At 71.8% G+C, this 230,686-nt stretch carries 178 protein-coding genes, 2 pseudogenes and 1 riboswitch (1 of these 181 cut by a window edge); of the genes and pseudogenes, 125 read left to right on the top strand and 55 right to left on the bottom strand.

All coding sequences use genetic code 11. The features are described 5' to 3' along the window. Positions 1 to 2,062, top strand: the 3' portion of a protein-coding gene (locus N4G70_RS18375) for a vitamin B12-dependent ribonucleotide reductase (protein ID WP_261713732.1). Its footprint begins 842 nt before the window's first position; 2,062 of the gene's 2,904 nt are visible here — the last part of the coding sequence; its start codon lies beyond the left edge, outside the window; its stop codon occupies positions 2,060 to 2,062. A gap of 100 nt (positions 2,063 to 2,162) precedes the next feature. Here the strand turns inward: N4G70_RS18375 and N4G70_RS18370 are convergent, their stop codons facing one another. Beyond that, positions 2,163 to 2,693: a TerD family protein gene (locus N4G70_RS18370; protein WP_261713731.1), complete on the bottom strand. Its 531-nt coding sequence runs from the start codon at positions 2,691 to 2,693 to the stop codon at positions 2,163 to 2,165. Positions 2,694 to 2,942: 249 nt separating this feature from the next. Here N4G70_RS18370 and N4G70_RS18365 point away from each other — a divergent pair, with 249 nt between their 5' ends. The 3 genes from N4G70_RS18365 to N4G70_RS18355 all read left to right on the top strand — a co-directional run bounded on the left by N4G70_RS18365 (position 2,943) and on the right by N4G70_RS18355 (position 5,237). Beyond that, the gene (locus N4G70_RS18365; protein WP_261713730.1) at positions 2,943 to 3,548 is read left to right on the top strand and encodes a YdbC family protein; all 606 of its coding nucleotides are present in this window, start codon (positions 2,943 to 2,945) and stop codon (positions 3,546 to 3,548) included. A 96-nt stretch (positions 3,549 to 3,644) separates the two neighbouring features. After that, positions 3,645 to 4,304 carry a histidine phosphatase family protein gene (locus N4G70_RS18360; protein WP_261713729.1) on the top strand — a complete coding sequence of 220 codons (660 nt, stop codon included), beginning with the start codon at positions 3,645 to 3,647 and terminating at the stop codon, positions 4,302 to 4,304. Positions 4,305 to 4,316: 12 nt separating this feature from the next. Then, entirely contained in the window at positions 4,317 to 5,237 is a 921-nt protein-coding gene (locus N4G70_RS18355) for an ADP-ribosylglycohydrolase family protein (RefSeq protein ID WP_261713728.1), read from the top strand. Positions 5,238 to 5,342: 105 nt separating this feature from the next. Here N4G70_RS18355 and N4G70_RS18350 read toward each other — a convergent pair whose 3' ends face one another. After that, a complete protein-coding gene (locus N4G70_RS18350; RefSeq protein WP_399035904.1) occupies positions 5,343 to 6,902 on the bottom strand; it encodes an MFS transporter in 1,560 nt (519 codons plus the stop codon). A 301-nt stretch (positions 6,903 to 7,203) separates the two neighbouring features. Here N4G70_RS18350 and N4G70_RS18345 point away from each other — a divergent pair, with 301 nt between their 5' ends. The 3 genes from N4G70_RS18345 to N4G70_RS18335 all read left to right on the top strand — a co-directional run bounded on the left by N4G70_RS18345 (position 7,204) and on the right by N4G70_RS18335 (position 9,481). Next, positions 7,204 to 7,827, top strand: a complete 624-nt coding sequence (locus N4G70_RS18345) for a TetR-like C-terminal domain-containing protein (RefSeq protein WP_261713727.1) — start codon at positions 7,204 to 7,206, stop codon at positions 7,825 to 7,827. Between the two features lie 85 nt (positions 7,828 to 7,912). After that, positions 7,913 to 8,623, top strand: a complete 711-nt coding sequence (locus tag N4G70_RS18340) for a ribonuclease HII (RefSeq protein ID WP_261713726.1) — start codon at positions 7,913 to 7,915, stop codon at positions 8,621 to 8,623. A 219-nt stretch (positions 8,624 to 8,842) separates the two neighbouring features. Next, the gene (locus N4G70_RS18335) at positions 8,843 to 9,481 is read left to right on the top strand and encodes a hypothetical protein (protein WP_261713725.1); all 639 of its coding nucleotides are present in this window, start codon (positions 8,843 to 8,845) and stop codon (positions 9,479 to 9,481) included. Between the two features lie 52 nt (positions 9,482 to 9,533). Here the strand turns inward: N4G70_RS18335 and N4G70_RS18330 are convergent, their stop codons facing one another. Both N4G70_RS18330 and N4G70_RS18325 read right to left on the bottom strand, forming a co-directional pair. After that, a complete protein-coding gene (locus N4G70_RS18330; protein ID WP_261713724.1) occupies positions 9,534 to 10,175 on the bottom strand; it encodes a hypothetical protein in 642 nt (213 codons plus the stop codon). Between the two features lie 439 nt (positions 10,176 to 10,614). Continuing rightward, entirely contained in the window at positions 10,615 to 12,786 is a 2,172-nt protein-coding gene (locus N4G70_RS18325) for a RecQ family ATP-dependent DNA helicase (RefSeq protein ID WP_261713723.1), read from the bottom strand. Between the two features lie 518 nt (positions 12,787 to 13,304). On the opposite strand from N4G70_RS18325, the gene N4G70_RS18320 reads away from it, so the two are divergent. The 7 genes from N4G70_RS18320 to N4G70_RS18290 all read left to right on the top strand — a co-directional run bounded on the left by N4G70_RS18320 (position 13,305) and on the right by N4G70_RS18290 (position 24,232). Continuing rightward, on the top strand, positions 13,305 to 15,194 hold the full coding sequence (locus N4G70_RS18320) for a DUF4192 domain-containing protein (protein ID WP_261713722.1): 1,890 nt from the start codon (positions 13,305 to 13,307) through the stop codon (positions 15,192 to 15,194). A 269-nt stretch (positions 15,195 to 15,463) separates the two neighbouring features. Further along, positions 15,464 to 17,506 (top strand): glycogen debranching N-terminal domain-containing protein, encoded by a 2,043-nt coding sequence (locus N4G70_RS18315; RefSeq protein WP_261713721.1) that lies wholly within the window; start codon positions 15,464 to 15,466, stop codon positions 17,504 to 17,506. Positions 17,507 to 17,602: 96 nt separating this feature from the next. Beyond that, a complete protein-coding gene (locus N4G70_RS18310) occupies positions 17,603 to 18,367 on the top strand; it encodes an NUDIX hydrolase (protein WP_261713720.1) in 765 nt (254 codons plus the stop codon). 257 nt (positions 18,368 to 18,624) lie between these two features. Beyond that, entirely contained in the window at positions 18,625 to 20,349 is a 1,725-nt protein-coding gene (locus tag N4G70_RS18305) for an ATP-binding cassette domain-containing protein (RefSeq protein ID WP_261713719.1), read from the top strand. A 160-nt stretch (positions 20,350 to 20,509) separates the two neighbouring features. After that, a complete protein-coding gene (locus N4G70_RS18300) occupies positions 20,510 to 21,394 on the top strand; it encodes a FadR/GntR family transcriptional regulator (RefSeq protein ID WP_261713718.1) in 885 nt (294 codons plus the stop codon). Between the two features lie 330 nt (positions 21,395 to 21,724). After that, positions 21,725 to 23,278, top strand: coding sequence for an RNA polymerase sigma factor (locus tag N4G70_RS18295; RefSeq protein ID WP_261713717.1), 1,554 nt, complete (start codon positions 21,725 to 21,727; stop codon positions 23,276 to 23,278). A 132-nt stretch (positions 23,279 to 23,410) separates the two neighbouring features. Further along, entirely contained in the window at positions 23,411 to 24,232 is an 822-nt protein-coding gene (locus N4G70_RS18290; RefSeq protein ID WP_261713716.1) for a serine protease, read from the top strand. 94 nt (positions 24,233 to 24,326) lie between these two features. On the opposite strand, the gene N4G70_RS18285 is transcribed toward N4G70_RS18290, so the two are convergent. Further along, positions 24,327 to 24,557: a hypothetical protein gene (locus N4G70_RS18285; RefSeq protein WP_120720925.1), complete on the bottom strand. Its 231-nt coding sequence runs from the start codon at positions 24,555 to 24,557 to the stop codon at positions 24,327 to 24,329. A 434-nt stretch (positions 24,558 to 24,991) separates the two neighbouring features. On the opposite strand from N4G70_RS18285, the gene N4G70_RS18280 reads away from it, so the two are divergent. The 6 genes from N4G70_RS18280 to N4G70_RS18255 all read left to right on the top strand — a co-directional run bounded on the left by N4G70_RS18280 (position 24,992) and on the right by N4G70_RS18255 (position 32,108). After that, positions 24,992 to 27,109: a type IIA DNA topoisomerase subunit B gene (locus N4G70_RS18280; protein ID WP_261713715.1), complete on the top strand. Its 2,118-nt coding sequence runs from the start codon at positions 24,992 to 24,994 to the stop codon at positions 27,107 to 27,109. A gap of 178 nt (positions 27,110 to 27,287) precedes the next feature. Continuing rightward, complete coding sequence (locus N4G70_RS18275) at positions 27,288 to 27,803, top strand: CcdC protein domain-containing protein (RefSeq protein ID WP_261713714.1); 516 nt, start codon at positions 27,288 to 27,290, stop codon at positions 27,801 to 27,803. Next, the gene (locus N4G70_RS18270; RefSeq protein WP_261713713.1) at positions 27,800 to 28,990 is read left to right on the top strand and encodes a sensor histidine kinase; all 1,191 of its coding nucleotides are present in this window, start codon (positions 27,800 to 27,802) and stop codon (positions 28,988 to 28,990) included. The genes N4G70_RS18275 and N4G70_RS18270 overlap by 4 nt, the downstream gene beginning before the upstream one ends. Further along, a complete protein-coding gene (locus N4G70_RS18265) occupies positions 28,987 to 29,685 on the top strand; it encodes a response regulator transcription factor (protein WP_261713712.1) in 699 nt (232 codons plus the stop codon). The genes N4G70_RS18270 and N4G70_RS18265 overlap by 4 nt, the downstream gene beginning before the upstream one ends. A 117-nt stretch (positions 29,686 to 29,802) precedes the next feature. Further along, a complete protein-coding gene (locus tag N4G70_RS37165; protein ID WP_399035891.1) occupies positions 29,803 to 30,513 on the top strand; it encodes a DUF485 domain-containing protein in 711 nt (236 codons plus the stop codon). Then, positions 30,513 to 32,108, top strand: a complete 1,596-nt coding sequence (locus tag N4G70_RS18255) for a cation acetate symporter (protein ID WP_261713791.1) — start codon at positions 30,513 to 30,515, stop codon at positions 32,106 to 32,108. Before N4G70_RS37165 ends, N4G70_RS18255 begins: the two co-directional genes overlap by 1 nt. 11 nt (positions 32,109 to 32,119) lie before the next feature. Here N4G70_RS18255 and N4G70_RS18250 read toward each other — a convergent pair whose 3' ends face one another. Both N4G70_RS18250 and N4G70_RS18245 read right to left on the bottom strand, forming a co-directional pair. After that, positions 32,120 to 32,797: a response regulator gene (locus N4G70_RS18250; protein ID WP_261713711.1), complete on the bottom strand. Its 678-nt coding sequence runs from the start codon at positions 32,795 to 32,797 to the stop codon at positions 32,120 to 32,122. Next, positions 32,794 to 34,533 carry a sensor histidine kinase gene (locus N4G70_RS18245; protein ID WP_261713710.1) on the bottom strand — a complete coding sequence of 580 codons (1,740 nt, stop codon included), beginning with the start codon at positions 34,531 to 34,533 and terminating at the stop codon, positions 32,794 to 32,796. Before N4G70_RS18245 ends, N4G70_RS18250 begins: the two co-directional genes overlap by 4 nt. A 423-nt stretch (positions 34,534 to 34,956) precedes the next feature. Between N4G70_RS18245 and N4G70_RS18240 the strand changes: the two genes are divergently transcribed. The 7 genes from N4G70_RS18240 to N4G70_RS18210 all read left to right on the top strand — a co-directional run bounded on the left by N4G70_RS18240 (position 34,957) and on the right by N4G70_RS18210 (position 48,140). Next, complete coding sequence (locus N4G70_RS18240; protein ID WP_399035887.1) at positions 34,957 to 39,264, top strand: discoidin domain-containing protein; 4,308 nt, start codon at positions 34,957 to 34,959, stop codon at positions 39,262 to 39,264. A gap of 144 nt (positions 39,265 to 39,408) precedes the next feature. Next, positions 39,409 to 40,416, top strand: coding sequence for a LacI family DNA-binding transcriptional regulator (locus N4G70_RS18235; RefSeq protein ID WP_261713708.1), 1,008 nt, complete (start codon positions 39,409 to 39,411; stop codon positions 40,414 to 40,416). A 211-nt stretch (positions 40,417 to 40,627) separates the two neighbouring features. After that, positions 40,628 to 42,049 (top strand): extracellular solute-binding protein, encoded by a 1,422-nt coding sequence (locus N4G70_RS18230; RefSeq protein WP_261713707.1) that lies wholly within the window; start codon positions 40,628 to 40,630, stop codon positions 42,047 to 42,049. Between the two features lie 65 nt (positions 42,050 to 42,114). Continuing rightward, positions 42,115 to 43,062: a carbohydrate ABC transporter permease gene (locus N4G70_RS18225; protein WP_261713706.1), complete on the top strand. Its 948-nt coding sequence runs from the start codon at positions 42,115 to 42,117 to the stop codon at positions 43,060 to 43,062. A 21-nt stretch (positions 43,063 to 43,083) separates the two neighbouring features. Then, entirely contained in the window at positions 43,084 to 43,959 is an 876-nt protein-coding gene (locus tag N4G70_RS18220; RefSeq protein WP_261713705.1) for a carbohydrate ABC transporter permease, read from the top strand. 108 nt (positions 43,960 to 44,067) lie between these two features. Continuing rightward, complete coding sequence (locus N4G70_RS18215; RefSeq protein WP_261713704.1) at positions 44,068 to 45,639, top strand: glycoside hydrolase family 13 protein; 1,572 nt, start codon at positions 44,068 to 44,070, stop codon at positions 45,637 to 45,639. A gap of 47 nt (positions 45,640 to 45,686) precedes the next feature. Beyond that, a complete protein-coding gene (locus N4G70_RS18210) occupies positions 45,687 to 48,140 on the top strand; it encodes a discoidin domain-containing protein (RefSeq protein WP_261713703.1) in 2,454 nt (817 codons plus the stop codon). A 78-nt stretch (positions 48,141 to 48,218) separates the two neighbouring features. Here the strand turns inward: N4G70_RS18210 and N4G70_RS18205 are convergent, their stop codons facing one another. Continuing rightward, a complete protein-coding gene (locus tag N4G70_RS18205) occupies positions 48,219 to 49,451 on the bottom strand; it encodes a citrate synthase (RefSeq protein ID WP_261713702.1) in 1,233 nt (410 codons plus the stop codon). Between the two features lie 119 nt (positions 49,452 to 49,570). On the opposite strand from N4G70_RS18205, the gene N4G70_RS18200 reads away from it, so the two are divergent. Next, on the top strand, positions 49,571 to 50,728 hold the full coding sequence (locus N4G70_RS18200; protein ID WP_261713701.1) for a citrate synthase/methylcitrate synthase: 1,158 nt from the start codon (positions 49,571 to 49,573) through the stop codon (positions 50,726 to 50,728). Further along, positions 50,688 to 51,890: a CobW family GTP-binding protein gene (locus N4G70_RS18195; protein ID WP_399035879.1), complete on the top strand. Its 1,203-nt coding sequence runs from the start codon at positions 50,688 to 50,690 to the stop codon at positions 51,888 to 51,890. The genes N4G70_RS18200 and N4G70_RS18195 overlap by 41 nt, the downstream gene beginning before the upstream one ends. 14 nt (positions 51,891 to 51,904) lie before the next feature. On the opposite strand, the gene N4G70_RS18190 is transcribed toward N4G70_RS18195, so the two are convergent. After that, complete coding sequence (locus N4G70_RS18190) at positions 51,905 to 54,367, bottom strand: DNA topoisomerase (ATP-hydrolyzing) subunit A (RefSeq protein WP_261713699.1); 2,463 nt, start codon at positions 54,365 to 54,367, stop codon at positions 51,905 to 51,907. Between the two features lie 205 nt (positions 54,368 to 54,572). On the opposite strand from N4G70_RS18190, the gene N4G70_RS18185 reads away from it, so the two are divergent. The 4 genes from N4G70_RS18185 (at position 54,573) to N4G70_RS18170 (ending at position 59,308) form a co-directional block, all read left to right on the top strand. Next, positions 54,573 to 55,913: a pitrilysin family protein gene (locus N4G70_RS18185; RefSeq protein ID WP_261713790.1), complete on the top strand. Its 1,341-nt coding sequence runs from the start codon at positions 54,573 to 54,575 to the stop codon at positions 55,911 to 55,913. A 17-nt stretch (positions 55,914 to 55,930) separates the two neighbouring features. Then, positions 55,931 to 57,295 (top strand): pitrilysin family protein, encoded by a 1,365-nt coding sequence (locus N4G70_RS18180; RefSeq protein WP_261713789.1) that lies wholly within the window; start codon positions 55,931 to 55,933, stop codon positions 57,293 to 57,295. Between the two features lie 204 nt (positions 57,296 to 57,499). Then, positions 57,500 to 57,660, top strand: a riboswitch (cyclic di-AMP (ydaO/yuaA leader). Positions 57,661 to 57,673: 13 nt separating this feature from the next. Further along, positions 57,674 to 58,438, top strand: a complete 765-nt coding sequence (locus tag N4G70_RS18175) for a M23 family metallopeptidase (RefSeq protein ID WP_261713698.1) — start codon at positions 57,674 to 57,676, stop codon at positions 58,436 to 58,438. Between the two features lie 192 nt (positions 58,439 to 58,630). Further along, on the top strand, positions 58,631 to 59,308 hold the full coding sequence (locus N4G70_RS18170) for a GntR family transcriptional regulator (protein ID WP_261713697.1): 678 nt from the start codon (positions 58,631 to 58,633) through the stop codon (positions 59,306 to 59,308). Between the two features lie 150 nt (positions 59,309 to 59,458). Here N4G70_RS18170 and N4G70_RS18165 read toward each other — a convergent pair whose 3' ends face one another. Then, positions 59,459 to 59,740 carry an HPr family phosphocarrier protein gene (locus N4G70_RS18165; protein WP_120720905.1) on the bottom strand — a complete coding sequence of 94 codons (282 nt, stop codon included), beginning with the start codon at positions 59,738 to 59,740 and terminating at the stop codon, positions 59,459 to 59,461. Between the two features lie 152 nt (positions 59,741 to 59,892). On the opposite strand from N4G70_RS18165, the gene N4G70_RS18160 reads away from it, so the two are divergent. The 4 genes from N4G70_RS18160 (at position 59,893) to N4G70_RS18145 (ending at position 65,362) form a co-directional block, all read left to right on the top strand. After that, the gene (locus N4G70_RS18160) at positions 59,893 to 62,805 is read left to right on the top strand and encodes a bifunctional GNAT family N-acetyltransferase/acetate--CoA ligase family protein (RefSeq protein ID WP_261713696.1); all 2,913 of its coding nucleotides are present in this window, start codon (positions 59,893 to 59,895) and stop codon (positions 62,803 to 62,805) included. A gap of 71 nt (positions 62,806 to 62,876) precedes the next feature. Then, complete coding sequence (locus N4G70_RS18155) at positions 62,877 to 63,464, top strand: DUF5998 family protein (protein WP_261713695.1); 588 nt, start codon at positions 62,877 to 62,879, stop codon at positions 63,462 to 63,464. After that, the gene (locus tag N4G70_RS18150; RefSeq protein ID WP_261713694.1) at positions 63,464 to 64,651 is read left to right on the top strand and encodes an alkaline phosphatase family protein; all 1,188 of its coding nucleotides are present in this window, start codon (positions 63,464 to 63,466) and stop codon (positions 64,649 to 64,651) included. Before N4G70_RS18155 ends, N4G70_RS18150 begins: the two co-directional genes overlap by 1 nt. Positions 64,652 to 64,690: 39 nt before the next feature. Next, positions 64,691 to 65,362 (top strand): thymidine kinase, encoded by a 672-nt coding sequence (locus N4G70_RS18145; RefSeq protein ID WP_261713693.1) that lies wholly within the window; start codon positions 64,691 to 64,693, stop codon positions 65,360 to 65,362. Between the two features lie 185 nt (positions 65,363 to 65,547). Here N4G70_RS18145 and N4G70_RS18140 read toward each other — a convergent pair whose 3' ends face one another. Further along, positions 65,548 to 66,321, bottom strand: a complete 774-nt coding sequence (locus tag N4G70_RS18140; protein ID WP_261713692.1) for a VOC family protein — start codon at positions 66,319 to 66,321, stop codon at positions 65,548 to 65,550. A 212-nt stretch (positions 66,322 to 66,533) separates the two neighbouring features. Between N4G70_RS18140 and N4G70_RS18135 the strand changes: the two genes are divergently transcribed. After that, positions 66,534 to 67,382 (top strand): sulfurtransferase, encoded by an 849-nt coding sequence (locus tag N4G70_RS18135; protein WP_261713691.1) that lies wholly within the window; start codon positions 66,534 to 66,536, stop codon positions 67,380 to 67,382. A 187-nt stretch (positions 67,383 to 67,569) separates the two neighbouring features. On the opposite strand, the gene sepH is transcribed toward N4G70_RS18135, so the two are convergent. Beyond that, on the bottom strand, positions 67,570 to 68,619 hold the full coding sequence (sepH, locus tag N4G70_RS18130; RefSeq protein WP_261713690.1) for a septation protein SepH: 1,050 nt from the start codon (positions 68,617 to 68,619) through the stop codon (positions 67,570 to 67,572). A gap of 498 nt (positions 68,620 to 69,117) precedes the next feature. Between sepH and N4G70_RS18125 the strand changes: the two genes are divergently transcribed. Continuing rightward, positions 69,118 to 70,125: a hypothetical protein gene (locus tag N4G70_RS18125; protein WP_261713689.1), complete on the top strand. Its 1,008-nt coding sequence runs from the start codon at positions 69,118 to 69,120 to the stop codon at positions 70,123 to 70,125. Positions 70,126 to 70,182: 57 nt separating this feature from the next. On the opposite strand, the gene N4G70_RS18120 is transcribed toward N4G70_RS18125, so the two are convergent. Further along, positions 70,183 to 71,493 carry a D-arabinono-1,4-lactone oxidase gene (locus N4G70_RS18120; protein WP_261713688.1) on the bottom strand — a complete coding sequence of 437 codons (1,311 nt, stop codon included), beginning with the start codon at positions 71,491 to 71,493 and terminating at the stop codon, positions 70,183 to 70,185. Continuing rightward, positions 71,462 to 72,700 (bottom strand): MFS transporter, encoded by a 1,239-nt coding sequence (locus tag N4G70_RS18115; RefSeq protein WP_261713687.1) that lies wholly within the window; start codon positions 72,698 to 72,700, stop codon positions 71,462 to 71,464. Before N4G70_RS18115 ends, N4G70_RS18120 begins: the two co-directional genes overlap by 32 nt. Positions 72,701 to 72,850: 150 nt before the next feature. On the opposite strand from N4G70_RS18115, the gene N4G70_RS18110 reads away from it, so the two are divergent. Then, on the top strand, positions 72,851 to 74,008 hold the full coding sequence (locus N4G70_RS18110; RefSeq protein WP_261713686.1) for a ferrochelatase: 1,158 nt from the start codon (positions 72,851 to 72,853) through the stop codon (positions 74,006 to 74,008). A 10-nt stretch (positions 74,009 to 74,018) separates the two neighbouring features. Next, positions 74,019 to 74,819 (top strand): inositol monophosphatase family protein, encoded by an 801-nt coding sequence (locus N4G70_RS18105; RefSeq protein WP_261713685.1) that lies wholly within the window; start codon positions 74,019 to 74,021, stop codon positions 74,817 to 74,819. 81 nt (positions 74,820 to 74,900) lie between these two features. On the opposite strand, the gene N4G70_RS18100 is transcribed toward N4G70_RS18105, so the two are convergent. Then, on the bottom strand, positions 74,901 to 75,065 hold the full coding sequence (locus tag N4G70_RS18100) for a hypothetical protein (RefSeq protein WP_261713684.1): 165 nt from the start codon (positions 75,063 to 75,065) through the stop codon (positions 74,901 to 74,903). A 344-nt stretch (positions 75,066 to 75,409) separates the two neighbouring features. On the opposite strand from N4G70_RS18100, the gene N4G70_RS18095 reads away from it, so the two are divergent. From N4G70_RS18095 to N4G70_RS18080, 4 genes are all read left to right on the top strand, one after another. After that, positions 75,410 to 76,063 (top strand): response regulator transcription factor, encoded by a 654-nt coding sequence (locus tag N4G70_RS18095; RefSeq protein WP_120720894.1) that lies wholly within the window; start codon positions 75,410 to 75,412, stop codon positions 76,061 to 76,063. Between the two features lie 5 nt (positions 76,064 to 76,068). After that, positions 76,069 to 77,307 carry a HAMP domain-containing sensor histidine kinase gene (locus N4G70_RS18090; RefSeq protein ID WP_261713683.1) on the top strand — a complete coding sequence of 413 codons (1,239 nt, stop codon included), beginning with the start codon at positions 76,069 to 76,071 and terminating at the stop codon, positions 77,305 to 77,307. Between the two features lie 393 nt (positions 77,308 to 77,700). Then, complete coding sequence (locus N4G70_RS18085; protein ID WP_053725482.1) at positions 77,701 to 77,997, top strand: DUF4193 domain-containing protein; 297 nt, start codon at positions 77,701 to 77,703, stop codon at positions 77,995 to 77,997. Positions 77,998 to 78,008: 11 nt separating this feature from the next. After that, positions 78,009 to 79,019 (top strand): hypothetical protein, encoded by a 1,011-nt coding sequence (locus N4G70_RS18080; protein ID WP_388728679.1) that lies wholly within the window; start codon positions 78,009 to 78,011, stop codon positions 79,017 to 79,019. 12 nt (positions 79,020 to 79,031) lie between these two features. On the opposite strand, the gene N4G70_RS18075 is transcribed toward N4G70_RS18080, so the two are convergent. After that, positions 79,032 to 79,490, bottom strand: coding sequence for a DUF3093 domain-containing protein (locus N4G70_RS18075; RefSeq protein ID WP_261713681.1), 459 nt, complete (start codon positions 79,488 to 79,490; stop codon positions 79,032 to 79,034). A gap of 57 nt (positions 79,491 to 79,547) precedes the next feature. On the opposite strand from N4G70_RS18075, the gene N4G70_RS18070 reads away from it, so the two are divergent. The 8 genes from N4G70_RS18070 to N4G70_RS18035 all read left to right on the top strand — a co-directional run bounded on the left by N4G70_RS18070 (position 79,548) and on the right by N4G70_RS18035 (position 87,187). Beyond that, entirely contained in the window at positions 79,548 to 80,132 is a 585-nt protein-coding gene (locus tag N4G70_RS18070; protein ID WP_261713680.1) for a PaaI family thioesterase, read from the top strand. Beyond that, the gene (gene dut / locus N4G70_RS18065) at positions 80,129 to 80,662 is read left to right on the top strand and encodes a dUTP diphosphatase (protein ID WP_261713679.1); all 534 of its coding nucleotides are present in this window, start codon (positions 80,129 to 80,131) and stop codon (positions 80,660 to 80,662) included. The genes N4G70_RS18070 and dut overlap by 4 nt, the downstream gene beginning before the upstream one ends. A 1-nt stretch (position 80,663) precedes the next feature. Continuing rightward, the gene (locus N4G70_RS18060) at positions 80,664 to 81,446 is read left to right on the top strand and encodes a DUF3710 domain-containing protein (RefSeq protein WP_261713678.1); all 783 of its coding nucleotides are present in this window, start codon (positions 80,664 to 80,666) and stop codon (positions 81,444 to 81,446) included. Positions 81,447 to 81,730: 284 nt separating this feature from the next. Further along, positions 81,731 to 82,465, top strand: coding sequence for an ABC transporter ATP-binding protein (locus N4G70_RS18055; protein WP_261713677.1), 735 nt, complete (start codon positions 81,731 to 81,733; stop codon positions 82,463 to 82,465). Positions 82,466 to 82,634: 169 nt separating this feature from the next. Next, a complete protein-coding gene (locus N4G70_RS18050; RefSeq protein WP_261713676.1) occupies positions 82,635 to 85,217 on the top strand; it encodes a sensor histidine kinase KdpD in 2,583 nt (860 codons plus the stop codon). Then, a complete protein-coding gene (locus tag N4G70_RS18045) occupies positions 85,214 to 85,906 on the top strand; it encodes a response regulator (protein WP_261713675.1) in 693 nt (230 codons plus the stop codon). The genes N4G70_RS18050 and N4G70_RS18045 overlap by 4 nt, the downstream gene beginning before the upstream one ends. Before the next feature lie 147 nt (positions 85,907 to 86,053). Then, positions 86,054 to 86,452 carry an OB-fold nucleic acid binding domain-containing protein gene (locus N4G70_RS18040; RefSeq protein ID WP_100575930.1) on the top strand — a complete coding sequence of 133 codons (399 nt, stop codon included), beginning with the start codon at positions 86,054 to 86,056 and terminating at the stop codon, positions 86,450 to 86,452. A 3-nt stretch (positions 86,453 to 86,455) separates the two neighbouring features. Next, entirely contained in the window at positions 86,456 to 87,187 is a 732-nt protein-coding gene (locus N4G70_RS18035; protein ID WP_261713674.1) for a DUF3159 domain-containing protein, read from the top strand. A gap of 73 nt (positions 87,188 to 87,260) precedes the next feature. Here N4G70_RS18035 and N4G70_RS18030 read toward each other — a convergent pair whose 3' ends face one another. Further along, positions 87,261 to 87,929, bottom strand: coding sequence for a TrkA family potassium uptake protein (locus N4G70_RS18030; protein ID WP_120720883.1), 669 nt, complete (start codon positions 87,927 to 87,929; stop codon positions 87,261 to 87,263). Beyond that, positions 87,929 to 88,597 (bottom strand): TrkA family potassium uptake protein, encoded by a 669-nt coding sequence (locus tag N4G70_RS18025; protein ID WP_261713673.1) that lies wholly within the window; start codon positions 88,595 to 88,597, stop codon positions 87,929 to 87,931. The genes N4G70_RS18030 and N4G70_RS18025 overlap by 1 nt, the downstream gene beginning before the upstream one ends. Positions 88,598 to 88,825: 228 nt before the next feature. Here N4G70_RS18025 and N4G70_RS18020 point away from each other — a divergent pair, with 228 nt between their 5' ends. The 11 genes from N4G70_RS18020 (at position 88,826) to N4G70_RS17970 (ending at position 103,630) form a co-directional block, all read left to right on the top strand. Beyond that, positions 88,826 to 90,874 (top strand): APC family permease, encoded by a 2,049-nt coding sequence (locus tag N4G70_RS18020; RefSeq protein WP_261713672.1) that lies wholly within the window; start codon positions 88,826 to 88,828, stop codon positions 90,872 to 90,874. A 144-nt stretch (positions 90,875 to 91,018) separates the two neighbouring features. Next, complete coding sequence (locus N4G70_RS18015) at positions 91,019 to 92,359, top strand: class I SAM-dependent RNA methyltransferase (RefSeq protein WP_261713671.1); 1,341 nt, start codon at positions 91,019 to 91,021, stop codon at positions 92,357 to 92,359. 175 nt (positions 92,360 to 92,534) lie between these two features. After that, complete coding sequence (locus N4G70_RS18010) at positions 92,535 to 93,362, top strand: S8 family serine peptidase (RefSeq protein WP_261713670.1); 828 nt, start codon at positions 92,535 to 92,537, stop codon at positions 93,360 to 93,362. A 282-nt stretch (positions 93,363 to 93,644) separates the two neighbouring features. Then, entirely contained in the window at positions 93,645 to 94,316 is a 672-nt protein-coding gene (locus N4G70_RS18005; RefSeq protein ID WP_399035854.1) for an ABC transporter ATP-binding protein, read from the top strand. Positions 94,317 to 94,319: 3 nt separating this feature from the next. Further along, positions 94,320 to 96,242 carry an FtsX-like permease family protein gene (locus tag N4G70_RS18000; RefSeq protein ID WP_261713668.1) on the top strand — a complete coding sequence of 641 codons (1,923 nt, stop codon included), beginning with the start codon at positions 94,320 to 94,322 and terminating at the stop codon, positions 96,240 to 96,242. 561 nt (positions 96,243 to 96,803) lie between these two features. Further along, a complete protein-coding gene (locus tag N4G70_RS17995) occupies positions 96,804 to 98,084 on the top strand; it encodes an ROK family transcriptional regulator (protein WP_261713667.1) in 1,281 nt (426 codons plus the stop codon). Positions 98,085 to 98,648: 564 nt separating this feature from the next. Continuing rightward, on the top strand, positions 98,649 to 99,722 hold the full coding sequence (locus N4G70_RS17990; protein WP_261713666.1) for an ABC transporter substrate-binding protein: 1,074 nt from the start codon (positions 98,649 to 98,651) through the stop codon (positions 99,720 to 99,722). A 5-nt stretch (positions 99,723 to 99,727) separates the two neighbouring features. Further along, complete coding sequence (locus N4G70_RS17985) at positions 99,728 to 100,579, top strand: ABC transporter permease (RefSeq protein WP_261713665.1); 852 nt, start codon at positions 99,728 to 99,730, stop codon at positions 100,577 to 100,579. Next, positions 100,555 to 101,361, top strand: a complete 807-nt coding sequence (locus N4G70_RS17980) for an ABC transporter ATP-binding protein (protein WP_261713664.1) — start codon at positions 100,555 to 100,557, stop codon at positions 101,359 to 101,361. Before N4G70_RS17985 ends, N4G70_RS17980 begins: the two co-directional genes overlap by 25 nt. Further along, on the top strand, positions 101,358 to 102,701 hold the full coding sequence (locus N4G70_RS17975) for an LLM class flavin-dependent oxidoreductase (RefSeq protein ID WP_261713663.1): 1,344 nt from the start codon (positions 101,358 to 101,360) through the stop codon (positions 102,699 to 102,701). Before N4G70_RS17980 ends, N4G70_RS17975 begins: the two co-directional genes overlap by 4 nt. Positions 102,702 to 102,724: 23 nt before the next feature. After that, on the top strand, positions 102,725 to 103,630 hold the full coding sequence (locus N4G70_RS17970; protein WP_261713662.1) for a TauD/TfdA family dioxygenase: 906 nt from the start codon (positions 102,725 to 102,727) through the stop codon (positions 103,628 to 103,630). A gap of 41 nt (positions 103,631 to 103,671) precedes the next feature. Here N4G70_RS17970 and N4G70_RS17965 read toward each other — a convergent pair whose 3' ends face one another. From N4G70_RS17965 to N4G70_RS17950, 4 genes are all read right to left on the bottom strand, one after another. Beyond that, positions 103,672 to 105,009: a BTAD domain-containing putative transcriptional regulator gene (locus N4G70_RS17965; RefSeq protein WP_261713661.1), complete on the bottom strand. Its 1,338-nt coding sequence runs from the start codon at positions 105,007 to 105,009 to the stop codon at positions 103,672 to 103,674. Between the two features lie 176 nt (positions 105,010 to 105,185). Further along, the gene (locus tag N4G70_RS17960) at positions 105,186 to 105,569 is read right to left on the bottom strand and encodes a nuclear transport factor 2 family protein (protein WP_261713660.1); all 384 of its coding nucleotides are present in this window, start codon (positions 105,567 to 105,569) and stop codon (positions 105,186 to 105,188) included. A 55-nt stretch (positions 105,570 to 105,624) separates the two neighbouring features. Continuing rightward, complete coding sequence (locus N4G70_RS17955) at positions 105,625 to 106,866, bottom strand: MFS transporter (RefSeq protein WP_261713659.1); 1,242 nt, start codon at positions 106,864 to 106,866, stop codon at positions 105,625 to 105,627. 61 nt (positions 106,867 to 106,927) lie between these two features. Further along, positions 106,928 to 107,731, bottom strand: coding sequence for an aldo/keto reductase (locus N4G70_RS17950; protein ID WP_261713788.1), 804 nt, complete (start codon positions 107,729 to 107,731; stop codon positions 106,928 to 106,930). A gap of 183 nt (positions 107,732 to 107,914) precedes the next feature. Between N4G70_RS17950 and N4G70_RS17945 the strand changes: the two genes are divergently transcribed. The 12 genes from N4G70_RS17945 to N4G70_RS17875 all read left to right on the top strand — a co-directional run bounded on the left by N4G70_RS17945 (position 107,915) and on the right by N4G70_RS17875 (position 136,351). Beyond that, on the top strand, positions 107,915 to 108,520 hold the full coding sequence (locus N4G70_RS17945; protein ID WP_261713658.1) for a TetR/AcrR family transcriptional regulator: 606 nt from the start codon (positions 107,915 to 107,917) through the stop codon (positions 108,518 to 108,520). Positions 108,521 to 108,925: 405 nt separating this feature from the next. After that, positions 108,926 to 110,299, top strand: coding sequence for a phosphomannomutase/phosphoglucomutase (locus tag N4G70_RS17940; protein ID WP_261713657.1), 1,374 nt, complete (start codon positions 108,926 to 108,928; stop codon positions 110,297 to 110,299). Between the two features lie 98 nt (positions 110,300 to 110,397). Further along, on the top strand, positions 110,398 to 111,372 hold the full coding sequence (rfbB, locus tag N4G70_RS17935; protein ID WP_261713656.1) for a dTDP-glucose 4,6-dehydratase: 975 nt from the start codon (positions 110,398 to 110,400) through the stop codon (positions 111,370 to 111,372). A gap of 79 nt (positions 111,373 to 111,451) precedes the next feature. Further along, on the top strand, positions 111,452 to 112,363 hold the full coding sequence (gene rfbA, locus N4G70_RS17930) for a glucose-1-phosphate thymidylyltransferase RfbA (RefSeq protein WP_261713655.1): 912 nt from the start codon (positions 111,452 to 111,454) through the stop codon (positions 112,361 to 112,363). Next, positions 112,360 to 113,292, top strand: coding sequence for a DapH/DapD/GlmU-related protein (locus N4G70_RS37025; RefSeq protein WP_315904268.1), 933 nt, complete (start codon positions 112,360 to 112,362; stop codon positions 113,290 to 113,292). Before rfbA ends, N4G70_RS37025 begins: the two co-directional genes overlap by 4 nt. Then, positions 113,289 to 114,545, top strand: coding sequence for a hypothetical protein (locus tag N4G70_RS17915; protein ID WP_261713654.1), 1,257 nt, complete (start codon positions 113,289 to 113,291; stop codon positions 114,543 to 114,545). Before N4G70_RS37025 ends, N4G70_RS17915 begins: the two co-directional genes overlap by 4 nt. 11 nt (positions 114,546 to 114,556) lie before the next feature. Beyond that, on the top strand, positions 114,557 to 115,111 hold the full coding sequence (locus tag N4G70_RS17910) for a hypothetical protein (protein ID WP_261713653.1): 555 nt from the start codon (positions 114,557 to 114,559) through the stop codon (positions 115,109 to 115,111). A gap of 60 nt (positions 115,112 to 115,171) precedes the next feature. Further along, the gene (locus tag N4G70_RS17905; RefSeq protein WP_261713652.1) at positions 115,172 to 117,358 is read left to right on the top strand and encodes a prenyltransferase/squalene oxidase repeat-containing protein; all 2,187 of its coding nucleotides are present in this window, start codon (positions 115,172 to 115,174) and stop codon (positions 117,356 to 117,358) included. Positions 117,359 to 117,488: 130 nt separating this feature from the next. Next, complete coding sequence (locus N4G70_RS17900) at positions 117,489 to 118,283, top strand: amidohydrolase family protein (RefSeq protein WP_261713651.1); 795 nt, start codon at positions 117,489 to 117,491, stop codon at positions 118,281 to 118,283. 196 nt (positions 118,284 to 118,479) lie between these two features. Then, the gene (locus N4G70_RS17895; protein ID WP_261713650.1) at positions 118,480 to 128,073 is read left to right on the top strand and encodes a type I polyketide synthase; all 9,594 of its coding nucleotides are present in this window, start codon (positions 118,480 to 118,482) and stop codon (positions 128,071 to 128,073) included. A gap of 24 nt (positions 128,074 to 128,097) precedes the next feature. Next, the gene (locus N4G70_RS17880; RefSeq protein WP_315904267.1) at positions 128,098 to 135,072 is read left to right on the top strand and encodes a non-ribosomal peptide synthetase/type I polyketide synthase; all 6,975 of its coding nucleotides are present in this window, start codon (positions 128,098 to 128,100) and stop codon (positions 135,070 to 135,072) included. A 46-nt stretch (positions 135,073 to 135,118) separates the two neighbouring features. Continuing rightward, the gene (locus N4G70_RS17875) at positions 135,119 to 136,351 is read left to right on the top strand and encodes an acyl-CoA dehydrogenase family protein (protein ID WP_261713649.1); all 1,233 of its coding nucleotides are present in this window, start codon (positions 135,119 to 135,121) and stop codon (positions 136,349 to 136,351) included. A gap of 108 nt (positions 136,352 to 136,459) precedes the next feature. On the opposite strand, the gene N4G70_RS17870 is transcribed toward N4G70_RS17875, so the two are convergent. The 4 genes from N4G70_RS17870 to N4G70_RS17855 all read right to left on the bottom strand — a co-directional run bounded on the left by N4G70_RS17870 (position 136,460) and on the right by N4G70_RS17855 (position 140,438). After that, positions 136,460 to 137,038, bottom strand: a complete 579-nt coding sequence (locus N4G70_RS17870; protein WP_261713648.1) for a nuclear transport factor 2 family protein — start codon at positions 137,036 to 137,038, stop codon at positions 136,460 to 136,462. Continuing rightward, positions 137,035 to 138,396, bottom strand: coding sequence for a BTAD domain-containing putative transcriptional regulator (locus N4G70_RS17865; RefSeq protein ID WP_261713647.1), 1,362 nt, complete (start codon positions 138,394 to 138,396; stop codon positions 137,035 to 137,037). Before N4G70_RS17865 ends, N4G70_RS17870 begins: the two co-directional genes overlap by 4 nt. Positions 138,397 to 138,731: 335 nt before the next feature. Next, the gene (locus N4G70_RS17860; protein ID WP_261713646.1) at positions 138,732 to 139,115 is read right to left on the bottom strand and encodes a nuclear transport factor 2 family protein; all 384 of its coding nucleotides are present in this window, start codon (positions 139,113 to 139,115) and stop codon (positions 138,732 to 138,734) included. Positions 139,116 to 139,199: 84 nt separating this feature from the next. After that, on the bottom strand, positions 139,200 to 140,438 hold the full coding sequence (locus N4G70_RS17855; RefSeq protein ID WP_261713645.1) for an MFS transporter: 1,239 nt from the start codon (positions 140,436 to 140,438) through the stop codon (positions 139,200 to 139,202). A gap of 550 nt (positions 140,439 to 140,988) precedes the next feature. Here N4G70_RS17855 and N4G70_RS17850 point away from each other — a divergent pair. The 9 genes from N4G70_RS17850 (at position 140,989) to N4G70_RS17810 (ending at position 150,030) form a co-directional block, all read left to right on the top strand. Beyond that, the gene (locus N4G70_RS17850; protein WP_315904266.1) at positions 140,989 to 141,624 is read left to right on the top strand and encodes a hypothetical protein; all 636 of its coding nucleotides are present in this window, start codon (positions 140,989 to 140,991) and stop codon (positions 141,622 to 141,624) included. 56 nt (positions 141,625 to 141,680) lie between these two features. Next, on the top strand, positions 141,681 to 143,351 hold the full coding sequence (locus N4G70_RS17845) for a GH3 auxin-responsive promoter family protein (protein ID WP_261713784.1): 1,671 nt from the start codon (positions 141,681 to 141,683) through the stop codon (positions 143,349 to 143,351). Positions 143,352 to 143,464: 113 nt separating this feature from the next. Continuing rightward, the gene (locus N4G70_RS17840; protein WP_261713644.1) at positions 143,465 to 144,322 is read left to right on the top strand and encodes an SAM-dependent methyltransferase; all 858 of its coding nucleotides are present in this window, start codon (positions 143,465 to 143,467) and stop codon (positions 144,320 to 144,322) included. After that, on the top strand, positions 144,319 to 145,764 hold the full coding sequence (locus N4G70_RS17835; protein WP_261713643.1) for an NAD(P)/FAD-dependent oxidoreductase: 1,446 nt from the start codon (positions 144,319 to 144,321) through the stop codon (positions 145,762 to 145,764). Before N4G70_RS17840 ends, N4G70_RS17835 begins: the two co-directional genes overlap by 4 nt. After that, the gene (locus tag N4G70_RS17830) at positions 145,761 to 146,936 is read left to right on the top strand and encodes a hypothetical protein (RefSeq protein WP_261713642.1); all 1,176 of its coding nucleotides are present in this window, start codon (positions 145,761 to 145,763) and stop codon (positions 146,934 to 146,936) included. The genes N4G70_RS17835 and N4G70_RS17830 overlap by 4 nt, the downstream gene beginning before the upstream one ends. Then, positions 146,933 to 147,736 (top strand): DUF6182 family protein, encoded by an 804-nt coding sequence (locus tag N4G70_RS17825; protein ID WP_261713641.1) that lies wholly within the window; start codon positions 146,933 to 146,935, stop codon positions 147,734 to 147,736. Before N4G70_RS17830 ends, N4G70_RS17825 begins: the two co-directional genes overlap by 4 nt. Position 147,737: 1 nt before the next feature. After that, entirely contained in the window at positions 147,738 to 148,388 is a 651-nt protein-coding gene (locus N4G70_RS17820; RefSeq protein WP_261713640.1) for a substrate-binding domain-containing protein, read from the top strand. After that, on the top strand, positions 148,388 to 149,188 hold the full coding sequence (locus tag N4G70_RS17815; protein ID WP_261713639.1) for an alpha/beta fold hydrolase: 801 nt from the start codon (positions 148,388 to 148,390) through the stop codon (positions 149,186 to 149,188). Before N4G70_RS17820 ends, N4G70_RS17815 begins: the two co-directional genes overlap by 1 nt. Next, on the top strand, positions 149,182 to 150,030 hold the full coding sequence (locus tag N4G70_RS17810) for a class I SAM-dependent methyltransferase (protein ID WP_261713638.1): 849 nt from the start codon (positions 149,182 to 149,184) through the stop codon (positions 150,028 to 150,030). The genes N4G70_RS17815 and N4G70_RS17810 overlap by 7 nt, the downstream gene beginning before the upstream one ends. A gap of 42 nt (positions 150,031 to 150,072) precedes the next feature. On the opposite strand, the gene N4G70_RS17805 is transcribed toward N4G70_RS17810, so the two are convergent. Together N4G70_RS17805 and katG are read right to left on the bottom strand one after the other, a co-directional pair. Continuing rightward, positions 150,073 to 150,783 (bottom strand): restriction endonuclease, encoded by a 711-nt coding sequence (locus tag N4G70_RS17805; RefSeq protein ID WP_261713637.1) that lies wholly within the window; start codon positions 150,781 to 150,783, stop codon positions 150,073 to 150,075. Positions 150,784 to 151,005: 222 nt separating this feature from the next. Then, a complete protein-coding gene (gene katG / locus N4G70_RS17800) occupies positions 151,006 to 153,237 on the bottom strand; it encodes a catalase/peroxidase HPI (RefSeq protein WP_261713636.1) in 2,232 nt (743 codons plus the stop codon). Positions 153,238 to 153,883: 646 nt separating this feature from the next. Between katG and N4G70_RS17795 the strand changes: the two genes are divergently transcribed. From N4G70_RS17795 to N4G70_RS17775, 5 genes are all read left to right on the top strand, one after another. Continuing rightward, the gene (locus N4G70_RS17795; RefSeq protein WP_261713635.1) at positions 153,884 to 154,294 is read left to right on the top strand and encodes a Fur family transcriptional regulator; all 411 of its coding nucleotides are present in this window, start codon (positions 153,884 to 153,886) and stop codon (positions 154,292 to 154,294) included. A 133-nt stretch (positions 154,295 to 154,427) separates the two neighbouring features. Further along, the gene (locus tag N4G70_RS17790; protein WP_161251283.1) at positions 154,428 to 154,817 is read left to right on the top strand and encodes a cell division protein SepF; all 390 of its coding nucleotides are present in this window, start codon (positions 154,428 to 154,430) and stop codon (positions 154,815 to 154,817) included. A 176-nt stretch (positions 154,818 to 154,993) separates the two neighbouring features. Beyond that, the gene (locus N4G70_RS17785) at positions 154,994 to 156,154 is read left to right on the top strand and encodes an AAA family ATPase (RefSeq protein ID WP_261713634.1); all 1,161 of its coding nucleotides are present in this window, start codon (positions 154,994 to 154,996) and stop codon (positions 156,152 to 156,154) included. Further along, positions 156,151 to 156,534 (top strand): nucleotide pyrophosphohydrolase, encoded by a 384-nt coding sequence (locus N4G70_RS17780; protein ID WP_261713633.1) that lies wholly within the window; start codon positions 156,151 to 156,153, stop codon positions 156,532 to 156,534. The genes N4G70_RS17785 and N4G70_RS17780 overlap by 4 nt, the downstream gene beginning before the upstream one ends. 125 nt (positions 156,535 to 156,659) lie before the next feature. Next, positions 156,660 to 157,151 carry a DUF6099 family protein gene (locus N4G70_RS17775; RefSeq protein ID WP_261713632.1) on the top strand — a complete coding sequence of 164 codons (492 nt, stop codon included), beginning with the start codon at positions 156,660 to 156,662 and terminating at the stop codon, positions 157,149 to 157,151. 63 nt (positions 157,152 to 157,214) lie between these two features. Here the strand turns inward: N4G70_RS17775 and N4G70_RS17770 are convergent, their stop codons facing one another. After that, positions 157,215 to 157,457 (bottom strand): hypothetical protein, encoded by a 243-nt coding sequence (locus N4G70_RS17770; protein ID WP_261713631.1) that lies wholly within the window; start codon positions 157,455 to 157,457, stop codon positions 157,215 to 157,217. A gap of 249 nt (positions 157,458 to 157,706) precedes the next feature. On the opposite strand from N4G70_RS17770, the gene N4G70_RS17765 reads away from it, so the two are divergent. The 4 genes from N4G70_RS17765 to argF all read left to right on the top strand — a co-directional run bounded on the left by N4G70_RS17765 (position 157,707) and on the right by argF (position 162,344). Then, complete coding sequence (locus N4G70_RS17765) at positions 157,707 to 158,636, top strand: LLM class F420-dependent oxidoreductase (protein ID WP_261713630.1); 930 nt, start codon at positions 157,707 to 157,709, stop codon at positions 158,634 to 158,636. 2 nt (positions 158,637 to 158,638) lie between these two features. Beyond that, entirely contained in the window at positions 158,639 to 159,658 is a 1,020-nt protein-coding gene (gene mmuM, locus N4G70_RS17760; RefSeq protein ID WP_399035941.1) for a homocysteine S-methyltransferase, read from the top strand. A 366-nt stretch (positions 159,659 to 160,024) separates the two neighbouring features. After that, on the top strand, positions 160,025 to 161,257 hold the full coding sequence (locus N4G70_RS17755) for an arginine deiminase (protein ID WP_261713628.1): 1,233 nt from the start codon (positions 160,025 to 160,027) through the stop codon (positions 161,255 to 161,257). Positions 161,258 to 161,342: 85 nt separating this feature from the next. Further along, on the top strand, positions 161,343 to 162,344 hold the full coding sequence (argF, locus tag N4G70_RS17750) for an ornithine carbamoyltransferase (protein WP_261713627.1): 1,002 nt from the start codon (positions 161,343 to 161,345) through the stop codon (positions 162,342 to 162,344). A gap of 63 nt (positions 162,345 to 162,407) precedes the next feature. On the opposite strand, the gene N4G70_RS17745 is transcribed toward argF, so the two are convergent. Continuing rightward, on the bottom strand, positions 162,408 to 162,851 hold the full coding sequence (locus tag N4G70_RS17745) for an ATP-binding protein (RefSeq protein WP_261713626.1): 444 nt from the start codon (positions 162,849 to 162,851) through the stop codon (positions 162,408 to 162,410). A 276-nt stretch (positions 162,852 to 163,127) separates the two neighbouring features. Between N4G70_RS17745 and N4G70_RS17740 the strand changes: the two genes are divergently transcribed. The 3 genes from N4G70_RS17740 to N4G70_RS17730 all read left to right on the top strand — a co-directional run bounded on the left by N4G70_RS17740 (position 163,128) and on the right by N4G70_RS17730 (position 166,841). Further along, the gene (locus tag N4G70_RS17740) at positions 163,128 to 163,955 is read left to right on the top strand and encodes an enoyl-CoA hydratase family protein (protein WP_261713625.1); all 828 of its coding nucleotides are present in this window, start codon (positions 163,128 to 163,130) and stop codon (positions 163,953 to 163,955) included. Positions 163,956 to 163,957: 2 nt separating this feature from the next. Beyond that, entirely contained in the window at positions 163,958 to 166,255 is a 2,298-nt protein-coding gene (locus tag N4G70_RS17735; RefSeq protein WP_399035827.1) for a bifunctional salicylyl-CoA 5-hydroxylase/oxidoreductase, read from the top strand. A 130-nt stretch (positions 166,256 to 166,385) separates the two neighbouring features. Beyond that, entirely contained in the window at positions 166,386 to 166,841 is a 456-nt protein-coding gene (locus N4G70_RS17730; RefSeq protein WP_261713623.1) for a tellurite resistance TerB family protein, read from the top strand. A gap of 97 nt (positions 166,842 to 166,938) precedes the next feature. Here the strand turns inward: N4G70_RS17730 and N4G70_RS17725 are convergent. The 3 genes and pseudogenes from N4G70_RS17725 to N4G70_RS17715 all read right to left on the bottom strand — a co-directional run. Then, positions 166,939 to 167,085 (bottom strand): annotated as a pseudogene (locus tag N4G70_RS17725) (BlaI/MecI/CopY family transcriptional regulator); the annotation flags it as partial. 25 nt (positions 167,086 to 167,110) lie between these two features. Further along, the gene (locus tag N4G70_RS17720) at positions 167,111 to 167,980 is read right to left on the bottom strand and encodes a PaaX family transcriptional regulator C-terminal domain-containing protein (protein ID WP_261713622.1); all 870 of its coding nucleotides are present in this window, start codon (positions 167,978 to 167,980) and stop codon (positions 167,111 to 167,113) included. Between the two features lie 4 nt (positions 167,981 to 167,984). Further along, a complete protein-coding gene (locus N4G70_RS17715) occupies positions 167,985 to 169,601 on the bottom strand; it encodes an AMP-binding protein (protein ID WP_261713621.1) in 1,617 nt (538 codons plus the stop codon). Between the two features lie 111 nt (positions 169,602 to 169,712). On the opposite strand from N4G70_RS17715, the gene N4G70_RS17710 reads away from it, so the two are divergent. Together N4G70_RS17710 and N4G70_RS17705 are read left to right on the top strand one after the other, a co-directional pair. Then, on the top strand, positions 169,713 to 170,822 hold the full coding sequence (locus tag N4G70_RS17710) for an acyl-CoA dehydrogenase family protein (protein WP_261713620.1): 1,110 nt from the start codon (positions 169,713 to 169,715) through the stop codon (positions 170,820 to 170,822). Continuing rightward, complete coding sequence (locus N4G70_RS17705) at positions 170,819 to 171,217, top strand: RidA family protein (protein WP_261713619.1); 399 nt, start codon at positions 170,819 to 170,821, stop codon at positions 171,215 to 171,217. Before N4G70_RS17710 ends, N4G70_RS17705 begins: the two co-directional genes overlap by 4 nt. Positions 171,218 to 171,275: 58 nt before the next feature. Here N4G70_RS17705 and N4G70_RS17700 read toward each other — a convergent pair whose 3' ends face one another. After that, complete coding sequence (locus tag N4G70_RS17700; protein WP_261713618.1) at positions 171,276 to 172,643, bottom strand: aminopeptidase P family protein; 1,368 nt, start codon at positions 172,641 to 172,643, stop codon at positions 171,276 to 171,278. Between the two features lie 176 nt (positions 172,644 to 172,819). Between N4G70_RS17700 and N4G70_RS17695 the strand changes: the two genes are divergently transcribed. From N4G70_RS17695 to N4G70_RS17685, 3 genes are read left to right on the top strand one after another with little or no spacing between them, the layout of a single operon-like run. Then, positions 172,820 to 173,728 (top strand): dihydrodipicolinate synthase family protein, encoded by a 909-nt coding sequence (locus N4G70_RS17695; RefSeq protein ID WP_261713617.1) that lies wholly within the window; start codon positions 172,820 to 172,822, stop codon positions 173,726 to 173,728. Positions 173,729 to 173,748: 20 nt separating this feature from the next. Next, positions 173,749 to 174,750, top strand: coding sequence for a proline racemase family protein (locus N4G70_RS17690; protein WP_261713616.1), 1,002 nt, complete (start codon positions 173,749 to 173,751; stop codon positions 174,748 to 174,750). Beyond that, complete coding sequence (locus N4G70_RS17685; RefSeq protein ID WP_315904265.1) at positions 174,747 to 175,730, top strand: ornithine cyclodeaminase family protein; 984 nt, start codon at positions 174,747 to 174,749, stop codon at positions 175,728 to 175,730. Before N4G70_RS17690 ends, N4G70_RS17685 begins: the two co-directional genes overlap by 4 nt. On the opposite strand, the gene N4G70_RS17680 is transcribed toward N4G70_RS17685, so the two are convergent. Beyond that, positions 175,727 to 177,253, bottom strand: coding sequence for a UDP-N-acetylglucosamine 1-carboxyvinyltransferase (locus N4G70_RS17680; protein WP_261713615.1), 1,527 nt, complete (start codon positions 177,251 to 177,253; stop codon positions 175,727 to 175,729). The genes N4G70_RS17685 and N4G70_RS17680 overlap by 4 nt on opposite strands. 411 nt (positions 177,254 to 177,664) lie before the next feature. Between N4G70_RS17680 and N4G70_RS17675 the strand changes: the two genes are divergently transcribed. After that, complete coding sequence (locus N4G70_RS17675) at positions 177,665 to 180,460, top strand: aconitate hydratase (protein WP_315904264.1); 2,796 nt, start codon at positions 177,665 to 177,667, stop codon at positions 180,458 to 180,460. A gap of 124 nt (positions 180,461 to 180,584) precedes the next feature. Here N4G70_RS17675 and N4G70_RS17670 read toward each other — a convergent pair whose 3' ends face one another. Both N4G70_RS17670 and N4G70_RS17665 read right to left on the bottom strand, forming a co-directional pair. Then, positions 180,585 to 181,523: a VCBS repeat-containing protein gene (locus tag N4G70_RS17670; RefSeq protein ID WP_261713613.1), complete on the bottom strand. Its 939-nt coding sequence runs from the start codon at positions 181,521 to 181,523 to the stop codon at positions 180,585 to 180,587. Positions 181,524 to 181,692: 169 nt separating this feature from the next. Next, positions 181,693 to 185,523: a GH92 family glycosyl hydrolase gene (locus N4G70_RS17665; RefSeq protein WP_261713612.1), complete on the bottom strand. Its 3,831-nt coding sequence runs from the start codon at positions 185,521 to 185,523 to the stop codon at positions 181,693 to 181,695. 484 nt (positions 185,524 to 186,007) lie between these two features. Here N4G70_RS17665 and ngcE point away from each other — a divergent pair, with 484 nt between their 5' ends. The 11 genes from ngcE (at position 186,008) to N4G70_RS17610 (ending at position 200,947) form a co-directional block, all read left to right on the top strand. Beyond that, positions 186,008 to 187,432: an N-acetylglucosamine/diacetylchitobiose ABC transporter substrate-binding protein gene (gene ngcE / locus N4G70_RS17660; protein WP_261713611.1), complete on the top strand. Its 1,425-nt coding sequence runs from the start codon at positions 186,008 to 186,010 to the stop codon at positions 187,430 to 187,432. Between the two features lie 45 nt (positions 187,433 to 187,477). Beyond that, complete coding sequence (locus tag N4G70_RS17655; protein ID WP_261713610.1) at positions 187,478 to 188,404, top strand: carbohydrate ABC transporter permease; 927 nt, start codon at positions 187,478 to 187,480, stop codon at positions 188,402 to 188,404. A gap of 10 nt (positions 188,405 to 188,414) precedes the next feature. Further along, positions 188,415 to 189,326, top strand: coding sequence for a carbohydrate ABC transporter permease (locus tag N4G70_RS17650; protein ID WP_261713609.1), 912 nt, complete (start codon positions 188,415 to 188,417; stop codon positions 189,324 to 189,326). A 226-nt stretch (positions 189,327 to 189,552) separates the two neighbouring features. Continuing rightward, positions 189,553 to 190,752, top strand: a complete 1,200-nt coding sequence (locus N4G70_RS17645; RefSeq protein ID WP_261713608.1) for an ROK family transcriptional regulator — start codon at positions 189,553 to 189,555, stop codon at positions 190,750 to 190,752. Between the two features lie 133 nt (positions 190,753 to 190,885). Next, on the top strand, positions 190,886 to 191,989 hold the full coding sequence (locus N4G70_RS17640) for a sugar ABC transporter substrate-binding protein (RefSeq protein ID WP_261713782.1): 1,104 nt from the start codon (positions 190,886 to 190,888) through the stop codon (positions 191,987 to 191,989). 196 nt (positions 191,990 to 192,185) lie between these two features. After that, entirely contained in the window at positions 192,186 to 192,974 is a 789-nt protein-coding gene (locus N4G70_RS17635; protein WP_120720786.1) for an ATP-binding cassette domain-containing protein, read from the top strand. Further along, a complete protein-coding gene (locus N4G70_RS17630; RefSeq protein WP_388728857.1) occupies positions 192,971 to 194,275 on the top strand; it encodes a sugar ABC transporter permease in 1,305 nt (434 codons plus the stop codon). The genes N4G70_RS17635 and N4G70_RS17630 overlap by 4 nt, the downstream gene beginning before the upstream one ends. A 177-nt stretch (positions 194,276 to 194,452) precedes the next feature. Then, positions 194,453 to 196,378, top strand: coding sequence for a 1-deoxy-D-xylulose-5-phosphate synthase (gene dxs, locus N4G70_RS17625; protein ID WP_261713607.1), 1,926 nt, complete (start codon positions 194,453 to 194,455; stop codon positions 196,376 to 196,378). 148 nt (positions 196,379 to 196,526) lie between these two features. Next, a complete protein-coding gene (locus N4G70_RS17620) occupies positions 196,527 to 198,020 on the top strand; it encodes an amino acid permease (RefSeq protein WP_261713606.1) in 1,494 nt (497 codons plus the stop codon). Between the two features lie 74 nt (positions 198,021 to 198,094). Continuing rightward, positions 198,095 to 199,621, top strand: a complete 1,527-nt coding sequence (locus tag N4G70_RS17615; protein ID WP_261713605.1) for a glycosyltransferase family 39 protein — start codon at positions 198,095 to 198,097, stop codon at positions 199,619 to 199,621. A gap of 174 nt (positions 199,622 to 199,795) precedes the next feature. Next, positions 199,796 to 200,947: a hypothetical protein gene (locus N4G70_RS17610; RefSeq protein WP_261713604.1), complete on the top strand. Its 1,152-nt coding sequence runs from the start codon at positions 199,796 to 199,798 to the stop codon at positions 200,945 to 200,947. 145 nt (positions 200,948 to 201,092) lie between these two features. On the opposite strand, the gene N4G70_RS17605 is transcribed toward N4G70_RS17610, so the two are convergent. The 5 genes from N4G70_RS17605 to N4G70_RS17585 all read right to left on the bottom strand — a co-directional run bounded on the left by N4G70_RS17605 (position 201,093) and on the right by N4G70_RS17585 (position 207,909). Continuing rightward, complete coding sequence (locus tag N4G70_RS17605) at positions 201,093 to 203,234, bottom strand: 3-hydroxyacyl-CoA dehydrogenase NAD-binding domain-containing protein (RefSeq protein ID WP_261713603.1); 2,142 nt, start codon at positions 203,232 to 203,234, stop codon at positions 201,093 to 201,095. Beyond that, a complete protein-coding gene (locus N4G70_RS17600; RefSeq protein WP_261713602.1) occupies positions 203,231 to 204,457 on the bottom strand; it encodes an acetyl-CoA C-acyltransferase in 1,227 nt (408 codons plus the stop codon). Before N4G70_RS17600 ends, N4G70_RS17605 begins: the two co-directional genes overlap by 4 nt. 504 nt (positions 204,458 to 204,961) lie before the next feature. Then, positions 204,962 to 206,245 carry a ribonuclease D gene (locus tag N4G70_RS17595; RefSeq protein ID WP_261713601.1) on the bottom strand — a complete coding sequence of 428 codons (1,284 nt, stop codon included), beginning with the start codon at positions 206,243 to 206,245 and terminating at the stop codon, positions 204,962 to 204,964. 78 nt (positions 206,246 to 206,323) lie between these two features. Continuing rightward, entirely contained in the window at positions 206,324 to 206,986 is a 663-nt protein-coding gene (locus N4G70_RS17590) for a response regulator transcription factor (protein ID WP_053729434.1), read from the bottom strand. A 269-nt stretch (positions 206,987 to 207,255) separates the two neighbouring features. Next, complete coding sequence (locus N4G70_RS17585; RefSeq protein ID WP_261713600.1) at positions 207,256 to 207,909, bottom strand: DUF3000 domain-containing protein; 654 nt, start codon at positions 207,907 to 207,909, stop codon at positions 207,256 to 207,258. Positions 207,910 to 207,999: 90 nt separating this feature from the next. On the opposite strand from N4G70_RS17585, the gene hemE reads away from it, so the two are divergent. Then, positions 208,000 to 209,067 (top strand): uroporphyrinogen decarboxylase, encoded by a 1,068-nt coding sequence (hemE, locus tag N4G70_RS17580; RefSeq protein ID WP_261713599.1) that lies wholly within the window; start codon positions 208,000 to 208,002, stop codon positions 209,065 to 209,067. Between the two features lie 3 nt (positions 209,068 to 209,070). Here hemE and N4G70_RS17575 read toward each other — a convergent pair whose 3' ends face one another. Then, complete coding sequence (locus N4G70_RS17575) at positions 209,071 to 210,447, bottom strand: FAD-dependent oxidoreductase (RefSeq protein WP_261713598.1); 1,377 nt, start codon at positions 210,445 to 210,447, stop codon at positions 209,071 to 209,073. Between the two features lie 207 nt (positions 210,448 to 210,654). On the opposite strand from N4G70_RS17575, the gene hemG reads away from it, so the two are divergent. Beyond that, positions 210,655 to 212,085, top strand: a complete 1,431-nt coding sequence (gene hemG, locus N4G70_RS17570; RefSeq protein WP_261713597.1) for a protoporphyrinogen oxidase — start codon at positions 210,655 to 210,657, stop codon at positions 212,083 to 212,085. Positions 212,086 to 212,089: 4 nt separating this feature from the next. Then, complete coding sequence (hemQ, locus tag N4G70_RS17565) at positions 212,090 to 212,806, top strand: hydrogen peroxide-dependent heme synthase (protein ID WP_261713596.1); 717 nt, start codon at positions 212,090 to 212,092, stop codon at positions 212,804 to 212,806. Between the two features lie 110 nt (positions 212,807 to 212,916). On the opposite strand, the gene N4G70_RS17560 is transcribed toward hemQ, so the two are convergent. From N4G70_RS17560 to N4G70_RS17535, 6 genes and pseudogenes are all read right to left on the bottom strand, one after another. Next, positions 212,917 to 214,515 carry an alpha/beta hydrolase gene (locus N4G70_RS17560; protein ID WP_261713595.1) on the bottom strand — a complete coding sequence of 533 codons (1,599 nt, stop codon included), beginning with the start codon at positions 214,513 to 214,515 and terminating at the stop codon, positions 212,917 to 212,919. A gap of 106 nt (positions 214,516 to 214,621) precedes the next feature. Beyond that, on the bottom strand, positions 214,622 to 215,380 hold the full coding sequence (locus N4G70_RS17555) for a TIGR04222 domain-containing membrane protein (RefSeq protein WP_261713594.1): 759 nt from the start codon (positions 215,378 to 215,380) through the stop codon (positions 214,622 to 214,624). A gap of 74 nt (positions 215,381 to 215,454) precedes the next feature. Then, the gene (locus N4G70_RS17550; RefSeq protein WP_261713593.1) at positions 215,455 to 216,243 is read right to left on the bottom strand and encodes a DUF4142 domain-containing protein; all 789 of its coding nucleotides are present in this window, start codon (positions 216,241 to 216,243) and stop codon (positions 215,455 to 215,457) included. Between the two features lie 93 nt (positions 216,244 to 216,336). Next, positions 216,337 to 217,803 (bottom strand): DUF692 domain-containing protein, encoded by a 1,467-nt coding sequence (locus N4G70_RS17545; RefSeq protein WP_261713592.1) that lies wholly within the window; start codon positions 217,801 to 217,803, stop codon positions 216,337 to 216,339. Then, positions 217,800 to 218,514 (bottom strand): annotated as a pseudogene (locus N4G70_RS17540) (DUF4142 domain-containing protein). Before N4G70_RS17540 ends, N4G70_RS17545 begins: the two are co-directional and overlap by 4 nt. A gap of 532 nt (positions 218,515 to 219,046) precedes the next feature. Continuing rightward, a complete protein-coding gene (locus N4G70_RS17535) occupies positions 219,047 to 219,784 on the bottom strand; it encodes a peptidyl-tRNA hydrolase (protein ID WP_261713591.1) in 738 nt (245 codons plus the stop codon). Positions 219,785 to 219,854: 70 nt separating this feature from the next. Here N4G70_RS17535 and N4G70_RS17530 point away from each other — a divergent pair, with 70 nt between their 5' ends. The 4 genes from N4G70_RS17530 to N4G70_RS17515 all read left to right on the top strand — a co-directional run bounded on the left by N4G70_RS17530 (position 219,855) and on the right by N4G70_RS17515 (position 222,382). Then, on the top strand, positions 219,855 to 220,532 hold the full coding sequence (locus tag N4G70_RS17530) for an AIM24 family protein (RefSeq protein ID WP_261713590.1): 678 nt from the start codon (positions 219,855 to 219,857) through the stop codon (positions 220,530 to 220,532). A 14-nt stretch (positions 220,533 to 220,546) separates the two neighbouring features. Beyond that, entirely contained in the window at positions 220,547 to 221,365 is an 819-nt protein-coding gene (locus N4G70_RS17525) for an ATP-binding cassette domain-containing protein (protein WP_261713780.1), read from the top strand. Then, positions 221,362 to 222,039: an ABC transporter gene (locus N4G70_RS17520; protein WP_261713589.1), complete on the top strand. Its 678-nt coding sequence runs from the start codon at positions 221,362 to 221,364 to the stop codon at positions 222,037 to 222,039. The genes N4G70_RS17525 and N4G70_RS17520 overlap by 4 nt, the downstream gene beginning before the upstream one ends. A 118-nt stretch (positions 222,040 to 222,157) precedes the next feature. Then, a complete protein-coding gene (locus N4G70_RS17515; protein ID WP_261713588.1) occupies positions 222,158 to 222,382 on the top strand; it encodes a hypothetical protein in 225 nt (74 codons plus the stop codon). 4 nt (positions 222,383 to 222,386) lie between these two features. Here N4G70_RS17515 and N4G70_RS17510 read toward each other — a convergent pair whose 3' ends face one another. From N4G70_RS17510 to zapE, 5 genes are all read right to left on the bottom strand, one after another. Beyond that, positions 222,387 to 223,241 (bottom strand): polysaccharide deacetylase family protein, encoded by an 855-nt coding sequence (locus N4G70_RS17510; protein ID WP_261713779.1) that lies wholly within the window; start codon positions 223,239 to 223,241, stop codon positions 222,387 to 222,389. Between the two features lie 134 nt (positions 223,242 to 223,375). Then, positions 223,376 to 223,561 carry a hypothetical protein gene (locus N4G70_RS17505; protein ID WP_261713587.1) on the bottom strand — a complete coding sequence of 62 codons (186 nt, stop codon included), beginning with the start codon at positions 223,559 to 223,561 and terminating at the stop codon, positions 223,376 to 223,378. A gap of 78 nt (positions 223,562 to 223,639) precedes the next feature. Beyond that, entirely contained in the window at positions 223,640 to 224,524 is an 885-nt protein-coding gene (locus tag N4G70_RS17500) for a PPK2 family polyphosphate kinase (RefSeq protein ID WP_261713586.1), read from the bottom strand. 78 nt (positions 224,525 to 224,602) lie between these two features. Next, positions 224,603 to 225,028, bottom strand: coding sequence for an OsmC family protein (locus tag N4G70_RS17495; RefSeq protein WP_261713585.1), 426 nt, complete (start codon positions 225,026 to 225,028; stop codon positions 224,603 to 224,605). 65 nt (positions 225,029 to 225,093) lie between these two features. After that, positions 225,094 to 226,200 carry a cell division protein ZapE gene (zapE, locus tag N4G70_RS17490; protein ID WP_261713584.1) on the bottom strand — a complete coding sequence of 369 codons (1,107 nt, stop codon included), beginning with the start codon at positions 226,198 to 226,200 and terminating at the stop codon, positions 225,094 to 225,096. Here zapE and N4G70_RS17485 point away from each other — a divergent pair. From N4G70_RS17485 to msrB, 4 genes are all read left to right on the top strand, one after another. Next, positions 226,199 to 227,035 (top strand): pyrimidine reductase family protein, encoded by an 837-nt coding sequence (locus tag N4G70_RS17485; protein ID WP_261713583.1) that lies wholly within the window; start codon positions 226,199 to 226,201, stop codon positions 227,033 to 227,035. The genes zapE and N4G70_RS17485 overlap by 2 nt on opposite strands. A gap of 152 nt (positions 227,036 to 227,187) precedes the next feature. Continuing rightward, a complete protein-coding gene (locus N4G70_RS17480) occupies positions 227,188 to 227,655 on the top strand; it encodes an indole-3-glycerol phosphate synthase (RefSeq protein ID WP_261713582.1) in 468 nt (155 codons plus the stop codon). A gap of 93 nt (positions 227,656 to 227,748) precedes the next feature. Beyond that, positions 227,749 to 229,140: a UDP-N-acetylmuramate--L-alanine ligase gene (murC, locus tag N4G70_RS17475; RefSeq protein WP_261713581.1), complete on the top strand. Its 1,392-nt coding sequence runs from the start codon at positions 227,749 to 227,751 to the stop codon at positions 229,138 to 229,140. A 34-nt stretch (positions 229,141 to 229,174) separates the two neighbouring features. Beyond that, entirely contained in the window at positions 229,175 to 229,576 is a 402-nt protein-coding gene (msrB, locus tag N4G70_RS17470; protein ID WP_261713580.1) for a peptide-methionine (R)-S-oxide reductase MsrB, read from the top strand. 85 nt (positions 229,577 to 229,661) lie between these two features. On the opposite strand, the gene N4G70_RS17465 is transcribed toward msrB, so the two are convergent. Then, positions 229,662 to 230,396, bottom strand: coding sequence for a 4'-phosphopantetheinyl transferase superfamily protein (locus N4G70_RS17465; RefSeq protein WP_261713579.1), 735 nt, complete (start codon positions 230,394 to 230,396; stop codon positions 229,662 to 229,664). Positions 230,397 to 230,686: the final 290 nt, after the last annotated feature.

Genomic DNA, 230,686 nt, shown 5'->3' with positions numbered 1-230,686 from the left:
CGTCCAGTACCAGAACGCCAACAACTCGGTCCGCGTGAACGACGCGTTCATGACGGCGGTCGAGCAGGGCGGCAAGTTCGGCCTCACGTCCCGTATGACGGGCGACGTCATCGAGGAGGTCGACGCCAAGTCCCTCTTCCGCAAGATGGCCGAGGCCGCCTGGGCCTGCGCCGACCCGGGCATCCAGTACGACGACACCATCAACCACTGGCACACCTGCCCGGAGTCGGGCCGCATCAACGGCTCGAACCCGTGCAGCGAGTACATGCACCTGGACAACACGTCCTGCAACCTCGCGTCCCTGAACCTGATGAAGTTCCTCAAGGACGACGGCAAGGGCCACCAGTCCTTCGAGGTCGAGCGCTTCGCCAAGGTCGTCGAGCTGGTCATCACCGCGATGGACATCTCCATCTGCTTCGCGGACTTCCCGACCCAGAAGATCGGCGAGAACACCCGCGCCTACCGCCAGCTCGGCATCGGCTACGCCAACCTCGGCGCCCTGCTGATGGCCACGGGTCACGCGTACGACTCCGACGGCGGCCGCGCGCTCGCCGGTGCCATCACCTCCCTGATGACCGGCACCTCCTACAAGCGCTCCGCCGAACTCGCCGCGGTCGTCGGCCCGTACGACGGCTACGCCCGCAACGCCGAGCCGCACCAGCGCGTCATGAAGCAGCACGCCGACGCCAACGCCGTGGCCGTGCACGTGGACGACCTGGACAACCCGATCTGGGCCGCCGCCACGGAGGCCTGGCAGGACGTGATCCGGCTCGGCGCGAAGAACGGTTTCCGCAACGCGCAGGCCTCGGTCATCGCGCCCACCGGCACTATCGGTCTCGCCATGTCGTGCGACACCACCGGCCTGGAGCCCGACCTCGCCCTGGTCAAGTTCAAGAAGCTGGTCGGCGGCGGCTCGATGCAGATCGTCAACGGCACGGTGCCGCAGGCGCTGCGCCGGCTCGGCTACCAGGAGGAGGCGATCGAGGCGATCGTCGCCCACATCGCCGAGAACGGGAACGTCATCGACGCCCCGGGCCTGAAGACCGAGCACTACGAGGTCTTCGACTGCGCCATGGGTGAGCGCTCCATCTCCGCGATGGGCCACGTCCGCATGATGGCGGCCATCCAGCCGTGGATCTCGGGCGCGCTCTCCAAGACGGTCAACCTGCCGGAGACGGCGACCGTCGAGGACGTCGAGGAGGTCTACTTCGAGGCCTGGAAGATGGGCGTCAAGGCGCTCGCCATCTACCGCGACAACTGCAAGGTCGGCCAGCCCCTCTCCGCGAAGACCAAGTCCGTCAAGGACGGGGAGAAGGAGGCGGTCACCGCCAAGGCCGAGGAGACCATCCGTACCGCGGTCGAGAAGGTCGTCGAGTACCGCCCGGTCCGCAAGCGCCTGCCCAAGGGCCGCCCGGGGATCACCACCTCCTTCACGGTCGGTGGCGCCGAGGGCTACATGACGGCCAACTCCTACCCGGACGACGGCCTGGGCGAGGTCTTCCTGAAGATGTCCAAGCAGGGCTCGACCCTCGCGGGCATGATGGACGCCTTCTCCATCGCCGTCTCCGTCGGCCTCCAGTACGGCGTGCCGCTGGAGACCTACGTCTCGAAGTTCACCAACATGCGCTTCGAGCCGGCCGGCATGACGGACGACCCGGACGTGCGGATGGCGCAGTCGATCGTCGACTACATCTTCCGCCGCCTGGCGCTGGACTTCCTGCCCTTCGAGACGCGCTCCGCGCTCGGCATCCACTCCGCCGAGGAGCGCCAGCGCCACCTGGACACCGGCTCGTACGAGCCGACCCTTCAGGACGACGAGCTGGACGTCGAGAGCCTGGCCCAGTCGGCCCCGCGCCAGACCGAGCCCCTGAAGGCCGTCGCCGCCCCGAAGGCCGTCGAGACCCCGGCCCCCAAGGTCGCGCACAACTCGGCCGAACTCGTCGAGATGCAGCTCGGCGTCAGCGCCGACGCGCCGCTCTGCTTCTCCTGCGGCACCAAGATGCAGCGGGCCGGCTCCTGCTACATCTGCGAGGGCTGCGGCTCGACCAGCGGTTGCAGCTGACATCTGACGCGCATGTTTAGCTGAGCGACAACGCACTGAGGGGACCGGCACACGCCGGTCCCCTCAGTCGTGTGTGCGGCCGGTCCGACGTACCGCGCGATCAGGTGCGGGCCGCGCCCATGGCGGCGATGAACGCGTCCGGGGCGAGGTCGAAGCCGCGGACGGCGTCGAGGAACTCCCAGGCGCCGGACGGGTCGCGGACGAACTCGGCGACCGTCGCCGCCCGGGCGTCGGCCACGGCGGTGAAGTCGTGGTTCGACAGCTCGGTGTACCCCGCGCGGACCCGTACGCCGGGGGCGGCCACCTCGCCGAAGACGAGCCCCGGGCCCTGCTGCTGGATGACCACGCCCACCACCACCCGTCCGTACTCCGTGGACATGCGGCCGAGCTCCAGCGTCATGACCTCGTCGTAGCCGAGGCCCTGGCCGGTGCGGCTGTCGCGGTCGAGGGAGATGGTGCCGTCCGGGGAGCGGCGGTCGAAGTACACCCAGTGGGCGGGCGGTCCGCAGGGGTCCGCCGCCGGATAGACCCCGGCGACGATGTCCAGGTCGTGGGCGGGGGAGCCGAGGGGGCTCGGATCCCACCGCAGCGCCACCTCGACCGTGCCGAGCCCTTTGCCGATACCGCTCATCGCGAAACCCTCCCCAGGTCCGTCTCCCCGCGTCCGCCTCCCATGCTGTCACGGTCCGAGCGGGCAACGGGTCCCGATGAGTTGACCATGTGCGCGTCGCGCGGCGGTCGCGAGGCGCCGCCCGGGCCGTCCCCGGGACCCGGCCCGGTGTTCGGTAGTGAACGACGGTTCGGGGGGCGCGGCATATTCGAGGGGGCGTACTCGCTCGGAGCCCGGTCGGGGCGCGGTGGCGCGCCGTACGATGGCGCGGTGCTGGTCAAGTGGATTCGCTGCACCGTGGTGGACCGCCGCGGTTTCGAGCGGGGGCAGCGGAAATGGGCGGGGTTACTGGGCGAGCCCGGTTTCCGGGGACAGGGCGGCGGCTGGAGCAGGAGCCGGCCGGACGTGGCCCATGTCTTCGGCTTCTGGGAGAGCCGCGCGTTCTACGACTCCTTCATGGCGCGAGCGCACGACCGTCTCGCCGGCGCCCAGTCCGGCACGTACAAGGACATCGAGGTCAAGCTCTTCGACCACCGCTTCGACGTGAAGACCGGTTTCGAGCCGCGCTTCACCGACGCGGACGTGGTGCGCGTGGCGCACTGCACGGTGCACGAGGAGCGGGTCGAGCACTTCGCCCTGATGCAGCAGCGGATCTGGAACCCGGCGATGGCGGGCTCTCCCGGCATGCTGCGCGGTGTGTTCGCCGAGGCGCCCGGCCACGAGTTCCTGGTGCTCTCCATGTGGCGGTCGTCCGCCGAGCACGGCAAGTACCGGGCCGACCGCCTGGAACGGCTCTCCCTGCGCGCCCAGACCGAGACCGATGTCGCGGCCCTGAGCGGCGACGTGGTCCGGCTCGACGAGGGCTGGACGGTCTGATCCACGGGGCCCGTTTCGCCGTGGCGTTCCGGGGGCTACGCCGGATGGGGGCCGGACAGGTGCTCGATCGCGGCGCGGGCGATCTAGGGTTTGGGCATGGCAAGACCACGGCGCATCGTCCTCGTCCGGCATGGCGAGTCGGAGGGCAATGCCGACGACACCGTGTACGAGCGTGAGCCCGACCATGCGCTGGGGCTCACCGAAGCGGGGCTGCGCCAGGCCGAGGCGACCGGGGAGCGGCTGCGCGAGACGTTCCAGGACGAGCGGGTCAGCGTCTACGTCTCGCCCTACCGCAGGACGCACCAGACCTTCCGTGCCTTCGGCCTCGACCCCGCGCGGGTACGGATCCGCGAGGAGCCGCGGCTGCGCGAGCAGGACTGGGGAAACTGGCAGGACCGGGACGACGTCAAGCTCCAGAAGGCCTACCGGGACGCGTACGGGCACTTCTTCTACCGCTTCGCCCAGGGCGAGTCCGGGGCCGACGTCTACGACCGGGTGGGGGCGTTCCTGGAGAGCCTGTACCGGAGTTTCGAGGCGCCCGACCACCCGCCCAATGTGCTCCTCGTGACGCACGGGCTCACCATGAGGCTGTTCTGCATGCGCTGGTTCCACTGGAGCGTCGCCGACTTCGAGTCGCTGTCCAACCCGGGGAACGCCGAGACCAGGACGCTGCTGCTCGGCGCGGACGGGCGGTACTCGCTCGACCGGCCGTTTCAGCGGTGGCGTGCCCCCGAGCCGTACGGGATCACCGGATAGAGTGGCCGTGAGATGACCGCTGACTCCTCCACCGAATCACTCGACACGCGCTTCGCACGCGCCCTGGGCAGCCTGCGCGGCCTGTCCGTCGGAGACGCGCTGGGTTCCCAGTTCTTCGTCCCCGTCAACTATCCCCTCCTCAAGCGCCGGGAACTGCCCGCAGGCCACTGGCAGTGGACCGACGACACCGAGATGGCCTGCTCGGTCCTGGCCGTCCTCGCCTCCCACCACCGGATCGACCAGGACGCGCTCGCGCTGTCCTTCGCGCACCACCACGACTTCGACCGGGGCTACGGCCCGGCGGTCAACCGGATGCTGCGCCTGGTCAGGGAGGGCGGGGACTGGCGGGAGCTGGCCTCCGCGCTGTTCAACGGCCAGGGCTCCTGGGGCAATGGCTCGGCCATGCGGATCGCCCCGCTCGGCGCCTGGTACGCGGACGACCCCGAGCAGGCCACCCACCAGGCCGAGATCTCCTCGTACACCACCCACCAGCACCGCGAGGCCGTCGTGGGTGCCATGGCCGTCGCGGCGGCCGCCGCCCTGGTCGCCGCGCCCGCGGGCCCGCCCTCGCCGGGCGACCTGCTGGACGGGGTGATCGCGCTCGTGCCGCGCAGCGCGGTGGGCGCGGGGCTGCGGCGGGCCCGGGACATGCTCGACTACGACGACGCGGCGACCGTGGCCGCGGTGCTCGGGTCCGGGCGGCGCACCAGCGCCCACGACACGGTGCCGTTCGCCCTGTGGTCGGCGGCGCGCGGGCTCGGTGCCTACGAGCGGGCGTTCTGGACCACCGCGCAGGTCGGCGGTGACGTCGACACGACCTGCGCGATCGTCGGCGGAGTCATCGCTTCCGCCCCGGCGGGTGCGCCTCCCGCCGAGTGGCTGGAGCGCACCGAGGACCTGCCGGACTGGGTGGCGACGAGCCCGGCGCGCTGACGTACCCGCCCCCGCCCGCGTAGGCATGGCCGGACCCGTGCCGCCTGCGGACTCCAACGCCGAGGAGTCGCCCCCGAGTTGGGGCGGCTCCTTCGGGTTCGGGCCCTACAGTCCGGCTCCGGTGGGTGCGCCGCTCAGCGCCTCCAGGTCGCTCTTGCGGACCTGGATGACGAACACGGCGGTCAGGATCGCCAGGGCGACCAGGGCGATGGCGGCCATGAACGCGACGCCGATGCCGTGGGCGAGCACCTCGTCGCTCCAAGGGGCGGGCAGCTGGTGGGACGTGAGGAACGCTTCCCTCTGCCCGGGCGAGGCGTGGGCCATGAAGTCCTTCACCTGGGCGGTGGCCTCATGGCGGCTCGCGGTGCCGAACACGGTCGTCAGGATGGACAGGCCGAGCGCGCCGCCGACCTGCTGGGTGGTGTTCAACAGGCCCGAGGCGGCGCCGGATTCCCTGTCGGCGACACCGGAGACGGCGGTCAGGGTCAGGGTGACGAAGTTGAGTCCCATGCCGAAGCCGAACAGCAGCATCGGGCCCAGGATCCCGCCCGCGTAGGAGCTGTCCGGATCGATCCGGGTCAGCCAGGCCATGCCGAGACCGGTGAGCACGGTTCCGGTCACCATGAAGGGCTTGGGACCGAGCTTCGGCAGCAGGTTGGAGGAGAGGCCGGCGCCCGTGACGATCGCGACCGTCACCGGAAGGAAGGCCAGGCCCGCCTTGATGGGGCTGTAGTGCAGCACGTTCTGCACGAACAGGACGATGAAGAAGAACATCCCGAACATGGCGGCGGCCAGGCTGAGCATCATCACGTACGTGCCCGACCGGTTGCGGTCGGCGAACATCCGAAGCGGCGTGATCGGCTGGGCCGAGCGCCGCTCCACGGCGACGAACGCGAGCAGCAGCACCACGGCCGCCGCGAACGAGCCCAGCGTGAGCGAGTCGCTCCAGCCGTCCGACGAGGCCCGGATGAACCCGTACACCAGCGCCGCCATGCCCAGGGTGGAGGTCAGCGCGCCGGTGATGTCGAAGCGGCCCGGATGGCGCTCGGACTCCCTGATGTAGCGGGGTGCGAGGAAGGCGATGAAGACGCCGATGGGGACGTTGACGAACAGCACCCAGCGCCAGTTCAGCCAGTCGGTGAGCATGCCGCCCGCCAGCAGCCCGATGGCGCCGCCACCGGCCGACACGGCGGCGAACACGCCGAAGGCCCGGTTGCGTTCCGGGCCTTCGGGAAACGTCGTCGCGATCAGCGCGAGGGAGGTCGGCGAGGCTATCGCGCCGCCGATGCCCTGCAAGGCACGCGCGGCGAGCAACTGCCAGGGCTCCTGGGCGAATCCGCCGAGCAGCGAGGCGAGCGTGAAGGCGAGGATGCCGGTGATGAACATGCGGCGCCGGCCGAGCAGATCGCCGGCCCGGCCGCCGAGCAGCAGCAGCCCGCCGAAGGTGAGCGCATAGGCGTTGATGACCCAGGTGAGGTCATTGGTGGAGAAGCCGAGCGCGATCTGGATGTGCGGCAGTGCGATGTTGACGATGGTGGCGTCGAGCACGACCATCAGCTGGCACGCCGCGATGACGGTCAGGGCTATGCCGGGCCGTGCCGAGCGGCCCGCGGGGCCCGGCCGGGCCTTCGTGGGCGGGGCCGCGCCGATCTGGTTGGACGTCACTGGATTCCCCCTAAAAACTGTAGTGAACGCCGCCGTTCACTAACGACCGACGATAGTGAGTGGCCGGGAGCGAACACAAGCCTTTTCCAAGGGAGTTGGTGACGTGTCGGCTCGGCTGTGGGCCGCGCGTCGAGCGGGTGAAGAGGCGTGCGCGGTATGGAACATCGGGGCGGCGGCGGGCCACCATGGGAGCGGCCCCACCCCGCCCGCGTACGCTGCGCATCGAGTCCCCGGCGGGGGAACACCCGTCCCCAACAGGGGGTTTCCGTCCCCGCGGAGAATCCCCAACGGAGAGAAGAAGATGGCTACTTCGCGCTGGGCCGCCACCGGTGCGCCGCCCGTCTCGCCGCGCCGCCGAGGCCCCGTCCTGGAGCGGGCGATCCTCGACGCCGCTCTGGAGCAGTTGAGCACGGTCGGCTGGGGCGGCCTCACCATGGAGGGGGTCGCCGCCGGCGCGGGGACCGGCAAGGCCGCCGTCTACCGCCGCTGGCCGTCCAAGGCCGAGCTGGTCGCGGACGCGCTGCGCTCCGGCTTCGCCGCCCTCGACGACGCCCCCGACCACGGCTCGGTGCGCGAGGACCTCTACCAGCTGTGCCTGCGCATCCGGGACACGATGTACTCCCGCTCCGGTCACGCACTGCGTTCGGTCCTCTACGAGTGTGACCAGGCGGCGGCCGACCGCTTCCAGGAGCTGATCCTGCACCGGGTGATCGAGCCCGCCAACCGGCTGCTGCGCGAGGTGGTGCGGCGGGGCGTCGAGCGCGGCGACGTGCGCCCCGACGCCACCGGCGAGCTCGTCTTCGACGTGATCCCGGGGCTGATGATGTACCGCTCCAAGCTGTGCGGCAGCACCTGGGAGGAAGAGGACATCGCCGCGATGATCGACCAGGTCATGGTGCCGCTGCTCCGCCCTCACCACGGCTGACCGCCCGCCGGGCAACCGGCTACCGGCGGTAGCGGGAGGCCTGGGTGTCGCGGGCCGTGCCCGGCGGCGTAACCTTGCAGGCGCCATGCCGTACGAACCACCCACCCACAGCGTCGAGCGCTCGATTCGTGCCACCACCGGGGCCAAGATCGTCGCCGGTGTCGACGAAGTCGGACGCGGGGCGTGGGCCGGTCCCGTCACGGTCTGCGCGGCCGTCACCGGACTGCGCCGCCCGCCCGCCGGGCTCACCGACTCCAAGCTGATCAGCCCCAAGCGCCGCACCGAGCTCGCCGCGGTCCTGGAGGGCTGGGTCACCGCCTACGCGCTCGGCGACTCCTCGCCCGAGGAGATCGACGAGCTCGGCATGACCGCGGCTCTGCGGCTCGCCGCCATACGCGCCCTGGAGGCGCTGCCGGTGCGGCCCGACGCGGTGATCCTCGACGGGAAGCACGACTACCTCGGGATCCCCTGGCAGGTCCGTACGGTGATCAAGGGCGACCAGTCCTGCATCGCGGTCTCGGCCGCCTCGGTGATCGCCAAGGTGCGCCGCGACGCGATGATGGCCGAACTGGTGGGCGCCCAGGGGGAGTACGCCGGGTTCGGCTTCGCCGAGAACGCCGGCTATCCCTCGCCCGTGCACAAGGCGGCGCTGGAGGACCAGGGGCCCACCCCCTACCACCGGCTCTCCTGGGCGTATCTGGACGCGCTGCCCCGCTGGCGGCACCTCAAGAAGACGCGGCTCTCCGCGGAGGCGGTCGCTCTCGAAAGCGGGGGACAGCTCGGCTTCGACTTCTGACCCGGAGGAACGGGTTCCGCCGGTTTCCGGTCCGTTCTCCGCGCGGTGCGGCCCCGTTCCCGGAGCCTTCCGGTCCGTTTGACGGGACGGCGAAAGTCCGGGGCCGCGTCCTGAAATCCCTGGACTTTCCCGCCCAGTTGCGGGGAGACTCCGCCCCGATCGCACCTTTGTGCCCACCCGCCGGTGAGGCTTTCACCGGCATTTGATAGACATCCCTTCATGCCTCTCATCCCCGAGGAGCCTCAGATTCACGAGAGTGCCCAGGGTCCCCGCGTCACCCCGGCCGCCGGCCGCGCCGCGCAGACCCCTCATCCCGTACCCGGTCCGCGTTCCGCGGCCACACCGCGCCCCGGACGTCCGGTCCCCGGCCCGGCCCGGCCCACGCCCCCCGCGCAGCGGTCGCACACGTCCGCCGCGCAGACCCCGCCGCCCCGGCCGCCGAGCCCGGCCGGCCCCCAGATCCAGCTCATTCCGGCCCCGGCCGACGGCGCGCTCGACGCCGCGGGCGAGGCGGTGGACCTGCTGCTCGACACGGGCCGCGCGCCCGGCGACATCCTGGTCCTCACCACCGGCGACCCGCACCCCTGGGCCGCCCACGAGCTGTCCTTCGGCGAGGACGCCTATTGGGCCCAGCACGACGCCCGCGATGACGTCTTCTACGCCGCCGCGGCCGCCGCGGAGCGGGCCTCGGCCCGTCCCGTGGTCGTCGTCGCCGTCAACGCGGCCGGTGAGGGTGGCGACGGGGCCGGCGACCCGGCCGCCCGTGCTCTGCCGCTCGCCCTGGCCCGCGCCGAGGCGCTGCTCATCGTGTGCGGCGACCCGCAGCGCATCAACGCGGCGCTCGGCGCGGGAGTCTGAGCGCGGGCGGTTGTCAGGGTGGTCGGGCCGATGCCGTTCTGGCGCGGGCGGTTCAGCGTGCGGCGGTGCGCCACGGCCTGTCCGCCGCGCCGGTGGCGCGGCGCAACGGCAGCGGCGCGGCCAGCTCGTGCGCGGCGTCGGCCAGGGAGCCGGCTCCCGCGATCGTGCTGGGCCGGCGGCCGCCGCGCCCTTCGCCGAGCACCTGCCAACCGCCACGCGTCAGCGTGATGTACGCCCCGCAACGCAGCCCGTGCAGGGTGCAGGCGTCACGGAGACCCCACATCCACGCGCCGTCCTCCGGCGTCCAACGCTCGTCTCCCTCACGGCAGTAGAGCAGGACGGCGGTACGCACCGGCGTCCTGCGGCGCAGATCGTGCGGGATGATCCGGCGCAACTGCGCGAGCAGCGCGTTGCGGAACTCCCAGCCGTCGGCCGGTGCCGGGCGGCGGGTGAACGACGCGCTGGCCGTGAGCCGTTCGTCGTGGTCGAGGACCGCGACGACGGCGGTCGAAAGGGCGGGCCGGTGCCGGGCGTGCAGCCCGCTGACGACCTCGCGGGGGTTGCGCAGCAGGGGAATGCCGGCCGCGGCCCACTCGGCGGGCTCCAGGACCCGCCCGAAGCGGTTCGAGGAGTCGGCCGGTATCGGAGTGGGTACCGCTGCCGGGGTCGCGGACGGAGCGAATCCGAACGTCATGGTCCTCCCTTCCGGATACACGCTCGTAGGGCGGGCAGGGACGGGTGGGCGCACCACGGCACACCTTGCGGGGGCGCCCCTGTGGGGGCCATGGGGTCACCGCGCCGGTGCGGTGACCCCATGCTCGCCGCCGCCGGGCAGGGCGGCAACGAGCAGATGTCGCCGTCGGCGCGAAGTGATGGGTAGGGCACTCATATCCCTGCCCCGCCGCACCCCCGATCACCCCTGCTCTCCCGCCAGAACGGCGAGCACCAGTGGGGCTGGTCCTTCGGCTTTTCCTCGGGCTCCGCGGCGGTGCGGCTCTCCTCGGGCTCTGCGGCGGTGCGGCTCTCCTGGCAAGAGGGATGGTGCGGCTCTCCTGGCACTGGGTGGTGCGGTTTCACGCCTGCACGGCGAGGGCCGGCGAGATGGTCCCCGGCTCCGGAGCGGTGGTGCGGCTTCACGCCTGAACGGCGAGGACCAGGGGGAACACCCCCTTGGCTCCGGAGCGGCGCAGCAGCCTGGTCGCCACGGCCAGCGTCCAGCCCGTGTCGGAGGCGTCGTCGACCAGCAGCACCGGGCCCTGGGCTTCGGCCAGCGCGGACGCGAGCGCCTCGGGGACCACGAAGGCGTGGTGCAGCGCGCGGACCCGCTGCGCGCTGTTGGACTGCGCGATCCGTTCGCCCGCCGGTCCATCGGCGTACGCGAGGGAGCCCAGCAACGGCATCCGCCCGATCTCCGCGATCCGCGCGCCGAGCGAGCCGACCAGCGCGGGACGGGTGCGCGAGGGGACCGTCACCACACCGACCGGCCGGGGCGGCGCGTCCGGGCTGCCGCAGGCCCAGCCGCCGGAGCCCTTCGCCCAGTCGGCGAGGACGCTCACCGCCGCCTGCACGACATCGTCGGGCACCGGGCCGTCCGGGGCTCCCGGCGCCAGCATCGGACGCAGTCGATTGCCCCAGCCGATGTCCGAAAGGCGACCCAACGCCCTTCCGGGGAAGGCGAGTTCACCGGCCGGGATGCGTCCCTTCAAGTCGATGCCGATGGCGGCGAGCCCGGTGGGCCACATCTTGCGGGGCTCGACCTCCACGCCGGGTCGCGTCAGCTCGCCGCGCGCCTCGTCCAGCGCCTTGCCGGACACATCGGCCGTGAAACGGGCGCCCGCGCAGTTGTCGCAACGCCCGCACGGCGCCGCCTGCTCGTCGTCGAGCTGGCGGCGCAGGAACTCCATCCGGCACCCCGTCGTCGAGGCGTAGTCACGCATCGCCTGCTGCTCGACCGAACGCTGACGGGCCACCCACGCGTACCGCTCGGTGTCGTACACCCACGGCTCGCCCGTGGTCGTCCAGCCGCCCTTCACCCGCCGCACCGCGCCGTCCACGTCCAGCACCTTGAGCATCGTCTCCAGACGCGTGCGGCGCAGTTCCACCAGTGGTTCCAGGGCGGGCAGCGACATGGGGCGGTCGCTGTGCGCCAGCACATCCAGGGTGCGGCGGACCTGCTCCTCCGGAGGGAAGGCCACCGACGCGAAGTACTTCCAGATCGCCTCGTCCTCGCGCCCCGGCAGCAGCAGGACCTCCGCGTGGGCCACCCCACGGCCCGCGCGGCCGACCTGCTGGTAGTAGGCGATGGGAGAGGAGGGCGAGCCGAGGTGGACCACGAAACCGAGGTCCGGCTTGTCGAAGCCCATGCCGAGCGCCGAGGTGGCGACCAGCGCCTTGACCCGGTTGGCCAATAGATCGTCCTCGGCCTGCTGGCGGTCCGCGTTCTCCGTCTTGCCGGTGTACGAGGCGACGGTATGCCCGCGCCGGCGCAGATACGTGGTGATCTCCTCGGCCGCCGCGACCGTCAGCGTGTAGATGATCCCCGAGCCGGGCAGCTCGTCGAGGTGGTCGGCGAGCCAGCCCAGGCGGTGGGCCGCGTCGGGCAGCGCCAGCACGTTGAGGCTGAGGCTCTCGCGGTCCAGGGGGCCGCGGAGCACCAGCGCGTCCGAGCCGCCGCCGGTGCCGAGCTGCTCGGCCACGTCCGCCGTCACCCGGGCGTTCGCGGTGGCGGTGGTCGCCAACACCGGGACGCCCGGCGGGAGTTCGACCAGCATGGTGCGCAGCCGGCGGTAGTCGGGACGGAAGTCGTGGCCCCAGTCGGAGATGCAGTGCGCCTCGTCCACCACGAGCAGACCGGTGGCCGCGGACAGCTTCGGCAGGACGTTGTCCCGGAAGTCCGGATTGTTGAGGCGCTCGGGCGACACCAGCAGCACGTCCACGGCGCCCGCCGCGACCTCCTCCTGAATGGTGTCCCACTCCTCGGGATTGGCCGAGTTGATCGTCCGGGCGCTGATGCCCGCCCGGGCCGCGGCCTCGACCTGGTTGCGCATCAGGGCGAGCAGCGGCGAGACGATCACCGTGGGACCCGCCCCCATACCGCGCAGCAGGGCGGTCGCCACGAAGTACACCGCGGACTTGCCCCACCCCGTGCGCTGCACGACGAGCGCCCGCCGCTTGTCGGCGACCAGCGCCTCGATGGCCCGCCACTGGTCCTCGCGCAGCCGCGCGGTGCCGGTGGCGTCCCCGACGAGACGGGCGAGGACCGTGTCGGCCTCGGTGCGCAGTTCCGCGTTGCTCGTGTGCTCCATGCCTCCATACAACAGGACGGGTCCGACAATCGCGGACCGAACCGTTCCCGATCGGCCGTCCTCGCTGGTCACGGGCTGTTTCCGGTTGCGGTGGCCATGCGGACGCCCTGGCCGGGAGCAGGGGGGAGGGGACGTGCCGGTCGCTGTGGTCGGGCCGGGCCTGCGCCGCGCGGGCCGTATGAGCCGCGGGTCGTATGGGCTGTATGAGCCGCATGAGCCGAGCGGGTCGTGCGAGCTTTATGACCTGAGCGGGTCGTGCGAGCCGTATGAGCTGTACGACCCGCGCCGGTGCGCAGCGCCTCATCGGGGGCCCGACCGCTTCTGGACCCTCGCGCGCGGGCGACTTCGATGCCCGGCCCGCCGCCCCGTGTCGCAGACGACCCTCAACTCAGCCCGCAGCGGCGGTAGTTGCGGTACCCGCCGGGCCGGCCGTCACTTGTATGACCAGCACCTTCGCCCTGTGGACAAGGTTATCCACAGGGGTGGTGGGAAGTCGGTGATCGCGAAACCCTCGGAACATGCGAGACACGAACGAACACCACGAATCCGGCTCTTACGACTCCCACTCCCGTGGGTCCGAGGCCCACAGGGCCCATGAGGCCGCATCCCGTACATCCGCGTCGCACGGTTCGCCGGCCGAGCCCCGGATCACCCTGCGCGGCCCGGCCGAACTGGCCGACGCGCTGCCGTACTTGCTGGGGTTCCACCCGACCGACTCCGTCGTGCTGGTCGCCCTGCACGGTGAGAGCGGCAGGTTCGGCGGCCGCGTCCGGGTGGGCCTGCCCGCTTCGCCCCAGGAGTGGCCCGACATCGCCGACCAGCTCGCCGAGTGCCTGGTGTCGGGAAGCGAACGACGTGGACCCCGGCCGGACGGGATCGTCGTCTTCCTCTGCCAGGACCCGTCGCTGGACGGCACCGGGCGCGCGGTGATGGAGCGGCTGCGGCCACTGGCCCAACGGCTCCGCACCGCGTGCGGCACCCTCGACGTACCCGTGCGCGAAGCACTGTGCATTTCCGACGGGCGGTACTGGTCGTACTGCTGCCCCGACAACCGCTGCTGCCCGCCGGAGGGCAACACACTCGCCCTGCCCGGCACCTCCGTGATGGCGGCCGCGGCGACCTACGCGGGGATCCAAGTCCGAGGATCCTTGCGGGAGATGGAGGAGCGGTTCGCGCCGTGGCGATCCGCCGCGGCGGCCGACCAGGAACGGGCCCTCGACGCGGCGGCCGCGGAGATGTTCCCCCGCGTCCTCGAACGGGGGGACCGGCGCAGCGTCGCCGACGAGACGCTCGACCTGGCGGCCCGGCTCATGCGTCGCATCGCGGACGCCCCGGAGCCGGCACCCGGCACGGGCTCGCTCTCGTCGGCCGGCCGCGGGGCGGGCACCCTGCTCCTGGGCGGGAACGCGTCGGACGACCTGGACGACAGTCTCATCGCCCACGACGAGGCGGCGGCCGTGATCCTCGGCCTCCAGGACCGCACGACCCGCGACTGGGCCGCCGAATGGATGGAGGGGGCCGACGCGGGGCCCGCCCTGCGCCTGTGGCGAGCGCTGGCCCGCCGATGCGTCGGACCGTACGCGGACCACGCCGCCGCGCTGCTCACGCTGGCGGGCTGGGTCTCCTGGTCGACGGGCGACGAACCCCACGCCCGGGTGGCCTTCAACCTGGCCCTGCGGGCCGACCCCGACTACCGCTTCGCCCGCCTCCTCCACCAGGCCTGCAACCAGGGCCTCGACCCCGAAGAACTGCGCGTCTGCCTCCGCGAGGAACGCGCCGCGAGGCTCGCGGAACAGGATGCGGCGATGCGCGGGACCGAGCGATCGACGGCCCCCGAGGGCGCGTTCCCCGCTCAGGACCTCCTCGAAGGGGAGCCTCCTGCGGCACCCGTCGATTCACCCGTACTCATCGACCCCGCCGGGGAGGCCCCGACTGCTCCCGCCGGCCTCACCTCGCAGGTCCCTCCCACACCCGAGACCGCCGAGACGCTCACGGCGCCCATTCCTCGCCGGGCGCCTCGCCCCAAGACGCCTCGCAAGTCCACGCCGTCGCACGCGAAGAAGAGCCCCAATTCGCACCGGCAGAGGGGGAGTTCGGCCCGTACGGGACGCGTCAGCCATGAATCGACGCGCCCCGAATCCACCCGCCCCGAATCCACCCGCCCTGAATCGAGCCGCTCCGAATCCGCGCGCGCCGAATCCGCGCGGTCCGGATCCAACCGCCCCGGATCGAGTTGCTCCGAATCCACCCGACCCGAATCCACCCGGCCCGGTCTCGACCGCCCTGACGGGAGCGCCGGCCGTTCCGAGCCCCGGGCCGGGACGCAGGGTGAGCCCCGGCCCGAGCCGCGGAAGGTGCGCGACCGGGTCCGCAGCCGGGGCGGGGTGAGGGTGAACGGGGAGGAGTGATGGCGCGGGAGAGGGTGGCTGCGCCCCCGCCCCGGAGTGCGGCGGTCAAGGATGGCGCTCGGGGGGCGTCGGAGGGAGAGGGGCGCGGGGGGTACGGCCGGTCGGGCCCGGGGAGGGGGCCGGCGGGGCGATCCGTCCGTGACCCGGTCGAGGCCCGCGGCGTTCACGTGGGTGGCGGCGCGGCACCGGGCACCGCGTCGCACGGGCGGCGGCAGCCGCGCCCGGACCGCCGCCGTCGTCGCAGCCCGGATCGCGCAGAAGGGTACGCAATGGCGCCCACCGCACCGTCCCGCCCCGGCACCGGGAGCACGCCGGGACCGGTCCCGCCGAGGCCCGCCGGGCCGCTCGGCGAACTCCCGGCCGTGCACGCATCCGTGATCTGCGTGGCCCTGCCCGGCCTCGCGGTGTCGCCGGAACACGGACAGCTCACCGGGCACGGCCTCGAAGGCTTCTACCAGCACGGCCGCCGGGTGCTCTCCCGTTGCCAGTTGAGGGTGGCGGGGCGGGATCCGATCGCTGTGCAGGGCAGGTCGATATCGGCCGACCGCGCCCGGTTCCTGGCCGTGGTGCGCACAGCGGCGGACAGCGGACCCGACCCCGGGATCGCCGTCGAACGACTCCGGCAGGCGGACGGCACCGAACGGATCACCCTGACCAGTTCCTCGGCCAGGGCGCTGAGGATCCCGGTGGAGATCGCGCTCGGTACCGACCTCGCCGACCTCGGCGCGGTCGCCTCCGGCCGCACCGGACCCGAACTGCCCGCCAGCGTCCATGACTCGGGAATGCGCTGGAGTTCGGGCGGCGCGTACTGCGCCGTGACGGCCAAGCCCCCGCCGACCGACGCGCTCGCCTCCGCCGGAGTGCTGCGCTGGGCCGTGGAGCTGCCGCCGGGCGGCTCGTGCACCATCGAGCTGACCATCAGGACGGGCCGGCCCGTGCGGCCGCCCGGTCATGGGGCGAGCCCCCTGCCCACCACCGGGGAGACCAGGGCGGAGAGCGACGATCCGAGGGTGGCGGGCCTGTTGCACCGCAGCCTCGACGACCTGCGGGCCCTGCTGATCCGCGACCCGGCCCACCCGGCCGACCTCTACGCGGCGGCCGGTGTCCCCTGGCGGTGCGGGGCGGCGCCCGCCGAGGCGCTCTGGGCGGCGCGGATGGCGCTGCCCCTGTCCACGCGCCTTGCGGCGGCCACCCTGCGCACCCTGGCCAGAAGCCAACTCGCCGGCCGTGGACCGGAGTTGGGGCTCATTCCGGGCCCCTTCAGGGATGCCGGGCCCTATCTGCCGCCCGGCTGCACGGGAGTGGAGGCCACCCTCGCGTTTCCCGTGGTGCTCGCGGAGGCGCGGAGGTGGGGCCTGCCCGAGGCGGAGGTGGCCGAGCTGCTGCCCGCGGCCGAGCGGTGCCTGCGCTGGCTGGCCACTGCCCTGGACGACGGCGGCGGCGGTGACGGCTATCTCGCCGAGCGGGGTCCCGGGGCCGCCGGGCTCGTCCGCGCCGAGACCCAGGCCCACGTCCACCGGGCGGCGCTGCTCGGCGCGGAACTGCTGCGCGAGTGCGACCGTCCCGGCGCGGACGCCTGGCTCGCGCGGGCCGCGGCGCTCAGGGAACGGTTCCGGGCGGACTTCTGGCTGGACGACCTCGGCGGCGGCCGGCCCGCCGCGGCCCGTACCGGCGACGGACGGCCGGTACCGCTGCTCGGCGCGGGCGCCGCCCACCTGCTCGACACGGGGCTGCTCGGCGGCGGACGCCTCGCCCCCGGGCTCCTGGACAAGGTGCAGACCGAGCAGCTGGCCCGGCTGCTCGGTGGCCCCGCCATGGACTCCGGCTGGGGACTGCGCGGGCTCGCCGTCAAGGAGCCCGGGTACAACCCGTTCGGGCACCGGGCCGGCGCGGTACGGGTCCACGAGAGCGCCGTCGCCGTCGCGGGCCTGGCCGCCGCCGGGTACGAGAAGGAGGCCGTCGCCCTGCTGCGGGGAGTCCTGGCCGCCTCGGAGGCGTTCGGCCACCGGCTGCCCGAGATGTACGCGGGGGAGCAGCGCACCGCGGACAGCGTGCCCGTGCCCCATCCGGCCGCCTGTCGTCCGGCGGCGGTGGCGGCCGCTGCCGGGGTCCAGTTGCTGACCGCCCTGGCCGGCATCCGCCCGGACGCCCCGGCCAGGACGGTCGTCCTCGACCCGATGCGGTCGGCCCCGCTCGGCGCGGTCCGCCTCGCGGGCCTGAGCGTCGCGGGGGAGCCGTTCACCGTACGGATCAGCAGGCTCGGGGTGGGCATGGTCGAGGAGGCCGCCCCATGGCTCCAGTTGGGAGGCTGAGCGCGACCGGTGGCCCGCGAGGTGCGCCCGGGAGAAGAAGTGCCGGACGATGTCGAAGGGAGTGTTTATCGTCAGGCAGACGACTATGATCGCCGCATGTCGCCCTACGACCCGTCGGCCTTTCCGCCCTTCGCCGTGACCGTCGATCTGGTCGTGCTGACCGTGCGTCGCCACGCGCTCTGCGCGCTCGTGGTGCGGCGCGGGGAATCACCGTTCCAGGGGCGCTGGGCGCTGCCCGGCGGATTCGTCCGCGAGGACGAGGACCTGTCCACCGCGGCGGCCAGGGAGCTCGGTGAGGAGACGGGGCTGTGCGCCTCGGACCCGTCGGCCCCCGCGCTCGCCAACGGTGCCCACCTCGAACAGCTCGCCACCTACGGCGACCCCCGGCGCGACCCCCGGATGCGCGTGGTCAGCGTGGCGCACCTCGCCCTCGCCCCCGACCTGCCCGCCCCGCGCGCCGGCGGCGACGCGCACAGCGCCCGGTGGGCCCCCGTCGAGGACCTGCTCGGCCAGGAGGGCGGCTTCGGGCGCGACGGCGAACAGCCCGCGCCGCTCGCCTTCGACCACGCGCGGATCCTGGCGGACGGGGTCGAGCGCGCCCGGTCGAAGATCGAGTACTCCTCGCTGGCCACAGCCTTCTGCCCGGCCGAGTTCACCGTCGGCGAGCTGCGCCGGGTGTACGAGGCGGTGTGGGGCGTCGCCCTCGACCCGCGCAACTTCCACCGCAAGGTGACCGGCACCCCGGGCTTCCTGGTCCCGGCCGGCGGCACCACGACCCGACAGGGCGGTCGCCCCGCCCAACTGTTCCGCGCCGGCGGGGCGACCCTGCTCAACCCCCCGATGCTGCGCCCCGAGGTCTGACCCCGCCGCGGCGAACCGGGATGGGCCCGCGCCGCCGGGTCCTGGGGTTGCGGAGGGGGGACGCCTCGCCGGGCGCCCCGGCGCTCTGCACCCCGACGCCCCGTACTCAGCGCTCTGCACACCCGGCGCTTCGCGCGTAAAGGCCTGACGCCCGGGGGCGCCTCCCCCAACGCTGCACGAAAAGTCCTAAATGTCGCGTTATCTTGCTGCGGTACCCGCCCAGCCGCCGAGCGGTCTCACCTACCGCGAGAGAAGCGATGCTCCAGGCAATCGGACTGACCAGCGCGCCCCGCCGAGACCTCCCGCCCGCCGTGGACGACCTCACCTTCGAGGCGAGACCCGGCCAGCTCACCGCCCTGCTCGGCGTTCCCGGATCGGGCCGTACGACGGCTCTGCGCCTGATGCTCGAACTCGAACCCGGCCGGGGCGTGACCTACTTCCGCGGCCGCCCGCTGCATCAACTCGCCCATCCCGCCCGCGAGGTGGGCACGCTCCTCGGCGATGTGCCCGGCCACCCGGCCCGCACCGTCCGGGGACAGCTCAAGCTCATGTGCACGGTCGCCGGAGTCCCGGTCTCGCGTGCGGAGGAGATGCTCGACGTCGTCGGCCTCCGCGGCCTCGCCGACCAGCGCCTGGGCACCCTCTCGCTCGGCATGGACCGCCGCCTGGGCCTCGCCGCCGCCCTGCTCGGCGACCCGCACACCCTCCTCCTCGACGAGCCCGCCGAGGGCCTCTCGCCCCGCGAGAACGCCTGGCTGCATGGACTGCTGCGCGGCCACGCCGATCACGGCGGCACCGTCCTGTGCACCTTCGCCGACCCCAAGGAGGCGGCCCGGCTCGCCGACCGGGTGGTCACCATCGACGGCGGCCGCCTCGTCGCCGACCAGGACGCCACCGAGTTCGCCCGCACCCGGCTGCGCCCGCGCGTCGCCGTCGCCACCCCGCACGCCGCCCGCCTCGGCGCCCTGGTCAGCCGCGAGGCGCGCGCGGCCCACCGCTCCGTCGAAGTGGTCGCCGAGGACGGGAACCACCTGTCCGTGTACGGCAGTAGCTGCGCGGAGGTCGGGGAGACCGCCTTCCGCAACGGCGTGCTGCTCCACCAACTCGCCGACGAGATCGGCGAAACCGGGCCGAGCGTCACCGTCCCACCCCGGGAACGGACGGGCCCGCCCCCGGGTTCCCACTCGCCGCCCCTCGCCCGCCACCCGGCCCGAACCCCGCTGCGCCCCCTGCGCTACGAACTGCGCAGGTTCCTCGGCGTACGGACAACTTTCCTTCTGGCGGCGGGAGTTCTGGCCCTCTCGGCGGTCCTCGCCGTGCTGCTCGCGCGGTCCGGGCACACCCCGCAGCCCCGCCTCCTCGCCGCCTGGCCCGGCCTGCTGCCCCTGCCGCCCGCGGCGCTCGGCGCGGGCCTGTTCGGCGCCCTCGCCTTCGGTGACGAGTACCGCTATCCCGCACTCGCCGCCGACCGCGGCACCGTCCCGCGCCGGCTGGGCCTGCTCGCCGCCAAGCTCCTGGTGACCGCGGCCGCGGCCCTGGTGCTCGCGGCCCTCGCGGTGGCGGTCGACCACGAGGCCCTGCGCCTGGTCTACGGAGCCGGTGTAACCGGGCGGCCGCAGGAATGGCTGGGCCTGGGCGCGGGCTGGGCCGGTCTCACCGTCGGCTGCGCTTGGGCCGGACTGCTCGCCGCCGGGATCTTCCGGGCCACCACCGCGGGTCTCGCGGCGGTGCTCGCGGTGCCCGTCGTCGTCGTACCGCTGCTCAAGAAGGCCGTGGACGGGCGTTCGGTGCGCTCCGTCGCCGGGCTTCCCGACCGGCTGCGCGACCTGGCGTGGGTGCGGTGGCCGCACGCGCTGGACCACTGGCTCATCGCCGCCCTGCACTTGGTGGCCGAACCCGTCGGAGCCGCGCTCGCCCTCTCGCTCACCGTTCTGATCTGCGCCTATCTCTTCACGGGGCTGCGCGCGAGGGCCCGTTGGTGAGCCGGAGGCGACCGGCGAGGAGGGTTCTGTCCGCAACTCCCTTGGGAATGCCCGCTTCTTTCCGATAAAGCGTCAATTGCGGGGGTGGCGGTGATCACCCTTTCGTGTGCTTTTCACCAAAGACCTCAAGGGCCGCCGGAGTCCCGCCGACAAAGGGTGCATGAGCACCCTTGCGCACACCATGATGACCGCCCGCACCGCCGACACCGGCCTCTCGGCCCAGGGCGAACTCGACCGCTACGCCTACGGGGAGGCGCGCCCCGCAGGCCGGATCGGCGCCCCCTCCTGGGACGGCGGGGACACGGAACTCGGCCGGGTGGGACGGCGTGCGGCGGGCAGTCGCGGCCGCGGCCTGCACGGCCAACTCGTCCAGCAGCTCGGTCAGATGATCGTCTCCGGCGACCTCGGCTCGGACCGCCCGCTGGTGCCCGAGGAGATCGGCCAGCGCTTCGAGGTCTCCCGCACGGTGGTCCGCGAGTCCCTGCGTGTGCTCGAGGCCAAGGGCCTGGTCAGCGCCCGTCCCAATGTCGGCACCCGGGTCCGCCCGGTCAGCGACTGGAACCTGCTCGACCCCGACATCATCGAGTGGCGCGCCTTCGGCCCGCAGCGTGAGGACCAGCGCCGCGAGCTGGCCGAGCTGCGCTGGACCATCGAGCCGCTGGCCGCCCGACTGGCCGCCGGCCACGGCCGCGAGGACATTCAGCAGCGTCTCGCCGACATGGTGGAGATCATGGGCCACGCCCTCACCCAGGGCGACTCGCTCACCTTCTCGCGGGCCGACGCCGAGTTCCACTCCCTGCTGATCCAGCTCGCCGGCAACCGGATGCTGGAGCACCTCTCCGGCATCGTCTCGGCCGCGCTCCAGGTCTCCGGCTCCCCGGTCACCGGCTGTGACCGCCCCTCGGAAGGCTCCCTCGCGCACCACGGGCGGATCGTCGACGCGCTCGCCAACGGGGACCCCATCGCCGCCGAGACGGCCGTGCGCCAACTGCTCACCGTCCACCCGGAGGTGGAGCGGGTCGTCCCCGCCCCGCGCGAGCACTGACCGCAGCCCAGCCACCGGGCCGTGCCGCCGGACTCCACAGGGGTCCGGCGCACCCCGATACGGTGGCGCATACGGGGTATCTGCCCCTTATGGGCCCCTGGTCGCCTTTGGGGTGTGACTCGGGCCACGAAGATTGCGCGTAACACTCCTCGGAACCATGCGATGACTTAAGAGGTAACAGCCGAGGAGGAATACAGCCGCCATGCGTGGCGCTGTGCAGCTCCGAGGTTCAGCCCGCGCCCCCGGCACATCCCCAGCCGGTGGTCGTCGGCTCCGGCCCGATCCTGGGCGGGGCCGGAAGCCGTTTTCCATCGTTTCGAGAGGTTGTTCGTGTCGGCCAGCACATCCCGTACGCTCCCGCCGGAGATCGCCGAGTCCGAGTCTGTGATGGCGCTCATCGAGCGAGGAAAGGCTGATGGACAGATCGCCGGCGATGACGTGCGTCGGGCCTTCGAAGCCGACCAGATTCCGCCGACCCAGTGGAAGAATGTTCTGCGCAGCCTCAACCAGATCCTCGAGGAAGAGGGTGTGACGCTGATGGTCAGTGCCGCGGAATCACCGAAGCGCACCCGCAAGAGCGTCGCAGCGAAGAGCCCGGCGAAGCGCACCGCCACCAAGACGGTCGCGGCCAAGACGACCGTGACCACCACCAGGACCGTCGCCGCCTCCGCGGCCCCGGCCGAGGACGTGGACGTGCCGGCCGACGAGGCCGAGGACGCCCCCAAGAAGGCCGTCGCCAAGAAGGCGGCCGTGAAGAAGACCGCCGCCAAGAAGACGGTCGCCAAGAAGACCGCGGCGAAGAAGACCGCCGCCAAGAAGGGCGACGACGACGAGGCCGCCGACGGCGAGGAGCTCCTCGACGAAGCCGCGCCCGGCAAGGGTGACGACGAGGAGCCCGAGGGCGAGAGCAAGGGCTTCGTCCTGTCCGACGAGGACGAGGACGACGCGCCGGCCCAGCAGGTCGCCGTCGCCGGCGCCACCGCCGACCCGGTCAAGGACTACCTGAAGCAGATCGGCAAGGTCCCGCTGCTCAACGCCGAGCAGGAGGTCGAGCTCGCCAAGCGCATCGAGGCGGGCCTGTTCGCCGAGGACAAGCTGGCGAACGCGGACAAGCTGGCGCCGAAGCTCAAGCGCGAGCTGGAGATCATCGCCGAGGACGGCCGCCGCGCCAAGAACCACCTCCTGGAGGCCAACCTCCGTCTGGTGGTCTCGCTGGCCAAGCGCTACACCGGCCGCGGCATGCTCTTCCTGGACCTCATCCAGGAGGGCAACCTCGGTCTGATCCGCGCGGTCGAGAAGTTCGACTACACCAAGGGCTACAAGTTCTCCACGTACGCCACCTGGTGGATCCGTCAGGCGATCACCCGCGCCATGGCCGACCAGGCCCGCACCATCCGTATCCCGGTGCACATGGTCGAGGTCATCAACAAGCTCGCGCGCGTCCAGCGCCAGATGCTCCAGGACCTGGGCCGCGAGCCCACCCCGGAGGAGCTGGCCAAGGAACTCGACATGACCCCCGAGAAGGTCATCGAGGTCCAGAAGTACGGCCGTGAGCCGATCTCGCTGCACACCCCCCTCGGTGAGGACGGCGACAGCGAGTTCGGAGACCTCATCGAGGACTCCGAGGCGGTCGTGCCGGCCGACGCGGTCAGCTTCACGCTCCTCCAGGAGCAGCTGCACTCGGTGCTCGACACCCTCTCCGAGCGTGAGGCGGGCGTGGTCTCCATGCGCTTCGGCCTCACCGACGGCCAGCCCAAGACCCTGGACGAGATCGGCAAGGTCTACGGCGTGACCCGCGAGCGGATCCGCCAGATCGAGTCCAAGACCATGTCGAAGCTGCGCCACCCCTCGCGTTCGCAGGTGCTGCGCGACTACCTCGACTAAGTCGCGGTCGTACGTCCGCCAGGGCCCGGTCTCTCTCAAGAGACCGGGCCCTGGCGCGTGTCCGCGCGTGCGGCGGACGGTGTGCTGAATGACGCTGGGTGTGCCTGTGTCACCCGAGAGTCAGGAGACCGTATGCGCCGCTTCATCGCCCGAGCCGCCTCCGGGGCGGCCGCCCTTGCGGTCACCGCCCTGGCGGCGCCGCCGCCCGCGGCCGCCGATGAGATCGTCATCGGCGGCAAGCCGGTCCAGGTCGCGGACAGCCCCTGGGTGGTGGCGCTGTCCAGCCGTGCCCGGTTCGGAGGTACGCGGGCGGGCCAGTTCTGCGGGGGAGTGGTGGTCTCGACCACCCAGGTGCTGACGGCGGCGCACTGTCTGCGCCCCGAGGTGCTGGGCATGGACGTGGCGAAGGTGTCCGATCTCAAGGTGATCGCGGGCCGCACCGAGCTGCGGACCGCCACCGAGGGCCAGGAGATCGCGGTGAAGAGCACCTGGACCAATCCCGGCTACACCCCGGCCACCAACGCGGGCGATCTGGCCGTGCTGACGCTGGCCAGTCCGCTGCCCGCCTCCTACGCGATCCCGGTGGCCACGAAGGACGACCCCGGGTACCGGGCGGGCGCCGGGGCCACGGTCTTCGGCTGGGGCGACATCTCGGGCAAGGGGAACTATCCGACGACGCTGTACGCGGGTCCGGTCACGGTGCTGTCCGAAGCGTCCTGTGCGCGCGCCTACCCGCCGAACTCGGACGAGCCGTACGACGCCGCCACCATGCTGTGCGCAGGCGATCCCAAGGGCGGCCACGACGCCTGTCAGGGCGACAGCGGGGGGCCGCTGGTGGCCGGGGGGCGGCTCATCGGGCTGGTGTCCTGGGGGAACGGCTGCGCGCTGCCGGACTACCCCGGCGTCTACACCCGGGTCGCGGCCGTGCCGTGGCCCGCGGCGGCGGCCGGCTGACGCGGGCATGAGAACGGGCGGTCACTCCCCCTGCACGGGGAGTGGCCGCCCGTCGCCGGTCCTGGACCGGCCCTGGCTCGTCGGATGCGAGGTCTCAGTGGTCCTCGTCGCCTGCGGACTCGGGCACCGCGGTGAGGCGGTCCGTCTCGTCCTGTATGTCAGCGGCGATCTTCTTCAGTTCCGGCTCGAACTTGCGTCCGTGATGAGCGCAGAAGAGCAGTTCGCCGCCGCTGGTGAGGACTACGCGAAGGTAGGCCTGTGCGCCGCAGCGGTCGCAACGGTCGGCGGCCGTCAGGGGGCTCGCGGGGGTCAGAACAGTAGTCACGTCGCCTCTTCTCTAGCTCGACGAGCTGTCGTACCAGGGTCAACATCCAACCAGGCCGAAAACGTTCCCGCTCGTGGCTTTTCCTCGAAAGTTCTTGGTCAAGGTGGCTGTCTGCTGCCGGTTGGCGGCGAATGAGCCGTATTGCGGAGCTTTACGGGTTTCGCGTTGCTTGTCTCGTTTGGCCCTCCCGGCGGGGTTGCCGGTTGTTCATGAGGACGTGCCCGGAGCCTAAATGGTTCATGCCTGAATGGGAACGTGACATCCGCATCACCCCTGCGGGGGATCGAACATGTTTGCGACGCTGGACTAGCATGAGGATTCGCGAGGGTGGCGTTACAACGGCTCTACCAGGCCTCGGTACCCTCTGACCGGCGACCGACGCCGACCCCTTACCCACCTGGGGCGCAATTGAAATTCAGCGAGGAGCGAACTGCGTGACCGCCGAGACGTCCGTTCCGTCCACTGCGCTGCTGAGCGGGGCAGACCGCGACGGCTCCAACTACACCGCTCGGCATCTGCTCGTACTCGAAGGCCTCGAAGCGGTCCGCAAGCGACCCGGCATGTACATCGGGTCCACGGACAGCCGCGGCCTGATGCACTGCCTCTGGGAGATCATCGACAACTCCGTCGACGAGGCCCTGGGCGGCCACTGTGACCACATCGAGGTGATCCTGCACGACGACGCCTCCGTCGAGGTGCGGGACAACGGCCGTGGCATCCCCGTCGACGTGGAGCCCAAGACGGGGCTCTCCGGCGTCGAGGTCGTCATGACCAAGCTGCACGCAGGCGGCAAGTTCGGCGGCGGCTCCTACGCCGCCTCCGGCGGCCTGCACGGCGTGGGCGCCTCCGTGGTGAACGCGCTCTCCGCCCGCCTGGACGTCGAGGTGGACCGCGGCACCACGCACGCGATCAGCTTCCGCCGAGGCGTGCCCGGCATCTTCACCGAGCAGGGCCCCGACGCGCCCTTCGACCCGGGCAACGGGCTGCTCAAGGGCAAGCGCGTCCCCAAGGGCCGCACCGGCACGCGCATCCGCTACTGGGCCGACCGCCAGATCTTCCTCAAGGACGCCAAGCTCTCCCTGGAGACGCTCTACCAGCGGGCCCGCCAGACGGCGTTCCTGGTGCCCGGCCTGACGATCGTCGTGCGCGACGAGCGGGGCCTGGACGGGGAGGGCAAGACCGAGGAGACGTTCCGCTTCGACGGCGGCATCAGCGAGTTCTGCGAGTACCTGGCGCAGGACAAGGCCGTCAACGACGTACTGCGCCTCACCGGGTCGGGCACGTTCAAGGAGACCGTGCCGGTGCTGGACGACCGCGGCCACATGACGCCCACCGAGGTCACCCGCGAGCTGGGCGTGGACATCGCGCTGCGCTGGGGAACCGGGTACGACACCAACCTCAAGTCGTTCGTGAACATCATCGCCACCCCCAAGGGCGGCACCCACGTCAGCGGCTTCGAGCGGTCGGTCACCAAGACCGTCAACGAGGTGCTCCGCTCCGCGAAGATGCTGCGGGTCGCCGAGGACGACGTGGTCAAGGACGACGCCCTCGAAGGCCTCACCGCGGTCGTCACGGTCCGCCTCGCCGAGCCGCAGTTCGAGGGCCAGACCAAGGAGGTCCTCGGCACCTCGGCGGCCAACCGGATCGTCGCGCATGTGGTCGCCAAGGAGCTCAAGGAGTTCCTGACGTCCACCAAGCGGGACGCGAAGGCGCAGGCCAGAGCCGTCCTCGAAAAGATCGTCGCGGCTGCGCGGACGCGGATCGCGGCCCGCCAGCACAAGGAGGCGCAGCGCCGCAAAACGGCGCTGGAGTCCTCCTCGCTGCCGGCGAAGCTGGCCGACTGCCGCAGCGACGACGTGGAGCGCAGCGAACTGTTCATCGTCGAGGGCGACTCGGCGCTGGGCACCGCCAAACTGGCCCGGAACTCCGAGTTCCAGGCGCTCCTGCCGATCCGCGGCAAGATCCTCAACGTTCAGAAGGCGTCGGTCTCCGACATGCTGAAGAACGCCGAGTGCGGCGCGATCATCCAGGTCATAGGGGCCGGATCGGGCCGCACCTTCGACATCGACGCGGCCCGCTACGGCAAGATCGTGCTGCTCGTCGACGCCGATGTCGACGGCGCGCACATCCGGATCCTGCTGCTGACGCTGTTCCAGCGGTACATGCGTCCGATGGTCGAGGCGGGGCGGGTCTTCGCGGCGGTGCCTCCGTTGCACCGCATCGAGCTGGTCCAGCCCAAGAAGGGCCAGGACAAGTACGTCTACACCTACTCGGACAACGAACTGCGCAGCACCCTGCTGGAGTTCCAGCGCAAGAACATCCGCTACAAGGACACCATCCAGCGCTACAAGGGCCTCGGCGAGATGGATGCCGACCAGCTCGCGGAAACCACGATGGATCCGCGCTTCCGTACCCTGCGCCGGATCAACATCGGTGATCTGGAAGCCTCCGAGCAGGTCTTCGACCTGCTGATGGGCAACGAGGTGGCGCCCCGCAAGGAGTTCATCACCAGCTCCGCGGCCACCCTGGACCGCTCACGCATCGACGCGTGATCCCGGCCTGACGAACGCCGGCCCCGCGCTCGCGGGGGGCCGGCGTTCGTCGTCTCCACCCCAGGGTGGAGAGGGAATTTCCACCCTCGCTCCACCCCTGCGCCGATGTCTCTGACCAGGCCGTTTCCGTAGCGTCTTGGACGTACAGACCTTTCCGTCCCGTCGTCCGGAGGCTTCGATGTCCGCGCTTTTCAACGTGCTGGTGGCCGTCGCGGTGGTGGTCCTGATCCTGGTCCGCCAGATGAAGCCGCAGCAGGTGAACGGGGGCGGCCGCTGGTGGCTGGTGCCCGCGCTGCTGGTGTTCTTCTCGGTGCGCGACGGCGGCCTGGTGGACCAGCACCACCAGGTCGCGTCGATCGTCCTGCTCGGTACGGAAGTCCTGATCGGCCTGCTCATGGGCGTCGGCTGGGCCTGGACGTCGAAGATATGGACCGAACCCGACGGCACCACGTGGTCGCGCGGCACCAGGGCCACCGCCGGCATCTGGGTCCTGGGCATCGTCCTTCGGGTGGGGCTCGCGGGGCTCGGCGCCCTGGCCGGGATCCACCTGGGCACCGGCGCCATCCTGCTCGCCCTCGCCGCCTCCCTGCTCGTCCGCGGTGCCATCCTGATGTGGCGGGCCGGCCCGGCCCCGGCGTCGTACGGTGTGGCCGGCGAAAGCCCTGCCCGGCAGGTGTGGAGGGACCGCGTGTGACCCAGGAGAACTGGCTCGGCTGGCCCTCGCGGGAGGCACTCTCCCGCGTCGGCCTCAGCCGCGCCCGACGCAATCTCGCCTGGGGCATCAGGGCCCTGGTGTTCGGTGCCCTGCTCTGGTCCACCTTCACCAACGATCGCGCGGCCGGCGGCTGGGCGTGGGTGGCGGGGCTCGGTCTCGTGGCGGGGTGCGCCCTGCTGGCCCGGCTGTTCTTCCGCCTCACCTACGAGCACCGGCTGTGGCCGTCGTTGGTCTCCCTGCTCCTGATGATGGGGGCGGCGGCCGGTGCCCGGGCGGCGGGCTGGCCGGTGCCGGCGCTCGTGCTGTGGTGCGGGTGCGCGGTGACGGCACTGGAGCGGCTCCCCCTGGCGGCCGCCGTGCCGTGCACGGCCGTCGCGCTGGGCGCGTACACGGTGGCCGGGGACGACAACTGGCTCACCGCCGCGGTCACCGTGGCCGGGCTGGGGCTCGCGGGCTATGTACTGCGGCTCGACGCCGAGGCGCGCGGCACAGCCCAGCGGCTCCTCGCCCAGGAGCGGGCCGCGCGGGTCGCCGAAGCGGAGTCGGCGGCGCTGGACGAGCGGGCCAGGATCGCCCGCGAGATCCACGACGTACTGGCGCACAGCCTCTCGGCGCAGCTGGTGCACCTGGAGGCAGCGCGGCTGCTGATCGAGCGGGAGCCGCCGGGGGAGTTCCGGGACGCCGTCCTGGAACGGGTGGTGGCCGCCCGGGGCATGGCCCGCGAAGGGCTCGCCGAGACCCGCCAGGCGCTGTCCGCGCTGCGCGGCGAGATGAGCCCGGTGGAGGATTTCCTGCACACCCTGCTCGAGGGACCCGACGTGGGGAACGGGCGCGCCGCGGGTGCCCGGGTCCATGTGGAGGGCGAGCGCAGGCCCCTGCGGGCGGAGGCCTCGCAAACCGTACGGCGGGTGGTGCAGGAGGCCCTGACCAATGTGCGCAAACACGCGCCGGGCGCGGCCGTCGCCGTCCGGCTGGAATATCTCGCGGACGAAGTGGCCCTGGAAATACGGGACTCGGGGGGTCGCGGGCGGGCGGGGGAGCTCGCTGTCAGTGGCTGCGGATACGGTCTGCTGGGAATGAGGGAACGCGCCGAACTGCTCGGCGGGACGCTGGAGGCCGGGCCGGAGGAGGAGGGCTTCGTGGTGAGACTGAGGGTGCCCGCATGAGCGGGAGCGCGGCCGCGGCGCGGGGGACGATCAAGGTGGTCGTGGCCGACGACCAGTCCGTGGTGCGCGAGGGCATCGTGATGCTGCTCGGGCTGCTGCCCGGCGTCGAGGTCGTCGGCTCGGCGCGGGACGGCGAGGAGGCGGTCGCCCTCACGGCCCAACTGGCCCCCGATGTCGTCCTGATGGACCTGCGGATGCCACGCTGCGACGGCGTCGAGGCGACCCGCCGCATCCGCTCCGAGCACCCGGGTACGGAGGTGGTGATCCTCACGACGTACGCGGACGACGACTCGCTCTTCCCGGCGCTGCGGGCCGGGGCCCGCGGCTATCTCACCAAGGACGCCGGCGGCGACGAGATCGTCCGGTCGATACAGGACGTGCTCGCCGGGCAGGCCGGGCTCGCCCCCTCCGTCCAGCGCCGCCTCCTGGAGCGGGTGACGGCGCCCGAGCCCGCGCCCGTCGCGCCGGCCGAGCTCCCGGACGGGCTGACCGCCCGTGAGGGCGAGGTGCTCGGCCTGGTCGCCGAGGGGATGTCCAACCCCGAGATCTCCCGGGCCCTGCACATCTCGACGGCCACCGTGAAGACCCACATCAACAACATCTTCGGCAAGACGGGGGCGCGGGACCGGGTGCAGGCCATGCGGTACGCCTACCGGCACGGGCTGTCCCGGCCTCCCGGCAACTCCACTGCGTAACGATGCCCCCATCACCTAATGGGGTGAAGTCGGGGGCATGGCGGGCCCAGGGCCTGTCCGTTATGCACATCCTTGGGCACGCGGCCGAACGCGGTCGTGGGCAAGGAGAGTTGTTCGGTGGAGAAGCAGGAGGGGTGCGATCCCGCGGCGGCGCGGATCGACGACCCCTGGTATGACGCCCTGGCCTCCGGCTGGGGCGAAGTGGACGGCGAGCCGGGGCCCGTGACCGTGCCCGCACAGCACCGCGCGGACGAGGACGAGCGCCTCAGTCCGGCCGAGATCTACCTCGAAGTGCATCGCAGCGCGGCGTTCCAGGAGGTGCGCCGCCGTTACCGCCGCTTCGTCGTCCCGGCGGCCATCGCCTTCTTCGGCTGGTATCTCGCCTATGTGATCACCGCGGTCTGCGCGCCCGGTTTCATGTCCCGCCCGGTCGCCGGCGCGGTGAATGTGGCGATGGTCGCCGGACTGGCCCAGTTCCTGTCCACCTTCCTGTTGACCTGGGCGTACGCGCGGCATGCGCGGCTGCGGCGGGACCGGGCCGCACTGGAGCTGCGCTGGGTCGTCTTCGAGCAGAACCAGCAGCACCGGCAGCACCAGAGGAGCGGGAGCACCCCGGACCACCGTCCCGGCCTGAACGGCCGGCCCGGCTGGAACGTTCAGCCCGGCCCGAACGCTCAGCCCGGCCCGAACGACCGCCGCAGCCAGGGCAGTTACGGGAATCACAGTGGTCGCGGCAGTGACAGCAGCCAGTACGACCGGTCGGTTGATCCGGGGCGCGGGGCCCGGCAAAACGACGGACAGGGAACGACACGGGAGACCAACAGGTGATCGTCGGCGGGGACCATCAGACTCTGGCGCTGCTGCTGTTCAGCGCGTTCGTGGCGGCGACGCTCGCCATCACCACCTGGGTGAGCCGCAACCGGCACGGCTCCGCCGAGGAGTTCTACACCGGCGGCCGTCTCTTCTCGCCCATGGAGAATGGTTTTGCCATCGCGGGCGACTACATGTCGGCCGCCTCCTTCCTCGGCATCTCCGGTCTCATCGCGCTGTTCGGCTACGACGGCATGCTGTACTCGGTGGGCTTCCTGGTCGCCTGGCTCGTGGTGCTGCTCCTGGTCGCCGAACTGGTGCGTAACTGCGGCAAGTTCACCCTGGCCGATGTGGTCGCAGCCCGTATGAACGAGCGCCCGGTGCGGATCGCGGCGGGAACTTCCTCGGTCACCGTGTCCGTTCTCTATCTGGTGGCGCAGATGGTCGGCGCGGGCAGCCTGGTCGCCCTGCTGCTCGGCGGCACCAGCGACGCCGCGCGCAACTGGACGGTCATCGGGGTCGGCGCCCTGATGGTGGTCTATGTGTCGCTCGGCGGGATGCGGGCCACCACCTGGATCCAGATCGTGAAGGCCGTCCTGCTCATGGCGGGCACCATCACCCTCACCGTGCTGGTGCTGCTGCGCTTCCACGGCGACATCAACCTTCTGCTCAACTCGGCGGCTGAACACAGCGGCCACGGAAAGGAGTTCCTGGCGCCGGGCCTCAAATACGGCGGGGACTGGACGGCGCGGTTCGACTTCATCAGCCTGGGGCTCGCCCTGGTCCTCGGCACGGCCGGGCTGCCGCACATCCTGTCGCGCTTCTACACGGTGCCGACCGCGCGGGCGGCCCGGCGCTCGGTGGTGTGGTCCATCGGCCTCATCGGCGGCTTCTATCTGATGACGATCGTGCTCGGCTTCGGTGCGGCCGCGCTGGTGGGATCGGGCGCGGTCAAGGCGTCCAACCCCGCCGGGAACACCGCCGTCGCGCTGCTGGCCTACGACCTGGGCGGCGGTGCGGGGTCCACCGGTGGAACGGTTCTCTTCGCCGTGGTCGCCGCCGTCGCCTTCGCCACGATCCTCGCGGTGGTCGCGGGCATCACCCTCGCGTCCTCGGCGTCCGTCGCGCACGACCTGTACGCCTCGCTCCGGCGCAGGCACGCGAAGCAGCGCAGTGAGGTGACGGTGGCGCGGTTCGCCTCGGTGGGGATCGGCGCGGTGGCCATCGCGCTCGGGCTGCTGGCGCGGGACCTCAACGTGGCCTTCCTGGTCGGTCTGGCCTTCGCGGTGGCCGCGTCCGCGAACCTTCCGGTGCTGCTGTACTCGCTGTTCTGGCGGAACTTCACCACGCGGGGCGCCGTGTGGTCGGTGTACGGCGGTCTGGTGCCGGCGCTGGTGCTGGTGCTGGTCTCGCCGGTGGTGTCGGGCAGCCCCGAATCGCTCTTCCCCGGCGCGGACTTCCAGTTCTTCCCGCTCCAGAACCCGGGCCTCATCTCCATCCCGCTGGGCTTCCTCGCGGGCTGGCTCGGCACGGTGACCTCCCCGGACGTGCCGGACGAGGCGAAGCACGCGGAGGCGGAGGTGCGGGCCCTCACGGGAGCGGGGGCGGTGTGATCCGGGCCGCCCTACAACGAGGCGGCCCACTCATACCGGTGCTCCGGCCGGCCCGTTTCGCCGTAGCGCAGGCTTAGCCGTACGCGGCCGGCCCGTTCCAGGAGTTTCAGATAGCGCTGGGCCGTCTGGCGGCTCACGCCGGCGCGCTCGGCGATCTCCTGGGCCGAGAGCGGGCCCTCGGCCTCCTTCAGGACGCGGCGCAACAGGTCGGCCGTGGTGGGGGAGTGGCCCTTGGGGAGGTCGGGTTCGGCGGGGACGGACAGCGCGCCGAAGATCCGGTCCACCTCGGCCTGTTCGGCTTCGCCGCCGCCGTCCAGAGTGCGGCGCAGCGCCGCGTACGCCTCCAACTTGGCGCGCAGACCGGCGAAGTTGAAGGGTTTCACCAGGTACTGGAGGGCGCCCTGACGCATCGCCGCCTGCACCGTGGCGACGTCCCGGGCCGCCGTCACCATGATCACGTCGGTCTGGTGGCCCAGCCTGCGCAGCTCCCGTACGAAGGTCAGACCGTTCTCATCCGGGAGGTGGTGGTCGAGCAGCACCAGGTCCACCGGATGCTCGGCGATCCTCGCGAGCGCCTCCGCGGCAGAATGCGCCTGCGCGACCACCCGGAAACCGGGAACTTTCCGGGTGTACGCGGCATTGATGTCGGCGACCCGAGGGTCGTCGTCCACGACCAGTACATCGATCATGGTGTCCCCTCCCTGTTCGTGCTCCGGTCCGGACCGGTCCCGCCGCCGCTCACGGGCTCGCTCGCGGCCCCGGTTCCCGGCTCGCCCGGAGCCTGACTCGTCGGGTCGCCGCCCAGTGCCTCACTCAACGCGTCGGGCAGCACCACGGTGAACTCCGCCCCGCCCAGCGGCCCCGTACCGACCCGTGCGCTGCCGCCCATCCGCTCCGCGAACCGGCCGACCAGGGCGAGGCCGAGGCCGCGTCTGCCGTGGGCGGGGGGCTCCTTGGTCGTCCAGCCCTCGGTGAAGACCAGCTCGTGGCGGTCGGCGGGGATGCCCGGCCCGTTGTCGGTGACCCGCACCACCACGGTGCGTCCCTGTGCCCGGAGCTCCACCTCGACCGCGGCGCCGGGCGAGCCGGCCGTCGCGTCCAGCGCGTTGTCGATGAGGTTGCCGACGACCGTGACCAGGCCGCGCGGATCGACGAGCCGGTCGGGCAGCCAGGTGGCGGGGGACAGGCTCAGGGTCACCGCGCGTTCCGCGGCGACCGTCGCCTTGCCGACCAGGACGGCGGCGAGCAGCGGGTCCCTGACCTTCTCGGTGAGCTGCTCGGCGGTGGTCCGGTGCACCCCGACGACCTCGGTGACGTACTCGACGGCCTCCTCGTACAGCTCCAGTTCGAGCAGCCCCAGCAGGGTGTGCAGCCGGTTGGCGTGCTCGTGGTCCTGGGCGCGCAGGGCGTCGATCAATCCGCGCGTCGAATCCAGCTCGCGTCCCAGGCGCTCCAGCTCGGTGCGGTCGCGCAGGGTGGCGACGGCACCCCCGTCCTGCGTCGGCATCCGGTTGGCGACCAGGACGCGCTGACCGCGCACGGTCAAGAGGTCGGTGCCCTCGACCCGGCCGCCGAGCACCTCGGTCGTCCGTCCCGCGCCGAGCACCTCCTCCAGGGCCCGGCCGCCCGCCTCGGGACCGACGCCCAGCAGGCGCTGCGCCTCGTCGTTGAGGAGCCTGATCCGGCCGTCGGGGTCGAGGGCCACCACGCCTTCGCGGATGGAGTGCAGCATCGCCTCGCGCTCCGCCAGCAGCCCGGAGATGTCGGAGAAGGCCAGGTCGCGGGTTTGTTGGTGGATGCGCCGGGCGATCAGACAGGCGGCGAGCGCGCCGACCGCCAGCGCCCCGCCCGCATAGGCGAGCAGCCCGGGGATCGCGCTGAGGAGCCTGGCCCGCACGCTGTCGTACTCGATGCCCACCGACACGGCGCCGACGATCGTCCCGTCCGGTTTCCGCAGCGGGACCTTGCCCCGAGCGGAGCGGCCGAGCGTGCCGCTGTCGATCTCCATGACGTCGTGGCCCGCGAGCACGTCGCCCGGGTCGGTGGAGACCACCTGCCCCAGCTGCCGGGGGTCGGGGTGCGACCAACGCACTCCGCGCGTGTCCATGACCACCACATACTCGGCGCCCGTCGCCCGCCGGATCCGCTCCGCCTCGCCCTGTACCGGGCCCGCGGCGGACGGCCGGGAGGACAGCAGGTCGTCGACGACGCGCGGCTGGGCGGCGGTGGCCGAGGCGATGGCGAGCGCGCGCCGCATGGCCTGGTCGTCGAGCTGGGCACTGAGCGGGGCCAGGAAGAGTCCGGTGGCGAGCACGGCGACTCCGGCCGCGACCGCCAGTTGCATGAGCAGGACCTGGGAGAACACGCGCCGCGGCCAGCCCAGACGGCGCCGTCGCGCGGCGGTGCTGGTCGGTGGGGCGGTCATGGACAGGCACGTTAGACGGCCCGCTACCCATCCCGAAATCCCCGAAGGATCACGGCTCGGTTTCCGTGACGCGCGCCCGGACCCCTCACCCGCGACCCGCACGTCCCGCACTCCGCGCCCTCACCCGCCCGAGGCGGGGTGCCCAGGAGAGGAGTCCACACGGGCCGACGGCCCGATGAAAACCGCTTGCGTAAATTGCGGATATCTTGCGGGCGCCTGTCGTGCCGCCGGGAAAGCCCCAGCATGCGCCTACGACAGGGGGGAAAGCGATCGTTCCGGTTCGCCCGGGAACCCCGTGACCGGGGTTTTCCGGCTGTGTCGCAGGGATGGACGCGTGGACACAACTCTGCAACTCTCTCACCGCTCAGCGCAAAATACTTAGCTCTTTCCTGCAGAAACCCTAGTCGCGCAGATCGGGGACACATGAGAACGCACCGTTGGAGATGGCGTACGCGGATGAGAGTGCTCGCCGCGGTTGTCGCCACCAGCCTGTTCGTGATCGGTTGGCCGGCGCTCAGCGCCTCGGCGGCGGGCGGCCCGGACCTCGCCGCCGGAAAGCCCGCGTCGGCGTCCGGCGCGAACGGCACCTACCTCGCCAGGAACGTCACCGACGGCGACCAGTCCACCTACTGGGAGAGCGCCGGCACCGCCTTCCCCCAGTGGGTCCAGGCCGACCTCACCACCACGAGCACCATCGACGAGGTCGTCCTGAAACTCCCCGCCTCCTGGGGCGACCGCAAGGAGACCCTGTCCGTGCAGGGCAGCGCGGACGGCACGAGCTTCAGCACCCTGGTGGGGTCCGCCGCGTACAGCTTCACGCAGGCCTCGGGCAACACGGTGAAGATAGGGTTCGCCGCCTCAAGGGCCCGGTTCGTACGGATCGACATCACGGCGAACACCGGCTGGCAGGCGGCCCAGCTCTCCACCCTCGAAGTGCACGCGGCCGACGGGCCGAGCAGCACCAACCTCGCCCTCGGCAAGACGCTCACCGCGAGCAGCACCACCCAGACCTATGTCGCCGCCAACGCCAACGACGGCAACAAGGCGACCTACTGGGAGAGCGCCAACAAGGCCTTCCCGCAGTGGATCCAGGCCGACCTGGGTGCCACCGTGCCGGTCGACAAGGTGGTCCTCAAGCTGCCGGACGGCTGGGGAGCCCGCACCCAGACCCTCAAGATCCAGGGCAGCGCCAACGGCACCGACTTCTCCGATCTGACCGCCTCGCAGGGCTATGACTTCACCCCGGCGGGCGGCCTCACGGTGCCGATCACGTTCACCGCGGCCACCACCCGCCATGTCCGGGTGCTGATCTCCAACAACACCGCGCAGCCCGGCGGTCAGCTCTCCGAGCTGGAGATCTACGGTCCGACGAGCGGGGACACCCAGCCTCCGTCCGCGCCCAGGAACCTCGCCTACACCGAGCCCGCCACCGGCCAGATCCGGCTGACCTGGGACGTGGCCACCGACAACACCGGCGTCACCGGGTACGACGTCTACGCCAACGGCGAGCTGCGCACCAGCGTCGCGGGCACGGTCACCACGTACACCGACGCCCAGCCCGCGAGCGCCACGGTCGCCTACTACGTGCGGGCCAAGGACGCGGCGGGCAACCAGTCGGCCAACAGCAACACCGTGACCCGCAAGGGGAGTTCGGGCGACACCCAGGCGCCGACCGCGCCCTCGGGCCTCGCCTTCACGGAGCCCGCCGCCGGACAGATCAAGCTCACCTGGGGCGCCTCCAGCGACAACGTGGGCGTCAGCGGCTATGACATCTACGCCGACAACCAGCTGCTCAAGAGCGTGGCGGGCGATGTCACCACGTACACCGACAGCAGGCCGGTCACGGTCACCGTCTCCTACTACGTGCGGGCCAAGGACGCGGCGGGCAACCAGTCCGCCAACAGCAACACCGTGACCCGCAACGGCTCCTCGACCGGGGACGGTTCCAACCTCGCGGTGGGCAAGGCGATCACGGCGTCCTCGTCCACGTTCACCTTCGTCGCGGCGAACGCCAACGACAACGACACGGCGACCTACTGGGAGAGCGCGCCGGGCGGCTACCCGAGCACCCTCACCGTCAAGCTCGGCGCCAACGCGGACACCAACACCGTGGTCCTCAAGCTCAACCCGGACAGCGGCTGGGGCCGGCGCACCCAGAACATCGAGGTGCTCGGCCGCGAGCAGAGCGCCTCCGGGTTCACCTCCCTGGTCGCGGCCAAGGACTACGCCTTCGACCCGTCGAGCGGGAACACGGTGGGCATCCCGGTGGCTGCCCGGGTCGCCGACGTGCAGCTCAAGTTCACCTCCAACACCGGTGCGACGGGCGGGCAGATCGCCGAGTTCCAGGTCGTCGGGGTGCCCTCGCCCAACCCGGACCTGGAGGTCACCGCGCTGACGGCCATCCCGTCCGCCCCCGTCGAATCGGACGCCGTGACCCTGGCGGCGACCGTGCACAACAAGGGGACCAGCGCCTCGCCCACCACCACCGTCGCCTTCCAGCTCGGCGGCTCCAAGGCGGCCACCGCGAACGTCGGGGCCCTGGCGGCCGGCGCCTCGCAGACGGTGAGCGCCTCCATCGGCACGCACGACGCGGGAACCTATCCGCTGAGCGCGGTCGTTGATCCGGACAACACCGTCATCGAACAGAACGACACCAACAACAGCTTCACGGGCAGCCCCCTGGTCATCAAGCCGGTCGACTCCAGCGACCTGATCGCCTCCGGGGTCAACTGGTCGCCGAGCGCCCCCTCGGCCGGCCAGACCGTCACCTTCTCCGTGACGCTGAAGAACCAGGGCACGCTCGCCTCGACCGGCGGCAGCCACGGCATCACCCTGACCCTGCTCGACGACAAGGGCGCCACGGTGAAGACCCTCACCGGCGCCTACAGCGGGACGCTCAACCCGGGCGCCACCGCGCCCCCCGTGAGTCTCGGTGGCTGGACGGCCGCCAACGGCAAGTACACCGCGAAGGTGGTGATCGCCGACGACGGCAACGAGCTCCCGGTCAAGCGCGCCAACAACACCAGCGCGCAGGCGTTCTTCGTGGGGCGCGGCGCCAACATGCCCTACGACACCTATGAGGCGGAGGACGGTGTGACGGGCGGCGGCGCCCAGGTCGTGGGGCCCAACCGGACCATCGGCGACCTCGCGGGCGAGGCCTCCGGGCGCAGGGCCGTCACTCTCAACTCCACTGGAAACTATGTGGAGTTCACCACCCGGGCCGACACCAACAGCCTGGTGACACGCTTCTCCATCCCCGATTCGGCAGGCGGCGGCGGCATCAACGCGAGCCTGGACGTCTACGTCAACGGCGCCTTCCGCAAGGCCATCGATCTGAGCTCCAAGTACATGTGGCAGTACGGCGCCGAGGCCAGCCCCAACAACTCGCCGGGTTCCGGCGGCCCGCGCCACATCTACGACGAGGCCAACATCCTGCTCGGTGACACCGTGAAGGCGGGCAGCACCATCCGCCTCCAGAAGGACGCCGCGAACTCCTCCACCTACGCGATCGACTTCATCAACCTGGAGCAGGTCAGCCAGGTTCCCAACCCCGACCCGGCCGCCTATGCGGTGCCCGCCGGCACCGCGCAGCAGGACGTGCAGAACGCCCTGGACAAGGTGCGGATGGACACCAGCGGCAAGCTCGTCGGCGTCTATCTGCCGCCCGGCACCTACGCCACGAGCAACAAGTTCCAGGTCTACGGCAAGGCCGTGAAGCTGGTCGGCGCGGGCCCCTGGTTCACGCGCTTCGCCACCCCGCCCGACCAGGAGAACACCGACGCGGGCTTCGACGTCCAGTCCTCCGCCAACGGCTCCTCGTTCACCGGGTTCGGCTTCTTCGGCAACTACACCTCGCGCAACGACGGCCCCGGCAAGGTGTTCAACTTCGCCAACGTCGCCAACATGACGATCGACAATGTGTGGGTCGAGCACATGATGTGCCTGTACTGGGGCACCAACACCGACCACATCACCATCAAGAACTCCCGGGTCCGCGATCTGTACGCGGACGGGATCAACCTGACCAACGGCAGCAGCGACAACACCATCAGCAACGTGGAGGCCCGCTCCACCGGCGACGACAGCTTCGCGCTGTTCCCGGCGACCGACATCACCAACGCGGACGAGACCGGCAACGTCTTCGAGAACCTCAGCGCCCTGCTGACCTGGCGGGCCGCCGGATTCGCCGTCTACGGAGGCTCCGCCAACACCTTCCGCAACCTGTACGCCGCCGACATGCTGACGTATCCCGGGCTGACCATCGGCACGCTGAAGTTCGGCTCCATCCCCGCCCTCGGCTTCGGGACGGATCCGACGAACTTCCAGGGCATCTCCCTGGTGCGCTCCGGCGGCCACTTCTGGGGCGCCCAGGCCTTCGGCGCGCTGTGGATGTACTCGGCGGAGTACGTGTTCCAGGGGATCCGGATCAGTGACCTCGACATCACCGATCCGACGTACTCCGGGATCATGTTCCAGACGAAGTACAACGGCAGCACGCCGCTGAATCCGATCAAGGACAGTGTGCTGACCCATGTCAGCATCAGCGGCGCGAAGAAGAGCGGGGACGCCTTCGACGCCAAGTCCGGCTTCGGGATCTGGGCCAATGAGCTGCCCGAGCCCGGACAGGGGCCGGCCGTCGGCGAGGTGACGTTCACCGACCTCAAGCTGAGCGGCAACGCCCAGGACATCCGCAACACCACCTCCACCTTCAAGATCAACATCAATCCGTGACGGAGGCCATCGCCGCCCTTCGCCGACCGCCCCGGTGCTCCCGGGGCGGTCGGCGCGCGCCCCGGGAGGGGCCCGCCCTCCGCCAGACAACCCGGCCCGCCATCAACGCAAACGGCTTGCATGGCTTGCGCTAGTCTTGCGCTCATGACGCGACGACTTGCTCAGGTGGCGAAGAAGGTGGGAGTCAGCGAGGCCACGGTCAGCCGGGTGCTCAACGGCAAACCGGGAGTCTCCGAATCCACCCGGCAGGCCGTGCTCACGGCGCTCGACGTGCTCGGCTACGAGCGCCCGACCCAGCTCCGCGGCGAACGCGCCCGCCTGGTCGGCCTGGTCCTGCCCGAGTTGCAGAACCCCATCTTCCCCGCGTTCGCCGAGGTCATCGGCGGGGCCCTCGCCCAGCAGGGGCTCACCCCCGTGCTGTGCACCCAGACCAAGGGCGGTGTCTCCGAGGCCGACTACGTCGACCTGCTCCTCCAGCAGCAGGTCTCCGGCGTCGTCTTCGCGGGCGGCCTCTTCGCGCAGCGGGACGCCCCGCACGGCCACTACCAGCAGCTCGCCGACCGCAAGGTCCCGGTCGTGCTCATCAACGCCGCCATCGAGCACCTCGACTTTCCCGTGGTCGCCTGCGACGACGCGGTGGCGATGGAACAGGCCTGGCGCCACTTGGCCTCCCTGGGCCATCAGCGCATCGGCCTGGTGCTCGGGCCGCCCGACCACGTCCCCTCGCGGCGCAAGCTGGACGCGGCCCGGGCGCTCGCCGAGGCGGCCGGCGCCGCGTTCCCCGAGGACCGCGTCGAGCGCGCGATGTTCTCCCTGGAGGGAGGCCAGGCCGCCACCTCGCGCCTCCTGGAGCGCGGCGTCACCGGCATCATCTGCGCCAGTGACCCGCTGGCGCTCGGAGCCGTGCGGGCCGCCCGCCGGCGCGGGCTCGACGTGCCCCGGGACGTCTCCGTGGTCGGCTACGACGACTCCGCCTTCATGAACTGCACCGAGCCCCCGCTGACCACCGTGCGCCAGCCCATCGAGGCGATGGGCCGGGCCGCCGTCGAGCTGCTCTCCGCGCAGATCCAGGGCGGGGTGGTGCCCCCGGGCGAGCTCCTCTTCGAGCCCGAGCTGGTCGTGCGCGGCTCGACGGCGCAGGTGCCGCGCTAGCCGTTTGCGTTCCGTTGTTCCCAGCGCGTCGGGCCTGCCGCCCGGCGCGCTGTGGTGTGTCCGGGTCCTGCCGACCGCGTACAACGGACTGTCGAAGTTTTACGAAATCAGCGCGAGATATTGCGTAGTTGTGGCCCCGGTGGTTGAGTGTGCCGCGCCCCGCTGTCGTCAGCGACGGGCCTTCCACGCTCCTCCCTAAGGGGTCCTCCCGATGAGACGCACCTGGTTCAGCCCCGCACCACAGCTCCGCCGCACCGCCGCCACGGCCCTGGTCGGCGCCCTCGCCCTCACCGCGCTCGCCGCCTGCGGAACCAGCAGCGACACCGGGAGCGGTGACAGCAAGCCCGGCACCGGATCGAGTGACCCCGCGGCTCCGCTCGACCCGAAGACCACGGTGGACCTCACCATCGACTGCATGCCGCCGGCCGCCAAGGCCGCCGAGCTCAAGGAGTGGAAGCAGGACGTCGCGACGTTCAACAAGACGTATCCGAACGTCCACATCAACGGCAGGTCCACCCCCGGGCAGTGCGAGGAGCCGCCCCGCTTCACCGCGGCCCTCAAGGCGAAGTCCCAACCCGACGTCTTCTACGCGTACTTCACCGATCTCCAGCAGGTCCTGGACAACAACGGGGCCGCCGACATCTCGGCCTACGTCACCGGCACGTCCGTCCCCGCCCTGAACAGCATCGACCCGGCCGTGATGGGGGTGTTCAAGAAGGACGGCAAGATGTACGGCCTGCCCACCAGCAATTACCAGATGGGCATCATGATCAACCGGAAGCTGTTCAAGGAGGCCGGGCTCGACCCCGACAAGCCGCCGGCCACCTGGGACGAGGTCCGCCACGACTCGCAGGCGATCGCCAAGCTCGGGGGCGGCGTGTACGGCTACGGCGAGTACAGCGCCGAGAACACCGGCGGCTGGCACTTCACCGCCGCGATGTACAGCCTCGGCGGCGACGTGGTGGGCGCCGACGGCAAGGCAGCCTTCGACAACGCCACCGGCAAGCAGGTCCTCCAGCAGCTGCACGACATGCGCTGGAGCGACCGGAGCATGAGCCCCACCCAGCTCTTGAAGTGGGGCGATCTCCAGAAGCAGATCACCGCCGACAAGCTGGGCATGTTCCTGGCGGCGCCCGACGACATCGCGTACATGGTCCAGCAACTCGGCGCCCACTACGAGAACTTCGGCATGGGACCGATCCCCGGCGCGAAGGCCACGCTCACCGGTGGCAACGGCTACCTGATCAAGCAGGGCAGTTCGCCCGACAAGATCAAGGCCGCGATCGCCTGGCTCAACTTCAAGAACCTCTCGCCGGGCAAGGGCCAGTTCGACTGGGCCCGCACCAAGGCCGACCAGCTTCCGGTCGGCGTGCCGCAGCCCAACTTCTTCACCGGTGACGTCAAGGCCGCCGACCTCAAGTCCCGTACCGACAACGCCACCATGCCGGTCGCCAACTTCGCGCCCTACCTGGCCAACCCGGTCCCCGGCAAGGCGGAGCCGCCCAAGGCGCAGGAGGTCTACAAGGTCCTCGACAACGCCATGTCGGGGGTCCTCACCAACAAGGACGCCGACATCGCCAAGCTGCTCTCGACCGCCCAGGCGCAGGTCGACCAGGTCCTGGCGAACCAGTAGCGCGTACGGCGGCAGGGGCCGGAGCCCGGCCTCCGGCCCTGCCCGCCCCGGACTCAGGAGTGACGATGTCGGCCTCCACACTGCCCGCACGGCGGGAAACGACCCTCCCGCGCCAGGGCGCCGAACCGCCCGGGCAGAGCGGATTCGCCCGGGCGCTGCGGCGCAACCTCACCGCGCACGGCTTCCTGATCGGCGCCGTGCTCTGCTTCGCGTTCTTCTCCTGGTACCCGATGGTCAGGGAGTTCGTGCTGGCCTTCCAGAAGACGAAGGACGGCAGAACCACCTGGGCCGGCTGGTCCAACCTCAGCTACGTCTTCCACGACCCGGCCTTCTGGCAGGCCTGGCGCAACACCCTGCTCTTCACCGGCCTCGCCCTGGTCCTCGGCTTCGTGCTGCCGTTCCTGGTCGCCGTGCTGCTCAATGAATTCCGGCACGGGCAGGGTTACTTGAGGCTGCTCGTCTATCTGCCCGTGATGATGCCGCCGGTCGCCTCGGTGCTGCTCTTCAAATACTTCTACGACCCCGGATACGGCCTGTTCAACCGGATCTTCGACCTGTTCGGCCTGCCCGCGCAGCAGTGGCTCCAGTCCACCGACACCGCCATGCTCTCGGTGGTGATCGCGGCGACCTGGATGAACATGGGCAGCGCCACCCTCGTCTACCTCGCCGCGCTCCAGGCCATCCCCGGGGAGCTGTACGAGGCGGCCGAGCTCGACGGCGCGGGGCTGCTGCGCAAGATCTGGCACGTCACCGTGCCGCAGACCCGGCTGGTGCTGTCGCTGATGTTCCTGATGCAGATCATCGCGACGATGCAGGTGTTCACCGAACCGTTCCTGCTCACCAACGGCGCGGGACCGGAGGGCTCCACGACGACCGTGGTCTACCTCATCTACCAGTACGCCTTCAACTTCAACAACTACGGCGGCGCCGCCGCGCTCGGCCTGTGCCTGCTGGTGCTGCTCGCGGGCTTCTCGGCGCTGTACGTACGCCTCAGCCGCGACAGCGGCGACTAGCTCCGGACGGTGGGGGGACCCATGTCGACACGCACACTCATCTCACCGGCCACCCTCGGCCGCACCCGGGGCAAGGTCGTCTACTGGAGCGTCCTCACCCTGGTGATGCTCCTGTTCACCCTCGTCTTCATCGGGCCGCTGTACTGGATGGCCGTCAACGGGCTCAAGTCCACGGAGGAGTTCACCAGGATTCCGCCGACGCTCTTTCCGCACGGCCTGCACACCGACAACCTCGCCCAGGCCTGGCGCGTGATGGACTTCGCGAAGCTCCTGCTCAACACGGTCTGGTACGCCTTCGGGGCGCTCGCCTTCCAACTCGTCCTGGATGTGGCCGCCGCCTACTCGCTGTCCAAGCTCAGGCCCGTGTTCGGCAGGGCCATCCTCGCGATGATGCTGGCCACCCTCATGATCCCGGCCGCCGTTCTCGTCGTACCGCAGTATCTGACCGTCCTCGACGTGCCGATCTTCAAGCGGAACCTGCTCAACACGCCCTGGGCGATCTGGCTGCCGTCCGTCACCAACGCCTTCAACATCTTCCTGCTCAAGCGGTTCTTCGACTCGATCCCGCGCGAGCTCCTGGACGCCGCGTCCATCGACGGGGCATCCCCGCTGCGAACGCTGCGCTCGGTGGTGCTGCCCATCTCCCGGCCGATCCTCGGCGTCGTCTCCATCTTCGCGGTGGTCGGCGTCTGGAAGGACTTCCTCTGGCCGATGCTCACCCTGCCCGACCCCACCAGACAGACCCTCAACGTGGGCATCTACTCGCTCGCCCAGGGCGTCCCCGAGAACTGGCTCACGGCCGCCCTCGCCATGGCGTCGATCCCCACCCTGCTCATCTTCGTCGTGTTCCAGCGCAACATCATGAGCGGTCTCACCGCGGGCGGCCTCAAGGGCTGACACCCCGGTCCCGCCCTCCCCGCACTCCGCCGCCGGCCCCACCCACCCCGCCCCCGCTGAAACAACGGGGCCGACGGCGGGATCCGACCTGCCCGAAAGGACCGTCCCGTGGCAGCCCACGAAAGCGACGACTGGTGGCGCTCGGCCGCCATCTACCAGGTGTACGTACGCAGCTTCGCCGACGGTGACGGCGACGGCACCGGCGACCTCGCGGGCGTCCGGGCGAAACTGCCCTACCTCGCCGAACTGGGCGTCGACGCCCTGTGGTTCACCCCCTGGTATCTGTCCCCGCTCGCCGACGGCGGCTACGACGTGGCCGACTACCGCGCCATCGACCCCGCCTTCGGCACCATGTCCGAAGCCGAGAAACTCATCGTCGAGGCCCGCGAGCTCAACATACGGACCATCGTCGACATAGTGCCGAACCACATATCGGACCAGCACATCTGGTTCCAGGCGGCCCTGGCGGCCGGCCCCGGCAGCCCCGAGCGGGAGCTCTTCCACTTCCGGCCCGGGCGCGGCGAGCACGGCGAACTCCCGCCCAACGCCTGGCCCTCGCAGTTCGCGGGCGAGACCTGGACCCGGGTCGGGGACGGCGAGTGGTACCTCCATCTGTTCACTCCCCAGCAGCCCGACCTCAACTGGGCTCACCCCGCGGTGCGCCAGGAACACGAGGACGTGCTGCGGTTCTGGTTCGAACGCGGCGTGGCCGGTGTACGCATCGACTCGGCGGCGCTGCTCGCCAAGGACCCCGAACTGCCCGAATTCGCCGAGGGTGTCGACCGGCACCCCTATATCGACCGCGACGAGCTCCACGACATCTACCGCTCCTGGCGCACGATCGCCGACGAGTACGGGGCGGTCTTCGTCGGCGAGGTGTGGCTGCCCGACAGCGAGCGCTTCGCCCGCTATCTGCGGCCCGACGAACTGCACACCGCCTTCAACTTCACCTTCCTCACCTGCCCCTGGGACGCCGCGCTGCTGCGCGCCTCCATCGACGACACGCTCGCCGAGCACGCCCCGGTCGGCGCGCCCGCGACCTGGGTGCTGTGCAACCACGACGTGACCCGCACGGTCACCCGCTACGGCCGCCAGGACACCGGCTTCGACTTCGCGGCCAAGCGCTTCGGCACCCCCACCGACCTGGCGCTCGGCACCCGCCGGGCGCGCGCCGCCACCCTGCTGTCGCTGGCCCTGCCCGGCTCGGTCTACCTCTACCAGGGCGAGGAACTGGGCCTGCCCGAGGCGGACATCGCCCTCGACCGCATCCAGGACCCCATGCACTTCCGCTCCGGCGGGGTGGACCCCGGCCGCGACGGCTGCCGTGTCCCGCTGCCCTGGACGGCCGAACCGTGGGCCACGCCCTGGCTGCCGCAGCCTCCCGACTGGGCCCGCTACGCCGCCGACCGCCAGGCCGGCGACCCCTCCTCGATGCTCGCCCTCTATCGACGGGCCCTGCTGCTGCGCCGCACCCAACCCGGCTTCGGCGACGGGGAGTTGACCTGGCTCGACGCCCCGGACGGTGTGCTCGCCTTCGCCCGCGAGGACGGTCTGCGCTGCCTGGTCAACCTCGGCGACGCGCCGGCCCCGCTCCCCGCTCACCGCTCGCTCCTGCTCGCGAGCGGCCCCCTCACCGACGGGCTGCTCCCCAAGGACACGGCGGTCTGGCTGCGCGCCTGACCCCGTCCGCCCATCCCCGCTCCTTCCCCCACGAAAGAGGGTGTGTCATGCGCATGATCCGAGCCGCGATCGACGCCGTACGCCAGGAGCCACCACCCCCACCGCCCACCGGGGGAACCCCCGGGCGCACCGCCTCCGCCACCCGGGCCGGCGCGGTCGTCGCCGCGCTCGCCTGCGCGGTGGCCCTGGGCGCGGCCGGGCTCGGCGGCGGCGCTCCGGCGTCGGCCGCCGAATCCGCACCGCTGTCCCCGCTGGCCGTCGCGGGCCGGGGCGCCACCGTGCCGTTCACCGAACTGGAGGCGGAGGCCGCCGCCACCACCGGCACGGTCATCGGCCCCGACCGCACCTACACCACGCTGCCCTCGGAGGCCTCCGGCCGCAGCGCGGTGAGGCTCGACGCGGCGGGCCAGTACGTCGAGTTCACGCTCACCAAACCGGCCAACGCCGTCGACATCCGCTACAGCGTCCCGGACAACGCGGCGGGCACCGGCATCAGCGCGCCCATGGAGCTCTCCTCCGGCGGAGCCAAGCTGAAGGACCTCACCTTCACCTCCAAGTACGGCTGGTTCTACGGCAGTTACCCCTTCCAGAACCAGCCGGGCGACAAGCCCCACCACTTCTACGACGAGACCCGGGCGCTGCTGGGCAAGACCCTGCCCCAGGGCGCGAAGGTCAGGGTGACGCTGCCGTCGACGACCGCGACCCCCTGGGCCGTCGTCGACCTGGCCGACTTCGAACTCGTACCGGACCCGGTGGGCCGGCCGGCGGGCTCGCTGTCCGTGGCGGACTACGGGGCCGACGCGAGCGGCGCGGCCGACTCCACCGCCGCCTTCCAGCGGGCGGTCGACGCCGGGAAAGCCCAGGCCAAGACGGTCTACATCCCGACGGGCACCTTCAAACTCACCGACCATGTGGTGGTGGACCAGGTGACCCTGGCCGGGGCGGGACCCTGGTACTCGGTGCTGACCGGCCGCAGCGCCACCGATCGCACCCGCGCCGCGGGGATCTACGGCAAGTACGCCGTCGGCGGCGGTTACAAGGGCGGGATACGCCCCTACGAGGCGGGCGGACCCAGCCGCGACGTCGTCCTGAAGGACTTCGCGCTGATCGGCGAGATCACCGAGCGGATCGACGAGGACCAGGTCAACGGGATCGGCGGCGCCCTCAGCAACTCCACCGTCGACGATGTATGGCTCCAGCACACCAAGGTGGGCGCCTGGATGGACGGCCCCATGGATGGCTTCCACATCAAGAACAGCCGGATCCTGGACCAGACGGCCGACGGCGTCAACTTCCACTGGGGGGTGACCCATTCCTCGGTCGAGAACACCTTTCTGCGCAACACCGGCGACGACGGTCTGGCCATGTGGTCGGACACCGTGACCGATGCCAACAACACGTTCCAGAACAACACCGTGGTCGCACCCGTCCTCGCCAACAACATCGCGCTGTACGGGGGCAGGGACAACGCGGTCACCGACAACGTCGTCGCCGACACGGTCACCAACGGCGGCGGGCTGCACGTCGGCAACCGGTTCGACGGCGTCAACCCGGGCAGCGGCACCGACGTCCAGGGCACCATCACACTGGCCCGCAACACCACCATCCGGGCGGGCAACGCGGACCTCGGGTGGCCGTTCCCGATCGGCGCGGTGTGGTTCGACTCCCGCAACAGCACCATGGACAAGGCGACGGTCAACGTCACCGACACCGACATCCTGGACAGCTCCTACGCCGCCATCCATTTCGTGTCCGGCACCACCAAGGGCGTCACCTTCTCCCATGTGAACATCGACGGCACCGGCACCTTCGCCCTCCAGTTCAACGACCCCGCCCAGCTCGGCATGAGCGGGGTCACGGCGAAGAACCTCGGCTTCTCCGAGCCGGTCTACAGCTGCCTCGGCGGCAACCTCGCCCTGACCCAGGGCGCCGGAAACTCGGGCTGGAACGGCAAGCTGCCCGCCACCTACTGCGGCGAGTGGCCCAAGCCCAACTACGACCACGGCGGTACCACCACGCCCCCGAGCAGCCCCCCGCCCACCGGGCCGACCTCGCCGCCGCCCAGCAGCCCGCCCGCCGACCCCGACCTCGCCAAGGGCCGCCCGGTCACCGAGACCTCGCACACCCAGGTCTACGACGCGGCCAAGGCCGTCGACGGCGACGCCACCACCTACTGGGAGAGCGCCAACAACGCCTTCCCGCAGTCGATCACCGTCGATCTCGGTTCGGTACGGAGCGTGGGACGGCTGGTCCTGAAGCTGCCGCCCGCGACCGCGTGGGGCGCCCGCACCCAGACGCTGTCCGTGCTCGGCAGCGGCGACAACGGCTCCTACGGGCAGCTCGTCGCGAGCCGCGGCTACACCTTCGACCCGGCCACCGGCAACCGGGTCACCCTCGCCCTGCCCGCGAACACCGCCACCCGCTATCTGCGGCTCACGGTGACCGCCAACACCGGCTGGCCGGCCGCCCAGGTCAGCGAGTTCGAGGCGTACGCCCCCTGACGGAGCGGCACATCGCCACCCCGGGATCGCCGCGCACACCCGCGCGGCGGCCCCGGGGCCCTCGCGTTCCCGGCCGCCTCAGCGGGGCAGCGGGCGCGGCGGGCGGGGGCCGATGTAGTGGCCACTGGGACGCATCCGCAGGGGGCGTTCCGCGTACTCCTCCAGGGCGTGGGCGATCCAGCCGGCCGTGCGGGCCACCGCGAACACCGTCTCACCGGCCTCGGCGGGCATGCCGAACGCGACGCTCATGACGGCGAGCGCCAGGTCCACGTTGGCGTGCAGCGCGGTGTGCCGGGCCGTTGTGTCGATCACGTCGCGCGCCGCGGCGAGCGCCTCGCGGGCCTGGGGCATCGCGTCGAGGAGGGCGAACAGGGCCTGGGCGCGCGGGTCCTCACCCGGGTAGAGGCGGTGGCCGAGGCCCGGCACCCGCCGCCCCGAGCGCAGATGGTCGGCGACGACGGGCGCCGCGCCGCCGCGTTCGAGCACCTCGGCCAGGGCGCGGTGGGCCAGACCGCTGGCGGCTCCGTGCAGCGGGCCCTCCAGGGCGCCGAGCCCCGCCGAGACCACGGCGTAGGGGTGGGCGCGGGCGGAGGCCGCGACCCGGACGGCGAGCGTGGAGGCGGCCAGATCGTGGTCGATGAGCAGCGCGAGTGCCGTGTCCAGCAAGCGAATTGACTGTTCGTCAGGGGTCTGTGGGGTCAGGCGCCGCCAGAGCTGCCAGGCGAGCCGGCCCTCGCCCCGGTGTTCCTCGCCCACCGTCGGCAGCGCCCCGACAAGGGTGGGGATCAGCATGCGGCCACACCCCAGGACGGCCGGGGGATCGAGGTCGAAGCGCAGTGGATCGGCCGCCGAGACCGCGACCGCCGCGGCCCGTAGCCGGTCCATGGGGCCGCTGTGCTCGGGCAGCGCGCCGACCGCGCGCCGGGCCGCGTCCAGGAACCGCGGCGGCGCGGTGAAGCGCGGGCCGTGCGTCAGCTCCCCGGTCCACACCCACTCCGCGACCTCCTCGAAGCCATAGGCGGTGGCGAGCTCGACCGCGTCGACGCCGCGGAAGTAGTAGCGGTCCTTGTCGATCAGGGTGAGCGCGGTGCGGAACGTCAGCTCGACGCCCGGGCCGGCCGGGCCGGGCTCCCGGCGGCCGCCGCGCCGGGCGAGGGCGTCGACCTCCCTGGCGTCGAAGGTGGAACCCCGCCCCCCGGGGGCCCGCTCACTGCTCAACTGTCCCCGGCTCACATACGCGTAGACCGTCTCGGGTTTCACTCCGAGCCGCTGCGCGGCCTCGCGGGTGGTGAGCCGTGCCTGATCCGTCATGGGGCCACCGTATCCATAGCGACATTCCCCTCGACTCAACATTGATTCAATCAACATTGACATTCATTGAGTCAATCATGGACAGTCGAATCAATATGGAGAACCAAGGAGGCAGCCACATGGCCGGCACCATCACCGCCCCCGCCGCGGTACCCCGCGGGCTCGCGGGCGTCGTCGTCACGGACACCGAACTCGGTGACGTCCGCGGCCGGGAGGGCTTCTACCACTACCGCCAGTACTCCGCCGTCGAGCTCGCGGGGACCCGTACCTTCGAGGACGTCTGGCATCTGATGTTCCACGGCGAGCTGCCCGACGCCGAGGGCCGCGCCGCCTTCACCGCCCGTACCGCGCGCCTGCGCCACCTGCCCGAGGGTGTCCGCAGGGCGCTGCCCGACCTCGCGCGCACCGGCGCCCCGGCCGGACCGCTCGCCGGGCTGCGCACCGCGCTCTCCCTGCTCGGCGCGGCCAAGAACTTCCGGCCCGTCTACGACCTGGACGCCGCCCAGCGCGCCGAGGACGCGCTGGCCGCCTGCGCCGCCGTGCCCACGCTGCTGACCGCCCTGCACCGGCTCGGCCAGGGCCTTGAACCGGTCGAGCCCCGCGACGACCTGCCGTACGCGGCCAACTACCTCTACATGCTGACCGGTTCACTGCCCGGGCCCGAGCACGTGCGGGCCATCGAGCAGTACCTCATCTCCACCATCGACCACGGCTTCAACGCCTCCACCTTCACCGCCCGCGTCGTCGCCTCCACCGGCGCCGATGTCGCCGCGAGCCTGGTCGCCGCGGTCGGCGCGCTCTCCGGGCCCCTGCACGGCGGCGCCCCCAGCCGGGCCCTGGACACCCTGGACGCGATCGGCACCCCCGACCGCATCGACGGCTGGATCCGCGAACGCGTTCTGGCCGGCGAGCGGATCATGGGCTTCGGGCACCCCGTCTACCGCACCGAGGACCCCCGCTCCCGCATGCTGCGCGGCATCGCTCAGGGCTTCGGCTCCCCGCTCGTGGAGTTCGCCGTCGAGGTGGAGCGCCGGGTCGAGGCGATCCTGGCCGAGCTCAAGCCGGGCCGGGAACTGCACACCAACGTGGAGTTCTATGCCGGCGTGGTCATGGAGCTGTGCGGGCTGCCCCGCGCCATGTTCACCCCCACCTTCTGTGCCGCGCGCGTGGTCGGCTGGAGCGCCAATATCCTGGAGCAGTCGGCGGACTCGAAGATCATTCGTCCGGCGGCCCGCTATGTGGGCCCGCCCCCGCCGCAGCCGGTCCCCGCAGTCTGAAAGGCCCCAGGTGAGCAGCGCGAGCAAGCAGATCCCCGTCCTCGTCCTCGCGGGCTTCCTCGGCTCGGGCAAGACCACCCTGCTCAACCATCTGCTCCGGGCCTCCCGGGGCACCCGGATCGGCGCCGTCGTCAACGACTTCGGCTCCATCGAGATCGACGCCATGACGGTGGCGGGCCAACTCGGCGACTCCACCGTCTCGCTCGGCAACGGCTGTCTGTGCTGCGCCGTGGACAGCAGCGAACTCGACCTCTACCTGGACCGGCTCACCCGGCCCGCCGCCCGCCTCGACGTCATCGTCATCGAGGCGAGCGGCCTCGCCGAACCCCAGGAACTCGTGAAGATGCTGCTGGCCAGCGAGAACCCGCGCGTCATGTACGGGGGTCTTGTCGAGGTCGTCGACGCGGCGGAGTACGACGCCACCCGGGACAAGCACCCCGAGATCGAGCGGCATCTGGCCATCGCCGACCTGGTGGTGCTCAACAAGACCGACCGGGTCGACGCGGGCGACCTGGCGCGGCTGCGCGCCTCACTGGCCACCGGCGCCGCGGTGGTGGAGTCCTCCTACGGGCGGGTCGACCCGGAGCTCTTCTTCGACCCGAGGCCGGTCACCGAGCGGGTCGGACAGCTCGCCTTCGACGACCTCCTCGACGACGAGGAGCCGGACGGCTGCGCCGAGGACCACGAGCACCACGCCGGATGCCAGGGACACCGGGCGCATCTGCACGCCGGGTACGAGTCCGTCGCCTTCACCTCGGACGTACCGCTCGATCCCCGCCGTCTGATGGCCTTCCTCGATACCCGGCCCGAGGGTCTGTACCGCATCAAGGGCTTCGTCGACTTCGGCGCCGCCGACCCGCGCAACCGCTACGGGGTGCACGCGGTCGGCCGGTTCCTGCGCTTCCACCCCGAGCCGTGGACGGGCGAGCGCGAACGCCGCACCGAGCTCGTCCTCATCGGGGCCGGGATCGACGCGCCCGCCCTGGAGGGCCGGCTCGCCGCATGCGTCGCGAACGACGTGGACCAGACCCCCGAGGAACACGCGATGTGGGGCGTCCTGCGCTATGTGCCCGAGCCCGAACAGCCGGGCGGGGACGGCCAGGAGCCGGAAGGGGCCGAAGAGGCCGGGGAGTTCGCTGAACTCCCCGGCCCCGTCGGCTAGTTGACCCCCGTGCGTTAAGCGAACGGGCCCGCGAGCACCGCCACCGGCGAGACCAGCGGCGTACCCGAACCGTCGCGGCGCGGGTCGAGCTCCGGGAGCTGGGCCGGGGCGCCGTTGGTCTGCGCGGCGCGGGCCGGCGCCGGACCGGCCCAGGCCAGCACCAGCTTGTCCTCGCCCTTGAGGAACCGCTGGCAGCGCACCCCGCCGGTGGCCCGGCCCTTGCGCGGATACTGGTCGAAGGGCGTCAGCTTCGCGGACACCGCCGCGTCACCGAGCAGGGTGGCGCCCGAGCCCGCCACCGAGAACACCACCGCGTCCCCCGCGGGGTCGACCACCGTGAACGAGATGACCTTCGCGCCGTCGGTCAGCTTGATGCCGGCCATGCCGCCCGCGGGCCGGCCCTGGGGGCGCACCTGGCTCGCCTGGTAGCGCAGCAACTGGGCGTCGTCGGTGATGAAGACCAGGTCCTCCTCGCCGGTGCGCAGCTCGGCCGCGCCCACGATCCGGTCACCGTCCTTGAGGGTGATGACCTCCAACTCGTCCTTGTTGGCGGGGTAGTCGGGCACCACCCGCTTGACGACGCCCTGCTCGGTGCCGATGGCCAGGCCCGGCGAGGACTCGTCGAGCGTGGTGAGGCACACCACCGTCTCGTCGGGCTCCAGGGAGGAGAGGAACTCCGCGAGGGGCGCGCCGCCCGACAGGTTCGGCGCGGACGCCGTGTCGGGGAGCTGGGGCAGGTCGATCACCGCGAGCCGCAACAGGCGCCCGCTGGAGGTCACCACCCCCACGTCGCCCCGCTGGGTGGCGGGCACCGCCGAGACGATCACATCGTGCTTGACGCGCTTGTCGTCCTCGCCCGCCGTGAACAACTCGCCGTTGGCCGTGCGGGCCAGCAGGCCCGTCGAGGAGAGCAGCACCCGGCACGGGTCGTCCGCGACTTCGAGGGGCACGGCCGCGACGGACGAGCCCGCCGACTCCAGCAGCACCGTGCGCCGGTCGGTGCTGAACTTCTTGGCGACCGCGGCCAGTTCGGCCGAGACCAGCTTGCGCAGCTCGCCGTCCGAGTCCAGGATCCCGGTCAGCTCGTCGATCTCGCCGGCCAGCCGGTCGCGCTCGCTCTCCAGCTCGATCCGGTCGAAGCGGGTGAGCCGGCGCAGCGGGGTGTCCAGGATGTACTGCGTCTGGATCTCGCTCAGCGAGAAGTGCTCGATGAGCCGCTCCTTCGCCTGCGCCGAGTTGTCACTCGACCGAATGATCCTGATGACCTCGTCGATGTCGACCAGGGCGACGAGCAGGCCCTCGACCAGGTGCAGCCGGTCCCTGCGCTTGGTGCGGCGGAACTCGCTGCGCCGGCGCACCACGTCGAAGCGGTGGTCGAGATAGACCTCCAGGAGCTCCTTGAGACCCAGGGTCAGCGGCTGGCCGTCCACCAGGGCCACGTTGTTGATGCCGAAGGACTCCTCCATCGGCGTCAGCTTGTAGAGCTGCTCCAGGACGGCCTCCGGGACGAAGCCGTTCTTGATCTCGATGACGAGACGCAGGCCGTGCGAACGGTCGGTCAGGTCCTTCACATCGGCGATGCCCTGGAGCTTCTTCGAACCGACCAGGTCCTTGATCTTGGAGATGACCTTCTCCGGGCCGACCGTGAAGGGCAGTTCGGTGACGACGAGCCCCTTGCGGCGCGCCGTCACGTTCTCCACCGATGCGGTGGCGCGGATCTTGAAGGTGCCGCGGCCCGACTCGTAGGCGTCCTTGATGCCCTGAAGGCCCACGATCCGCCCGCCGGTCGGCAGGTCGGGACCCGGCACGAAGCGCATCAGCGCCTCCAGGTCCGCCTCCGGGTGGCGGATCAGATGGCGGGCGGCGGCGATGACCTCGCCCAGGTTGTGCGGCGGCATATTGGTCGCCATGCCGACCGCGATGCCGGACGAGCCGTTGACCAGCAGGTTCGGATACGCGGCGGGCAGCGCGACCGGCTCCCGCTCCTGGCCGTCGTAGTTCGAGGCGAAGTCGACGGTGTCCTCGTCGATGGACTCCGTCATCAGCGAGGTGGCGTCCGCCATCTTGCACTCGGTGTACCGCATGGCGGCCGGCGGGTCGTCGTTGCCGAGCGAGCCGAAGTTGCCGTGCCCGTTGACCAGCGGCAGCCGCATGGAGAACGGCTGCGCCATGCGCACCAGGGCGTCGTAGATCGACGCGTCGCCGTGCGGGTGCAGCTTGCCCATCACCTCGCCGACGACGCGGGCGCACTTCACATAGCCGCGGTCGGGGCGCAGGCCCATCTCGTTCATCTGGTAGACGATGCGGCGCTGGACGGGCTTCATGCCGTCCCGCGCGTCCGGCAGGGCCCGCGAGTAGATCACGGAGTACGCGTACTCGAGGAAGGAGCCCTGCATCTCGTCGACGACGTCGATGTCGAGGATCCGCTCCTCGAAGTCATCGGGCGGCGGCGGGGTCTTCGTGCTGCGGCGGGCCATCGAGGCTGCTGCTCCTTCACGTACCGGAACGGATCTGGATCCGACCATTGTGGACCGTCCCACTGACAACGCCGACCGCGACCCGGGAACTTCGCCAGGTGCCCGCGCGCTTGCATACAGTGGCAGGACTTCTCCACGCAGGACTTCCCCGCCGGTAGGTCACACGGCGGTACCGCACATCGCGAACGAAGGGACGTACATGCCCATGGGTCACACGGCCACAGCGCAGGCCGGCTCCGGCGGTCTGACAGCGACTGAGCACCGACTGGCCAACGGCCTGCGCGTGGTGCTCTCGGAGGACCACCTGACCCCGGTCGCGGCGGTGTGCCTCTGGTACGACGTCGGCTCGCGCCACGAGGTCGAGGGGCGGACCGGCCTCGCCCACCTCTTCGAGCACCTCATGTTCCAGGGCTCCCACCAGGTGCACGGCAACGGCCACTTCGAGCTGGTGCAGGGGGCGGGCGGCTCCCTGAACGGCACCACCAGCTTCGAGCGCACCAACTACTTCGAGACCATGCCCGCCCACCAGGTCGAGCTCGCGCTCTGGCTGGAGGCCGACCGCATGGGCTCGCTGCTCGCCGCGCTCGACGAGCAGTCCATGGAGAACCAGCGCGACGTCGTCAAGAACGAGCGCCGCCAGCGCTACGACAACGTGCCCTACGGCACCGCCTTCGAGAAGCTGACCGCCCTCGCCTATCCCGAGGGCCACCCCTACCACCACACCCCGATCGGCTCGATGGCCGACCTGGACGCGGCGACCCTCGAAGACGCCCGGCACTTCTTCCGCACGTACTACGCGCCCAACAACGCGGTGCTCTCCGTGGTCGGCGACATCGATCCCGACCGGACGCTCGCCTGGGTGGAGAAGTACTTCGGCTCCATCCCCGCCCACGACGGCAAGCAGCCGCCCCGCGACGGCTCGCTGCCCGGCACCATCGGCGGCCAGCTCCGCGAGGTCGTCGAGGAGGACGTCCCGGCGCGCGCCCTGATGGCCGCCTACCGGCTGCCCCACGACGGCACCCGTGAGGCCGACGCGGCCGACCTGGCGCTGACCGTGCTCGGCGGCGGCGAGTCCTCCCGGCTCCACAACCGCCTGGTCCGCCGCGACCGCAGCGCGGTGGCCGCGGGGTTCGGCCTGCTGCGCCTGGCCGGCGCGCCCTCGCTCGGCTGGCTCGACGTGAAGACGTCCACCGGCGTGGAGGTCCACGACATCGAGGCCGCGGTCGACGAGGAGCTCGCGCGGTTCGCCGCCGAGGGCCCCACCGCGGAGGAAATGGAGCGCGCCCAGGCCCAGTTGGAGCGCGAGTGGCTCGACCGGCTCGGCACCGTGGCCGGCCGCGCCGACGAACTGTGCCGGTACGCCGTCCTGTTCGGCGACCCGCAGCTCGCCCTGACCGCCGTGGACCGCGTCCTGGACATCACCGCCGAGGAGGTCCAGGCGGTCGCCGCGGCCACGCTGCGCCCCGACAACCGGGCGGTCCTGGTGTACGAGCCCACCGGGGCACCCGAGGCAGGCAACGACGAGGAAGAAGAGGCGGGCCAGTGACGGACGCTGTCGTGACCATGGAGTTCCACCCCCGGCCGACCGCCGGCACCCCCACGCCGTGGGCGTTCCCGGCCCCCGAGCGCGGCACGCTGCCCAACGGCATGACCGTGCTGCGCTGCCACCGGCCCGGCCAGCAGGTCGTCGCCGTCGAGATCTTCCTCGCGGCCCCCCTGGAAGCCGAGCCCGAGGGCCTCGACGGCGTCGCCACGATCATGGCGCGCGCCCTGACCGAGGGCACCGACAAGCACTCGGCCGAGGAGTTCGCGGCCGAGCTGGAGCGCTGCGGCGCCACCATCGACGCGCACGCCGACCACCCCGGCGTCCGGGTCTCCCTCGAAGTGCCGGTCTCGCGGCTGCCCAAGGCGCTCGCGCTGCTCGCCGAGGCGCTGCGGGCACCCGCGTTCGCCGACACCGAGATCGAGCGTCTGGTGCGCAACCGGCTCGACGAGATCCCGCACGAGCAGGCCAACCCGGCCCGCCGCGCCGCCAAGCAGCTCTCCAAGGAGCTCTTCCCGGCCTCCGCCCGCATCTCCCGCCCCCGCCAGGGCACGGAGGAGACCGTCGCCGCCATCGACGCGGCCGCGGTGCGCTCCTTCTACGAGGCGTATGTGCGGCCCGCGACGACCGTCACCGTCGTCGTCGGCGACCTGTCGGGCACCGACCTCGACGCGATCCTCGCGGACACCCTGGGGGACTGGACCGGCGACCTGGCCGAGCCGCGCCCGGTCCCGCCGATCACCGCCGACGACACCGGCCGGGTCGTCATCGTGGACCGCCCCGGCGCCGTCCAGACCCAGTTGCTCATCGGCCGCATCGGCGCCGACCGCCACGACCGCGTGTGGGCGGCCCAGGTGCTCGGCACGTACTGCCTGGGCGGCACCCTCACCTCCCGCCTGGACCGCGTGCTGCGCGAGGAGAAGGGCTACACCTACGGGGTGCGCGCCTTCGGCCAGGTGCTGCGCTCGGGGCCGGACGGCGGCGCCGCGATGCTCGCCATCAGCGGCTCGGTCGACACCCCGAACACCGGGCCCGCCCTCGACGACCTGTGGAAGGTGCTGCGCACCCTGGCCGCCGAGGGCCTCACGGACGCCGAGCGCGAGAGTGCCGTGCAGAACCTCGTCGGGGTCGCGCCGCTCAAGTACGAGACCGCGTCGGCCGTCGCCGGGACGCTGGCCGACCAGGTCGAGCAGTTCCTGCCGGACGACTACCAGGCCCGCCTGTACGCGCAGCTCGCCGAGACCGGCACCGTGGAGGCGACGGCGGCCGTCGTCAACGCCTTCCCCGCCGACCGCCTCGTCACGATCCTCGTCGGCGACGCCGGGCAGATCGCCGAGCCGGTCAGGGCGCTCGGCATCGGTGAAGTGACCGTTGTCACGGGCTGATTGAGACCCCGGTCGACCGGATACGAGAGGGACCCCGGAGGTGGATGCGCCTGCGGGGTCCCCCTTTATGTCCTGTTTGTTGGAGAGGTTGCCCGTCTGTCATGTGGCGTGCGCAACAAAATCCGGCGTCTGTTTGGTGATTGAAAGATCAGACGTCTAGCGTCAGTCCCGCTGTCCGTCACCACCCGTCGCAGCCGCGGCACCGGACAGTGATCGCCGAGTCCCCGTACGGCGCGAGCCAGGGGAGCCGGGGACCCATTCAGTCCCTGGGGTGAATCGGACGCCTCCGCCCGCGGAGGAGCCCGTAGGAGACCTTCCTGCTCCGAACCCGTCAGCTAACCCGGTAGGCGAGATGGAAGGAAAGGACACCGCCGCTTCATGGCGTTCACCCGTGCCACCGGGAAGCATCGCGCGCCCAGCCGAATGACGCGCCGCAGCGCGAACATCGCGGGCATCGCCACCCTCGCCACCGCCGGAGTCGTGGGCACCCTCGCCTCGCCGGCCGTCGCCGCCCCGAGCGCGACCGTCGACACGGGCCTGACCCAGGCCATCGTCATCGGCGACTCCCTCGCCGACCAGCTCGGCGCCCAGGCCGACGCGCAGAAGCAGGCCGCGGTGAAGGCCCAGGCGAAGGCCGCGGCCGAGGCCGCCGCCAAGCGCGCGGCCGAGCTGCGCGCCAAGGAGGCCCGCGAGGCCAAGGAGCGCGCCGCCCGCGAGGCCGAGCGCAAGCGTCTCAACTCGTTCGTGGCCCCCATATCGGGCAGTTATGTGTCCACCGGCTACAAGACCGGGGGATCCCTGTGGTCCTCCGGCAGCCACACCGGCATCGACTTCCATGCGGGGATCGGTACTTCGGTCCACGCCGTGGGTCTGGGCACCGTCGTCGAGGCCGGTGACGGTGGCGCCTACGGCAACAACATCGTGATCCGGATGCACGACGGCACGTACACCCAGTACGGCCACCTCTCGGTCATCCAGGTCTCCGTCGGCCAGAGCGTCGAGCCGGGCCAGCAGATCGCGCTGTCGGGCAACACCGGCAACACCACGGGCCCGCATCTTCACTTCGAGGCCCGCACCGGCCCGGAGTACGGATCGGACATCGACCCGATCGCCTATCTGCGCTCGCACGGCGTCACCGTCTGAGGCGTCCCGCGCCCGCGAAGCACCCCGCGCACCCCGAAGGCCCCCGGCAATCACCGCCGGGGGCCTTCGCGTTGGCCGGAAGATATCCATCGGTTCCCCCGTGGCACCGGGAATTAACAAAGCCTGGAATAGAGTCGCCGAACAGGCGTCGATCGACCGCGTTTTCGCGGGAATCCAGGCGGAGGTCCGGTCATGAGTATTCCGGCGCATTCGATAAGCACGGCACTGCGCGACGACATCGTCTCGGGTGTCCTGGCGCGCGGCACCCGGCTCACCGAGGACGTCCTCGCGCGCCGTTACGGCGTCTCCCGCGTCCCGGTGCGCGAAGCCCTGCGCACCCTGGAGGCCGAGGGGTTCGTCACCACCCGCAGACATGCCGGCGCCTGGGTGGCCGAGCCCACCGAGGTGGAGGCCGCGGATCTGCTTGAACTGCGCGCCCTGGTCGAGCCGTTGGCCGCCGCACGCGCCGCGCGGCGCCGCACCGAGGCCCATCTCAAGGTGCTCCGGGGCCTGGTGAGGCTGGGTCAGGACCGGGCCAGGCGCGATCAGGGCGATGACCTGCGCTCGCTCGGCGGCTGGTTCCACGAGACGCTCACCCAGGCCTGCGCGAGCCCGGGACTGATCGCGACGCTCACGCAGCTGCGGCACAAGATCGCCTGGATGTACGTGGTCGAGACGCCGCCCCGGCCCGCCGAGGCCTGGGCCGAACTCGGCGCGATCACCGACGCGGTGGCCCGGGGGGACGCCGAACGCGCCCGCTCGCTCACGGCCCTGCACGCCGAGCGGTCCTTTTCCGCCCATCGGCTGCGCACGGCCGTGGCCGTGAGGAATCCGCAATCTGCCGTCAACACGAAGAGCGCCCGCGCTTAACAGCGACGTCGTATACAAGGAATGCGCCGACGGGCGCCGCACGCTGCTGCCCGGAATTCGCTTTTCCCGTACAGGGCCGTGCCGGAAAAGCGAAAGGACCGCCGAGCCCTCTGCGGGCTCCGCGGTCCTTTCGCTGTGACGCCGACCGGATCAGACGGTCTCGGGAAGCTCGTCGAGGCCCTCGGCGACCAGCTTGGCCAGTCGGTCGAGCGCGGCGTCCGCGCCCTCGGCGTCGGAGGCCAGCACGATCTCCTCGCCGCCCTGGGCGCCGAGGCCGAGCACCGCGAGCATGGACGCGGCGTTGACCGGGTTGCCGTCGGCCTTGGCGATCGTCATGGGGACTCCGGCAGCCGTGGCGGCACGGACGAAGATGGACGCGGGGCGGGCGTGCAGGCCCTCGGCCCAGCCGACGTTGACGCGGCGCTCAGCCATGGTGTTGCCCTTCGAAATCTCTGACGGTTGTCTAGACCAGTCTCTCATGGGGTGTGCGGTGCTCGTACCGACCTTGGACCCGGATGTGCCGCCGATCGGCCTTCCCCACCTTGCCCCGACCCGTACCGGCCCGCGACCCGTACGCTTTCGGTATGACGACGGCGTCCGACCCCGCGTACCCCGCTCACTGGGAGGCCGACGTGGTGCTCCGCGACGGCGGCACCGCGCGCATCAGGCCCATCACCACCGAGGACGCCGAGCGGCTCGTCTCCTTCTACGAGCTGGTCTCGGACGAGTCGAAGTACTACCGCTTCTTCGCGCCCTACCCGCGGCTCTCCGCGAAGGACGTCCACCGCTTCACCCATCACGACTACGTCGACCGGGTCGGCCTTGCCGCCACCATCGGCGGCGAGTTCATCGCGACCGTCCGCTACGACCGGATCAACGCCCAGGGCCGGCCGGCCTCCGCCCCCGCCGACGAGGCCGAGGTCGCCTTCCTGGTCCAGGACGCGCACCAGGGCCGGGGCGTCGCCTCCACCCTGCTCGAACACATCGCGGCGGTCGCCCGTGAGCGCGGGATCAGGCGCTTCGCCGCCGAGGTGCTGCCCGCCAACAACAAGATGATCAAGGTGTTCACGGACGCCGGCTACCAGCAGAAGCGGTCCTTCGAGGACGGGTCGGTCCACCTCACCCTCGATCTGGAACCCACCATCGAGTCGCTCGCCGTACAGCGCGCCCGCGAGCACCGCGCCGAGGCGCGATCCGTGCGGCGCCTGCTCGCGCCCGGCTCGGTCGCGGTCATCGGCGCGGGCCGGGCCCCCGGCGGCGTCGGGCGCGCGGTCCTGCGCAACCTCCTGGACGCCGGGTTCACCGGGCGCGTCCACGCCGTGAACACGGCGCTCGGCCCCGGCCGGCACGAGATCGAGGGCGTCCCGGCGTACGCGGGCCTCGGCGCGATCGGCGAGCCGGTGGACCTCGCGATCCTCGCGGTGCCCGCCGAGCGGGTTCCCGAGGCGGTCACCGACTGCGGCGAACACGGCGTCCAGGGACTCGTCGTCCTGTCGGCCGCGTACGCGGAGAGCGGCGCGCCGGGCCGGGAGCGCCAGCGCGCCCTGGTCCGCCAGGCCCGCTCCTACGGGATGCGCCTGATCGGCCCCAACGCCTTCGGGATCATCAACACCGCGGCCGCGGTGCGCCTGAACGCCTCGCTGGCCCCCGAGGCGCCGCCTGCGGGCCGCATCGGCCTGTTCACCCAGTCCGGCGCCATCGGCATCGCCCTCCTGTCGGGCCTGTACCGGCGCGGCGCGGGCCTGTCCACGTTCATCTCCAGCGGCAACCGCGCGGACCTCTCCGGCAACGACTTCCTCCAGTACTGGTACGAGGACCCGGACACCGATGTGGTGCTGCTCTACCTCGAATCCATCGGCAACCCGAGGAAGTTCACCCGCCTCGCCCGCCGCACCGCCGCCGCCAAGCCCGTCGTGGTGGTCAAGGGTGCCCGGCACAGCGGCGCGACCCCGCCGGGCCACGCCGTCCCGGTGACCCGGGTGCCGGACGCCACCGTCTCGGCGCTGCTGCGCCAGGCGGGAGTGATCCTGGTCGACACGGTCACCGAACTCGTCGACGCGGGCCTGCTGCTCGCGGGCCAGCCGCTGCCCGCCGGGCCGCGCGTGGCGATCCTCGGCAACTCCGAATCGCTCGGCCTGCTCACCTACGACGCCTGTCTGACCGAGGGGCTGCGTCCGCTCAAGCCCCTCGACCTGACGACCGGGGCGACCCCCGCGGACTTCCGCGCGGCGCTCGTGGCCGCCCTGGCGGACGAGGCCTGCGACGCGGTCGTGGTCACCGCGATCCCCTGGGTGGGCGAGCACGGCGCCATGGAGACCGGCGACGGCCAGGTCCTCGCGGACGCCCTGCGCGAGGCCGCCGCGACCGCCCCCGCGAAGCCGGTCGCGGTCGTCCACGTGGAGATCGGCGGCCTGGCGGAGGCCCTGTCCGCGGCGGCCAGAACGGCTCCCCGCGCGGCCGGCCCGATCACGCCGCCGACCCCGCAGATCACCCCGCCGGCCCCGCCCACCGCACAGCCGGCCCCTTTGGCGTCCGAGGAGCGGGGAACCGGAGGCAGCGCCCCCGGAGGACAGCCGGACGCGGGCCCGGGACCCGGCCCCGGCGCCTCCACCCCCCGACGCGAGGCGGCCCGCATCCCCGCCTACCCCGCCGCCGAGCGCGCCGTACGCGCCCTCGCCGAAGCCGTGCGCTACGCGCGGTGGCGCCGGGAGGCGGCCGAGCCCGGCAAGGCGGGGGAGTACGACGACATCGACGAGGCGGGCGCCGCCGCGCTGATCGAGCGTCTGCTCGGCCCGGACCCCGACCCCCGAGGGCTGACCCTGTCCGCCCCGAAGGCGCAGGAGCTGCTCGCCCGGTACGGCATCGCGGTGCACCCCACGCTGCCCGCGCCCGACCCGGAGCGCGCCGTCGAGGCCGCCCGGCGCCTGGGCTACCCCGTCGCCCTGAAGACCACCGCCCCGCACCTGCGCCACCGCCCCGACCTCGGCGGCGTACGCCTCGACCTGGCGGACGAGCACCAACTCACGCGCGCCTACGCGGAGTTGACCGCTTCCCTCGGCAAGCCCGAGGAGCTGATGCCGGTCGTGCAGGCGATGGTCCCGCGCGGCGTGGACACCGTCGTGCGCGCCTCCATCGACTCGGCGATCGGCGCGGTGCTGTCCTTCGGACTCGCGGGCGCCGCCTCCGAACTGCTCGGCGACACCGCGCACCGGCTGATCCCGGCCACCGACCGCGACGCCCATGAGCTGCTCCGTTCCATCAGGACCGCGCCGCTCCTGTTCGGCTGGCGCGGCTCCGCGCCCGTCGACACCCCCGCCCTCGAAGAGCTGCTGCTGCGGGTGTCGCGCTTGGTCGACGACCATCCCGAGGTCGTCGCGGTGGGCCTCGAGCCCGTCATCGTCGCCCAGCACGGCCTGTCGGTGCTCGGCGCGAGCGTCCGCCTCGCCCCCGCGCCGCCCCGCACGGACCTGGGCCCCAGGCGCCTGCCCAGCTACTGAGAGCCCGCCCGCGGGCCCTCGTCGCGGGCGCCAGGGCGGTCCGCCCCCGGCGGGCGCTTAAGATGGACCCCATGGCGAAGACCGGTACGACGACTCAGGGGCTCCGCGCGGCGATCGAGCGCAGCGGCTACTACCCGGCCCTTGTGGCCGAGGCGGTGGAGGCCGCGGTCGGCGGCGAGCCGATCGCGTCGTTCCTGGTGCACCAGGAGACCACCTTCGACGCCAACGAGGTACGCCGCCATGTGACGGTCCTCGTGCTCACCGACAACCGCTTCATCGTCAGCCACACCGACGAGCAGAACGCGGACACCAGCTCCCCGACGCCGTACGCGACCACCTCCACCGAGTCCGTGAAGCTCGGCCGGATCTCCTCGGTCGTGGTGAGCCGCGTCGTCGCCAACCCCGAGTCGTACACGCCGGGCACGCTGCCCCGCGAGGTCGTCCTGACCATCGGCTGGGGCGCGGTCGCGCGGATCGACCTGGAGCCCGCCGCCTGCGGCGACCCCAACTGCGACGCCGATCACGGCTACACCGGCAACTCCACCGCCGACGACCTGAGCCTGCGCGTCAGCGAGGCCGGCGACGGCCCCGACACGGTCCGCCAGACCCTGGCCTTCGCCCAGGCGCTGTCCGAGGCGACCGCGGCGACCGGCCGCTGATGGCCCAGCCGGCCTGGCAGGATCCAGAACCCCTCGCCCTTGACACCGCCCCCGTCCCCGAGTACGGCACCGGCTCGCTCGCCGATCTGCTGCCCACCCTCGTGGCGGGCCAGGGCGTACCCGGCTTCGAGCAGCGCATCGCCGGGCTGACCCCCGCCGACCGCAACTGCGTCTTCCTGATCGACGGCCTCGGCTGGGAGCAGATCAGGGCCCACCCGGACGAGGCCCCGTATCTGCACTCGCTGCTCGCCACCTCGCGCGGCGGCAGCGGCCGGCCCATGACCGCCGGGTTCCCCGCCACCACCGCGACCTCGCTCGCCTCCGTCGGCACGGGCCTGCCCCCCGGCGAGCACGGGCTTCCCGGCTACACCGTGCGCGACCCGGACAGCGGCGAGCTGATGAACCAGCTCCGCTGGAAGCCCTGGACCGACCCGCACGTCTGGCAGCCCCACCCCACCGTCTTCCAGCTCGCCGACCGGGCCGGCGTGCACACCGCGCAGGTGTCCTCGCCGACCTTCGAGCACACCCCGCTCACCAAGGTCGCGCTCAGCGGCGGCACCTTCCGCGGCAAGCTCTCCGGCGAGGAGCGCATGGACCTGGCGGCGGCCCAACTCGCCGCGGGGGACCGGTCGTTGGTCTACACGTACTACTCCGAGGTGGACGGCAAGGGCCACCGCTTCGGGGTCGACTCGGACGCCTGGCGCGGCCAGTTGATGTACGTCGACCGGCTCGCCCAGCGCCTGGCCGAACAACTGCCGCCCCGCGCGGCCCTGTACATCACCGCCGACCACGGCATGATCGACATCCCCTTCGACGAGCAGTCGCGCATCGACTTCGACGAGGACTGGGAGCTGCGGGCCGGGGTCGCCCTGCTCGGCGGCGAGGGCCGGGCCCGCCATGTGTACGCGGTGCCGGGCGCCCAGGCGGACGTGCTGACCTGCTGGCGCGAGGTGCTCGGCGAGCAGTTCTGGGTGGCGAGCCGCGACGAGGCGATCGCGGCGGGCTGGTTCGGCCCCCGCATCGACGAGCGGGTGTACGGCCGGATCGGGGACGTGGTCGCGGCCGCCCACGACGACGTCGTCATCACCGCCTCGCGGCGCGAGCCCCACGAGTCCCTGATGGTCGGCAACCACGGCTCGATGACGCCGGTGGAACAGTTCGTACCGCTCCTCGAAGTACGCTCGTAGACACCCCTCTCCCCAGATCTGAAAGGCCGTCAACTTCCCATGCCCGAGCTGGTGTTCTTCTCCGGAACCATGGACTGCGGAAAGAGCACCCTCGCTCTTCAGATCGAGCACAACCGCTCCGCGCGGGGCCTCCAGGGCATGATCTTCACGCGGGACGACCGGGCCGGCGAGGGCAAGCTGTCGTCCCGGCTCGGCCTGGTGACCGACGCGGTGGAGGCCGCCGACGGCTTCGACTTCTACGCCTACCTCGTCGCGCACCTCTCCAAGGGCGGCCGCTGCGACTACGTCATCGCGGACGAGGCCCAGTTCCTGGCGCCCGAGCAGATCGACCAGCTCGCCAGGGTCGTCGACGACCTCGAACTCGACGTCTTCGCCTTCGGCATCACCACCGACTTCCGCTCCAAGCTGTTCCCTGGCTCCCAGCGGCTGGTCGAACTCGCCGACCGGGTCGAGGTGCTCCAGGTCGAGGCGCTGTGCTGGTGCGGCGCCCGCGCCACGCACAACGCCCGCACCACGGGCGGGCAGATGGTCGTGGAGGGCGCCCAGGTCGTCGTCGGCGACGTCAACCAGGCCGCCGACGAGATCGGCTACGAGGTGCTGTGCCGACGCCACCACCGCCGCCGCATGACGGCCGCCGCGGCCCGCGCCGCTGCCCTCTCCCCGGACGTGCTGCCGGTCGACGCCGTCGACACCGAGACCGCCGGCGCCTGACGGGCCGGTCGAGCCGCGCCGCGACATCCGGGGCGCAGGGGGCCCGGTGCGCCCGCGCGGGCGCACCCGGCGGATCCTGGCCGGACTCGGACTCGGACTCGGACTCGGACTCGGACTCGAGCGCGCTGCGCGCCCGCGGCTCGGTGGGCCGTCCTCAACAGCCGTACGGGACGGGGGAGTTGGGGTCAGGCGCGCGCGTGCAGGAGCGAGAAGACGGCGCCCTCGGGGTCGGCGACCGTCGCCACCCGCCCGCTCTCCTCCTCGCGCGTCTGGTGGATCAGCCGCCCGCCGAGGTCGACGGCCCGTACGGCCGCCTCGTCGACGTCGGCGACCTCGAAGTACGTCATCCAGTGCGCGCCCTTGTCGCGCGCCAGGGCGTTGCCCGCCCCGTGCAGCGAGGCGACCGGCCGGCCGTCGAGCTGGAGCGTCACATGGTCGCACTCGGCCGGGGCGACCGCCTGGACGTCGTAGCCGAAGAGCGCCTGGTAGAACTTGGCGACCGCCGAGGTCTCGCGCGTGATCAGCTCGTTCCAGGCCGGGGTGCCGGGCGCGCCCGCGACGGCCGCGCCGATGTGCTCACCGCCCTGCCAGATCCCGAAGACCGCGCCGGCCGGGTCCGAGGCGATCGCCATCCGGCCGGCCTCGCCCGCGTCCAGCGGCCCCACGCCCACGGTGCCGCCGCAGCTCCGGATCGTCTCGGCCGTCACGTCCGCGTCGTCGGTCGCCAGATAGGTGGTCCAGGCGATCGGCAGATGCCGGTCGGGCGGCAACTGCCCGATGCCGGCCACCTCCTCGCCGTCCAGGAGCGCGCGGACGTACGGCCCGAGCTGCTGCGGGCCGGGGCTGAACTCCCAGCCGAACAGTGCCCCGTAGAACTCCTGGGTCGCGGCCAGACCGTGCACCATGAGACTCACCCAGCAGGGCGTGCCTGGTGTGCGCCGGGTCTCCGACTGGGTCATCGTCACTCTCTCCTCGGCCGTCGCCATACTGCTCTGCCTCAACGGCGCGGTCCACAAAGCCCGCGCACCGGGCCGATGGTTCCACCACCGGCGCCGCCAAGCGCCCCGGCCGCGCCGCATTGGCGCGTTCCGGCGGCAGGATGCTCGTTTTGCCGCCTCCCGTCCTTTCGGCGGCGTTCCATTGGCGGCGGACTCTGCGCGAGGATGACCCCATGAATGCCATCATCACCGCATCCGAACTGGCCGCCGAGACGGCGGGCCCGCGCCCGCCGGTACTGCTCGACATCCGCTGGCAGTTGAGCATGGCGAAGGCGACCGGCGCAGCCGCTTTCGATGGCCGGGCCGCGTACGAGGCGGGACATCTGCCCGGCGCGGTCTTCGTCGACCTGGACGCGGAACTGGCCGGTTCGCCCGGCTCCGGCGGCCGCCACCCGCTGCCGGACGTGGCCGAATTCGGACGGGTGATGCGCCGGGCCGGCGTGTCGGCCCGGACCCCGGTCGTCGTCTACGACGGCGGGCAGGGCTGGGCCGCCGCCCGCGCCTGGTGGCTGCTGCGCTGGACGGGCCACGAGGACGTCCGGGTCCTGGACGGGGGCCTTGCCGCCTGGACGGGCGAGCTCTCCACCGAGATCCCCACCCCCGACGAGGGCGATTTCCGGCCCGAGCCGGGCGCGCTGAAGCTGCTCGACGCGGACGGGGCGGCGGAACTCGCCCGTACCGGAGTGCTCCTGGACGCCCGCGCGGGGGAGCGCTACCGCGGGGAGGTGGAGCCGATCGACCGGGTGGGGGGCCACATCCCGGGCGCCCTCTCGGCGCCGACCACCGAGAACGTGGGCCCGGACGGCAGGCTGCTGCCCGTCGACGACCTGGTCGCCCGCTTCAAGGAGCTGGGCGCCTTCGACGCCGAGGTCGGCGTGTACTGCGGCTCCGGCGTCTCGGGCGCCCACGAGGTCCTGGCGCTCGCCGTCGCGGGCATCCCGGCGGCGCTGTACGCCGGTTCGTGGTCGCAGTGGTCCTCGGACGAGTCCCGCCCGGTCGCCACGGGGGCGGATCCGCAGTAGCGGCAGGGCGCGCGGCCCGCGCGGGTTCCTCGGCAGGCGCGGGCCGACGCGCCCGCGCGCGGCGGGGAACGGCCTGGCGGTCGCCGGGACACGGCCGGGCGCTCACGGGGGCACGGCCGCCCGGCCGAGCGACCGGCGCGCGCCGTACCCGTTGTTTCCGTCCGTCCCGCCGACTGGAGCCGGAGGCCTAGTCCTGCTTCTTGCGCCGCGTGCCGAACACGATCTCGTCCCAACTGGGCACCGCGGCACGCCGGCCCGGACGGACCCCGTCCGCCTCGGCCTGACGGTCGGTGGTGCCGGTGAGCCGGTCGCGATGGCCGGCCACGGTGCGGGGCATCAGGACGTCCGCGTACGCCGCGCCCGCTCCCGCCGAAGCGGCCGGCGCGGGCGGTTCCTCGACCTCCGGCTCGGCGGCAGGATCGGTCTCGGTCGGCTCGGGCGGCAGCGACGGCCGCTCGGGCACGACCATGTCGCCACGGAAGCTCGGCACCGCTTCGAGCAGACTGGTCAGCGAGTCGCTCTCGTCCACCGCCGGCTCGGGCGGGGGCGGCGGCGCCGGGCGCTCCAACTGCCGGTCCAGGGCCCGGTCCAGCGGCCGGTCCCGGGGCAGCCGGGCGATCCGCGGCACGAACGGGAAGCTCGGCTCGGGAACCGTGGTGATGGTGTCGTCGGACTCGCCGATCAGCGAGCGGGCCTCGTCGTCGACGGCCTGCACGAGCCGGCGCGGCGGGTCGTAGGTCCAGCTCGCGGAGTGCGGCTCACCCGCGACCAGGTACACGAGCAGGACTTCCCAGGTGCCGTCGTCGCGGCGCCAGGAGTCCCACTGGACGCTCTCCTTGTCGGCGCCGCGCAGCAGCAGCCGCTCCTGCACGGCCTCGCCGAGCTGGGGCCCGGTGTTCTCGCCGGGACGCCGCACGGGGGTCTTGCGCGCCCGCTCGGCCATGAAGGCGCGCTCCGCGAGCACGGGGCCTTCGAAGCGGCGTACGCGGTCGACCGGGATGCCGGCGAACTGGGCGACCTCCTCGGCGGAGGCACCGGCTCGTATCCGCGCCTGGATGTCGCGAGGCCGGAGGTGGCTCTCCACCTCGATCTCGATCTGACCGAGGCGGGCTCGGTCGTTGCGCACAGCGGCCCGGAGCCGCTCGTCGATCGGAAGCGTGTACTCCGTGCTGTCCGCAGCCTTGAGCACCAGTCGTGTGCCGTCGTTGGAGACGGCCACGACACGCAGTTCGGGCATGGGGACCTCCCGGGTGGTGCCTGCCGACGTCACGTGCGTCGCTGCTTCCGCTAGTCGAGTGTGGCCTGCCCGGGTGCAGCCTGCCACAACATTGCCGAGTTGCCCGGCGTGTCGGGCATGGGCCCTGGAACGCCGTTATGGCACGGTTACCTCTTCGCAACGCAGAGTGACCGACGTGCTCACTCTGTGCAGCAGGCCCCCGTGCGGTGCCGCGGCGCCGCCGGTTCGAGTGCCGCTTTCGGCCCCCTCCCGCAGTCCCGGATACCCGTGTGGGACCCGGGGCCCAGGGCTCGCCACAGTACTCCATTCGGGCCACCTGGGTGGACCGGCACGCCGCCGAAGTTCTCGCGGAGTACGGGAGTTGAGCCCGGCGTGGCGCGTCCCCACATGGCCTCCACGTGTCCTGCTTCACACAATCCCCGGAAACGGAACTAATCCTTTCGCTCAAATGTCCTTTCTCAGTGCAAGACGGAACAGAAAGGCGAACAGAGGCTGGGGATGGGTGACAAGCCGGACACCGGGACCGAAGACAAGAAGCGCATAGACCTGAGCGTGCCCCAAGTCGCGGGAAGTGCACTCGCCGCCGTCACCGCGGCGGTGCTCGCCTCCACGCTGGGCGTGTACGGAACGTTCCTCGGCGCCGGTGTCGTGAGCGTGGTCGCCACCTGCGGGAGCACCGTCTTCCAGCACGTCTTCAAACGGACCGGCGAGCAGCTGCGCGAGGTGACGGTCCACGCGAAGGTGGGCTCGCGCCAGGTGCCGGTGGTCTCCCCCTTCAAGGGAGCCGAGGACGAGACCCCGGAGCCGCCGGGGGCCGACGCCGAGAGCACCCAACTGCTCGGTCCGGTCGAGGCGGACCGCACGCGGCTCCTTCCGCGGGCGTCCGCCGACCGCACCCGTCCGCTGCCGCGGGCCGGCGCCGACCGCACCCAGTTGCTCAAGGCGGTCGACGGGGCCTCGCTGCCGCCCGGCGCCGGACCCGCCAAGGAGTTCAACGAGGCGACCGTGCACGGCACCCGGCTGCGCGGGTGGAAGCGGCCGTTGCTCGCCGCGGCCGTCGTCTTCGGGGTGTCGATGGGCGGCATCACCGCCTACGAACTGATCTCCGGCGGCGAGGTCGGCGGCCATGGCCACGGGACCACCTTGCAGTCCGTGTTCACCGGCGGCTCCACGAAGCAGAAGCCCTCGACGCCCGAGGGGCCGGGGAAGCGGCACGAGCCCTCGCCCGGCACCGGCGGTTCGCCGGCGCCCAGTACCGGCCAGGGCACGGGGTCGACCGGAACGGACCCCGCGACGAAGGACCCCTCGCCCACGCCGTCCCCCTCCAAGTCGGCGGATTCGGGCTCCGGTTCGGGCTCCGGGTCCGGCTCGGGCGGCACGACGCCGACCCCGACTCCGACGCCCACGCCGTCCGCCTCCGGTTCGAAGGGGTCCGGCACGGGCAGCGGCTCCGCCGATCCGGACGGCCCCGATGCCCCCCGGTCCGGCGTGACCCCGACCCCGTAGGGCCGGACTCGGTGCCCCGGGTGTGCGGGCCCCGGCCCGCGTGGGCCGGGGCCCGCTTCAGTCGCCCAGCACGCGCCGCAGATAGGGGTTGGCGAAGCGGCGCTCGGGGTCCAGGCGGTCGCGTACCGCGGTGAACTCGGCGAAGCGCGGGTAGGCCTCCGCGAAGTAGGCCGCGTCGCGGGTGTGCAGCTTGCCCCAGTGCGGGCGGCCCCCGTGCGCGGTCATGATCCGCTCCACCGCGGTGAAGTACGCCTGGTGCGGCGTGCCCCGGTACATGTGCACCGCTATGTAGGCGGTCTCGCGGCCCGAGGCGGTGGAGAGCGCGATGTCGTCGGCCGGGGCGGTACGGACCTCGACCGGGAAGCTCACGCGCAGCGGTGAGCGCTCCACGAGCGCCTTCACCTCGCGCAGCGCGCCGACCGCCGCCTCGCGGGGCAGGGCGTACTCCATCTCGACGAACCGCACCCGGCGCGGACTTGTGAAGACCTTGTACGGAATGTCGGTGTAGGTACGGGCCGAGAGCGCCCGGCTGGAGACCTTGGCGACGGCCGGGATGGTGGCCGGCGCCGCGCGGCCGAGCGAACACACCACCTGGAAGAGCCCGTTGGACATGAACTCGTCGTCGATCCACCCGCGCACCCGGCCGGGCGGCGCGGCGGGACCCGCGCTGCGGTTGTTGCGCTTGGTGTTGCAGTTGCCGGTGTGCGGGAACCAGTAGAACTCGAAGTGCTCGTTCTCCGCGAAGAGTTCCTCGAACCCGGCGGTGACCCGGTCGAAGGTCATCGGCTCCTCGCGCGCGGTGAGCAGGAAGATCGGCTCCACGGCGAAGGTGATCGCGGTGACCACGCCGAGCGCACCGAGCCCGATCCGGGCCGCCGCGAAGACGTCGGCGTTCTCCTTCGCCGAGCAGGTCATCAGGGAGCCGTCGGCCGTCACCAGCTCAAGTGCCGTGATCTGGGCGGCGATCGAGGCCGAGTCCCGCCCGGTGCCGTGGGTTCCGGTGCTGGTGGCGCCCGCCACCGTCTGCTCCATGATGTCGCCCATGTTGGTGAGCGACAGGCCCTCCCTGGCCAGCACGGCGTTCAGCCGCTTCAGAGGGGTGCCGGCCTCGACGGTGACGGTCATCGCGGCGCGGTCGAGCTCGCGGATGCCGGTCAGCAGATCGGGGCGTATGAGCACGCCGTCGGTGGCGGCGGCGGCCGTGAAGGAGTGGCCGGTGCCGACCGCCTTCACCGTCAGGCCCTGCTCCGCGGCCCGGCGTACGACGTCGGCCAGTTCGGCCGTGGAGGCCGGGGTCACCGCCCTCGCCGGCCGCGCGGTGACGTTCCCCGCCCAGTTACGCCAGGTGCTGCTGTTCGCTCCGCTCATCTGCTTCGAGCCCCTCCCGATGCGGCACCGGCCTGCGAAGCCGGCGGTACCCCAGGAACGCCACCGCCGCCGCCAGCGTTCCCGACACGCCGGACACCAGGTACCCCGCCTGCGCGCCCGCCGCGTCCACCACCCAACCGGCGGCGGAGGAGCCGAGCGCCACACCGACCGCGAGCCCGGTACTGGTCCAGGTCATGCCCTCGGTGAGCTTGCTGCGCGGTACGTGCTGTTCGACGAGGGCCATCGTCGTCACCATCGTCGGCGCGATGAACAGGCCCGCGACAAAGAGCGCCACGGCAAGGAACGGCAGGCTCCCGGCCAGTTGGAGCGGGATCATACTCACCGCCATCGCGCAGACACCCACCAGCCACCTGGTGGACGCCGCCCCCTTGAGGCGCAGCAGCCCGAACACCGCTCCCGCGAGGCAGGAGCCGAGCGCGTACACGGCGAGCACCAGGCTGGCCATCGCCTTGTGGCCGCGCTCGTCGGCGAAGGCCACGGTGACCACGTCGACCGAGCCGAAGACGGCCCCGGTGGCGACGAAGGTGGCGACCAGCACCTGGAGTCCGCGCGAGCCCAGCGCGGAGCGGCCGGTGTGGTGCTCGCGCGGATGCGGTACGGGTTCGGTGCCGCGCTGGGCGGTCAGCCAGCAGACCCCGGCGACGAGGAAACAGCCGGCGATCAATGGGCCGGCCTCGGGGAACCAGGCCGTGGAGAGCCCGATGGACAGGATCGGCCCCAGGATGAAGCACAGCTCGTCGACGATCGACTCCCACGAGTACGCCGTGTGCAGGCTCTGGGAGTCGCCGCGGTAGATCGCGGCCCAGCGGGCCCGCACCATCGAGCCCACGCTCGGCACGCAGCCCGCGCCCGCCGCGAAGACGAACAGGGTCCAGTCCGGGGCGTTCTGCTGGGCGCAGACCAGGAGCCCGGCGACCGCCGCGACGGCGACGGCGGTGGCCGGGCGCAGCACCCGGCGCTGGCCGTGCCGGTCGACGAGCCGGGATATCTGCGGACCGACCACGGCGGCCGCCATGGCGAGCGTCGCCGAGAGCGCCCCGGCCAGGCCGTAGCGACCGGTGAGCTGGGACACCATGGTCACGACGCCGATGCCCATCATCGACAGCGGCATCCGGCCGAGCAGTCCGGCGGCGGAGAACCCCTTGGTGCCGGGGGCGGCGAAGATCGCGCGGTAGGGACTGGGCAACGGGGGCTCCCGGATCCGGCGTGACGCGTGTAATTGACCTCTAAAGCTTACGATGCTGAATTGGCCCACCGCACCGCCTTTTCCGACCCGATCCGCCGCTTCCCCCGGCTCGGCACCGCGCCTGTCCGAGGCGGGTGGCAGGATCGAGGCATGTCCGAACTGCGTGATCCAGCTCCCGGAGCGGCCGCGGCCGCCGCCCCGTACGACGCCCTGTTGCTGCTCTCCTTCGGCGGCCCCGAGGGCCCCGACGACGTGGTCCCGTTCCTGGAGAACGTGACGCGCGGCCGCGGCATCCCCAGGGAGCGGCTCAAGGAGGTGGGGCAGCACTACTTCCTGTTCGGCGGGGTGAGCCCCATCAACGAGCAGAACCGTGCGCTGCTGGACGCGCTGCGCAAGGACTTCGCCGAGAACAGCCTGGACCTGCCGGTCCACTGGGGCAACCGGAACTGGGCGCCCTACCTCACCGACACCCTGCGCGAGATGGCCGCCGACGGCCACCGCCGCATCGCGGTCCTCACCACCAGCGCGTACGCCTCGTACTCGGGCTGCCGGCAGTACCGCGAAAACCTCGCGGAGGCCCTGGCCACCCTGGAGGCCGAGGGTCTGGAGGTGCCCAGGGTCGACAAGCTGCGGCACTACTTCAACCACCCCGGCTTCGTGCGCCCCATGGTCGACGGCGTCCTCGCCTCGCTCGCCGAGCTGCCCGAGGACGTCCGCGCGGGCGCCCACCTCGCCTTCACCACGCACTCCATCCCCACGGCGGCCGCGGACACCTCGGGCCCCGTCGATGAGCACGGCGACGGCGGCGCCTACGTACGCGAGCACCTCGACGTGGCGCGCGTGATCGCGAACGCGGTCCACGCCGAGACCGGCGTCGAGCGGCCCTGGGAGCTCGTCTACCAGTCCCGCTCGGGCGCCCCGCACATCCCCTGGCTGGAACCCGACATCTGCGACCACCTGGAGGTGCTGCACGGCGCGGGCGCCCCGGCCGTCGTGATGGTCCCCATCGGCTTCGTCTCCGACCACATGGAGGTCCTCTACGACCTCGACACGGAGGCCACCGCCAAGGCCGCCGGACTGGGCCTGCCCGTCGCCCGTTCGGCGACCGTCGGCGCCGATCCCCGCTTCGCCGCGGCCGTGCGCGAGCTGGTCGTCGAGCGGGCCGCGGCCGAGCGGGGGCTGCCCGCCGAGCGGTGTGCGCTCGGAGCGCTCGGCCCCTCGCACGACCTGTGCCCCATCGGCTGCTGCCCGGCCGCCCGCGGCGCCGCCAAGCCCGCGGCCGCCGGCGCCGACAGCCCGTACGCCTGAGGGAGCCCCCATGACCGACCCCCTGCACCGCGAACTGCTCGGCCTCGCCCTGGAGGCCGCGCGGCGCGCCGGTGAGCTGCTGCGTGACGGCCGTCCGGCCGATCTCGCCGTCGCCGCCACCAAGTCCAGCCCCATCGACGTGGTGACCGAGATGGACATCGCCGCCGAGAAGCTGATCACCGGCTACCTCGCCGAGCACCGCCCGCACGACGGCTTCCTCGGCGAGGAGGGCGCGTCCAGCGAGGGCTCCAGCGGCATCCGCTGGGTCATCGACCCGCTCGACGGAACCGTCAACTACCTGTACGGGCTGCCCACTTGGGCCGTCTCCATCGCCGCCGAACAGGACGGCGAGCGGGTCGCGGGCGTGGTCGCCGCCCCGATGCGCGGCGAGACCTACCAAGCGGTCCTCGGCGGCGGCGCCTTCGAGGGCGAGCGCCCGCTGTGCTGCCGGCCGCCGGCCCCGCTGTCCCAGTCCCTGGTGGGGACGGGCTTCGCCTACGTCCAGTCCGTACGCGCCCATCAGGCCGAGGTGGCCCAGCGGCTGATCCCGCGCTTCCGTGACATCCGCCGGAGCGGCTCGGCGGCGATCGACCTGTGCGACGTGGCGGCCGGGCGGCTCGACGCGTACTACGAGCGCGGCCTCAACCCCTGGGACCTGGCGGCCGGCGACCTGATCGCCCGTGAGGCCGGCGCACTGACCGGCGGCCGGCCCGGGGCGCCCCCCTCCCGGGAGCTGACGGTCGCCGCCTCCCCGGAGCTCTTCGGCCCGCTCCAGGGCCTCCTGGAGGAGTACGGGGCCTGGCACGACTGAGGCCGGATGCGGCCCCAGGCATGACGAAACCCCGGCGCCGTCCCATGGCGCCGGGGTTTGCCGGTGGGTGGGGTCGCAGCGCTACGCGGCTACCTCCACGCCGTGCTCGGCGGCCAGACGACGCAGGTCGTCCAGCTCAGCCTGCTCGACGTCGGCGAGGAAGTCGTCGCCGGTCTCGCGTGCCCGTGTGAGGTCGGTTTCCGTGGTCCTTATGCGCTGCAGCAGTCCTGCGGTGAAAGCGTCCATGGTGCGCCCCCTCGTCGTGGGTCGGTGGCACAGGACTGTGCCGACGGTGGGTCGCGACCACGACGTGAGGATGTGGCATGCCACATACAGGGCGTGATCGCGGGGTGTGCAATCGTCCTCCCCAAGCCCACTCTCAAAGAAACCTCAACTGCCGCGCCAATCCTGTTCATTCCCGCGACGCCCGGATCGTTCGGCCGGAAATCGCAGGTGAGCGGCGGACCGGGGCCCCGCACCGCCTTACCGCCGGTTTATGGCCGTAAGGGGCAGGATGGAAGCTCACAGTCACTGGTTCAGTGCACCGATCCGCCCGCGCCGACGCGGGTGACTAGGGAAGGAAATGCGCCGTGCGCGTACTCGTCGTCGAGGACGAGCAACTGCTCGCCGATGCGGTGGCCACCGGACTGCGCCGGGAGGCCATGGCCGTCGACGTCGTGTACGACGGCGCCGCGGCCCTGGAGCGGATCGGGGTGAACGACTACGACGTGGTGGTGCTCGACCGGGACCTGCCGAACGTCCACGGCGACGACGTCTGCCGCAAGATCGTGGAGCTGGGCATGCCCACCCGGGTCCTGATGCTGACCGCGGCCGGTGACGTCAGCGACCGCGTCGAGGGCCTGGAGATCGGCGCGGACGACTACTTGCCCAAGCCCTTCGCCTTCACCGAGCTGACCGCCCGCGTCCGCGCGCTCGGCCGGCGCACCACGGTGCCGCTGCCGCCCATCCTGGAGCGGGCCGGCATCAAGCTGGACCCCAACCGCCGGGAGGTCTTCCGCGAGGGCAGGGAGATCCAGCTCGCGCCCAAGGAGTTCGCCGTCCTGGAAGTCCTCATGCGCAGTGAGGGCGCCGTGGTGTCGGCCGAGCAGCTCCTGGAGAAGGCCTGGGACGAGAACACCGACCCGTTCACCAACGTCGTGCGGGTCACCGTCATGACCCTGCGCCGCAAGCTCGGCGAGCCCCCGGTGATCGTCACCGTGCCGGGCTCCGGTTACCGGATCTGACGGCGATGGCCGCCACCCCCGCGCCGCCCACGGCGCCCCCGAAGCCGGCCTGGGCCCCGAAGTCGGCCGAACCGCCCTTTCCCTGGCTCAGGCCCACCATCCGGATACGCCTGACGCTGCTCTACGGCGGCATGTTCATGATCGCGGGGATACTGCTCCTCTCGATCATCTATCTGCTCGCCGCCCAGGCCCTGCACGCGGGCAGTGCCCCCTTCAAGATCATGGGGGGCCAGAACATCACGTTGTCCAGCGGCAGTTGTCAGCTCCCCGCGTCGGGCACCTTCCAGGAGATCAACGACGCGATCGGCGTCTGCATGGCCCAGCAGCGCCAGCACGCCCTGGACAACCTCCTCAGCCGCTCCCTGCTCGCGCTGGTCGGCCTCAGCGTCATCGCCTTCGCGTTCGGGTACGCGATGGCCGGCCGCGTCCTGTCGCCGCTCGGCAGGATCACCCGCACCGCCCGCCGGGTGGCCGGTACGGACCTGACCCGGCGCATCGAACTCGACGGCCCCGACGACGAGCTCAAGGAGCTCTCCGACACCTTCGACGAGATGCTGGACCGCCTGGAGCGGGCCTTCACCGCCCAGCAGCGCTTCGTCGCCAACGCCTCGCACGAGCTGCGCACCCCGCTGGCGATCAACCGCACGCTCCTGGAGGTGCACCTGTCCGACCCGGGCGCCCCGGTGGAGCTCCAGCAGCTCGGCAAGACGCTGCTCGCCACCAACGAGCGCAGCGAGCAGCTCGTGGAGGGTCTGCTGCTGCTCGCCCGCAGCGACAACGAGATCATCGACCGCAAGCCCGTGGACCTGGCCGAGGTCGCCTCCCGCGCCATCGACCAGGCCAGGACCGAGGCCGAGGCCAAGAGCGTCGAGATCCGCGGCGAGCGGGCCGTGGCCGTGGTCCAGGGCAACGGCGTGCTCCTGGAGCGCATCGCCCTGAACCTGGTCCAGAACGCGGTCCGCTACAACATCCCCGAGGACGGCTGGGTCGAGGTGGTCACCGGGCTCAAGGACGGCCAGGCGACGCTGGTCGTGACCAATACGGGGCCGGTGGTCCCGGCGTACGAGATCGACAACATCTTCGAGCCGTTCCGGCGGCTGCGCACCGAGCGCACCGGCAGCGACAAGGGCGTCGGGCTCGGCCTGTCCATCGCCCGGTCGGTCGCGCGGGCTCATGGAGGCCGTATCATCGCGGAGCCCCGCGAAGGCGGCGGCCTCGTGATGCGTGTCACCCTGCCGGTCTGAGACGCTGCTCGAAGCTGTGGTGACAGTTCGCTTTGCGCGGAATTTTCGGGACCTTTCCCTGTGAGTTTCGTGTGTGATCAGTCACAAAGGCAAACTTCCGGTCACCTACTCTCCGTGATCGCCGAATCCCCTGGAATCCCGGGAAAAGTACGGGTTTCCGGGGGGTGAGATAACGGGAAGTACACGAGGTGGCACCGGTGAAGTGCGACATTAGGACCGTGTACGGTCCCGATCGCCATCCAAGACGATCACTCTTGAGGAGTGCGGTTGGGTGTCGATTGAGTAACAGACCTTGATGTGAGGCAAAATCTCCGCCTCAGGTCGGGCACAAGTCCGGCCTCTCACGCGTTACGTGCGCTGAGACACCGCAACCACCCAGAGGGGGAGAGCGACATGGCAACGGACTACGACACCCCACGCAAGACCGACGACGACGTCGATTCCGACAGCCTTGAAGAGCTGAAGGCCCGGCGCAACGACAAGTCCACCTCGACCGTCGACGTCGACGAGTACGAGGCCGCCGAAGGCATGGAACTGCCCGGCGCGGACCTGTCCAACGAAGAGCTCGCCGTCCGCGTCCTGCCCAAGCAGGCCGACGAGTTCACCTGCATGAGCTGTTTCCTCGTGCACCACCGCAGCCAGCTGGCCCGGGAGAAGAACGGCCAGCCGATCTGCCGCGACTGCGACTGAGCAGGCCTGCCGTGACAAGCGCGAAACCGCCCCGGAAGCGACCGTTCCGGAGGAAGGGTGCCCCGGGTTCCACCGAGGCACCCCAGGGCGGCACAGGCCCGGTGGAAGGCGTGGCAGCCCCCGCCGAGCCGGACGGCCTCCCTGTGGTGCGCGCGGTCGAGGGTGCACGTGACGCCGAGCGGGGCCCCCAGGCCTCGCTCGAAGCAGCGCTCACGGCACCGGAGACGGAGGACGAGGCGGGGCCCGCGGCCGGGGCCCGACGCCTGGACGCCCTGCGCAGGGGCGCTCTGGAGAAGGGTGTTCCCGCCCTGAAGAAGAGCGTTCCGGTGCTCAAGAAGGGCGTACGCAAGGGCGGCGAGGGCATGAAGGCCTCGCTCGGCCACCTTGCCGACCGGATCATCGACGTCGCCCCCCGCGTTCCCGTGCGGGACCTGGCGACGTTGCGCACGCATTTCCCCGGCCTCGGCCCGGAGGAGATCGCCGACAAGCTGATCGCGGGTGCCGCGAACGGCACCTCCACGGTCGGCGCGGGGATCGGCGCGGCCGCGATGCTGCCCGTCCCGCCGGCGATGCCCGCCGAGCTGGCCGCGGAGATCATCGGGGTCGCGGCCATCGAGCTGAAGCTCATCGCCGAGCTGCACGAGGTCTACGGCATGCGGCCGCCCGGCACGCTCAAGGAGCGGTCGCTGGCCTATGTCACCTCGTGGACCGAGGAGCGGGGCATCGACGTCACCAAGCCGACGTCGCTCAACTTCGCGCTCGGCGGTCAGATGAAGCGCGAACTGCGCCAGCAGATCATGAAGCGCATGGTCCGCAATCTGCCGAACCTGACACCGTTCATGGTCGGCGCGGCCGTCGGAGCCGTGCTCAACCGGCGGGACACCAAGAAGCTCGCCGCGCACATCAGGAAGGACCTGCGCGAACGCCAGGTTCCCTGGGACGCGCTGAGCGACCTGCCCGCCCTGGAACAGCCCGACAACCCGCTGCCGCAGGGCAACCCCCGCAAGGAGCTCGGCCGCTGAGCGGCGAGGGCCTCAGGCGGTACGGACCGCGTTCAGGGCCGCCTTGAGCGCCTCGGGGTCGCGGGTCGAGAGGTAGGCGTAGGGGGTCGGGTCCGAGGGATCCGTGATCTCCACCTTCACCGCCGTCGGGATGTAGGCCCGCAGCAGCATGAACGCGCGCGGATCGGCCTTGTGCAGCCGCCAGGCCCGCGCCTCCTCGGCGTCCAGGATCATGGGTTCGCCGAGCGCCTTCACCGGGATCCGGGCCTCCCCGGCGACCAGCGTGTCCGCGAGCACCCGGATCCGCACCGAGCCGTACGAGCTCACCACCACCCAGGACACCGCCGTGCCGCCCCCGAAACCGGCCAGCAGCGCGAGCGTGCCCACGGGCAGCAGCATCAGCGCGCACGCGACGCCGACCAGGACGGAGATGAACCACCACGAGCGGGGCACGGTCAGGCGTTCTGCGTACTGCGGGGCATTGGGCTGCATGAAAGCTAGCTTGGCACGGCGCGACCTGCGCCTTGACCGCGGGTAAGGTCTGCGGCTGTGACTGCTACATCTGCGTCCCTGACGCCCCCGACCGACGCCATGGCGCCGGTGCGGCACCCCGAAGCGCCCGCACCCGGCGAGCTGCTCGGTGCGCACTACGGGCACTGCTTCGGCTGCGGCGACGGACAGCCCCATGGACTGCATCTGGCCGCCCGGGCCGGCCAGGGCGTGACCGTCACCGCCGAGTTCACCGTACGAGAGGCCCACCAGGGCGCCCCGGGTCTCGCCCACGGCGGGGTGCTGGCCACCGCGCTCGACGAGACGCTCGGCTCGCTGAACTGGCTGCTGCGGGTGATCGCGGTGACCGGCCGGCTGGAGACGGACTTCGCCCGCCCGGTGCCGGTCGGCACGGTGCTGCATCTGGAGGCCGAGGTCACCGCGGTGGCCGGCCGCAAGATCTACTCCCGGGCCGCCGGCCGCATCGGAGGCCCCGAGGGGCCCGTCGCGGTCCGCGCCCAGGCCCTCTTCATCGAGGTGAAGGTGGACCACTTCATCGACAACGGACGACCGGCCGAGATCCAGGCCGCGATGTCCGACCCCGACCAGGTCAGGCGCGCCCGCGCCTTCGAGGTGAACCCGTGACGCGTGAACCCGTAGATGTCCTCATCCGCCGTGTCGACCCGGAGGTGCCGCTCCCGGCGTACGGGCACCCGGGCGACGCCGGCGCCGATCTGGTCACCACCGAGGCCGCCGAACTCGCGCCGGGGGAACGCGCGGTCCTGGCGACCGGTGTCTCCATCGCGCTGCCCGACGGGTACGCGGCCTTCGTGCACCCCCGTTCCGGGCTCGCCGCCCGGTGCGGTGTCGCCCTGGTGAATGCCCCGGGGACGGTGGATGCCGGGTACCGTGGAGAGATCAAGGTGATCGTGGTCAACCTCGACCCGCGCGAGAGCGTGCGGTTCGAGCGCTTCGACCGCATTGCCCAACTGGTCGTCCAGCAGGTTGAGAAGGTGCGCTTCCACGAGGTGGCGGAACTTCCCGGCTCGGCGCGGGCCGAGGGGGGCTTCGGGTCCACCGGCGGGCATGTGGCCGTGGACGGTTCGGCCGCCACTGGCGGCACAACGGGTGGGAATCGATACGCTTCGGTCGTATCCGACCGGGAAGGACAGTGACGTGTTCGGACGTCGCAAGAAGAGCGGTACCGCCGAGGACTCGGCGGGCGAGGCCGAGCAGGTTGTCGAGGGCACCGCGTCCGCTGAGAACGACGCGGCCGGAGCCGATGGCGAGGCCCAGGTGCGCAGGGTGAACCTGCCGCCGGCGCCCCGTCCGGACGGACCCTGGGACGTTTCCGAGGTGAGCGAGCCCGGCGAGGGCCGGGTGGACCTCGGTGGACTGTTCGTCCCCGGGGTCGAGGGCATGGAGCTGCGGGTCGAGGTCGCGGGCGACGCGATCGTGGCGGCCACGGTCGTCCTGAACGACAGCGCGGTCCAGCTCCAGGCCTTCGCGGCCCCCAAGAAGGAAGGCATCTGGGGCGAGGTCCGCGAGGAGATCGCCTCCGGCATCACCCAGCAGGGCGGCATCATCGACGAGGTCGAGGGCCCGCTGGGCTGGGAGCTGCGTGCGCAGGTCCCGGTGCAACTGCCCGACGGCACCAATGGTGTCCAGCTGGTCCGCTTCGTGGGCGTGGACGGCCCGCGCTGGTTCCTGCGCGGTGTCATCTCCGGCCAGGGCGCGGTGCAGCCGCAGGCCGCCGGGCTCCTGGAGACGATCTTCCGTGACACCGTCGTGGTGCGCGGCGAGGGCCCGATGGCGCCCCGCGACCCGATCGTCCTGAAGCTCCCCAACGACGCGCAGATGGTCCCCGAGGGCGTCCAGCAGGAGGACCAGGAGGGCTCGCGCTTCTCCGGCGGCATGGGCCAGCTCCAGCGTGGCCCCGAGGTCACCGAGATTCGCTGACGCTCCGTCAGGTATCGGATGGGCCGCTTCCCCGGACCGGGGGCGCGGCCCATCGGCGTGTGGGGGGCCGGCGGTCCGTCGCCGCGGCCGGCCCCAACTGCCGCCGCGCGCACGGCGGATGAGGAGGGCCGGGCCGCCCGTCCGCCCGGCCCGCCCCGGTTGCCCGGGAGGCCACCGCCCACCCGGACCGCCCGGGCCGATCCCCTCGTGACGCATTGCCCGGCCGGGTGCGATCTGCCCATACTGGCGCCGGCCGCGCACAGTCACGTACGGGGGAGACACGCATGACGCAGAGCACCAGCGGGCAGGGCGGCGGGACGGCCGTCGCGGGCAGACCGGGCGGCCCGATGGTCCGGGTCGACAACCTGCACCGCTCCTACGGAAGCGGGGCCGCCGCCGTGCACGCGCTGCGCGGCGTCTCCTTCGAGGTGCCGCGCGGCGAGCTCGTCGCCCTCAAGGGGCGTTCGGGCTCCGGCAAGACCACCCTGCTCAACCTCCTGGGCGGCCTCGACCGGCCCGATCAGGGCACGGTCACCGTGGACGGCACCGAGGTGGTCGGTCTGGGCGAGGAGGGGCTCCTGGAGCTGCGCCGCGACCGGATCGGCTTCATCTTCCAGTCCTTCGGCCTCATCCCCATCCTCAGTGCCGCCGAGAACGTCGGGGTCCCGATGCGGCTCAAGAAGGTCGCCCCGCGCGAGCGCGAGGAACGCGTCGCGCTGCTGCTCTCCCTGGTGGGCCTCGGTGACCACGCCGCCCAGCGCCCCGGCGAGCTGTCCGGCGGCCAGCAGCAGCGCGTCGCCATCGCCCGCGCGCTCGCCAACCGGCCCGCCCTGCTCATCGCGGACGAGCCCACCGGCCAGCTCGACGCCGAGACCGGGCTCGCGGTGATGGAGCTGCTGCGCGCGGTCGTCCGCAGCGAGGGCGTCACCGCCCTGGTGGCCACCCACGACAGCCAGCTCCTCGGCTTCGCCGACCGCGTCCTCGAACTGGGCGACGGGCAGATCACCGACCACGGCTGAGCGGCGCCCCCTCGGGGGCGGGGCGTCAGAACCGCCGCGCCCCTCGAAGGCGTGGCGTCAGAATCGCGTCAATACGCGGCCCCCGCCCCACCCCCACCCCATTTGCCGGAATTGTTGGCCGTAAGGTCGACGCAGCGTACGTAGCTGACTTCTGAAAGACAATGGGGCCATGGCACGCGGCAAGCTTCGGATCTACCTCGGCGCGGCGCCGGGCGTCGGCAAGACCTACGCCATGCTCTCCGAGGCGCACCGCCGGGTGGAGCGAGGCACGGACTGTGTCGTCGCGTTCGTCGAGCACCACGGGCGGCCGCGCACCGAGGTCATGCTGCACGGCCTGGAGCAGATCCAGCGGCGCCCGATCGAATACCGGGGGAGCCTCTTCACCGAGATGGACGTCGACGCGGTCCTGGAGCGCCGCCCCGCCGTCGCCGTGGTGGACGAACTCGCGCACACCAACGTGCCCGGCGCCCGCAACACCAAGCGCTGGCAGGACATCGAGGAGCTGCTCGCCGCCGGCATCGACGTCGTGTCCACCGTCAACATCCAGCACCTGGAGTCCCTCGGCGACGTCGTCGAGTCGATCACCGGCGTACGCCAGCGCGAGACGGTGCCCGACGAAGTGGTGCGACGGGCCGACCAGATCGAGCTCGTCGACATGTCGCCCCAGGCGCTGCGCCGCCGCATGGCGCACGGCAACATCTACACCTCCGACAAGGTCGACGCGGCCCTGTCCAACTACTTCCGGCCCGGCAACCTCACCGCGCTGCGTGAACTCGCCCTGCTGTGGGTCGCCGACCGGGTCGACGAGTACCTCCAGCAGTACCGCGGCGAACACGACATCAAGTCCACCTGGCAGGCCCGCGAGCGCATCGTCGTCGGACTGACCGGCGGCCCCGAGGGCCGCACCCTCATCCGCCGGGCCGCCCGCATGGCCGCCAAGGGCTCCGGCAGCGAGATCCTCGCCGTGTACGTGGCCAGGAGCGACGGGCTGACCTCGGCCTCGCCCAAGGAACTCACCGTCCAGCGCACCCTCGTCGAGGACCTCGGCGGCAGCTTCCACCACGTCATAGGCGACGACATCCCGGCCTCGCTGCTCGCCTTCGCACGCGGCGTCAACGCCACCCAGATCGTCCTCGGATCCAGCCGCCGCAAGGCCTGGCAGTACATCCTGGGCCCCGGCGTCGGGCAGACCGTGGCCCGCGACTCCGGGCCAGACCTCGACGTCCACATCGTCACCCACGACGAGGTCGCCAAGGGCCGCGGCCTTCCCGTGGCCCGCGGCGCACGGCTCGGACGGGCCCGCATCGTGTGGGGCTGGGCGGCCGGCGTGATCGGCCCGGCCCTGCTCACCGTGCTGCTCACCAATGTCGAGGCGGACCTCGGGCTCGCCAACGACATGCTGCTGTTCCTGACGCTGACCGTCGCCGCGGCCCTGCTCGGCGGCCTCTTCCCGGCCCTCGCCTCGGCCGCGTTCGGCTCGTTTCTGCTGAACTACTTCTTCACCCCGCCCGTCCACCGGATCACGATCGCCGACCCGAAGAACATCGTCGCCATCGTCATCTTCGTCCTGGTCGCCCTCTCGGTCGCCTCCGTCGTCGACGTCGCCGCCCGCCGCACCCACCAGGCGGCCCGGCTGCGCGCCGAATCCGAGATCCTCTCCTTCCTCGCGGGCAGCGTCCTGCGCGGCGAGACCAGCCTGGACGCCCTCCTGGAGCGGGTCCGCGAGACCTTCGCCATGGAATCGGTGGCCCTCCTGGAGCGCGCCGGAGACGTGGAGCCCTGGACGTGTGCGGGCAGCGTCGGGCCGCGCCCGGTCGCCCGCCCCGAGGACGCCGACGTCGACATGCCCGTCGGCGACCACATGGCGCTCGCCCTGTCCGGGCGGGTGCTGCCCGCCGAGGACCGACGGGTGCTCGGCGCCTTCGCCGCCCAGGCCGCCGTCGTCCTGGACCGCAGGCGCCTGGTGGGGGAGGCCGACCAGGCCCGCAAGCTCGCCGAGGGCAACCGCATCCGCACCGCGCTGCTCGCCGCCGTCAGCCACGACCTGCGCACCCCGCTCGCCTCCATCAAGGCCGCGGTCAGCTCACTGCGCTCCGACGACGTCGAATGGTCCGAGGAGGACCGCGCCGAACTCCTCGAAGGCATCGAGGACGGCGCCGACCGCCTCGACCACCTCGTGGGGAACCTCCTCGACATGTCCCGCCTCCAGACCGGCACGGTGACCCCGCTGATTCGCGAGATCGACCTCGACGAGGTCGTGCCCATGGCGCTCGGCGGCGTCCTGGAGGACAGCGTCGTCCTGGACATCCCCGAGACCCTGCCCATGGTCGAGGTCGACCCGGGCCTGCTGGAGCGGGCCGTGGCCAATGTCGTCGAGAACGCCGTCAAGTACAGCCCGCCGCACCAGGCCGTCACGGTCGCCGCCAGCGCCCTCGCCGACCGCGTCGAGATACGCGTCACCGACCGCGGCCCGGGCGTCCCCGACGCCGCCAAGGACCGCATCTTCGCCCCCTTCCAGCGCTACGGGGACGCACCGCGCGGCGCCGGTGTGGGCCTCGGCCTCGCCGTCGCCCGGGGTTTCGCCGAGGCCATGGGAGGCACCCTGGCCGCCGAGGACACCCCCGGCGGCGGCCTCACCATGGTCCTCACCGTCCGCGCCGCCCCCGGCCGGACCGCACATCCCCCGGACCCCGACCCCCTCATGGACCGAACCGCTCAGCCCGCAACCGCAGAAGGCAGGGACCCCAGATGACCCGGGTGCTCGTGGTCGAGGACGAGCCGCAGATCGTGCGCGCGCTCGTGATCAACCTCAAGGCACGGAAGTACGAGGTGGACGCGGCCCCCGACGGCGCGAGCGCCCTCCGGCTCGCCGCCGCCCGCCACCCCGACGTGGTCGTCCTCGACCTGGGGCTGCCGGACATGGACGGCGTCGAGGTCATCCGGGGGCTGCGCGGCTGGACCCGGGTCCCCATCCTGGTGCTCTCCGCCCGCCACACCTCCGACGAGAAGGTTGAGGCGCTCGACGCGGGCGCCGACGACTACGTCACCAAGCCCTTCGGCATGGACGAGCTGCTCGCCCGGCTGCGCGCCGCGGTGCGCCGGGCCGAGCCGGTGGGCGGCGCGGACGGCGCCGACGACGTGGTGATGGTGGAGACCGAGGGCTTCACCGTCGACCTGGCCGCCAAGAAGGTCAACCGCGAGGGCCGCGACGTACGCCTCACGCCGACCGAGTGGCACCTGCTCGAAGTGCTGGTCCGCAACACCGGCCGCCTGGTCAGCCAGAAACAGCTCCTCCAGGAGGTCTGGGGGCCTTCCTACGGCACCGAGACCAACTATCTGCGGGTCTACATGGCCCAGCTCCGCCGCAAGCTGGAACTCGACCCCTCGCACCCGCGCCACTTCATCACCGAACCGGGCATGGGCTACCGCTTCGAACGCTGACGGCGCCCGGCTCGCGGGGCCCCGCCTCCCCCCGCGTCAACACCGCACCGTGGGCCGACCCGTTTCACACCGGCGCTGTACGGCAGCCGTATCCGTGCTGACCACATGCTTTGATCCGGAGGCCGTGTCCACCGGTACGCTTTCTGTATGAGTGCTGACCTTCGTACCGAGAAGCCCGCGGGCCGGTTCCGCCGGATGCTCGACCGGCTGTCCACCTCGCAGGAGGACCTGCACTCCGCGGAACTGCAGGAGGACACGCAGGCCACGGGGTGCACCCGCATCTCCGAGTGCAGCGACCGCCAGATAGTCAAAGTGACTGGTACCTTGCGGACCGTCACCCTGCGCCCCCGGGCGGGAGTGCCGGCGCTGGAGGCCGAGCTCTTCGACGGCACCGCCCCACTGGACGTGGTGTGGCTGGGACGGCGCTCGATCGTGGGCATCGAGCCGGGCCGCAAGCTCATCGCTTCGGGCCGGATCTCCTTGAGCCACGGCCGGCGGGTCCTGTTCAACCCCAAATACGAACTCCGACCGCTCGGACAGGAGTAGCCGGTGACGTCAGTCGACAAGCCGACCACCACCCCCGCCCCGCCCGCCGACGCGAAGGCCGTCACCGAGGCCGCGCTCTTCGAGGCGTTCGGCGGGGTGCGCGGCATGGTGGAGACGGTCCTTCCGGGACTGCTCTTCGTCACGATCTTCACGGTCAACAAGGACCTGCACGTCTCGGCGATCGCCGCCCTCGCGGTGTCGCTGCTGCTCGTCGTGGTCCGCCTGGTCCGCAAGGACACCATGAAGCACGCCTTCAGCGGTGTCTTCGGCGTCGCCTTCGGCGTGGTCTTCGCGATGATGACGGGCAACGCCAAGGACTTCTATCTGCCGGGCATGCTCTACACCCTGGGCCTGGCGCTGGCGTACATCGTCACCACCCTGTGCGGGGTGCCCCTGATCGGGCTCATCCTCGGCCCGGTCTTCAAGGAGAACCTGTCCTGGCGCACCCGCAACCCGGGCCGCAAGAAGGCGTACGCGAAGGCCAGTTGGGCGTGGGGGCTGATCCTGCTCGCCAAGTGCGCGATCCTCTTCCCGCTGTACTGGTGGGCCAACACCTCCCAGCTCGGCTGGGTCCTGATCGCCCTGAAGATCCCGCCGTTCCTGCTCGCGGTCTGGCTCACCTGGGTCTTCCTCGCCAAGGCGCCGGCGCCGATCGACGTCTTCGCCGAGATGGAGGCGGAGGAAGCGGCCGAGAAGGCCCGCAAGGCCGCCGCCCACGGGGAAGCCGGGGCGTAACGCTCCTTTCACGAACAGAGCGAGGGCCCGCGACCGTCACGGTCGCGGGCCCTCGGCCGTGTGATGCGGTCGATCAGCTCTCGCGGCGGACCGAGAGCAGGTCCTCCAGCTGTTCCTCGCGGGCCTGCGCCGCCACGAACAGGAGCTCGTCGCCCGCCTCGAGGGTCTCCTCCTGGCTCGGCGTGAGCACCCGCGTCCCGCGGATGATCGTGACGAGCGAGGTGTCCTCCGGCCACGCCACGTCCCCGACCTGCGTGCCCGCCAGCGCCGACTCCGGCGGCAGCGTCAGCTCGACCAGGTTGGCGTCGCCATGGCTGAAGCGCAGCAGGCGTACGAGATCACCGACGCTCACCGCCTCCTCGACCAGGGCCGACATCAGACGCGGCGTCGAGACGGCGACGTCCACGCCCCACGACTCGTTGAACAGCCACTCGTTCTTCGGGTTGTTGACCCGGGCCACCACCCGCGGCACCCCGTACTCGGTCTTCGCGAGCAGCGAGACGACCAGGTTCACCTTGTCGTCGCCGGTGGCCGCGATGACCACGTTGCAGCGCTGGAGCGCCGCCTCGTCGAGTGAGGTGATCTCACAGGCGTCCGCGAGCAGCCACTCCGCGAGCGGCACCCGCTCCACCGAGATGGCCGTGGGCGCCTTGTCGACGAGGAGCACCTCGTGCCCGTTCTCCAGGAGCTCGCCCGCGATGGAACGGCCCACCGCGCCGGCCCCGGCAATCGCCACACGCATCAGTGACCGCCTTCCTCGGGGCCCTGGGCGAACGCCGCCTCGACCTTGTCGACCTCGTCGGTACGCATCATCACGTGCACCAGATCGCCCTCCTGCAGCACCGTCTGGGACGACGGCAGCACCGCTTCGCCCAGCCGGGTGAGGAACGCGACGCGCACGCCGGTCTCCTCCTGGAGGGTGCTGACCTTGTGGCCGATCCACGCCGTGGAGGTGTGCACCTCGGCGAGCTGTACGCCACCGCTCGGGTCGCGCCACAGGGGCTCCGAACCGGACGGCAGCAGCCGCCGCAGCATCTGGTCGGCGGTCCAGCTGACCGTGGCGACCGTCGGGATGCCCAGGCGCTGGTAGACCTCGGCGCGCCGCGGGTCGTAGATCCGCGCCGCCACGTTCTCGATGCCGAACATCTCGCGCGCCACCCGGGCCGCGATGATGTTGGAGTTGTCGCCGCTGGAGACCGCCGCGAACGCGCCGGCCTCCTCGATGCCCGCTTCGCGCAGGGTGTCCTGGTCGAAGCCGACGCCGGTCACCCGGCGCCCGCCGAAGCCCGACCCCAGCCGACGGAAAGCCGTCGGGTCCTGGTCGACCACCGCGACGGTGTGACCCTGTAGTTCCAGGGCTTGCGCGAGAGCGGCTCCCACTCGCCCGCAGCCCATGATGACGATGTGCACGTCCCCTTACCCCGCACTCCTGGTCGCCCCGATGACCTGCGCAAACACCCTGCTCACTACTTCCTTCTCGGCTAGCCGGGCAACAGCGTGGCAACAGAAATCCACGTTGCCGCGTGCTGAGCTTATGCGGCATGCCCGAGGTTGTACTCACTCAGTGCCCCTATGGCGCACACCGCCCCGGGGGAGGCGGGTGGGCCTTATCCGGACACAGCGCTTACGATCCTCTGCGTGTCCAAACTGACCGACGTGCCCAAACGGATCCTGATCGGCCGGGCGTTGCGCAGCGACAAGCTGGGAGAAACGCTCCTCCCCAAGCGCATCGCACTTCCCGTCTTTGCCTCCGACCCGCTCTCGTCCGTTGCGTACGCACCCGGAGAAGTCCTCCTGGTGCTGTCCGTGGCGGGTGTGTCGGCGTACCACTTCAGCCCCTGGATCGCGCTCGCGGTCGTGGTGCTCATGTTCACGGTGGTCGCCTCCTACCGGCAGAACGTGCACGCCTACCCGAGCGGCGGCGGCGACTACGAGGTCGCCAACACCAACCTCGGGCCGAAGGCCGGACTCACCGTGGCGAGCGCCCTGCTCGTCGACTACGTGCTGACCGTGGCCGTCTCCATCGCCTCCGGCATCGAGAACCTCGGCTCGGCCATCCCCTTCATCGTCGAGCACAAGGTGCTCTGCGCGGTCGCCGTCATCGTGCTCCTGACGCTGCTGAACCTGCGCGGCATGAAGGAGTCGGGCAAGCTCTTCGCCATCCCGACCTATGTCTTCGTCGCCGGCGTCTTCCTCATGATCGCCTGGGGCGCGTTCCGCGGGATCGTGCTCGGCGACACCATGAAGGCGCCGACCGCGGACTACACGATCAAGGCCGAACACCAGGGACTGGCCGGCTTCGCCCTGGTCTTCCTGCTGCTGCGCGCCTTCTCCTCCGGCTGTGCCGCGCTCACGGGTGTCGAGGCGATCAGCAACGGCGTCCCCGCCTTCCGCAAGCCGAAGTCGAAGAACGCCGCGACCACGCTCGCCCTCATGGGCGGCCTCGCCGTCACCATGTTCTGCGGCATCATCGCGCTGGCCATGAGCACCCATGTGCGGATGGCCGAGAAGCCCGGCGAGGACCTGCTGCACAACGGCTCGCCGCTCGGCTCGGGATACGTGCAGAACCCGGTGATCTCGCAGGTCGCCGAGGCCGTCTTCGGCCACGGCAGCTTCCTGTTCGTCGTGCTCGCCGCGGCCACCGCGCTGGTCCTGTTCCTCGCCGCGAACACCGCCTACAACGGGTTCCCGCTGCTCGGCTCGATCCTCGCCCAGGACCGCTACCTGCCCCGCCAGCTCCACACCCGCGGCGACCGCCTCGCGTTCTCCAACGGCATCGTGCTGCTCGCCGGCGCCGCCGTCCTGCTCGTGGTGATCTACGGCGCGGACTCGACCCGGCTGATCCAGCTCTACATCGTCGGCGTCTTCGTCTCGTTCACGCTCAGCCAGACCGGCATGGTCCGCCACTGGAACCGCCACCTGGCCGACGAGACCGACCCGGCCAAGCGCCGGCGCATGGTCCGCTCCCGCGCGATCAACGCCTTCGGCGCCTTCTTCACCGGTCTCGTCCTGGTCGTCGTCCTGGCCACCAAGTTCACCCACGGCGCGTGGGTCGCGCTGCTCGGCATGGTGATCTTCTACGGAACGATGACCGCGATCCGCAAGCACTACGACCGCGTCGCCGCCGAGATCGCCGCCCCCGACGAGCCCTCCGACGACAGCCTGCGGCCCTCCCGGGTGCACTCGATCGTCCTGGTCTCCAAGGTCCACCGCCCCACCCTGCGCGCCCTGGCCTACGCCAAGCTGATGCGCTCCGACCAGCTGGAAGCGCTGTCGATCTCGGTCGACCCGGCCGAGACCAAGGCGCTCAAGGAGGAGTGGGAGCGGCGCGGCATCAACGTGCCCCTGAAGATCCTCGACTCGCCCTACCGCGAGATCACCCGGCCGATCATCGAGTACGTACGGGGCCTGCGCCGCGAGAGCCCGCGCGACGCGATCAGCGTGTTCATTCCCGAGTACGTCGTCGGCCACTGGTACGAGCACCTGCTGCACAACCAGAGCGCGCTGCGGCTCAAGGGCCGCCTCCTGTTCACCCCCGGCGTCATGGTGACCTCCGTCCCCTACCAGCTCGAATCCTCCGAGGCCGCCAAGAAGCGGGCCCGCAGGCGGGCGGACTGGAACGCCCCGGGTTCCGTGCGCCGCGGCCCCGTGGCACACCGGCCCAAGGAGCCCAGCAACAAGGGCTGAGCCGTGCCGAGCCGCAGGGGGCGGAGGGCACACGTACGGTGGCGGACGGCCGGGCGACACCCACGTAGACTGGTGGGCTGATCGCCCGGCCGTCCGCCGTTCCCCCCGGCCGTTTCCTTCCCTCACCCCTGGAGTCACCCACCCATGCAGCAGAACGCATCCGAGCCCTCGCAGGCGTCGCTGGTCGGGGAGGAGTACGAGGTCGAGGTCGGCCCCGTCGCGCACGGTGGCCACTGCATCGCCCGCACCGCCGAGGGCCGCGTCCTGTTCGTACGCCACGCCCTGCCCGGCGAGAAGGTCGTCGCCCGCGTCACCGAGGGCGAGGCCGACGCCCGCTTCCTGCGCGCGGACGCCGTACGGATCGTCGAGGCGTCCAAGGACCGCGTCGAGGCGCCCTGCCCCTTCGCGGGCCCCGGCAAGTGCGGCGGCTGCGACTGGCAGCACGCGAAGCCGGGCGCCCAGCGCCGCCTCAAGGGCGAGGTCATCACCGAGCAGCTCCAGCGCCTTGCGGGCCTCACCCCCGAGGAGGCCGGCTGGGACGGCACGGTCGTACCCGCCGAGGGCGACAAGCTCCCCGCGGGCCAGGTCCCGGCGTGGCGCAGCCGCGTCCAGTACGCCATCGACGAGGAGGGCCGCGCGGGCCTGCGCAAGCACCGCTCGCACGACGTCGAGGTCATCGACCACTGCCTGATCGCCGCGCCGGGCGTCTCGGAGCTGGGCATCGAGAAGCGCGAGTGGCCGCAGCTCGCGTCGGTCGAGGCGATCGCGGCGTCGGGCTCGCACGACCGCCAGGTCGTTCTCACCCCCACCCCCGGCGGCCGCCTGCCCCTGGTCGAACTCGACAAGCCGGTCTCGGTGCTGCGCGTGGAGGAGAAGGACGGCGGCGTCCACCGCGTCCACGGCCGCGCCTTCGTCCGCGAGCGCGCCGACGGCCGCACCTACCGCGTGGGCATGGGCGGCTTCTGGCAGGTCCACCCGCAGGCGCCGGACACCCTGGTGAAGGCCGTGATGCAGGGCCTGATGCCGCGCAAGGGCGAGATGGCGCTCGACCTGTACTGCGGCGTCGGCCTGTTCGCCGGTGCGATCGCGGAGCGGGTCGGCGAGACCGGCGCGGTCCTGGGCATCGAGACCTCCAAGCGCGCCGTGGAGGACGCCCGCCACAACCTGGCCGACCTGCCCCGCGTCCGCATCGAGCAGGGCAAGGTCGAGCAGGTCCTGCCCCGCACGAAGATCACCGAAGCGGACCTGATCGTCCTGGACCCGCCCCGCGCGGGCGCCGGCAAGCAGACGGTCAAGCAACTCGCGGCCCTGGGCGCCCGCCGCATCGCCTACGTAGCCTGCGACCCCGCGGCCCTGGCCCGCGACCTGGCGTACTTCGCGGAGGCGGGCTACAAGCCGCGCACGCTGCGGGCGTTCGATCTGTTTCCTATGACGCATCATGTGGAGTGCGTGGCGATTCTTGAGCCGGTCACAAAGGGCGCCTGACCTGCGGGTTCGGGGGGCGTGTGTGATGCGCGGTGTGGGCGTTACGGGCGATATCTTGAGGCTGAGATGACGCTCCCCGAGGCGTCCTGACGCTCATTTCCGGCGGGTCGAACCCTTGGGCAAGCCTCCGTCCTGCACCTCCCGCGGTGTCGACACAGAGAGCTGTCAGGCATGGGTGTCTGAGACCCGGCTCGATGTCGCCATGGTCCACTCGCTTGCCCCGCAGGCCCGCATCCTGGTCGCCGCCTCGCCCGTGGACGAGACGCAGGGCGAGAGCGGCATGCCTGAGATGATGCGCGTCCTGGACCACCTCACACGGCACCGCCTGGCGGACGTGGTGTCCATGAGTTTCGGCTCCGTCGAGCAGAACTTCGCCAACCCCGCGTCCATACCGGCCTACGGTGCGGCCTTGGACCGGGCCCGCGCGGCGGGCACGACCCTGGTCGCCTCCTCGGGAGACCTGGGGGCCAGCGGCCCGCTGGGCGACCACCCCGACCGGCACTACCCCCGGCGCGTAGTGGCCTGGCCTGCGTCCGACCCCCGGGTGACCGCCGTCGGCGGGAGCCTGCTGCACGTCGACCCCCGGGGCCACCGCAGCTCTCGCGACACACTGTGGCCCAAGTCGGGGGCCGGACACTCGTCGCGCTTTGCGCGCCCGGCATGGCAACGCCCGGCCACCGCCGGTGACGCCGTACCCGGCCGTTCGGTTCCGGACATCGTGATGCAGGGGTCTTCCGGCACCTCCCAGTCGGCACCGCTCTTCGCCGGTGTGCTCGCCCTTGCGGCGCAGGTGCACCACGGCCCGCTCGGCGACATCAACCCCGTCCTCTACCGGCTGGGAGCAGCCGGCCTCGCCGCCGGGATCGTCGACGTCACCCAGGGCTCCAACACCTACGCCGAAGTCCCCGGGTTCACGGCGGGGCCGGGCTTCGACACGGCCAGCGGCTGGGGCACGGTCGACGTGCCCCGGTTCGTCCGGGCCTTGGCCCGTGCCGTGACGTGAACCGTCCGGTGGACCGCGCAGGGCCTCCCGTTGGGCATGACCGCGTGATGGTGGCCGTGTTATGACGAGCGGAGTCGTGCCCGGGCGGCCAAAGGCCCCCGGGCAGTACATACGGAAGCGAGAGTGCACGTGAGCGAGCACGCAGGCGCCCGAGCCGGCCATCACTTAGGCCAGGCCGCACAGGGCCGGCCGCGAGGCGGCGCCGAGCCGCCCTCCGCAGAGGGCGCATGGGCGGTGCGCCTCGCCGGCGTGCGTAAGGTGCACGGAAGCGGCAGGTCCGCGGTGACGGCACTCGACGGGGTCACCACGCAACTTCCGTACGGGACGTTCACCGCCGTGATGGGCCCCTCCGGATCCGGCAAGAGCACCTTCCTGCACTGCGCGTCGGGTCTGGACCGCCCCGACCACGGCACCGTTGAAATCGGCGGCCGGGATCTGGGACCGCTGACGGAGCGAGAGTTGACCAGGCTTCGGCGCGAGCGGATCGGGTTCGTCTTTCAGGGGTTCAATCTTCTGCCCTCGCTGACCGCTGAACAGAACATCACGCTTCCGGTGCGGCTGGCCGGCCGGCACACCCGACTCGACCGGCCTTGGCTGGAGCGGCTGCTGGACCACACCGGGCTCGGTGAGCGGCGCCGACACCGGCCGGCCGAACTCTCCGGCGGCCAGCAGCAGCGGGTGGCCATTGCCCGCGCGCTCATCACCCGCCCCGACGTGGTTTTCGCCGACGAGCCCACCGGCGCCCTGGACACAGCCTCCGCCCGCAAGGTCCTCGAACTGCTTCGCCGTCTCGTGGACGAGGTCGGCCAGACGGTCCTGATGGTCACCCACGACCCGGCGGCGGCCTCGTACGCCGACGCCGTCCTGATCCTGGTCGACGGCGCGGTCACGGAAGTCCTGCACGGGGCATCCGCCCGCGCCATCGCCGAGCACATGGCACGACTGGGAGCCTGACCTATGTTGTTCCTCCTGGCGTGGTGGTCCATCCGCGCCCGCAAGGTCTCGTTCGCCGGATCCTTCGTGGCCATGCTCTGCGCGCAGACACTGATCACGGCCTGTGCGGTGCTGCTCGACGCCGGCCGCCGGGCGACGCCGGGGCAGGGGGGCGCCGACGTGGTGTCCTTCGTCGCGCCCTTCGGCTTCATCTGCCTGTTCGTCATGGCCTTCGCGGTCTCGGGCGCCTTCGCCCTCTCCGTGCAGCAGCGAACCAGGGAGGTGGCCCTGTTACGAGCCGTCGCCGCGACGCCCGGCCAGGTCCGTCGGCTCATCGCGTACGAGGCGCTGGTCGTGACCGCGGTCGCCGCCGTCCCGGGCTGCGGGCTGGGCCTGCTGCTCGCCGTGGAACTGCGCGCCTGGCTGGTGGCCCAGGGCCTGATCCCTGGTGCTTTCCCCCTCGACTTCGGCCCGCTGAGCGTCCTGTGCGCCGTACTGATCTGCTGGGTGACCGCCGAGGCGTCGGTGTGGAGCAGCGGCCGACGTGCCTCTCGGGTGCGCGCCGTCCAGGCACTGGGCGAGGCATCGGTGCCGCGCCGCCGGGTGGGTGTGGCTCGCGCCTGCTCAGGTCTCGCTGTTCTGGCCGGGGGCGTGTGGGGGCTCAGGGCGATCGGAAGGGCGGGGGGCTCCGACGCGGCCAACACGGCGGGAGTCATGGTCCTGGTGCTGATGACCGCTGTCGGACTGCTCGCCCCCTGGATCGGCAAACTGGCCGGTGCCGCGCTCGGCCTGCTCTGCCAGGCACTGTTCCCGGTGGTGGGGCTGCTGGTGAAGAGCAACCTCACCACCAGCTACCGACGGCTCGGCACCGCCGCCACCCCGCTCGCCCTCACGGTCGCATTCGCCGCTGTGGCCCTGTTCGTACCGCAGATGAAGTGGCACGAGCAGTCCCAGCAGGACCGGCAGCGCATGGTGGCGGACCGGATCGTGCAGAGGGTCGGCGACGGGCTTCCGGCCTCGGCCGTCTCAAGGGTCCGCAGCTCGCCAGGGGTTGGCACTGCGGTGGCCACCACGGGCACCTCCGTGACGGTCGTCGACGATCCCGAGTCCGGGCGACTGGGCCCCGGCGGCGTCGCGCAGGCAGTCTCGGACGGACCGCTGGAGGACGTTCTCGATCTCGGCGTCATCGAGGGCCGGATGAGCCCGTGGGGAGCGCGCGACGTCGCGTTGAGCCAGGACCTGGCCCGGCGCGCCCATATCCGGGCGGGAGACGAAGTGCGCCTCGCCCTGGAGGACTCGCGGGTGGAGAAGGTCAGGGTCGCAGCCGTCTACAGCCGCTCCCGCGGCTTCGGCGACGCCGTCCTGCCCCAGAGCCTTGCAGCCGGGCACCTGTACGGCAGGCCGCTGCTCCTGGACGCCGTGTACGTACGCGCGCAGTCCGGCCGGGAGGGGCAACTGGACGGGGCCCTCGCGGCACTGCACCGGAACGAGCCGTCGTGGCAGGTGCTCGACCGCGCCGCCTACCGGGCCGAGGCGCTGCGCCGGCAGGACGCCTCCATGGCCGCCACCTATCTGCTCCTCGTGGTGGTGACCGTCTTCACCTCGATCTCCGTCGTGAACACCCTGGTGATGACCACAATGGAACGTTCCGGCGAGTTCGCGCTGCTGCGTCTCGTGGGCGCCTCGCGCAGACAGGTCGCCCGCATGATGCGCCTGGAGAACGCGGTGATCGTGCTGGCTGCGCTCCTGGTCGGATCACTGGTCGCGGGCACCGTTTTGTCGGTGACCAGCCACGCCCTGACCGGCTCGTCGCGCCTTCGTCTCGACGGTGCCACGCTCGCTCTCATCCTGGGCGGCGCGGGCATCCTCGCCCTTGCCACAGGCGTGTCCACCACGCGCATCGCTCTGCGCCAGCGCCCGTCAACCGCACTGCGAGGAGCCGAGTAGAAGGCCGGTGTCGCGGCCGGCCGGGCAGGACCGGGGCCTCTGGCCCGTGCGGCGTGATCCGTTCGGGCCGGGGGCCTTTGCGCTGCCTGGAATTCACCGCGACAGACGTGTGAACCCGTTTCGCTCACCTCATGTGAAATCCATGTGTACAACCATGAGGAACACGCTTGTTCGGCATCCCTCGCCGACTGAAGATATCCATGTCACACCGAACCGGCTCACTGCTCGCTGATCACAGCTGCAGCACGGCACAGCCGCAGTGCCGAGCGCGCGTCACCGGGCGGGAGCGGGCGGCGCCGTGCTGCGGGGGCGGGGGAACGGCGGGCGGCGCGGTGCGTCGGCGTCCGTAGCGTGGGCGGCCCCTGGGCAGCACCCTCCCGGTTTGCTAGCTTCGGGCCATGGTCCCGCAGGCTGAGAACTTCGCGTCGCGTCGCTATGTCGACCTGCGACGCCAGGGCACGGCCACCTGTCGCCCCAGCTGAGGCGGCCGGGAGCAGCACGTCCGGTTCCGCCGAGTACGAGACGGCGCGGTGTCGGACCAGCTCCCCGAGGAAGTACCCCATGTCCCCTTCAGCGGCCCCCCTTTCCCTGCTCGACCCACCCACCGTCCCGGCAGCGCGCCGGGCCGCCGACGGCGCCCGGCGCCGGACCAGCGCCAGCGCCGTCCTGCGCTCCGTCCTTGAGCACGGCCCCGTGGCCCGCAGCACCATCGCCCGTCTGACCGGCCTCTCCCCGGCATCGGTGACCGACCACTGCGCGCGCCTGGACGCGCTCGGCCTGATCCGGGAGACCGCCGCGCCCCGGCGGTCGAAGGGGGCCGGGCGGCCGCATGTGCCGGTCGATCTGGACGCCGACCGGTTCGTGGTCGGCGGGGTGCACGTGGCCGTGCCGCACACCAGCGTCGCCCTGCTCGACCTGCGCGGGCGCGTGGTCGCGGAGCGCCGCCTGGGCCATGACGCGGGCACCGGGCCCGACCGCGTCCTCGCCAACGCCGCAGACGGGCTGGGCGCGCTGCTCCGCGCGGCCGAGGGCCGCGTCCCGCTGGGTGTCGGGGTGGCGGCCGGCGGCTGGGTGGACCGGGATTCCGGGACCGTCGTGGAGCACGCCCTCCTCGGCTGGCGGGACGTCGCCGTACGCGACACGATCGGTGAACGCACCGGTCTGCCGGTCCAAGTCGACGGTCACGCACGGGCGTTGGTGAACGGGGAGCGACTGTTCGGGCGGGCGCGGGGGAGCCGGAGCATGCTGCACCTCTTCGTCGGCAACGTGGTGGACGCCGCCTTCGCCACCCACGACGAGGTGCACCACGGCCCCCGCTCGCAAGCCGGCGCCATCGCCCATCTGCCGCTCGCGGGCGGCACCGAACCGTGCGAGTGCGGCCGAATCGGCTGCCTCCAGGCCGAGTTGAGCGAACGCACCCTGTGCCGCCGGGCCCGCGAACACCACGTCATCCGCACGGCCAACCCCGTGCACGTGGTGCGGGCGGCGGCCGCCGGCGACCCGGTCGCCATACGCCTGCTCGTGGAGCGGGCCGGGATGATCGGACGCGCGACCCGGTTGCTGCTCGACGTCCTCAACCCGGAGACCGTCGTCGTCACCGAGGTCGGCGTGATGTACCGGCAGGACTGCCTCGACGCGCTGCGGGAGGCGGTGGGGCGGCATGACGTGCTGGTCGTGCCGAGCAGCTTCCCGGACTCGGTCCTCGCGGTGGCGGGCGGTTCGGTGGCGCTCGACGTGCTGTACCGGGATCCACTGGCCGTGCCGACGGGGCCGGCGACAGGACCGCGGAATCGAATTAATTCAGAAACTCCGAATGTTGACAGGGAATGCGCGCGGACGTGAGGATTCTGCGTATGAGCAGCGCGCAGGAATTCTCCCCGGTAGCCATCCGGTCGCGGCAGGTCCGCGACCGGAGCGCCGGTGTCGCGCCGAGGCCCTCGCGACCGGTTCTCCTGACCAGGTGCCGGGTCATCGACCTCATGCGGATCGGCCGCACCCAGTGTTGCTGACGCGCCGTCGTCGCCGCGATCGTGCTCGTTGTCGCTGACGCACCGATGAGCCGGTGAACTGACGCGCGCCGAAAGGCCGATGACCGCGCGGGCGACCTTCACGCGCATCCAGGTGCGGCCGCCGGTCCGTGCACCGATCCGGCGCGGTCCTGCTGCCTCGGCCCCGGCCGTCCGGTGAATCTCCGGAAATCCCTGCGAATCCCATCCCCTGCGAATCACCTGCGAATTCCCTGTAAACGTCTGACGGCGCGCGAAACGTCTGACGGCGCGTGCCTGAATTCGCTTTCGCTTCACGCCCGGCCGCTGCGGGCCCGCCTTCTCCTTCGTCTTTTCGGTGCCGACCTGCCCGTCCGCACTTCCGCGCGCCTTCTTCCTGCTGCCCTCACGGAGTCCTGCCATGCCACCAGTGTCCCCAGCCGTACCCGGAGTCGACCGGCGGCTGTTCCTGTCCTCTCTGCTCGGTGTCGCCGCCGCTGCCGGCCTCAGTGGCTGCGCGGGGGCCCGGGCCGCCGACACCGTGACCAAGGGGGCCGCGTCCGCCCCGCTGTCCACCACCGTCCCGGCCGGCACCGCTCTGAAGATCGCCTCGTACCAGGGCGTCCAGCAACTCCAGTTCAAGCTCGCCGGGTTGGGTGATCTGCCGTTCACCGTGTCGGACTGGGTGAACATCGGCGCCGGTCCCGACGTCATCAACGCCTTCCGCGCCAAGTCCCTCGATGTAGCCAACAACGCGGGGATCCCACCGATCCAGGCGCACTTCCAGGGATACGACGCGAAGATCGTCGCGATCGGTGTCACCCGCAAGCCGACGTACGTGTTCGCCACCAGGCCCGGGAGCGACATCAGGGATGTCCAGGGCTTCAAGGGCAAGAAGCTGGCCTTCTCGCAGGGACAGGCGCAGGGCGTCGTACTGCTGCGCGCCCTGAAGCAGGCGGGGTTGACGCAGGACGACGTGAAGCTCGTGCCGCTGACCAGCAATCAGTTCTTCACCGCGCTCCAGGCCGGGCAGGTCGACATCGCCCCGCTCGCCAACAGCCAGGCCCCCGCCTACCTCAAGCAGTACGGGCCCAAGGGCGCCCACACCATCACCACCGGGGTGGTCGACCTGCTCAACCTGCTGTGGGCGCCGGCCTCCGTGCTCGCCGACCCGGCTAAGGCGGCGGCGGTCGCCGCGTACGTCCCGCGCTGGGCCAAGGGCCAGGTGTGGGCGTACGAACACCCCGACGTGTGGAACGAGGAGTTCTACGTCAAGACCCAGAACCTCACGCTCGCACAGGCCCGGTCCATCACCGCGCCCGCCAACAAGCCGCTTTTCCCGCCGAGTTGGGACGAGGCGGTCCGCTGGGAGCAGGAGACGGCGGATCTCCTCGCCGAGGGCGGCTTCGTGAAGAGGTTCCAGGTCGACTCGCTCTTCGACTGCCGCTTCGAGGGCCTCGCGGCCCAGGCCGTCGCGGCCCAGTACCAGAGGTGACGGCCATGACCACCACCGCGACCACCCCCCTCGTGCCCCCGCCATCCGCTGCGGCGGCGCATGCCGCCCGGCGGCCGAAGCGGCGCGCGCTCGCGCCCGGCAAGCGGCTGCCCGCCGCGCGGCTGATCGGGCCGAGCCTCGTCCTCGTCCTGTGGGCCGCGGCGTCCGCCGCCGGACAGCTGGACCCCGCCGCGATCCCGGCGCCCTGGACGGTGCTGCGCACCGCCGGGCAGTTGTGGAGCGACGGCACCTTGTCCACCGATGTGCTCACCTCGCTGGAGCGCGCCGCATACGGCTTCGCCCTCGGGCTCACCGCCGGAGTGGTCCTCGCGCTCGCGGCCGGGCTCAGCCGGGTCGGCGAGGCGCTGATCGACGGGACGGTCCAGCTCAACCGGGCCATCCCCACCCTCGGTCTCATCCCGCTGTTCATCCTGTGGCTCGGCATCGGCGAGACCTTCAAGATCGCGATCATCGCCATCGTCGTCTACATCCCGATCTATCTGAACCTGCATGCCGCGCTGGCCGGCATCGACCACCGCTATGTCGAACTCGCCGAAGTGCAGGGCCTGTCCAGGCTCCGCTTCATCCGGCAGATCGTCGTCCCCGGCGCCCTGCCCGGCTTCTTCGTGGGACTCCGGCTCGGCGTGACCGGGTCCTGGCTCTCGCTGGTCGTCCTGGAGCAGATCAACGCCACCAGCGGCCTCGGCTATCTGATGTTCCAGGCCCAGAACTACGGGCGCACCGACATCATCCTCGTCGGTCTGCTGATCTACGGCGTCTTCGGACTGGTCTCCGACAGCGCGGTCCGCCTCGTCGAACGGAGGGTGCTGTCATGGCGACGCACACTGGGCAACTGATCCCCGTCCGGGCCCCGGCGGTCCGGCTCGCCGGGCTGACCCGGTCCTTCGACGGACGCACCGTCCTCGACGCCATCGACCTCGACATCCCGGCCGGCCAGTTCACGGCCCTGCTCGGCCACAGCGGCTCCGGCAAGAGCACCCTGCTGCGCGCCATCGCCGGACTCGACCACCAGGTCACCGGCAGCGGTGAACTGGACGCCCCCGAGCGGGTGTCGGTGGTCTTCCAGGACTCCCGGCTGCTGCCCTGGCGCCGCGTCCTCGACAACGTCCTCCTCGGCGCGGACGGCAAGGAGGACGCCGAGCGCGGCCGCGCCGCCCTCGCCGAGGTGGGGCTCGCGGGGCGCGAGCGGGCCTGGCCCAACGAACTGTCCGGCGGCGAGGCCCAACGCGCCGCGCTGGCCCGCTCGTTGGTGCGCCAGCCCGAACTGCTCCTGGCCGACGAGCCGTTCGGCGCGCTGGACGCGCTCACCCGGATCCGTATGCACGTACTCCTGCGCGAGCTGTGGCAGCGCCACCGGCCCTCCGTCCTGCTCGTCACGCACGACGTGGACGAGGCCATCGTCCTGGCCGACCGCATCCTGGTGCTCGACCGGGGCCGCATCGGCGTCGACCTCACCATCGACCGCCCGCACCCGCGCTCGTACCGCGATCCGCTCCTCGGTGAGTACCGCGAACGCCTGCTCGCCGCGCTCGGCGTGACCGCGCACGAGGAGCGGCACCAAGACCACGCCCACCCGCAGGCCCCCCACCGGGCCCAGGACCAGGAGGCCCCCCAGTGACCCGGCGCCAACTCCACCTCAACGCCTTCCTCATGAGCACCGGGCACCACGAGGCGTCCTGGCGGCTGCCCGAGAGCGACCCGCATGCGAGCGTCGACCTCGACCACTACCGCGAACTCGCCCGCATCGCCGAGCGCGGCACCTTCGACTCGCTCTTCCTCGCCGACGGGCCGGTCCTGTTCAGCCATGTCGGTCAGCGCCCCGCCGGTGTCCTGGAACCGCTGACCCTGCTCACCGCCCTGGCGGTGGCGACCGAGCACATCGGCCTGATCGCCACGGCCTCCACCTCGTACAACTCGCCCTACAACCTGGCCCGCCGGTTCGCCTCGCTCGACCACATCAGCGGTGGCCGGGCCGGCTGGAACATCGTCACCACCGCGGGCGCCGAGGCCGCCCGCAACTTCGGACTCGACGACGAACCCACCCACGCCACGCGCTACGAGCGCGCCGCCGAATTCCTCGACGTGGCACTGCGGCTCTGGGACAGCTGGGAGGACGACGTCGTCGTCGCGGACAAGGCCGCCGGTGTCTGGGGCGACGACACCAAGATCCACCCGCCGCGCCACAAAGGGACGTACTTCAGTGTCGAGGGCGCGCTGAACATCCCCCGCAGTCCCCAGGGTTACCCCCTGCTCGTGCAGGCCGGCTCCTCGCGGGACGGCAAGGAGTTCGCGGCCCGCTCCGCGGAGGCCGTCTTCACCGCCCAGCAGACCCTGGGCGACGCACAGGCCTTCTACACGGACCTCAAGTCCCGGGCGCGCGCGGCAGGACGGGACCCCGAGCACCTCAAGATCCTGCCGGGCATCGTGCCGGTCATCGGCTCCACCGAGGCCGAGGCACGCGCCCACGAGCGGCTTCTGGAGGACCACATCGTGTACGAGCACGGACTCCACCGCCTCGAACGGCTGCTGCACGTGGAGCCCGGCATCCTCCAGCTGGATGCCCACCTGCCCGCTGATCTGCCTCCGGAGAGCGCCATCGAGGGCGCCAAGAGCCGTTACACGCTGGTCGTGGAACTCGCCCGCCGCGAGCGGCTCACCGTCCGCGAACTGATCGGTCGCCTCGGCGGCGGCCGCGGCCACCTCACCTTCGCCGGCACGCCCGAGCAGGTGGCCGACGCGATCGAGAGCTGGTTCGGCCTGGGCGCCGCCGACGGCTTCAACATCATGCCCGCCGTGCTGCCGTCCGGCCTCGAACTCTTCGTCGACCACGTCGTGCCGATCCTGCGCGCCCGTGGCCTGTTCCGCACGGAGTACGGCCCCCGGGGCACCCTGCGCGACCGCTACGGCCTGCCTCGCCCCGCCAACCAGCACACCGTCCCGGCCGACAGCCGGGTCTGACCGACGACCGAAAGGCCCCACCCATGTCCGGCATCGAGATCCGCAAGGTCACCGCGCACATCGGCGCCCAGGTGTCCGGCGTCGACATAGCCAAGCCGCTCGACGAGGAGAGCGTCGCCGCCCTGCGGGCCGCCCTCAACGAGCACAAGGCCCTGGTGTTCGACGACGTCGACCTCGACGACGAGGGCCAGCAGGCCTTCGCCCGCCACTTCGGCGACCTCACCACCGCCCACCCCACCGTCACCGCCGTCGCCGGCGCGCCCAACGTGCTCCCCGTCGACAGCGAGCGCGGCCGCGCCAACCACTGGCACACCGACGTCACCTTCGTCCTCAACCCCCCGCAGGCCAGCACCCTGCGCAGCATCACGATCCCGCCGTACGGAGGCGAGACCCTGATCGCGAACGCGGCCGCCGCCTACCGCGGTCTGCCCCAGCCGCTGCGGCAGTTCGCCGACACCCTGTGGGCCGAGCACACCAACGACTACGACTACGCGGTCCCGGAGGAGGACGTCGACGCCCAGAAGGCCGAGCAGCGCGCCCAGTTCACGTCCATCGACTTCCGTACCGTCCATCCGGTGGTCCGCGTCCACCCGCTGACGGGTGAACGCGGCCTGTTCATCGGCGGGTTCGCGCAGCGCGTCGTCGGACTGTCGGTGGCCGAGTCCCGCAAGGTCCTCGACCTGCTCCAGGCGTACGTCGTCCGCCCGGAGAACATCCTGCGCTGGCGCTGGTCCCCCAACCAGCTCGTCCTCTTCGACAACCGGATCACCCAGCACTACGCCATCGACAACTACGACGGGCTGCCGCGCCGCCTGAACCGGGTGACGGTCGCCGGAGACGTACCGGTCGGCATCGAGGGCAAGCAGAGCTACTCGATCGCGGGGGACGCCTCGCACTACACGACCGTCGCCCCGGTGCCATCGGCGTAGCGGGCGGCGTCACCGCATGGCCGGCGGCCGAGAACGCCGCATCAGGCCGCCGGCTCCTGGGGTGAGGTGAGCAGCACCACGCGGAGCTCGCCGTTTCCGTGCGGGGTCAGGATGTGCGACACCACCTCCACCGGTTCCGGAGTGAGGTGGGGGAGGTGGAGGGTGTAGTGGTGGCCCTCGCGCGTCGCGACGTCCACCGTCTGGTCCCGGACGGTGGTGGGGAGCGAGTCGGCCCCCGACAGACCAGCCCTGAGCGACCGCAGGGTGGCGTCGTCGGGGTTCTCTCGCAGCGCGCGGTCGATCATGCCGAGATAGACCGCCGCGTGGTCTTCCCAGTCACCCAGCACGCGTCTCGCGGACGGGTCGGTGAGGGCCCATCTCATGAGGTTCGCGTCGGGGCCCTGAAGCCATGGGAACCAGCGGTTCATCGCCTGATTGCGATGAATGATGTTCCAGTACTTGTCCGACACGTAGGCGGGATTCGGTTCCTGACCGCGCAGAAGTTCTTTGATCCACACAGGTATCTTCGGAGTGTGCTGGGGGGCGGTCGTGCGCTCGGTCGGCTGGTGGGGAACCGGCCGCGCCGACTCCCCGTTCACCATCTGCTCCAGTTTCCGATAGGTGTCCTGAAGCCGTTGGGACGGCGGTACGCCCAGGGACTGGGCCAGGACCTTGCGCAAGTTGCTGTATTCATTGAGGGCTTCGAGAGGGCGGCCGTTGTCGGCGAGCAGCCGCATCAACGTGTCCCACAGGCGTTCCTGCAAAGGGTGTTGGGAGATCTCTCTTCGGATCTTCGCTATCACCGTGGAAATGGGCAGCTCTTTCATGGCGAGGCGGCACCACGTTTCCAGTGCGTTGAGGCGCTCCTCGTGCAGCGCGACGGCCTCATTCGCGAAGGGCTGGCCGTCGAGGCCGTCGAGAGCCGGTCCGCGCCAGAGGTCGAGCGCGCCGGACAGTTTCTCGAAAGCGGCGTGATGGTCACCCGCTTCGATGAGTTGATGGACATCCTGGATCGAGTTCGTCCACACGGTGAGGTCGAGCTGCTGCGGGGCCAACGTGATGCGGTAGCCGCCGAGTTCCGTCGTGATGAGATCGCGCCCCCCGGGCAGGTCCCGCCGTAACTTCGACACGATCTTCCGGATCTGCTCCATGGCGCTGTCAGGTTCTTCTCCGCCCCAGACCGACTCTATGAGGCGGTGGTTGGGGATCGCGCGCGGTGAGGCCAGAAGGAGGTGGCACAGGACCCTGCGTGCCGTTTCGCCGCGGAGCGGGACCGGTTGGTCGTCCACCAGGATTTCCGGGACGCCGAGAAGTTTCACCTGGATGTCGTGCGATGTGAGTGGTGCCGGTGCGCTTTTTTCGAGAACGGTTTCGATCATGTGTCTTCAGCCTTCCAGGAAGTGTGGCGAGGCGAGCAACGCTGGTCCCCCGACATTCCAGCTCTCTGATCGGTATCAGTGCGAAAAAGATCGAATTGCTACGTGGCGAAGTGGCGCCGCGGCAGCCGTCGAGGGTGGGAACAGCGAATTCGTCGCGTTCCCACCCTCACGACTTGTTAGAGCTGAGCCGCGAACACCGCCCGGTTGAAGTACGCCTTGGCCTCGGCGATCAGACCGTTCTCGTCGATTTCGTAGACGTTGATTCCGGACCAGTTGACGGGCTTGCCGTCGACGGAGACCGCGGCACCGCGCCAGGAGACGGCGACGGAGTTTCCGACGGTGTGCGCCTCCAGCGGCGTAAGCCCGAGGAAGGGGTCGAAGTTCGGGATGACGGACTTGATGAAGGCGCGGATGGCCTCGCGTCCCTCGATCGGGTCCGTGCCGACCGGGTCGTGGAAGGTGGCGGTCTCGGCGAAGGAGTCGGCCCACGCGTCGGCGTCACCGGCCTGGGAAGCGGTGAAGAACTGAAGGACGGACTTGGGCATGGCCGGGAAGGTCACGGTTGTCTCTTTCTCTCTTGTCTTTCTTCGGACGCGGCGGGAGGCCTGACGGATGTCAGGCGGTGGCTCCCGCGTGGCGGAGGTCGTAGCGGCGCATGGCCGGAAGGGCGAGGAGCCCGCACAGGGCGAGCAGGGCCTGTACGGCGCAGACACCGGTCCAGCCGTACGAGCCGTAGCAGGCGCTGGCCAGGGCCGCCGCGATGGCGCCGCTGAGGAAGACGGCGACCATGTAGACGGTGTTGGCCCGGCTGCGGGCCTCGGGCAGATAGCTGAAGATGCGGGCCTGGTTGGCGATCTGGCTCCACTGCACGGCGACGTTGACCAGGAGCACCGCCGCGATCATGAAGGCGAGGGTGCTGCCGCCGAGGGCGTAGGCGCCGGCCGAGACGAGCGCGAGGACGAGCGCGGCGGTGATGATGGGGCCCGCGCCGCGGCGGTCGATGAAGCGGCCGGCCCAGGGAGCGGCGAACGCGCCGGACAGGCCGAGCAGTCCGAAGAGTCCGGCGGTCGCGCTGCTGTAGCCGTACGGCTCCTGGGTGAGGACCAGCACCAGCGTGGTCCAGGTCGCGCTGTAGGCCCCGAAGAGGGTGCCGTGCAGGACGCAGGCGTGCCGCAGTGCGGGCTCCTGGCGCAGCAGGCGGGGCAGGGAGGCGAGGAGCTGCCCGTACGGCATGCCGGTGCGGGGGCCCTCCTTGGGCAGCAGGAGCAGCGTGACCAGACCGGTCAGCGCGGTCAGTACGGCGGCCAGGATGTACACCGCGCGCCAGCCCAGTGCCTCGCCGACCAGACCGCCGATGACACGGGAGCCGATGATGCCGGTCATGAGGCCGATCTGGACGTTCCCGACGACGGAGGCGCGGCGCTCGGGCGGGGCGAGTTCGGAGGCCAGCGGCACCAGGACCTGCGGGATGACGGTGACGCCGCCGATCAGTGCGGCGGCGGCGGCCAGCACGGACAGCCCGGGCGCCGCGGCCGCGAGGAGCAGCAGGACCGTGGTGACCGCGATCATGGCGCTCAGCAGGGGCCGGCGACGGCGGACGTCCCCGAGCGGCACCAGGAAGAGGATGCCCGCGGCGTAGCCGAACTGGGCGCAGGTGACGACGACTCCGGCGGACGCGGAGGAGATGCCGAGCCCCCGGGCGAAGAGTTCGAGCAGCGGCTGGGCGAGATAGACGTTGGCGACCGTGGCACCGCTGCAGATCGCCATCACGAGGAAGAGGAGCGGGCGCACGGGCGGGGTGGCGGGCGGGCCGACTGACGTCTTGGCCTGCGCGGAGGCGGTGTCCGAATGCGACATGGGGAGTCCTTGGAGGCGAGGGGACGGTCAGGCAGAGGGGCCGAGCCCCCTGTCCTGGTTCTCAGCGGTAGAGCGCGGCGATCGCGGTGCGCTGCTCCTCGTCGAGCAGGGGCGCGGAGCCCGCGGCGGTGTTCGCGATCAGATGCGCGAGGTCGAGGGTCGCGGGCACGGTGACATCGACGCGCGGGTCCGAGAGCCCCCAGCGCAGCAGGGCCTCGGAGGCCGTAGTACAGCCGGTCTCCTTCGGCGGCACGGCGCGCCGCGAGGAGGACAGGAGGCTTCCCTCGGCGAAGGGCCGCATCACCATCACGCCGATGCCGAGCTCATCGGCGAGGGGCAGGATGCGCTCCTCCATGTCGCGCTCGACCGGGTTGAGCGGAATCTGGATGACGTCGAAGACGCCGGTGCGCATGGCTTCCTCCAGCTCGGCCGCCGTGCCGCCGCCGAAGGCGCGGTCGCGCCAGTAGGTGAGGCCGAGCTGGCCGATCTGGCCGCGCTCCCGCTCCTGCTGCATCCACTCGGCGTGGGTCCGCCAGCCGATGAGGTGGTGGAGCTGGAGCAGATCGACGCGCCCCTGGAAGAGGTGGAGCTGACGCTCGAACTGCCGTCGTCCGGTGTGCCGTTCACCCGCCCAGATCTTCGTCGCCACATAGGCGCGGTCACGATGGTCGCTCAGTGCCCGGCTGAGGACCTCCTCGGCCCGGCCGTACACCGGCGCGGTGTCGAAGACCCGGACACCGTTTTCGAGCGCCAGCTCCACGACCTGACGGGCGAGGTACTCCTGTGGCCGCGGGAGATCGAATCGACGCCATGTACCTAGGCCGACACAGGGGACCTGGGGTCCGATATGGCCAAGTCGACGCATGTCCATAGCCGTTGACCTCACTTCCGGGTGCTCGGGAGGGCTACGCTCCTGTTCTACATCAACCAGTTGGTTTAAATCAACTGGATGGTTTAGTTCCGGGCCGCGTCCGCTCGTCGCCGCTGGTGGGCGGGGGGAGGGGGTGGCTCGCATGTGACACTTGCCGGACGAGGAAGGAGCTGCCGGGTGAGCTCGCGATCAGAACAGACGAGGAACCGGATCTACCAAGCGGCACTGGAGGAATTCGCCCAGTACGGGGTCTCCGGTGCCAGGGTCGACCGCATCGCACGTGAGGCCAAGGCCAACAAGCAGGCCATCTACCTCTACTACGACGACAAGGAGAAGCTGTTCACGCTCGTCCTGGGCCGGGCCCTGGAAGAGCTGGCGGAGGCCGTGCCGGCGCCCGCCGAGTCGGACGACATCGCCACCTACATCGACCGGCTGTTCACCTATCACAAGGAACACCCGGCCATCCTGCGACTGCTGCTCTGGGAGGCCCTGGAGCATCCCGGCGTGCCCGTCCCGGACGAGGCCGCCCGCACCGAGCACTACCAGCACAAGGCGCACGCGCTCGGGAAGGCCAGCGGTATCGGTGGCAGCACCCTGCCGGAGCTCGACCCACAGGCCCTGCTCCTGGTCTTCACCGCGCTGGTCGGATGGCCGCTGGCCATTCCTCAGGTCACTCGCATGATCATGGGCGGTGGCCCGGAGGCGATGGACCGCATCAAGGCCGCCTCGATCGCCGTCGCCCAGGCCGTCACCGGCACCGCGCAGGAGCCGGGCCCGGCCTAGAGGCCGGTATTCGCCCCCGGGAAGGACGCCTCCGGGCGGCCCGAGGGCCCCGTGTGCCGGGCCCGGTCGCCGATCGCGCCGCTCACGATGTCGCCGATTCAGGCCATCCTCCACGCGCTCGCCCGCCACACCCCTCCGTGGCAGGAAGCGTGGAGTTCCGGTACGGCACAGCCGCCCGGCGCCGTAACCGGGCGGCCGTGGCGACGCGGCAGGGCCGCCCGGCGCCTCCACCGCGACCGGATCCGAGGGAACAGAACCGGACGCCGGCCGACCCGACGGGAGCGCGGGGTCTTGACGCCCTTGGCGTCGGTGTCAACCCCTTGAGGTATTTCGGCGGTAGGAGAAAGGAAGGAGCCTTTGCTGTCATGAGGTGGCCGGTGAGCGACTACCTCTGGAGCTAGGGCAATGGCGGATCTGTCACGGATCTTCAAGGCGTATGACGTACGCGGTGTCGTCCCCGACGAGTGGGACGACACCGTGGCGGAACTGCTCGGCGCCGCCTTCGCCGAACTCACCGGAGCCACCTGTGTCGTGGTGGGACACGACATGCGCCCCACCTCTCCGGCGCTCTCCCGGGCCTTCGCCCGGGGCGCGGTCTCCCGTGGCACCGATGTGGTGTTCATCGGGCTGTGCTCCACGGACGGGCTCTACTTCGCCTCCGGGTCCCTGTGCATGCCGGGTGCGATGTTCACCGCGTCGCACAACCCGGCGCGCTACAACGGAGTGAAGTTCTGTCTGGAAGAGGCCGCTCCGCTCAGTGGGAACCTGTCGCTGGAGACGGTCCGGGCGCTCGCGGAGCAGTGGGCCGAGAGCGAACCGCCCGTGTCCACGCGCCGGTTGGGCACCGTCGTCGAGCGTGAAGTGCTGTCCGACTACGCCGACTTCCTGCGGGCCACGGTCGACCTGTCGGGCATCCGCCCGCTGAAGGTGGTCGTGGACGCGGGGAACGGCATGGCCGGCCTGACCGTGCCCGCCGTGCTTCAGGGGCTGCCCCTGGACGTGGTGCCGCTCTACTTCGAGCTCGACGGGACCTTCCCCAACCATCCCGCGAACCCCCTCGACCCCAAGAACCTCCTCGACCTCGTCCAGAGGGTGCGGGAGGAGGGCGCGGACCTCGGGGTGGCCTTCGACGGGGACGCCGACCGCTGCTTCGTCGTGGACGAACGCGGTGAGGCCGTCCCGCCGTCCGCCCTGTGCGCCCTGATCGCCGACCGCACGCTGAAGCAGTCGCCCGGCGCCACGGTGATCTACAACCTGATCACCTCCAAGGCCGTACCGGAGATCGTCGCCGAAGCGGGCGGCATCCCCGTGCGGACCCGGGTCGGCCACTCCTTCGTCAAGGCCGAGATGGCCCGTACGGGAGCGGCCTTCGGCGGCGAGCACTCCGCCCACTACTACTTCCGCGAATTCTGGAACGCCGACACCGGCATGCTCGCGGCGCTGCACGTCCTGCGCGCGCTCGGAGAGCAGAGCGAACCGCTCTCCGCGGTGAGGTCGCGCTACTCGCGCTACCACGCGCTCGACGAGACCAACTACCGCGTCGAGGACCCGGCCGCCGTCATCGCCCTGATCAAGGAGCACGCGGCCGGCCTCTTCGAGGACCCGGTCACCTTCGAGGAGGTCGACGGCCTCACCGTCACCTCCGCCCACGGGTGGTTCAACCTCCGCCCCTCCAACACCGAACCGCTGCTGCGCCTCAACGTCGAGGCCGACACGCAGGAACGCTGTGTGCGGGTCCGAAGCGCCATCGAGGGCCTTCTCCTGCCGCACCCCGCGTAACACCCCTCATCGCGTCCCGTCTTCGCCCTGCCGGACTTCGCGGCCCTTGGGGTCCGCCCGCGGGGTCACGCCCTCCTGAGGAATCGAGGAGCTCAACCATGCACATCCTGGTAACAGGCGGCGCCGGATTCATCGGCAGCAACTACGTACGCAACCTGCTCGGCGGCCAGTACGGCACGGACATCACCGGCGTCACGGTCCTGGACAAGCTGACCTACGCCGGCAACCTCGCGAACCTCGCCCCCGTGTCGAACGATGCGCGACTGCGCTTCGTGCAGGGCGACATCGCCGACGAGGTCCTCGTCCCCAAGCTGCTCACCGGCGTCGACGCCGTGGTGAACTTCGCGGCCGAGACGCATGTGGACCGCTCCATCGGCAACGCGTCGGAGTTCGTCAGAACCAACGTGCTCGGCACGCACACCCTGCTGGAAGCGGCGCTCCGGGCCAACACCCCGCGCTTCGTCCACATCTCCACCGACGAGGTGTACGGCTCCATCGCCGAGGGGTCGTGGACCGAGGAGCGCCCCCTGGAGCCCAACTCGCCGTACTCGGCGGCCAAGGCCGGGGCCGATCTGCTGGTGCGGTCCTACGCCCGCACCCACGGCATGAACGTGAGCATCACCCGGTGCAGCAACAACTACGGGCCCTACCAGTTCCCGGAGAAGGTCATCCCGCTCTTCGTGACGACGCTGATGCGCGGCGGGACGATCCCGCTGTACGGCGACGGCCTCAACATCCGGGACTGGCTGCACGTCGACGACCACTGCCGGGGCATCCAGCTGGTCCTGGAGAAGGGGCAGCCCGGCGAGGTCTACAACATCGGCGGCGGCCGGGAACTCACCAACCGGCAGCTCACCGAGATCCTCCTTGCGGCCGCCGGGGCCGACTGGAGCTCCGTACGGCAGGTGCCCGACCGCAAGGGCCACGACCGCCGCTACTCGGTGGACCACAGCAAGCTCCACGCCCTCGGCTACGAACCCCTCGTCACCTTCGAAGAGGGCATCGCGGCGACCATCGCCTGGTACCGCGAGAACACCTCCTGGTGGCAGCCGCTCCTGGACAACGCCGCCTGAGCACAGGCGCTCCGCACCGTTCCACTCCCACGGCCCGGCCCACCGAAGCCGGCCGTCACTTCCAGAGGAAGGACCGAACATGCGCGGCATCATCCTCGCCGGCGGGTCGGGCACCCGTCTGCGACCGCTGACCAGCGTGCACTCCAAACAGCTCCTCCCCGTCTACGACAAGCCGATGGTGTACTACCCGCTCGCGGTGCTCATGCAGTCGGGCGTCCGGGAGATCCTCATCATCTCCACCCCGGCCCACCTGGAGATCTACCGCGAACTCCTGGGCGACGGGCACAAGTTGGGCATCTCGCTGGAGTACGCCGTCCAGGACGAGCCCAAGGGACTGGCCCAGGCGCTCATCATCGGCCAGGAGTTCATCGGCGACGAACAGGTCTGCCTGGTCCTCGGCGACAACATCTTCTACGGCCACCGGCTCCCCGACATGCTGCGCGAGGAGGCCTTCCGCCTCGACGGCTGCACCCTGTTCGGCTACCCGGTCGGTGACCCCGAGCGCTACGGCGTCGCGGAGATGGACGAGGACGGCAACATCGTCTCCCTGGAGGAGAAGCCGCTCCACCCCAAGTCCAACCTGGCCGTGACCGGGCTCTACATGTACGACAACGAGGCGGTCCGCCGCGCGATCGCCCTTGAGCCCTCGGCGCGGGGCGAGTTGGAGATCACCGACCTCAACCGCACCTTCGTCGACGAGGGCCGGGCCCGTCTGGTCAACCTCGGCCGCGGCTCCGCCTGGTTCGACACCGGCACCCACGACAGCCTCCTGGAGGCGGCCACCTTCGTCCAGATCCTGGAGAAGCGGCAGGGCATCCGCATCTCCTGCCTGGAGGAGGTCGCGTACCGCATGGGGTACATCGACCACGAGCAGCTCGCCCTCATCGGCAAGGAACTCTCCGGCTCGTCGAGTTACGGGCAGTACGTGATAGATCTCGCGAGACAGGAGGCCGCGGAGCCCCTCTCGCTGACCCCGCGCGCCGCCGCATGAGCACCTCGCTCGGGCATCCGGCACGCACCGACGTGCCCGCCTTCGTCGAAACCGGCGCGGCCACACTCAACTCCCGTTTTGGCAACGGCAGTTGGGTGCGGTACGGCGCCGAGATCATCGACAGCACCCTGGAACAGGGCGTCTTCGTCGGCTTTCGTTCCCGTGTCCTGTCCGCCTCCATCGGGCCCGGCACCATGGTCGCCTCCCTGGCCACCATCGGAGAGCGCGGCGGCGACCGCGTCACCATCGGCGCCGGTGCCTGGATCGCGGCGCGGGCCGTCGTCGCCCCCGGAGTCACCGTGGGCGACGGGGCCGTGGTCGCGGCGGGAGCCCAGGTCACGGCCGACGTTCCCGCCGACGCCATCGTGGTGGGCCGCCCCGCCCGGATCCTGCGCCACCGGCAGGTGACGGAGGACGGGCTCCCCGACATCAGCCCGATCGTGTCCATCGTCCGGGCCCGCACCAACAGCGGTGCGGCGACGCTTCCGGACGGCTGGCGGGTGGGGCCGGGCAGTCTGCTCGACGCCGCGTTCACAGGCGGCTCGGACGTCGTCATCGGCGGCGGGCTGATCGCGCTGGGCCGCCCCGACGGGCCTTCCCCCGCGGGAGGGGTGCGCGCGGCCGACGGCGTACGCATCGGTGAGCGGGCGACGCTGGAGGGCGGCGGCGGCATCGACATCGGTGCGGGCACCGAGGCCGGCGCACGGTTGCAGATCCTCTCCAGCGGCCACGACCTGAACCGCCGTTCACTGCCCTGGGAGGCCGGAGCCGTCTCCATCGGGTCCCGGGTCCGCATCGGCCACGACGTGACGATCGTCGGCCCCTGCCACATCGGGGACGGCGCCCACCTCACCGACGGGGCCGTAGTCCTGGGCCATGTGCCCGCCCACAGCACCACCTCCGGAGTCCTGGAAGGAAACCGCCCATGAAGATCGTCCTGGCCCCCAACGCGACCGGCTCCGGCCACAACATGCGCACCCTGGCCCTGGCCCGGGAGATCCGCGCCCAGCGGCCCGACGCCGATCTGACGGTGCTCCTGGCCTCGCTCCAGTCCACGTTCGCCCCGCTGTTCACCGAGGCGGGCGTGACGGTCGTCGACCTCGCCGGCCGGCAGGTGAACTACGCGACCAAGAGCAACCTCACCCGGCGGATGGACTGGGCGGGCTACATCGGCGGCTATCTCGCGCCCGCCTTCGTCAACGGCGAGCGCATCCTGCACTATCTGGCGCTGTACCAGGAGCTCGCTCCCGACCTGGTGGTCAGCGACTACAACATGTCCGCCAGCATCGCGGCCGGCATGTCCGGCGTCCCGCACGCCCTGGTCACCGAGCGGTACGACTTCACGCTGTGCCAGCTCGACGACGAGACCCTCGTCGCGGGCGGCTTCGACATCGACTCCGAGGACCTGCGGCGGGGCCGCAACGCCCTGCACATGGTGTTCGACTGGATCGTCAACAGCGCCGAAGTGGTGCTCACCGACAAGCCGTTGGTCGAGGAGCTCGACAAGGGAACCCCCGTGGCGGAGGCGCTCGAAGCCGGGCACGCCGTCTTCACCGGCCCCATGGTCCGCGACATGCCCTCGCTGCACGACGGCGCCAAGGTCCGCGCGGACCTCGGGATCCCCGAGGGGCCCATCATGGTGGGCTCGGTCGGCGGCACCACCATGTTCCTGGAGAACAAGCAGCGGGTGATCGAGGGCTACCTCCAGGCGTACGAGGTGCTGAAGCGGGTCCAGCCCGACCTTCAGTTCGTCCTGCTGGGACGCGAGCGCGTCGACGCCCCGGAGTCGGTGATCCAGCTCGACTACCTGCCCGACTGGATGCCGCTCCTGCGGGAGGCGAACGTCCTGCTGTCCGCCCCCGGCTGGATCACCGTCACCGAGATCGCGGCCATGCGCATCCCCACCGTCTTCGTCCTGGGCAGCCTCGGCGAGTACCACGAGGTGGAAGCGGCGCGCCGTCTGGAGCTGCTCGGCTTCCCGACGCTCATCTCCCCGACGGCGGAGGGCCTGGTCGAGACCCTGACGCCGATGGTCACCGGGCGCCCCGACGGCGGCCTGCCCACGCCGGGCCAGCTCGCCATCGCGCCGAACGGATCGGGCACCGCCGCCGCCGCCGGCCACCTGATAGCCGCGGCGTCCCGAGCCGCCGGCGGCCGCCGGCCGGTCCCGGGGCGAAGGTGAGCGCGGGCACCATGACCACGCTCGGCTCGGCGGCGACCCGCATGCTCCTGGCGAGCGACGGGTCGACCACCCTCCTGCTGGAATCCCTGCTCGACCAGCCGCTGTCCGTCCGGGTCACCCGCCAGCGCACCGTCGTGGCGGGCGACGCTCCCGAACGGGCCGCGACAGCCCTCGGCATGGGGCCCTGCGCCCCGGTCGTGCACCGCTCCTCGGAGCTCGTGACCGACGACGACGAGGTCGTCAGCCTCAACACGGTGGTCTTCGCCCGGCCCCCGGCCGGCTGGTCGGGCTCCTCGGACGACTCCGTCCCGCTGGGCCGCCGGCTGCGGAGCAACCAGACCCTGCAGTACCGCAGCCTGCTCTCCTCGGGCGGCGAGGTGTGGCCGGGCGAGGGGCGCGGCCTGCCGTGCGCGTTCAAGGAGTACCTCATCCACTGCGAGGACGGCAGCCGCCTCTACGTCCACGAACGCTTCAACCCGTCGTATGTCGCGGCCCCCGGATCGCTGCCGGCCGGTACCCCGGCGCACGCCGCCCGCTTCCCCGGCAGGCGACGCGACGCCGCCTGAGCCGTACCGGTCGTCGCCCCCGCTCTTTCTTGTTCCTCTCTCACCGCATGGAGACTTGTTGTGACCAGACCTCCCACGCTGCGTACGTTCATCGTCCAGAACTTCCTCGACGACGCCGCCCACATACCCGCGGTCCTCGGCCGGGACAGGAGTGACTCCGTCACGCCGGACCGTACGCTCGGCGACGCGGCCCTCGCGCTGCTCGTGCTGCCGGAGACCGGCGGGGACGAGGCGCTCACCCGGAGCCTTGTGACGTCGCTGCGCGGTTTCGAGGACGGGGACTTCGCGGGCTTCCACGAGCTCCTCGACATCACCGGCACCCCGCACCCGGTGGGCGATGTGCGCACCCCCTCGACGCAGGCGCTCGCCCTGTGGGCGTACCACCACGCGGGCGAGATCCTCAAGGACACCGCGCTCGTCCAGGAGGCGCGTTCCCGCTTCCGGACGCTCTTCTCCTCGGTGAGCGAGGGGCAGTGGCCCGCGCTCCTGCACCGGGACGGCAGCACGGTGATCGACGGGTCCGGCTCGCTGGAGCAGGTCGCCGTCCTCACCCTCGCCGCGGACGCGCTGCATGACGGATCCGAGGAGTGGGACGCCCAAGTCACCGCTGCCGCATGCCAGTTGGAGAAGTTCCGCTCCGCCGACGGCTCCTGGGCGTATCTCACGGCGCGCGGCGCGAGCGACACCCTGCAGGGATACCGGCTGCGCGCCAGTTCCCTCGCGGTGCTCGCCTGGTGCCGGCTCCACGAGCGGGGTCTTGCGACGGCGCTCGACCACGCCCGGGCCACCCTGCACCACACCCAGGCCCATCTGCACACCCGCGGCCGCGGCTTCTGGGACCGTGCCGACGCGGCGTCCCAGCCCAAGGTCGACGCCCTGGTGTCGCGGTACGGCAAGCCGGACTCCCCGTTCCCCGCCAAGCTCATGGGCGACCACGCGCTGCTCGCCCTCGCGGCGGACCGCCTGTTCGCGATCGACGGTGACGAGCAGGCCAAGAACCTGTCCGCGCTCGCCCACGACGAGCTGTCCCGGTACACCGACGGGGAGCGCGGCGGGGTCTTCCACGGGCAGGGGAGCTGGTTCTCCACGCCGGTCGACCCCACCGTGCCCCTCGCCCGCCACGTCATGGTTCCGCCGCGCACCGCCGGCGCGTTCTCCGTGGGCAACACGGCCTACGTCCCCTTCCACGAGAAGCACGCCGAGACCCAGCTCCTGGCGCTCGCGGCCCAGGGCGACCGGCGGCCCGCCGCGGTCCCCGCGCCCCCGGCCGCGCCCGCCCTGGAGCACTGGCCCCTGGAACGGGACCTCAGCTATGTGTCCCGGGCCCCGCTGTCCGACTCCGACATCGACATCCCGGCCTATCTGGACTGGCTGCACTCCACGTCCTCGGGCCTGGGCTACGGCCTGACCCCCTACCGGGCCCCGATGGGACTGAGGTCGGACCGCACCGCCCAGACGTTCTCCGTCCTGCACGTGGTGTCCGACCTGATGGCCCTCGACGTGCCGATCCCGCACAGCGACAAGCTCCTGGCGGGCGTGTACGCCACCCAGAACCCGGACGGCGGCTTCGGTGAGCAACCCGGCCTGCTGTCCGAGTCGTTCACGACGTACTGCGCGGTCCTGACCGCCACGGTCCTGGGCGGCACGGACTACGACACGCAGAAGTGCGCCGAGTTCCTCACCGCCTGCCAGCACCCCGAGGGCGCCTTCGGCAACGCCCCCGGATACCCCGGGGACGCCTGGCACTCCAACCTCGCCACGCTCGCGCTGCTGGCACTCGGTCACCGCCCCGCCCGCGAGGACGACCTGGTCGCCTACTTCGTGAACTGCCAGAACGCGGACGGCGGGTACGGCAACCAGCCCGGCCACCCCTCCGACACCTTCGCCACGTTCCGGGTCGTGGACACCCTCATCGCGCTCGGCCACCGCCCGCCGCGCGTGGAGGAGACCATCGCCTGGCTGCGCGGTCTCCAGACCGAGGCGGGCGGCTTCCGCTACCGCGAGTCGGGTCCCGAGAGCTTCGTCGGCTCCTACCACGCCATCGCCTCGCTGTACGTGATGGGTTCGGAGCCCGCCGACACCGCGGCCTGCCGCGCCTGGATCGCCGCCCGCCAGACCGCCGACGGCGGGTTCGGGCGCCTGCCCGGCGGCCCTTCGGAGACGACCGACGAAGGGTTCATCGCCATCCAGGCCCTCCACATGCTGGAAGGCAAGCTGAACCCGTACTGGGCCGTGATCATGACCTGATCCCCCCCCCGAACGGCCGGCGGCGAGGGCCCCCCTTCCCTCTCCGCCGGCCCCCCGCGCCCGACCCCAGGTGGCCCCGCCGCGCCGGCGAGGCCGCCGTCATCAGACCCAGCACGAGGAGAGACACACGATGATCATCGACTGCCACCAGCACGTGGTGCTGCCGACCGAGACCCAGCTCCAGTCGATGGACGAGGCCGGCATCCACCGCACCGTTCTGCTCTCGACGCTTCCGCACATCGAGCGGGCCACCGACCTCGCCTCGTTCAAGCAGGAGATGTCCGTCCTCGGCAAGGTGCTCCAGGGCGACGCCGACGGACGCGAGCGTCCCTCGCAGGAACTGCGCGAGGCCCTCGCCATCGGCGGGGACCGGTTCCTGCCCTTCGGAAAGGTCCCGGTCGGGCTCGGCTACGAGGACACCGTCAAGGCGCTCCAGCAGGAGGTGCTCGACCCCGGCTATGTCGGCGTGGGCGAGCTGACCTTCGGCTCCGACCAGGCGGCGGCCGTCGAACCCGTCCTGCGCGCCGTGAGCGAGGCGGCCGACGGCGGCCGCGCCCTGCCCGTGCTCGTGCACGGCTTCGCCCCGCAGACGGCCGGGGACATCCGCACCACCGCGGAACTCGCGCGCACGTACTCCTCGGTGCCGGTGATCATCGGCGTGCTCGGCGGACTCAACTGGCTGGAGACCATCGAACTCGTCAAGGAGATCCCCAACCTCTATCTGGACCTGGCCTCGTCCTTCGTCTCCTGGGCGCCGCGACTCGCGGCCGCCGAGGTGCCGGAGCGCTGCCTGTTCGGCTCCAACACGCCGTTCGCCGACATGTACACCAACCGTGTGCTGATCGAGCGCCTGGTTCCGGACGCCTCGGTCCGCGACCGCGTCATGGGCGGAAACCTCGCGGAACTGCTCGGCCTGGAGGGCTGACGGCTCCGGCCGCCGCCCGGCGGGCAAGTCCCGTCGGGCGGTGGCCGGTTGCGTAGAACATGGCCAACTCCCTTGCCCTGCACGGGAGTTCGGTCGGTGGATTCCATGCGGACGCGCAGGCCGAGCCGCTCGGCAGGCGGTGCCGGAGAACGCGCCACCCTCGACGGGGGCGCTGACGCGACAAGGACTCACGGTGATGGACAGGGCTGATCTCGGCGCGGGTGACCACACGTCCCACGCGGTCGCGGTCGTCGGGATCGGCTGCCGCTTTCCGCGGGCGGACGGGCCGGACGCGTACTGGCACCTGCTGCACGACGGCATCGACGCGGTCGCCGACGCGCCCGGCGGGCGGGGCCCGGCGCGCGGCGGATTCCTCGACGGGGTGGACGGCTTCGACCCCGCGTTCTTCGGCATCTCCGAGCGCGAGGCCGTGGCTATGGACCCGCAGCAGCGCCTCGCCCTCGAACTGGCCTGGGAAGCCGTCGAAAACGCCAGGACCGTGCCGGGTGACCTCAAGGGCAGCCGGACGGGCGTGTTCCTGGGCGTGATGGCCGACGACTACGCCAAGCTGCTGCGCGATCTCGGGCCGGACGCGGTGACCGGGCACACCCTGACCGGCTCGCAGCGCGGGGTGATCGCCAACCGGATCTCGTACACGCTGGGCCTCAACGGGCCGAGCCTGGTGGTGGACACCGGGCAGTCCTCGTCGCTCGCGGCCGTCCATCTGGCGTGCGCGAGCCTGCGGGCCGGCGAGTGCGACCTGGCCCTGGCCGGGGGGGTACACCTGATCCTGGCGCCGGAGGGAACCCTGGCCCTGGAGCGGGCCGGGGCGCTGTCGGCGGACGGGCGCTGCTTCACCTTCGACGCCCGTGCCAACGGCTACGTCCGGGGCGAGGGCGGCGGGATCGTCGTCCTCAAACCCCTCGAAGCCGCCGTGCGCGACGGCGACCGGGTGCACGCCGTCATCCGCGGCAGCGCCCTGAACAGCGACGGCGCCACCGATACGCTGCCGACGCCGGGCCGCGCCGCGCAGGAGCGCCTGCTGCTCGCGGCCTGTGCCGACGCGGCCGTGGAGCCGGGCGACGTCGGGTACGTGGAGCTGCACGGATCGGGCACCCGCGTCGGCGACCCGATCGAGGCCGCCGCGCTCGGCGCGGCCCTCGGGGCGGCCCGCCCCGAGAGCCGTCCCCTGCTGGTCGGTTCGGTGAAGACGAACATCGGCCATCTGGAGGGCGCGGCCGGAATCGCCGGGTTCATCAAGGCCGTCCTGTGCGTCGGGCGACGCGAACTCGTCCCGAGCCTGAACTTCCGCGAGCCGGGCGAACGGATCCCGCTGGATAAGTTGCGGCTGCGCGTGAACACCGAGACCCGGGCCTGGCCGGGGCCGCAGGGCCCGCTGATCGCGGGGGTCAGCTCGTTCGGGATCGGCGGCACCAACTGCCATGTGGTCCTCGCGGATTGGGCGGGCGCCGACCCTGTCCGCGCCCATGACGACGACGCCGCGGTGACGCTGCCCTGGGTCCTGTCCGGGCGCGACGAACCCGCCCTGCGTGCCCAGGCCGAACGGCTGCTGGCCCATGTGCGGGCGCGCCCCGGGCTCGGTGCGGCCTCGGTGGGCCGTTCCCTGGCCGTCACCCGCACCACGTTCGAGCACCGCGCCGTCGTCGTCGCCGACGACCGGGACGCCCTCTTCGCCCAGCTGGAGGCGCGGGCGGCCGGGCGGCCCTCTGCCGCCGTGGTCGAGGGCCGCCACGAGGGACCGCCGGTCCGGCCGGTCTTCGTCTTCCCCGGCCAGGGCTCCCAATGGGCGGGCATGGCAGCCGAGTTGTACGACGGCTTCCCGGTCTTCGCCGAGCGGATCGACGCGTGCGCCGACGCCCTGCGCCCCCATGTGGACCGGCCCCTCCTCGACGTCCTGCGCGCCGCCCCCGGTGCCGCACCCCTGGAGGGTGACGAGGTGATCCAGCCCGCGCTGTGGGCGGTGATGGTGTCCCTGGCCGCGCTGTGGAACTCGGTCGGTGTGCGGCCCGCCGCCGTGGTGGGCCACTCCCAGGGCGAGATCGCCGCCGCCACCGCCCTGGGCGCCCTCTCGCTCCAGGACGGCGCGCGGATCGTGGCGCTGCGCGGCCGGGCGCTGAAGCGGATCGCGGGGCGGGGCGGCCTGCTCTCGGTGGAACGCGCGGCCCCCGAGGTGGAGCGGGACTGCGCCCGGGTGGCCGCCTCGCTGTCGATCGCGGCGGTCAACGGCCCCGTCCACACCGTGGTCGCCGGACCCGTCGCCGCCCTCGACGCGCTTCGCGCCCACTACGGGCCCGGGGTCCGCACCCGCAGGCTCGCCGTGGACTACGCCTCGCACAGCGCGGACGTCGACGAGCTGCGGGAAGCGCTGCGCACCGCCTTCGCCGGCGTCACCCCGCGCACCACCGAGGTGCCGTTCCACTCCACCGTCACCGCCGAACCGATGGACACCGCCGCCCTCGACGCCGCGTACTGGTTCCGCAACCTGCGCGAGCCGGTGCGCTTCGCACCGGCCGTCGAGAAACTGCTGCGCGCGGGCCACTCGACGTTCCTCGAAATCAGCCCCCACCCGGTGCTGACGCCCGGCATCCGGCACACGATCGACACCCACGGCGGGGACGGCGCGGCCCTGAGCACACTGCGCCGGGGCGAAGGGGGCCGCCCCCGGTTCCTCACGGCCGCGGCCGAGGCCTTCGTGCACGGCGTCGCGGTGGACTGGGCGGCGCTGCTGCCCCGTTCGGCGCCGCCGGCCGACCTGCCGACGTACGCCTTCCAACGCCGTCCCCACTGGCCCGCCACGATGCCCGGGGCCACCGGGCGGGCGCCCGAGGCGGCGCCCGCCCCCGCCGCCGCCGTCACCGACGGGCGACCCACGCTGGAGCTGGTCCGGAGCCTCACGGCCCTCGTGCTGGGGGCCGACGCGACCGACGCCGTTCAACCCGCCCTGACCTTCAGGGAGTTGGGTCTCGACTCGGTCATGACGCTGGAACTGCGCGAACGTCTCGCGACCGCGACGGGCCTGCGCCTGGAGAGCACCCTCCTGTACGACCACCCGAGCCCGGCCGCCCTGGCCGCCGCCGTCGACCGGGTGCAGTCCGGTGCCGAAACCGGGAGTTCACCGGCGGCGGCCGCGCCGGAGCGGGCCGACGACGAGGATCCGGTGGTCATCGTCGGCATGGCCTGCCGCTACCCGGGCGGCGTGCGCTCGCCCGACGACCTGTGGAAACTGGTCGCGTCCGCGACCGACGCCATCGGCGACTTCCCCGCCGACCGCGGCTGGGACCTCGCGCGCCTGCACCACCCGGATCCCCACCGCACGGGAACCACCTCCGTCCGCCAGGGCGGATTCGTGCCCGGCGTGACGGACTTCGACGCCGAGTTCTTCGGGATCAGCCCACGGGAAGCCCTCGCCATGGACCCGCAGCAGCGCCTCTTCCTGGAAGTGGCCTGGGAGGCGCTGGAACACGCCGGGATCGACCCGGCCACGCTCCGCGGCAGCCGGACGGGCGTGTTCGCCGGGGCGATGCACGCCCCCTACGGGCCCGGCATGGAAACCGCCGGACAGGGCGTCGCCGGGCATCTGCTGACCGGCACCGGCGCGAGCGTGATCTCCGGCAGGATCGCCTACGTCCTCGGCCTGAACGGGCCCGCGCTCACCGTGGACACCGCCTGCTCCGCGTCGCTGGTCGCCCTGCACCAGGCGGTGCGCTCGGTACGGTCCGGCGAGTGCTCCCTCGCGCTGGCCGGAGGAGTCACGGTCCTGGCGGGCCCCGGTGTCTTCGTGGAGCTCGCCCGGCAGCGGGTGCTGGCCCGCGACGGCCGCTGCAAGGCGTTCTCCGCCCGCGCGGACGGCACGGGGTGGGCCGAGGGCGCGGGCATGCTCGTCGTGGAACGGCTCTCGGACGCCCGCCGCCACGGCCACCGGGTGCTGGCCGTCGTCGCCGGCAGCGCCATCAACTCCGACGGCGCCTCCAACGGCCTGTCCGCGCCCAACGGCGTCGCCCAGCAGCGGGTCATCGCGGACGCCCTGGCCGACGCCGGCCTCACGCCGGACCAGGTCGACGCCGTCGAGGCGCACGGCACCGGCACCGCACTCGGCGACCCCATCGAGGCCAACGCCCTGCTGGCCGCCTACGGGCGCGACCGGGAGCGGCCGCTGTGGCTGGGCTCCCTCAAGTCCAACATCGGGCACACACAGGCCGCGGCGGGCGTCGGCGGCGTCATCAAAATGGTGCAGGCCATCCGCAACGCGACCCTGCCCCCCACCCTGCACGTCGACGAGCCGTCCCCGCACGTGGACTGGGCGGCCGGACCGGTGGCGCTGCTCGACCGGGCCCGCCCCTGGCCGGCCACCGGCGCACCCCGGCGCGCCGGGGTCTCCTCGTTCGGCATCAGCGGCACCAACGCCCACGTCATCCTGGCGCAGCCGCCCCCCGAGGGCGGCCCCGCCGAGGAGCCGGTGCGGCCGCCGGTGGTGCCGCTCGTCCTGTCGGCCCGCACGCCCCAGGCACTGGGGGAGCGGGCCCGGGCCCTGGCCGGCGCGCCGCTGGACCTGATCGGCGCGGCGCCCGCCCTGACCGCCAGGACCTCGTTCGGCGAGCGCGCCGTCGTGATCGCCGGCGACCACCAGGAGGCGGCCCGGGGCCTTCAGGCGCTGGCCCGCGCCGAGGAGAGCCCGGGCGTCGTCACCGGCCGGGCGGGCGAAGTCGGCCGCACCGTCCTCGTCTTCCCCGGACAGGGCGGCCAGTGGCGGGGCATGGCGGCGCGGCTCGCCGCCGAGAACCCCGTCTTCGCCGCCCGCCTGGCCGACTGCGAACGCGCGCTGGCCCCGTACGCGGACTGGTCGCTGACCGAGGTCATCCATGGCGCGTCGCCGCTCGACCGGATCGATGTCGTCCAACCCGCCCTGTGGGCCGTGATGGTGTCGCTGGCCGAACTGTGGCGCGCGGCCGGGGTCGTCCCGGACGCCGTGGTCGGCCACTCCCAGGGCGAGATCGCCGCGGCCGTCGTCGCCGGGGCGCTCTCGCTCGAAGACGGGGCCCGCGCCATCGCGTTGCGCAGCACTCTCGCCGTCGAGCTGATGGGCAAGGGCGCGATGGCCGTGATCCCGCTGCCCGCCGAGCGCGTACGCGAACGCCTGGGCACGCTGAGCATCGCCGCGATCAGCGGCCCGGCCTCCACCGCCGTCGCCGGAGCCCCCGACGCGATCGCCGCCCTGGTCGACACCTACCGGGCCGAGGGCGTCGACGCCCGCGTCATCCCCGCCGCCTTCGCCTCCCACTGCGCCGCGGTCGAACCGATCCGCGAGAAGATCCTCGCCGGCCTCGACCCGCTCACCCCGCGCACCGGCGCGATCCCCCTGATGTCCTCGGTCACCGCCGACTGGCAGGAGGGCCGCGAACTCGACGCGTCGTACTGGTACCGGAACCTGCGCCACACGGTGCGCTTCCAGGAGGCGATCCAGGCGCTCGTCGCGTCCGGGCACACCACCTTCGTCGAGGTCGGCCCGCACCCCGTGCTGGTGGGCAGCATCGGCCAGATCCTGGAGGGGGCCGGGGCGCACGGGATCGTGACGGGTTCGCTGCGCCGGGACGACGGCGGTCTGCGCCGCTTCCTCACTTCCGCGGCCGAGGCCCACGTGCAGGGGCTGCCCCTCGCGTGGCACCACCTCACCGGCACGTCCGCCGGCCATGTCGAGCTGCCCACCTACCCCTTCCAGCGTCGCCGCTACTGGCTCACACCCACGGGCGGGCCGACCGACACGGCCGGCCTCGGCCAGACGCCGGCCGGCCACCCCCTGCTCGGCGCGGCCGTCGAACTCGGCGACGGCGAGACGGTGTTCACCGGCCGTCTCTCCGCCCACAGCCACCCCTGGCCGGCCGACCACGCCCTTGCGGGGACGCCTGTCCTGCCGAGCACCGCCTTCCTGGAGCTGGCCCTGCACGCGGCCGCGAAGGCGGGCGCGGCACGGATCGAGGAACTGACGGTCTCCACGCCGCTGGAACTGCCGGCGAACGGCACGGTGGACCTGCGCGTGAGGGTGGCGGCCGCGGACGCCAACGGGCGCAGAACCTGCGGCATTTCGAGCCGGGCGCCCGACGGGGAGTGGTCCACCCACGCCACGGGAGCCCTCGGCCCGGCGCCCGAAGACGGCGCCGGTACGGTCGTGGCGCCGCTCTCCTCCGACTGGCCGCCGGCCGCCGCGACGCCCGTATCGCCGGACCGTATCCACGAGGACCTCCGCCTGCGGGGATACGACCACGGACCGCATTTCCAGGGTCTTGAGGCGTCCTGGCGACGCGGCGCCGACCACTTCTCCGAGGCCGCCCTGCCCGAGCCGGAGGCCACCGGCTCGGAGGCCTACCACCTGCACCCCGCGCTGCTCGACGCCGCGCTGCACGGCCTGTACGCGGCGGCCCCGGCCCGCGGGGGACAGTGCGTCCAGCCCCTGCGCTGGCGCGGAGTCTCCGTGTCCGGGGCGGGAGATCGTGCGGCCCTGCGCATGCACGCGGAGCCCACCGCGGACGGAGGGTGGTCCCTGGCCCTGTTCGACGCGTCCGGAGCCCCGGCGGGACGGGTCGAGTCGCTGGAACTGGGACCGGTCGCATCCGGCCGCCCGGCCGACCCCGCCGCGGTGGCCCGAGGCTCCCTGTTCGCGATCGACTGGGAACCGCTCCCCGAGCCGACGACGCAATCGCCCACCCGGCGGGTGCCGGTCCCGTGGGACGCCCTCGACCTGGACGCACTGCTCGCGGCGGGCGACCCACCCGAGCACGTGGTCGTGGCCTGTCCGTCCGGAGAGGAGACGACGGACGCGGTCGAGTCGTCACCGGACACGACCGCCCGGACGCCGGAGGCCGACGCGACCAAGTCAGCTCAAGATAGGGCCAGTTGGGCCCAAGAGGCCGAGGCGGCTTCGGCGATGCGGATCGCGGCCGACTCGACCGGGGGGCCCGGGGAGTCCGACGTGACCGACGCGGCGTGGATCGAGTCCGGCCGGGCGCGGAAGGAAAAGCAGGTCAAGTCGGGGCGTAGTGACGTCAGTTGGGGTCCGGAGGTCACCGTTGCGGCCCCGTCGGGACGGATCGCGGCCGACCCCATCGCGGAGGCCAACGCGGCCAACGCGGCGCGGATCGCGGTTCACCGCGTCCGGGAGCTGCTCTGTCGATGGCTCGCCGAGGACCGGCTCGCCGGAGCCCGGCTCGTGCTGGTCACGAGGGGAGCCGTTGCCGTGCGGCCCGGGGAGACCGTCCGTGATCTCGCCCAGGCGGCCGTCTGGGGCCTGGTGCGGACCGCGCAGGTCGAGCATCCGGGCCGGTTCGCTCTCGTCGACCTCGCCCCCGACACCGCCGAACCGCCGACCGGAGCCCTCGCCGAGCACCAGGCCGCCGTTCGTGACGGCGCCGTCCTGGTGCCCCGGCTCGTGTCCGCGGTGGGCGATCCCGCGCTGCCGCTCCCCGAGGGCGAGGGAGCCTGGCGGCTCGGTCTCCGCGAGCGCGGCACCCTCACGGGCCTGGCGGCCCTGCCCTGCCCCGAGTCGGCCGCCGCGCCGGGCCCCGGCCAGGTGCGGATCGCGGTCCGCGCCGCCGGGCTCAACTTCCACGACGTCCTTGGCGCGCTCGACATGCATCCCGGCGACCCCGGCCCCCTCGGCCTCGAAGGCGCCGGTGTGGTCACCTCGACCGGGCCCGGCGTCACTGAATTCGCCCCGGGCGACCGGGTGTTGGGCCTGTTCCCCGGCGCCTTCGCCACCGTCGCCCACGCCGACCACCGCACCCTCGTCAAGATCCCCGACGGCTGGTCCTTCACCCGGGCCGCCGCCGTGCCCATCGCCCATATGACCGCCCTGCACGCACTGGTCGACCAAGGAGGCGTGGGCGAGGGCGACCCCGTCCTGATCCACGCAGGCGCGGGCGGCGTCGGCATGGCCGCCGTCCAGCTGGCCCGGCACCTGGGCGCCGACGTCCACGCGACCGCCGGCCGCACCAAGTGGCCCGCCCTGCGTGCCCTGGGCGTCGACGCCGACCATCTCGCCTCCTCCCGCGAGCCCGGATTCGGTGAGCGTTTCGGCGCGGGCGGCCGGCGCATGGCCCTCGTCCTGAACTCGCTGACCGGCACGCTCGTCGAGGAGTCGCTGGGCCTGCTGCGCCCCGGCGGGGTCCTGGTCGAACTGGGCAGGACCGATCCGCGCGACCCCGCCGAAGTCGCCGCCGCGTACCCCGGTGTGCGCTACCGGGCGTTCAACCTCCTCGAACTGCCTCCGGAGCACCTCGGGCGACTCCTGCGCCAGGTCGTGGAGCTGTTCGCGCAAGGGATGTTCGGCTGGCCCGCGGTGACCGACATGGACGTACGGCGTGCCCCCGAAGCCTTCGGGCTACTGCGTCAGGGCGCCCATGTCGGCAAGGTCGTGCTCACCCTTCCGCCGCTCCTCGAACCGGAGGGAACCGTCCTGATCACGGGCGGGTCCGGGGCCGTCGGGCGGGCCATCGCCCGGCATCTGGTCACTCAACACGGCGCACGGCGGCTCCTGTTGGCGTCCCGCCGCGGCGGTGACGCGCCAGGAGCGGCCGAGCTCGCGTCCGACCTGTCGGAGCTCGGCGCCGAGGTGCGGTTCGCGGCCGTGGACGTCGCCGACCGGGACGCCGTCGCGGCCATGATCGAAGCCGTCCCCGGCCGACACCCGCTGACCGCCGTGGTCCACGCCGCGGGGGTGGTGGACGACGCCCCCATCACCTCGCTCACGCCCGGACAGATCGACCGCGTCATGGCCGTGAAGGCCGACGGGGCGTGGCATCTGCACGAGTTGACCGCCGGCCACCCGCTGAGCGCGTTCGTGCTGGTCTCCTCGGTCATGGGAACGCTCGGAGGTGCCGGGCAGGGCGGCTACACCGCCGCCAACGCCTTCCTCGACGCGCTCGCGCACCACCGCCGTACGCGGGGCCTGCCCGCGCTCGCACTGGCGTGGGGACTGTGGGACGACCCGGACGGCATGATGGGCGCCCTCACCGACGCCGACCGCGCCCGCTTCGCCCGGGCCGGGCTCGTGGAGATGGCCCCCGCCCACGGCCTGGCCCTGCTGGAGGCGGCGCTGCTGTCACCGCGCCCCGTCCTGGTGCCCGCCCGGCTCGACCGCGAGGTCCTGCGGGACCTCGGATCCGACCTTCCGCCGGTGCTGCGCCGCGTCGCGGCGGAGGCCGGGGCGGGAGGGGTCCCGAACACCGGGGCACAGCGCGTGCGCCGCCCGTTGCGGGACGAGCTGGCCGGCCTGTCCACCGCTGAACGAGGCGCACTGCTGGCCGGGTTGGTCCGTACGCACATGGCCGCCGTCCTCGGCGCCCGCCCCGAAACGATCGTGGACGACCGGCCGTTCGGCGAGCTCGGGCTCGACTCGCTCACCTCGGTCGAGTTCCGCAATCGTCTCAACGCGGCGACCCACCTGAAGCTGCCCCCCACCCTGCTCTTCGAGGCGCCGACACTCCCCGAGCTCGTCGCCGTTCTGGACGCCGGACTCGCCCCGCCCGAGGAGCCACCGACCGGCGACCCGGAACACGCCGTCGGGGACGACACGGCGGCGGACGCGGCGAGGGATGTGACGGCCGATGTGCCGCGGAGCATGCCCGGAGACGGGCCGAGGGACGCGGCGAAGAACACGGCAAAGGACGCGGCAAAGGACGTGACGGAGGACGTGACGGAGGACGTGACGGCGCTCGTCGAAGCCGCCACCGCCGACGAGTTGCTCGCCTTCATCGACCGCGAACTCTCCGGCCACTGACACCCCCACGGAGGACGATCCACCATGCCATCGGAAGCGGACGACAAGCTGCTCGGCTACCTCAAGCGCCTCACCCTCGACCTGCACCGGACGCGCGAGCGTCTGCGCGATCTTGAGGAGCGGGAGCGGGAACCGATCGCGATCGTCGGCATGGCGTGCCGGTACCCGGGCGGGATCGACTCGCCCGACGCCCTGTGGCGGCTGCTCGCGTCGGGCGGGGAGACCGTCGGCGCGTTCCCCCGCGACCGGGGCTGGGACGAGGCCCTGCACGACCCGGCGGGCGGTGGCCGGAGCGCCACCGGTTCGGGCGGCTTCCTCCTGGACGCCGCCCACTTCGACGCGGAGTTCTTCGGTATCAGCCCGCGCGAAGCCCTGGCCATGGACCCCCAGCAACGGCTGCTCCTGGAAACCGCCTGGCAGACGTTCGAGGACGCCGGCATCGACCCGGAGTCGGTGCGCGGCACCGAGACCGGCGTGTTCGCCGGGCTGTCCTGCAACGATTACGGGTCGGGCCTCGATGTCGTACCCGAAGAGGTCGAGGGCTTCCTGGCGACCGGTACGGCGGGCGGCGTCGCCTCCGGCCGGATCGCGTACACACTGGGCCTGCACGGCCCGGCGCTCACCGTGGAGACCGCCTGCTCGTCCTCCTTGGTCGCGCTGCATCTGGCCGTCCAGTCGCTGCGGCGGGGCGAGTGCGCGATGGCGCTGGCCGGCGGTGCGACGATCATGGCGACGCCGCGGTTGTTCACCGAGTTCACCCGCATGCGGGGCCTGTCGCCGGACGGCAGGAGCCGCCCGTTCTCGGCCGCCGCCGACGGCAGCGGGTTCTCCGAGGGCGTGGGCATGCTGCTGGTGGAGCGGCTCTCCGAAGCCCGGCGGCTCGGCCACCGCGTGCTGGCCGTGATCCGCGGCAGCGCGGTCAACCAGGACGGCACCAGCAACGGCTTCACCGCACCGAGTGGCTCCGCCCAACAGCGGGTCGTACGGCGGGCGTTGGAGGACGCGCGCCTCGCACCCGGCGACGTCCAGGTGGTGGAGGCGAGCAGCACCGGCACCCCGCTCGGCGACCCGATCGAGGCGCGCGCCCTGATGGCCGTCTACGGACGCGACCGGGAGACCCCGCTGCGGCTCGGCTCACTGAAGTCGAACATCGGGCACACCCAGGCGGCGGCGGGTGTCGCCGGCGTCATCAAGACGGTCCTGTCCCTGCGGCACGGCAGGCTCCCCGCCACGCTGCACGTCGGCGATCCCACGCCCCACGTCGACTGGTCGGCGGGCGCGATCGAACTCGTCGCCGAGGAGACGGCGTGGCCGAGCACGCGGGGCCCCAGGCGGGCGGCGGTGTCCTCGCAGGGCATCAGCGGCACCAACGCGCACGTGATCATCGAGGAGGCGCCGGTCGCGGTCGAGGCGCCATTGGGCGCCGTCGGTGAGGCCCCGGCCGCTGCCGACGAGACCCCGGTCACCCTTGCGCGGGAGGCGGCTTATGCGGGAGAGGCCCCGGTCACCCTTGCGCGAGAGGCGGCCTCCGCGGGAGAGGCGGCGGGCGCTGTCGCAGAGGTACAGGGTGACTCCCAAGTAGCCGTTGCGGCACGGCAGTTGGAGGCCGGGCCGCAGGGCGGACCGCGCCTGCTCACCCTCTCCGCGAAGACATCGACCGCCCTCGCCGGCCTCACCGCACGTTACGCCGACCTCCTGGCCAACGGCGCCGACGCCGATTCACTCGCGTCGATCTGCCGGACCACGAGCCTCGGGCGGGCGCACTTCACCCACCGGCTGACCGCGGTGGCGTCCTCGCGCGCCGAGCTGCGCGGCCTGCTGACGCGGACGCACCGGGGCGAGGCGCCCCCGCCCGGCGTACGCGTCGGTGTGCGCGGCCCGGAGACGGGCCGGGGCGCGGTGTTCCTCTTCAGTGGACGGGTGGACGCCCGATACGACGACGCCGCCGCCGAACTGGCCGCGGCGGAGCCGGTGTTCGGGCTTGCCCTGGACCGGTGCGCGGAAGCGACCGGTGACCGCAACCCCTCGCCGTTCGCCGTCGCGTACGGGCTCGCCGAGCTGTGGCGGTCCTGGGGCGTCGAGTTCGCCGCGGTCGCGGGGCACGGCGTCGGCGAGCTGGTGGCCGCCCATCTCACGGGCGCGTCGAGCCTTGAGGACGCGGCGCGCGCGGCGGCCCTCGCCCCGTCGGGCGCCGCCGACCCGCGACGGTTCACCGAACGCGTCGCCGCGCTGCTGCGCGAGGGGCACCGGACCTTCGTGGAGATCGGGCCCGCCTCGCCGCACCTCGACCGGGTCCGCACGGCCGAACACGCCCTGTTCCTGGCCTCGTTGAGCCCGGGGGAGGAGGCCAGGCGCACGCTCCTGGACAGCCTGGGCGCGCTGTACACCCGGGGCGTCGGGATCGACTGGACGCGCGTGCACGGTGAACCCAGCGGGCCGCCCGCGCGGCTGCCCGGATACCCCTTCCAGCGCGAGCGCTACTGGCTTGAGGCGGGTCCGGTCCGTGACCCGCGAGCCGAGCCGCTCGCGCGTCAACCGGTCGCACAGGTACGGCTCGTCGAACCCGCACCCACATTCACTCCCGCACCCGCACCCACACCCGCACCCGCCTCCGCGACCCCCGCCGAGCAGGTCCTCACCATCGTCGGCCGGGCGCGCGGCGCGGCCGTCGGTGGCGACCAGTTGCACCTGCCGCTGCGGAGCCTCGGCATCGACTCGCTGATCGCGATGGACATCAGGCAGAGCCTCGCCCGGCACCTCGGGGTCGACATCACGCTGCCCGATCTGCTGGACGGCCGGAGCGTCAGCGAGATCGCGCGGACCGTCCGTGCCGCCCACGACGCCGGCACCGGCCGGGTGGCGGGCCTCGCCGTCCCGGGTCCGGCCACGGCCCCCGCCCACACCCCCGCAACGCCCGCCGCCCCGCTGATCGCCGACCCCGCGCGCCGCCACGAACCGTTCGGCCTGACCGATCTCCAGCAGGCCTACCTGGTCGGCCGCACCGATGCCTTCGAGCTCGGGAACGTCTCCACTTCCTTCCTGATCGAGGTCGACCTCGACGGGACCGACCTCGACCGGCTCGCCTCCTCGTTCCGGCACCTCGTCGAGCGGCACGACATGCTGCGCGCCGTCGTGTCCAGGGACGGATACCAGCGGGTGCTCGCCGAGGTTCCCGAGTATCGGATCGCCACCGTCGATCTGCGAGGGTGCGGCCCGGCCGAACGGGCCGCCCGCCTCGCCCAGATCCACGACGAGATGCGGCACCAGGTCTTCGACACCGAACGCTGGCCACTGTTCGACGTCCGGGCGAGCCTGCTGGACGCGCACACCACCCGGCTGCACCTCGGCATGGACGCGCTGATCATCGACGGCCGCAGCGCCGCCGTCCTGTTCCGGGAGTGGGCGCAGGCCTACCGCCGGGGCACGCCCTCGGCGCCTGCCCCGGCCCTCACCTACCGCGACTACCTGCGCGCCATCGCCGCCGAGACGGATGCCGAACCGGCCGAGCCGGGCGGACCGCGCGAGAAGTCGCTCGCCTACTGGCGGGCCCGCCTCGCCTCCCTTCCGCCCGCGCCCCGGCTGCCGCTGCGGCCCGGATCCGCGCCGCGGCGGCCGGAGTTCACTCATCACACGGCCCGGGTCGAGGCCGACTCCTGGCAGCGTTTCAAGGACCACGCCGCCGCGGCCGGCCTTTCGCCGTCGGCGGCGCTGTGCGCCGCGTACGCGCAGGTGATCGCCGCCTGGAGCGCCTCCCCGCGCTTCACGCTCAATGTGCTGGCGTTCAACCGGCGGCCGCTGCACGAGGACGTCGCCAGGCTCGTCGGCAACCTCAGCACGACCACCCTGCTGGAGGTCGACACGAGCCCCGTCGAGGACTTCGCCTCGGGCGCCGTACGCCTCCAGAGGCAGTTGCTGACCGATCTCGAACACGGGCACGTCAGCGGCGTCGAGGTGCTGCGCGAACTCAACCGCGCGCGGGGCGGCGCGGGCCTGGCGACGATGCCCGTGGTGTTCACCAGCACCATCGGCTTCGCGGGCCGGGGCGACGACGAGGGTGGCGCCCTCAAGGCCCTGACCCTGCTCGGCACCGGCGGCAGACTGGCGTCCAGCTCGGTACGGACCCCGCAGGTGTGGCTGGATCACCAGGCGCTGGAAGAGGACGGGGAACTGGTCCTCAACTGGGACGCGGTGCGGGAGGTCTTCCCGGACGGGGTCCTCGACGGGATGTGGGAGGCCTATCTGGAGCTGGTGCGGGACCTGTGCGGCGAGGAGGCCTGGCGCCGCCGGCCGTCCGTGCTCCCCCCGGCCGCCGACCTGGAGATCCACCGTGCGGTCAACGCCACCGACGCCCCCGTCCCCACCGAGCTGCTGCACGACGCGTTCCTGCGCCGGGCCAGGAACCGGCCGCACGCGCCCGCCGTCATCACCTCGGACCGCACCCTCGACTACGGCGAAGTGGACCGCCGCTCGGACGGTGTCGCCCGGTGGCTGACCGGCCGGGGCGCGGGACCGGGCACCCTCGTGGCCGTCGTGATGGACAAGGGCTGGGAGCAGGTCGTCGCGGCCCTGGGCGTCCTGAAGACCGGGGCCGCCTACGTCCCGCTCGACGCCGCGATGCCCGGGCCCCGACTTCGGACGATCCTGGAGAGCGGCGGCATCGAGCTGGTACTGACCCGCTCCGCCGTCGCGGACCGGCTCGAACTGCCCGCCGGGACCCAGGCGTTGAGCGTCGACGCCGAGCCGGAGCGGGACCCGTCGGCCGGTCCCGTGCCGCCCTCCCCGGCCGGCCCCGACGATCTGGCGTACGTCATCTTCACCTCGGGCTCCACCGGGGTCCCCAAGGGCGTGATGATCGAGCACGCCGCCGCGCTCAACACGATCCAGGACATCAACGAACGGTTCGGCGTGACCGCGCACGACCGTGTCCTGGCCCTGTCCGCGCTCCACTTCGACCTCTCGGTCTACGACGTCTTCGGGCTGCTCGGGGCGGGCGGAGCCGTGGTCCTGCCCGACGAGTCGGCGCTGCGGGAGCCGTCCGCCTGGCTGGAACTGATGAACCGTCACCAGGTGACGATCTGGAACAGCGTCCCCGCCCTGATGGACATGTTCGTCACCCACGCCCGTGCCGCCGGCGCCCCCTCGTCGCTGCGCGTGGTGATGATGAGCGGCGACTGGATCCCCGTCACCCTGCCCGCGGCCATCGCCGCGCTCCTGCCCGACGCGCACCTGTGGAGCCTGGGCGGCGCGACCGAGGCGTCCATCTGGTCCATCCTGTACCCCATCACCGGCACGGAGACGGACCGCGCGAGCATCCCGTACGGCAGGCCCCTGCGCAACCAGCGCTTCCATGTGCTGGACGAGGCGCTGCGACCGCGCCCCACCTGGGTCCCCGGCGACCTGTACATCGCCGGTACCGGCCTGGCCCGCGGCTACCTGGGCGACGACGCCAAGACCCGCGCGGCGTTCCGGCGCCACCCGATGACGGGGGAGCGGCTCTACCGGACCGGTGACGTCGGCCGCCGGCTGCCGGACGGTGACATCGAGTTCCTGGGCCGCGCCGACTCCCAGGTGAAGATCCAGGGCCACCGGATCGAACTCGGCGAGGTCGAGGCCGCGTTGCTGCGACGCACCGACGTCCACGCGGCGGTCGGCGTGGTCGACGGCGAGCGGGGCACCTCCAGAAGGATCGTGGTGTACGCCGTGTCCACCGCCTCCGAGGACGAGCTGCGCCGGGCGCTCGGCGAGCGACTGCCCGCCTCCATGGTGCCCGCCCGCATCGTTGTCCTCGACGAGCTTCCGCTGACCGCCAACGGCAAGGTGGACCGCGCCCTCCTGCCGCCGCCCGAGCCGAGGGCGCCCCGTTCCGGCGAGGCGGTCGCGCCGCGCGACGCGAGCGAACGGCTTCTCGCCGGGATCTGGGCCGAGTTCTTCGGCCCCCTGGCGGCACCCGCCGCGGGGACGGACAGGGGTTCCGCCGGTGCGGCCACCGAGAATCCGACCGGCGCGCCCACCGGCGCCCCCGCCCGGGAACCCGTCGACGTCACCGCCAACTTCTTCGACCTCGGCGGGGATTCGATGCTCGCGGTGCGGATGATGGCCCGGATCCGGCAGCTCACCGGCCGGTCGCTGCCGGTGGCCACCCTGCTCGCCCGGCCCACCGTCGCCGCGCTCGCCGAGGTCTTGCGCGAGGGCGCGGACGACGAGGGCAGGGCGGCCCTGGTCGCGATCCAAGGGGCCGGAACGAGGCCCCCCTTGATCCTGGTCCACCCGGTCGGCGGGGATGTGCTCTGCTACGCCGGACTCGGGCCCCTTCTGGGCGACGACCAGCCGCTGTACGCCCTCCAGTACCCCGACCTCGACCCCGCGCCCCGGACCCTGGCCGCGCTGGCCGGGCACTACGCCGACGCGATCACCGAACGCTTCCCGGACGGTCCCTACCGGCTCGGCGGCTGGTCCCTGGGCGGCGTGATCGCCCTGGAGACCGCCCGGCTGCTCACCGACCGGGGCGCCACGGTCGAACTCGTCGCGGCCGTGGACCTCCTGGAGCCGCCCGGCCGGGTCGAACCCGCTCCCGAAGAAGCCCTGTTGGCGCGCTTCGCCCGTGATCTGGCCGGCCTCGCGGGAAGCGGCTGGAACCCCGGACCGGCCGCGTTCGCGCCCACCGGCGGCGGGTCCCCGATCGCCGAACTCCTCACGCGGGCCCGGCAGGCAGGTGTGCTGCCGGGCGAGATCGACGCCGCCACCCTGGAAAGGCTCGCGGGCCGGTTCCTGCGGCTCAGCCGCGCCCTGGCCGGCCACGAACCGTCGGCGTACCGGGGCAGGGTCCGCCTGTTGCGGGCCATCGACGGGGCCAGTGCGGCCGTCACCCGGCAGTGGCTGGACCTCCTGGGCGAGCGGGCCGACAGCGTCGACGTACCCGGCGACCACTACGGGGTCCTGCGCTCCCCGAACCTCCAGACCCTGGCGGACGAACTGAACAAGGCGCTGGAGGACCTGTGATCCGAGCCGGCCGAACCGACCCGAGCAGCCGAGCCAGGAGGACCGCATGACCGCCACCGACCTGCCACCCGGGGCCGCGGCGAGCCGGACCGCCACCGAGCCGCCCCCACGAGGCACCACGGTTCGGCCTTCCGGGGCGGGCGCGGGCCCGCCCACCGTCGATGTGCCTTCCGGGGCGGGCGGGGCCCCGACCGCCGCGGCCGTCATGGACCGCGTACGGGAGTACGCCTCGGGCCTCCCGGCGCGTGCCTCGGAGATCGAACGGCTGGGCCGTGTTCCGGGTGACGTCCTGGACGGGCTGAAGGCCACCGGGCTGCTGCGCGCCGCGCTGCCGCCGTCGCGAGGCGGGGTGGAACTGACGGTTCCTCACATCACGCGCGCAATCGACGAGTTGGCGACGGGGGACGCCTCGGTCGGCTGGTGCGCGGCCGTCGCCCTGAATGCCTCACTGGCCGTGGTCCGCCTGCGTGCCCACGCGTACACCGAACTGTTCCCGGACCCGGACCTGATCACCGCGACCGTTCTTCCGCCCACTGGGCAGGGCACGCCGAGGGACGGCGGCTACCTGCTGTCCGGGCGCTGGACCCACGCCAGCGGCATCACCCACGCCGACCGGGTGATGGCCGGCTTCCTGACGCCGCAGGGCGTCCCGAGGGTCGCCGTCTTCGATGCCGCGCACGTGCGCGTCATGGACACCTGGAACACCACGGGGCTGCGCGGGACCGGATCGCACGACATCGAGGTGGCCGGTCTGTTCGTCCCGGAGCGGCACACGTTCGGGCTCGCTCCGTCCGCCGGCCGGCAGGACCCGCCGCATCTGCGCGCCGACAACCTCGCCCTGAAGATGGCGGGCGTGCCACTCGGCATCGCCCGGTCCGCCCTGAGCGCGGCCCGGGAGATCCTCGCCGCCCGGCGTCCGGCGCTGCCCCGGCCCGCGTCCCCGGCCGACCTCGCCCGTGCCGAGTCGCTGATCGGCGCGGCCGACGCCTATGTGTACAACACGCTGGAGGACGTCTGGGCGGCCCAGGAGGCCGGCCGGACGCCCGAGCGGGGCACGGCCGCGCTGGCCCGCCAGTTCGCGCACCGGGCCTGTCGTGAAGCGGTGCAACTCCTGTACGACGCCGTGGGATCGGCCGCGGTCTACACCGAGCGCACCCCGCTCGACCGGTGCCTGCGCGACGTGATCACCGCGAGCCGCCATGTCGCGTCCGCGGAGGGCGTCCTCGACGCGGTGGGCGATCTGCGGCTCGGGGGTGACCCCGCCTCGCCCCACCTGTGAACCCCGGAAACGGCCGTGGTTCCGGCGGGACCCCCCGACCGGAACCACTCGACCCGTAGGTCTTACGGTGACCTACGACGGCTCAACTCCCATAGCCCACAAGGGGATTCATGAGTCCAGCTGCACCTTGAACGCCGCGTAGTTGAAATAGGCCCAGGCTTCCTTGATGAGGCCCTTGTCGTCGAGCTGGAAGATATTGATCCCGGACCAGTTGACCGGGCGGTTCTTGAGGGTCACCGCCGCGCCGCGCCAGGAGACCGCCACGAAGTCGGCGGTCATATGGGCCTCGTTGGGGGTGATGCCGAGGAAGGGCCGGAAGCTCGGCAGGATGGAGTGGATGCGCTTCCTGATGGCCTCGCGGCCCACCAGCGGCGGCTGGCCCACCGGGTCGTGGAACACGCCCTGCGGGGTGAACGTCGCGGCCCAGGCGTCGGCGTCGGCGCGCTGGGACGCGAGGAAGAATTCCAGGACCGCGCGCGGCATGGCGGGAAAGCCCGCGTGGCCCTGCTCCAGCGCGATGCCCGGCGCGTGACCGGACGTCGCGGACGGATCCGCCGCGTTTCTCGGCGCGGCTGCCTCGGCGCGGGCACCGGGCACGGTGAGGACGGCGGCGGCCGCCCCCAGCGCGGCACCCATGCCGAGTATGTGGCGGCGGGCGGGGCGGGTGTCGGGTGCGTTGGTGGTCATCCTGAGGTCTCCTCCGAAGGCATGTGCGGTGACGTGAGTACGACGACGCGTACACCCCTGTTCCCTTCGGGCCGCAGCGCATGGGAGATCACGTTGATGGGCTCCGGCGTGATCTGCGGAAGGTTCAGGGTGAAATGGTGGCCGGATCGCGAGGAGACGTCGATGACGTCGTCGCGGGCCAGCATCTCGCGGAGCGTCGGGTCCTTGTGGGTGGCGGCGTTGATGGCACGGAAGAACGGGTCCTCCGGGCGCTCGCGTAACGCGTTGCGGACGATGCCCAGATAGACCATCGCGTGCTCGTCCCAGGCGTGCAGGACGGTGCGCGCGGACGGGGCGAACAGGGCCCAGCTCAGCAGGTTGGAGCCCTCCGCCCGCAGCCAGGGGAACCAGCGCTCCATGGCCTGGTTGCGGTGCAGGACGTTCCAGTGCGCGTCCAGGACGTAGGCGGGCAGCGGCTCGTGGCCCCGGAGCAGCTCCTGGATCCACGGCGGGACCCGGCGGTGGACCGAACCCCTGGACGGCGCGGGGCGGCCCGGATCGGATTCCGGGGACGGCGTGCCGGGTCTGCCGCTCACCGTCTCCTTCAGATCGCGGTAGAAGTCCCGGAGGGCCTTCGAGGGCGTCGGCTGGGGGGTGCCGGCCAGGACCTTGCGCAGCCGGTTGTACTCCTCGATCGCCTCCAGGCGGCGGCCCGACGCCGCGAGGGTGCGGATGAGGATGCCCCAGACCTTCTCCTGGACCGGATCGAGGCGGATCTCCCGGCGCAGCCGCGCGACGACCGCGCGGGTGTCCAGGTGCTCCAGGCCGAGCCGGCACCAGGTCTCCAGCGCCGAGCTGCGCTCCTCGTGCAGGGCCACGGCCTCCCCGGTGAAGGGACGGCCCGCCATGCCCGCGAGGGCTCGCCCGCGCCACAGGTCGAGGCCCTGGGTCAGGGTTTCGAGGGCCTCGCGGCGCTTGCCCTCCTGGATGAGCAGCGAGGAGCGCTGGATCGCCTCGCGCCACAGCCCGAGGTCGATCTGCTCGGAGGGAAGGAAGATGCGGTAGCCGCCGGGCTCGGTCCTGATGAGGTCGCTGCCGCCCGGGAGTTCGCGGCGCAGGCGGGAAACGGTCTTGCGGATCTGGTCGATGGCGCTCTCCGGTTCGTCGCCCTCCCAAACCGCCTCGATCAGACGGTGGTTGGGGGTGACATGAGGGGCGGCGAGCAGGAGATGGGCCAGTACGCGGCGGGCGACGTCGCCGCGGATGTCCACGAGTTTGCCACGGGAGTCGTGGACTTCGAACCGGCCCAGCAGCTTCACCGAGATGACCGGCGGGAGGGACCGGCGGGGTATCAGGGGGATCCCAGACGTTCTCAACACGGTTGTCTGTACCTTCCGTTGCGCGGCGCGTGGCGGCACCATGGTGTCCGGCTGACGGTGCGAACACCGAGGGCGGATGCACAGTGTCCCGGGCGAACATTGCATGCCGGATTCGAGCGTGTGTCCCCCGGCCGGGGGGGGGTGGTGGCCGGGGGGCACACGCCGATCTGGGGAACCGCGTGGAGATCGGCACAGGAGCTGACGGGACGGATTCGGTGGCCGGATCCGTCCCTTCGCCGTGCTCAGGGCGTCGCCGGCGGATCAGGCGCGTACACCTGCCGGGTGACCGGCGGGCGCGGGCCGTGGGGGGACCGCGACGGGCCGTCGGCCGGGTGTCAGAGCTGGGCCTCGAAGACGGCGTGGTTGAAGTACGCCTTCGCCTCGCGGATGAGGCCGGTCTCGCCGAGCTCGTACACGTTGATGCCCGACCAGTTCACGGGCTTGCCGTTCTTGGCGACGGCCGCGCCGTGCCAGGAGACGGCGACCGACGTGCCCACGGTGTGGACCTCCAGCGGCGTCAGGCCGAGGAAGGGGTCGAAGTTGGGGATGACGGACTTGATGAACGCGCGGATCGCCTCGCGGCCCTCGATGGGCTTGGAGCCGACCGGGTCGTGGAAGACGGCGCCCTCTTCGAAGGCGTCGGCCCAGGCGTCCGCGTCACCCTTCTGGGAGGCGCTGAAGAACTGGAGCACGGACTTGGGCATGGCGGGAAACGTCATGGCCTGTTTCTCTCTTTCGCTCTGGTCGGACGTGCGGAGGGTGGTTCGGTCGGGAAGAGGGGTGTGGGGGCAGGGCGGGCCGGGTCAGGCCGTGGCGCTCGCGGCGCCGCGGCCGTCGTAGCGCCGCATGGTGGGCACCGCGAGGAGCCCGGCGATCGCGAGGACCGCCTGGAGGGCGCAGACGGCGCCCCAGCCGTGCCAGGAGAAGCACGCGCTGGCCAGGGCCGCGGCGATGGCACCGCTGAGGAACGCGGCGACCATGTACACGGTGTTGGCGCGACTGCGGGATTCGGGCAGGTAGGAGAAGATCCGCGCCTGGTTGGCGATCTGGCTCCACTGCACGGCCACATTGGCCAGGAGCACCGCGAGGAGCATGAACACCAGGGTGTTGCCGCCGAGCGCGTAGGCGCCGGCCGACAGGAGGGTCATCGCCAGGGACACCGCGATGATCGGCGCGGCTCCCTTGCGGTCGATGTACCGGCCGGCCCAGGGAGCCACGAAGGCCCCGGCGAGCCCGACCAGTCCGAACAGGCCGGCGGTCGCGCTGCTGTAGTGGTACGGCTCCTGGGCGAGGGCGAAGACGAGGGTGGTCCAGGTGGTGGTGTACGCCCCGAACAGCGCGCCGTGCATCAGACAGGAGTGGCGCAGCGCCGGTTCCTGGCGCAGCAGCGCGGGCAGCGAGGCGAGGAGCCTGCCGTACGGCATGGCCTGTCGGGCACCCTCGCGGGGCAGCAGGGCCAGCGTGACGAGACCGCTCAGGGCGGTCAGGACGGCGGCGAGCAGATAGACCGCCCGCCAGCCGAGCGCCTCGCCCACCAGACCGCCGATGACGCGGGAGCCGATGATGCCGCTCATGAGGCCGATCTGCACATTGGCCACGACGGAGGCACGCCGCTCGGGCGGTGCGAGTTCGGCGGCGAGCGGCACGAGCACCTGGGGGATCACGGTGACGCCGCCGATGAGGGCGGCGGCCGCGGCCAGGACGGAGAGGGCGGGTGCGGCGGCGGCCATCAGCAGGGCCAGGACCGTGCCGCTCAGCATGACGGTGAGCAGCGGGCGCCGGCTGCGGATGTCGCCGAGCGGTACGAGGAAGAGGATGCCGGCGGCGTAACCGAGCTGGGCGCAGGTGACGACGATGCCCGCCGAGGACGAGGACACGCCGAGGCCGTGTGCGAACAGGGTGAGCAGGGGCTGGGCCAGATAGACGTTCGCGACCGTCGCGCCGGCGCACACCGCCATGGCGAGGAAGAGGACGGGCCGCACCGGCGCGGTCGCGCTCGGTACGGGCTTGGGCGGCGCCGGGATGGTGTCTGAATCCGACATGGGAGCAATCCCTGGGGTCGAGGGGTCGACGGAGAGAGATGGGCCGTGGTGCGAACCGGGCCCGTGGGGCACCCGGGGTTCGTCACCGGCCCGTTCCATGGGGCGTACAGGGAGCGCCGAGAAAGCAGCGCCGCCGGTGGGTGGAGCGGAGCTGCGCCGCTCGCCGCATTGGCTATGCTCCATGAATACATCAACCAGTTGGTTTAAGTCAACTGGTTGGTTTAGTTGATTGTCGCGCGGCCCCGCCCCGGGCCGGCACGCTCGCGGCCCCCGGTCGGAACGCGCTGCGCAGGGGCCGGTATGCGCCGCGCGGCGCACTCCCGACTCGCCCGCCTGCCAGGCCCGTTGGGCACATTCACGCCACGGCCGGGCGGGCCGTTCGCGGCGCCGGCAACCCCCTGAGGTATTTCGGGGGTAGGTGAAAGGAACGCGCCCTTGCTGTCATGAGGCCCCCGGTGAGCGACTACCTCTTGGAGCAAGGGCATGGCCGATCTGCCACGGATACGCAAGGCGTCCGGCGACGCCGGACGCGCGGCGGGGGAGGCCGGCCGTGGCTGACCAACTCCGGCCGTTTTACGTGCTGTTGGGTCCGGACGGCGCGGGCAAGTCCTCCGTCATGGCCGAGGTCGCCGCCCGGCTGCCCGGCCTGCGCACCCTGTCCACCGACCACGGCCTCGTCGGCCCCGGACACGCCCTCGTCGGCGCGCTGCGCCGCAACGTCGTCGAGGACGTCCTGCCGCACCTGGGCACGTACTACTCCACCGACTTCCTGGCCAGCGTCCTGCAGACCGCGGTGGTGCATCTCAGGGACGAGCTGGAGCGGCACCAGGACGACGTGCCGCTGCTCATGGACTCCTACTACTACAAGATCCTCGCCAAGTGCCGGCTGGCCGGGATCCGGCACAACCCCATGTACACCTGGTGGCGGTCCTTCCCGCAGCCCCGCGTGGTCGTCTACCTCGACGTCTCTCCCGCGTCCGCCTGGGCGCGCTCGGGTGAGGGTGCGCGGCTCAACCCGCTGGAGTACTTCGGCGACCGCCCCGAGTGGCTGGGGTTCGAGAGCTACCAGAGGAGTCTTCGCAAACTGATGCTGGAAGAGGTGCGGGACGTGCCCGTGACGATCATCGAGGAACAGCCGAGCGCGGCCAGGGCCGCCGAAGCCGTGGTGGAGGTGCTCTCCCTGTGACCACCGACAGCGCGGCCGTCCGGCCCCCCTCGCCAGAAGTGAACTCCCGCGCCACCGTGGACGGTTGGGTGGCGCCCGGGCACGCCGAGCGCTACCGCGAGCGGGTCTTCGCCGAACGCGCCCGGCTGACCGAGGCCCTCGGCGACCTGCGCGGGCACCAGCAGGCCGTACTCGGTGACCTGCTCGACTTCAACTCCGGCACCGAGTTCGGCAAGCGGCACGGCTTCGGCCGGATCCGTGACATCGACGACTTCCGCAAGGCCGTCCCCGTACAGGACTACGCCGCCCATGCCCCGCTCATCGAACGGATGGCGGCGGGCGAGCCCAACCTGCTCTCGGCCGATCAGCCCGTCGTCTACTTCACCAGTAGCGGAAGCACCGGCGCCCACAAGAAGATCCCGGTCACCCCGCGCTTCATGCGCACCACCTTCTTCCCCTTCTACTACGCGGCCTGGGCCCCCCTCATCGAGAACCACCCCGATGTCATGCGCCGGCCCGACGCCGTTCTCAACCTCAAGCACGACCCGCTGAGCGCCCCGCCCACCACCTCCGGCGGCCGGCCCCATGTCGGCGCCAGCCAGGTCGACTTCGGCGGGAAGTTCGGCGAGCCGCTCTCCGCCGAACTCGGCACCGCCGCGCCCTGGGGCACCCTCCCCGTGGACGTCGCTCCCGACGACCACCTGGAGAAGATGTATCTGCGGCTGCGGCTTGCCGTGCAGAGCGATGTGCGCTGCCTCATCGGCATTAATCCGGCCATGATCGCGGCCGTGCCGTACCAGCTCGGCCTGTGGTGGGAACGGATCGTCAAAGAGGTGCGGGACGGAACCCTGAATGGTGTGCCCCATGGAAGTCCGGACCCGGCACGCGCCGCCGAACTGGCGCGGCTCGCCGACTACTTCGGGACGGTGACCCCGGCCCAGGTGTGGCCGCGGATGAGCGCCCTGTTCGGCTGGACCACCGGCGTCGCCTCCCTCTATCTGCCCTCGCTGTGCGAGCGCTTCGGCTCCGGCGTCGCCGCACTGCCGGCGCCGGTCGCCGCCTCCGAGGGGCCGGTCGGGGTGCCGCTGGACCGGCACGGCTCGGCGGGCAGCCTGGTCGTCACCGCCTCCGTGTACGAGTTCGTGGACGCCGACGCCGACCTCACCCCCGACGCCGAGACGCTGCTGCCCCACGAACTGGAGGCGGGACGCGAATACCACGTGATCTTCAGCCATGTCGGAGGTCTCTACCGCTACGCCGTGGGCGATGTCGTACGGGTCGTGGACATGCCCGGCGGCGTGCCCCGGGTCGCCTACGCGGGCCGCGCCAACCGGTCCGACGCGGTGGGGGAGCGGCTGCGCGAATCCCAGGTGATCCGGGCCGTACGCACCGCACTGGACGCCACCGGTCTCGGCCTCGTCAACATCGCCTGCCGCACCGAGCGCACCTCCCGCGAGAGCGCCCCGCACTACGTCTTCGCCGTCGCCCCGCGATCCCCCTGGCAGCGGGCCGAGGCGGACCGCTTCACCTCCCTGGTGGACGCGGCCCTCGCGCGGGAGTCCGCCGACTACGCCCGGGCCCGCACCGACCACCGCCTGGCGGCCCCCACCCTGCGCCTCCTGGACCGGGACGCCTTCCAGCGCGACTGGCACGCCGCGGTCGCCACCGGCATCCGCCCCACCCAGGTCAAGGACCGCCTGTTCCGGCAGGACACCACGCTCTGGCACCGCCTGACGGGAACCGCCTGACCCACCCGCCCCAACAGCCGCCCCCCACCGGCCGGTTGGGCGTCCAGGTGCCCCGGCCCGCGCCCGTTCCCACCCCCGAACACGCCGATCACCCACGCACAAGGAGAGCCCCGATGACCGAACTGCTCAACCCGGTGGAGCGGACCGCCCTGCTCACCGCGGCACTGCGGGGCGCCGAGACCCAGCGCGCGGACCGGCTCTACGAGGACCCGTACGCCGCCCGGCTGTGCGGCGACGCCGGGCCCGAGCTGCTGGCCGAGGTGCGCGCCGCCACCTTCCCGCCCGACCGGCCGCGTTCGCTGCCCAGCACCCCCGACTACAACGCCATCCGCACCCGGTTCTTCGACGACTTCCTGCGGGACGCCGCGCGGGACCCGCGGATGACGCAGATCGTGCTGGCCCCCTCCGGCATGGACTCCCGTGCCTACCGGATGACATGGCCCGACCACATCCGCTACTTCGAGATCGACCGGCCCGCCGTCCTGGAGTTCAAGGCCGACCGCCTCCAGGGCGTCACCCCCCGCGTGGCGCACCACTCCGTCGCCGTCGACCTCACCGCCGACGACTGGGAGGACCGGCTCGTCGCCGCCGGCTACGACCCGGCGCTGCCCTCGACCTGGCTCCTGGAAGGGCTGCTCTACTACATCCCCGAACCCGACACGCGCCGCATGCTGGAGCGCGTCGCCGCGATCTCCGCGCCCGGCAGCCGCATAGCGGCCGACCTCGTGAACGCGGCCGCGCTGACGCTCCCTCAGATGCGCGGCCTGCTCGACGTGTTCGCGAACTGGGGCTGCCCCTGGCTGTTCGGCAGCGACGAGCCCGAAGCGCTCTTCGACGCGTACGGATTCGACGTCGCCGCCGTCCAGCCCGGCGAGCCCGGCGCCGACTTCGGCCGCTGGCCCGACCCCGTACCGGAGCGTTCCGTCAAGGACGTGCGCCGGGTGTTCTTCGTCCACGGGCGGCGGCGTTGACCACGCCCGGCGCCACCCCCGTCGTCGTGGTGGGCGGCAGCATCGCCGGGCTCGCCACCGCCCTGGCCCTGGCCGAACGCGGCCTGCCCGTACGGGTCCTGGAACGCTCCGCCCCGCCCCCGGAAGGACCCGCCGCCAAGGCCGCCGAACTGTGGGAGCGCCCCACCGTCCCCCAGAGCGGCCACTCCCACATCCTCACCTCGCTCGGGGTGCGCGTGCTGCGCCGGCGGGCGCCGTGGCTCCTCGAAAGCGCCCTGGCGGACGGCGCCCAGCTCCTCGACCTCACCGCGGCCGCGCCCGCCGGGCCCCGCGAACCGGCCGACGACGACCTGGTGGCCCTCGCGGTGCGCCGCACCTTCCTCGAACTGCTCCTGTACCGGGGGGTGCGGAACCTGCCGGGCGTCACCCTGGAGCACGGCACGACCGTGCGGGGCCTGCTCCTGGACCCGTCCCGGACCCGCGTCACCGGTGTCGTGACCGGCCTCGGTGCCCCCGTGCCGGCCCGCTACGTGGTGGACGCCACGGGCCGGCGCGCCGCCTCCCTCTCCTGGCTGGCGGACGTCGGTCTGCCGGTGGGCGTCGACCTGACGGGCCCCACCGAGCTGCGCTGCTTCACCCGCTTCTACCGCCTGGACACACCCGGCCAGACCTTCCCCGGGCCGCTCAACCGGGGCAACGCCGCCGGAGGCATCTGGGACCACTGGGCGGCCGTCGTGCACCCCGCCGACAACGGCACCTTCGCCATCGCGCTCGGGGCGCCGACCGCCGACCCGGCCACCGACGCCCTGCGCACCCCGGCCGGTTTCACCGCCGCCGCCCGGCTGTCGCCGCATGTGGCGCCGTGGACGGACGAGCGCGTCGCGACGCCCCTGTCCGAGGTGCGGGCCATCACCACGCCCCCGAACGTGCTGCGCTCCACCGCGCGGCCCGGACCGCGCCAGGCCACCGCCCTGTTCCCCGTCGGGGACGCCGCCTGCGTCACCGACCCGCTGTACGGGCGCGGCATGTCGCTGGCCCTCCAACACGCCTTCGAACTGGCCGAGTTGCTCACCGCGCACCCCGAGCCGGGCAGGGAGCAGAGCGAACGCGCCGTGCGTCTCGCCGACGACCTCTACCGCCCCTGGTTCGACCAGGCCACCCACGACAGCGGGGCGCGCGCCGCGCTGTGGCGCTCCCGCGCCGAGGGCGCCCCGCCGCCGCCCGCCCCACCCGCCCCGCGCGGCCGCCCCCATCTCGCGGAGATCGCCGGGGCCGCCGCCGGCGACGCCGCGGTCTGGCGCGGACTCGTCCGCGTCTTGATGGGTCTGAACACGCCCGAGGACGTCTTCGACGCGGCCGGCTTCACGCAGCGGGTGCGCCGCGCCCCCGCCGCCCCGGCCGGGCAGCGGCCCCCCACCCGTGCGGAACTGCTCGCCGCCCTCGGCGCCGGGGAGCGGAGATGAGGGCCGGCGCGGCGACGGCCACCGCCCGGCCGGTCGAGGAGCCGGCCCCCGGCACCCGGCGCAAGGTGCTGCTCGCTCCCGTCACCGTCACCCCGTCCAAACCCCTGACGCCCAGTCACCTCAAGGGGCTGCTGTGGGCGGACGTCATGTACCGGGCCACCCGGCCCTCCGCCGACGTCACGTTCCGCTACAGCCACACCACCTACCACCTCACCGAACAGACCCTGGGTTTCTGGGAGTTCCTCGACCGCACCCAGGGCGACACCCACTACGCGGACCTGACCGAGACGGACATCGGTGAGCTGTACGTCCGCTACCGGGCCGAGGGCCGGCCCCCCACCGCCGGCGACCTGCGCCCCTACGCCGAGGCCGTCGAGAGCAACGGCTTCGTACACCCGGCCGCGGCCCAGGTGCTGCGGCTGTGGCAGGGCCACTACGAACGGCTCGGTCTGCACGACCCCGGACTGCTCTCCCACCAGCCCCCCGGGTTCGCCCTGGAGGAGATGATCGAGGACCTGCTGGCCGCGGGCCTCGGGCTGGACCAGCGGGACGTGGGCGGCCCGGTCTACCTGGACGCCACCCGGTACGGCCTGCCGCTGCGGCAGATCGTCACCGCCGACGGCCGCCCCAACTACCTCGCCTGCGCCCTGCGCGAACTCCTGCCGCTGGCACCCCACTACGACGAGATCGCCGTCCTGTACGACCGTGAACTCGACCCCGACTACCGCCTGTTGGAGCGCGTACTGGCCCACAAGGGGCCCACCGTGCACCGGGTGCCGATCGGCCGCGTCCCCATCGACGGCCGGATCACCTCGGCCCGGCACGGCGGCTGGCACGACCACACCGTGGACACCCTGCTGCGCTCCCTCACCGACGCCGCCGACCCCGCCGCTCTCCGGCTCGGCATGCGGCTCTACTTCATCGCCACCCTCGGACCGGGCCAGCGGGAATCCTTCCGGCACGACCTGCTCCGCAAAAGCCTGCTGCGCGCCGAACACCTCCTGGACCGCGCCGAACAGGCCCCCGAGCCGGGCCCCGACGCGCTGCCCGCGCTGCTCCAGCGCCACCGCCGCGGCCACACCCACATCGACCCCTACCGGCTCACCTCGTCCCTGCTCAGCCGGCGCGGCCCCGCCCCGGCCCGCTCCCTGCTCACCACGGTGTCACCATGAACCCTCACGTCCTCGACTCCCCGCGCGCACCCGGCGTCCCCCTCGAGGAACCGACGCGCCTGGGGCCCGAGCTGCTGCTCAGTGTCGCGGCCGGTCGGCTGCGCGCGGCCCGCCCCGAACTGGCCGCGCGGTGCGACCTGACCACCCCCCAGGGCCTGCTCGGCGCGCGGGCCGCCCTGGCCGCCGAGGCGGAGAGCGACCCGGGCGGCCCGCATCTGGTCGTCGCCGTCGTGGACCGCTTCCACCTCCCGCGATGGGTGGCCGAGACCTGCCGGTTCGCGCTGTCCGTGCCGCGGGAGCGCGCCGCGTCATGGCGGCGGGACTTCACCCGGACCGTGTTCCTCGCGGGCCGCCCGGACAACCTCGCCGAACGCTTCGCCTTCGACCACGTGGCCGACGACGGCTCCGCCGCGTGGGCGGGGCCCGCCCCGCAGGAGACCACCACCGCCCTGCGCCGCCTGCTCAAGACGCTCGACGCTTCCCGGGAGCTGTCCGCGTGGAGCCCCCTCACCATCGAGGTCCCCGGGCCGGCCCACGGCGGCGCCAGCCGCCCGCCCCTCCACCGGGACCTCTACATCGCCACCGCCCAGGTCACCATCTCCCAGCTCCTGGTTCAGGTGAACCACCTCCTCGTCGAGGCGGTCCTGGACCAGCTGATCGCCCCCGGGGACCGGCTCACCCTGCGCTCCGTGCCCCGCCTGACCGGGCTGGCCCTCCCCTTCGCCGCCCTGCGCGTCGACGCCGACCCCCGGCGCACCGACGCACTCCGCGCCTACGCCGCACTGACCGAGGAGACCTGAGATGCCCCCCACCCCGCCCGCACCCACGACCGGGAAGCAGGCTCCGCCCCGCCGCGTCCGCCTGGGCATCCACGGCGCCTCCCACCTCGCCACCCGCATCATCACGGGCGCGGGACACCGCCCGCAGGACGTGGACTTCGTCCCGTACGACGTCGCCGAGCCGTTCCGTCCGCTGCGCGAACACACCGTGGACGTCATGATCGTCAAATACGGGCTCCAGGAACCGGACGTCGCCGTCAGCGGGCCGGTGGCCCACGACGGGCGCGCGCTGATCGTCGGCGCCGGCCACCCCCTCGCGGACCGCGCCTCGGTGTCGATCGAGGAAGCGGCCCTCTACGACGCGTTCTCCTGCCCCGGTCAATTCCCGCCCTACGTCTGGGACTTGGTGGTGCCGCCCCGCACCCCCACCGGCGTTCCGCTCCGGCGCGTCCATCCGATGACCACCGTCGAGGGCATGGCCGAGATCCTCGCCACCACCCACGCCGTCCATGTGTCCTTCCAGTCGCTCGACGCGGTGCTGCCACCCCACATCAGGGCCGTACCCATCCACGACCTGCCCCCCGCCCCCGTGACCCTGGCCTGGCTGCGCGACACCCCCCTCACCCCGCGCGCCGCAGCCCTGGTCGCCGACGCCGAACGGAACGCCCCCTGATGCCCGACACCCCCCGCCCCGCGCCCCTGCCGGTCGTCCTGCTGCACGCCCTGCCGCTCGCCTCCCCCATGTGGGACGCCCCGGCACGCGCCCTGCGCGCCCGCGGCCACACCGTCCTCACACCCGACCAGCGCGGCTTCGGTGCCACCCCCCTGGGCGCCGAACCACCCTCCCTGGAGACGGTCGCCGACGACCTCGCCGCCCTCCTCGACGAGCACGGCATCCGCGAAGTGGCCCTCGCCGGATGCTCGATGGGCGGATACGTGGCCATGACGTTCCTGCGCCGCCACCCCGGCCGGGTCCGCGCCCTGGCCCTGTTCGCGGCCCGCGCCGCCCCGGACACCCCCCAAGCGGCCGCCGAACGCCGCAGGTTCGCCGACCTGATGCTCGACGACACCCTCCGCGACCAACTGGTCGCACGCACCACCCCGCTGCTCCTGGGCGCGGGCACCCGGGAGCGCCGCCCCGACCTGGTCGAGGAGGTCCTGACCATGGCGAAGGGGGCCGCTCCCGAGGCGGTGGCCTGGGCGCAGCGCGCCATCGCGGAGCGCCCCGGCTCGCTGCCCGTGCTGCGCGTCACCGACATCCCCGCCCTCGTCGTCACGGGCGCCGAGGACGAACTCGTCACCGCGCAGGACGCCGCCACCACGGCCGAGGCCCTGCCCCGCGGCCGGCTCGTCACCCTGCCCGGCGCCGGCCACCTCCAGCCCCTGGAGGCACCGGACCAGGTCACCGACCTCCTCACCGCCCTGCTCGACGACGCCACCACACCGGATCGGAACGGGTACAGCACATGCTGACGACAGACCACGCGTCCTGGGGGCACACGGCCTCCACCGGCCTCGGCTTCACCCACGAGGAGATCGTCGACGCGCACTTCGCGGCCTGCGCGCCGCACTACCGGGCCGCGCTCGACCAGGTGGGCCTGCGCCCCGGCCTGCACGTCCTGGACGCCGGTTGCGGCAGCGGCGCGTTCCTGCCCTGGCTGTCCGACCTGGTCGGCCCCGACGGCGGCGTATCGGCGATCGACCTGGCCGAGGAGAACGCGGCGCTCGCCGCCGAGCGCCTGGGCCGCCACCGCGCGCCCGGCACCTTCGAGGTCCGCCAGGGCGACGTGGGCGACCTTCCCTACGTGGACGACTCCTTCGACGCCGTGTGGTGCGCCAACACCACCCAATACCTCGACGACGACGAACTCGCCCGCGCCCTGGGGGAGTTCAGGCGGGTCGTGCGGCCGGGCGGACTCGTCGCCGTCAAGGACCTGGACGCCTCCCTCATCAGCGCGGGCCCCGGCGACCCCTTCCAGTTCACCGACTTCCTCCGGCACGCCGCCCACACCCCCGGCTACGCACGCCAGTTGCTGCGCACCCGCCGACTGCACCGCGCGCTCGACGAGGCGGGCCTGGTGTCGGTGCACCAACGGACGACGCTGATCGAGCACCACGCCCCGCTGGAACCGGCGGCCCTCGCCTTCTACACGCAGGCGTGCGCCAGCATCGCCCGCCAGGCCACCGAGGCCGGATTTCCCGGCGACTGGACGCCGTTCCTCGACGCGGACGGCGCGGAGCACCCGCTGCGCGGACCGCACGGCTACATCAGCGAGGGCAACACGCTCGCCGTCGGCACGGTCCCGGCCCCCTGAACACCGGGGCGGTCGGGGCGGGCACAGCCGCGCGCCGCCACCTCACAGCGCGGGGAGCTCCCACGGCGCCGGGCCCGTCCCGTTGTTCCAGGCGCGCAGGAACGTACCGTCGAAGCAGAGGATGGCGCACTGCTCGGCATAGCCGAGGGCCGGGTCCGTGAACTCGCTGGTGGTGACGACCACGGCCAGCTCGGCGTCGTGCACCGCGTAACAGGTGCCGCCGAAGCGCTGGAGGTCCTGCGAGCCCACCTTGTGGCCCGGCGCGTAGCACTTGCACTGGATGACGAGCCTGCGGCCGTCCGGCGTGGTGGCCAGGACGTCCGCGCCGAGGTCGCCCGCTCCGCCCACCACCCGCACGTCCGAGCAGCCGTCGCGCTCACACAGCCGTGAGACCGCGTCCTCGAAGGCCAGCGGGTCGATGTCGGCGCAGTCGGCGGCCTGCGGTGCGCCGACGGTGGGCGGCAGCACGGGCGCCGGAGGCTCCGGGGCGACGGCCGCTTCCAGCGCCGCTCTGCGGGCCGCGCGGCGCAGCCAGTTGCTGCGTATCGCCGCGGTGGACAGCAACAGCAGGGCGAGCAGCGCCAGGACGGCGCCCAGCGGATGGGAGTCCGGCTGCACGGCCGTCCGGAACGTCAGTGCCACTCCCCACAGGACGAGAGCGACCAGGCCGAACCCCAGCGAGGTGGTGCGCAGACTGAACGCCTGGCGCCGACGCTGCGCGAGGGCGGGGTGGCGGCGGACCGGCATCGTCATCGGTGGGCTCCTTCGAACTGCGGACTCGGGACCGGGAGGGCGGGCGGGCAGCGAAGCGACCCCGCGCCCAGCAAGATCACTCCCGTCTCCGTCTGCCCGCCCCCACCCCATCCACGCGGCCCGGAACGAGGACGCCCAACTGCCGCGCCCCCCACGCCTGTTGGCGTGAGGGGCGCGGCGGCACGTCCGGGCCGGCCCCGCAGGACGGCCCGGGCGGGTGGGTCAGACCAGATCGAAGCGGTCCAGGTTCATGACCTTGGTCCACGCCGCCACGAAGTCGTGCGTGAACTTCTCCTTCGCGTCGTCGCTCGCGTACACCTCGGCGACCGCGCGCAGTTCCGAGTTGGAGCCGAACACCAGGTCGGCGCGGGTGCCCGTCCAGCGGACGCGGTCCGTGGCACTGTCGCGGCCCTCGAAGGTGTTCTGGTCCTCGGACGTCGCCTTCCACGTCGTCCCCATGTCGAGCAGGTTCACGAAGAAGTCGTTGGTGAGCGTCCCCGGGGTGTCGGTGAACACGCCGTGCGCGGACTGCTGGTAGGTGGCGCCCAGGACCCGCAGGCCACCGACGAGGACCGTCAGCTCGGGGGCGCTCAGCGTCAGCAGGTTCGCCTTGTCGAGCAGCAGGTACTCGGCCGGCAGCCGGTTGCCCTTGCCCAGGTAGTTGCGGAACCCGTCGGCCGCCGGCTCCAGGGCGGCGAAGGACTCCACGTCCGTCTGCTCCTGCGAGGCGTCCACGCGGCCCGCCGCGAACGGCACCTCGACGGCGACGCCGCCGTCCTTCGCGGCCTTCTCCACCGCCGCCGCTCCGGCCAGCACGACCAGATCGGCCAGCGAGATCTGCTTGTCGCCGGACTGCGCCGAGTTGAACGCCGAACGGATGCCTTCGAGGGTGCGCAGCACCGCCGCCAGCTCGTCGGGCTCGTTGACCTCCCAGCCGGCCTGCGGCTGGAGCCGGATGCGCCCGCCGTTGGCGCCGCCGCGCTTGTCACTGCCGCGGAACGAGGACGCCGCAGCCCACGCCGTCGACACGAGCTGCGACACCGTGAGCCCCGAGGCGAGGACCTGCTCCTTGAGGGAGGCGATGTCCTGGGCGTCGACGAGGTCGTACGTCCGGGCCGGCAGCGGGTCCTGCCACAGCAGCTCCTCGGAGGGGACCTCCGGCCCGAGGTAGCGCACGACCGGGCCCATGTCGCGGTGCGTCAGCTTGTACCAGGCGCGGGCGAAGGCGTCCGCGAACGCCTGCGGGTCCGCCAGGAAGCGCCGCGAGATCTGCTCGTACGCCGGGTCGAAGCGCAGCGACAGGTCGGTCGTCAGCATCGTGGGGGCGTGCTTCTTCGACGCGTCGAAGGCGTCCGGCACGGTGTCCGAACCGGCGCCGTCCTTCGGCCGCCACTGGTGGGCGCCGGCCGGGCTCTTGAACAGCTCCCACTCGTAGCCGAAGAGGATCTCGAAGAAGCTGTTGTCCCAGGCGGTCGGCGTGTTCGTCCAGATGCCCTCCAGACCGCTGGTGATCGCGTCGGGACCCACACCGGTGCCGTGGGTGTTCCGCCAGCCCAGGCCCTGCTGTTCGAGCGAAGCGGCCTCGGGGTCGTCACCGACCGCCTCGGACGGGCCCGCGCCGTGCGTCTTGCCGAAGGTGTGGCCACCGGCGATCAGCGCGACGGTCTCCTCGTCGTTCATCGCCATCCGGTGGAACGTCTCACGGATGTCGCGCGCCGCCGCGATCGGGTCCGGATTGCCGTTGGGGCCCTCCGGGTTGACGTAGATCAGACCCATCTGGACCGCGCCGAGCGGGTTCTCCAGCTCACGGTCGCCGGTGTAGCGCTGGTCGTCGAGCCAGTTGGTCTCGGGACCCCAGTACACGTCCTCGTCGGGCTCCCACACATCGGCACGGCCACCGCCGAAGCCGAAGGTCTTGAAGCCCATCGTCTCCAGCGCCACATTGCCGGTGAGGACCATCAGGTCGGCCCACGAGATGCTCTTGCCGTACTTCTTCTTGACCGGCCACAGCAGCCGGCGCGCCTTGTCGAGGCTCACGTTGTCCGGCCAGCTGTTGAGCGGCGCGAAACGCTGCTGCCCGGCCCCGGCACCGCCCCGGCCGTCGCTGATCCGGTACGTGCCCGCGCTGTGCCACGCCATACGGATCATCAGCGGACCGTAGTTGCCGAAGTCGGCGGGCCACCAGTCCTGGGACGTCGTCAGGACCTCGGCGATGTCGCGCTTGACCGCCGGCAGGTCGAGGGCGTTGAACGCCTCGGCGTAGTCGAAGTCCTCACCGAGCGGGTTGGCCACGGCGGGGTTCTTGGCGAGGATCTTCAGATTGAGCCGCTCCGGCCACCACTGGCGGTTGCCGCCGCCCTGCGTCGGGTGCGGGGCGCGCTGGTGCGCCACCGGGCAGCCGCCGGTGCCCTCCGTCTTGGCATCGGTGACGATTGCATCGGGATTCTCGGACATGGCAATCCTTCTTGACTCGGTGGATCACATTGCTCAGGAACTGCGGGCGGTGAAGAAGCCGGAGCACGGGCCCCGGGTGTCGCGGGCGCCGGCCGGGGTACCTGCCCGATGGGCGGGCCCACCGGCCGGATCATCGACCCCGGACGACGGAGGCGGCATCGTTACGGTCACGAGGCCGGGGCGGCCGACCGCGCGCGTGGTCATCGGCCGCGCGGCGCACACCCGTGGGCCGGCACCCCGCGTCCTCGCGGCGGTGATCCCCATGACGTCCCTGTCTGGTGGGTGGGTTGGGTCGTTGAGTCCTGTTGCGGGTGGGGCGAAGTCTTCCTGTCCCTAGGCTAGCGGCGCCATCGATCCTACGATGGACCAAATCCAAGTCAAGAAGAACACCAAACCCATATTCCTTCGGCCCCACCTCGGCCCCCCACCCCGGGGCCACCGGCTCCCGGGCCCGGAGGCCCCGGAGATCCCGGAAACCCCGGGAGGCCCTGGGGACCCCGGAAGATCCTGGGTACCCGTACCGGGACCTACCGCCGGGGCCCCGACAAACCCTCCCCATCCCTACGGGTCCCTTCGGAACGCGAACGCCGCCTGGCACACTTCGCGTATCGCGATCGACCCCCGAACCGTGGACAGGTGAACCGGAATGAGTGACCTGCTCGAACGGCTGCGAGGGCGCGGCTGGCGCATGACCTCCCAGCGACGCGTCGTCGCGGAGGTCCTGAACGGCGAACACGTGCACCTGACCGCCGACGAGGTCCACGTCCGCGCGGCCCGACTGCTCCCCGAGATCTCCCGCGCGACCGTCTACAACACCCTGGGCGAACTGGTCTGCCTCGGCGAGGTCCTCGAGGTCTCCACCGACGGCCGCGCCAAGCGCTACGACCCCAACGCCCACCAGCCGCACCAGCACTTGGTGTGCTCGCGCTGCGGCACCATCCGCGACGTCCACCCCACCGGCGACCCGCTGTCCGACCTCCCCGCCGGGGAACGCTTCGGCTTCACCCTGTCCGGCGCCGAGGTCACCTACCGCGGACTGTGCCCGTCCTGCGCCTAGCCCCGCTTTCGCCCCGGCGCCGGCGGAATGAGGCGCAGCCGACACCCCCGCAAGCCGTGTCGAAGTTGGGCTGAACGGGTGAGCGGCGTCATCATGGCCGGATGCAGATACAGCACGTGGGCGAGGTGGTCCGGTGAGCAGGTACGACGTCACCGACGAACAGTGGGAGGGGCTCGCCCAGGTCGTTCCGCTGCGCGGTCGCAACGAATGGCCGTCCAGAGCCGACCACACCACGATCCCCGGCGACTACGCGACCGTCGAACAGAGGCGCTTCGTCGTCCTGCGGGTCCAGATCTTCGCGGACGCCCGTGAAGTGGCGGAATACCTCATCGCCCAGATCCCGGTCCTGCTCGACCTGACCGGTGCCGATCCCGAAGTCGCCAAGCGCATCCTCGACTTCAGCACCGGCGTCGTCTTCGGCCTGGGCAGCGGCATGCACCGCGTCGACCGCAACGTCTTCCTGCTCGCCCCGGCGGGCACCGAAGTGGAAGGCATCGCGGCGGCGGCGGTACCGCACCCCTGAACCACCCGCACCCCTGAACCACCCGCACGACGTCCCCCGCACGACCTCCCCCCGGCCACCTCCCGTTCCACCGCCCCGCCCAGGACCGTCCCGCAGCGCTGTACCGTCCCTCATTCGTAGGAAGGTCAACGAGGCGGAACGGTTCGTCAGTTTTGCGGCTGCGTACGGTCCCGGTCATGACCACCGCGACCACTGCCAGTGACCGAACCGGCCGCCCGGATCGACCCACCGTCACCCAACTCCGGCTCTCCGCCTTCCGGACCCACCGCGGCGCCACCATCCCGCTCGGACCCCTCACCCTGATCACCGGGCCCAGCGGCAGCGGCAAGACCAGCGTCCTGGAAGCCTTCGAAGCCCTCGCCAGACTCGGCTCCGGCGCCGCCCTGGGATCCGTCTTCCGCGACCCCTCGGGCTGCGTGCCCGAACGCGCGGGCGCCGACGCCCAGGGCCGCCGCGGCTTCCGCATCGGCTGCACCGTCGACGGCCCCGCCGGCCCCGTCCGCCTCGACCTCGCCGTCCAGGCCGAACCGGAACTCCGCATCGTCGGCGAACGTTTGACCAGCGAAGGACAGACCCTCCTCAGCACCGCCCTGCGCGACCCGGGCCGCTCCACCGTCCAGGCGGCCTGGCACACCGCGGGCGCGGTGCCCGTCACCCGCGCCCCCCTGCCCGACGACCTGCTCGGCACCGCGCTGCTTCCGCTGCGGGTGGCCGGCAAGACCGAAGGACAACTGCGCGTCCTGGCCGCCGCCGAGCAAGTCGTCGTCGCCCTGCGCTCGGTGTTCCCCTGCGACCCCCAGCCCCAGCACATGCGCGAACCCGTCGTCCCCGGCCAGGGCGGCGGCGGCCGGCTCCGGCGCGGCTGCGACAACCTCGCCGAAATCCTGCGTCGCACCCGCACCGAATGCGGCATCCGCCACGGCCGGCTCGTCAGCGCGGCCCGCGCCGGGTGCGTCGGCCCCGTCACGGGCCTCACCACCGAAGAACGCGCCGACGGCACCTTACGAGCCGTCCTCGCCCGCGGCGCCACCCTGCACGGCACCCCCGTCGACCGGCTCGGCGAGGGCGAACTGCGCTACCTCGCCCTCGCCCTCGTCCTGCTCACCGGGCCCGGCGTGCTGGCCGTGGACACCGTCGCCGAAGTGCCACCCGCCATGCAGACCCTCACCGTCGTCGCCGACGGACTCGACCGCGCCCTCGATCCCCGCCAGAGCCGCGAACTCATCGCGCTGGCCGCCGAGATGTGCGCCCGCGGCCACATCCGCCTCCTCGCCGCCGTCGGCGACGCGGGTGCCCGGGAAACCCATGGGGCCACGGTGGTAGACCTGGGGCCGTGAACCACCAACTCGACCTACCGGCCCTGCAGAACAGGCTCGCCGCCTTCGCCGCCGCCCGCCACTGGCAGCCCTACCACACCCCGAAGAACCTCGCCGCGGCCCTCAGCGTCGAGGCCTCGGAACTGCTCGAAATCTTCCAATGGCTGACCCCGGACGAGTCGGACCGCGTGATGGCCGACCCGGACCGGGCCCACCGCGTCACCGACGAAGTCGCCGATGTCCTCGCCTATCTGCTCCAGTTCTGCGGCGTGCTCGGCATCGACCCGCTCACCGCCCTCGCGGCCAAGATCGACCGCAATGAACTCCGCTTCCCCGCACCGGGACCCCGCAAGGACCCGAACAACCCGCCGACGAACACGGAGAGTCACTCTCCCGAGTGACCGAGATACTCACAACGGCCTTGCTGTGCACAGATTTCCGATTTCCTCTGGCTTTCCGGCCCGCAGACGCTCACGCTAGGTAGTGGACACCAACCTCGGGTCCGCCCTACGAACGGGGACATCGGATGGACGCCGTACGGCTCCTCAAAGCCAGCCAACACGCCCTGGCCCAAAGCCGGGCCGTGCTCGACATCGTGGCCGAGGCCTGGCAGGCACAAGCCCTCGCCCAGGCCATCGGCGGCCACCTCGCGGCCACCGGCCCCCCAGAACTGAGGGGCGAGGCCCGGGGCCTCAGCGAAGCGGGCAGCCGGGGCTGCGCCGTACTCGACCACCCGGGCCTGCGACGCGACGGAATCCGCGCCGCCCAGCTCTCCGAAGTGACCGACGCCGCAAGCGTGTTGACCTCCCTGGGCGGCCTGCTCGGCGACGTCGCCATGGCCCTGGTCTCCGTCGCCTGCGCCACGGACGAGGAGGGCCTGTACTGGCAGTGCATAGAGGCCATCGACGCCGCCGACGAATCGGGCGACCGGGTCCGCGGCATGCTGCGCCGGCTCACCTTACGAGAGCGGGACAGATCGGCCGAGATCCTGCGGGACTCGACGACGGGCCCGCCATGACCGGCGCGGACGAAAGCCCCGACGACACCCGTGCTGCCCGTGCTGCCCGTGCCACCCGTGCGGTCAGTGGTGCTCGCGCGGCTCGTGCCCAAGGTTCTGCCGGGGCTCCTCCGGGTCGCCGGCGGGCGACGTGCGGTCGGCCGTGGACTGAAGCTCCGCGTCGAGCTGCGTCAGATCCGCGTTCAGCGCTGCCATCAACTCCTCCATCTGCTGCAACAGCCCCTTCGGCGCACCCTTCCGCTCGGCTGCGGACTGCGGCGGCGACTGCTGCGGCACAGCCTGTTCGGGTACGGCTTCCTGGGACATGGCGGCCTCCTCGGCCCGAGCCCTCCCGCACGGCGGGCAGGGCGCAGAGTCGGTCGACGCCCCGGTCAAGGCCGCCGACACGCGGGCCGGGCGGTCCGGCTCCGCCCGAGCCAACGACCGCTCGACGCCAACGTCACTGGTCAGAGGGGGCGCGCCGGGGTCGTTCGACGAACTTTCACCCGACCGGGCACTCCTGCGCCGGATGGCACAGACGGGGTTGACGAGGGCCCCACGGTGCAGGATGGGGGCATGGATCTTCGCATCTTCACCGAGCCCCAGCAGGGCGCCGGCTACGACACCCTCCTGACCGTCGCCAAGGCCACCGAAGACCTCGGCTTCGACGCCTTCTTCCGCTCCGACCACTATCTGCGCATGGGATCCGCCGACGGCCTCCCGGGCCCGACCGACGCATGGATCACCCTGGCCGGCCTCGCCCGGGAAACCAAGCGGATCCGGCTCGGCACCCTCATGACGGCCGGCACCTTCCGGCTGCCGGGCGTACTCGCCATCCAGGTCGCCCAGGTCGACCAGATGTCGGGCGGCCGGGTCGAACTCGGCCTGGGAGCAGGCTGGTTCGAGGAGGAACACAAGGCGTACGGCATCCCCTTCCCGAAGGAGAAATTCGCCAGGCTGGAGGAGCAGCTGGCCATCGTCACCGGCCTCTGGGCCACCGAGGTCGGCCACACCTTCGACTTCCACGCCACCTACTACCAGCTCAGCGACTCGCCCGCACTGCCCAAGCCCGCCCAGACCAAGGTGCCCGTCCTGATCGGCGGACACGGGGCGACCCGCACACCACGACTCGCGGCCCAGTACGCCGACGAATTCAACATCCCGTTCGCCTCCATCGAGGACAGCGAGCGGCAGTTCACCCGGGTGAAGGCGGCCGCCGAAGCCGCCGGACGCCGGGCAGACGACCTCGTGTACTCCAACGCGCTGGTCGTCTGCGTGGGGAAGGACGACGCAGAGGTGGCCCGCAGGGCCGCCGCCATCGGAAGGGAGGTGGAGGAACTCAAGGCCAACGGACTCGCGGGCTCGCCCGCCGAGGTCGTGGAGAAGATCGGCAAGTACGAGGCGACCGGATCGTCCCGCATCTACCTCCAGCTGCTCGACCTCGACGACCTCGACCACCTCGAACTGATCTCCTCGAAGGTGCTGCCGCAACTGAACCGGGCATGAGCGTGCGCCCCGCCCGGACACTCGCAGCGGCCCTCGCGCAGGGACCGGTGGTCCTCGACGGCGGCCTGTCCAACCAACTGGAGTCCCAGGGCTGCGACTTGAGCGACGAACTGTGGTCGGCCCGGCTGCTCGCCGACGACCCGCGGCAGATCCAGGAGGCGCACACCGCCTATGCCCGGGCGGGCGCCCAGGTGCTGACCACCGCCTCCTATCAGGCCACCTTCGAGGGCTTCGCCCGTCGAGGACTGAGCCACCAGGAGGCGGAGCTGCTCTTGGCCCGCAGCGTTCAACTGGCGCGCACGGCAGGGGCGTTGTGCCCGGCGGCCGACCCTGCCGGGGAGGATCCGCATGGGGTGGGTGGGGGCGCGGGGGGAGGGGTGGGGCGGGGGAGGGGGGAGGGGGAGGCCCCCCAGAACCCCGCCCCACCCCCCACCCCCTGGGTGGCCGCCTCCGTCGGCCCCTACGGCGCCTTCCTGGCCGATGGCAGTGAGTACCGGGGCCGTTATGGGCTGAGCGTGCGGGAGCTGGAGCGGTTCCACCGGCCTCGCATCGAGGCGCTGGTGGCGGCCGGTCCTGATGTCCTGGCGTTGGAGACGGTGCCGGATGTCGATGAGGCGGAGGCACTGTTGCGGGCGGTGGAGGGGTGCGGAGTGCCGGTGTGGCTCTCGTACAGCATCGCGGGTGGGCGCACCCGGGCCGGTCAGGATCTGGCGGCGGCGTTCGCCCTGGCGGCGGGGTGGGACCAGGTGATCGCGGTCGGGGTGAACTGCTGTGACCCCGCGGACGCGGACCGGGCGGTGCCGCTCGCGGCGTCGGTGACCGGAAAGCCGGTGGTGGTCTACCCGAACAGTGGCGAGCGCTGGGACGCGGTGGGGCGGCGCTGGACGGGCGGGGCGAGGTTCGAGGCGGCGCGGGTGGCGGAGTGGACGGCGGCGGGGGCGCGGCTCGTCGGCGGGTGCTGCCGGGTGGGCCCGGCCGAGATCGCGCGGTTGGCGGCCCGGGTGGGGGAGGGGCCGGGGTAGGCGCGCCGGCCCGTCCGTCGAGCGGGTGTGGGCAGTCCCACCCGCTCACCCGGCGCGAGGCACTGCCCGGCCCGGGACAACCACGGCCCGCCGCCCCGCCGCCCCGGGTCAACGTCGGCCCGCCACCCCGCCACCCCGCCGCCCCGGGGGTCAACCCTCGACGGCCGCCCCTCGTCCCCCACCCCCGCCACCCCGACGCCCTGCCCGCCTGCCGTCGCCGCGACGACCCGCCCCCCGCCGCCCCGGGCCAACGGCGGCCCGCCACCCTGCCCCCCCGCCACCCCGACCTCCCCCACCCCCCCCAAATCCGGCAGTCGGCGCCGTGTTCGCCGGGTGAGCGGGGTCGGTGCGGGACAGGATGGGGGCATGGGATTCCATGTCGATTCCGAGACCGGGCGGCTGCGCCGCGTCATACTGCACCGGCCAGATCTGGAGCTGAAGCGCCTCACGCCCAGCAACAAGGACGCGCTGCTCTTCGACGACGTGCTGTGGGTGCGTCGGGCCAGACAGGAGCACGACGGGTTCGCGGACGTGCTGCGCGACCGGGGGGTGGAGGTGCATCTCTTCGGGGATCTGCTGTGTGAGTCGTTGCGGATCCCCGAGGCCCGGGCGCTCGTGCTGGACCGGGTCTTCGACGAGAAGGAGTACGGGCCGCTGGCGACGGGGCATCTGCGGGCGGCGTTCGAGGACTTGGCGGCGGCCGATCTGGCGGAGGCCCTGGTCGGCGGGATGACCAAGCGGGAGTTTCTGGAGGGGCATCCCGAGCCGACGTCGGTGCGCTTCCACGCGATGGATCTGGACGACTTCCTGCTGGGCCCGCTGCCGAACCATCTGTTCACGCGTGACACCTCGGCCTGGATCTATGACGGTGTCTCCATCAACGCGATGCGCTGGCCGGCCCGGCAGCGCGAGACCGTGCACTTCGAGGCGATCTACCATCACCATCCGCTGTTCAAGGGCGCGCAGGCGGGTCCGTTCAACATCTGGTCGCAGGGGCAGAGCGACTATCCGTCCACCATCGAGGGCGGCGACGTCCTGGTGATCGGGAACGGCGCGGTGCTGATCGGGATGAGTGAGCGGACCACCCCGCAGGCGGTGGAGATGCTCGCGCGCGGTCTGTTCGCGGCGGGCTCGGCGCGGACCATCGTGGCGCTCGACATGCCGAAGCGGCGGGCGTTCATGCATCTCGACACGGTGATGACGATGGTGGACGGAGAAACCTTCACTCAGTACGCGGGCCTGGGCATGTTGCGCTCGTACACGATCGAGCCGGGCGCGGGCGAGCAGGAGCTGAAGGTCACCGATCATCCGCCCGAGCACATGCACCGTGCGATCGCGGCGGCTCTGGGTCTGGACCGGATCCGGGTGCTGACCGCCACCCAGGACGTGCATTCCGCCGAGCGTGAGCAGTGGGACGACGGCTGCAATGTACTGGCGGTGGAGCCGGGGGTGGTGGTCGCGTACGAGCGCAATGTCACGACCAATACGCATCTGCGCAAGGAGGGCATCGAGGTGATCGAGATCCGGGGCAACGAGCTGGGACGGGGGAGGGGCGGCCCGCGCTGCATGAGCTGTCCGGTCGAACGCGATGCCGTATAGTGATGCGCTCCTACGTATAGAATTCCAGTACTGACTGGACGTCGCCGTCGCCGCCGTCCCCTATCCGCCCCCAGGAGCCGCCACCATGGCGATAGATCTCGCAGGCCGCCACTTCCTCAAGGAGCTGGACTTCACGGCCGAGGAGTTCCTCGGGCTCGTCACCCTTGCCGCCGAACTCAAGGCCGCGAAGAAGGCGGGCACCGAGGTGCAGCGGTTGCGCGGCCGCAATGTCGCGTTGATCTTCGAGAAGCCCTCGACGAGGACGCGCTGCTCCTTCGAGGTGGCCGCGGCCGACCAGGGCGCGTCGACGACGTACATCGACCCGGCCGGCTCGCACATCGGCAAGAAGGAGTCGGCGCGCGACTCGGCCCGGGTCCTTGGCCGGATGTTCGACGCGATCGAGTTCCGGGGCGATGCGCAGGAGACCGTCGAGACCCTCGCCGCCCACGCGGGAGTGCCGGTCTACAACGGTCTGACCGACGACTGGCACCCCACCCAGATGCTCGCCGACATCCTCACCGTCACCGAGCACACCGACAAGCCGCTCGGCGAGGTCGTGTTCGCCTATCTGGGGGACGCCCGCTTCAACATGGGCAATTCCTACCTGGTCACCGGCGCCCTGCTCGGCATGGACATCCGGATCGTGGCCCCGAGGGCCTACTGGCCGGCCGAGGACGTCATCGCGCAGGCGCGCGAGGCGGCCGCGGTCAGCGGCGCTCGCGTGACCCTGACGGAGTCCGTCGAGGAGGGCGTTGCCGGCGCGGACTTCGTCGCCACCGACGTCTGGGTCTCCATGGGCGAGCCCCAGGAGATCTGGGACGAGCGGATCAAGGCGCTCACCCCGTACGCGGTGACCATGGACGTGCTGCGCGCCACCGGCAACGCGGGCGTCAAGTTCCTGCACTGCCTGCCCGCCTTCCACGACCTCGGCACCCAGGTCGGCCGCGACATTCACGAGCGGTACGGGCTGAGCGAACTCGAAGTGAGCGACGAGGTCTTCGAGTCGGCGGCGCACTCGGTCGTCTTCGACGAGGCGGAGAACCGGCTGCACACCATCAAGGCGGTCATGGTCGCCACCCTGGGATGAGCCCGAGGAGCGCGGCCGCCCGCAGGGCATGCGCCCGGACGGGGCCCCGATGGGTGCGGCCCGTCAGTCGCGGCGGCTCGGCAGGGTGAACCACACCGCCTTGCCGTGCGCGGTGGGGCGGTGGCCGCAGGCCGAACTCAGGGTGCGGATGAGCAGCAGGCCGCGGCCGTGCTCCTGCCAGGGGTCAGGATGGTGGATGGCCCCCGGGGCGGACAGGTCGCCCGGTGGCAGCGGCGAGTCGTCGTGCACCTCGACCTGACAGCCCGAGGACAGCAACTCCACCACCAGCTCGATCGGGGTGTCGCCCGGGGTGTGCTCGACGGCGTTGGTAACGAGTTCCGCGGTGAGCAGTTCGGCGGTGTCGCTGTCGGCGGGCGCGTCGATGTCCGCGAGCGCGGTACGCACCAGGGCGCGGGCGATCGGCACGGCGGCCGGGGTGTGGGGGAGCGAGATGCGCCACGCGGACGGGGTGGCGTCGTCGCGTTCGGGTCCGTGGGGCTCGGGCAAAGGGACGGGTCCGTTCGGGGTGTGGGGTGCGGGGACGCGCGGGTCGGGTGGTGCGCCCTGCTCTCCACGGTACGGAGCCGGTGCGCGGCCCCCTAGAGGCCCCCGGCGCTCGCCCTGGGGCCGTGGGGCACCGGGGGCTCGGGACCTTGGACCCTGGTCGCTCCGATCCGCGTATCGCGTACTCGTGACGACGGTCACGTACGAGTGATACGTTCGTCGGGAAGGCAGCAGAAGCAGTGGCGGCACTCTGCCGTCCCGCCGAAGGAGGCCGCCCGGATGAGCCCCTTTCCCAGCTCCGCACCGCCCACCGAGGACTGGCGCCATCTGCGGCTCTCGGTGGACGATGGGGTCGCGACCGTCACCCTGGCCCGGCCGGAGAAGCTCAACGCGCTCACCTTCGGCGCCTACGCCGACCTGCGCGACCTGCTCGCCCAGCTGTCCCGGGAACGCTCGGTGCGCGCCCTGGTGCTGGCCGGGCAGGGGCGCGGTTTCTGCTCGGGCGGCGACGTCGACGAGATCATCGGCGCCACCCTGTCGATGAACACCGCCGAACTCCTCGACTTCAACCGCATGACCGGTCAGGTCGTGCGTGCCATCCGCGAATGCCCCTTCCCCGTGATCGCCGCGCTGCACGGAGTGGCCGCCGGCGCGGGCGCGGTGCTCGCCCTCGCCGCCGACTTCCGCGTCGCCGACCCCACGGCACGGTTCGCCTTCCTGTTCACCAAGGTGGGCCTGTCCGGAGGTGACATGGGGGCCGCCTATCTGCTGCCCCGCGTCGTCGGCCTCGGCCACGCCACCCGTCTGCTCATGCTCGGCGAACCCGTACGTGCCCCCGAGGCCGAACGGATCGGCCTGCTCAGCGAGTTGACGGCCGAAGGCGCCGCGGACACCCGCGCCGCCGAACTCGCCCGCCACCTCGCGGACGGCCCCGCACTCGCCCACGCGCAGACCAAGGCGCTGCTCACCGCGGAACTCGACATGCCGCTCGCCGCCGCCGTGGAACTGGACGCGGCGACGCAGGCCCTGCTGATGAACGGCGAGGACTACGCCGAGTTCCACGCGGCCTTCACCGAGAAGCGCCCCCCGAAATGGCAGGGACGCTAGCGATGCCGACTCCGGGCGCCGGGCGCGCCCCGCTGCGCATCGCCGTCATCGGCGGCGGCCCCGGCGGCCTCTACGCGGCGGCCCTGCTCAAACGGCTCGACCCGGCCCGCTCCATCACCCTGTGGGAGCGCAACGCGCCCGATGACACCTTCGGCTTCGGGGTGGTGCTCTCCGACGAGACACTCGGCGGGATCGAGCACGCGGACCCGGCCGTCTACCAGGCGCTGCGCGCCGAGTTCGTCCGCTGGGACGACATCGACATCGTGCACCGGGGCCGCACCCTCACCTCCGGCGGCCACGGCTTCGCCGCTCTCGGACGGCGCAGGCTCCTGGAGCTCCTGCACGAGCGCTGCCGGTCGCTCGGCGTCGATCTGCGCTTTCGCGCCGAGGCGCCGCCCGCCGCCGAACTCGCCGCCTCCTACGACCTGGTGGTCGCCGCCGACGGGGTGCACAGCCTCACCCGCCAGGCGCACGCCGCCCACTTCGCGCCGCGCATCACCACGCACCGCTGCCGCTACATCTGGCTCGCCGCCGACTTCGCCTTCGACGCCTTCCGCTTCGAGATCGCCGAGACCGAACACGGGGTGATGCAGCTCCACGGCTACCCCTACGCGGCCGGCTCCTCCACGGTCATCGTCGAGATGCGGGAGGAGGTGTGGTCGGCCGCCGGATTCGACGCGCTCGGCGAACAGGCCTCCGCCGACCAGTGCGCCAAGATCTTCACGGACGCCCTCGGCGGACGCCCCTTGCGCGGCAACAACTCCTCATGGACCGCCTTTCGCACCGTCGTCAACGAGCGCTGGTCGTACGGCAATACGGTGCTGATCGGCGACGCGGCCCACACCGCCCACTTCTCGATCGGCTCCGGCACCAAGCTCGCCGTCGAGGACGCCCTGGCCCTGGCCGCCTGCATCGAGGAGCAGCGCGACCTGCCCGCCGCCCTCGGCGCGTACGAGAGCGAACGCCGGCCCGTCGTCGCCTCCACCCAGCGCGCCGCCGCCGCGAGCCTGCGCTGGTTCGAGGAGCTGGCGCACCATCTCGGCCAACCCGCCCGGCAGTTCGCCTTCAACCTCCTCACCCGCAGCCGGCGGGTCACCCACGACAACCTCCGGCTGCGCGACCCCGCCTTCACCGACACCGTCGAGGCGGAGTTCGGCTGCCCACCGGGCACCCCTCCCATGTTCACCCCCCTGCGCCTGCGCGGTCTCGAACTGAAGAACCGCGTAGTGGTCTCGCCCATGGACATGTACTCCGCGGTCGACGGCGTACCCGGCGACTTCCACCTCGTCCACCTCGGCGCCCGCGCGCTGGGCGGCGCCGGCCTGGTCATGACCGAGATGGTGTGCGTCAGCCCCGAAGGCCGGATCACCCCGGGCTGCGCCGGCCTCTACACCCCCGAACAGGCCGCCGCCTGGCGGCGGATCGCGGACTTCGTCCACCAGCAGGCGCCCGGCACCGCCTTCGGCGTCCAGCTCGGCCACTCCGGGCGCAAGGGCTCGACCAAGCTGATGTGGGACGGCATGGACCAGCCGCTGGACACCGGCAACTGGCCCGTCACCGCCGCCTCCCCGCTTCCGTACCGGCCGGGCGTCAACCAGGTCCCGCACGCGCTGGACCGCGCGGGGCTCACCGCCATCCGCGAGCAGTTCGCGGCCGCGGCCCGGCGGGCCGCCCAGTGCGGATTCGACCTGCTCGAACTGCACTGCGCGCACGGCTACTTGCTCTCCGGGTTCCTCTCCCCTCTCACCAATCAACGGACGGACAGCTACGGCGGTTCCCTCACCGCCCGGCTGCGCTACCCCCTCGAAGTCTTCGACGCGGTACGCGAGATCTGGCCCGCGGACCGGCCCATGACGGTCCGCGTCTCCGCCACTGACTGGGCCGAGGGCGGCACCACCGCCGAGGACGCCGTCGAGATCGCGCGGGCCTTCGCCGCGCACGGTGCCGACGCCATCGACGTGTCCACCGGCCAGGTCGTCCCCGACGAGCGCCCCGAGTTCGGCCGCTCCTACCAGACCCCGTACGCCGACCGGATCCGCAACGCCCTCGGCGTTCCCGTCGTCGCGGTGGGCGCCATCTCGTCCTGGGACGACGTCAACTCCCTGCTCCTGGCGGGCCGCGCCGACCTGTGCGCGCTGGGCCGCCCCCACCTGTACGACCCGCACTGGACCCTGCACGCGGCCGCCGAGCAGGGCTATGCCGGCCCCGGCGCGAACTGGCCCCTGCCCTACCGCGCGGGCAGCCGCACACCGCCGGCGGGCCGCACGGACGCCCCGAGGCCACGACTGCGCCTGAAGTGACGGTTCGGAGAACTCCGGGAACCGAAGAAACCCCCGAAACCCCCGAAACCGAAGAAACCGGGAACCATTGGCGCGGCTCGTCAGTTTCTACAGTGCTGTAGAAGTTCGACGACACGCATGGAGAAGCACCATGGCCCTCTGGGACCGCCTGAAGGAATCCGCCACCACGATGCAGACGCAGCTCGTGGCCAAGAAGAACGACTTGAAGAGCGGCGCCTTCCGCGACGCCAGTATGGCGATGTGCGCCCTGGTCGCCGCCGCCGACGGTTCCATCGACCCCGCCGAGCGGCGCCGAGTGGCCCAACTCATCGGCTCCAACGAGGTGTTGCAGAACTTCCCGGCCGCCGATCTGCAGCGCCGCTTCGACGACGGCCTCGACAAGCTGGCCGCCGACTTCGACTTCGGCAAGGTGAGCCTGTTGCAGGAGGTCGCCAAGGCGAAGAAGAAGCCGGCCGAGGCGCGTGCCGTCATTCAGATAGGCATCGTGATCGGCGGCGCGGACGGCGACTTCGACAAGACGGAGCAGGCCGTCGTCCGCGAGGCCTGCTATGCGCTCGGCCTCGCGCCGGCGGAGTTCGACCTGTAGAGCCGCGGCGCGGTAACCGCACACAAAGGGCGAGCGCTCCGAGCCCCGACGCGCGCGACGGGCGACACACCGCCGTCCGGCCCCCGGCGCCGCCGCATCAGCGCGAGGCCTCGCCGAGCACGGCCCGCAGCAGCCTCTCGTCGTCCGGTGAGAGGCCGCTGACGAAGCGGGCGAGCACCGCTTCGTGGCCGGGCTCGGCGTCGAGGGCCTCGCGCATGCGGCGGGCGGCGACGCCTGCTCCGTCACGTCGTCATCGTACGAGGCGGCCCTTACGGCCCGCCGTGCCGCGCACCGCGCACGAACGCGGCGCCCGCGTCACGCAGCAGCCCGTGCAGGCGGCCGAACACCTCGGCGGAGCGGCCGCCGGGCCAGTCCTCGGGGAGGAGTTCGGCGGGCAGGCCCGGGTCGGCGTACGGAAGCCGGCGCCAGGAGTCCAGGGCGAGGAGGTAGTCACGGTAGGCGGCCTCCGCGTCCGGCCCCGCGTCGGGCCCCGCGTCGGGCCCCGCGTCCTCGCGCGCCGCGGACGGCCGGGACTCCCAGGCGCGCAGCACCGGTTCGTGCCGGTCGAGGAAGTCCTCGTGCTGCTTGGCGATGGCGGGCAGGTCCCACCAGCGGGCGACGGCCTCGGCGGTGGGAGCGAAGCCGAGGTGCTCCCCCCTGAACAACTCGACGTACGGGGCGAGTTGGAGGCGCTCCAAGGTGTGCCGGGCCTCGTCGTGGAGCCGGGCCGGGGCGAGCCACACGCCGGGCGCCGCCGTGCCGAAGCCGAGCCCGGCCAGGCGCGAGCGCAGCACATGCCGTTTGCTGCGCTCCGACTCCGGGACGGAGAACACCGCGAGCACCCAGCCGTCCTGGGACCGGGGCGCGGGGTGGGCGTAGATGCGCCGGTCGCCGTCGTCCAGGAGCTGGCGGGCGTCGGCCGAGAGGGCGTAGCCCGCGGCCCCCGCCGCGGTGGGACGTGCCTCCAGCAGCCCGCGCCGTTTGAGCCGCGACACCGACGAGCGCACGGAGGGCGCGTCCACACCGACCGCCGCGAGCAGCCGGATCAGTTCGGCGACCGCGAGGGAGCCGGAGGTCTCACGCCCATAGGCGCCGTACAGGGTGACGATCAGGGATCGGGGGGTGTGCGACTCGGCCACGCGATCACTCTAGTTCCCGCAGCCGGAAGCGCTGGAGCTTGCCGGTGGGCGTGCGCGGGAGTGCGTCGAGGAAGACGATCTCGCGCGGGCACTTGTAGGGAACGAGCTGCGCCTTCACGAAGTCGCGCAGCAGCGCCGCCGTCTCCTCGTCGCGCGCCACCCCCGGCCTCACCACGCAGTAGGCGACGGCGACATGGCCGCGCCGTTCGTCGGGCCGGCCCACCACCGCCGCCTCGGTGACGTCGGGGTGGCGCAGGAGCGCGTCCTCCACCTCGGGGCCCGCGATGTTGAATCCCGCGGAGATGATCATGTCGTCGGCGCGGGCCACGTACCGGAACCAGCCGTCGCTCTCCCGCACATAGGTGTCACCGGTGATGTTCCAGCCGTCGCGTACGTAGGCGCGCTGGCGTTCGTCGGCGAGATAGCGGCAGCCGACCGGCCCGCGCACCGCGAGCAGCCCGGGCTCACCGTCGGGGACGGGTCGCCCTTCGCCGTCGACGACGCGTGCCTGCCAGCCGGGGACGGGCCGGCCGGTGGTGCCGGGCCGGATGTCCTCGTCCGCCGCCGAGATGAAGATGTGCAGGAGTTCGGTGGCGCCGATCCCGTTGATGATGCTCAGGCCCGTGCGCTCCCGCCAGGCCCGCCAGATCGTCTCGGGAAGGTTCTCGCCGGCCGACACACAGCGCCGCAGGGCGCCCAGATCATGGCCGTCGAGCTCCTCCAGCATCGTCCGGTAGGCGGTCGGCGCGGTGAACAGGACCGTCACGCGGTGCCCGGCGAGTGCGGGCAACAACCGGCGCGGGCCCGCCTGTTCGAGGAGCAGGGCCGAGGCGCCGGCCCGCAGCGGGAAGATGACGAGACCGCCGAGCCCGAACGTGAAGCCGAGCGGGGGGCTGCCCGCGAAGAGGTCGTCGGGTGTCGGCTTCAGCACCTGCCGGGCGAAGGTGTCGGCGATGGCGAGCACATCGCGGTGGAAGTGCATACAGCCCTTGGGGCGGCCCGTGGTGCCCGAGGTGAAGGCGATCAGGGCGACGTCGTCCGCCGAGGTGTCCACGGCCGCGTACCGCCCGGCGGGCGCCCGTTTGATCAGGCTCAGGAGGTCGCCGGGCCCGTCCCCGCCGTACGCCGTGATGCGCAGGCCCGGCGCCTGGGCCCGCTCCAGGTCGTCCAGGACCCGGGCGTCGCACAGGGCGTGGCTGATCCGCGCGAGGGAGCACATGACGCCCAGCTCGCGGGCGCGCTGCTGGGCCAGAACGGTGACGGCGACCGCGCCCGCCTTCATCACGGCCAGCCAGCAGGCGGCCAGCCACGGTGTGGTCGGGCCGCGCAGCAGCACACGGTTGCCGGGCACGACCCCGAGCTCCCCCGTCAGGACATGCGCGATCTTGTCGACCCGGTCGCGGAGCTCCCGGTAGGACCAGACCTCGCCTTCGCCGGTGCGGAACGCGGGGCGGTCCGGGCCGAAGCGCTCGATGGTGGCGTCCAGGAGTTCGGCTCCGCAGTTGAGCCGGTCCGGGTAGTGCGGCCCCGGCGGTCCGAGCACCAGGTGCGGCCACTGGTCGGTGGGCGGCAGGTGGTCGCGGGGAAAGGTGTCGGCGTGCGCTGAGGTCTTCAGCTCCATACGGGATCGCCCCCTTGTCGCCTCTGGAGCGTATCGTTTGGGTGACGACAGTCAACAGTTCGCGATAGGGCGGTCGCTGCCGTCGCCCGAGCCGAGTGGGAAGGGGTGGCCATGCCCGGATTCGCGCTGGAGCCGGACCAACGGGAGTGGTGCGCCGAGCTGAGGACGCTCGCCGGTCAGCGGCTGCGTCCCCTTGCGGAGAAGGGTGAGCCCGCAAGGGTCAACCGGCCACTCGTCGAGGCGCTCGGGGCCCACGGGCTGCTCGCCCGCCTCTTCGACTCCGGGGCGCTCGATCTGTGCCTGATGCGGGAATCGCTGGCATACGCGTGCACCGAGGCGGAGACCGCGCTCGCCCTCCAGGGCCTGGGCGCCCACCCGGTCGCCGCGTACGGGAGCCCGGCCCAGCGCGAGCGCTGGCTGCCCGAGGTGACGGCGGGCCGCGCCATCGCCGCCTTCGCACTGAGCGAACCGGACGCGGGATCGGACGCGGCGGCCCTGAGCCTCAACGCCGTTGCGGACCAAGGGGGTTGGCGCCTGACCGGCCGGAAGTGCTGGATCTCCAACGCCCCCGAGGCCGACTTCTACACCGTCTTCGCCCGCACCACGGCGGACGCCGGCGCGCGCGGAGTGACCGCCTTCCTGGTCCCCGCCGACCGGCCAGGGCTCACCGGCGCCGCGCTCGACATGCTCTCCCCGCACGCCATCGGCAGCCTCGACTTCGACGGCGTGCCCGTCGGCGCGGACGACATCCTGGGCGAACGCGACCGGGGCTTTCGCGTGGCGATGAACACGCTCAACCTGTTCCGGCCCAGCGTCGGCGCGTTCGCCGTGGGCATGGCACAGGCGGCCCTCGACGCCACCCTCGCCCACACGGCGACCCGCACCGCGTTCGGCGGCCCCCTCAAGGACCTCCAGGCCGTCGCCCACCAGGTCGCCGACATGGCCACCCGCACCGAGGCCGCGCGCCTGTTGGTGTACGCGGCGGCCGCGGCCCACGACCGGGGCGATCCGGGCATCGCGCGCGGCTCGGCCATGGCGAAGCTATTCGCCACGGAGACCGCGCAGTACGTCGTCGACACGGCCGTCCAGCTGCACGGCGCCCGCGCGCTGCAACGCGGGCATCTCCTGGAACACCTCTACCGTGACGTTCGCGCGCCCCGCATCTATGAAGGGGCGAGCGAAGTGCAGCGCACGATCATCGCGAAGGAGCTCTACCGGTGAGCCTGGATCGAGTGAACCCCGCCGGGCTGTCCCCGGCGAGCGGCTTCAGCCACGCCGTCGTCGCCACCGGGTCGCGCCTGGTGTTCCTCGCCGGGCAGACCGCGCTCGACGGTGACGGCACGGTGGTGGGCGCCACCCTGCCCGAGCAGTTCCGTACCGCGCTGACCAATCTCCTCGCGGCGCTGGACGCGGCGGGGGGTTCCCCGCGCGATCTGGCCCGGGTCACGGTGTACGCGACCGACGTCGGGGACTACCGGGACAAGGCCCGCGAACTGGGCGCGATCTGGCGGGAGTTGGCCGGACGCGACTATCCGGCGATGGCGGTGATCGGAGCGGTGCGGCTGTGGGACAGCCAGGCCCTGGTCGAACTGGACGGGTTCGCGGTCCTGGACTGACCACCGTTGCCGACCGCCCCCGGGCAACAACTGGCCGCCCCGCGCAAACGGGCCGACGTCAGGCCAGCAGCTCGCCCATCCACTCCTCCACCCCGGCCACCGACCTCGGCAGCGCGCCCGACATCAGCCGCGCGCCGGTCTCCGTGATCACCAGGTCGTCCTCGATGCGGACGCCTATGCCGCGCAGCTCGGGCGGCAGGGTCTCGTCGTCCGGCTGGAGGTAGAGGCCCGGCTCGACCGTCAGGACCTGGCCCGCTTCCAGGACGCCGTCCAGATAGGTCTCGGCCCGGGCCTTCGCGCAGTCGTGCACGTCGAGGCCGAGCATGTGCCCGCTGCCGCACAGGGTGTAGCGCCGGTGCAGCTCGCCCGACGCGCTCTTGAGGACGCCCCACTCGGCGAGCCCCTCCGCGATCACCGCCATCGCGGCCCGGTGGAAGTCGCGGAAGGCGGCCCCCGGCCGCAGCGCCGCGATGCCCGCGTCCTGGGCGGCGAGGACCAGTTCGTACACCTGGCGCTGGACGGGGGAGAAGCGGCCGGTCAGCGGGAGCGTGCGGGTGATGTCCGCCGTGTACAGGGTGTCCGTCTCGACACCCGCGTCCAGGAGCAGCAGGTTCTCGGGGTCGAGCCGGCCGTCGTTGCGGATCCAGTGCAGCACGCAGGCGTGGGCCCCCGACGCGGCGATCGTCTCGTACCCGGTGCCGTTGCCCTCGGCCCGCGCCCGCGCCCCGAAGACGCCTTCGAGCAGGCGCTCGCCCCGCGCGTGGGCCAGTGCGCGTGGCAGAGCGCGGACGACGTCCTCGAAACCGGCGGTGGTGTGGTCGATCGCCAACTGGAGCTGGGCCACCTCCCATGCGTCCTTGACCAGCCTCAACTCGCTGAGCGCGGCGGCGAGTTCGGGGTCGTCGGCGGCGTTGCGGCCGGGCGGCAGCGCCTTCAGGCCGTCCACATGGGCGCAGCGCAGGCCCGTCAGGCGCTCGGTCTCGGCGAGGTCGGGGCGCCGGCCCACCCAGAACTCGCCGTACCGGCGGTCGCGGTAGAACTCGTCGTCGCCGCCGGCCCGTGGCGAGCGGGGCCGCACATACAGCACCGCCTCGTGGCCCGAGCCGGACGGTTCCAGGACCAGCACATGGCCGGGCTGGTCCTCGCCGGTGAGGCCGGTCAGCCAGGCGTAGGCGCTGTGCGGCCGGAAGCGGTGGTCGCAGTCGTTGGAGCGGACCCGCAACTCGCCCGCGGGCACGATCAGTCGCTCGCCCGGAAAACGGGCGGACAGCCGTGCCCGCCGGTGCGGAGTGACCTCGAAGCCGGGCACCCGGGTGTCCCCGGGCAGCGGGGTGGGGTCCCAGCCATCGCTCATGAAGGCGGCGAGTTCGGGCCCGACGGGAAGGTCGTGGCTGCCGGTGTTGGGGCGTGCGGGGTGCTCGGCCATCGGGACTCCTGTCCATGCCAGTGCAATTTCACATTACTATGTCACAGCTCGGGCGGCCGGGATGGGTGAACAAGTGGCGCCCCGCGCAAGCGGTTTGAGGTGATCGGCGTCGGGGCTCTTGTGGGCGGCGCCCATGGCTCAGTAAAATGTCACACACCACACTAGGGAGTTCGACCATGACCTCTGCAACACCCCGGCGCATCCGGCCCTGGCACGGAATCCTCGTCGCGACCGCGCTACCCCTGCGCGAGGACCTTTCCGTCGACTTCACCTCCTACGCCCAGCACGTGCGCCGGCTCATCGACAGCGGCTGTGACGGTGTCGTGCCCAACGGCTCGCTCGGCGAGTACCAGACCCTGTCCGACGAGGAGCGCGCCCGCGTCGTGCACACCGCCGTCGAGGCGGCGGGCGACGGCGAGCGCGTGATGGTCGGCGTCGCCGCCTACGGCAGCACCGAATCCCGCCGCTGGGCCGAGCAGGCCGCCGACGCGGGCGCGGGCTCCGTGCTGCTGCTGCCCCCGAACGCCTACCGCGCCGACGAGCGCTCGGTGCGGGCCCACTACGCGGAGGTCGCCAAGGCGGGCCTGCCCGTCGTCGCCTACAACAACCCGTACGACACCAAGGTCGACCTCACCCCCGACCTGCTCGCCCGGCTGTACGCGGACGGCAGCATCGTCGCCGTCAAGGAGTTCAGCGGTGACGTCCGCCGGGCCTACGAGATCGCCGAACTCGCCCCGGAACTCGACTTGTTGGCGGGCGCGGACGACGTGCTGCTGGAGCTGGCGCTGGCCGGGGCGGTCGGCTGGATCGCCGGCTACCCCAACGCGCTGCCCGCCTCCTGCGCCGAGCTCTACCACGCCGCCGTCGCGGGCGACCTGGCCACCGCCCGCCCCCTGTACCGCGCTCTGCACCCGCTCCTGCGCTGGGACTCCAAGACCGAGTTCATCCAGGCCATCAAGCTCTCCATGGACCTGGCGGGCCGGCCCGGCGGTCCCGTGCGGCCGCCCCGCCATCCGCTGACGCCGGAACGGGACGCCGTGGTGCGCGCCGCCACCGAGAAGGCGCTCGCCGAAGGCCACAAGTAGCCCTGGAGGAAGGCGAATTCATGCGGACCCGACACGTCTACCACGCGGTCGACTCGCACACCGAGGGCATGCCGACCCGCGTCATCACCGGCGGACTCGGCGTCATCCCCGGCGCCACCATGGCCGAGCGCCGGCTGTACTTCCTGGAGCACCTCGACCACATCCGTACGCTCCTGATGTACGAGCCGCGCGGCCACGCCGCGATGAGCGGGGCGATCCTCCAGCCGCCGACCCGGCCCGACGCCGACTACGGGGTCCTCTACATCGAGGTCTCCGGACTGCTCCCGATGTGCGGCCACGGCACGATCGGGGTGGCCACGGTGCTGGTGGAGACCGGCATGGTGGCGGTCACCGAGCCCGTCACCACCGTCCGCCTCGACACCCCGGCCGGCCTGGTGAGCGTGGACGTACGGGTCGAGGACGGCGAGGCCCGCTCGGTCACCCTGACCAACGTCCCCTCCTTCTGCCTCGCCCTGGACCGCAAGGTGACCGTGCCCGGCCTCGGCACGGTCACCTACGACCTGGCCTACGGGGGCAACTTCTACGCCTTCGTCGAACTCGACGCGCTGGGCCTGCCGTTCGCGCGCGACCACAAGGAGGAGCTGCTCGGCGCGGGGCTCGCCATCATGAACGCCATCAACGCCGCCGAACCGCCGGTGCACCCCGAGAACCCGCAGATCGCGGGGGTCAAGCACGTCTACCTCGCGGCCCCGGGCTCCGACGCCACCCGCTCGCGCCACGCCATGGCGATCCACCCGGGCTGGTTCGACCGCTCCCCGTGCGGCACCGGCACCTCCGCGCGCATGGCCCAGCTGCACGCCCGCGGCGAACTCCCCCTCCACCGCGACTTCGTCAACGAGTCGTTCATCGGCACGGAGTTCACCGGCCGGCTCGTCGAGGAGACCACGGTCGGCCCGCTCCCCGCGGTCGTGCCCACGGTCACCGGGCGGGCCTGGATCACGGGGACCGCCCAGTACTTCCTGGACCCCACGGACCCCTTCCCCGAAGGCTTCCTGCTGTGATCCACCTGGGCGCCGACGACCTCGCGGCGCTGCTGACTCCTGCGGCGGCGGCCGAGGCGCTGGCCGGGGCCCTGCGGGCGGGCCTCGACCCGGAAGGATGCCCCGAGCGCTCCAACACCCCCGTTCCAGCAGGCGAGTTGCTGGTCATGCCGGCCGCCTCCGCGACGTACGCGGGAGTGAAGGTGGCCGGCGTCGTGCCCGCCAACCCGGCCCGCGGGCTGCCCCGCATCACCGGCAGCTATCTACTCCTGGACGGGCCGACGCTGCTCCCGCTCGCCGTGCTCGACGGGGCCGCGCTGACCACGCTGCGCACTGCGGCTGTCTCGGCCCTGGCGATCGACGCGCTCGCGGAGGCGGACGCGGCCCGCCTGGTCCTGTTCGGCGCGGGCCCCCAGGCGTACGCCCACCTCGAATCCGCCCTGACCACAAGGGAGTTGACCCAGGTGACGGTGGTGTCACGGACGTCCGCCCGGGCCGAGCGGCTGGTGGCGTACGCCCGCGAGCTGGGCCTGGAAGCCCGCACCGGTAGCCCCGCCGATGTGGCGTTCGCCGATCTCGTCATCTGCTGCACCACCGCCCACGAGCCGCTCTTCGACGGCCGCCGGATCCCCGCCCATGCCACGGTCGTCGCGGTCGGCTCACACCGGAGCGCCGTCCGCGAAACGGACTCGGAACTGGTGCGCCGCTCCTCGCTCTGGGTGGAGGCCCGCACGGCCGCCCTGCGCGAGGCGGGCGACCTGCTGATCCCGCTGGCCGAAGGCGTGATCACCGAGACCGACATCACGGGCACCCTCGCCACGCTGGTGGGCGAAGGAGTGCGACCCCCCACCGACCGGCCGCGGCTCTTCAAGAGCGTGGGCATGGGGTGGGAGGACCTGGTCGTGGCGGGGGCGGCGCACGGGGCTCTCGCCGGCGCCCGGGACGCCCTCCCGGACCTGTCGGTGCCGGGGGAGGCGGGCCGGGCGCGGCGCGAGTTCTAGATGTCCCGGAAGATCTCGATCTGCGCCCCCACCGAGTTGAGCCGCTCGGCGAGATCCTCGTAACCCCGGTTGATGACATACACATTGCGCAGCACCGACGTGCCCTCCGCCGCCATCATGGCGAGCAGGACCACCACGGCGGGGCGCAGGGCCGGGGGGCACATCATTTCGGCGGCGCGCCAGCGGGTGGGGCCCTCCACCAGGACCCGGTGCGGGTCGAGGAGTTGGAGGCGGCCGCCGAGGCGGTTGAGGTCGGTGAGGTAGATCGCGCGGTTGTCGTACACCCAGTCGTGGATGAGCGTCTTGCCCTGGGCCACCGCCGCGATCGCCGCGAAGAACGGCACGTTGTCGATGTTCAGGCCGGGGAACGGCATCGGGTGGATCTTGTCGATGGGCGCCTCCAGCTTGGAGGGGCGCACCGTGAGGTCGATCAGCCGGGTGCGCCCGTTGTCGGCGGGGTACTCGGCGGTGCGGTCGTGGTCCAGGCCCATCTCCTCCAGGACCGCGAGCTCGATCTCCAGGAACTCCACCGGGACCCGACGAATCGTCAGCTCGGACTCGGTGACGACGGCCGCGGCCAGCAGGCTCATCGCCTCGACCGGGTCCTCGGAGGGGGAGTAGTCGACGTCGACGTCGATGTCGGCGATGCCGTGCACGGTCAGGGTGGTGGTGCCGATGCCCTCGACCCGGACGCCCAGCGCCTCCAGGAAGAAGCACAGGTCCTGGACCATGTAGTTGGAGGAGGCGTTGCGGATGACGGTGACGCCGTCGTTGCGGGCGGCGGCCAGCAGCGCGTTCTCGGTCACGGTGTCGCCGCGCTCGGTCAGCACGATCGGGCGGTCGGGCGCGGTGCGCGCCACCTCGGCGTGGTAGATCCCCTCGGTGGCCGTGATGTCCAGGCCGAACCGGCGCAGCGCGATCATGTGCGGCTCGATGGTGCGGGTGCCGAGGTCGCAGCCTCCGGCGTAGGGGAGCCGGAAGCGGTCCATGCGGTGCAGCAGCGGGCCGAGGAACATGATGATGGAGCGGGTGCGGCGGGCGGCGGCCGCGTCCATCGCGTCGAGGTCGAGTTCGGCCGGCGGGACGATCTCCAGGTCGGTGCCCTCGTTGATCCAACGGGTGCGCACACCAATGGAGTTGAGGACCTCCAGGAGCCGGTAGACCTCTTCGATGCGGGCCACCCGGCGCAGCACGGTGCGGCCCTTGTTGAGCAGCGAGCCGCAGAGCAGCGCGACACAGGCGTTCTTGCTCGTCTTGACGTCGATCGAGCCCGAGAGCCGGCGGCCGCCGACGACCCGCAGATGCATGGGGCCCGCGTAGCCGAGCGAGACGATTTCGCTGTCGAGCGCTTCCCCGATGCGCGCGATCATCTCAAGGCTGATGTTCTGGTTCCCGCGCTCGATGCGGTTCACGGCGCTCTGGCTGGTGCCCAGAGCCTCGGCCAACTGCGTCTGTGTCCAGCCCCGGTGCTGCCGGGCGTCACGGATGAGCTTGCCGATGCGTACGAGGTAGTCGTCTGCCATAGGGGCAGGTTATCTCAGATATGAGATGACGCTCGCGCCCAAGGGGGCCAACGGGGTGAGGGACCGTCAATTCCGATCGTGCGACTTCCGTACGGGAGCCGCAAACGGAACGAGTCCATCCGAGTCGTGCATTCTCCGCATGCCGGGCGTGTCGGATGCCTCCACAGTGGGACCCGGAGGTGAACGTGGCGTGCGCCACGAAGGGCGTGCCGGGCGGCCCGGCGGCGCCGCCCGCGCATGACCTACCGGCGGCCATGTACTAGAGTTATCTCGACATCGAGATATCTACCGAGGCGCACCGCAGCCGACGCTCGGTAAGGGTTACCTAACTTAGCCTTACCTCAGCGGATCGACAACACGTCGTGGCGGCAGGATTGTGGTGGAACGCGCACATCAATGAAGGAGACTGTCGTGTCGGCGAACAGCTTCGACGCCCGCAGCACGCTGCGCGTGGGCGACGAGTCGTACGAGATCTTCAAGCTGGACAAGGTCGAGGGCTCCGCGCGCCTCCCCTACAGCCTGAAGGTTCTCCTGGAGAACCTGCTCCGCACCGAGGACGGCGCGAACATCACCGCCGACCACATCCGGTCGCTCGGCACCTGGGACTCCCAGGCCCAGCCCAGCGAGGAGATCCAGTTCACGCCGGCCCGCGTGATCATGCAGGACTTCACCGGTGTGCCCTGCGTCGTGGACCTCGCCACCATGCGTGAGGCCGTCAAGGAGCTCGGCGGCGACCCGGCGAAGGTCAACCCGCTCTCCCCGGCCGAGCTGGTCATCGACCACTCCGTCATCGCCGACAAGTTCGGCACCAAGGAGGCGTTCGCGCAGAACGTCGAGCTGGAGTACGGCCGCAACAAGGAGCGCTACCAGTTCCTGCGCTGGGGCCAGACCGCCTTCGACGACTTCAAGGTCGTCCCGCCGGGCACCGGCATCGTCCACCAGGTCAACATCGAGCACCTGGCCCGTACGGTCATGGTCCGCAATGGCCAGGCCTACCCGGACACCCTCGTCGGCACCGACTCGCACACCACCATGGTCAACGGCCTCGGCGTGCTCGGCTGGGGCGTCGGCGGCATCGAGGCCGAGGCCGCGATGCTGGGCCAGCCGGTCTCGATGCTCATCCCGCGCGTCGTCGGCTTCAAGCTCACCGGTGAGCTGAACGCGGGCACCACCGCCACCGACCTCGTCCTCACCATCACCGAGATGCTGCGCAAGCACGGCGTCGTCGGCAAGTTCGTCGAGTTCTACGGCGAGGGTGTGGCGGCCACGAGCCTCGCCAACCGCGCCACCATCGGCAACATGTCGCCGGAGTTCGGCTCCACCGCCGCGATCTTCCCGATCGACGACGAGACCCTCAAGTACCTGCGCCTGACCGGCCGCGACGCCCAGCAGGTCGCGCTCGTCGAGGCGTATGCCAAGGAGCAGGGCCTCTGGCTCGACCCGGCCGCCGAGCCCGACTTCTCCGAGAAGCTGGAGCTCGACCTCTCCACGGTCGTCCCCTCCATCGCCGGTCCCAAGCGCCCCCAGGACCGCATCGTCCTCGCGAACGCCGCCGAGCAGTTCGCCAAGGACGTCCTCAACTACGTCGAGGTGCCCACCGTCCAGGCCGGCACCGCCGCCTCCCCGGTGGACGAGGCGAGCGACGAGTCCTTCCCGGCCTCCGACGCCCCGGCCTACGGCAGCCAGGAGAACGGCGCGGGCGCCCCGCAGCACGCCGAGGGCACCGGCGCCACCGTCCCGGCGAACCCGGTCACGGTCACCGCCGCCGACGGCACCACCTTCGAGATCGACCACGGCGCGGTCACCGTCGCGGCCATCACGTCGTGCACCAACACCTCGAACCCCTACGTCATGGTCGCCGCGGCCCTCGTCGCGAAGAAGGCCGTCGACAAGGGCCTGACCCGCAAGCCGTGGGTCAAGACCACCCTCGCCCCGGGCTCGAAGGTCGTCACCGACTACTTCGACAAGGCCGGTCTCACCCCGTACCTCGACAAGATGGGCTTCAACCTCGTCGGGTACGGCTGCACCACCTGCATCGGCAACTCCGGTCCGCTGGACGAGGAGATCTCGAAGGCGATCAACGAGCACGACCTCGCGGTCACCTCGGTGCTCTCCGGCAACCGCAACTTCGAGGGCCGGATCAACCCCGACGTCAAGATGAACTACCTGGCGTCCCCGCCGCTGGTCGTCGCGTACGCCATCGCCGGTTCGATGAAGGTCGACATCACCACCGAGGCGATCGGCACCGACACCGAGGGCAACCCGGTCTACCTCAAGGACATCTGGCCCACCGAGGCCGAGGTCAACGACGTGGTGGCCAACGCCATCGGCGAGGACATGTTCAACAAGTCCTACCAGGACGTCTTCGCGGGTGACGCGCAGTGGCAGTCGCTGCCGATCCCGACCGGCAACACCTTCGAGTGGGACACCGAGTCCACCTACGTCCGCAAGCCCCCCTACTTCGAGGGCATGACGATGGAGACCACCCCGGTCTCCGACATCGAGGGCGCCCGCGTCCTCGCGAAGCTGGGCGACTCGGTCACCACCGACCACATCTCCCCGGCCGGTGCGATCAAGGCCGACACCCCGGCCGGCAAGTACCTCACCGAGCACGGCGTCGAGCGTCGCGACTTCAACTCCTACGGCTCGCGCCGAGGCAACCACGAGGTCATGATCCGCGGCACCTTCGCCAACATCCGCCTGCGCAACCAGATCGCGCCGGGCACCGAGGGCGGCTTCACCCGCGACTTCACCCAGGCCGACGGTCCGGTCTCCTTCATCTACGACGCGTCGCAGAACTACCAGGCCGCCGGCATCCCGCTGGTCATCCTGGCGGGCAAGGAGTACGGCTCGGGCTCGTCCCGCGACTGGGCCGCCAAGGGCACCGCGCTGCTCGGCGTCAAGGCCGTCATCGCCGAGTCCTACGAGCGCATCCACCGCTCGAACCTCATCGGCATGGGCGTCCTCCCGCTCCAGTTCCCCGAGGGCGCGACCGCGGCCTCGCTCGGCCTGACCGGCGAGGAGACCTTCTCCTTCACCGGCGTCGAGGAGCTGAACAACGGCACGACCCCGCGCACCGTCAAGGTCACCACCGACACGGGCGTCGAGTTCGACGCGGTCGTCCGCATCGACACCCCCGGCGAGGCGGACTACTACCGCAACGGCGGCATCATGCAGTACGTGCTGCGCAGCCTGATCCGCAAGTAGGAACGGGCCCGGCAGCGGGAACGAACGACAGGGCCGCACTCCCCGGAAGGGGGGTGCGGCCCTGCCGCTTTCGCGCGCCGGGACCCCGGGACGTCGCCGAGGTCTCACAGCTGCCGTCGACGCCTCAGGACGTCATCAGGCGGTAGATGGTGTAGTCGGTGCCGATCTGTACGCGCGGCTGGTACGGGGCGGCGGCCTGACCCGTGCCCCGGTACAGCCACAGGCCGCCGCCCGTGTCCCGGGCGATGAGGTCGGTCTTGCCGTCCAGGTCCACGTCTCCGCTGGAGAGCAGCTTGTTGAACATGTTCCAGCCGGAGCCGATCTTCGTGCGGGGTGCGAAGGGGGCCGTGTAGCTGCCCGTGCCCTTGTAGAACCACAGCACGCCCGCGGTGTCCCGGGCCACGATGTCGGCCTTGCCGTCGCCGTCCAGGTCGCCCTTGCCGGCGAGCTGGGTGTAGGCCTCCCAGCCGGCGCCGACCTTGATGCGGCCGGTCATGGTGCCGTCCCCGTAGCCGAGGTACAGCCACAGCACGCCCGTCTTGTCGCGGGCGATGAGGTCGTAGCCCTGTGCGCCGCCGAGGTTGCCCGGCGAGAGCACCGTGTCGTAGATGTTCCAGCCGCCGCCGATCGCCTTGCCGGTGGCGGGGGCGGCGGTGGGGTAGAACTCCAGGTTCCCGCCGGCGTCCCACTGCCACTCGCCGTCGATGTAGCCGTCGGCGTCGTTGTCGACGAAGGCGTCGTTGGCCAGGTTCGGGAAGGTGCCGTCCACCTCCTCACGAGCGGTCAGGCCGCCGCTGCCGTTCGGGCCGTAGATCCAGCCGGTGTTGGCGCTGTCCACGCCCAGCAGCGGGAAGACCGGGTTCGCGGCGTTGGCTGCCGCGGGGGCCGCCGCGGCGAGGGCCGCGGCCTTCGGCGCGTTGCGCGGGGCCGCTGGCATATGGCCCGGGTAGGCGGCGCCGGCCGAGGCCGCTGCGGCGCTCGCGCCGACGAGAGCTGCGGCTATCGCCGCCACGGCGAGGCGGGACAACGCCTTGCCGCTCCTACCGCCGTTGTGATTGGCCACGTAGTGCTCCTGGACTTCGGTGAGCGAAAGCGCGGACGGGGCGCCGTACGACCCATGAGCCGTACGACACCCCACCGCGCTGCTTCACCGCATCCTTACATCTCAACTCGTCCGAATACCGGGAAAGATGAGCTTTGCCCGGGTGAAATCCCCCGGAATTCCCGGCCGTTCAGGAGAGCAGCTCGACCTCCGCCAGCGTCGCCCCGCCTCCGTTCCCGCTCACCAACCGGTAGTGCGCGTACGCGCCGGGGGCCCGCAGGGAGAACACCCGGGTCTGGTGATCCCAGGTGAAACGCTCGTCGGCCCGGCGGTCGACGTCCTTCCATGTCGTGCCGTCGGCGGAGGCCTGAAGTGTCCAGGACGTCGGCGCCTTGGTGCGGTCCGCGGAGGTGAGGGTGTACTGGAGCGCGCGGGGGGCGCCCGCCACCGGCAGTTCCACCGTCGTGAACTCCGCCGACGTCGCCGAGGAGTTGTCGAACAGCGGGCCGGAACCGGTGAGCGCGTCGGCCGGGGGAGCGGGCACCTTGTCGTCCTGGGCGATGGAGACCGGCGCCGCGTTCTTCCCGGTGCCCCACGACGAGGGCCTGGCGCCCATGGCGAAGTCGAGCGTGCCGCCCCGCGCCAGCAGGTCGTGCGGCAGCGCCGTGGAGTTCCACGCCTTCCCGTCGACCTTCAGGGACTGCACATAGACGTTGGTCGCGCTGTTCTTCGGCGCCTTCACCACCAGATCGCGGCCGTTCTCCAGATGGACGGTCGCCTTGGTGAACAGGGGCGAGCCGACGGCGTACTCTCCGCTGCCCATGACCAGCGGATAGAAGCCGAGCGCCGAGAACACGAACCAGGCCGACTGCTCGCCGTTGTCCTCGTCACCGTGGTAGCCCTGCCCGATCTCGCTGCCGTTGTACAGGCGCCGCAGCACCTCCCGGATCTTCTCCTGCGCCTTGTCCGGCCGGCCCGCCGCGTCGTACATGTAGGTGACGTGGTGGGCGACCTGGTTGGAGTGGCCGTACTGGCCCATCCGCACATCACGCGCCTCGGTCATCTCGTGGATGACGCTGCCGTACGATCCGGCGAACTCCGGTGAGGCGGTCTCCGGCGTCGCGAAGTAGGCGTCCAGCTTCTGGGCGAGGCCGGCTCGGCCGCCGTACAGGTTGGCCAGGCCCCGCGAGTCCTGCGGGGCCGTGAAGGCATAGCCCCAGCCGTTGGTCTCGGTGTAGTCGTAGCCCCAGACGCGGGGGTCGAACTTCGCGCTGTCCACGCGCCATTGGCCGTTCGCGTCCTTGCCCTGGAAGAAGCCGGCCTTGCCGTCGAAGAGCTTCACGTAGTTCTGGGCCCGGCCCATGAAGTACGCCGACTCCTCCTTGTAGCGGGGCTTCTTGGTCTTCGCGTACAGCGCCTGGCCCATCTTCGCGAGGCCGTAGTCGTTGACGTATCCCTCCATCGACCAGGACAGGCCCTCGGGCGTGGAGGTCGGCGCGTAGCCGAGGAAGGGGGAGGTGTCCATGCCCTTGCGGCCGACCCCCGAGGACGGCGGGGCGACCGTCGCGTTCTTCAGGGCCGCCTCGTAGGCGGCCTCCGCGTCGAACGTCACGCCCTTCACATAGGCGTCCGCGAAGGCGACGTCGGAGCTGGTGCCGGTCATCAGGTCCGCGTAGCCGGGCGAGGACCACCGCGAGATCCAGCCACCGTCCTTGTACTGCTGGACGAAGCCGTCGACCATCTCGCCGGCCTTCTTCGGGGTGAGCAGCGAGTACGCCGGCCAGGTCGTGCGATAGGTGTCCCAGAACCCGTTGTTGACGTAGACCGTGCCGTCGACGACCTTCGACCCGGTGTGCGTGGGGGTGTCCTCGCCGGTCTTCGGGGAGAACGGGCTGGCGTACCGGTTCTTCGAACCGACCTTCTCGAAGCCGGAGTTGGGATACAGGTACAGCCGGTACAGCGAGGAGTACAAGGTGGTCAGCTGCTCCTGCGAGGCGCCCTCCACCTCGATGCGGCCGAGGATCCTGTCCCAGGCCTGGCGGGCCCGGTCCTTGACCGTGTCGAAGCCGGCCCGGGCGGGAATCTCGGCGGCGAGGTTCGCCCGGGCCTGGTCCACGCTGATGAGGGAGGTCGCGAGCCGCAGGGTGACCGTGCGGTCCTTGCCGGGCTTGAAGCGCGCGTAGCCGGTGACGTCGGCGCCCCCGCCGCCGGGCAGCTTGCCGCTCGCGGTGACCGGCGCGTCGAAGACGCCGTACACGAAGAGCCGTCCGGCGCCGGCCGACAGACCGCTCTTGACGTCGGAGTAGCCGGTGAAGGAGCGCGTGGCCGCGTCCAGGGTGAGGCCGCCCTGGTTGGTGACGTTGTCGAGGATCAGGCTCGCGTCGTCACCGGGATAGGTGAACCGCATCATCGCCGCGTGGTCGGTGGGCGTGATCTCCGTGGTGAGGCCGTTCTCGAAGGTGACCCCGTAGTAGTACGGCCTGGCGGTCTCCCGCTCGTGGCGGAAGGGCAGCGCGCGGGCGGTGCGGGAGGCGTCGGGGGTGCCGGCCGCAGCGGACGGCATCACCTGGAAGGTCTGCCGGTCGCCCATCCACGGGCTCGGTTCGTGGCTGGCGCTGAAGGCCTGGAGGGTGGGCAGGTTGTCGGCGTTGTTGCGCCGCGCGTAGTCGTACAGCCAGTCCTGCGATCCGGCGTTGGTGACCGGGGTCCAGAAGTTGAACCCGTTGGGCACCGCCGTGGCGGGAAAGTTGTTGCCGCGCGAGAAGGAGCCGCTGGAGTTGGTGCCGCGGGTGGTGAGCGCGTAGTCGGAGAGGTGCGCGAGCGGCTTGGCGGGCTTCTTCGGCGCGATGGTGAGGTCGTCGATCCAGCCCTGGAACGCGGCGGGGCCCTGGGGGGAGTCGTACGCCACCAGGATCCGGTCCACCGTCCGGCCGGCGGCGACCGTGCCGATCACCGAGGAGACCTGGTTCCACTGGTTGACGTAGAGCGTCTTGGCGGCGCCCTGGCCCTGGGGAGTGAGCAGCCCCCCGTGCGAGTCGACGGCCTTGAGGTCACTCAGATAGGTGCCGTCGGTGAAGGCGAGGTCCACGGCCACGTGGGTGGCGGGGTAGGTGAGGTCGGTCTCCGTCATCGACGGGAAGATCTTGTAGTCGAGCTCGGTGTCCCGGGCCACCGGCACATCGACGTCGAAGACCTTGTTGTACGAGTAGCCCGGGCCCTTGGCCTTGTGGGTGCCGGCGTAGCGCAGCGCCCGCTTCCCGGTGAAGCCCGCGTTCGCCTTGGCGGTGGGGGAGCCGCCGGGGCCGCGGTCGGGCACGGTCAGCATGTCCGGCGGAGTGGGCGTGCTTGTGTCGCCGTTGGAGAACTGGACATCACCGAGCTGGGTGATCGAGGCGCCGCCGTTGGCGGTGATCTCCAGGCGGTAGTGCGCGTAGGCGGTGGTGTTGGTGAAGTCGTAGGTCGTGGTCTGGAAGCGGCTCTTGAAGCTCTGCCCCGAGCGGCTGTCCAGACTCTTCCACTCCTTGCCGTCCACCGACCCCTTCAGCGTCCAGTCCCTGGGGTCGCGTTCGGGCGCGTCATTGGCCGACGTCAACGCGTAGGCGAGGATCTTCACCGGTTCGGAGAGATCGAATTCCAGCCAAGCCGTCGGCTGGAAAGCGAGCCATTTGGTGCTCGGCTGGCCGTCGACGAGGTTCTCCTTCACCTCCCCGCCGTCGGTGTTCTCGGCGCTGGCCCGGACGTTGGTGACCCGGTCGGTCACGTTGCCCGGTATCCCACTGGCGAAGGCGCCGTCGACCCCCGAGGACCGCTTGGTTCCGGCCCGGTCCGTCTCTACGGTATTGGCCCAGTCCGGCTGGGGCTCGCCGGTCTCGAAGGAGGTGCCGAACCGGCCGCCGTGCGTGGCCGGTTGGGCGGTCGCGGACGGCGTCCCGACGGCCCACTGGGCCGTCACGACGAGCAGGAACGAGGCGGCGGCCAGGGCGGCCGCCGGTCCTCGTCGGTACCGGGATCTGGGCAGCATGCTGGCCCTTTCCTTCGGCGCGCGCCGGTCGTGACCGGCAGATGCGAGGTGGACAACGTTGTCAGAGAGAAAACGCAGGATCCAGTAGCGCGGCAAGTACGGGGTGGTGTCAAGGGTGTTGGGAAGGAATGCGTGGCTTGAATCGGCGCGGCAATGCAGTCGTCAAGGTGTGTAATGCGCGTCAAAAGGAGCGGCCTGTCCTCATTGGTACGTACCAATGAAATACATCTCCGAGGTCTCAACTCGGGAAAGACTGTCGGCCAACCGTGCTTTCGATCTTGCTCAGTTGACGGGAAGTGGACTATACCTGTCGGCGTCCGGGCAACCCGCTGAACGCGGGCGGGGGAACCGCGTGCGGGCCGGTCGGCCCGGGGCCGGGCAGCCTCCGCGATGGATGTACGGCATCACTCACGCTTCAACTGTTCGCGGGCGTCGGCGGATTCCGCTGCACCGCATGAGTCCTGGAGAAGGCGAGGACTTGAGCATGGGATCCGAGATCAACCGTCGTGACGCACTCAAGCGGGCCATGGCAATCGGCCTGCTGGCAGTGCCGGCGACGTCGCTTCTGAGCGCGTGTGCCAGTTCCGACAGCGGTGACACCACCAAGAAGCCCAGTTCTCAGGGCACCAAGTCGGCGGACAATCCGCTGGGCGTCAACAAGGGAACCGCCCTTGAGGCGTTCGTCTTCAAGGGCGGTTTCGGCGACGACTACATCAAGTCCGCCGAGGCCGACTACAACGCCAAGTACGGCATCACGATCAAGCACACCGGCACCCAGGCCATCGGCCCCAAGCTCCAGCCCCGGTTCGCCAGCAGCAGCCCGCCGGACTTCATGGACAACTCCGGCGCCGACAACCTCGACACCGCGGCCCTCGCCAAGACCGGCAAGCTCCAGGACCTCACCCCGCTCCTGGACGCGCCGACCATCGACGACCCCTCGAAGAAGGTCCGCGACGTCCTGATCGCCGGCACCGTCGAGCAGGGCCAGTTCGGTTCCAAGGAGATGTACGCGTTCAACTACGCGTTCACCGTCTACGGCACCTTCTACTCCAACAAGCTGTTCAAGGAGAAGGGCTGGACCTACCCCCAGACCTTCTCGGACATGCTGGCGCTCTGCAAGAAGATCAAGGCCGCGGGCATCGCGCCGTTCACGTACCCGGGCAAGTACCCGTACTACGTGCACTTCGACCTGCTGCACCAGATCGGCAAGGTCGGCGGCAAGGAGGCCCTCAACGCGATCGACAACCTCGACGACGGCGCCTTCAAGACCGACGCGGTCAAGGAGGTCATCGCGTACTACGAGGAACTGGCCGGCCAGGGCTACTTCCTCCAGGGCTCCGAGGGCATGACCCACATCCAGATGCAGACCGCCTGGACCCAGGGCCGCGCGGCGATGGTCTCCGACGGCTCCTGGGTGGAGAACGAGGCCGCGCCCACCATGCCGAAGGACTTCGACCTCGCGGTCGGCTCCCTCATCGGCTCCGGCCCGAACGACAAGCTGCCCTTCGGCGCCCTGTACGCGGCGGCCGGCGAGCCCTTCATCGTGGCCAAGGACGGCAAGAACCCCACGGGTGGCATGGAGCTGCTGCGCATCATGCTCAGCAAGAAGCAGACCTCCAACTTCACCAACGCCATCAAGTCGTTGACCTGTGTCCAGGGCGCCGCCGACGGCCTCTCCCTGACCCCGGGCCTCACCTCGGCGAACGCCGCCCTGAAGGCGGCGGGTCCCAACGTGCTCAACTCCCGGCTCCAGGACTGGTACAAGAAGCTGAACAACGAGACCATCGGCAACCTCACCCTGGACCTGCTCTCCGGCAAGATCAAGGCGACCGAATGGATCGACCGCGCCCAGAAGGCGGCGGACGACACCAAGAAGGACTCCTCCGTCCCGAAGTTCAAGCACCTCTGACGAGGCCGCTTAACCCCACTGGCTGAGACGAGAGCGACCGGCGACATGCGACACGGCAAGTACCGGTTCATCATCGGATTCCTGGCAATTCCCCTGGCGCTGTACGGGGTCCTCGTGATCTCGCCCTTCCTCCAGGACTTCCAGATTTCGCTGACGAGCTGGAGCGGACTGACCCCCGAGAAGAATTTCATCGGGTTGGACAACTATCAGAAGCTGATCCACAACGACCTGTTCTGGAAGGCGTTGTGGCACAACGTTCTTCTGCTGCTCTTCGTGCCGGTCGTCACGCTGGCCTTCGGTCTCTTCTTCGCCTTCATGCTGAATGTCGGCGGCCGTCGCAGGGGTTCTGCGGGGGTCGCCGGCGTGCGGGGCTCGGGCCTCTACAAGGTGGTCTTCTTCTTCCCGCAGGTTCTCTCGATCACGATCATCGCGATCCTGTGGCAGCAGATCTACAATCCCGATCCGCAGAACGGAATGCTCAACTCCCTGCTGTCGAGCGTCGGTCTGAGTTCGCTCCAGCAGTCCTGGCTCGGCGATTCCAGCATCGCGCTGATCTGCATCATGGTCGTGATGGTGTGGGCGAACGTCGGTTTCTACGTCGTCCTGTTCTCGGCCGGCATGGCCTCCATCCCGGGCGAGATCTACGAGGCGGCCCTCCTGGACGGCGCCTCGCGGGTCAAGACGTTCTTCCGGATCACCCTGCCGCTGCTGCGGGACACCGTGGCCACCGCCTGGGTCTACATGGGCATCATCGCGATGGACGCGTTCATCTACGTACAGCTCATGTCCGTGAACGTCGGCGGTCCCGACGAATCCACCGACGTGGTCCCGCTGCTCCTGTACAAGACGGCGTTCCGGGACAACAGCCAGTACGGAATGGCAGCCGCCATGGGTGTCGCGATGCTGATCGTGACCCTCGTGTTCGCCATTCTCAGCATGCGGCTCTCGCGCCGTGAGCGCATCGAATTCTAGGGATGGCGCGATGACCACCGAAACCATGCAGGTGGACGGCGAGCAGTCGTCCGCACCCGCCGCCAGCGCCGCCCGCTGGAAGTGGCGCAGCAGCGAGGGGGGCGTGCTCAACGCCTTCTCCCACGTGTTCCTCCTGGTCTGGGCGCTCATGGTGGGCGTACCCCTGCTGTGGGCGCTGTGGAGCTCGTTCAAGACCTCCGGCGACATCCTCACCCACCCCTGGGCGCTGCCCACCGAGTTCCACTTCGAGAACTGGTCGCGGGCCTGGAGCAAGGCCAACATCGGGCAGTACTTCCTCAACACGGCGTTCGTGGTGGGGGTTTCGACCGCCGGCACGATGCTGCTCGGCTCGATGGCGGCCTATGTGCTGGCCCGCTTCGAGTTCCCCGGCAACAGGTTCATCTACTTCCTGTTCGTCGGCGGCATGGCGTTCCCCGTGGTGATGGTCCTCGTGCCGCTCTTCTTCGTCACCAAGAACCTGGGCATCCTCAACACGCTGCCCGGCCTGATCCTCATCTACATCGCGTACTCGCTGCCGTTCACGGTCTTCTTCATGACGGCGTTCTTCCGGACGCTGCCGACCACCGTCGCCGAGGCCGCGCTCATCGACGGGGCCTCGCACACCCGCACGTTCTTCCAGATCATGCTGCCGATGGCCAAGCCGGGCATCATCAGCATCGGCATCTTCAACGTGCTCGGCCAGTGGAACCAGTACCTGCTGCCGCTGGTGCTCAACCAGGGCGACACCAAGAACTGGGTGCTCACCCAGGGGCTCGCGGACCTCGCCGTGCAGCAGGGCTACCAGGGCGACTGGGGGGCGCTCTTCGCGGGGCTCTCGATCGCGATGCTGCCCGTGCTCGCCGTCTACATCGTCTTCCAGAAGCAGGTCCAGGCTGGCCTGACGGCGGGCGCCATCAAGTAGCCGACGCCCGTGTGAGCCTTCTTCCCCCGACCGCCCGTGGGCCCCGTGCCCACGGGCGGTCGTGTGTGCCCCGATCCGCTCCGCGTCTGCTCAGGTCTTGACGGGAGACCACCCAGAAGGCTGAGCTTAGGGTTCACATGTTGGAGATAAGACGGGGCCTCATTGCTGCGGCTCCGTGCGGGGGCGGCCGTCGTGCCGTCCGCCTACGGCGGGAGTGGATGAGTCGATGGAGACTCCGGGGTCGCAGACATCACTGCACCGGGCCAACCTGGAGCGGGTCGTACGCGCCGTGCGCATGGCGGGCTCGCTCACCCAGGCCGAGATCGCCAGAACGACGGGTCTGTCCGCGGCCACCGTCTCCAACATCGTCCGCGAGCTGAAGGACGGCGGGACCGTCGAGGTCACCCCCACCTCGGCCGGCGGGCGCCGGGCCCGCAGCGTCTCGCTCAGCGGCTCGGCCGGCATCGTGATCGGCGTCGATTTCGGCCATACGCACCTGAGGGTCGCGGTCGGCAACCTGGCCCACCAGGTGCTCGCCGAGGAGTCCGAGCCGCTCGATGTCGACGCCTCCTCCGCGCAGGGCTTCGGCCGGGCGGAAGAGCTGGTCAAACGCCTGATCGCGGCCACCGGCATCGGCCAGGACAAGATCATCGGCGTGGGCCTCGGCGTGCCCGGTCCCATCGACGTGGAGTCCGGCACGCTCGGCTCCACCTCGATCCTGCCGGGCTGGACCGGCATCAACCCCAGCGAGGAGCTCTCCGGGCGCCTGGGCGTGCCGGTGTACGTCGACAACGACGCCAACCTGGGCGCCCTCGGCGAATTGGTGTGGGGCGCCGGGCGCGGGGTGCGCGACCTCGCGTACATCAAGGTCGCCAGCGGTGTGGGCGCCGGTCTGGTGATAGACGGGCAGATCTACCGCGGGCCCGGCGGCACCGCGGGCGAGATCGGGCACATCACCCTGGACGAGTCGGGCCCGGTGTGCCGCTGCGGCAACCGCGGCTGCCTGGAGACGTTCACGGCGGCCCGCTATGTGCTGCCGCTGCTGCAATCCAGCCACGGCGCCGATCTCACGATGGAGCGTGTGGTCCAAATGGCCCGCGCGGGTGACCCGGGGTGCCGGCGGGTGATCGCGGACGTCGGGCGCCACATCGGCAGCGGCGTCGCCAACCTGTGCAACCTGCTCAACCCGAGCCGGGTGGTCCTCGGCGGCGACCTCGCGGAGGCCGGGGAACTCGTTCTGGGACCCATCAGGGACTCGGTGTCGCGGTACGCGATCCCCAGCGCCGCACGGCAGTTGTCGGTTCTTCCCGGAGCGCTCGGCGGCCGGGCGGAAGTGCTGGGCGCGCTCGCTCTCGCGCTGAGTGAAATGGGCGATTCGACCCTGTTGGACAGTGCGATCCCGGCCTCGGCTCCTGCCTTCACTTAGATAACGGATGGCACCGTTGTCATCTCGTTAAGGATTTACTCCTTGACGGTGGGCTTAACGCCGAGTTGACTTCCAGCCACCTCGGCCGCAACGTCGCGGCCTCGTCAGGGAGGTTTCTGAAGTGAACACGAACATGCGTCGTGCCGCTGTAGCCGTTGCCGCCACCGCGATGGCCGTCTCGCTCGCCGCCTGTGGCAGCGCCAAGGAGTCGGGCGGCGGCACCAAGTCGTCCGACGGCGCGAAGAAGGGCGACGACCTCAAGATCGGTCTGCTGCTCCCGGAGAACCAGACCGCGCGCTACGAGAAGTTCGACAAGCCGCTGATCGAGGCCAAGGTCAAGGAACTGACCAACGGCAAGGGCCAGATCGTCTACGCGAACGCCAAGCAGGACGCGACGACGCAGAACCAGCAGGCCGACACGATGATCACCAACAAGGTGGACGCGCTCATCGTGGACGCGGTCGACTCCAAGGCCATCGCCGGCTCGGTCAAGAAGGCCAAGGACGCCGGCATCCCGGTCGTCGCCTTCGACCGCCTCGCCGAGGGCCCCATCGACTCCTACGTGTCGTTCGACAACGAGGAAGTCGGTCACGTGCAGGGCAAGGCCCTCCTGGAGGCCCTGGGCGACAAGGCGAAGTCCGGCGACATCGTCATGATGAACGGCGCCGTCACCGACCCGAACGCCAAGCTCTTCAAGAAGGGCGCCCACGCCGAGCTCGACGGCAAGGTGAACATCGGGAAGGAGTACGACACCAAGGAGTGGAAGCCCGAGAACGCCAACGCCAACATGGAGGGCGCGCTCTCCGCCCTGGGCAAGGACAAGGTCATCGGCGTCTACTCCGCCAACGACGGCATGGCGGGCGGCATCATCACCGCCCTCAAGGCCGCCGGCCTCGCCAAGCTCCCCCCGGTCACCGGCCAGGACGCCGAGCTCGCGGGTGTGCAGCGGATCCTCTCGGGCGAGCAGTACATGAGCGTCTACAAGTCCTACCCGCAGGAGGACGCGATCGCCGCCGAGATGGCGGTCAAGCTCGCCAAGGGCCAGGACCTCGGCTCGCTCGCCCCCAAGAAGCTCGACTCGCCGACCACCAAGGGCGTGCCGTCGAACATCGTCCCGGTCGTGTCGCTGACCAAGGCCAACATCAACGACACGGTCATCAAGGACAAGATCTACACGGTCGCCGAGCTCTGCACGGCCACCTACAAGGCCGCCTGCGACGCGGCCGGCGTCAAGTAGCTCCTCCTGTCAAGTCCCTTGCGGCGCAAGGGACTTGAGGGATCGCACCGCCCCTCCGGCGCCCCGCGCCCGCCCATGTCCCGCTGCGGCGGGGGCGCCGGACGAAACGTTCTTCCCCTTTCTGTTCTCTTCTGCTCGACCTCCGCGCCCCCACCCCTACGGGCGCGGCATCCCCGCCGGTCAGGCGGCGAAGGAGATGGTTCACGTGTCCGCTACGCCCGTGTTGGCGTTGCGCGGGGTCTCCAAGCGGTTCGGTGCCGTTCAGGCGCTCACCGACGTAGAGCTTGAGGTCCACGCCGGTGAAGTGGTCGCCCTGGTGGGCGACAACGGCGCCGGAAAGTCCACGCTGGTCAAGACGATCGCCGGCGTGCACCCCATCGATGACGGCGTCATCGAGTGGGAGGGCAAGGCCGTCCAGATCGGCAAGCCGCACGACGCCCAGACCCTCGGCATCGCGACCGTCTACCAGGACCTCGCGCTGTGCGACAACATCGACGTCGTCGGCAACCTCTACCTCGGGCGCGAGCTGAAGAAGCGCGGTGTCCTCGACGAGGTCGAGATGGAGCGCCGCTCGCGCGAGCTGCTCACCACGCTGTCGATCCGCATCCCGAGCGTGCGCATCCCGATCGCCTCGCTCTCCGGCGGTCAGCGCCAGACGGTGGCCATCGCCCGCTCGATGCTCGGCGAGCCCAAGCTCGTCATCCTCGACGAGCCGACCGCGGCGCTCGGCGTCGAGCAGACCGCGCAGGTCCTCGACCTCGTGGAGCGGCTGCGCGAGCGCGGCCACGCCGTCGTCCTCATCAGCCACAACATGGCCGATGTGAAGGCCGTGGCCGACAAGGTCGCGGTGCTCCGGCTCGGCCGGAACAACGGTGTCTTCGATGTGAAGACCACCTCGCAGGAAGAGATCATCTCCGCCATCACCGGGGCCACGGACAACGCCGTGACCCGCCGTGCGGCGCGCAACGCGGAGGTTCAGAAGTGAGCACCGACAAGACCTCCCCGGCCGACCTCGGCAAGCCCGCCGCGGCCCCCGTGGACGCGCCGCCCGCGGCCGAGGCCGCCTCCACCGTGGTGGACCCCCGCCTGCTCGTGCGCGAGCAGGGCCTCACCGGCTACCTCGGCGAGTTCAAGCGCAAGGTGCGCGCCGGTGACCTGGGCGCGCTGCCCGTCATCATCGGCCTGGTCATCATCTGCATCGTCTTCCAGAGCCTGAACTCGAACTTCCTCACCGCCGGCAACCTCTCGGACATCTCCGTCGCCATGGTCGGCACGGGCATGATCGCGGTCGGCATCGTGTTCGTGCTGCTGCTCGGCGAGATCGACCTGTCGGTCGGCTCGGTCAGCGGTGTGGCGGGCGCGTCCTTCGCCGTGCTCAACATCATCCACGGCACGCCCGAGTGGCTGGCGCTGATCCTGGCCATCCTGACGGGCACGGTCGCGGGCGCCCTGCACGGCTTCATCTTCGCGCGGATCGGCGTCCCCGCCTTCGCCGTCACGCTGGCCGGTCTGCTGTTCTGGAACGGCTTCATGCTGAAGATCCTGGGCGACAACGGCACGATCAACACCAACGGCTCCGGCGTCTTCTACAACCTGTCGAACTACTTCTTCAGCGATGTCGCGGTGGCCTACGGCGCCGCAGCCGTCGCCGTCGCCGTGTTCTTCCTGTCCGCGTTCTTCGACAGCCGCCGCCGCGAGGCCGCGGGCGTCCCCTCGCGGCCGCTGAACGAGATCGTGCTGCGCACCGTGCTGCTCGCCGTGGTGGCCTTCGCCGCGGCCTTCATGTTCAACCAGTACAAGGGCCTGCCGCTGGCCGTGGTGATCTTCCTCGCGGTGCTGATCGTCACCGACTTCGTGCTCCGGCGCACCGCGTACGGCCGCATGATCTTCGCGCTCGGCGGCAGCGTCGAGGCCTCCCGCCGTGCCGGTATCAACATCGTGATGGTCCGCACCTCGGTCTTCGCGATCTCCGGCACCTTCGCGGCCGTCGGCGGCCTCTTCATCGCGTCCAAGATCAGCGCGGCCAACCAGGGCGCGGGCAGCGGTGAGCTCCTGATGAACGCCATCGCGGCGGCCGTCATCGGCGGTACCAGCCTCTTCGGTGGCCGCGGCCGCACCTGGAACGCGCTCCTGGGCGTCCTGGTCATCGTCTCGATCCAGTACGGCCTGGCGCTCGAAGGCGTCGCCTCGGCGATCCAGCAGATGATCACCGGTGGTGTGCTTCTGCTCACCGTGATCATCGACGCCGTCACCCGCAAGACCCAGAAGTCCGCGGGCCGCGCCTGACCTGCCCCGTTCCCGACGTGCCCGGCGCCCCTGAGGCGCCGGGCACGTCTGCGCGTGGTGTCCCGGGTGTGCAACACGGGTGACACAGAACGCACCGCCCCGCGACCGCGGTCGCGGCCGGAACATTAGACTCAACGGATCGGCATGCTCGACCAGCACGGATGCAAGGAGGCACGGGTGCCGCTGCTTACCCGTATCAGGGGACCGCGCGATCTTGACCGGCTCAGCCCGGAGCAGCTCGACCAGCTGGCGGCAGAGATCCGGACCTTCCTGGTGGACGCGGTCTCCAAGACCGGCGGACACCTCGGTCCGAACCTCGGTGTGGTGGAACTGACCATCGCACTGCACCGCGTTTTCGAATCCCCCCGGGACCGGGTCCTGTGGGACACCGGGCACCAGAGCTACGTCCACAAACTGCTCACCGGGCGGCAGGACTTCTCCCGGCTGAAGATGAAGGGCGGCCTGTCCGGTTACCCGGCGCGCGCCGAGTCGGACCACGACGTCATCGAGAACAGCCACGCCTCGACGGTCCTCGGCTGGGCCGACGGCCTCGCCAAGGCGAACGAGGTGCTCGGCAAGGACGACCACGTCGTCGCGGTCATCGGCGACGGCGCGCTGACCGGCGGCATGGCCTGGGAGGCGCTGAACAACATCGCCGCCGCCAAGGACCGCCCCCTGGTGATCGTGGTCAACGACAACGAGCGCTCGTACGCGCCGACCATCGGGGGCCTCGCCAACCACCTCGCCACCCTGCGCACCACGGACGGCTACGAGCGCTTCCTGGCCAAGGGCAAGGACCTCCTGGAGCGCACGCCGGTCGTCGGCAAGCCGCTGTACGAGACCCTGCACGGCGCCAAGAAGGGCCTCAAGGACTTCATCGCCCCGCAGGGCATGTTCGAGGACCTGGGCCTGAAGTACGTCGGCCCCATCGACGGCCACGACATCGAGGCCCTGGAGTCGGCGCTCCAGCGCGCCAAGCGCTTCGGCGGCCCGGTCATCGTGCACTGCCTCACCGAGAAGGGCCGCGGCTACCAGCCGGCGCTCGCGGACGAGGCCGACCGCTTCCACGCGGTCGGCAAGATCCACCCGGACACCGGCCTTCCCGTGTCGACCTCCGGCCTCGACTGGACCTCGGTGTTCGGCGAGGAGATGGTCGAGATCGGCAAGGAGCGCGAGGACATCGTCGCGATCACCGCGGCCATGCTCCAGCCGGTCGGCCTCGACAAGTTCGCCAAGGCCTTCCCCGAGCGGGTCTACGACGTGGGCATCGCCGAGCAGCACGCCGCGGTCTCCGCGGCGGGCCTCGCCACCGGCGGGGTGCACCCCGTCTTCGCGGTGTACGCCACCTTCCTCAACCGCGCCTTCGACCAGGTCCTGATGGATGTCGCGCTGCACAAGTGCGGCGTGACCTTCGTGCTCGACCGGGCCGGCGTCACCGGCACCGACGGCGCCTCGCACAACGGCATGTGGGACATGTCGATCCTCCAGGTCGTGCCCGGCCTCAGGATCGCCGCCCCGCGCGACGCCGACCAGGTACGCGCCCAACTGCGCGAGGCCGTCGCGGTGGAGGACGCCCCCACCGTGGTGCGCTTCTCCAAGGGCGCGGTCGGCCCCGCCGTCCAGGCCGTGGGCCGCGTCGGTGGCATGGACGTGCTGCGCGAGCCCGCCTCGTCCGGGGCGCGCCCCGACGTGCTCCTGGTCTCGGTCGGCGCGCTCGCGCCGATGTGCCTGGAGATCGCCGACCTCCTGGACGCCCAGGGCATCTCGACGACCGTGGTCGACCCGCGCTGGGTCAAGCCGGTCGACGAGGCCATGGCGCCGCTCGCCGAGAAGCACCGCGTCGTGGTGACCGTCGAGGACAACAGCCGCGTGGGCGGCGTCGGTTCGGCGATCAGCCAGGCGCTGCGCGACGCGGGCGTCGACGTGCCGCTGCGCGACTTCGGCATTCCGCCCCGCTTCCTCGACCACGCCTCGCGCGGCGAGGTGATGACGGAGATCGGTCTGACCGCGCCCGACATCGCCCGTCAGGTGACCGGTCTGGTCTCCAAGCTGGACGGACGGTTCGAGGAGAGCCGCGCGGCGGCGGAGCCCGTGCGCGACTGATCATGTGAGCGCAGGTCAATGGGCCGGACCGATCTCCCGTACGGGTGATGGGTCCGGCCCGTTCGCGTGAAAAACGCGCTCAGCCCGGTACCCGTACCTCCTCTCCTCCCGATCATGGCGAGGACGTTGAGCTAGCGGAGGTGCACGGGTGGCCAGTAAAGGTCTGTTCCGGACCAAATCGATCGAACAATCCATCAGAGACACGGAGGAGCCAGAACACGCACTCAGGAAGTCGTTGTCCGCTCTCGACCTCACCGTCTTCGGGGTCGGAGTCATCATCGGCACCGGCATCTTCGTCCTCACGGGCAAGGTCGCCAAGGAGAACGCCGGGCCGGGCGTCTCGCTCGCGTTCGTGGTCGCGGGCGTCGTGTGCGCGCTCGCCGCGCTCTGCTACGCCGAGTTCGCCTCGACAGTGCCGGTGGCCGGATCCGCGTACACCTTCTCCTACGCCTCGCTCGGCGAACTGCCCGCGTGGATCATCGGCTGGGACCTGGTGCTCGAATTCGCGCTCGGCACGGCGGTGGTGGCGGTCGGCTGGTCCGGTTACGTCCGCTCGCTCCTGGACAACGCCGGCTGGCATCTGCCCGAGGCCCTCAGCGGCCGCGACGGCGCCCACGGCTTCGGCTTCGACATCCTCGCGGCCGCCCTGGTCCTGGTGCTCACCGGCATCCTCGTCCTCGGCATGAAGCTGTCGGCCCGGGTCACCTCGGTCGTCGTCGCCATCAAGGTCACGGTCGTCCTCATCGTGATCATCGCGGGCGCGTTCTTCATCAACTCCGACAACTACTCGCCGTTCATCCCCAAGGCGCAGGCACAGAGCGCGGGCAGCGACCTCAAGGCCCCGCTCATCCAGCTCATGTCCGGCTACGCCCCCACCAACTTCGGTGTGATGGGCATCTTCACCGCCGCCTCGGTCGTCTTCTTCGCCTTCATCGGCTTCGACATCGTGGCGACCGCCGCCGAGGAGACCAAGAACCCGCAGCGGGACATGCCCCGCGGCATCCTCGGCTCGCTGCTCATCTGCACCCTGCTGTACGTGGCCGTCTCGATCGTGGTGACGGGTATGCAGCACTACTCCAAGCTGTCGGTGGACGCGCCGCTCGCCGACGCGTTCAAGGCCACCGGCCACCCCTTCTTCGCCGGCATCATCAGCTTCGGCGCCGCGGTGGGCCTGACCACGGTGTGCATGATCCTGCTGCTCGGCCAGACCCGGGTGTTCTTCGCGATGAGCCGGGACGGGCTGCTGCCCCGGTTCTTCTCGCACGTCCACCCGCGCTTTCGCACCCCGCACCGGCCGACCATCCTGCTCGGCGTGATCATCGCGATCGTCGCGGGCTTCACCAGCCTCAGCGAACTGGCCGACCTGGTGAACATCGGGACGCTGTTCGCGTTCGTCGTCGTCGCGATCGGCGTCGTCATCCTGCGCCACACCCGGCCCGAACTGCCCCGCGCCTTCCGCACCCCGCTGGTGCCCTGGGTGCCCGCGCTCGCGGTGGCCGCCTCGCTGTGGCTGATGCTCAACCTGCCCGCCGAGACCTGGATCCGGTTCGGCGTGTGGATGGCGATCGGCGTGGTCATCTACTTCGTCTACGGCCGCCGGCACAGCCGCGTCGAGGAGACCGCCACCCCCACCACCCGGTAACCGGCGCGCGATTCCGCAGGCGGCCCCGTATGTCCCCGTGATCGGGGCCTACGGGGCCGCATAGGGTGGCCCGCATGCTCGCCGAGCCACCACCGTCGCTCCGATCCGTGACCACGAGCACGCTGCCGGGCCAGCGCCGTCGCCCCACCGGCCCCACCGACCCGAACTCCCGGACGCCCGGGGGCTACTGGCGGCGCCTGCTGCCGGTCCTCGCCGTGCTCGCCCTGCTCACCCGCCTGCCGTCCTTCCGTCACCCCCTGTGGAGCCCCGACGAGGGCTATCTCGCCGTCCAGGCACGCCTCCTGGCGAGCGGCGGCACCCTGTACGCCACCGTCGTCGACCGCAAACCACCCCTGCTGCCCTGGCTGTACGAGGCCGCGTTCGCCCTGTGCGGGGACGGCTCGCTCGGCCCGCTGCGCCTCGCCGCGATCGCCGCCCAGCTCCTGACCGCGCTCGCGCTCGCCTCCACCGCCCGCCGCCGCTGGGGCGACCGCGCGGGGCGCGCCGCGGGTGTCCTGTACCTGCTGGTCTCGGTGGGGCTCAACCCGGAGGACGCCCAGGCCGCCACCTTCGAGGTGTTCATGCTGCCCTTCACGGCGTTCGCCGTCCGCTGCGCCGACCGGGGGCACTTCGCCCGGGCCGGCCTCGCGGTCGCCGGGGCCTGCCTCACCAAACAGACCGGCGGCGCCGCCCTCGTCCCCGTCCTGTGGCTGGCGTGGCAACACCCCCGGTCCTGGCGAACCTCCCTGCCCCGTACGGGAGTTGGGCTTGTCGTGCCGATCCTCGCGGTGGCCCTGCTCACCGGGCCCTCCCGCTTCCTGTTCTGGACGGTGACCGGTTCGGCGGCCTACGCCTCCTTCACCGGCTCCGAACTGCACGTCCTGACCAGGGGGTTGACCAACACCCTCATCCTGGGCGCGGGCTGCGCCGGGCTCCTGCCACCGGTCGTGCGGGTGCTGCGCATCGCCCGGACCGGTGCCGGAGATCTGTGGCTCTGGCTGATCGCCTCGGCGGGGGCGGTCCTGCTCGGCCTCCACTTCTTCGGCCACTACTACCTCCAGCTCATCCCGCCCCTGGTGCTGCTCGCCACCGGCGCGCTCCAGATCCTGCCCGCCCCCCGGCTCACCAGCGCGCTGTCCACCTGCGCCTGCGCGTGCGCCCTGTTCCTGGTGTGGGGCGTGCTCGCCCCGCGCCCGGACCTCGCCCACACCGAGCGCCTCGCCGCGGCCGTCGAGGCCCGCACCGCGCCCGCCGAACGGGTCCTGGTCTGGGGCATACACCCGGAGACGTACTGGCTGGCCCGGCGCGCCCCCGCGAGCCGCTATCTGACCGCGGGGCTGCTCACCAACTACAGCGGCGGCCGGGACGGCCCCCAGGTGGGGGAGAAGTACGGGGTGGACGGTGCGTGGCCGGTCTTCCGCGCCGAGCTCGCCGACCGTCCGCCGGCACTCGTCGTGGACGACTCCCGTGGCAAGCCCTTCGCCCCCGACCGCCTCCCCACCCTGCGCCGCTTCCTCGCCGCACGGTACGAGCGCAGCGCCGTCGTGGACGGGGCCGTCTTCTACGTGCGGGCGGACCGGCCCTCACCCGGGCGGACGTAGTCCATGGACGGGACCGCCGCTCCGGACCCTGCGGCGAGCGGTGAAAAGCCCCACGTGGGGACGGAAATCCCGGGGAAAACAGGGGCCGCGACCAGTGTTAAGGTCGCTCAAAGTCGCTGTTTTGCTGGACCCGGACGCTCAAGCGGATCCGGTGGGGAAAGGTGGTCGTGGACCATGGCACTGAGGTCTCGACGGACAGCGGGCGGTGAGCCCCCGCGGGCCGGTGGCATCGTCACCGCACCCGTCCCCGCGACCCCCCGCGTGGCGACCGAGGACGGCCGCCCCACGGTCACCGGCTGGCTCCGGCTCGGCAAGGACGGCCGGCTCTCCGCGTACGCGCCCGCCACCGGCGGCGTGGCCCGCTGGACCGAGACACGGCCGGGCGGCGCCTGGACGGGCCCCGAACTCGTGGCGCCGGGCAAGGGACTCCAGTCGCACCTCTCGGTCGCCCAGGGCCCCGACGGCTATGTGCACCTCACCGCGCTGCGCCAGACCCCCATCGAGGACGGCGGCACCTGGACCGAGCTCGTCCACGCCATCCAGTACCAGACGGGCCGCCCGGTCAAGAACTGGGCCGTCGTGGGCTCCCCCTATCCTCGGCGGGACTGGAAGCTCGGGCTGCGGATGGGCCACCCCTCGGTGGGCGTCGACTCGCTGGGCAACGCCCAGATCGTCGTGCGCAACGCCTTCGGCGGGGTCTCCGCGCGCGGCCAGGAGCCGTCCGGCAAGTGGGCCGGCTGGGCCGACCTCAACGGCAACGGCGCCGACCGCTCGATATCCGTCGTGGCGTCCGAGGGTGGCCGGATGTTCATCCACGCCCCGTCCGACGACGGCATCATGCGCTTCCGACGGGCCGCCGCCGACGCCAAGTTCGAGCGCATCGACAAGCTGCCCGGAGACCCGGAGACGGCCACCGTCAACGGCCTGGAGACCGGCGCGGAAGGCAGTGTCACCTTCTTCCTGCGCGACGCCAAGTCCGGCGAGCTGCGCGCCTGGCGCGGGGACGGCCCCATGGAGTCGCTCGGTGGCCGTGGTTCGGGTCCGGTCGCGGTACTGCGCACGGAGATCGACGGTGTCGACTGCACGGTGCTGGCCCAGCGCGACCGCGACGGCCGCCCGGCGATAGCGGCCTACCCCACCGAGCGGGAGGACGCCGGGGTCACCTGGACCCCGACTGGTGACGTCTGCGTGGGCGCCCCCGCGTTGACGGTGGACGCCGACGGCCGGGTCGTGCTCGGCGTGTTCACGGCCGACGGCGGCCTGCGGATCACCCGCCAGCGCACCGACGAGCCGGGCCTGGCCCTGGAGGCCTGGCAGCAGGTCTGACACCCACGCGCACCAAGGCCCGGGACCACGACGGTCCCGGGCCTTCGCGTATCGCCTGACGCCCCGTCAAGGGCCGTGGCGGGCACGGCACTTGGACGTGACAGCGGCCCCGCACCGAAGTGCGGGGCCGCTGTCGTGGAACGGGTTACGCCGGGACGCTCGCGACGCCCTGCGCCAGGAACTTCTTGCCGTTCACGCGCTCCGAGACGCCTTCGCGGTCCAGGTACGGCGTGATGCCGCCCAGGTGGAAGGGCCAGCCGGCGCCCGTGATCAGGCAGAGGTCGATGTCCTGGGCCTCGGCGACGACGCCCTCGTCCAGCATCAGACCGATCTCCTGCGCCACCGCGTCCAGGACGCGGTCGCGGGTCTGCTCCTCGGTCAGGGCCACGTCGCCCTGCTTGAGGAGGGCGGCGACCTCCGGGTCCAGCTCCGGCTTGAAACCGTTCTCGGCGGAGTAGACGTAGAAGCCGCGCTTGCCGGCCTTCACGACCGCGGCCAGGTTCTCGGAGACCGTGAAGCGGTCCGGGAAGGCGCGGTTGAGGGTCTCGGACACGTGCAGACCGATGGCCGGGCCGACCAGTTCGAGCAGGACCAGGGGCGACATCGGCAGACCGAGCGGCTCGACGGCCTTCTCGGCGACGGCGACCGGGGTGCCCTCGTCGATGACGTTCTGGATCTCGCCCATGAAGCGGGTCAGGATGCGGTTGACGACGAACGCCGGGGCGTCCTTCACCAGGACCGCGGTCTTCTTCAGCTTGCGCGCCACCCCGAAGGCCGTGGCCAGCGAGACGTCGTCGGTCTGCTCGCCGCGGACGATCTCCAGGAGCGGCAGGATCGCGACCGGGTTGAAGAAGTGGAAGCCGACGACCCGCTCGGGGTGCTTCAGCTTCGACGCCATCTCGGTGACCGACAGCGAGGAGGTGTTGGTGGCGAGGATCGCGTGCGCCGGGGCGACCGCCTCGACCTCCGCGAACACCTGCTGCTTGACGCCGATCTCCTCGAAGACCGCCTCGATGATGAAGTCGGCGTCCGAGAAGCCCTCCGCCTTGTCCAGGACACCGGAGACCAGGCCCTTGAGACGGTTGGCCTTGTCCTGGTTGATCCGGGACTTGGCGAGCAGCTTGTCGATCTCGGCGTGGACGTAGCCCACACCCTTGTCGACGCGCTCCTGGTCGATGTCGGTCAGCACGACCGGCACCTCCAGGCGGCGCAGGAACAGCAGGGCGAGCTGCGAGGCCATCAGGCCCGCGCCGACCACGCCGACCTTGGTGACCGGACGCGCCAGGTTCTTGTCCGGGGCGCCGGCCGGGCGCTTGGCGCGCTTCTGGACCAGGTTGAACGCGTAGATGCCGGACCGCAGTTCGCCACCCATGATCAGGTCGGCGAGCGCGCTGTCCTCGGCGTCGAAACCGGCCTGGAGGTCGCCGTCCTTGGACGCCGCGATGATGTCGAGGGCGCGGTAGGCGGCCGGGGCGGCGCCGTGCACCTTCGAGTCGGCGATGGAGCGGCCCTTGGCGACGGCCTGGTCCCAGGCCTCGCCGCGGTCGATCGCGGGACGCTCGACGGTGACGTCGCCCTTGAGGACGTTCGCCGTCCAGATGAGGGACTGCTCCAGGAAGTCGGCTCCCTCGAACAGGGCGTCCGCGATGCCGAGTTCGAAGACCTGCTTGCCCTTGAGCTGACGGTTCTGGTTCAGCGAGTTCTCGATGATGACCGAGACGGCCTTCTCGGCGCCGATCAGGTTGGGAAGCAGCGTGCAGCCGCCCCAGCCCGGGACCAGGCCGAGGAAGACCTCGGGCAGCGAGAACGCGGGCAGCGCCTTGGAGACGGTGCGGTAGGTGCAGTGCAGACCGACCTCGACACCGCCGCCCATGGCCGCGCCGTTGTAGTACGCGAAGGTGGGGACCGCGAGGCCCGCCAGGCGCTTGAAGACCTCGTGGCCGCCCTTGCCGATGGCCAGCGCGTCCTCGTGCTTCTTCAGCAGCTCGACGCCCTTGAGGTCGGCGCCGACCGCGAAGATGAACGGCTTGCCGGTGACACCGACGCCGACGATGGAGCCCTCGGCGGCCTCCTTCTCGACCTGGTCGATGGCGGCGTTCAGGTTCGCCAGCGAGCCGGGGCCGAAGGTGGTCGGCTTGGTGTGGTCGAAGCCGTTGTCGAGCGTGATGAGCGCGAAGCGCCCGGCGCCGTAAGGCAGTTCGAGGTGGCGTACGTGCGCGGACGTCACGACCTCGTCCGGGAACAGCTCGGCCGCGCCCTTGAGAAGCTCAGCGGTGGTGGTGCTCACTTGCTGCCTCCGGCGTCCTTGTGGTGCGGGTTCTCCCAGATGACCGTGGCGCCCATGCCGAAGCCGACGCACATGGTGGTGAGGCCGTAGCGGACCTCCGGCTGCTCCTCGAACTGCCGGGCCAGCTGCGTCATCAGGCGTACGCCCGAGGAGGCGAGCGGGTGGCCGTAGGCGATGGCGCCGCCGTACTGGTTGACGCGCGCGTCGTCGTCGGCGATGCCGTAGTGGTCCAGGAACGCGAGGACCTGGACGGCGAACGCCTCGTTGATCTCGAAGAGGTTGATGTCCTCGATCGACAGACCAGCCTTGGCGAGGGCCTTCTCGGTCGCCGGGATCGGGCCGTAGCCCATGACCTCGGGCTCCACACCGGCGAAGGCGTAGGAGACGAGGCGCATCTTCACGGGGAGGTTGTTCTCCCGCGCGAACTCCTCGGACGCGATGATCGACGCGGTGGCGCCGTCGTTGAGGCCGGCCGCGTTGCCCGCGGTGACGTTGCCGTGGACGCGGAACGGCGTCTTCAGGTTCGCCAGGCTCTCCAGGGTGGTGCCCGGACGCATCGGCTCGTCGGCGGTGACCAGACCCCAGCCGGTCTCGCCCACCTCGGCGTTGGTGTTGCGCACCGAGATCGGGACCAGGTCCTGCTGGATCTTGCCGTCGGCGTAGGCCTTGGCGGCCTTCTCCTGCGAGCGCACGGCGTACTCGTCGGCGCGCCGCTTGGTGATCTGGGGGTAGCGGTCGTGCAGGTTCTCGGCGGTCATGCCCATGAACAGGGCGGACTCGTCGACCAGCTTCTCGCTGACGAACCGCGGGTTCGGGTCGACGCCCTCGCCCATGGGGTGACGGCCCATGTGCTCGACGCCACCGGCGATGACGGCGTCGTACGCGCCGAACGCGATGGAGCCGGCGACCGAGGTCACCGCGGTCAGGGCGCCCGCGCACATACGGTCGATGGAGTAGCCCGGCACGGACTGCGGCAGACCCGCGAGGATGCCGGCCGTGCGGCCCAGGGTCAGACCCTGGTCACCGATCTGCGTGGTCGCGGCGATGGCGACCTCGTCGATCTTCTTGGGGTCGAGGGCCGGGTTGCGGCGCAGCAGCTCCCGGATCGCCTTGACGACGAGATCGTCGGCCCGGGTCTCGTGGTAGATGCCCTTCGGGCCCGCCTTGCCGAACGGGGTGCGGACGCCGTCGACGAAGACGACGTCCCTGACGGTACGAGGCACGATGGCTCTCCTCCAGGTGCGGGATGGCACTGCTGCGCTTGGCTTGCGCGCCGGCTGAGCGCGCGCTCACCTGCCCCATGCTACTTGCGGGTAACCAAACTGCCCAGTCCCCTGGGCGGGAGCGGCGAAGGTCACACTGCGGGGTCACCCCCCTGGGGCTTCGCCCCAGACCCCGGGGGTGGGCCGGCCTGCGGGCCGGGGCCGCGTGCCGCGCAGTTCCCCGCGCCCCTGACCCCGTCTTCGGCTGCGGGCCGTGCGTGGCCGGCCGCGCAGTTCCCCGCGCCCCTCAACCCCCTTTCCGCCCGCGGACCGTGCCCGCTTTTCGCGCAGTTCCCCGCGCCCCTGAAACCCGCTTTCGTCCGCGGGCCGTGCGTGGCCGGTCGCGCAGTTCCCCGCGCCCCTTAACTGCTCGGTGCTGGGGCAACTTCAGCCCGTCCGGCGATTGAGGACGAGCGCCCTTGAGGCGCGAACGGGGTCTGGGGCGGAGCCCCAGGGAGGGGACGGTCAGGGCTTGGCCGGGGTGGCGGTGAGGGCCGCCGAGAGCAGCGGCGTCACCTGCTCGATCTGCCAGCGCCGCGCACCGTACGACGCCAGCGCCTCGCCCACCGCCGCCTCCGACCGGTCACCCGGCGGCTCCCAGCAGACCCGCCGCACCGTGTCCGGAGTGATCAGGTTCTCCTGCGGCATGTTCAGCCGCTCGGCGAGCTCGGAGACGGCCGCGCGGGCCGCCGAGAGCCGGGCCGCGGCGGCCGGGTCCTTGTCCGCCCAGGAACGCGGCGGAGGGGGCCCCTGCAACGGCTGGCCGGGCTGCGGGAGTTCCGCCTCCGACAGCGCCTTCGCGCGGTCGACGGCGGCCTGCCACTGCTCCAGTTGCCGCCGGCCCATCCGGTGCCCGAACCCGGGCAGCGCGGTCAGCGCGGTCACATGGGCGGGCAGTGCCAGCGAGGCCTCGATGATCGCGGAGTCGCTGAGCACCTTGCCCGGCGAGACGTCACGCCGCTGCGCCACCTTGTCCCGGGCCGTCCACAGTTCGCGTACGGCCGCCATCTGACGGCGCCTGCGCACCTTGTGCATGCCGGAGGTACGGCGCCAGGGGTCCTTGCGCGGCGGGGCCGGCGGCGCGGAGGCGATGGCGTCGAACTCCTCGCGGGCCCACTCCAGCTTGCCCTGCCGGTCGAGCTCCTTCTCCAGGGCGTCGCGCAGATCGACCAGGAGCTCCACGTCGAGCGCCGCGTAACGCAGCCAGGGCTCGGGCAGCGGCCGGGTCGACCAGTCGACCGCCGAGTGGCCCTTCTCCAGAGCGAACCCGAGCACGCTCTCGACCATCGCGCCGAGGCCCACCCGCGGGAACCCCGCGAGCCGGCCCGCGAGCTCGGTGTCGAAGATCCGGGAGGGAACCATGCCTATTTCGCGCAGGCAGGGCAGATCCTGGGTGGCGGCGTGCAGAATCCACTCCGTGTCCGAAAGTGCCTCCCCCAAAGCGGAGAGATCCGGACAACCGACCGGGTCGATGAGCGCGCTGCCCGCGCCCTCCCGGCGCAGCTGCACGAGGTAGGCGCGCTGCCCGTAGCGGTAGCCGGACGCGCGCTCGGCGTCGACGGCGACGGGGCCGGTGCCCGCCGCGAAGGCGGCCACCACGTCGGCCAGGGCCTCGTCGGTGGCGACGACGGGCGGAATGCCCTCTCGGGGCTCCAGCAAGGGAATCGGCGCCTTGTCGACGTCGTCCGGGGGAGCGCCCCCGGTGGTTCGCAGTGCTGTCTCGGCTGCGGTCTTATGGGCGTCGGTCACCTGTCAAGGGTATCCGTGTATGCACGGCGCCCGTCGACGGAACGTTCCGTCGACGGGCGCGTGAGGGTCGTAAACCGGTCAGTGAATGATTCCGGTCCGCAGGGCCACGGCCACCATCCCGGCGCGGTCACCCGTGCCGAGCTTGCGTGCGATCCGGGCGAGGTGGGACTTGACGGTCAGAGCGGACAGGCCCATCGAGACGCCGATCGCCTTGTTGGACTGGCCCTCCGCGACGAGCCGGAGCACCTCGACCTCACGGCCGGAGAGCTCGCGGTAGCCGCCCGGGTGGCTCGGGGCACCCGGGGGGCGGCGGTGCATACGGGCGGCCGCGGCGCCGATGGGGGCGGCGCCGGGGCGGCCGGGGTGGCCGACGTTGGTGCGGGTACCGGTGACGACATAGCCCTTCACGCCGCCCGCGAGGGCGTTGCGCACGGCACCGATGTCGTCGGCGGCGGACAGGGCCAGGCCGTTGGGCCAGCCCGCGGCTCGGGTCTCGGACAGCAGGGTCAGCCCGGAACCGTCGGGCAGGTGGACGTCGGCAACGCAGATGTCGCGCGGGTTGCCGACGCGGGGACGGGCCTCCGCGATGGACGACGCCTCGATGACGTCACGTACTCCGAGCGCCCACAGGTGCCGGGTGACGGTGGAGCGGACTCGGGGGTCGGCAACGACGACCATGGCCGTCGGCTTGTTCGGGCGGTAGGCGACCAGGCTTGCGGGCTGCTCAAGAAGAACGGACACCAGGCCTCCTGGAAAGGTGCGGGACGAAGCCGGCTCGGGGATGAAGCCGGGGCGAACCGTGCAGTTAGGGTCACAAACCTCTTCGGCACCAAACCCCTCGGCCTTTAGAGAATGATCACGATTTGGTGAGAAACATTTAGGGCAATTCAGACAGGTGCTCGATCGTCGAGTGACCGCCGGGGCGCACGGACCCGCGCGGGGGCCCGCGAAAACGCCCCGCGCCCCACCGAAAGGCGGGCGCGGGGCGCGGGAAAAGGTGGGGCCGGTCCTCAGCGGGGGTCGCGGCGCTGAGGCAGGGTGACCACGCCACCGCCCCCCTCGGCCTGGCCGGAGGCCGGCGGCAGGCCCGCGATCTGGCACAGCAGATCGCACCAGGCCGCCAGATGACCCGCCGTGTCCGGCACTCCGCCCAGCCCTTCGCGCGGCGTCCAGGACGCCCGGATCTCGATCTGGGTGGCCGGCAGGCGTTCCGCGAGCCCGCCGAAATAGTGCGAGCCGGCCCGGGTGACCGTGCCGCCGGCCTCGCCGTACGCCAGACCGCGGGCTTCCAGGGCGCCGGTCAGCCAGGACCAGCACACCTCGGGCAGCAACGGGTCGGCCGCCATCTCCGGCTCCAGCTCGGCCCGCACCAGGGTGACCAGGCGGAAGGTCCCCTTCCAGGCGTCGTGCCCGGCCGGGTCGTGCAGCAGGACGAGCCGGCCGTCGGCCAGGTCCTCCTCGCCCTCCACGACCGCCGCCTCCACGGCGTAGGCGTACGGCGCGAGGCGCTGGGGCGGTCGGGTCTCGTCCAGCTCGATCTCGGGGCGCGGTCGCGCCGTGCGCAGTGCGTCGACGGCCTGACGGAAGGGGATCGGAACGGAGGTTCCGTCCCCGGCGTCCCTGCCGTCAGCGCCATCCGAAGTTCGTCCCTGAGCGGCAGCCATGCGGGGAAGACTAGGCGGAACGGGCGCCCGGCGCCGGTAGGGACACCCGGCCCGGGGCAGCCGCTTGTGGCACATGCGAAGATTCTGGGCGTGAGCGCCAACGACCGCCCTGTGGGCCAGCCGAACAGCACGACGCACGACTCCGCGTTCCTCAGGGCGTGCCGGCGGGAAGCCGTCCCGCACACGCCGGTCTGGTTCATGCGCCAGGCCGGGCGCTCGCTGCCGGAGTACCTGAAGGTGCGCGAGGGCATCCCCATGCTGGAGTCCTGCATGCGGCCCGACCTGGTCACCGAGATCACGCTCCAGCCCGTCCGCCGGCACAAGGTCGACGCGGCCATCTACTTCAGCGACATCGTGGTCCCGCTCAAGGCCATCGGCATCGACCTGGACATCAAGCCCGGTGTCGGCCCGGTCGTCGCCGACCCGATCCGCACCCGGGCCGACCTCGCCCGGCTGCGCGATCTCACCCCGGACGACGTCCACTACGTCACCGAGGCGATCGGCATGCTGACCGGCGAGCTCGGCTCCACGCCGCTCATCGGCTTCGCGGGCGCCCCGTTCACGCTGGCCAGCTACCTCGTGGAGGGCGGCCCGTCCCGCAACCACGAGAACACCAAGGCCATGATGTACGGCGACCCGGAGCTGTGGGCCGACCTGCTGGACCGCCTCGCGGAGATCACCGGCGCCTTCCTCAAGGTGCAGATCGAGGCGGGCGCCTCCGCGGTGCAGCTCTTCGACTCCTGGGTGGGCGCGCTCGCCCCGGCCGACTACCGCCGCTCGATCCTGCCCGCCTCGGCGAAGGTCTTCGACGCCGTCGCCTCCTACGGCGTGCCCCGCATCCACTTCGGCGTCGGCACCGGCGAGCTGCTCGGCCTCATGGGCGAGGCGGGCGCGGACGTCGTCGGCGTCGACTGGCGCGTTCCGCTGGACGAGGCGGCCCGCCGGGTCGGCCCCGGCAAGGCGCTCCAGGGCAACCTCGACCCGGCGGTCCTGTTCGCCCCGACCGCGGCCGTCGAGGCCAAGACCCGCGAGGTCCTGGACGCGGCCGCGGGCCTGGAGGGCCACATCTTCAACCTCGGCCACGGGGTGCTGCCCTCGATGGACCCGGACGCGCTGACCCGCCTCGTCGCGTACGTCCACGAGCAGACCGCCAAGTAGCGGCTAGCCGGCGGCGCGCAGCTTCGACACCGCCTTGCGCGCCGCCACCAGGACCGGGTCCCACACCGACGAGAACGGCGGGGCGTAGGCCAGGTCCAGGCCGGTGAGCTGATCCACCGTCATACGGGCGGTCAGGGCCACCGCCGCGATGTCGATCCGCTTGGCCGCGCCCGCGCCGCCCACGATCTGCACGCCGAGCAGCCGCCCCGTCCGCCGCTCGGCCAGCATCTTCACCGTCATCGGGGCCGCGCCCGGGTAGTACCCGGCGACGGTGGTGGACTCGATGGTCGCCGTGACGTACTGGAGGCCCTCCTCGCGGGCCTCCCGCTCCGACAGACCGGTGCGGGCCACCTCCGTGTCGCAGACCTTGGTGACGGCCGTGCCGACGACGCCCGGGAACGTGCCGTAGCCGCCGCCCACGTTGGAGCCGATGATCTGGCCGTGCTTGTTGGCATGGGTGCCGAGCGCGATGTGGCGGTGCCGGCCCGACACCAGGTCCAGCACCTCGATGCAGTCGCCGCCCGCCCAGATGTTCTCGTGCCCGCGCACCCGCATCGAGGCATCGGTGAGCAGCGCGCCCGAGTCGCCGAGCGGCAGCCCGGCTGCGCGGGCCAGCTCCGTACGGGGGGTGACACCGAGGCCGAGCACCGCCACGTCCGCCGGGTACTCGGCCCGGTCGGTCGCCACCGCGCGCACCCGGCCCGACTCATGGGTGAGCACCTTGGTGACCTCGGCGTCCGTGACGACCTTGATCCCGGAGCGCTCCATCGCCTCGGTGAGGCGGTGGCCCATGTCGGGGTCGAGCGAGTGCATCGGCTCGGCGCCCCGGGTCAGCAGCGTCACCTCGAAGCCGCGGGCGAGCATCGCCTCGGCCATCTCGATGCCGATGTAGCCGCCGCCCACCACCACCGCGCGCCGCTCACCGGCCGACTCCAGGCTCTCAAGCAGGGCCCGCCCGTCGTCGATGGTGTGCACCCCGTGCACTCCGGGGGCGTCGATCCCCGGCAGCGCGGGCCGCACGGGGCACGCCCCGGTCGCGATGACGAGCTTGTCGTAGGAGGTCCACTCCTCGCCGCCCGAGGCGAGATCGCGCGAGCGCACCCGCCGGCCCGCCACGTCCAGCTCCGTCACCTCGGTGCGCATCCGCAGATCGATCCCGCGGGCCCGGTGCTCCTCGGGGCCGCGCGCGATCAGGTCCTCGTGGCTCGGCACGTCGCCGGCCACCCAGTACGGGATGCCGCACGCGGAGTACGAGGTGAAGCCCGACCGCTCGAAGGCGACGATCTCCAGCTCCTCGGCACTTTTCAGCCTGCGTGCCTGCGATGCCGCGGACATGCCCGCCGCGTCACCGCCGATGACCACCAGTCGCTCCGCCGCCATGGGTGTTGCCTCCGCTCCTGAGGGTCCGCCTTCGACGATCACGATACGGAGGGCCGGCCCGCGGTGTTCCCCGGGCGTCCGGAGGCGGCCCGGGTGTTGGCTGCTCCCCCCTCTCAACTCGCTTATAGGAAAGCCGAGTTGAGGTGCCGCTGGTGCCGTGTCGGGGCGCGTTTCCGGTGGTCGGCGCCGGTCTGAGACAGTGGAGCCATGGACAACGCCCCCGCCCGCGCCCCGCACATCGTCGTTGTCGGAGGCGGCATCTCCGGCCTCGCCGCCGCTCACCGGCTGCTCGCGTCCGGCGCCCGGGTGACCGTGCTCGAAGGCAGTGCGGTGCTCGGCGGCAAGCTGCTCGCCGGGGAGATCGAGGGGGCGCCCGTCGACCTCGGCGCCGAGTCGATGCTGGCCCGCCGCCCCGAGGCGGTGGAGCTGGCCCGCGCGGTCGGCCTCGGCGACCGGATCCAGGCGCCCGCCGCGGCCGGCGCCGCCATCTGGACGCGGGGCGCCCTGCGGCCCATGCCCACGAGCCATGTCATGGGCGTGCCCGCGCGGCCCGACACCCTCCACGGCATCCTGTCCGCCGAGGGCCTGGCCCGCGTCGCCCAGGACCGCGAACTGCCCCCCACCGAGCTCGGCGAGGACATCGGCGTCGGCGAGTTCGTCGCCAAGCGGGTGGGCCGCGAGGTCGTCGACCGCCTGGTGGAACCGCTTCTGGGCGGGGTCTACGCGGGCGACGCCTACCGGATCTCGATGCGGGCCGCGGTGCCCCAGCTCTTCGAGGCGGCCCGCACCCACCCCTCGCTCCTCGACGGCGTCCAGGACATCCAGGCCGCCGCCGCGGCCAAGCAACGGGGCGGCCCCGTCTTCGCGGGCCTGGACGGCGGCATCGGCACCCTGCCCCTCGCGGTCGCCGACGCCGTACGCGCCCAGGGCGGCGAGATCCGCACCGAGACCCCGGTACTCGCCCTCACCCGGACCGCGGACGGCTGGCGGATCCGTACCGACAGTGAACTGATCGACGCCGACGGGGTGATCCTGTCCACCCCCGCCTGGTCGGCCTCCGCGCTGCTCGCCGCCGAGTCGCCGGTCGCGGCCGCCGAGCTGTCCGAGGTGGAGTACGCCTCGATGGTCCTGGTCACGCTCGCCTTCCGGCGGGCCGATCTGGCCGGCCTGGAGACGCGCTCGGGATTTCTGGTGCCGCCGGTGGACGGGCGCACCATCAAGGCCTCCACCTTCTCCACGCACAAGTGGAGTTGGGTCAACGAGCGAGGCCCGGACCTGTTCGTGCTGCGGACCTCGATCGGGCGCTACGGCGAGGAACGCCATCTGGACTGGGACGACGCCGACCTCGTGGACGTCTCGCTCGGTGATCTCGGCGAGGCCGTCGCGCTGTCCGCGAAGCCCGTCGCGAGCAGGGTCAACCGCTGGATCGGGGGACTTCCGCAGTACCCCGTGGGCCATCTCGCCAAGGTCGCCCGCGTCCGCGCCGAGGTGGCCAAGCTGCCCGGACTGCGGGTCTGCGGCGCCGCGTACGACGGCGTGGGCATCCCCGCGTGCGTCGCGAGCGCACGGCGCGCCGCCGACGAGATCATCGCCACGTCGACCCTGGCGCGGAACACCCAGAGTGACGCGGGACAATAGCCACATGAGTGCTGCTCCGGAAAAGATTCCCAACGCGGGGAAGAAGGCGAAGGACCTCAACGAGGTCATCCGCTACACCCTGTGGTCTGTCTTCAAGCTGCGCGACGTTCTGCCCGAGGACCGCGCCGGCTACGCCGACGAGGTCCAGGAGCTGTTCGACCAGCTCGCCGCCAAGGACGTCACCGTCCGCGGCACCTACGACCTGTCGGGTCTGCGCGCCGACGCCGACATCATGATCTGGTGGCACGCGGAGACCTCCGACGAGCTCCAGGGCGCCTACAACCTGTTCCGCCGCACCAAGCTGGGCCGCGCGCTCGAACCGGTGTGGTCGAACATGGCGCTGCACCGCCCCGCCGAGTTCAACAAGGCGCACATCCCGGCGTTCCTCGCCGACGAGAACCCGCGCGACTACGTGTCGGTGTACCCGTTCGTGCGCAGTTACGACTGGTACCTGCTGCCCGACGAGGACCGCCGCCGCATGCTCGCCGACCACGGCAAGATGGCCCGCGGCTACCCCGACGTGCGGGCCAACACGGTCGCCTCGTTCTCGCTCGGCGACTACGAGTGGCTGCTCGCCTTCGAGGCCGACGAACTGCACCGCATCGTCGACCTGATGCGCCATCTGCGCGCCTCCGAGGCCCGGATGCATGTGCGCGAAGAGGTGCCGTTCTACACCGGCCGGCGGAAGTCCGTCGCGGATCTCGTCGCCGGACTCGCCTGACGGCCTCCGCCTTCACCGGCCTCACCGCCTTCACCGGCCTCACCGGCCGAGCAAGACCAGGTGACCGGCCCGCGCCACGCGAGCGGGCCGGTCACCCCTGACCCGGAAGATCAGAGAGCGGGCACCGTACGCCCCGGCCTGTGGGCCGTCCGCTCGTCCAGCGACACCGGGTTCGGCTCCCGGTGCGGCGCGCACGCAGCGCGCCGCACCGGCGTCCGGCCGTTGAGCAGGTAGTCCTCCACATAGCCGTTCACACACGCGTTGGCGCCGCCCGCGATGCCGTGCGTGCCCGCGTCCTTCTCCGTGATCAGCGCGGAGCCGGGCAGCCGCCGCTGGAGTTCCAGAGCGCCCGGGTACGGCGTCGCCGCGTCCCGCTCCGCTGCCAGGATCAGCGTGGGCGGCAGCGCCCCCGGCCGCACGCCGACGTCCACCGGCTTCTGCCGCGGGGCCGGCCAGTAGGCGCACGGCAGGTTCATCCACACGTTGTCCCACGTCTCGAACGGCGCGGTCCGCGCCAGTTCGCTGTTGTCGCGGTCCCAGGTGGCGAAGTCCGTCGGCCAGGGGGCGTCGTTGCACTCGACGGCCGTGTAGACCGCGTTCCCGTTCTCGTCGTCGCTCGCCGACTCCGGCCTGGGGGCGGCCTGTTGGACCAGCGGACGCTCATTGCCCTTGAGGTACTCCGACAGGGCGCTCGCCCGGCTCGACCAGTAGTCGTCGTAATACCCGGCCTTGAGGAACGCGGCCTGCAACTGCGCGGGCCCGACGGTGCCGCCGGCCGGCCGCCGGGTCAGGGCGGCCCGCACCCTCTCGTAGCTCTCCAGGACCTCTTGGGCCGTGCTGCCCAGGTGGTAGACCGCGTCGTGCTTGGCGACCCAGGTGCGGAAGTCCTCCCAGCGGCCCTCGAACGCGCGGGACTGGGCGAGGTTGTTGCGGTACCAGATCTGGTCGGGGTCCGGGTCGACCGCCGAGTCGAAGACCATCCGGCGGACGTGGGAGGGGAACAGCGTCGCGTACACGGCCCCGAAGTAGGTGCCGTACGAGGAGCCCATGAAGGTCAGCTTCTTCTCGCCGAGCGCGGCCCGCAGCACGTCCAGATCGCGGGTGTTGTTGAGGGTCGTGTAGAAGCGCAGCGCCTGGCCCGCGTTGCGCTCACAGCCCGCGGCGTACGCCTGGGCCTGCGCGATGCGCTCCATCTTGTACGGCTCGGAGGGGTGCCTCGGCGCGTCGGTGGGGGCCTTGGCGAAGTCCGCCGGGTCCTGGCAGGACAGCGGGGCCGAACGGGCCACTCCGCGCGGGGAGTAGCCGACGAGGTCGTACGCGCCCGCGAGCCGCTTCCACGTGGGGAGGCCGGCCACCATCGGGAAGTACATGCTGGAGGCGCCGGGTCCGCCCGGGTTGAAGACGAGGGCGCCCTGGCGCTGGGCGGGCTTGCCCGTGGCCTTGACCCGGCTGACGGTCAGCGCGATCTGACGGCCCGTCGGATGGCTGTAGTCGAGCGGGACCTCGACGGTGCCGCACTGGACGGAGGGGGGCAGCGCCTCCACCTCGGGGCAGCGGCCGAAGGCGATCGGGGTGGCGGCCGCGTGCCGGGCGGCCGCCGCCGCGCCCCGGGCCTCGACGGTGAGCGGGTCGGCGCTGCCCGCGGGAGCGGCGACGAGGGCGGAAAGGACGAGGGAACCGAGGGTTCCGTACAGCGCTACAGCTCTCATCGCCGGAACATCCCTTTCGTGCTGCGGTACTACGGAAGTACATACAGGTCAAAAGGGGATACGTCGTGCGAGGGGAAGTAAAGCAGCGGGGCCGCGCCGGACGCGGTCATTGACTCCGATGCGCGAAGCGGCCGCTCGTCAGGGCGCTGCGCACCTGGGGATCGTCCACGGCCCGCAGTCCGCGCACGGCGACCGCGGTGAGCGGATCGCCCGCCGCGTCGAGCCCGCCGAGCAGCGCCTGCCCGTCGGGCGAGGCCCAGCGGGTGTACGGGTGGATCTCCATGCGGGCGATGGCGAGGCAGCCAAGGGTGAGGACGAGGGGGAGCGAGAACCAGGCGGCCATCTCGGCCCGCCCGATGGACGCCTCACCGGGCATGAACAGCGCGGTGGCGGCGAGCGCGGTGATCAGCAGGGCGGCGCCCCGGACCGCCCGCACCGAGGCGCTGACGCCGTTGCGCACCACGTCCGGGACGGCCAGGCCCGCTCCCGCGAGCCGCTCGGCGAGTTCGCGCACCGCGTCGGCGGCGGCCGCGTCGGAGCGTATCGCCGCTATCCGCTCCTGCCCGCCGGGGCCGATCGCGGTGAGGACGGACCGCTCCAGGTCGTCGCGGCCCTCGGGGTCCACGACGGTGGCCCACCCGGTGTGGGCGAGCAGCAGCCGACGGGCCCGGTGCATGGAGATCAGGGTGAGGTCGGCGACCCGATAGGGGCCGCCCGCCAGGAACGCGGCCTCGTAGCAGGACAGGTCCCGCTCCTCCTGCGGACGCGGCCCGGGGCGCGCGGCGGCGACGGCCGCGAGGCAGAGCCGACCGCAGGACAGCCCGGCGGCGACGATCGCCGGCAGAAGGAAGAGCACCCAGAACATGGCCGAGTTGTATGCGAAGTTGGCGGTTCACCGCCACAGTCTGTCCACGATTTGGACGTGGAGTTATTCCTTCGTTACGGAGTGTGGGTGTCGGGCTCCGCCGATGCCTCGTCCTTGGGGCGGGACACGGCGGGCGGCAGCGGGAACGAGGGCCCGGCGCTGCCGGACGGCCCCGGGGCGAGGGGCCGTGGACTCGCGGGCGTCGTCCCCGGCGTGGGCGGTGGCGGCCCGGTGGGGCTCGCGGTCGCCGCCGCGGCGCCGTCCCGTGCGAGCGCGTCGAAGTCGACGAGCCCGGTCGCCTCCAGCACGCGGATGTGGTCGAGGACGGTGGTGTTGGCGTCGTCGGCGAGCTCGCGCACGAGCGAGTTGCGGGTGGTCGCGCGCACCTGGGCGACGAGCGAGAACACCTTTCCGTGCGCGGCGCGCAGCAGGTTGGCGAAGTCCCGCTCGTAGGCGGTGCCGGTGTCCGCCGTCAACTGGCTGAGCCAGCCCCGCTGTTGGTCGTTGGGCTGGTTCGGCAGCTCCATGTCGAGCCGCGCGGCGACCTCGCGTGCCCGGGCGTCGAGGAAGGCGTGCCCCGCCATCAGGTGCCGCCCGGCCGCCTCGATCGCGGCGCTGGGTTTGCGCTCGATGGCCTGCTGCCCGGCCGGCCCCTCCCAGAGCCCGGCCAGCCGCACCCGGACCACGAAGTCCCGGTCGGCCGCGGACAGCGGGCCCGAGGGGGTCGGCACCGTGGCGCCGTCGAGGTCGGCGAGGGGCGTGCCGGAGCGGTCGGCGTACGACCAGATCGGGAACAGCAGCGCGAGCAGGGTCGCGGCCAGCGCGACGAGGACGAGCCCGGTACCGGACAGCAAGCGACGCATGGATGCCTCCTGGTGCGTGCCGCACGGTAGTGCGGATGCCGCTGATCCGGGAGGCGGTTCGGTGAAATGGGTGGCCGGGTGGTGTGGGAGTCGTCACGTGAGGGAGGAGTTCGTCTCAACTCCCTTGCCCACGAGGTACGTTGACGGGTTGCGCCGCCCTCGGGCCGCTCGGCTCACGGTGCTCAGAAGCCGTGCCGCGCGGCCCGGGGGCCGGGCGCCGGCCCGCTCCTTCCACCAACGGCCCAGGGCGCGCCGGGTGTCGGCGTCGCCGGGCCGTCCCGCGTCGAGCAGCCAGCGCGCGAAGTCGAGGGCGTCCTGGCGGTAACCGCCGCGCATCGGGCGGCACGTGGCGTAGGCGAGGAACGCCTCGCGAAAGCCGTCGCCGAGGAGCGTCTCCAGCTCCGGCGCCACCTTGGCCACCACGTCGGCCCGCTTGGCCGCGAGCGCTCGGGCCTGCACCCGCAGCCGCGGCCCGTCGAACCCGGCGGGCACGGGCGTCCCGGCGGTGAGCGAGGAGAGCAGAGCGGCCTGCGCCAGCGCGAGCCGCTCACGCGAACGGTGGCTCTCTTCGAGAGGCGGGACGCTGGTGGGGACCGCCGTGCCGGGAGGCGCCGCCGAGCCGGTACGGGCCGACACGCGGCCCGCCGCGCCGACCGGGGTCACCGGTCCGTCCGAGGTCACCGGTCCGTCCGGGGCCGCGAGGACGCTCGGGGTCTCGGGACGGCCCGGGCGCCGGGTGGCGGACCGGAGCGTGGAGCGGATCGCGTCGAGTTCGCCCGCGAGTTCGGCCGTCGGTGGGAACGCCTCGTCCCGCTCCAGGAGCACGCCGGGCGGGGTCACCCGTGCGGCCAGCTCGGCAAGGACGTCCAGGACCGGGCGGGGCACGGGGTGGGCGTGCGTGTCGTGCCAGACGCCGTCCCGCTCCACGCCGCCCGCTACATGGACGTACGCGATGGCCTCCAGGGGCAGCGCGTCGAGCACCTTCGCGGGGTCCTCGCCCCGGTTGACCCGATTGGTGTGGAGGTTGGCCACGTCGATGAGAAGCCCCACCCCGGTGCGCTCGACGAGCTCGGCCAGGAACTGGCCCTCCGTCAACTCATCCTCGGGCCAGTCGATCAGGGCCGCGATGTTCTCCAGGGCGAGCGGCACGGGCAGCGCGTCCTGGGCGATGCGGACGTTCTCGCACAGCACCCGCAGGGCGTCGCGGGTGCGCGGCACCGGCAGGAGGTGGCCCGCCTCAAGGCGCGGCGAGGCGGTCAGCGCGCCGCCCGCGCGCACGAACGCGATGTGCTCGGTGACCAGCGGGGAGCCGAGCGCCTCGGCCCGGGCCGCCAGCTCGGCGAGGCGCCGCGCGTCCGGGCGCTCGGCCCCGCCGAGTCCGAGCGAGACCCCGTGCGGCACCACGGTGACGCCGCGCCCGCGCAGCCGTACCAGCGAGTCGGGGAGGTGGCCGGGGCAGAGGTTCTCCGCGACCGCCTCGACCCAGTCGATGCCGTCGAGCCCCTCCACGGCCGTGGCGATCTCAGGCCGCCAGCCGATGCCGATGCCCAGTTGCTTCATGGACAGGTCATGGCCCCCGGCTCCGGCGGCGAACCCTCGCGGGTCACCTTCAGAGCTTGATTTGAGGTTGCCGCGCCCGGCCGCGAAGGCCTCCCTGTGCGAGCCTCAGCTCGGGGTGGCCAGCGCGTCGAAGTCCACCAGGCCGGTGGCCTCCAGCATCGTCATGTGGTCGAGCACGGTGGTGTTGGCGTCATTCGCCAGATCGCGCACGAGCGAGTTGCGGGTGGTCGCGCGCACCTGCGCGACCAGGGCGAACACCTTGCCGTGCGCGGCGCGCAGCAGGTTGGCGAAGTCCCGCTCGTAGGCGGTGCCGGTGTCCGCCGTCAACTGCCGCAACCATCCCTGCTGTTGAGGGTTGGGCTGGCTCGGCAGCTCGATGCCGAGCTTCGCGGCCACGTCGCGGTCGTGCCGGTCGAGCGCGGCGTGGCCCATGACGAGGTGGTCCCCGGCCGCCTTGATCGCGGCGCTGGGGGCTCGCTGCTGCGCCTGCTGCCCGGCCGGCCCCTCCCAGAGCCCGGCGAGCCGCACCTTGGTGACGAATTCCCGGTCCGTCGCCGACAGCGGGCCCCAGGGGGTCGGCGTGGAGGCCGCGTCGAGATTCGCCTGCGGCGTCCCACCGCGATCGGCATACGACCACACGGGAAAGGCCAGCGCGCCGATGGTGGCCACGAGCACCGCGATCAGCAGCCCCGTACCGTTCACGCGGCGCAGGGCAAAACGACTGGAGCGAACTATGCCACGCGACAAGATGCCTCCCGGGCCGGTCGATCGAGAGCGCCGAACGCTACTCGGTGGTACCGCGGGATACGCATGAGACCCCCGATGCGTTCAACGCCGCGAGGGTGGGGCTGGGTGCGAGGGGCCCCTGTGCGAGGGGCCGGGTGCGGCGCGGGCATTGGGCGCGAGGGGCTGGGCCCGGCGCTGGCATTTGGGGGCGCGGGGAACTGCGCGAGCAGCGACCACGACCCGAGGACGAAGGCGGGGTTAGGGGTGCGGGGCCCCCTGTGCGAGGGGCCCCGGGCCCGGCGCTGGCATTTGGGGGCGCGGGGAACTGCGCGAGCAGCGACCACGACCCGAGGACGAAGGCGGGGTTAGGGGTGCGGGGTCCCGCGCGAGGGGCCGAACCCGGCGCTGGCATTCGGGGGCGCGGGGAACTGCGCGAACGGCCCGTACGGGCGCGAGGCCGAGGGGCGCTGGGGGCCCCAACCAGGGCGGCCCAGGGGCGCGGGGCCCCACCACCCCCTCACCGACCCAGCCGCCCCCACAACCCCGAATGCTCCGCCACCACCGTGCAAGACCCCGGCGCAATCTCGGTGAACCCGGCATCCCGAACCACCGGCAACCCGCTCAGCGTCAGCTCGCGCCACGCGGCGCGCTCCGCGACCCGTACCGAGAGCGCGAAGCCCGCCCCCCGCCAAGCCTTGCGCTCGGCGTCCGACAGCTCCCACCAGGCGAGTTGGGCACCGTGGCCGGCCTGCGCCATGGCCTTGCCCGCGGACATGTCGAGGTCCGGGTTGAGCCAGAGCACCGGCGCGAGCGGATCGGGGGGACCCGGTTCCGCCGGGTCGTCCAGATCCGTGCCGGACACCTGGAGCTTGGCCAGCTCCTTGGGCCAGCCGTCGAGCGGCACCGGCGGGAAGACGCGTACCTCCGCAGCCTTCCCGGTCACCGTGATCCCGGGCAGCGCCGAGGCCTTGCGCCACTCGGCACCGCGGGCCCGACGCACCACCTTGCGGATCCGCGCGTCCTGCCAGTCGCGCATGGCCCGCGCCCACTCGCCCTCGTCGTCGCCCTCGCCCAGCGACCGGTCGTCGTCGAGGATGACGAGCACCGCGCGGGCCGCCGTCTCCAGCGCGTCGGTCCGCGCCGGGGGCTCGGCCTTCTCGATGCGGACGACGAGCGGCAGCACGAACTGCGGTGCCTCGTCGCGAGGGGACTCGTCGGGGAATGGGTCGGCGGAAGAGGTGTCCTGGGTGCTCACCCCACCAGTCTGCCAGCCGCCGAACCGGTGATTCTTGGCGGAACGAATCGTTCCGGGACAGGATGCGCGCATGAAGAGCGACCTTTTTGCCACCGAGAACATGGCCCAGCCGGCGGCCGCCGCCGGAATGACGCTGGAGAACGCCAAGTCGATCAAGTACGCCGTCAACGGGGAGATGCTGGCGCGCCAGGGCGCGATGATCGCCTACCGCGGCAACCTGCAGTTCGAGCGGCGCGGCCAGGGCATCGGCGGCATGCTGAAGCGCGCGGTCACCGGCGAGGGCCTGCCCCTGATGGCGGTCACCGGCCAGGGCGAGGCGTGGTTCGCGCACGAGGCGCAGAACTGTTTCATTGTCGACATCGAGCAGGGCGATGCCCTCACCATCAACGGCCGCAACGTGCTGTGCTTCGATTCCACGCTCAGCTACGAGATCAAGACGGTCAAGGGCTCCGGCATCGCCGGCGGCGGCCTGTTCAACAGCGTCTTCACGGGGTACGGCCGGCTCGGCGTGGTCTGCGAGGGCAACCCGCTGGTCATCCCGGTCTCCCCGCAGCTCCCGGTGTACGTCGACACGGACGCGGTGGTCGGCTGGACCGCCAACCTCCAGACCTCCCTGCACCGTTCGCAGTCCATCGGCTCGATGCTGCGCGGTGGCTCCGGCGAGGCTGTGCAGCTGATGCTCCAGGGCGAGGGCTACGTCATCGTCCGGCCGAGCGAGGCGACGCCGCAGAAGGCGCAGCAGCACTGAGCACCACCCGCGCACTGAGGGGTGTGGGCCGCCGGTACTCCATCGGCGGCCCCTGGGTCCTGCGCGACATCGACCTGGAGCTGCCCGCGGGCGCCCTGGTCCGCGTCACGGGCACCAACGGCACCGGTAAATCAACCCTGTTGAGGCTGGTGACCGGAACGGACGCGCCGACCGAGGGCCGGGTCACCGGCCGGCCCCGCACCGCCTACGTCCCCGAACGCTTCCCGGCGGCGCTCCCCTTCACGGCGGCCGGTTACCTCACGCACCTGGGCCGGATCCACGGGCTGTCGCGCCGCGCGGCCAAGGAGCGGGCCGGGCACTGGCTCGAACGGTTCGGCGCGGCCGCGTACGCCGGCACTCCGCTCGCCGAGCTCTCCAAGGGCACCAGCCAGAAGGTCGCCGTGGCCCAGGCGCTGCTCGCCGAACCCGAACTCCTGGTCCTGGACGAGGCGTGGACCGGCCTCGACACCGCGGCCCGCGCCGAGTTGGACCGCGCGGTGCGCGAGCGTGTGACGGCGGGCGCGACGGTCGTGTTCGTCGACCACGACCCCGCGCGCCTCGCCGGCCACCAGGACGCGCGGTACACCGTGGCGGACGCCGGGCTGCACCGCGCGCCCCTGGCCGGCACCCCGAACCCCTCCGGCGCGCCGGTCCTCGTCGACATCACCGGAACGGGCCCCCTGCCATCCCAACTGCCGGGCAGCCCACAGGAGTTGAGGACGGCAGACGGCTCCCGCACCCTGCGCGTCGCGGCCGAGCACTCCGACGACCTGCTGCGCGCCCTGCTCGCGGCCCGCCCGCCCTGGCACATCCGAGGAGTGCGCGGCACATGAGCCCACTCGTCCCCCTCGTGCGCTACCAGAGCACCCTGCTCCTGCGCTCCCAGCGCTGGCTCGCGCCGGTCCTGCTGTACGTCGCCTTCCTGGCCGTCGGCGTCCAGGCGGGGGAGCCGGTCCTGGGCGCGCTGGGGTTCGCGGCCGCCGGGCTGCTACCGGTGACGGCCTGGCTCGTACGGATCTGCGTCACCCAGGAACCGGAGGCCGCCCGCACCTGCGCGGCCGCCGCCGCGGGTCCGCCCCGCGTCCATCTCGCGTCGCTCCTGGCGGCGGTCGGCTGTGCGTCCGTGCTCGGCCTGCTGGGCACGGCGTACGTGACCGCGGTGGGCGATCCGGCGAGCGCGGACCACAAGGTGGCGGTGCCGCTGGGTTCCGCGCTCGGGGCGGGGCTGTCGGCGGCCGGGGTCTGCGTGCTGACGGGGGCGGCGGTCGGCGCGCTGGGCAGCCGTCCGGTGCTGCACACGCGGGGCTGGTCCCTCACGCTCACCGCACTGGGCGCGCTGCTCGCCCTGGTCCTCACGCCGTCGCCCGCCAAGTACGCGGTGTCCGCCCTGGTCACCGGCTCGCGCACGGGCTCCGTACCGCTCGCGGTAGTGCCGCCGGCCGCCGCTCTGGTGTGCGCGGGGGTGGTCGCCGCCGGGGTCTGCGCGCTCAGCTCACGACGCCGCTGAGCCGAGCCGGGCCCGTCCCCTCGCAGATTCCGTACGACGATTCCGTACGACGCCGGGCCCACACCTCCGTCCCGGCCGGGGCGACCGCTTGGCCCCATACCCGATTACGCTCGGGTCCATGGACGAGACGCGGCCGCACGACGAGACGACGTACTGCGACGCGGGACCGGAGCGAGGACCGGGGCCCGCCGCCGGGGCCCCCGCGCCCGGCTCCGCGGACGGCCCCTTCGCCGAGTGCGTGCTGTGCCGTGCGCCGACCGAGTACCCGGAGTCGACGAAGGGCAGCACCCTCTGTCCGGTGTGCGAGTGGCAGGAGGCGCAGCGCACCGCCTGCTCCGGCTGATGGCTCAGTGCTGGGTGGCGCCCCGGATCAGGTCGGAGACCTTCACGAAGCGATAGCCGCGCTTGCGCAGCTCCGGCACGATGCGCTGGAGCGCGGTGTCGGTGACCGGCGCCGCGCTGCGCGTGCAGTGCATGACCACCAGCGACCCCGGCCGTACCCCGGCGAGCACCTGGTCGGCCACCGCGTTCGCGTCCGTCGCGAAGGCGTCCCCGCTCACCACGTCCCACTGGACGGCGGTCATCTTCAGCGGGGCGAGGGTGCGCAGGACCTCGTCGTCGTAGCAGCCGCCGGGAAAGCGGAAGTAGGGCACGGCGTTGGTCACCCCGGCCTTCTTGAACTGGGCCGTCGCCTTCTCGACGTCGGCCCGCACCGCGTCCTTGGGGACCACGGGCAGGCCGTAGCAGTCGGACTTGAACGCGTAATGGCTGTAGGAGTGGTTGCCCACCTCGAAGGCGGGGTCCGTCCCGATCGCGCGGGCCTCGGCCGGGTACTCCTCGGCCCACCGGCCGGTCATGAACACCGTCGCCGGAACCTTCATCCGCCGTAGATCGGCGATGAGCCCGGGGTTGTCGAAGTGCTCGCCGCGCGCGGCGCGCGGTCCCTGGTCGGCCGTCATGTCGGCGTCGAAGGTCAGCGCGACGACCTTCTCGCCCTTGGGGGTCTCGGGAGCCCGCTTGAAGACGGGGGTGATTCCGCCGGGGCCGGGCGCCAGCGTCGGGGCGCTCGCCGTCTTGGGGGCGCCCGCCCCCTGCGGGGCCGGGGCCGAGGGGGAGGGCCGGTCCGCCGAGTGGCGCGGGGCGGAGGCGGGGTCGGAGCCGCAGCCGGCGAGCGCGGCACCGAGCAGGGCACCGGCGATCATTTTGCGTGCAGTAAGGGTCACGAACGGAAAGTATCCGATCGTATAGGCATATTTGCCGAGGCTGCCCTCGGCGTCCCTGAGATTCCGGCCAATGCCGCACAACGCGCCCTCCGTCCCCCGGCGGACTGGGCTCGTCACATACGGAACACCCGCCCGAACAGCCCCTTGACACCCGAGGCGCCGTGCATGCTCCAGGGAGGCGCCGTGTCCGGATCCCGTACGGGCGCGTGCACCGCGGCGCTCTGCTCCACTGCCCACTGCCCACCGCCCACCGCCCTCGGCCCACCGCCCTCGGCCTCGCCGGCGCGGCCACCGCTCACGCGGACGGCATCGGCTCGCTCTCCGCCGAGCAGATCTCCCGGCGCCCGCGCGCGGCCCTCGCCCCAACTGGCCCTCGCTCACCCGTCGTTGAGCAACCGGCGCCTGCACTCCTCGACATCGAAGTCGCCCGGCGGGTACTGCGGATCGAGCGCTTCCAGCCGCTCCAGGAGCAGCGTGCTGACCGCCCAGTCGCGGTACCACTTGCGGTCGGCCGGCACGAGGTACCAGGGGGCGGCGTCGGTGGAGCAGCGCTTCAGGGCGATCTCGTACGCCTTCTGGTAGGCGGGCCACAGCGCCCGCTCGTCGATGTCCCCCGGGTTGAACTTCCAGTGCTTGTCGGGGTTGTCGAGGCGCGCGAGCAGACGGCGGCGCTGCTGCTCGTAACTGATGTGCAGGAACACCTTGACGATGCTCACCCCGTCGTCGGCGAGGGAGCGTTCGAAGTCGTTGATCTGCTCGTAGCGGCGGTTGAGCCGGGTGCGGGAGACCAGCTCCCGCACCCGGGCGATCAATACGTCCTCGTAGTGCGAGCGGTCGAAGATGCCGATCTCGCCGGGCCGGGGGAGCGCCTTGGTGATGCGCCACAAGAAGGGGTGGCCGAGCTCCTCGCGGGTCGGCGCCTTGAACGCCTGGACGCGGCAGCCCGACGGGTTGAAGAGCCCGATGACGTGCTTGACCGTGCCGCCCTTGCCGCTGGTGTCCATGCCCTGGAGCACCAGCAGGATCCGCCGCCGGTCGCCCGAGGTGCTCGCCGCGTAAAGGCGCTCCTGGAGATCGGCGAGACGTTCACCCATCCGGGCGGTGGCGGCCAGGCCCGCGGCCTTGTCCGGCGGCCCGGCGGGGGTCGCGTCGGCGGCGTACGCGGAGAGGCGCACGCGTTCGCCGCCGGGGATGCGCAGCAGTTCACCAAGGCCGGGCCCGGGTTTCTTCCCGCCCTGCCCGGCCCTGTCCCTTCTGGCCACCGCGCACCCCTTCCGGACGCCCCGCGTTCCCTCGATCGTGCGATGGAACGGCGCCCGGCGCTACCGCTGGCGGCAGCCTCAGACGAGCTCGGCGGAGAGCGTGATGGTGGTCCCCGAAAGGGCCTGGCTCACCGGGCAGTTCTTCTTGGCGTCCTCGGCGGCCGCCTGGAAGCCGTCCGCGTCGAGGCCGGGGACCTCGCCGCGCACGGTGAGGTGGATGCCGGTGATGCCCTCGCCGGGCTGGAAGCTCACGTCGGCCTTGGTCTCCAGACGGGTGGGCGGGGTGCCCGCGCCCGTCAGGCCGTGCGAGAGGGCCATCGAGAAGCAGCTCGAGTGGGCGCCCGCGATGAGCTCCTCCGGGCTGGTCTTGCCATTGGCCTGCTCGGCGCGGGACGGCCAGGAGACCGCCTGCGAGGCGATGCCCGAGGAGTCGAAGGTGACGGTGCCGGAGCCCTTGAGGAGCTCGCCTTCCCAGACCGTGTGCGCCGTGCGCGTGGTGGCCATGATGTTTCCCTTCTGTGGCCGAGGGGGCGATGGACGGATGCTGCGGAGCCCCCTCGGCCCCAAACCTACTGCCCCACAAGGCCCTTCGCGTCGCGGGCCAGCGCGGTCAGACGGGAGATCGCCCGGAAGTACTTCTTGCGGTATCCGCCGTTCAGCATCTCGTCACTGAACAGCCGGTCGAAGGGGACGCCCGAGGCGAGCACCGGCACCTCGCGGTCGTACAGCCGGTCGGCGAGCACCACCAGACGCAGCGCGGTCGACTGGTCGGGCACCGGCCGCACATCGGTCAGACACACCGCGCGGACCCCGTCCGTGAGCGCCCCGTACCGGCTGGGGTGGACCCGCGAGAGGTGGTCCAGCAACTGCGGGAAGTCGTCGAGGGCGGCGCCCTCGGTGGCGTACGCGGCCCGGGTGACCTGCTCGTCGGAGTAAGGGGCGGGAGCCTCGGGCAGCCCGCGGTGCCGGTAGTCCTCGCCGTCGATCCGCAGCGGGCGGAAGTGCGCGGAGAGGCCCTGGATCTCCCGCAGGAAGTCGGCGGCCGCGAACCGGCCCTCACCGAGCTTGCCGGGCAGCGTGTTGGAGGTCGCGGCCAGCGCCACGCCCTGCTCGACGAGCCTGCGCAGCAGCGAGGACACCAGGACCGTGTCGCCCGGGTCGTCGAGCTCGAACTCGTCGATGCACAGCAGCCGGTGGCCGCTCAGCGTCTGCACGGTCTGCTGGAAGCCGAGCGCGCCGACCAGATTCGTCAGCTCGACGAACGTGCCGAAGGCCTTGAGCGCCGGCTCGGCCGGAGTGGCGTGCCACAGCGAGGCGAGCAGATGGGTCTTGCCGACGCCGTACCCGCCGTCGAGATACACCCCGCGCGGCCCGGGGGCCGCGGCCGGCTTCTTCGCGAACCAGCGCCGCTTGGCCCCGACCGCGTGCGCCCCGCCGAGCCCCGCCGCGAAGGAGGACAGCACGGTGACCGCCTCGGACTGGCTCGGCTGGTTCGGGTCCGGCACATACGTCTCGAAACGGACCGAGTCGAACCGCGGCGGCGGCACCATCTCGGCGACCAGTCGATCGGCGGGGACATGGGGAGCGCGGGCGCACAGGGACGCCGGGGCCGCTTCGGTTATGGGGCTGGTCGACACAGTTCCCCACTGTAAGGGTCGTGCCAGACTGCACGGCATGCGACAACTGTTCCCTGTGACCGACCAGACACCGGCCGCCGAGAGCGCCGAGAGCGTCCAGAGCGCCGAACAGACCGGGCCCCCCGGACACCCCTGGACCGCGGACCCGGCCGCGGACACGGAGTGGTCGCTCGACCGGCTGGCCGACGCCTACGCCTACCCCCGCACGGACGGCCCCTGGCTGCGGGCCAACATGGTGTCCTCGCTCGACGGCGCGGGCCAGCACGAGGGCCGCTCGCAGCCGCTGTCGTCCGACACCGACATGCGGATCTTCGGCACGCTGCGCGCCCTGGCGGACGTCGTCGTGGTGGGTGCGGAAACGGTACGCCTGGAGGGGTACCGGCCGGCCAGGGCGCGGGCCGAGTTCGCCGAGCGGCGCAAGGCGGCCGGGCAGGGTCCCGCCCCCGCGATCGCCGTCGTCACCGCGGGCCTGGACCTCGACTTCTCGCTGCCCCTGTTCACCTCGCCGCTGGTCCCCACCCTGATCCTGACCGGCGCGGCCGCCGACCCCGACCGGGTGCGGGAGGCCGAGCGGGCGGGCGCCGAGGTGGTGGTCGCGGGCGACGGTCCCGGAGTCGAGCCCCGGCGGGCCGTGCGGGCGCTGGCCGACCGGGGCCTGCCGAGGATGCTCACCGAGGGCGGGCCGCGCCTGCTCGGCCAGTTCGTGGCCGCCGAAGTCCTTGACGAGCTGTGTCTGACGGTGGCGCCGCTGCTGACCGCCGGGGACGCCCAGCGCATCGCCGGAGGGCCCCCGGTGACGGTTCCCCAGCGGTTCGCGCCGACGTCGGTCCTGGAGGACGCCGGGTTCCTCTTCACGCGTTACCGTCGGATCTGACGAACGGCGGAATTTACCGTTCCGCTTAGCTCACGCTGGGCACACTTATTCAGGCAGACCCCGTGCGGGCACGGGGAAGGATGGTTTCCGCAGGGGCCGGGCCCACCGCTCACGGTGGCGAAGGCCATGGAGAGATTAGAAGGGCGCCTGTCGTGTTCACGAGCGTATTGATGATCGAGAAGCCCCTGACCTCCGTAGACGTGGAATTCGTCACCACTCTGCACGGGGACGAGCCGATGTCGTTCGTCGTGCTCATGCAGCCCAGGGGCGACCAGGACCGGCTGCTGCGCGCGATCGACGACGTGGCGCTCGGCGAACTCGACGAGGCCGTCCGCGAAGGCGACGAACCCGAGGGCACGGCGGCCCAGGGCCCCGCCGAACTGGCGCTCCAGCACTCCCTGCAATCCCTGCGGGACGCGGGCAGCACGGCGGTGGGCCAGGTGGTCGACGACCACCCCCTGGACAAGCTGAAGGGCGTGGTCGACGAGGTGGGCGCCGACGAGGTCATCGTCCTGACGGCCCCGCACTACGTGGAGGAGTTCTTCCACCGCGACTGGGCCTCGCGCGCCCGTCACAAGGTCGGCGTACCGGTCCTCAAGCTCTTCGCCCACAGCGAGTAGCCCCCGCACGGAGCCGTGTCGCGGCCGGAGCCCCCACAGGAATTAGGGTGGGGGCTCCTTCTGTACGTACGTCGCACCCCGGGAGAGAACCGCATGGCATCCGCCATTCCCACCGCCATGGAACGGCCGCACTTCATCGGCATCGGCGGTGCCGGCATGTCGGGCATCGCGAAGATCCTGGCCCAGCGCGGGGCCCAGGTCGCGGGCAGCGACGCGAAGGAGTCCGCCACCGCCGAGGCGCTGCGGGCCCTCGGCGCCACCGTGCACATCGGCCACGCGGCCGGCCACCTCGCCTCCGACGCCACCTGCGTCGTCGTCTCCAGCGCGATCCGCGCCGACAACCCCGAGCTGGCCCGCGCCGCCGAGCTGTCCGTGCCCGTCGTGCACCGCTCGGACGCGCTCGCCTCCCTCATGGGCGGCCTGCGCTCCATCGCGGTGGCCGGCACCCACGGCAAGACCACCACCACCTCGATGCTGGCCGTCGCCCTGACCGAGCTGGGCCTCGACCCCTCGTACGCGATCGGCGGCGACCTCGAAGGGCCCGGCACCAACGCCCGGCACGGCGAGGGCGACATCTTCGTGGCGGAGGCAGACGAGAGCGACCGCAGCTTCCAGAAGTACGACCCCGAGGTCGCCATCGTCCTCAACGTCGAACTCGACCACCACGCCAACTACGCCTCGATGGACGAGATCTACGACTCCTTCGAGACCTTCGTCGGCAAGATCAGGCCCGGTGGCACCCTCGTGATCGCCGCCGACCAGCCGGGCGCCGTGGAGCTCACCCAGCGCGTCCGCGACCTGTCCTCGCTCAAGGTGGTCACCTACGGCGAGTCCGAGACGGCGGACGTACGCGTCCACAAGGTCACCCCGCGCGGCCTCACCTCCGAGGTGACGGTCCTGCTGAACGGCAAGTTCCTGACCTTCACCGTCTCGGTCCCCGGGCGCCACTACGCCCACAACGCGGTCGCCGCGCTCGCCGCGGGCGTCGCCCTCGGCATCCCGGCGCACAACCTGGCCTCCGCGCTCGGCAAGTACACCGGCGTCAAGCGCCGCCTCCAGCTCAAGGGCGAGGCCAAGGGCGTCCAGGTCATCGACTCCTACGCGCACCACCCGACCGAGATGACCGCGGACCTGGAGGCGATGCGGGGCGCGTCCGACTCCCGCCTCCTGGTGGTCTTCCAGCCCCACCTCTTCTCCCGCACCCAGGAGCTCGGCAAGGAGATGGGCGAGGCCCTCGCGCTCGCCGACCTCTCCGTCGTCCTCGACATCTACCCGGCCCGCGAGGACCCGGTCCCCGGCGTCACCAGCGAGCTGATCATCGACGCGGCCAAGGCGGCCGGCGCCACGGTCACCGCCGTCCACGACAAGTCCACCGTCCCGGACGTCGTCGCGGGAATGGCCGCCCCCGGCGATCTCGTTCTCACCATGGGCGCGGGCGACGTGACGGACCTCGGTCCGGCCATCCTGGCCCGCCTGTCCGACTGACCCGCCCCGATCCGACCCGAGCGAGGAGCACCCCATGGCGTACGACGTCGAGAAGCCCGACGAGCAGTGGCGCGCGGAGCTGACTCCCGCCGAGTATCAGGTCCTGCGCCAGGCCGGCACGGAGCCCGCGTTCGTCGGCGAGTACACCGACACCAAGACCGAGGGCGTGTACTCGTGCCGCGCCTGCGGGGCCGAACTGTTCACCTCCGCCGAGAAGTTCGAGTCCCACTGCGGCTGGCCGAGCTTCTTCGACCCGAAGGACACCGAGGCCGTCGAACTCATCGAGGACCGCTCCCACGGCATGTCCCGCACCGAAGTCCGCTGCGCCCGCTGCGGCTCCCACCTGGGCCACGTCTTCGAGGGCGAGGGCTACCCGACCCCGACGGACCAGCGGTACTGCATCAACAGCATTTCGCTGCGGCTGGTGGAGAAGTAAGGGCGAGACCGACGGCGAAGGGCCGGCACGGACGCAGCGCGTCCTGCCGGCCCTTCGCCATGTCGGCGCCCGGGGGCGGCGACGCTCACCTGTGTTCGTGGAGACGTACTTCGGGGTGGCTGCCGTCGGTCTGCGCGGGAACGGAGAGGGCCGCGGCCCAGGTGCCGGGCATGTCGAGGTCCGCCACGGTCCAGGACCCGGGCGTACCGGGGACCCCGGTGGCGACGGTCACCGGGCGCGAGCTCTCCGGACACGTCTCGACGGTACGGAGATCGGTGGTGATCCCGACGCCGACCGCCTTGAGCACGGCTTCCTTACGGGTCCAGCACCGCAGGAACGCGCGGGTCCGGGCATCCCCTTCCTCCGCCCGCAGCACGATCTGCCGCTCGGACTCGGTCAGGGTGGACGGCGCGAGCTCCTCGACCGGGAAGTCGCGTACGAACTCGACGTCCACTCCCACCGGAACGCGGGCCACGGCGAGCATTCCGCAGCCGCCGGTGTGGGAGATGCTGATCCACAGAGGGGTGTCCGGACGCAGCACGGTGGGAGGTCCGTGCAGCGGATCGCCGCACCCCGGGCAGGGTCTGCGGCCGAGCCCTATCTCCTCCGGCGCCACATCGAGCAGGGTGGAGAGGATCCGACGGGTCGACGCTCGCGCGGCGGCATACCCCACGGCCGCCCCCGGGTGGACGAACCGCGCGGCCCGGTCGCGCTCATCCTTGCTCAGCAGGGCCAGGTCGGACGGGGCTATGGGTCCGTCTCCGGTACGCCACCACCAGGCGTGGGCGACGGCTGTGTCGGTGTCGAGGATCAAGGTCACGAGGGCACGCTACCGCCCAGGACGGCGCCGAGCCGACGCTCAAGTTGACGCAGGATGAGCAGATCCGTAAGGTTCTTCGGGTTGCCACGGAGCCGGAACGGTTCTGCGGCAACCGTCCGCCGCAGACTCTGCGGCACCCAACTCAGCACGATCTCCCGACCGGGATGAATTTCGGCATGCCGAATTCTCTTTTTCGGTCGGACCGGCAGACTCGATTGTGAATCGGCCGGGGAAATCCGCTAGAGTTCGGGACGTCGGAACGGCCCAAAAGCCGGGACGGCAACCCCGCC

Source organism: Streptomyces sp. ASQP_92, assembly GCF_025399895.1.
Classification (GTDB): Bacteria; Actinomycetota; Actinomycetes; order Streptomycetales; family Streptomycetaceae; genus Streptomyces.
This window is presented reverse-complemented; position numbering and strand designations above follow the sequence as displayed.

What these genes read in the sequence shown, in the direction of transcription:
- N4G70_RS18195 (WP_399035879.1), top strand. Translation starts at nt 50,688, where the DNA reads ATGTGGGCCCGCCCCCGCCGCAGCCGGTCCCCGCAGTCTGAAAGGCCC.
- N4G70_RS17635 (WP_120720786.1), top strand. Translation starts at nt 192,186, where the DNA reads ATGGTTCACGTGTCCGCTACGCCCGTGTTGGCGTTGCGCGGGGTCTCC.
- N4G70_RS17510 (WP_261713779.1), bottom strand. Translation starts at nt 223,241, where the DNA reads ATGATCGCCGGTGCCCTGCTCGGTGCCGCGCTCGCCGGCTGCGGCTCC.
- rfbB (WP_261713656.1), top strand. Translation starts at nt 110,398, where the DNA reads ATGCACATCCTGGTAACAGGCGGCGCCGGATTCATCGGCAGCAACTAC.
- N4G70_RS18205 (WP_261713702.1), bottom strand. Translation starts at nt 49,451, where the DNA reads ATGACGGATCAGGCACGGCTCACCACCCGCGAGGCCGCGCAGCGGCTC.
- N4G70_RS17735 (WP_399035827.1), top strand. Translation starts at nt 163,958, where the DNA reads ATGCCGACTCCGGGCGCCGGGCGCGCCCCGCTGCGCATCGCCGTCATC.
- N4G70_RS18185 (WP_261713790.1), top strand. Translation starts at nt 54,573, where the DNA reads ATGGGTCACACGGCCACAGCGCAGGCCGGCTCCGGCGGTCTGACAGCG.
- hemQ (WP_261713596.1), top strand. Translation starts at nt 212,090, where the DNA reads ATGAGTGCTGCTCCGGAAAAGATTCCCAACGCGGGGAAGAAGGCGAAG.
- N4G70_RS17715 (WP_261713621.1), bottom strand. Translation starts at nt 169,601, where the DNA reads ATGGAGCTGAAGACCTCAGCGCACGCCGACACCTTTCCCCGCGACCAC.
- N4G70_RS18305 (WP_261713719.1), top strand. Translation starts at nt 18,625, where the DNA reads ATGCTCCAGGCAATCGGACTGACCAGCGCGCCCCGCCGAGACCTCCCG.
- N4G70_RS18175 (WP_261713698.1), top strand. Translation starts at nt 57,674, where the DNA reads ATGGCGTTCACCCGTGCCACCGGGAAGCATCGCGCGCCCAGCCGAATG.
- N4G70_RS17875 (WP_261713649.1), top strand. Translation starts at nt 135,119, where the DNA reads ATGACCGCCACCGACCTGCCACCCGGGGCCGCGGCGAGCCGGACCGCC.
- sepH (WP_261713690.1), bottom strand. Translation starts at nt 68,619, where the DNA reads ATGCCCGAACTGCGTGTCGTGGCCGTCTCCAACGACGGCACACGACTG.
- N4G70_RS17560 (WP_261713595.1), bottom strand. Translation starts at nt 214,515, where the DNA reads ATGAGAGCTGTAGCGCTGTACGGAACCCTCGGTTCCCTCGTCCTTTCC.
- N4G70_RS18125 (WP_261713689.1), top strand. Translation starts at nt 69,118, where the DNA reads ATGGGTGACAAGCCGGACACCGGGACCGAAGACAAGAAGCGCATAGAC.
- N4G70_RS17830 (WP_261713642.1), top strand. Translation starts at nt 145,761, where the DNA reads ATGAGGGCCGGCGCGGCGACGGCCACCGCCCGGCCGGTCGAGGAGCCG.
- N4G70_RS18015 (WP_261713671.1), top strand. Translation starts at nt 91,019, where the DNA reads ATGCAGCAGAACGCATCCGAGCCCTCGCAGGCGTCGCTGGTCGGGGAG.
- N4G70_RS18040 (WP_100575930.1), top strand. Translation starts at nt 86,054, where the DNA reads ATGAGTGCTGACCTTCGTACCGAGAAGCCCGCGGGCCGGTTCCGCCGG.
- N4G70_RS17950 (WP_261713788.1), bottom strand. Translation starts at nt 107,731, where the DNA reads ATGCGTCGACTTGGCCATATCGGACCCCAGGTCCCCTGTGTCGGCCTA.
- N4G70_RS17615 (WP_261713605.1), top strand. Translation starts at nt 198,095, where the DNA reads ATGCTCGCCGAGCCACCACCGTCGCTCCGATCCGTGACCACGAGCACG.
- N4G70_RS18220 (WP_261713705.1), top strand. Translation starts at nt 43,084, where the DNA reads ATGTCGACACGCACACTCATCTCACCGGCCACCCTCGGCCGCACCCGG.
- N4G70_RS18250 (WP_261713711.1), bottom strand. Translation starts at nt 32,797, where the DNA reads ATGATCGATGTACTGGTCGTGGACGACGACCCTCGGGTCGCCGACATC.
- N4G70_RS17910 (WP_261713653.1), top strand. Translation starts at nt 114,557, where the DNA reads ATGACCACGCTCGGCTCGGCGGCGACCCGCATGCTCCTGGCGAGCGAC.
- N4G70_RS17785 (WP_261713634.1), top strand. Translation starts at nt 154,994, where the DNA reads ATGACCACCGCGACCACTGCCAGTGACCGAACCGGCCGCCCGGATCGA.
- N4G70_RS18210 (WP_261713703.1), top strand. Translation starts at nt 45,687, where the DNA reads ATGCGCATGATCCGAGCCGCGATCGACGCCGTACGCCAGGAGCCACCA.
- N4G70_RS17555 (WP_261713594.1), bottom strand. Translation starts at nt 215,380, where the DNA reads ATGTTCTGGGTGCTCTTCCTTCTGCCGGCGATCGTCGCCGCCGGGCTG.
- N4G70_RS17485 (WP_261713583.1), top strand. Translation starts at nt 226,199, where the DNA reads ATGCGACAACTGTTCCCTGTGACCGACCAGACACCGGCCGCCGAGAGC.
- N4G70_RS17840 (WP_261713644.1), top strand. Translation starts at nt 143,465, where the DNA reads ATGACCGAACTGCTCAACCCGGTGGAGCGGACCGCCCTGCTCACCGCG.
- N4G70_RS18170 (WP_261713697.1), top strand. Translation starts at nt 58,631, where the DNA reads ATGAGTATTCCGGCGCATTCGATAAGCACGGCACTGCGCGACGACATC.
- N4G70_RS18340 (WP_261713726.1), top strand. Translation starts at nt 7,913, where the DNA reads ATGCCGTACGAACCACCCACCCACAGCGTCGAGCGCTCGATTCGTGCC.
- N4G70_RS17755 (WP_261713628.1), top strand. Translation starts at nt 160,025, where the DNA reads ATGGGATTCCATGTCGATTCCGAGACCGGGCGGCTGCGCCGCGTCATA.
- N4G70_RS18300 (WP_261713718.1), top strand. Translation starts at nt 20,510, where the DNA reads ATGAGCACCCTTGCGCACACCATGATGACCGCCCGCACCGCCGACACC.
- N4G70_RS17995 (WP_261713667.1), top strand. Translation starts at nt 96,804, where the DNA reads ATGTCCCCTTCAGCGGCCCCCCTTTCCCTGCTCGACCCACCCACCGTC.
- N4G70_RS18155 (WP_261713695.1), top strand. Translation starts at nt 62,877, where the DNA reads ATGGCGAAGACCGGTACGACGACTCAGGGGCTCCGCGCGGCGATCGAG.
- N4G70_RS18135 (WP_261713691.1), top strand. Translation starts at nt 66,534, where the DNA reads ATGAATGCCATCATCACCGCATCCGAACTGGCCGCCGAGACGGCGGGC.
- murC (WP_261713581.1), top strand. Translation starts at nt 227,749, where the DNA reads ATGGCATCCGCCATTCCCACCGCCATGGAACGGCCGCACTTCATCGGC.
- N4G70_RS18320 (WP_261713722.1), top strand. Translation starts at nt 13,305, where the DNA reads ATGCGAGACACGAACGAACACCACGAATCCGGCTCTTACGACTCCCAC.
- N4G70_RS18240 (WP_399035887.1), top strand. Translation starts at nt 34,957, where the DNA reads ATGAGAACGCACCGTTGGAGATGGCGTACGCGGATGAGAGTGCTCGCC.
- N4G70_RS17900 (WP_261713651.1), top strand. Translation starts at nt 117,489, where the DNA reads ATGATCATCGACTGCCACCAGCACGTGGTGCTGCCGACCGAGACCCAG.
- N4G70_RS18165 (WP_120720905.1), bottom strand. Translation starts at nt 59,740, where the DNA reads ATGGCTGAGCGCCGCGTCAACGTCGGCTGGGCCGAGGGCCTGCACGCC.
- N4G70_RS18325 (WP_261713723.1), bottom strand. Translation starts at nt 12,786, where the DNA reads ATGGAGCACACGAGCAACGCGGAACTGCGCACCGAGGCCGACACGGTC.
- N4G70_RS17730 (WP_261713623.1), top strand. Translation starts at nt 166,386, where the DNA reads ATGGCCCTCTGGGACCGCCTGAAGGAATCCGCCACCACGATGCAGACG.
- N4G70_RS17940 (WP_261713657.1), top strand. Translation starts at nt 108,926, where the DNA reads ATGGCGGATCTGTCACGGATCTTCAAGGCGTATGACGTACGCGGTGTC.
- N4G70_RS17915 (WP_261713654.1), top strand. Translation starts at nt 113,289, where the DNA reads ATGAAGATCGTCCTGGCCCCCAACGCGACCGGCTCCGGCCACAACATG.
- N4G70_RS17820 (WP_261713640.1), top strand. Translation starts at nt 147,738, where the DNA reads ATGCCCCCCACCCCGCCCGCACCCACGACCGGGAAGCAGGCTCCGCCC.
- N4G70_RS17770 (WP_261713631.1), bottom strand. Translation starts at nt 157,457, where the DNA reads ATGTCCCAGGAAGCCGTACCCGAACAGGCTGTGCCGCAGCAGTCGCCG.
- N4G70_RS18370 (WP_261713731.1), bottom strand. Translation starts at nt 2,693, where the DNA reads ATGAGCGGTATCGGCAAAGGGCTCGGCACGGTCGAGGTGGCGCTGCGG.
- N4G70_RS18150 (WP_261713694.1), top strand. Translation starts at nt 63,464, where the DNA reads ATGGCCCAGCCGGCCTGGCAGGATCCAGAACCCCTCGCCCTTGACACC.
- N4G70_RS18120 (WP_261713688.1), bottom strand. Translation starts at nt 71,493, where the DNA reads ATGAGCGGAGCGAACAGCAGCACCTGGCGTAACTGGGCGGGGAACGTC.
- N4G70_RS17955 (WP_261713659.1), bottom strand. Translation starts at nt 106,866, where the DNA reads ATGTCGCATTCGGACACCGCCTCCGCGCAGGCCAAGACGTCAGTCGGC.
- N4G70_RS17690 (WP_261713616.1), top strand. Translation starts at nt 173,749, where the DNA reads ATGCGGACCCGACACGTCTACCACGCGGTCGACTCGCACACCGAGGGC.
- N4G70_RS17710 (WP_261713620.1), top strand. Translation starts at nt 169,713, where the DNA reads ATGCCCGGATTCGCGCTGGAGCCGGACCAACGGGAGTGGTGCGCCGAG.
- N4G70_RS17495 (WP_261713585.1), bottom strand. Translation starts at nt 225,028, where the DNA reads ATGGCCACCACGCGCACGGCGCACACGGTCTGGGAAGGCGAGCTCCTC.
- N4G70_RS17860 (WP_261713646.1), bottom strand. Translation starts at nt 139,115, where the DNA reads ATGACGTTTCCCGCCATGCCCAAGTCCGTGCTCCAGTTCTTCAGCGCC.
- N4G70_RS18140 (WP_261713692.1), bottom strand. Translation starts at nt 66,321, where the DNA reads ATGACCCAGTCGGAGACCCGGCGCACACCAGGCACGCCCTGCTGGGTG.
- N4G70_RS18045 (WP_261713675.1), top strand. Translation starts at nt 85,214, where the DNA reads ATGACCCGGGTGCTCGTGGTCGAGGACGAGCCGCAGATCGTGCGCGCG.
- N4G70_RS17870 (WP_261713648.1), bottom strand. Translation starts at nt 137,038, where the DNA reads ATGACCACCAACGCACCCGACACCCGCCCCGCCCGCCGCCACATACTC.
- N4G70_RS18190 (WP_261713699.1), bottom strand. Translation starts at nt 54,367, where the DNA reads ATGGCCCGCCGCAGCACGAAGACCCCGCCGCCGCCCGATGACTTCGAG.
- N4G70_RS17650 (WP_261713609.1), top strand. Translation starts at nt 188,415, where the DNA reads ATGACCACCGAAACCATGCAGGTGGACGGCGAGCAGTCGTCCGCACCC.
- N4G70_RS17545 (WP_261713592.1), bottom strand. Translation starts at nt 217,803, where the DNA reads ATGAAGCAACTGGGCATCGGCATCGGCTGGCGGCCTGAGATCGCCACG.
- N4G70_RS18330 (WP_261713724.1), bottom strand. Translation starts at nt 10,175, where the DNA reads ATGACGTTCGGATTCGCTCCGTCCGCGACCCCGGCAGCGGTACCCACT.
- N4G70_RS18235 (WP_261713708.1), top strand. Translation starts at nt 39,409, where the DNA reads ATGACGCGACGACTTGCTCAGGTGGCGAAGAAGGTGGGAGTCAGCGAG.
- N4G70_RS18030 (WP_120720883.1), bottom strand. Translation starts at nt 87,929, where the DNA reads ATGCGTGTGGCGATTGCCGGGGCCGGCGCGGTGGGCCGTTCCATCGCG.
- ngcE (WP_261713611.1), top strand. Translation starts at nt 186,008, where the DNA reads ATGGGATCCGAGATCAACCGTCGTGACGCACTCAAGCGGGCCATGGCA.
- N4G70_RS17680 (WP_261713615.1), bottom strand. Translation starts at nt 177,253, where the DNA reads ATGGCAGACGACTACCTCGTACGCATCGGCAAGCTCATCCGTGACGCC.
- N4G70_RS17665 (WP_261713612.1), bottom strand. Translation starts at nt 185,523, where the DNA reads ATGCTGCCCAGATCCCGGTACCGACGAGGACCGGCGGCCGCCCTGGCC.
- N4G70_RS18200 (WP_261713701.1), top strand. Translation starts at nt 49,571, where the DNA reads ATGGCCGGCACCATCACCGCCCCCGCCGCGGTACCCCGCGGGCTCGCG.
- N4G70_RS18290 (WP_261713716.1), top strand. Translation starts at nt 23,411, where the DNA reads ATGCGCCGCTTCATCGCCCGAGCCGCCTCCGGGGCGGCCGCCCTTGCG.
- N4G70_RS17825 (WP_261713641.1), top strand. Translation starts at nt 146,933, where the DNA reads ATGAACCCTCACGTCCTCGACTCCCCGCGCGCACCCGGCGTCCCCCTC.
- N4G70_RS17810 (WP_261713638.1), top strand. Translation starts at nt 149,182, where the DNA reads ATGCTGACGACAGACCACGCGTCCTGGGGGCACACGGCCTCCACCGGC.
- N4G70_RS17740 (WP_261713625.1), top strand. Translation starts at nt 163,128, where the DNA reads ATGAGCCCCTTTCCCAGCTCCGCACCGCCCACCGAGGACTGGCGCCAT.
- N4G70_RS18230 (WP_261713707.1), top strand. Translation starts at nt 40,628, where the DNA reads ATGAGACGCACCTGGTTCAGCCCCGCACCACAGCTCCGCCGCACCGCC.
- N4G70_RS17640 (WP_261713782.1), top strand. Translation starts at nt 190,886, where the DNA reads ATGCGTCGTGCCGCTGTAGCCGTTGCCGCCACCGCGATGGCCGTCTCG.
- N4G70_RS18275 (WP_261713714.1), top strand. Translation starts at nt 27,288, where the DNA reads ATGTCCGCGCTTTTCAACGTGCTGGTGGCCGTCGCGGTGGTGGTCCTG.
- N4G70_RS17585 (WP_261713600.1), bottom strand. Translation starts at nt 207,909, where the DNA reads ATGGCTGCCGCTCAGGGACGAACTTCGGATGGCGCTGACGGCAGGGAC.
- zapE (WP_261713584.1), bottom strand. Translation starts at nt 226,200, where the DNA reads ATGCCGTGCAGTCTGGCACGACCCTTACAGTGGGGAACTGTGTCGACC.
- N4G70_RS17550 (WP_261713593.1), bottom strand. Translation starts at nt 216,243, where the DNA reads ATGCGTCGCTTGCTGTCCGGTACCGGGCTCGTCCTCGTCGCGCTGGCC.
- N4G70_RS18090 (WP_261713683.1), top strand. Translation starts at nt 76,069, where the DNA reads ATGGCCGCCACCCCCGCGCCGCCCACGGCGCCCCCGAAGCCGGCCTGG.
- N4G70_RS18075 (WP_261713681.1), bottom strand. Translation starts at nt 79,490, where the DNA reads ATGCAGCCCAATGCCCCGCAGTACGCAGAACGCCTGACCGTGCCCCGC.
- N4G70_RS18355 (WP_261713728.1), top strand. Translation starts at nt 4,317, where the DNA reads ATGACCGCTGACTCCTCCACCGAATCACTCGACACGCGCTTCGCACGC.
- N4G70_RS17985 (WP_261713665.1), top strand. Translation starts at nt 99,728, where the DNA reads ATGACCACCACCGCGACCACCCCCCTCGTGCCCCCGCCATCCGCTGCG.
- N4G70_RS17515 (WP_261713588.1), top strand. Translation starts at nt 222,158, where the DNA reads ATGGACGAGACGCGGCCGCACGACGAGACGACGTACTGCGACGCGGGA.
- N4G70_RS18050 (WP_261713676.1), top strand. Translation starts at nt 82,635, where the DNA reads ATGGCACGCGGCAAGCTTCGGATCTACCTCGGCGCGGCGCCGGGCGTC.
- N4G70_RS18145 (WP_261713693.1), top strand. Translation starts at nt 64,691, where the DNA reads ATGCCCGAGCTGGTGTTCTTCTCCGGAACCATGGACTGCGGAAAGAGC.
- N4G70_RS17805 (WP_261713637.1), bottom strand. Translation starts at nt 150,783, where the DNA reads ATGACGATGCCGGTCCGCCGCCACCCCGCCCTCGCGCAGCGTCGGCGC.
- N4G70_RS17695 (WP_261713617.1), top strand. Translation starts at nt 172,820, where the DNA reads ATGACCTCTGCAACACCCCGGCGCATCCGGCCCTGGCACGGAATCCTC.
- N4G70_RS18160 (WP_261713696.1), top strand. Translation starts at nt 59,893, where the DNA reads ATGACGACGGCGTCCGACCCCGCGTACCCCGCTCACTGGGAGGCCGAC.
- N4G70_RS17655 (WP_261713610.1), top strand. Translation starts at nt 187,478, where the DNA reads ATGCGACACGGCAAGTACCGGTTCATCATCGGATTCCTGGCAATTCCC.
- N4G70_RS37025 (WP_315904268.1), top strand. Translation starts at nt 112,360, where the DNA reads ATGAGCACCTCGCTCGGGCATCCGGCACGCACCGACGTGCCCGCCTTC.
- N4G70_RS18180 (WP_261713789.1), top strand. Translation starts at nt 55,931, where the DNA reads ATGGAGTTCCACCCCCGGCCGACCGCCGGCACCCCCACGCCGTGGGCG.
- N4G70_RS18335 (WP_261713725.1), top strand. Translation starts at nt 8,843, where the DNA reads ATGCCTCTCATCCCCGAGGAGCCTCAGATTCACGAGAGTGCCCAGGGT.
- N4G70_RS17700 (WP_261713618.1), bottom strand. Translation starts at nt 172,643, where the DNA reads ATGGCCGAGCACCCCGCACGCCCCAACACCGGCAGCCACGACCTTCCC.
- N4G70_RS17645 (WP_261713608.1), top strand. Translation starts at nt 189,553, where the DNA reads ATGGAGACTCCGGGGTCGCAGACATCACTGCACCGGGCCAACCTGGAG.
- N4G70_RS18245 (WP_261713710.1), bottom strand. Translation starts at nt 34,533, where the DNA reads ATGACCGCCCCACCGACCAGCACCGCCGCGCGACGGCGCCGTCTGGGC.
- N4G70_RS17775 (WP_261713632.1), top strand. Translation starts at nt 156,660, where the DNA reads ATGGACGCCGTACGGCTCCTCAAAGCCAGCCAACACGCCCTGGCCCAA.
- N4G70_RS18360 (WP_261713729.1), top strand. Translation starts at nt 3,645, where the DNA reads ATGGCAAGACCACGGCGCATCGTCCTCGTCCGGCATGGCGAGTCGGAG.
- N4G70_RS18265 (WP_261713712.1), top strand. Translation starts at nt 28,987, where the DNA reads ATGAGCGGGAGCGCGGCCGCGGCGCGGGGGACGATCAAGGTGGTCGTG.
- N4G70_RS17855 (WP_261713645.1), bottom strand. Translation starts at nt 140,438, where the DNA reads ATGTCGGATTCAGACACCATCCCGGCGCCGCCCAAGCCCGTACCGAGC.
- N4G70_RS17880 (WP_315904267.1), top strand. Translation starts at nt 128,098, where the DNA reads ATGCCATCGGAAGCGGACGACAAGCTGCTCGGCTACCTCAAGCGCCTC.
- N4G70_RS18315 (WP_261713721.1), top strand. Translation starts at nt 15,464, where the DNA reads ATGGCGCCCACCGCACCGTCCCGCCCCGGCACCGGGAGCACGCCGGGA.
- N4G70_RS17895 (WP_261713650.1), top strand. Translation starts at nt 118,480, where the DNA reads ATGGACAGGGCTGATCTCGGCGCGGGTGACCACACGTCCCACGCGGTC.
- N4G70_RS18345 (WP_261713727.1), top strand. Translation starts at nt 7,204, where the DNA reads ATGGCTACTTCGCGCTGGGCCGCCACCGGTGCGCCGCCCGTCTCGCCG.
- N4G70_RS17970 (WP_261713662.1), top strand. Translation starts at nt 102,725, where the DNA reads ATGTCCGGCATCGAGATCCGCAAGGTCACCGCGCACATCGGCGCCCAG.
- N4G70_RS18000 (WP_261713668.1), top strand. Translation starts at nt 94,320, where the DNA reads ATGTTGTTCCTCCTGGCGTGGTGGTCCATCCGCGCCCGCAAGGTCTCG.
- rfbA (WP_261713655.1), top strand. Translation starts at nt 111,452, where the DNA reads ATGCGCGGCATCATCCTCGCCGGCGGGTCGGGCACCCGTCTGCGACCG.
- N4G70_RS18110 (WP_261713686.1), top strand. Translation starts at nt 72,851, where the DNA reads ATGTCCGAACTGCGTGATCCAGCTCCCGGAGCGGCCGCGGCCGCCGCC.
- N4G70_RS17815 (WP_261713639.1), top strand. Translation starts at nt 148,388, where the DNA reads ATGCCCGACACCCCCCGCCCCGCGCCCCTGCCGGTCGTCCTGCTGCAC.
- N4G70_RS18310 (WP_261713720.1), top strand. Translation starts at nt 17,603, where the DNA reads ATGTCGCCCTACGACCCGTCGGCCTTTCCGCCCTTCGCCGTGACCGTC.
- N4G70_RS17520 (WP_261713589.1), top strand. Translation starts at nt 221,362, where the DNA reads ATGAGCCCACTCGTCCCCCTCGTGCGCTACCAGAGCACCCTGCTCCTG.
- N4G70_RS17575 (WP_261713598.1), bottom strand. Translation starts at nt 210,447, where the DNA reads ATGGCGGCGGAGCGACTGGTGGTCATCGGCGGTGACGCGGCGGGCATG.
- N4G70_RS17610 (WP_261713604.1), top strand. Translation starts at nt 199,796, where the DNA reads ATGGCACTGAGGTCTCGACGGACAGCGGGCGGTGAGCCCCCGCGGGCC.
- N4G70_RS18105 (WP_261713685.1), top strand. Translation starts at nt 74,019, where the DNA reads ATGACCGACCCCCTGCACCGCGAACTGCTCGGCCTCGCCCTGGAGGCC.
- N4G70_RS18225 (WP_261713706.1), top strand. Translation starts at nt 42,115, where the DNA reads ATGTCGGCCTCCACACTGCCCGCACGGCGGGAAACGACCCTCCCGCGC.
- N4G70_RS17530 (WP_261713590.1), top strand. Translation starts at nt 219,855, where the DNA reads ATGAAGAGCGACCTTTTTGCCACCGAGAACATGGCCCAGCCGGCGGCC.
- N4G70_RS17980 (WP_261713664.1), top strand. Translation starts at nt 100,555, where the DNA reads ATGGCGACGCACACTGGGCAACTGATCCCCGTCCGGGCCCCGGCGGTC.
- N4G70_RS18100 (WP_261713684.1), bottom strand. Translation starts at nt 75,065, where the DNA reads ATGGACGCTTTCACCGCAGGACTGCTGCAGCGCATAAGGACCACGGAA.
- katG (WP_261713636.1), bottom strand. Translation starts at nt 153,237, where the DNA reads ATGTCCGAGAATCCCGATGCAATCGTCACCGATGCCAAGACGGAGGGC.
- hemG (WP_261713597.1), top strand. Translation starts at nt 210,655, where the DNA reads ATGGACAACGCCCCCGCCCGCGCCCCGCACATCGTCGTTGTCGGAGGC.
- N4G70_RS17990 (WP_261713666.1), top strand. Translation starts at nt 98,649, where the DNA reads ATGCCACCAGTGTCCCCAGCCGTACCCGGAGTCGACCGGCGGCTGTTC.
- N4G70_RS17965 (WP_261713661.1), bottom strand. Translation starts at nt 105,009, where the DNA reads ATGATCGAAACCGTTCTCGAAAAAAGCGCACCGGCACCACTCACATCG.
- N4G70_RS18085 (WP_053725482.1), top strand. Translation starts at nt 77,701, where the DNA reads ATGGCAACGGACTACGACACCCCACGCAAGACCGACGACGACGTCGAT.
- msrB (WP_261713580.1), top strand. Translation starts at nt 229,175, where the DNA reads ATGGCGTACGACGTCGAGAAGCCCGACGAGCAGTGGCGCGCGGAGCTG.
- argF (WP_261713627.1), top strand. Translation starts at nt 161,343, where the DNA reads ATGGCGATAGATCTCGCAGGCCGCCACTTCCTCAAGGAGCTGGACTTC.
- N4G70_RS17765 (WP_261713630.1), top strand. Translation starts at nt 157,707, where the DNA reads ATGGATCTTCGCATCTTCACCGAGCCCCAGCAGGGCGCCGGCTACGAC.
- N4G70_RS17795 (WP_261713635.1), top strand. Translation starts at nt 153,884, where the DNA reads ATGAGTGACCTGCTCGAACGGCTGCGAGGGCGCGGCTGGCGCATGACC.
- N4G70_RS18055 (WP_261713677.1), top strand. Translation starts at nt 81,731, where the DNA reads ATGACGCAGAGCACCAGCGGGCAGGGCGGCGGGACGGCCGTCGCGGGC.